The sequence below is a fragment of the Rhodococcus sp. YH3-3 genome (assembly GCF_001653035.1).
Lineage (GTDB): Bacteria > Actinomycetota > Actinomycetes > Mycobacteriales > Mycobacteriaceae > Rhodococcus_F > Rhodococcus_F qingshengii.
Genome location: NZ_BCWH01000001.1, coordinates 144,779 through 343,233, shown reverse-complemented (window position 1 = coordinate 343,233; position 198,455 = coordinate 144,779). Strand labels below are relative to the sequence as shown.

The following is a 198,455-nucleotide window of genomic DNA, read 5'->3' as shown; positions in this document are numbered from 1 at the left end:
CCACCGCATCGACCAACGCGTCCAGACGGCCGCCGTCGGAAAGTTCGGTGGCAAGTTCGTCGTCGATCAGGCGTACGGGCTCGTTGACCGCGCCGGGGATTCCGCCGACGAGTCGTGGCGCGTCGGCCAGCGGCCACATGAGCGTGACGCCGATCGGGGCGGACGTGTCGGGGGGAACGACCGCCGTGGCGGACGAACTGGGGGTTCCGGCTGTGGCGTTCGATTCGGCTGCGGCCGGCACACCGAGGACGGGGAGCAGGAAGCGTGCGTCGTCGAGTCGGGCGGCACCGCCGTACTCCGGGGTGCCGTTCACGTTGACGAGCATCGGGTAGACGCCCGGTTCGGTGATGTCGAGAGACAACCCGGTAGTGCTCCGCAGCGGCAAGGTGAGCGTGAACTGCTTGGACTGGCCGGTGTCGAGGGTGGTGGCAACGGTGTCGAATTCGCCGACCGTGTCGAAAACGGCCTGGTCGAAGTCGAGTGCGGCGCGCACGTCCGAACTGGAGTCGATCGCGGGAGCACGTTGCAACCTCACCCCGACGTCCTCGACGGGACGGTCACCGACGTTCTTCACCGTGCCCTTGACCACGACGTTGCGGTCGCTGGTGGTCGTCACCGTGGTCGGTGCGGTGGAGTCGATGGTCAGCTGCAGAAATTTGGCATCGTTGGTGTTTCGCGCCGGGGCGCGCTCACTGGGCTGGCTGGACGGCGCTGCACCTGCGACGGCCGTCGTTGCAGGCCCGAAACCGACAGCGGCCATCACCAGAGCGGCCACACCGGCCCGCCGCAGAGCCATTCTCATCCGGCGTCCGGTTCCTTCGGGCGCTGTTCTTGCCGTATTTCCGTTCGCGGCATCTCGGCGATCATCTGGGACGCGAGTTCTGCGAGTTTGCGCTCGTCGGCGTATGCGAGGCGCGAGTGCAATTCCGTCAGCGGCACCCAGGCGACTTCGGTGACCTCGATGTCCTCGTCGGAGAGTTCACCGCCGAGAAAGCGGAGGAGATAGTGGTGCACGGTCTTGTGGACGCGTCGACCTTCGGTCACGAACCAGTAGTCGATGCTGCCCAGCGGTGCCAGGACGGTTCCCTGGATACCGGTTTCTTCTTCGACCTCACGCATCGCGGTCTGCTCAGCGGTCTCACCTTGTTCGATATGGCCCTTCGGTAGCGACCAGAGCAGGCGTCCGCGGCGGTCGGTTCGGCCGATCAGTGCAGCGCAGAGGCGTTCCGGGGGTCCTCCCCAGCCGTCGACGACCAAGCCGCCCGCAGAAGTTTCACGGACGGTTCGCATCAAAGGTTTATCGGGGTTGCCGACGGCAGGTCGACGCCGCGGGTTGCGGCGACTCCTGTTTGTTCGTTCGGCACCAGACACCTCATCGATACTAGTTGGCGTTGCAGCGTTGCCCGGTAACCCGCGCAAAGCGGTCTATCGCGTTCGTATGCGCGTTCTGCTATTTGCGCACCTTAAGTAAGCTCCTTTCACGTGACTGTCCCTACCTCCGACGCTGATCGCCGCCTACGACTGCTTGCCGACGCCACTGCAACGCTCGGCACGTTGTCCGACGTGTTGAACCCGCTCGGTGAGCGTTTTGCTGCGGCCGGTCACGAGCTGTTCCTGGTGGGTGGCAGTGTTCGCGACGCGATCCTCGGCCGCTTCAGTGGCGATCTGGACTTCACGACGGACGCCAGGCCGGAGAAGGTTCAGGCTCTGCTCAAGGGCTGGGTGGACAAGCAGTGGGACACGGGCATCGAGTTCGGGACCATCAGCGCCATCAAGCACGGCCAGGAGATCGAGATCACGACCTTCCGGGCCGACGCTTACGATCGCGTCTCTCGTAATCCGATAGTCGAGTACGGCACGACGTTGGCCGACGATCTGGTGCGCCGCGATTTCACCGTCAATGCGATGGCGATGAAGATCGGCGCGGACGGTTCCTACACGTTTGTCGATCCGCTGAACGGCATGGACGCCCTGTTGGCCGGAGAGCTAGATACGCCGTCGGCGCCGGAAAACTCGTTCAACGACGATCCGCTGCGGATGCTGCGCGCAGCCCGGTTCGTCTCGCAGCTTGGTTTCACGTTGAACAATCGCGTTTTCGAGGCCATCAAGGAGATGGCGTCGCAGATCGAGCGGATCACCGCCGAGCGTGTGCAGGTCGAGCTGAACAAACTGATGCTCGGCATGTACCCGGTGGACGGCATCAACATGATGGTCGACTCCGGACTGGCCGCATACGTGCTGCCCGAGGTTCCGCAGATGAAGCTCGAGATCGACGAGCATCACCAGCACAAGGACGTCTACCAGCACTCCCTCACGGTGCTGCAGCAGGCGATCGATCTCGAAGAAGGCGATCCGGACCTCGTATTGCGTTGGGCAGCACTGCTTCACGACATCGGAAAGCCGGATACCAAGCGTAACGAGCCGGGCGGCGGTGTCAGCTTCCACCACCACGAGGTGGTCGGCGCCAAGCTGGTGCGCAAGCGCATGCGGGCACTGAAGTTCTCGAAGCAGATGGTCGACGACGTCTCGCAGCTCGTGTTCCTGCACTTGCGTTTTCACGGCTACGGCAAGGGACAGTGGACCGACTCGGCGGTGCGGCGGTACGTCACCGACGCGGGCGAGCTGCTCCCCCGCTTGCACAAGCTCGTGCGGGCCGACTGCACCACACGCAACAAGCGTCGCGCCGCGCAGCTGCAGGCCACGTACGACGACATCGAAGAGCGGATCGCGCGCATCGCCGAGCAGGAAGACCTTGCTCGGGTGCGTCCGGACCTCGACGGCAACGCCATCATGGAGCTGCTCAACATCCCGGCCGGCCCGCAGGTGGGCAAGGCATGGACGTTCCTCAAGGAACTACGTCTGGATCGCGGCCCGCTCGAGCGTGACGAGGCCGAGGCCGAACTGCTGAAGTGGTGGGCTACCCAGCAGGGCTAGTTTCTCGTTTCTTGCGGTTGATCAGCACCGCTGACAATCCGGCGGCATAGACACCCGCACCGGCAACGGCCAGGCCGACGCTCTTGCCGTCGGGTGCGATCACCGTCGACGCTGCCGCGATCGCACCGATGAACGCGACGTTGAACACGGTGTCCTGCAGGGCGAATACCTGACCACGACGGTCGTCGTCGATGTCGATCTGCATGGCCGCGTCGCCGCTGAGTTTCACGGACTGGCCGGCGATGCCGAGCAGGAAAGCGGCGATCAGCAGCGCCCCCTGAGTCAGCGTGGTCACGAAGACGAGCTGGACGAGAACCGCGCACACCAGGGCGTAGGTGATCGTCCGTGAGCGACCGATCCGCGGGATGAGGAACGGTGTGATCAATGCCGCGATCAGCATTCCGATTGCCGTGGCGCCGACGGCGACACCGAATCCGGCCATCCCTCCGGGTAATTGGGAGCCGTTCGAGGTGTCGCGTAGGACCAGCACCATGATGAGGGTGTTGATGCCGAAGCAGATGCGGTGCGCTCCGATTCCGATCATCGCCGTGGTGACGCCGGGCGCCTCCCAGACAGCGGTTGCCCCGGTGCGCAGTCCGGCCGTCACCGAACGGACGGCACTGGCGCGGACCACTTCGTCGGCGACCGGACCAAGTGAGCGGGCCGTGAACCTGGCCGCGGCGAGGGCCGCGATCACCGATCCCAGTGCTGCGATGGCCACGGCGGCGCCTGACGCTCGATCCCCCGCGCCGATCATGCCGATGATCGCCACCGCTGCCGAAGCACCAAGAGCGGCTACCACCGAACCAGCCGTTGTGAGAACGGAATTGGTTGCCACCAGCCACGATTGTCGGACGACCTTCGGCAGGGCTGCGGATACGCCTGCCCCGACGAAGCGACTGACTCCGATTGCAGCAAGCGCACAGGTCAACAACAGAGTGTCACCGCCGCCGGCGACCAGCAGCACCGCAGTGGTCAGGATGAAGAGCCCGCGGAGCACGCTCGCCCACAGGAGCACCAGGCGGCGGTCCCAACGATCCAGCAGAGCGCCGGCAAAGGGGCCGATCACCGAATAAGGAAGGAGCAGTACGGCAAAGCCGGCCGCTATCGCCACCGGATCGGTTTCGCGTTCCGGGTTGAAGAGGATTGCGCCGCCGAGCGCGGCCTGGAACATTCCGTCGCCGAACTGGCTGGAAAAGCGGACGAGCGCCAGCCTTCCGAGGCCGGGTGATTCACGCAGGGTGTGCAGTACGCGCTGCCAGGCCTCGCGGCGGTTCGAGGCTCGGTTCATAAGCGGAAACTGTAGTGGGTGGGTCAGGCGCCGATCTTGACGGTGGCCCGCTCGAGGATCGGCGCGACGTCGACGCCCCTCGGCAGCGTTCCGAACACACTCCCCCAGCTGTTTCCGAGCCGACTCGCGCAGAACGCGTCGGCCACCGCGGGGTGCCCGTAGCGGAGCAACAGCGAGGCCTGCAGAGCGAGCGCCATGTCGCCGACGATCTTTCGTGCCCGGTATTCGATGTCGTCGAAATCGCCGAAAGCCGCCTGGAGATCCCGCACGGCCTGATCGAAGTGGCCGTCCACTCCACTGGCTCGTTTCAGCTCGTCGAAGAACACCTGCAGTGTTTCGGGTTGCTTGGCCATCGCCCGCAGTGTGTCGAGCGCCGCGACGTTGCCGGAACCCTCCCACACCGAAAGCAGCGGAGCCTCGCGATAGAGGCGCGGCATCCGGGATTCCTCCACGTATCCGTTTCCGCCCAGACACTCGAGTGCCTCGGCAGCGTGGATCGGTCCGCGCTTGCAGACGAAGTACTTACTCACGGCCAACGAAATGCGTCGTAGTGCGCTGGCGTGGGCATCGCCTGCGGTTGCGCGGTCGGTCAGAGCGGCCAGCCACATCGCGACGGTGGTCGACGCTTCCGATTCCACCGCCAGATCTGCCAGAACGTTTCGCATCAAGGGTTGGTCGATCAGGTTGGCGCCGAAAGCACTTCGATGCGTCGCGTGGTGAACTGCCTGCATGGTGCCGACGCGCATGCCGGTGGCCGTGCCGATCGTGCAGTCCAACCGGGTCATGTTGACCATCTCGATGATGGTGCGCACGCCCCGGCCTTCCTCGCCGACCATCCATGCGAGAGCGTCGAGGTACTCGACCTCACTGCTCGCGTTGGAATGATTGCCCAACTTGTCCTTCAGACGCTGCAGGCACATGTTGTTGAGCGAGCCGTCCGGCAGGACCCGAGGCAGGAAGAAGCACGACAGACCACCCGGTGCCTGGGCGAGGACGAGGAACACGTCCGACATCGGCGCGGAGGTGAACCACTTGTGGCCCGTCAAGAGGTAGCTGCCGTCGGATTGTGGCACAGCCCTTGTGGTTCCGGCACGAACATCCGAACCGCCCTGCTTTTCCGTCATCGACATACCGGCGATCAATCCGGGTTTGGTGAGGGGAGCTTTCAGCGCCGGCTCGTAGTGCCGCGTGGTCAGGAGGGGTTCGTACTGCGCGGCCAGATCCGCGTTGTGCCGCAGCGCGGGGATCACGGCGTACGTCATGGAGATGGGACAGCCGTGGCCGGCATCGGTTTGACCCCACACGGCCATCTTCGCGGCGCGGACGAGGTGTGCGTGTGGATTCGGGTCAACCCACGGAGCGCCGTGCAGTCCCAATTCCACTGCGGTGCTCATGAGTTGGTGATAGGCGGGGTCGTAGCGGACCTCGTCGATACGGTTGCCGTAGCGGTCGTGGGTTCTCAGGACAGGTGGGTGCTCCTCGGCCAGATCGCCCCACTCCTGGGCCTGAGCACTGCCGGCGCGGATCCCGACGCGATGAACCTCTTCGAGTGCATCCGATGCGCCTTCACGGTGGAGTGCCTCGAGGATCGGCGCGTATTCGGCTGCGTCGTAATCGATCAGGGGCGGAACCTGATTGGTGACTTCATGCGTGGGTGTCATCGAAGCTCCCTAACGATCGAAGGGTGAAGGCGAGAATGGCGTCGATCGCAGCGGGATCGGTGGTGCCTCCGCGCAGTGGAAGGATCAGGGCCTCGCCGATTGCCCCGACGATGCACGCTGCCGTCAGAGTGGCGTCCTGTGGCGGTATCTCACCGGATTCGACTGCTGAGCGAATTGCGGTGGCCAGGCAATCGCGGAACGATTCGCGAAACATCAACCGCTGTTCGTCGACGAGAGGATCTACCGATTCCACCAGCAGTGCATAGGCGAGAACCGGTGCGCGCATGGCACGTTCGGCGAAGGTCCGAACCGACGCTGATACAGCGGAGCGGTGGTTGCCTTCCAGATGTCGGGCGCTGTCTCCGGCGTCCCGAGCTGCGGATACCTCACGGCTGCAGACTGATTGGAACACTTCGGCGAACAATTCGCCCTTGCCGTCGAAATGTCGATACAGCGTCCCGGTGCCGACGCCGGCGTGTTTGGCCACCGCGGCGATGGAACATCCCGCATAGCCGTGAGTTGCCACTGCCGTCGTGGCGGCCTCGAGCAGTCGGGCGCGTTGGGCGTCCAATCTTTCCTGTACTGCCGGAGTGCGGCGATAGGCCATGTGAAGAAGTGAACACCCGTTCCGTTCTTGCGTCAAGAGCCCCCACCTGCAGGTTCAGGCAGCAGCGGCGCGAGCCTGTTCCTCGCGCCACCACGCGACGGTCGCTTCGGCGGCCTGATCGAGCGGCGTCGGCGAGAGTCCGAGCAGCACTTCGCTGGCGCTCGAGTCCATGACGAACGGCTTGGTGAACTGGTAGTTCATCTCAGCGAGTTCGCGGCTGTCGGTGTTGATCTTGCCGACGGCGTCGAGCACCCAGGCGGGGAGTACACCCACCTTGGCGGGGGATGCCCCGGCGGCTCGGGCGAAGGCCTCGGCGATCTTGCGCTGAGTGAGCGCGGGGCCGGTGGGTGCGTGGAGGACGGAGTTCCAAAGTTCGGGGTTGTGTGCCGCCGCGATCATCGCTGCTGCGAGATCGGGGATGTAGGTGAAGGAGTGCGGCTGATCTGCGGAACCGATGACACGAATCTTCTTACCTGCCATGACTTTCGGAACCATGCGCTCGCCCGCGTGGGCGGTGCGGACGCGGGGACCGAAGAAGTCCGAGGCCACGACGCTGACGGTGGGTGTTGCAGAGGCCTCGCGAGCGCGCAGCAGCGCGGTGCGCACGCCGCGCTTGCCACCGGTGGCGTTGCGTGGATCGGATTCGGTCATCAGGGTGTCGGAGTTGTAGGCGTAGAGGCTTTCGGGGAAGACCACGACGGCACCGATGGATGCGGCCGCGTCGAGCACAACCTTCTCGGCCGCCGGGAGTTCCCGCTCCCAATCGGCTGCGTTGTAAGCAGCGTGGATGCAGTGGTAGATGGCCGTGGCGCCCTCGCTGACCGAGCGCAGGGCCTCGGAATCCGAGACGTCGACGCGTCGGCGGTCGATCAGCGGGTGCTCGGGCCCGCTGCCGGACCTGGTCAGGAGCCGGACGTTGATTCCCTGCTCGGCGAGCTGTAGTGCGACGGCGGATCCGACGGGTCCTGCTCCGGTGACGATTTCGAGGTTCGACATGGTGTGCTCCTTCTTGTTTCGAGTGAACTGAGAGCACTGCTCTCGTTTTCAAGAATGCACCTGCACCCGAGCGCTGTCAAGAGCAGTGCTCTCTTTTGTTGATGCTGCTCTCGGGAATGGGGCAAGATGGACTCATGGTTGGAACTCCCCGTGAGCGGGCGCGCGAACAGACGCTGCAGGACATCACCCGTATCGGACGCGAGCATCTTGCTGCCGTCGGCGCTGCCGCTTTGTCTCTGCGGGCCGTCGCGCGTGACCTGGGAGTCGTGTCCTCAGCGGTATACCGCTATGTCGCCAGTCGGGACGAACTGCTGACCTTGCTGGTGGTCGACGGGTACACGGAACTGGGCGCGGAAGTGGGCGCCGCCGTGAATGCCGTTGCAGCAGAGGATTTTCGCGGACAGTTCATTGCTCTCGGGCGCGCCGTTCGCAGCTGGGCGATCCGGGAGCCGGCCCGCTACGGTCTGTTGTTCGGCAGCCCCGTCCCCGGCTACGACGCTCCGGGCGAGCAGACCACCGGCCCCGGCACCCTCGTCGTGACCCGGCTGATCGGGATCATCGACGCCGCCCATCGCGCGGGTTCACTGACGGTGCGAGAGGGTCCGGGCCTGAGTGACACGTTGGCAGCGGACCTCGAGGGAGTGCGGATTGAACTGGGTACCGACCTGCCGCCGGATGCCGCGGTGCGCGCAACTCTCGTCTGGGTATCGCTGTTCGGTTCGGTGAACTTCGAGGTGTTCGGGCAGTACGGAAGCGATACGTTCACCGACGCGAGCGAGATTTTCGAGCGGCATTTGGCACTACTTGCCGATGTGGCGGGTCTGACCTGAACACGCTTGTGTCTCGTTCCTCCGCACGCAGTTGTCGGTGAGATGATGTCCTTGTGGCGCACGCAGAAGAACCCGAGGATCGAATGGCCTGGATAGAACCGGAGGTTCGTCCGGGCAGTTTGTTGGTGTCGTCGACCGATCTCACGGAACCCGCATTTCGCCGCACCGTCATCTACATGATCGAGCACAACGACGCCGGGAGCCTGGGCGTCGTCGTCAATCGGCCGAGTGAGACGGCCGTGCAGAACGTGTTGCCGCAGTGGTCACCGCTGACCGCGCATCCTTCGGCCCTGTACATCGGTGGACCAGTCAAGCGTGACTCGGCGCTTTGCCTGGGCATCGCTCGCAACGGTGCGCGGATCGACGGCGTCGCCGGCCTGCGGCGGGTGGACGGCAAGGTAGTCATGGTGGATCTGGACTCGGACCCGGAGGTCATTGCTCCTTTGGTCGAAGGGATCCGCATTTTTGCCGGGTACTCGGGTTGGACTCTGGGCCAGCTGGATTCGGAGCTCGAGCGTGAAGACTGGATGGTGATCAGCTCGCTGCCGTCGGATGTGCTGACGCCGCCCCGAGTCGATGTCTGGGCACGGGTGCTACGACGCCAGCCGCTACCCGTGGCGATGCTGGCCAGCCACCCCATCGAGGTGGAACGAAACTGACTTGTCGGAGGTCGATGATATTCCTGTGTCATCGTTTTCGAGAGAGGTGGCAGTAATGCTCGCTGAGCGTCAGATCCAGTGCGCGGATTGTGTTTCGGATGTCGATCACTGCCACGATTCTTTGCTGCGGCATGCCGACGGATCACTCGAATGCACCGGCGCGAACTGCCTCGACTTGGCATCGGTCCGCCATGCGCTGTCCATCGATTGTGCTGAACTGCAGGGCGGTTGCGGCTGCGTCGACGCGACCCGAGGCGAGTTGCTCGCTAGCTGACGCTGACCGGATCCCGATTCGCGAAGCGTTGCGCCATCGCAGCACAGACGATCAGTTGGATCTGATGGAAGATCATCAGCGGCAACACGATCAGGCCGACGGGCTGGCCCGCGAACAGTACAGCCGCCATCGGTAGGCCCGTTGCCAAGGACTTCTTCGACCCGCAGAAGATGATGACGATCTGATCGGGAAGATCGAACCCGAGCTTGCGCCCCGCGAGAGTGGTCACGCCGAGAACCAGCGCGAGAATCAGGCAGCACACGATTGTGAGGATCACGATCTGCCAGATCGTGATGGTGCTCCAGATCCCCTCTTTCATGCTTTCGCTGAAGGCGGCGAAGACAACGAGGAGGATCGATCCGCGATCGACGTACTTGGTGGGTTCGGCGTACTTCTGCAGCCATCCGATCACCAGCGGGCGGATCAGCTGACCGACGATGAACGGGATCAGCAACTGCACGACGATGTCGAGGATCGACGAGAAGTCGACCGTCGCCTGGCCGGTGGTGTTCATCAGCAGAACCACCAGCAGCGGTGTGACGAAGACGCCGATCAGGTTGGAGAACGACGCACTGACGATCGCGCCCGCGACGTTCCCCTTGGCGATCGAGGTGAACGCGATCGAAGACTGAACCGTCGACGGAACCAGGCACATGTAGAGGATGCCGGTGTAGAGCTCGTCGCTGATCAGCGTCGGTGACAGGAATCGCAGTGCTAGGCCGATCAGTGGGAACAGCACGAACGTCGCGGCGAGGACGACGGTGTGCAGTCGCCAGTGCTTGACGCCCTTCCAGGCTTCCTGCGGCGAGAGCCGTGCGCCGTAGAGCAGGAACAAGAAGCCGATGGCGATCTTGGTGGCCCAGTTCAGAATGCTCTCCGCGGTACCCGATACCGGGAACACACTTCCGAGCACGCCGGCGATGATGATGCCGAGGATGAACCCGTCGATGTAGAACCTACTGAGAAACTTCACCTGGCTAAGGATAACGGCGAGCTTCAGCGGGCTCTCGAGCCCCACGAAGGTTGAAGCCCATCACCGCCAGGCACAGCAGCGTCCCGATGATCGACAGCTCGATGATGGCCGTCTGCATTCCCTGGAGGGTGATGGCGATACCCGCGATGATCGACGGGATCGCCAGTCCCGCGTAGCTGACGGTGAAGAACGCGGCCAGAACTCCGCCGTGGCTCTCGCGGGCGTGGGTCCGGGCGGCGGCGTTGACGCGCTTCATGCCGCCGGCAAACGCCAGACCGTGCCCGGCGCCGACCACGACGGTGATGGCGCCCAGCAGTGCCAGGCTCGGGACGAGGTCGACCACGAGGAGGCCGATCATTCCCAGAGCGAGGATTCCCAGACCGACGGTGACGGACGTGCGCGGGTCCATGCGGCTTCCGCCGAGTTGCGCGACCACCGAGCAGATCATCACCAGTGCAGCTGCCCCGCCGCCGAGCAGAAGGTTGTCGATGTTCAGCAGGCTGGTCATCCACGACGGGACCACCGACTGGAAGAGCCCGACCGCGCCCCACGACAGCGCGACGGCGAGCGAGCTGAGCCAGAAAGTCTCGCGAATAGTGGCGGGAACATGTGGCATTTGGAAGAACCGCTTCGGGCGTGTGACGTCCCCGATCCGCGGAAGTAGCAGCAACACGATCAGTGCCGGGATGAACGCGACGAGGAAGATCAGATACGGCAACCGCAGCGGTTGTGGAAGGTACTGGGCGATTGCACCGGACACGAGTGGTCCGAGCGCACCGCCCAACGCGCCCGTCACCGTCGATACGAGCGCTGCTCGTCGGTGATCGAACTTCGGTTCCTGCTCCACCAATGCGGCGCTGCCCGCCGCACTGGCCGCGCCCACCGCGATTCCCTGGGCAATCCGGCCGACGAACAACCACACCGTCGCGTCGGCAAATGCCAGAACGAGCGTGCCGACGACGCTCAGAGCGAGTGCAGTAAGGAGCACGGTGCGTCGGCCGAGGGCGTCGGACAGCGGTCCGAAGAACAGCAATGCCGGAACGAGGCCGGCGACGTAGACGCCGTAGATCAGCGTCTGGATGGTGGGCGTGAATCCGAACTCGGTCCGGTACAGCCCGTAGACGGAGGTGGGCATGTTCGCGCCCAAGAGGATCACGGTGAGGACGTAGCCCACGCCGTAGAAGTGTCGATTGGTGCGGCGTGTGCGTTCTTCGGTGGCGACAGCTGTGGCGGACGTGGGAAGCCCCTCCTGAAGACAGAGTGCGAAAATACATGGGTCGTCCTACGTATCGTAGGTGAGTGGAATGATCGCCGCTAATGCTGTGAGGATGAGCTGATGACCGTTGTTCGCAAAGAGTCCGCGTACGAGCAATCCCTCGACTGGATGCGCACGCAGATCTCCGACGGCGTCTGGACAGTGGGCAATCGTGTTCCGACCGAGCCGGAGCTGATGAGTGTTCTCGGCGTCGGCCGGAACACCGTGCGCGAAGCGATCAAGACATTGACCTCGACGGGAGTTCTCGAGATCCGTCGCGGATCAGGGACCTTCGTGCGCGCTCGGACCGACATCGGCGGACTGCTCGGCAAACACGCGTCCGTCGACGAGATGAAATACGTCTTCGAAGTGCGTCGTGCGCTCGAGATGGAAGCGGTCCGGTTGGCGTGTGAGCGTCGCAGCGACGACGACGTTCGGATACTTCGTGAACTGGCCGCCAAGCGTGATGTCCCAGCGGAGAACTTCGTCGACGTCGATCTCGCGTTTCACATTGCCGTTGTCGATGCCGCCCACAATCCCGTGCTGAAAGATCTGTTTGCCGGAATCCTCGAAACAGTTCGAGCCACGTACGAGGTGACCGAAGGGGTGCATCCGCCGTCGCTGACGTCTTCGCATCATCAGGGAGTTGCCGAAGCCATCGCCGAACGCGATGTCACCAAAGCCAGGGCTGCGGCGTGTGGGTATCTCGAGAAGACTCAGGAAGCGATCGGTTCAGGCTTGGCGGTTACCGAGTCCGGGCGTCGGCCAATCGATTGAGTGACCCGGCGATGTCTTCGGCTCCGGGTGTCGTGATCGTGAGTCGGTCGCCACAAGCGAACGTGATGACCACCGCTGGCCCGGTGCGGGTGACGACGCCGTAGTTACGACGACCCTTGGTCTTGAGTCCCCAGCCGCCGAAGTCCGCGAACGGTTTGATCTCCGCGACGTCGGCTCCGACAACTTCCTCGATGCCGTAGGTCATCGCAGCCATCCCCATGTTGATCACCCGGATCTCCCGTTCGTCGACGATCACCCGGAAGCGAACCAAGCTGACGACGAGCAGTCCGAGTGCCCCGAAGATGAACAACGGCCAGAGTGACCGCATCGCCAACGCCATGATGACTCCGGGCGCCAGAGTGATCGCAGTGAGGATCACCGAGCCTTTGGTGCTGAATCCGACGTCGTCGGAGATAGGTAGAGGGCAGCTGCTTCGCGGCAACCCGGCCGAGGGTTCGATCGTGGCAAGAGTGCGGACGCGGTAGTCGCGCAGGAAGGAGGCGCCGATCCACCCCAGCACCCCGCCGACTGCAAAGCCGACACCGAGAGACCACAGCGGGAGTGACGTCGTGGACGGATCGGCGACATCGAGTTGGGTGTAGAGCAAAGCGAAGTTCACTGTCGTGACGAGCCCGACCATGCTCAGCCCGACAACCAACATGAAGCGACGCATCATCAACATCGCGGGAGCAAGAGCAGCAATCGCGCTGAGACCGCCACCGAAGAGCAGTGTCAAAAGTGCAATGGTCCATGCGTTGGCCGACGGGGTGGAGAAGCCGTCCGGCGAGGTGGTGGTCCAGTGAGTCGCGATCTGCTCCGGGAGGCGAGGCTCCCACATTTTTGTCAGGACGAAGCCGAAGACCGCACACAGCAGCGGAACCACTAGCCCGAATACGACCCCGGCCGGGTCGATCACGCGATGTTTCACGTGAATCAATGAGCCGGCTGGCAAGCATCCTTGAGCGCGCAGGCACCGCAGGAAGCGGTACCGCAAGCGGCAGCGTTCGCCTTGGCCTCGGGGGTCTCCGCCACCGGCTCGTCTGCGGCAGGCTCGGAGTGGCCGCCGCAGTTGCAGTCGTTACCGCATCCGCTCTGCTGCGGGAGTGCGGCGGCTGCGCGGGTGCCGATGCCTCCACCGAAACCGGCAGTGAGGACGGCGACGACGACGGCGATGATCGCGACCGCGACGCCGAAGACTCCGCCGATGGTCAGTGCTGCGACTCCGCCGATGACCAACATTCCAGCGGCCGCGAGCATGGTCGGACCGGCCACCTTGTTGGCGAGGGCGAACGACTCCTCGCTCCGCAGGGAATCCTCGGTGCGGACACCGGCCCAGCGGTTGCGCGGGAGTTTGCCGATCAGTCCGGCGACAGCAACTCCACCGACGGCGACAGCGAGCACGAATAGCACCACAGCGACAACGATCACCCATACAGGATAGGCGCGAGTGGAGTTGATGGTATGCCCGGGTCGTGCAGGCTCTACCCTGGTTATCGGTATTTCCGTCAGCCAAGTAGATAGCGACCACAGTGACCGAGTCTCCGCAGTCCCCCGATTCACCAGCCGACGCAACTCCGCAGCACCGCTACACCGCGGAGCTCGCCGGCCAGATCGAGCAGCACTGGCAGGACCGCTGGAGTGAGGAAGGCACGTTCAACGCGCCCAATCCGGTCGGTCCGCTCTCCTCGCCCGACGGTGTTCCCGCCGACAAGCTCTTCGTGCAGGACATGTTCCCGTACCCCTCGGGTTCGGGTCTGCACGTCGGTCACCCGCTCGGATACATCGCTACGGACGTCTTCGCGCGCTTCCATCGCATGCAGGGCCGCAATGTCCTGCACACCCTCGGTTACGACGCCTTCGGTCTCCCGGCCGAGCAGTACGCCGTGCAGACGGGTACCCACCCACGGACGACCACCGAGTCCAACATCGCCAACATGAAGCGCCAGCTGCGACGCCTGGGTCTGGGCCACGACGAGCGTCGTAGTCTCGCGACGACGGATGTCGACTTCTACCACTGGACGCAGTGGATCTTCCTGCAGATCCATGGCGCCTGGTACGACAAGGAAGCCGGCAAGGCGCGTCGTATCTCCGAGTTGGAAGCCGAGTTCGATTCCGGTGAGCGCGCTCTGGAAGACGGACGCGAGTGGGCTTCGTTGGACGTGGCCGCGAAGGCCAAGGTTCTGGACTCGTACCGCCTTGTCTACCAGTCGGATTCGATGGTCAACTGGTGCCCCGGTTTGGGTACCGTGCTGGCCAACGAGGAAGTCACCGCCGACGGTCGTAGTGACCGCGGAAACTTCCCCGTGTTCCGTAAGCACCTCCAGCAGTGGATGATGCGCATCACCGCGTACTCCGATCGCCTGGTCGACGATCTCGAGTACCTGGATTGGCCGGACAAGGTCAAGGCGATGCAGCGCAACTGGATCGGACGCTCCTATGGCGCCGAAGTTACCTTTGCCGCAGGCCAGTACGGCGTCGATGTGTTCACGACGCGCCCCGACACGCTGTTCGGCGCCACCTATGTGACGCTGGCTCCTGAGCATGACTTGGTGGACAAGCTCGTCGCGGACGAGTGGCCCGAAGGTGTCGACGCACGCTGGACTGGCGGTGCCACGACGCCGGCGGAAGCTGTTGCTGCATACCGTAAGTCGATTGCCGCCAAGACCGACCTGGAGCGCCAGGAAAACAAGGAGAAGACGGGCGTCTTCCTCGGTTCCTACGCCGTCAATCCGGTCAACGGACACAAGGTTCCGATCTTCATCGCCGACTACGTTCTGACGGGTTACGGCACCGGTGCGATCATGGCAGTTCCGGGACACGATCACCGTGACTGGGAGTTCGCGAACGCGTTCGGTCTGGATATTCTCGAAGTTATTGCCGGTGGCAATGTTTCGGAGGCTGCGTACTCCGGTGACGGCCCGCTGGTGAACTCCGACTACCTCGACGGGCTGGACGTTGCCGAGGCCAAGGCGACCGTCATCAGTCGCCTCGAGGAGAGCGGCCAGGGCAAGGGCACCATCCAGTACAAGCTGCGCGACTGGCTTTTCGCGCGTCAGCGTTACTGGGGCGAGCCCTTCCCGATCGTCTACGACGCGGACGGCAACGCACACGCTCTGCCGGATTCGGCTCTGCCCGTGGTGCTTCCGGAGGTCGAGGACTACGCACCCGTGTCCTTCGATCCGGACGACGCCAACTCCGAGCCCTCTCCCCCGCTGAACAAGGCGACCGACTGGGTCAACGTCGAGCTCGATCTCGGTGACGGTCTGCAGACCTACCACCGCGACACCAACGTCATGCCGCAGTGGGCAGGTAGCTCGTGGTACCAGCTGCGCTACATCGACCCCACCAACCAGGACGCCTTCTGCGACCCGCAGAACGAGGCGTACTGGACGGGCCCGCGTCCGGAACTGCACGGCCCCAACGATCCCGGTGGAGTCGACCTGTACGTCGGCGGCGTCGAGCACGCAGTGCTGCACCTGCTGTACTCGCGCTTCTGGCACAAGGTTCTGTTCGACCTGGGCTACGTGTCCTCGAGCGAGCCGTACCGCCGCCTGTACAACCAGGGCTACATCCAGGCATTCGCGTACACCGACGCCCGCGGCGTCTACGTGCCGGCAGAGGAGGTCGTCGAGCGTGACGGCAAGTTCTTCTACGAAGGCGCCGAGGTCAACCGCGAGTACGGCAAGATGGGCAAGAGCCTGAAGAATGCCGTTGCGCCGGACGAGATCTGCGCCGAGTTCGGTGCAGACACTCTGCGTGTGTACGAGATGTCGATGGGTCCGCTGGACACCTCGCGTCCGTGGGCAACCAAGGACGTCGTCGGTGCTGCGCGATTCCTGCAGCGAGTGTGGCGCGTCGTCATCGACGAGGAGACCGGCAAGCCCCGTGTCACCGACGAAGCTCCTGGTGAAGAGACGCTGCGTGCGCTCAACAAGGCGATTTCCGGTGTCATCGAGGATTACACGGCGCTGCGCGACAACACGGCCGCCGCGAAGCTGATCGAGTACAACAACCACCTCACCAAGGCGTTCCCGGGCGGTGCGCCGCGTGCTGCTGTCGAGCCGCTGGTGCTGATGCTCGCTCCCCTGGCGCCGCACCTCGCGGAAGAGCTGTGGTCGCGTCTGGGTCACACGGAATCCCTTGCGCACGGACCCTTCCCGGCAGTCGAGGAGAAGTGGCTCGTCGAGGATACCGTCGAGTACCCGATCCAGGTCAACGGCAAGGTTCGTAGCCGCATCAGCGTCCCGGCGGATGCCGATCGCAAGGCTGTCGAAGAGATTGCGCTGGCCGACGAGAAGATCGTCGCTCTGCTCGAGGGCAACGCACCCCGCAAGGTGATCGTTGTGCCGGGAAAGATGGTGAACATAGTTCTGTAGGGCCTTCGGCCCCTGTGCGCCGTTTTGGTAGTTACCGCTACCGAAACGGCGCACAGTCGTTTCTGGGGATGATTCCCGACGTTGACACCGAGGGGGAACCTCAAAGGCGGGATCGTCAAGTACGGGGTGGTCGGTATTTCGAAGATGGGAATGGCTCCACGTTCAAGTTCGAACCGAAAATCGTTGCCGTTGCTCATAATCCAAAGCCAGGTTCGAGTTTGTGACGCCAATCAGTCGTTGTCCTGAATGTCCCGCTCCACGGAACATTTGGTAGCGCGTGTTCGATGTGAGGGCTGTGATGCACGTAACACGTTGCCGAGAGCGGTAGCTGTCGTTCCACTGCACTTCCCCGCAAGGCCCCCGTCGGCGGTATTCGACAGGGGGTCAATCGAATTTGTAGGTGTCCCGAAAGGATCTTCCAGCCATGGCGTCTCACGTCCACAGCTCCGGTTCGTCTCCTAGTGCGCCCGAACCGACATCGATACCGGAGCGTTGGACTCCGCGACTGGTGTTCTCTCTGGCGTCGATCGTTCTACTTCTCGAGATGCTCGCGGTGAGCTACATGATGATTTCCACTGCGCTGCCGGCCATCTCGGCGCATTATCAAACGACGCAGGGAGCTTGGCTGCTCACGTCGTTCTTGCTGCTGGGGGCGGTCGCGTCTCCTCTGCTCGGAAAGCTCGCCGACATGTACGGCAAGCGAAAAGTCCTGCTCTTGGCGGTCGCCGGCGCAGCGGTCGGATCCTTCATTTCGGCGGTTGCGCCGAGCTATGCCGTCCTGATTCTGGGCCGGTCATTGACGGGTCTTCTCGTTCCCTGCCTCTTCCTGAGCTACTCCCTCATTCGAGATGTCTTCCCGCCGAAAACTGTTGCGCTGGCAGTCAGTATCGCGACTTCCGGTATGGGTCTGATCGCGATTCCGGCGCCGTTCGTCTCCGGTTGGTTGATCGACAACCACGGGTTCCGGAGCATCTTCTGGTTCTTTGTCGTCGGGCTGGTTCTCCTCGGCGGCATGATCTTCGCTTCGACGGCGGAATCGACTGTCCGACTTCGCTCTTCGCTGGACCTGATCGGCGCGGTACTGCTCGGATCGGGCATCGCCGGAATTCTGATCGGCGTCAGCTTCGGCCCGACCTGGGGCTGGAAGAACGGTTCGACACTGGCCTACCTGATCGGCGGCGTCGCACTGTTGGTGGCTTGGGTTGCCTCTGCCCGAGCCATCCGCGAGCCCTTGATCGACCTGCGCTACTTCGGCAAGCGTTCGGTGATGCTCACCGCCGTCGGTGCCGGTTTCTGCTACGGCGCATCGGGAGTCTTCACGATTTTGCTGCCGATGATGGTGATGACCCCCGCAGTTCTCGGCCTGGGATACGGATTCGGCGTGACGGCAGAGGGATTCGCGATCTTCCAGGCGCCCCTTGGCGGCATGGTGGTGGTCGGTGGTTTGATCGTGGGCTTCCTCGTGGGGCGCAACATCCGGCCCCGTCTGCTGATGATCATCGGAATGATCCTCATGGCAGTCGGATTCACGTTGACGGCAACCATTCACGACAACAAGCCTCTGCTCATCATCTTTGCCGGAATCTTCGGTGTCGGTATGGGTATGGGCTACGCCTCCATCCCGAACCTGCTCATCGAGGCAGTGCCGCCGCAGTTGCAGGCAACCACGGCGAGCATGGTTGCGGTCTTCCAGAGCATCTTCCCCGCAGTGCTTCCCGTCATCGCCTTCACGGTCTTGAACTCGCACATCGCGATGGCGATGGAGGGCGCTGTCTTCTACACCGACGAGGGCATGCGTATCGCGTTCCTGATCGGTGCTGCTGCAGCAGTTCTCGGCGCGATCGCAGCCGTGTTCCTGCCGCGAAACATCGTCCAGATCGGCGCAGAAGACGGTGTGCAGCAGGAGACGTCCCTCCTCCCTGCTCACTGATCACACGATGATGTGCGGCTACTGGCCAACGTCCGTGGCCGCACATCGCCGTGGTGGCACTTCGGCGTCATGCAAGATGAATCTCCTGCAGCGAGATCTCACCCCGCAGCGGACGCTCTGCGACCTGTGCCAGATCAGATACGAATGTGTCCGCGATCGATCGGGTGGTGGTGAGTTGTACCGACAGAACATTGTTCGCTTGACTGCACACAGTTGCGCCGTGCCGGTACGCCACCAGCGCCACTGGATCGACGCGTTGGAAAGTCGCGGTGACGTGTAGGCCGACCTGTGGTGTCACCGGAACGAACGGGCCGTGGTCCGTCTTGATGCGAACTATCCCGATGATCTTGTTGAGACGCTTGATCAACATGGCGTCGGAGATCGTTGCCGGGCAACGGTATGCGATCGACATTCCGGTGACTCCCGGCGATGTCACGGATACCCATGTAGACAGGCTGACGACCTCGACGCCGAGCTTCCACCCCAGCGACGAAATACGTGCGAGAACCGCCGCGGTATCGTGGCATTCGACCACCATGGTGCCCACCCGACTCGTATCGGTGCCCACCCGAGCCGCTTCACCCATTTCCTCGACCTCCTCCGCCTAGAGAGGAAGTCCGGGCGCATCGACCCCGATGATTCTCGATCCCCGGAAGAAGTCGAGAAGCTCTGCGTCGCCGTGTGCGCCGATACCGCTTCCGCCCCAGAAACTCTGGGTCGAGTGGTCGTCTAGGTCCAGGAGGCTGGTGCTGTTGATCTTGTTCTCACCGCAATCGATTCGGGTCGCAAGTTCACGAGCGGCGTCGACGTCGGCGCCGAACACGTATCCGGCCAGGCCGGTATCGAGAGCGTTGGCCTCGAGCAGAGCTTCCTCGTCGGTTGATGCTCGGTGCATCGTCAGGATCGGCCCGAAGGTCTCCGATTTGGTCTGCTCCGACGAGATTCCGTGCACCACTGTCGGTGGGAAGAACCATCCGGAATCGTCAGGCACGGGGGTGCTCGAGACGGCCGTGCCGCCCACGCCACGGAGGAATTCGACGGTATCCCGCATCCGTTGGAGTTGAGGCTCGTTCGCCTGCGGACCCATCGTGGTGTTGGCGTCATCGGTTCGGCCGAGTGCGATTTCGGCCGTGCGGTCGAGTATTGCGTCGACAAGCCGGTCGTGAAGGTGCGGCGGCACGAAGACGCTTCCCGGACTCTCACACCATTGCCCGTTGAGTTTGGTGAACCCGTCGACGAGTGCGGTGGCAGTCAGATCGATGTTGGCGTCGGCGCGGATGATCACGGGGTTGTTGCTGCCGAGCTCGAGTTGAAGAGCCTTGAAATCGGTAGAAGCTGCAGCGGCGATGGAACTACCGGCTGCTCGGCCGCCGGTGAACGCCAGTGCTCGGATTCGTCGATCGGAGGCCAGTAGATGCCCGACGTCCCCGCCTCCGTGAACGAGTTGAAACAGAGCTTTCGGCGCGTCGACTTCGGCGATGGCACGTGAGATCGCCTCGGCAAGCACGTTGGGACCCGACGGAGCCCAGTTGGAGGGCTTGGCGATGACCGGAGCACCTGCGGCCAAAGCGAATGCGGTCTTCTTGGCGGTGATGAAGCTCGGTGCGTTCCACGGTGCGATCACAGCGGTCGGGCCCCACGCCAGCCGATGTAATTGTGCACCTGACGCCAGCTGCTCGAACCCGGAGGAGTTCTTCAGATGCGTTGCAGCACTGCGGAACAGATCGGGAAGTCCGCCGGCGAAAAGTGTGCTGATCGAAAGCGGAAGGCCGTTGTTCTTGGAGTCCTCACGAGCGATCGCCGCAGTCCGTTCTTCGACAAGTTCAGCCGTTCTCTCGAGTAGGCGCACCCGGTCGGCGACCGATCGACGGGTCCAGACACCCGATCGGTGAAGTTCTGTCGCGGCGGTGATCGCCCTCTCCACCTGTTCGGTGGAGGACGCGAGTTGGGCTTGCAGTTTCTCTCCGGTGTCGGGATCGGTGAGAAATTCGCCGAGGTCGATAGCCGGTGTTTCGACGTTTCCGTCGATCGTGTTGTTCTGGGGCACGAGTGAGCATGAAGTGGTCATGACTGTCCTTCGTGGCGAAATCGTTTGTAGGTCAGATGTTGTCGAGGTAGCGTTCGCGTTCCCAGTCGGTGACCGCGGACATGAAGGAATCCCATTCGTCCTTGGCGACCGCCGCATAGTGCGATACGACCTCGGCGCCGAACGCCGCGAGTGCGAACTCACTGGCCTCGAGCGCACGCGCCGCTTCGTCCAGTGTGCCGGGCAGCGGTTGTTGCTTCACCTTCTCGAGTGTGTCTGTGTCGCTGTACCCGTCGCGTCGTACCGGTGCGCCGGGATCGAGCTTTCGTGTCAGACCGTCGTTCATCGACGCCAGAACGGCGGCGAGTGCGAGATACGGATTTGCGTCCGCCCCTGGCAGTCTCATTTCGAGACGGTTGGCGGACGGTGCACCGGTGATGAGTCGGCAGGTGGTAGTCCTGTTGTCGAAACCCCAGGTCAAGCCGTTCCCCGAGAAATCGTGGCTGGCTCTGGTGCGGCGCATCGAGTTGATGGTCGGCGTGTAGAACAGCATGAGTTCCGGGCAGTGCTCGAGAACTCCGCCGACGGCGTGCAGCAGCTCGGCGCTCGCGGTGTTTTCTGCGCTTTCGTCGTGGAACGGGAAGGTGTCGTCGCTCCGCATGGACGCGTGAATATGACACGACGAGCCCATGCCGTCGGTGCTCGGACGTGCCATGAAGGTAGCAGTGAGCCCTTCTGCCGCAGCGACGTCGTGGACGACCTGCTTGAATAGCACATGGCGGTCGGCCATCTCGAGCGCGGTTCCGTATTCGAGGTTGATCTCCCACTGGCCCAGGCCGTATTCGACCTGAGAGACCTCCACGGGAATCGCGCTCTCCTCCAACGCGGTTCGTACCTTGCGGAAGAAAGGTTCCATCGCGTTGCCGGCGGTGATGGTGTAATCCGAGGGCACCAGGGTGGTGGGTTCGAGATCCCGATAGCCGCTGCGCCGCAATGCGTCGGGGGCACCTCGGTAGAGGTGGAACTCGAGTTCCGTTGCCGCGTAGACGGTGTGGCCGTCAGCTTCGAGCTTGTCGATCTGCTTGCGCAGGATCGTGCGCGGTGCGATCGGGACGAGCTCGCCGGTATGTTCGTCGACCGAGTCTGCGATGACGATGGCAGTGGACTCGAGCCACGACGCACGTCGAAGTGTCCCCAGATCGGGTCGCAGACGGAAGTCATGCCAGCCGGTGTGTCCGCCGGCGTAGTCGACAACGAGTTTGTCCATGCGTTGGCTGGCATCCCAGGCATACACACAGGTGCACACATGCAGACCCTCGTCGATGTTCGCGAGGAAAATTCGCGTCGGGACTCGTTTGCCGATCAACCGTCCGTAGAGGTCGATACCGGCGATGAGGACGGTGTCGATGTCGGACTCGGCGAGCTCGGCCGTGGTGAGCCGGCCTTTCATCGGGCAAGCCATCCGCCGTCGACGGGCAGCTGGACTCCACTGATGTAGGAGGCGTCGTCGGAGAGCAGGAAGGAGACTGCACCACCCATGTCCTCGGGGCGGCCGACGCGCGGCACCAGGAGCCTGGACTTCATGAAGTCGAGAACTTCGCCGGAGGAGACGTCGATGCCAGGCAGGAAGGCGGTGGGGACCGGCCCGGGGGCGATCGCGTTGACTCGTACGTTGTACCGCGAGAGTTCGACGGCCAGAGCCTTCGTCAGCATCTTCACTCCACCCTTCGACGCGTTGTAGTGGACCTGTGCGAAGCCCTGGGAGGACACGACCACGTCCGCTTCCACCGTCGACAAGTTCACCACAGCGCCGCTGTTGCCGTCGCGGAAGTATGGGGTGGCGATCTGCGTGACGATGAACATGCCCTTGAGATTGACGTCGAGGACGAGGTCCCACTCTTCGTCGGTGAGGTTCTCGAGAGAACTCATCGTGATCAGGCCGGCGTTGTTGACGAGGTAGTCGAAGCGTCCCCATTCGGCGACGGTGGCTTCGAAAGCGGCGCTCACGGCGGCGCGGTCGCGCACATCGGCCTCAAGGGCGAGCGCGGCTGTGCCGTACTGCGATTCGATAAGTGCGACGGTCTCCTTTGCACTTTCGATGTGAAGGTCCACGACCGCGACGCGGGCACCGTCGGAGGCGAGGCGCAGCGCGATGCCGCGGCCGATTCCGGAGCCTGCACCGGTGATCAGGGCAACCTTGTTCTCATGCGTACGTGACATTGTTGTCTTCCATTCTGTGATGATCGATCTGGTGAGAAGAATTGGTCCGACGGGAGGTTGCAGCGTCGACGAGCCACGAGAAGAGCGGGTCGATTTCGACGAAGAATTCGGGGTGCCACTGCACGCCCACCACGGGGCGATCGTCGGCCTGGATGGCTTCGGCGACGCCGTCGAGCGCGCGTCCGACGATCCGGAGTCCGTTCCCCGGGGCATCCACTGCTTGGTGGTGAAGGCTGTTCACGTGAATGCTGTTGCCGTACAGACTATATGGGATGGAGCCGGATTCAAGGGCGACCTGTTGTGGTCGGTAGGAACGCGGATAGCCGAAGAAGCTGTGCGCCTCACCGGCGTCGGTCGGAAGGTCGGCAATCAGAGTGCCCCCGCGGGCGACGTTGACGACCTGGTGTCCTCGACATACACCCAGGATCGGCAGTCCGATTTCCCAGGCTGCATCGACCAGGGCGAACTCGAATTCGTCCCGAGCGGGGTCGATCATCGAGGAGTTTGGTCCGGGGGTGCGGCCGTATCGCCTGGGGTCCACGTCGGAACCACCGCTGAGGACGAGGGCGTCGAGATGCTCGACGATTCGGCGCGGATCACTGTGGATGCTCAGCAGGATCGGTTGACCACCGGCGGCGCGGATCTTCGACGGAAAATCGGTGAAGAACATTTCCATCAATGCGTCGCCGACGACGTTCGGTAGTGACGGCCCGCCTCGGTCGACGCGGCCGGTGACTCCGATCAGGGGCATGGCGGGGAGTGCCTCCGCCGTCATCGTGAATTGGGTCATAGGAGCGAGCATAGAACCATTGAATGGCTTTTCGCTAGGGTTTGGCTTGTAAAGTTGGAGTAACGGGTTCGAAGTGCCGCGCGCTGCTGTATCTATTCAAGGACAGTTGCGAATGGCGCGTTCGATTTTGCAGCCCGTGACGAAGCGTACGAGGACGAAGCTGAAGAGTCGGTCCAGGCACCGAGTAGGGGGTACGAGACGTGCAGATCGACAAGCTGCCGGCCATCGAATTCATGGTCAGTGCACCGACGTTGGGGGAGGATATCGCTCGACGCTTGCGACTGCTCATTCACAGCGGCGCGCTCAGCCCCGGTGATCGCCTGCCGTCCGAGCGTGAACTGTCTCAGCAACTCGAAGTCGGTCGAGTCAGTGTGCGAGAAGCTATCCGAATCCTTCAGGCAATGGGATACATCGAGGTGCGACGCGGTGCAACGGGTGGATCGTTCGTTTCGGAGTTGACCAGGCCTTATGAAGACTGGGTTGGGCAGTTGAAAGCGCGAGAAGCAGACATCGACGAGATCGTCGACCTCCGTATCGGGTTGGAAATGCGCACGGCAAGCCTCGCGGCGGTCCGGCGAACCGATCGTCATCTTCTCGAGTTGCTCGAATCCATTGAGCAATTGGGGGTTTCCGGAAGTCGGGGATCGTTCCGGGCTTGTGACGCCAGGTTCCACGGCGGTATCGCCAGAGCGGCGGGAAACAGCAGGTTGGAGGCCGCTGTGGTCGAGGCTCGCGGCGAAATGTTCGTCCCCGTCGATCATCTCGTGTTCGAAGACCAGGTCGAGGCTTCGAGGGTGGAGCACAAGGAAATCTTCGAGGCGATCAAGCGGGGCGACAGCGCTCGCGCGGCGGAGGCAATGGAACGTCACATTCTGCACGCAAAAGACGAGCTCAAACGCTTGGCGCTGCAGGAAGAAGGCTGACGGGAGCGCGACGAACGGACGGTTCGTCCCGTTTTTCGCAAGTAAAAGTTTTGTGAATTGGGTCCCGAATCGACTTCAATGGTTCTAACATCGCCCGTATGACCCATACTTCCGTCAATGCTTCACGTGATGCATCCGGCGATGACCGAACTCTTCGAGGCTCGCTGGGTACCGGCTCGATAGTCCTCATGGTCGTTGCCGCAGCTGCTCCCCTGACTGTGATCAGTGGTCTTGTGCCGCTGGGTATTTCCGGTGGCAACGGTGCGGGCTTCCCCATGACCTTCGCCGTGACAACCGGTGTACTTCTGCTCTTCGCCGTCGGGTTCACCGCGATGTCGCGTTACATCCCGGGAACCGGAGCGTTCTATCTCTACATCGGACATGGTCTCGGCCGTGGTGCCGGCGTCGGCAGTGCGATGTTGGCCCTCGTCAGTTACAGCACAGTGCAATTGGCCGTATACGGCTACCTCGGCCCGGCAATGAGTTCGTTGATCACCTCCTACGGTGGTCCGGAGGTGCCGTGGTGGATCTTCTCGCTCGCCTCGTTGGCTCTGGTAGCCGTCCTCGGATTTCGTCATATCGAATTGTCGGGCAAGGTGCTCGGCATCCTGTTGATCGCAGAGGTCGGGATCGTAGTCGTACTCGACGCTTTCATCATCGCCGACGGTGGTCCGGAAGGCCCGTCGACAGCAATGTTCTCTCCGTCGGAAATATTCTCCGGATCCCCCGGCGTCGCATTGGTATTCGCGCTTGCCGGTTACATCGGGTTCGAGTCGACGGCGATCTTCCGTGACGAAGCGAAGGATCCCGCGCGGACTATCCCGCGAGCGACATACGCCGCCTTGATCCTCATCGGCGGCTTCTACGCTCTCTCCAGTTGGGCGGTTGTGACAGCCTGGGGCGACAAGGGTGCAGTGGACATTGCGGGTACTGACCCCGACGGCATGCTGATCACCACTGCCACCGACTTTGCCGGAACGGTGACAGCCCACCTGATTCAAATTCTGTTGGTGTCCAGTCTCTTTGCCGCAGTTCTGTCTCTCCACAATGTCTTGGCCAGATACATCTTCGTTCTGTCGAACACCGGCGTTCTGCCGGGCGCAGGTGGGCGGACGCACCGCGTGCATGGTTCGCCGCACATCGCGTCAGTGGTGCAATCCTGCTGTGCTTTGGTACTTCTCGGAGCTTGCATCGTCATCGGTCTGGATCCGGTGACACAGATCTTCGCGTGGTTCGCCGGCGTTGCAACGGTGGGGATCGTGGCTCTCATGTTGCTCACGTGCCTTGCGGTGCTCGTCTTCTTTCATCGTACGAAGGTCGATCAGCGATTCTGGCACACCAAACTTGCCCCGAGCTTGGGCCTTGTCGGGCTGATCGGCTTCGCGATCGCCATTGCCGGAAACCTTCCGCTCCTACTGGGCGGCAACATTCTGGCCGTGGTGATGACCGGGGTGCTGGTGCTCGCGTTTGTCGGTGGATTCCTCTATGCGCGACGACGGAAGCAAGTGAGCTTCGAACTCCCGTCGTGAGAGGGCTTTCGGTGAAATGATGGGTGCACCCGCACTCGAGAAAGCAGGACTCCCATGACGTTCGCGGATCTGGACGGCGATGAACTGTGGAGTTACCTGACGGAGCGTTCAGGACTGCCCGGCCCGCGCGCGAACCTTGGGCTCATGCTCGAGTTCGCGCGCGGCGCCGATGACGACGACATCCTGCTGGCAGCGGAGTCCGAGGACGAATACATCCGCTGCTGTGGGATCGTCGGGCTCGGATTCATCTTCGTTCGCTCGCACGAGCGATCCGTTCTCCGCAGCTTGACGGAGGCGACCACCAGTGCGTCGTGGCGCGCACGTGAAGCTGCCGCGATGGCCGTTCAGGCGATAGGTGACACGGATCCGCAATTATTGCGGGCGATCATCGAGCAGTGGTCACGGTCCGCCCATCCATTGACGCTGCGCGCAGCGGCTGCGGGGATCTGCGAGCCACGGTTGCTGAAGGACAAGACCAACGCTGCGCTGGCCGTTCAGGTGTGCCGAGACGCTACCGAGTGGATCGTCTCGCAACCAGCTGATTCTCGTCGCGAGGCCGACACACGGACTCTCCGGCAGGCGCTTGGATACTGCTGGAGTGTCGCGGTTGCGGCGGATCCGGAGAATGCCCTGCCGGCATTCGTCTCCCTGGGGGCGTCGGACGACACCGATGTCGTCTGGATCGTGCGGGAGAACCGGAAGAAGGCTCGCCTGCGCAAGGTGCTCGAAAGCTGACCCGTGGAACAGAGTCGTAGGTTATCCTCAGAATTAGAACCTGTTCTAACTACGAGGGGTAGACCATGGCACCGTCCGCAGAGGTAATCCGCAAGACCGTCGACGCCTACATCGAGACCGTTGCGACGGGCACTGCTGCCCAGGTTGTGGCCCTGTACGCCGAGGGTGCAACGGTTGAAGACCCGGTTGGTACCGACGTGCGCACCACCCGCGAGTCCATTCTCGAGTTCTACTCCGTGATCGAGAATTTCGACCAGGAAGCTCACCTTCAGACCCTCCGCATCGCCGGAAACGAGGCGGCATTCCACTTCTCGCTGATCACCAAGCTCGGCGAGCAGACCCTGACCATCGCACCCATCGACGTCATGACCTTCGACGACGACGGAAAGATCCTGTCGATGCGCGCATTCTGGAACCAGGAAGACATGATCACCGCCTGACATGACGGTCAAGACGATCGACGTCGACGGATTCTGTTGGCAGATCGACGATTCCGGTTCCGGGACAGCTGTGGTCATGTGCCACGGCTTTCCCGGCCTCGGATACAGCTTTCGCCATCAGTCGGCAGCGTTGGCGGAAGCGGGTTTTCGGTCGATTGCACTCGACATGCCCGGTTACGGCGGCACTACCCGCCCCGACGCGATCGAGGATTACACCAACGACGCCGTCGCGAACCGGCTGATCGACCTACTCGACGCTCTCGGAATCGACAAAGCGGTGTTCGTCGGACACGATTTCGGCGCTCCGGTCGCGTGGACGACAGCGCTTCGTCACCCCGATCGCGTTGCGGGACTGGTCTCCTTGGCGGTTCCCTATGCGCCGGACAGATTCCCGGCCAAGCCCTCGGCCATCTACGCCGCCTTGGCGCGCAAGCACTTTCTGCACATTCACTATTTTCAGGAACCGGGTGTTGCGGAGCGCGAACTCGACGCCCGTCCACGTGAATTCCTTCAGCGGCTCTTCCACGCCTTGTCCGGGGCCTACCGGTACCTCGATGTGTGGAAGAACCCGTCCGAAGGAAACGGCTATCTCGACGTACTTCCCGAGGCGCCGGCGTTGCCGTGGTCGTGGCTCACCGAGGATGATTTGGATGTCTATGTAAAGGCCTTTACTGCAACAGGTTTCACCGGTGGCTTGAACTGGTACCGAGCGTATGACGCCAATTGGGAACGCAGCGCGGATCTGGACGGCGCGCACGTCGAGGTCCCGACGCTCTTCGTTGCGGGCGCGGAAGACCCGGTCATCGCGATGAGCGGTCCCAAGGCACTGGACCGAATGAAGGACACTGTCCCCGACCTGCGGGGTGTACATCTCCTCGGCGGTGCGGGGCACTTCGTACAACAAGAACACGCTGCCGAGGTCAATGAACTTTTGATCTCTTTCCTTCGGTCGCTCTAGGCGAAATCGGGCCGAAGGTCTAGCGTTGCGCAGATGCGCACCAGGATCTTCGATCGCGGTATTCGGGTAGGTATCACCGGTGCTCTTGTTGCCGGTTCGCTTCTGGCTCTGGGCGTGTCCGGTGCCGCCGCCGCTCCGCCTTGCCCTGGATCGTCACCCGCCATACTCAGCGCCCAGATTCCGGGTGCTGCCCTCGAGGGTGTCACGGTGGACGGGCAAGGGCGCCTGTATACGACCGACCTGGTGAGTGGGCGGATCTTCCGCGTCGACGGGCCTGGTCAGGCCGCAGTTCCGATCGCGACGGTTCCCGGCGGTGCGGGCGCACTCGCGTGGAGCCCGGACGGTTCACTGCTGGTGGGTACCGGAGCAAACGCCGGCGTGCTGATCGGCGATCTGACGCGTGCTGCGTCGGTCGCGCGGGTGGACGTGAACTCGGGTGCCGTGACGCCGATAGCCGGTGGTCTGAGCGCTGCAAACGGCCTTGCCGTCGCGCACGACGGGACGATCTACGCCACCAACGATTTCGGTTCGCTGATCGGAAAGGTCAGCCCGAATGGTTCCGTCGACCCGGCGTGGGCAACCTTCCCGAGTGCAAACGGCGCTGCCCTGAGCGCCGATAATCGCTGGCTCTACGTTTCGCGCACGTTCGCAAACCCGGGTGTCAGCCGCATCTCCGTGGACAATCCGGGATATTCGGAGTCGTTGGTCGATCTCGGTGGTTTCGAAACCTTTTCTGCCCCAGATGGTTTGACCTTGGACTCGCGAGATCGCGCAATTGTTCCCACGGACATCAGTGGTGAGGTGTGGCGGATCGACGGACCCGGCCAGTACTGCTCGCTCACCAGCGGACTGCAAGCGTCGAGTGTGTTGACCTACGGGCGTGGCAATTCCGGTTTCGCGGCCGGGCATCTCTACCGCGCCGGGTTCGACGGAAAGATCTTCGAGATTCCGGCCGGCTTCGACGCGGGCGCCCAGGCCGCAACACCCTGACGCGACACCCTGACGCGACTTACCCACTACTGATGCCGGGACTGCCGGAATCGTCCATACTGGTCTGCATGGCGGAAACGAGTGAGATCGACGAGGCCGAAGTGGCCCTTCCCGCGATACCGCAGCCGTTGCTGACCCCGCTCACGGAAGCTGCGATCTTCCTGGTTTTCACCATCGATGAGGGTGGTGAGCAGGCAGTTCACGACGTTCTGGCGGATATTTCCGGGCTGCAACGCTCGATCGGATTCCGGGTTCCCGCCGGTGGCTTGGCTGCCGTCGTAGGCATCGGTTCGGATGCGTGGGATCGACTTTTCGACGGTCCACGGCCGGCGGAATTGCATCCGTTCGTCGAGTTGACCGGTGACAAACACCACGCCCCGCGCACGCCGGGCGATCTGTTGTTTCACATCCGTGCCCGTCAGATGGACCTGTGCTTCGAGTTCGCCACGGTCGTGACCAACAGGTTGGCCGGGGCCGCGTCGGTGATCGACGAGGTCCACGGTTTCAAGTATTTCGAGCAACGCGACCTCATGGGTTTTGTCGACGGTACCGAGAACCCGTCCGGGCAGGCCGCTTACGTCGCGGTCACCGTCGGTGACGAGGATCCGGATTTCGCAGGCAGCAGTTACGTCATCGTCCAGAAGTACCTCCACGACATGTCGGAGTGGAACTCCCTGCCCGTCGAGGAGCAGGAGAACGTCATCGGACGCTCCAAGCTCGAAGATCTCGAGATGGACGACGACACCAAGCCGGCCAACTCCCACACCGCACTCACCGTCATCGAAGACGAATCCGGTGAGCAGATCCAGATTCTGCGGGACAACATGCCGTTCGGCCACGTCGGCTCCGCTGAGATGGGTACCTATTTCATCGGTTACTCGGCGTCGCCGACGGTCACCGAGCAGATGCTCACCAACATGTTCATCGGGAATCCCGTCGGCAATTACGACCGCATTCTCGATTTCTCCACCGCCGTCACCGGAATCAATTTCTTCGTTCCGACGGCGGACTTTCTCGACGATCCCCCGGACTTGCCGACCAGGCTCGTTCCCGAAGCGACGTTCACAGCGCCCATCTCTGACGGTTCTCTCGGAATCGGCAGCCTCAAAAGGAGTGCCCAGCAATGACAAACCTGCACCGCGACCTAGCACCCATTTCGGCAGCAGCCTGGGCCGAGATCGAAGAAGAGGCGAGCCGTACCTTCAAGCGTCACGTCGCCGGTCGTCGTGTCGTGGATGTGGAGGGACCGTCGGGTGACGATCTCGCGGCCATCCCACTCGGGCATCAGGTGCCGATCAATCCCTTGGCCGACGGCGTCATCGCACATGCTCGTCAGTCCCAGCCGATCATCGAACTGCGGGTCCCGTTCACCGTCAGCCGTCAGGCCATCGACGACGTCGAACGCGGCGCCAAGGACTCCGACTGGCAGCCCGTCAAGGACGCGGCCAAGCAGATCGCGTTCGCCGAGGACCGCGCCATCTTCGAGGGATACCCCGCAGCCAGCATCACCGGCGTGCGGGCCAGCGGTTCCAACCCGGAACTGAAGCTCCCCATCGACGCCAAGGACTACCCGGAAGCCATCAGCCAGGCGATCACGTCGCTGCGCTTGGCCGGTGTCAACGGACCGTACTCACTGCTCCTGAATGCAGATGCGTTCACCGCGATCAACGAGACCTCCGATCACGGCTACCCCATCCGCGAGCACCTGCGACGCGTCCTCGACGGCGAGATCATCTGGGCCCCGGCCATCGACGGCGCTTTCCTGCTGTCGACGCGTGGCGGTGACTACGAACTGCATCTAGGCCAGGACCTGTCCATCGGCTATCTCTCGCACGATGCGAACTCCGTCGAGCTGTACTTCCAGGAATCGATGACGTTCCTCATGTACACCAGCGAAGCTGTTGTCTCACTTGCGTGAGACCTTTCGAAACCTCTGATACCAGGGTGGGCGAGGCAGTTCGCCGATGTCCTGGAGATGGGCGACAAAGGCCTGGGCATCCGCATGCGAAGACGACTTCGGCCGTCCGTCCGCCCACGCTGTGAACAACTGAAGATAACGATCGCCGAGAGTGTGGCGCACGACCGGAAGGTGGTGCGCCACTTCTCCTGCGCGCTTTCGGAGCAGCGCCGCCGAGACAACGGCGGCTTCGTCTTTGTCGAAGCCTTCGGGCAGTTCGCCACCCGCCACCAGTGCGCGAATCAGCGCCTCTTGACGCTCACCGAGCGTGCTCATGTGCGTGACCAATCGGTGCCCGCGGTGATGCGATCCAGACCAGCTGCGTCGGCGATGGCATCGAGCTCGTCGAGCAATTCCAGTGCCGGCGGATAGTTTCCGTCGCGCTCGAGCATGATGGCGGGATGGTGACCGGCGGCGGTGAACTGCGCAAGGAGTTCCAGCACGGCTTCGGGTACCGGATCGGTGTGCGTGTCGTGGTATTTGCCGTCGCTGATGCTGCCACCGGCGATGTGGCAGTATGCGATTCGCTCGAGTGGTAGCCGGCTCAGCTCGGCCCAGGGATCACGCCCTCGGTTGAGGGCATTGGCATAGACGTTCGCGATGTCGAGAACCAGCAGGGCTCCGGTGCGCTCGACGATCTCCGCGAGAAACTCCCCTTCGGTCAACTCGTCGTCCGGCCAGTCGAACAGGGCGGCAACGTTTTCGACGGCGAACGGCACCGGTAGACCGTCCTGAGTCCGGGTGATGTTGCGTACCAGGGCGTCGACGGCTTCGTAGGTGCGCGGAAGTGGGAGCAGGTGGCCGGCCTCGATGCCGCCTGCACGCACGAATGCGATGTGCTCGCTCGCCAAGGGAGCGCCCAGTAGCTGGGATGCACGCGCAAGGTGATCGATCCGTGCCTGATCTACCGCCTCGGCCCCGCCAAGTGAGAGCGAGATTCCGTGCGGGATCACCGGAACTCCGAGCGAGCCGAGGTGCGGCGGTATCTCGTTTCCGACGGATTCGGCAATGACTTCGCAGAATGCCAGGCCGTCGAGTTGCGCGATGATTCCGGAGACCTCGGGGCGCCAACCGATTCCCAGGCCGTGCAGGGTCATTCGAGTCACCTCCCGTGTGCAACTGCTAACGGCGACTATAGACGGATCAGCCGGGCAACCAGTTGGGTCCCGGACCGTTGCCTTCTTCGAAGATCAGCCACGTTTTGGTCGAGAGAACCCCGTCGAGTCCCTGGAGTTCTTCGAGAACGGTGTGGCGTAGTTCCTGGTTGTCCGGGGCACGGACCAGCACCAGAACGTCGAAGTCGCCGCCGAGGAGGGAGAAGTGCTCGACAAACGGCAGGGCCTTCAAGGACGCCGCCAGACCTCGCCACGAGTGCTGCCGGATCGAGAGTGCCACGTACGCCGAGGAGCCGAGTCCGGCCTTCTCATGGGCGATCCGCGTCGTGAATCCGGTGATGATTCCGGCGTCCTCGAGCCTTTCGATGCGGACGTAGGCGTGAGCGCGGGATATGTGCGCCTTTTCAGCCAGTGCACGCATGGAGATGCGACTGTCTGCGACCAGTTCGGCGATGATGCGGCGGTCGATCGCATCGAGAGCGTGCGGTTCGGTGGCCATCTGTCCATTCCTGGTTCGGTAGTCGAGTCGGTTGATGGACATATTGCTGCCCGAATCCTCATGATAGGCCATTTGTCTTGAATCCTCGACGCTTGCTGCCATTACGTCGCCGAAGTGCGAATACTGATGGACACAACGTCTTCTGGAGGTAGAAGTGACACTTGTCGAGCCCTTGGGGGAACTGCGGTATCAGAAGTTCCTGCCGGCCGATTCTGCGGTGCAGTACCTCGACCCTGCCGGAGAACTGACGCGCAGCGAGGCCCGCTACGCAAAACCGAGCGACGATCGCCTGATCGCGATGTATCGAAAGATGTTCCTGGGCAGGCGTTTCGACCAGCAGGCTACGGCGCTGACCAAACAGGGGCGCCTGGCCGTGTATCCGTCCTCGCGAGGGCAGGAGGCATGTCAGATCGCGGCAGCGATGAGTCTGGAGCCGAGTGACTGGCTCTTCCCCACCTACCGGGATTCGATGGCGTTGGCCGCCCGGGGTGTCGATCCGGTGCAGATTCTGAGCATGCTCGCCGGCGACTGGCACTGCGGATACGACCCGGTCGCACTGCGCAGTGCGCCGCAGTGCACCCCGCTGGCAACGCAATTGCTGCATGCAGCCGGAGTGGCATACGGGGAGTCTCGACGGGGCTTGAACACCGTCGCCTTGGCGCTCTGTGGTGACGGCGCCACCAGTGAGGGCGATTTCCACGAGGCGCTGAACTTCGCCGCCGTCTTCAAAGCGCCGGTGATCTTTCTGGTGCAGAACAACGGATTTGCGATCAGCGTGCCACTGTCGCGCCAAAGCGCAGCACCGACGTTGGCGCACAAGGGCGTCGGCTACGGGATCGGCAGCGAGCAGGTAGACGGCAACGATCCCGTCGCGATGATGGCCGTCATGGACGAGGCAGCGCGCTTCGTTCGCAGCGGAAACGGACCGGTGATCGTCGAGGCACACACTTATCGCATCGACGCACATACCAATGCCGACGACGCCACCCGCTACCGCGACAGCGCCGAGGTGGAAGCCTGGCTCGGGCGAGATCCGTTGCCGCGTCTCGAAAAGTATCTGCGCGCACACGATCTGATCGACGACGCGTTCGTCGAATCACTGACCGCAGAGGCCGAGGCAGAGGCCGCCACACTACGCGCCGGCATGAATGTCGACCGCCCGCACGATCCGCTCGATCTGTTCCGGTACGTCTTCGCCGAGCAGACACCGCAATTGCGAGAGCAACAAGCCCAACTCGAAACCGAACTTGCCGCCGAAGCCGCTGACACAGGGGGACACTGACCATGCCCATGCTCACGATGGCTCAGGCCCTCAACACCGCGCTACGCGACTCTCTGGCTGCGGACGACAACGTTGTCGTCTTCGGTGAGGACGTCGGCACCCTGGGCGGCGTTTTCCGCGTCACCGACGGCCTCACCCGCGACTTCGGCGACGACCGATGCTTCGACACTCCCCTCGCCGAGTCCGGCATCATCGGATTCGCAATCGGCATGGCCATGGCCGGTTTTCGTCCGGTCGTGGAAATGCAGTTCGACGCGTTTGCCTATCCGGCGTTCGAGCAGATCGCCTCCCATGTGGCGAAGATCCGCAACCGCACCAAGGGCGCGCTGTCGATTCCGATAGTCATTCGTGTTCCTTTTGCCGGCGGTATCGGCGGGGTGGAGCATCACTGTGATTCCAGTGAGGGCTACTACGCGCACACACCCGGACTGAAGGTTGTAGCGCCGTCCACGGTGGAAGATGCGTACTCGCTGCTACGTTCGGCAATCGAGGACCCCGACCCCGTGATCTTCCTCGAGCCCAAGAAGCTGTACTTCGCGCGAGCAGATGTCGAACTGACCGCACGTGAGCCGATCGGTCGCGCCGTCGTCCGTCGCCCCGGTCGTGACGCGACGCTCATCGCCTACGGTCCGTCCGTGGATGTTGCACTGAGGTCCGCCGAGGCCGCTGCAGCCGAGGGCCGGGACATCGAGGTGATCGACATCCGCTCGATAGTGCCGTTCGACGACGAGACGGTCACCGCATCGGTGCGAAAGACCGGACGCTGCATCGTCATCCAGGAAGCGCAGGGTTTTGCCGGTGTGGGTGCAGAAATTGCTGCCCGCGTGCAGGAACGGTGTTTCCACCATCTCCATGCCCCGGTGCTCCGGGTCAGCGGCTTCGACATCCCCTACCCCGCTCCCAAGCTCGAGCGTAACCACCTGCCCAGCGTCGACCGTGTCCTGGACGCCGTCGACCGTCTGCAGTGGAACGACACTCCCGACACCCGTTGGGCGGTGACGGCATGAGCAATCAGGTTTTCATGCTCCCCGATCTGGGTGAAGGTCTGGCGGAGGCCGACATCGCGGAGTGGCACGTCAAGGTCGGCGACGTGGTCACCATCGATCAGATCGTCGTCGAGGTGGAAACTGCGAAAGCTGCTGTGGATGTGCCCATCCCGTTCGCCGGGACCGTGATCGAACTACACGGCAAGGGCGGAGACACCCTGAAGGTGGGCACTCCGTTGATCACTGTGAGTGGTGGCGAGAGTGTCGACGCGGTCGTTTCGGCCAACCACGAGCGCTACCGCGAAGAGGAACGCGCCGGTTCGGGCAACGTCCTGATCGGCTACGGCACCAGCGAGGATGCTCCTCTGCGCCGCCGCAGAGCTGCTCCGTCGGTACGTGTGATCTCGCCGATTGTTCGTAAACTGGCCTCTGACAACAGTATCGACCTAGCCACGATTTCCGGATCGGGCGCTGGCGGAGTCATCACGCGCGCCGACGTCGAGGCCGGGGAAAACTTCGGCCCGGAAACGGAAACGTCACACGCGACCGACCAACGCATCCCGATCAAGGGACTACGCAAGGTGGTGGCCGACAAGCTGTCCACCAGCCGCCGTGAGATCCCGGACGCAACAACCTGGGTTGACGTCGACGCCACCGAACTGTTGGCGGCGCGAGCCGAGATCAACAAGTCACTGCCCGATTCCGACAAGATCAGCCTGATGGCGCTCCTGGCTCGGCTGACCATCGCGGCGTTGGCGCAGTACCCCGAACTGAACTCGTCGGTCGATACTGCTCGAGGCGAGATCGTCCGACACGCCCGCACCCACCTGGGGATCGCCGCGCAGACACCGAAGGGATTGATGGTACCGGTCATTCGAAATGCGGACGCCCTGAGCACCGTCGAACTCGCACAAGCACTTCGGGTGACCACCGACCTTGCGCGCGACGGCAAACTCGAACCCGCCCGCCTGACCGGCGGCACGTTCACGCTCAACAACTACGGGGTATTCGGGGTCGACGGATCGACTCCGATCATCAATCACCCCGAGGCGGCAATTCTGGGGATCGGACGCATCATCGACAAGCCGTGGGTCGTGAACGGCGAGTTGACCGTTCGTAAGGTCACTCAGATCTCGTTGAGCTTCGACCACCGCGTCTGTGACGGAGGCGAAGCTGGCGGATTCCTCAGGCTGTTCGGTGACTACATCGAGAACCCGATCCGCGTCCTGGGAAGGCTCTGATGACCAAGGCTCCGATGACAACTGCAGAACCCCACAGCGACGTCGTGATTCTCGGTGGAGGATCGGGCGGCTATGCCTGCGCCATCCGCGCCGCCCAACTCGGATTGTCGGTCACGCTGATCGAAGCGGACAAGGTCGGCGGAACGTGCCTGCACCGCGGATGCATCCCGACCAAGGCACTGCTGCATTCCGCCGAGGTGGCCGATTCGGCACGCACCAGTGAGCAATTCGGTGTCCGGGCATCTTTTGCCGGCATCGACGTCGCGCAGGTGCACGACTACAAGAACGGGACAGTCGAGCGGCTGTACAGCGGTCTGCAAGGCTTGTTGGCGCAACACAAGATCACCATCGTCAACGGATACGGGACGTATGTCGGTGGGCGAAGCATCGACGTCGACGGAACCCGCTACACCGGAACATCACTCGTTCTGGCCACCGGCTCGTATCCGCGGGAACTCCCCGGCATCGAACTCGGCCGACGGATCGTCACCAGCGACCAGGCACTCGAACTCGACCGGGTGCCCACCAGCGCAACGGTACTCGGTGGCGGTGTCATCGGCGTCGAGTTCGCAAGCCTCTGGCGCTCGTTCGGCGCCGAAGTAACGATCGTCGAGGCACTCCCCCGACTGATCGCCGCCGAGGATCCGTGGTCGTCGAAGCAGCTGGAGCGGGCATACCGGAAACGTGGAATCGTCTGTAAGACAGACACAAAGGTCGATTCCGCGAAAGAAGCAGCCGATTCCGTCCGCATCGAACTAAGCGACGGAACGAAACTCGACACCGACCTACTGTTGGTCGCCGTCGGCCGCGGACCTCGCACGGACGGTGACGGTTTCGAAGAAAACGGAATCAGCCTCGACAAGGGATTTGTCGTCACCGACGAACGCCTCCGTACGTCCGTGGACGGTGTGTACGCGGTCGGCGACATCGTGCCCGGTCTTGCGTTGGCGCACCGAGGTTTCCAACAAGGAATCTTTGTGGCCGAACAGATTGCCGGCAAGGATCCGATACCGGTCGCCGAACACCTGATTCCTCGCGTGACGTACTCACATCCCGAAGTTGCATCGATCGGACTCGACGAAGAGGCGGCGCGCACGCAGTACGCCGACGTCTCCACCGTCATCTACGACCTGGCAGGTAACGGCAAGAGTCAGATCCTGCGAACTACCGGCGGAATCAAAGTGATTCGAAGCGGAACGAAAGGCCCTGTTGTCGGAGTTCACCTGGTGGGAGACCGCGTCGGCGAACTGATCGGTGAGGCGCAGTTGGCCGTTGCCTGGGAAGCACTTCCCGATGAAGTGGGGCGTTTCATCCACGCGCACCCCAGTCAGAACGAAGCGTTGGGCGAGGCCATGCTCGCACTCGCGGGAACACCACTGCACGCCCACAACTGACCCGGAGACAGAAAAGGAGATTCAATGAGTATCGACGACGAACTGCGCTGGGACGGTGAACTGACCGTCACACGCCATGATCGGGAGACCGGCACGACTTTCGTGATTCGAATCGACTCCACCCGTCTGGGACCGGCGTCGGGTGGCACGCGGGCCGCTCACTATCCCTCCATCGGTCACGCATTGGCGGACGCCGGGAAGCTGTCCGGTGCAATGACTTTGAAGATGGCGGTCTCCGATCTGCCGATGGGTGGCGGGAAGTCGGTAATAGCGCTACCTGCACCGCGCAATCAGATCGACGCCGCAACCTGGACCCGTATCCTCGACATCCACGCCGAGAACATCGACAAGCTCGAAGGAAACTACTGGACTGGTCCTGACGTCAACACCAACTCTTCCGACATGGATCAGCTCAGCCGCACCACCAAATACGTCTTCGGGCGTTCGGTCGGCAACGGTGGCGCCGGTTCCAGCGCGCACGCCACCGCTCTGGGTGTGTTCGAAGCGATGAAGGCCACGGCGCGTCGCCGAGGACTCGGAACACTCGACGGCCGAACGGTACTGGTACAGGGGCTCGGCGCCGTCGGCGGCGACGTCGTCCGTCTCGCAGCGCAGGCTGGCGCACGTCTGCTGGTTGCCGATACGGACCCGCAGCGCCTCGAGGCGGCTTCTCTCGCGGGGCACACGGTCGTTCCTGCCGGCGAGGTCCTCCGAACACCGTGTGACCTCTTTGCCCCCTGCGCGATGGGAGGCATCATCGATTTCGCTGCGGCTGCGTCGATTCCGACTCTGGCCGTGGCGGGCGCAGCAAACAACATCTTGACCGATGCCGCTGCCGGTGAGGTTCTGCGAGACCGCGGGGTTCTCTGTGCCCCTGATTTCGTCGCGAACGCAGGCGGAGCCTTTCACCTCGTGGGGCGAGAAGTCCTGGGGTGGAACGAAGACTACGTCGTCGAACGAACCCGCGGGATCGGTCGAACCTTGGACGAGGTGTACTCGTTGAGCGAGGAACGTTGCATCACTACCGAGGCCGCAGCGCTTATGCTCGCCCGGGCGCGGCTATCCCCCGCATCCACCGCCGCCGCCGCCACATCCGCCGCCCCCGCTGCAGCTGCTGCCTCCCCCGCCTGAACCGCCACCGTCCGAACCCCCGCTACTTCCGCTGCCGTCGGCACCGATTCCGGCGGCGGAGGCCAAGGCGGGATTGATCATCAGCATCGCCGAACCGGCGAAGAGAGCAGCGGACATTCCCGCCAAACGCGGTCCGTAGGCGGAGAAGGCAGGCTTGTTGCGCGGGGACAGGTAGGCGTGTGCCGTGGTCAGTTCCGAACGTGCCGCCTTGCCAGAGGTGGTTCGATCGAAGTTGAGCCCGAGCAGCGGGATGCTGAACCCGGTGACGAGTACGGCGAGAATCAGAAACTCGACGGGCTTGTCGTTGTGCAGTCCGAAAGCAATGCGGACGATACCCACGGCCACCAGGATCTTCAGCGGAACTGTGGAGAGAAAGATTGAACGCCTGGCGCTGTCGGAGGTCAGGTATCCCCGGTCCGCCAAAGAGTTTCGTAGGCGAGCTGTTTCCACCGTCATACGCTCGGCGAGTTGGCGCCGACGATGGGGTAGAGCCTGCTGGGCCAGGCGCTGGTACACGGTGAGGGTGTACCAGTCCAGGGTCTCGTCGCCAGGGCCCAACGGGCGCAGGACAGCGCCGTCGGTGGTGATCAGGTCAGCGCTACGCAGGATTGCCAATGATGCTGCGATGGCGCGTGACTCGCCGGTGAGCATTCCGACTTCCGGAGGCGTCAGTTGCTCGGCGGAATACCCGTGCTCGGTTGAGTACCCGTGCCGGCGTGCCCGGATCATCAGACGCCACCCCAGAGTGAGAACCATGAGCGTGGCCGAAACGGCTATGTAGCCGTAGAGGAAATCCTCGCTGGGGATCCCCCAGGTGTCGGCTGCATGCGTGCTCATCCCCCACCCCCCCCGCCGCCGCAACTGCTCCCACTGCCGCCACCGCCGTCCGAGCCGGATGAGGAGCCACAACTGTAGTAGCTCGAACTTCCGCCACCCGGGCTGTACGCGGCGCCCGCAGCTACCGCTCCCGCCAGCGCCGGATCGATCAGAACCAGAGCGCCCGCACCGAAGAGCGCCGCCGACAGCCCGGCGAGCGAGGGACCGTAGCTCGTGTACGCGGGCCGCAGTTTCGGTGAGAGGTACGAGTTTTCGTGCTTGAGGCGTCGAAGCTCGCTGTCTCCCAAAGCTGTCCGACGACGCTTGATGCGAAGAAGTGGAATCATCAGAGCGAGAACGATGATGGTGAGGAGCAGGAACCCGACCGGCTTACCGCCGGCGATTCCGGCGACGAGACGGACTACGCCGAGAGCAATGACCGCCACGATCGGAACGGTCCGAAGGGCAGCGGTCAGACCGTCCTGCTGGCGTTGCAAATATCCCTCGTCGATCAACGTCGTACGTAGTTGTGCGAGTGCGACGTTCAGCCGTCCCATCAGACGCACCTGCCGCAGCGGGACCTTTCCGTTGCCGAGCCGCTTGTGCACCGTACGGGTGAACCAATCGAGACGATTCTTGTCCTCCGCAGTGAGTGCCAGCTTGGTCTTGCCTTCGGTGCTGATCAGCTCGGCGCTGCGCAGAATAGCCATCGACGCCAGCACCGCTTGGTAGTCACTGGTCAAGGCACCGATCTCGGGAGGAGTGAGCGGCCGACGGACAGCGTCGACGACCACCGGTGACCGGCGCGCAGTCATTCGGCTGTACAGCGAGAGTCCGATCGCGACGGCAGCCGCCACCAGGTACCACTGAAGGAAAGTCTGGCTGGGGATCCCCCATGTATCCGTATGATCATGCATCGCACACCACCTCTCGATGAACTCCTGAGACAAGTCCAGTCTCTTTGTCCGACAACTGATGTCAGTATCGGGCCAGTGCCCGGAAAAGCGATATCCGGATGGCCATCGTCACCATTCCGTTACCGCCGAACTGGGGATTTACCGGCCGGTAGGTCGAAGCACGATCTCCGTGGGGTGTGCGTCGGACGGTGTTTCGACGGCAGTGAGTACGGCACGCGCCACAGTGGAGGCTTTCAGGAAGCGCTCAGGGTCGTACTCGTCGCCCTCACCCGCGACGATGTCGCGCTGCATGTCGGTGTCGATCCGTCCGGGGTGAATGGAGGTGACCCGAAGTGCCGGCTCTTCCAGGCGCAACGCATCTCCGAAAGCGCGCAGGGCGAACTTGCTGGCCGCATACGAGCCCCAACCGGCGTTGGCGCGCAGTCCGGCACCCGAATTGATCAGCACGACGTGACCTCCAGCCGCACGAAGCGCGGGCAGGAGAACCCGCGTGAGTTCGGCGACGGCGATGACGTTTGCCTCGAGGGTGCGTCGCCACTGATCGACCGAGGATTCCTCGATGGTTCCGATGTCGGCCACGCCGGCGTTGTGTACCAGCACGTCGAGCGTCGTGATGGACGAGGCGGCGGCGGCGGCGGCGTCGTAGTCCGTGAGGTCGAGGGGTAGAGGCGTCGATCCGGGCAGTTCGGCGCAGATCGGCTCGAGGGCCTGCGCGGATCGTGCACCGAGCAGCAGGTCGTGTGTCGGCGCCAGTTCGCGTGCGATGGCAGCTCCGAGGCCGCGACTGGAACCGGTGATCAAGGCAGTAGGACGCATGGCCCGAGCCTATCGAGTGGAGATTGTTCGGCGAGACGAACTTGTGTATTTGTTTACCCACATATTAGAGTTCGACCATGACGACACGCGACGCGAAGAACTTCCGCCGCCTGGGAATTGCCGCCCTCGCCGCCCTGCTTCTGTCCAGCTGTTCTGCGGTGAGTTCTGGCTCCGACGACGACCGCCCGGTGGTGCTCACCACGTTCACCGTGCTATCGGACATCGCCCAGAACGTTGCCGGCGATCATCTTCGCGTCGAGTCGATCACCAAGGCGGGGGCCGAAATTCACGGCTACGAGCCGACGCCCGGAGACATTCGGCGGGCGAGCGAAGCCGATCTGATCCTCGACAACGGCATGAACCTCGAGGCGTGGTTCGCGAAATTCGTCAACGGACTGGACGTGCCACACGTCGTGGTCAGCGACGGCGTCGAAGGCATTCCGATCGCCGGCGACGCGTATGCGGGCAAGCCCAATCCGCATGCATGGATGTCTCCGTTGAATACGCAGATCTACGTCGACAACATGGTGACTGCTTTCAGCGACCTCAACCCGGACAACGCCTCGGCATTTGCGGAGAACGGCGCGAAGTACAAGGCGGAACTGCAAGCAGTGCAGGACGGCCTGGTCAGCGGCCTGGCGGCATTGCCCGCAGGTCAGCGCGCACTTGTCAGTTGCGAGGGTGCGTTCTCCTATCTGGCCAGGGACGCGGGACTCAGCGAGGCGTATATCTGGCCGGTCAATGCCGAGCAGCAGGCGACGCCGCAGCAGATCATCGCCGCGATCGACTTCGTCCGAGCCAATTCCGTTCCCGCCGTCTTCTGTGAGTCGACGGTCTCGGATGCCCCCATGCAGCAGGTTGTCGGGGCGACCGGCGCGAAGTTCGGCGGAACGCTGTACGTCGATTCGCTGTCCGAAGCCGACGGTCCCGTGCCCACCTATCTGGACATGATTCGCCACGACACCGACGTCATCCTCGGCGGTCTGACCGGCGGTAAATCATGAACGAAGCCATTCGCGCCGAAAACGTCAGCGTTCACTACGGCGAGGTCCACGCACTGGACCACGTCGATCTGACGTTGAACTCGGGTAGCGTCTGCGGACTGATCGGCATGAACGGTTCAGGAAAGTCGACTCTGTTCAAAGTGATCATGGGGATGATCAAGCCGGACAACGGTTCTGTCAGAATCGCCGGTCTCGACGCAGCCACTGCGCGCAAGAGCGGCCGCGTCGGATACGTGCCGCAGAGTGAAGACGTCGACTGGACCTTCCCGATCAGCGTCCGTGACGTCGTGATGATGGGCAGGTACGGTCACCTCGGATTCTTGCGACGTCCGCGGCGTGCAGATCGCGAGGCGGTGGCAGAGGCCCTCGAGCGGGTGGAACTCACCGAATTTGCGGATCGTCAGATCGGTCAGCTCTCGGGTGGTCAGAAGAAGCGCGCGTTCGTCGCACGCGGCATCGCGCAGGACGCGTCGATACTGTTGCTGGACGAGCCGTTTGCGGGCGTCGACAAGCGTTCCGAGGCAACGATTTCTACGCTGCTACGAGAGTTGGCTTCCGACGGCCGGTCGATCTTGGTCTCGACCCACGATCTCCACGCTGTGCCGAAACTCTGCGACGAGGCGGTACTGCTCATGCGCAAGGTCCTGGTGCATTCCGACCCGGACACCGTGCTGCAACCGGAAAACCTCGCCCTGGCTTTCGGTCTCGACGTGATGGACAGGACCTGATCGATGAACCTCGTAGAACTGCTACTTGATCCTCTCCAGTACGGATTCATGGTGCGAGCGTTGGCCGTTGCGGTTGTGGCAGCGGTTGTCTGCGCGGTGCTCAGTTGTTGGTTGGTGCTCATCGGGTGGTCGTTGATGGGCGACGCCGTCTCGCACGCCGTGCTGCCGGGTGTTGTCCTCGCTTACGTCGTCGGCGCACCATTTGCCATCGGGGCCTTGATCTTCGGGTTGATCGCCGTAGCCCTGATCGGACTGATCCGTAACACCAGCCGCGTCAAGGAAGACGCCGCGATCGGTATCGTCTTCACGACTCTCTTTGCGTTCGGTTTGGTTCTCATCTCGGTGACCCCCAGCCAGACCGATCTCAACCACATCATTTTCGGCAACCTGCTGGGGGTGAGCTCGTCCGATCTTCTGCAGGTCGCGATACTTGGCGCGTTGGCGTTGAGCATTCTGTTGATCAAGCGTCGTGATCTGACGTTGTTCGCCTTCGACCCGATCCATGCGAACGCGATAGGTCTTTCGCCCAAGCGCCTGGGTGCGCTGCTACTCGGCGTCCTCGCACTCACGTCTGTTGTGGCGTTGCAAGCCGTCGGCGTCGTGCTGGTGGTGGCGATGCTGATCATCCCCGGCGCGACGGCCTACCTCCTCACCGACAAGTTTTCACGGATGCTGGTGATAGCTCCCGTCGTTTCCGCAGTCTGCGCGATTACCGGTATCTACGTCAGCTACTACCTCGACACGGCTTCCGGTGGCATGGTCGTCATGACGCAGGGCATCGTGTTCGCTCTGGTGTACCTGTTCAGCCCGTCGCAAGGGGTGATCGCGAAATGGACTTCGCAGCGGCGTAGGACCCGAGCGGAGTACAGCGCCGCGGCGTACGAGCCTTCCTGATCGTTCGTCCAGTTAACAATCCGCTACCAAATCGGGTAGGTTCGTACGGGCATTCGTCACCACGAACATTCCGGCCGCAACGATGCCGGCTGCAAGACGATCGGTGGTGACGCCTTGAACACCGATGGGTTCTTCGATGACGCAGTTCCGAGCGCGACGCACGTGGCTGGTTCTCGGCGTCGTTGTCGCGGTCATCGCTCTCGCCGGATCCGGGCTGCTCAGCCCACGAACTTCGGTTCTGGTGGACGATATCGCCCAGCTCGTCGGCGGAGCCACCGCAACTGCGGTCTGTTGGTGGACATCGCGGCGCTATCACGGCGTCGAGCGTCGTTGGCGAACTCTGATGGCTCTGGGTATGGCCGGCTGGACTCTCGGGATGTTCTTCTGGGCGTTCTACCGCTCGGTTCTCCACGTTCCACTTCCGTCGCCGTCGATCGCGGATATCGGTTTCTTCATGTTCCCGGTGTTCGCCGTGCCGGCGCTTCTGTCGTTGGTGCGTCAGTCGCCCCGGCGTGAGGCGATCGGTCCGATCCATCTCTGGCTCGTGCTGACGCTCGACGGTCTTGTCGTTGTCGGTGGATTGTTCATCCTCACGTGGACGACGGCCCTGGGCGCCGTCGTTCATACCGGTCCGACGGGATCTCTCGGGTTTCTTGTCGCGGTGATGTATCCGATCACCGACTTCGTTCTGATCGCCATGGTCTTGCTGATGGTCATCGGACCGAAGGCCGTTGCCGAGATCCGCGAACCGCTGACGTTCCTCGGGTGCGGGTTGGTGATGCTCTCCCTTTCGGACAGTCTTTACGCGTACTTGGTGGCGATCGGCGCCGAGAGTATGCCGACCATCGCCGATGCCGGGTTCATCGCGGGGCCGCCGTTGATCGCCTTGGCGGCGCTGACGAAGCGAACCGAGCCTCGGAACCGCAACGCGCCGCAGCAGTGGCGAAGCGATCGGACTCAGTTGCTGCTGCCGTATCTGTTGATCGCGGTGATCGCGACGATCGTGACTGTTCAGGCGCTGATCGTCGGCAACCTCGATGCCGTGGTCGTGATACTCGGCGTCGGCGTGTTGGTTCTCGCGCTGGTGCGCCAAATACTCACGCTCCTCGAGAACGACGCGCTCCTCCAACAGATCTCCGCTGCCCAGGACGAGCTGAGGTACCGAGCACATCACGACCCACTCACCGAGCTTGCAAACCGGGCCGCGTTCGACGAACACTTTGCGAGCGCCATCGAAAACTATCGCCAGACGAACTCCGATTGGGTGCTGATGCTTGTCGATCTGGACGACTTCAAACAGATCAACGATCGATACGGGCACCCGGCCGGCGACCGGTTACTGGTTGCTCTCACAGCACGTCTGCGCGAAGCGGTTCCCGAGGGTGCGTTTGTCGCTCGATTCGGTGGCGACGAGTTCACAGTGCTCCTGCAGGGCACGATCGACGACGCCGTCGTCGTGGCTCGCCGGATCGTCGACGCGCTCAGGTCCGATCAGACTGCAGACACATCGGTGTCGGTGGGTGCGAGCGTTGGTGTCGCGCATTTCGAGTCCGCGCAGTTCGAGTTCGGGGACGAACCGCTCAGCGCGCACACTCTTCTCCGCCGAGCCGATGCAGCGATGTACGAGGCGAAGAGAAGTGGGAAGGGCGCTGTCGTTGTCTACGGCGACCGCCGCAAATGGTTATCGCCGTAGTAGTGCGAAAATCGTTGCCGGTGAACCCGATCCGGCTTTGTTGATCGCACCACCGACAAGGATGCTAGCCCCGGTGGTTGGCAGGGCGGCAAGATTGTTCAAGTTCTCCAGGCTGATTCGATGCTTGTCGTACAGGATTGTCGAGACGGGGTAGGTTTCGTCGTTTCCGAGGTCGGGACCGAACGTGTCGGTTCCCAAGGCTCCGCGGGTGCCCAAACGGCCGGTGTCTATCAGCCACCGCGCCGCGTCCACCGAGAAGCCGGGCTGGTGGGTGACGCCCTCGGCATCGGAGTTGGCATATTCTTCGCTACCCCAGCGCGATTCCCACCCGGTCCAGAGAACTACGGCCGCTCCATCGGGGATCTTGCCGTTGCGCGTTTCCCATTCCTGCAGGTCCGCGACCGTGAGCGCATAGTCCGAATCGGCGGCAGCCTTGTCCCGGATGTCGATCTTCACTGCGGGGAGGAAGAGGTCCGCCGGATCGAGTTGGTCGGCTGTGAGGCCGCCTTCCTGGAAGTGTGCGGGTGCGCCCCAATGCGTGCCCGTGTGCTCACCTTCCTTGACGTACTGGAGGTAGTAGCCGTCGTCTGCGATGGTGGCCGCTGTGTCGAGAGTGAACTCGGGGTCGCCTGGAAAAACCGGTGTCGTCGCCGGGTCGTTCACGTGTGAGAGCGAAACAACCGACAACTGTTCGTTCAACGGGCTTGTTGCGTCTTGACTGCTTCCGGAACTGCTACCCATGTCGATCACCTGAGGTCCCGCTACCAGCGCCAGACCTGTGGCTGCGCGCTGAAGTAACTGCCGTCGTTTCATCGATCCCCCGCCAATTTGTCCGAATTGAGAGTGTTGCAATCACTTTCGCTCCTTGAACACTAGGACAGAACCTTAGGCTGCTGCGGACCATGACGACCACTCCACATCGCGGACAGCTATGACCTGTCCGTGCGGTCGGTGATCTACGTACTGCGGATACTTTGCGGCCAAAGCATCGATCGCGCTCTCGGACTCCTTGGTGCCGGGGTCGAGAACCTCCGCATGTCCGTCGACGCGGACCCACCAGAGCGCGGACCAGTCGTCGTCGTAATGATCGACGAGCAGGCTTGCGCGCCCCGTCTCGGTGATGTTCCGGAGCCTGCGAAGAGCGGTCGTGGTTTTCGGTTTGTGGTCGACACAGGAATAGACGGTGGCGCCGACCAAGACGAATACCAGCGGCACGATGTGCGGAACGCCGGCCGCATCTGCCGTTGCCAGGTGAGCCACCCGCGCGGCTTCAAATCGTGCTCTCGGGTCGTCCATATTCACAGCGTAAGGGGATCAAGGGTTGCCGCGAGCCGCTGCTGACGGAACAGTGGTCTCATGGAACCGGATGAAGCGCTTCGGGAGATCGCCTACTGGCTCGAACGATCACGCGCTGAAACGCACCGCGTCAAGGCCTATCGCCGAGCTGCGGAGGTCTTTTCAGGATTGTCCGACGAGCAGAAGGAGTCTCGCCGGAAAGCCGACAGTTGGAAGGCGCTCACCGGCATCGGGCCGAAGACTGCCACGATTATCGCTCAGTCGTACGACGGCATCCCCGAGTATCTCGAGGAACTGCGGGGGCAGGCTGAGCCCATCGGCGACAGCCCATTGCGACAAGCCCTCCGCGGCGACCTCCACACCCACTCCGACTGGTCCGATGGTGGAAGCCCCATCGAAGAGATGATGCGACGCGGAGCAGCACTCGGCCATGACTACTGTGCCCTCACCGACCATTCGCCTCGCCTCACAGTTGCCAACGGGCTGTCCGCGGAGCGCCTACGGTCTCAACTCGACGTGATAGCCGGGTTGAATGCCGAACTGGCTCCCTTCCGCATCCTCACGGGAATCGAGGTGGACATCCTCGAGGACGGTTCACTCGACCAGGATCCCGATCTGCTCGACGAACTCGACATCGTGGTGGCGAGCGTCCACTCCAAGCTGCGGTCCGAGCGTGAGGCGATGACCCGCAGAATGCTTGCTGCAGTGCGAAACCCGCGTGTCGATATTCTCGGACACTGCACCGGGCGTCTTGTCGAGGGTGCTCGCGGAACCCGGCCCGAGTCGCAGTTCGACGCGGAGAAAGTGTTCGAGGCCTGCCGCGAATCAGGCACAGCCGTTGAGATCAATTCCCGACCGGAGCGTCGTGACCCGCCTTCGCGTTTGATCGAGTTGGCCCGCGATCTCGATTGTCTTTTCTCCATCGACACTGACGCCCATGCCCCCGGTCAGTTGGCTTGGCAGGGCTACGGCTGTGACCGGGCCGAAAAGTGCGGCGTCGAAGCGGATCGGGTGATCAATACGTGGACCGCCGAAGATCTTCTGGAGTGGGCGGGCAATTGACGGTCTCGGCACGCGCGCTGCTGTTGGTGGCGTCGCTTTGCCTGGCCACCGCTTGTTCGGCTCCCTTCTGGCGAGATTCGGTGTACTTCACACCTCCTGAGGCTCGGGTGTTCGAGACTGCCGACTGTCTCGGAATTGAAGTCGCATGGGGCCTGTTCGGTGTCGATCTGTATTCGCGTCCGAAACACGAAATAGGGTATCCTCCATCTGATTTCGATCCAGTGGCAGTATTTCGTTGCGAAGTCGGCGAAGACGCCTCCGGAGCGCTAACCGTCGACATGGTTCGACTCGAAGGTGACGTAGCCGCCGTCAAGGATGCATATCGTGTCGACTCCAAACGCTTTCCCGACAATGTCGTTGCGAGTTGTGTCACAAGCGAACTGATTCCCGTCAAACTGTGGATGGTCAATAGTGCCGGACAAGTGATGTTTCCGGCCTGGCCGTCGAGTCCGTGCGGCTTTCAAGTCGGGCCTCTCGATTCGCTTCGATCTCTGCATGAAGTCGAACGTGTCCGAACTTCGTTGAGTCTTTCTCCGACGATGGCGAATTGCGATCGCTCGTCTGCCCTTCAATTCGACCGGACAGATGCCAGAGAAGTCGACAAGGCGCGCGAGCAGTTCGAGAGAGGCGAAGTCTATGACCCGCTCGACAATGAGCTGGCTACGCCTGTCGCTGATGCTGCACGACTATCCGTGTGCCGGCATGAATCTCAGACAGACGTGGACGTTATTCGCCTGTCCGAAGCGGAGAGTCGAGACGTGGTTGCCGCCATAGCCGATGCTCCTATAGCTCCGCCTTGTGATCAGATCGCGACAGCGACAGCATCATCAACCCTCCTACGGGTTGACGGTTCGGGTGGTACTCCTGTGAGCGTGGAGTTGGATGGATGTCGCCGCGCCGCCCTTTCCGGCTATCGAAGCACGCCGGAATGGGTCACCGAGGCGTTTGCTCGGTGACCTCCGGGTTCAGAGTCGTGTGGTGGAGCGGCGGGGTTTCCGGTCGGGGTCGATGCCCGGTGGTGGGATGAACCAGGGCAGGTGATCGGTGCCCATTCGGATTTCCCATTGTCCGGTGAATCCGGGTTTTCGGTGCATCAGGGTGTGGTGGGTTCGGCAGAGTAGGACCAGGTTGTCCATGACGGTTGGTCCTCCTTTGGCCCAGTGTTTGATGTGGTGGGCGTCGGTCCAGGCGGGGACGCAGTCGCAGCCGGGGAAGGCGCAGCCTTTGTCGCGGGCGATCAGGGCGGTGCGTTGTGCTGCGGTGACAAGCCTTTTGAGTGGGGTGACGTCGAGTGGGGCACCGTTTCCGTCGAGGAGGACGCTGGAGAGCATGCAGTCACAGGCGATCATGCGGGTGCGGCCGACGCTCAGTGGTCCCATCCAGGGCATGTGGCCGACATCGAGATCTTGTTTGTCGAGATCGTGAAAGTCGAGATCGAGCATGCCGGGATCGTCGTCCTCGGAGGGGACAGGTGTTGAGCGATCAATCGTTGTGGTGCATTCACGGTGGTAGGCCAGGTCTTTGGCGTTGATGTGCACGTTCAGGTGTGGGCGTTGGCCGCCGTCGATGCCGGTGGCAGCGTTGTCGAGGTAGCGTCGGATGAGTTCTGCCATGGCGTCTGCGTTGCGTGTGGCGGCGGGTCGTTTGTCGGGTGTGCCGTCTTCGGCGGGGGTGGGCATGGAGAGGTTGGAGAGGGCGGAGAGAAGCATTTCGCCGGTCACTCCGTCGAAATCGCCTCGGACGGCGACTCTTCCGTTGAGGGTGGGGGAGATGCGCAGTTCGTTGCGGTCGGTGTCTTCGCTTGGTGGTGGGTCGTCGGATTCGAACATGTGCTCGAGGACGCTGATGGCGGAGCGCAGTTTGACGGTGGTTGCTTCGGTTCCGGATGCTGCGGCGAGGAGTGTGTCGCGGCAGTACGGTAGTGCGGCGTCGGGCATTGCCTTGGGTGGGGATTCGCAGAACGCCACGATCAGTGCTGCGTGCTCGAAAGTGAGGTCACCGGCATCGAATTGGTCTTCGATCTCGGGAAATGAGCGTAGCGCTTTGCCCAGGGCTGCGATTCTTCTGCCGGTGGAGATCTGCAGCATGGTGTGGTTCGCGAGCCATTGTCCGGTGCCGCGGTAGCAGAGTACTTGTTCGTCCGGGTTCAACGTCAGGGTGTCGACAGCGGCCACTCGAATGGCTTCCAGGCGAAGAATTTCCGCTGACGCGGTGATGGCGATCTCGCGGACGTCGCTGGGGTGAAGCCGCCACAATCGTCCGCGCACACCCACGGCGGAGTTGTTGACCACGTCGGTGACGGCATCTTCGGTGATGTTGATCGTCATGAGAACCCCCCGTTCCACCTCCCATCATACTCGAACATACTTTCGAGTCAAGGGCTTTTTCGAGAAGGTGAGGTGGGCCCGGCCGTCGTGATTCTGTTGTTCGAGAGCAGATTCCGTCGCTAGAGCATCAGCGCCGGATCTGTAGTCAGTTCGATGTTCAGCCACGGTTCGTAGGGGAGATCGGCGAGGCTGGTGGCGAACGAGCGTCGTACTGCGTCTTCACCGTCGATGTCCCAGCTGTGTGGCGCGACCATGAACGTCGCTTCGACATACAGCTTGCGACCCACCTTGCTCATGGTGAGAGTCGGTTCGTCCAAACCGAATTCGTCGCGGACGACGGCGATGGCATCGTGCACGCGGGCCTGAACGTTTTCGCCGGGAGCACCTTCGAGGAGTTCGATCAGTGCGGTTCGCAGAAGTGCGTACGGTTGCGGGACCAGCATCGCGCAGCCGAGGAGGACCAAGACGGAGTCGACATATCGGTCGGCGTCGGAAAAATCGGTGCGGCCCAGGATCATTGCGACGACAGCACCGACCGCGACCAGCGCGCTGAAGGCAGCCGACGCTCCCCATTGCCTGGCTTCGGCGACGAGCAGATCAGATGTGCGGTCGACTTGTCCGACGTAGCGCCAGATGATGATCGACACCACTGCGCTGACAGCGCCGTATGCCACCAGAGACCCCGCGGTGACGTCGGCTCCGCCCGCGAGGATGACACGAACTGCCTCGACTGCGGCGTAGGCGAGCGTCGCCAGTAGTGCCATGCCCTGGACAGCGATGACGACCGGGATCAATGCCTCCTTTCCGAACGGGAAGCGTGCGGTGGGGCCCGAGTCGGCTATCCGCGAGACCCGCAGTGAGATCGCCGTCAACACCATTCCGATGAGGGCGTACACACCGTCGAGCAGGATCACCTGGGACTGCGAGATCCAGCCCCAGAATGCGGCGAGCACAGCCAACGCCGTTGCGACCACGAGCGAGCACCGCAGGGCCTTGCGTTCGCGGGTAGCGCTGTCTTCCTTGGTGCCCATGAATTCCAAACCGCCTGTCCGTTTCGATATTCCTTCACGTAGGAATACCAGCAACGACGCGCAGGCACGGGATCAGTGGACCAATTGCGCTGCCAGATCGAGAAAGTCCTCGGCGTTGATGTCGAACTCGTCGGAGAAGGACACATCGGGATTGCCCCTGGCTCCGAATTCGAGTGGTCGAGCTATGAAGGCTGTGCGGAATCCGAGAGCTTTGGCCGCCCGGATGTCGTATTTGTGACTGGCAACCATCATGATCTCGGCCGGGTCGTACCCGAGATATCGAGCAGCCAGGTGGTAGATCTTCGGATCTGGTTTGAAGACGCCGGCCATTTCGGCAGTGAAGACGGCATGCCATGGCAGATTTCCGTGCCGGGAGATGCTGACTGCGGCATTCACGTCGGCGTTGGACAAGGCAGCGATTGTGTACTGCTGGCGCAGGGTTGTCAGGCCGGCGACAGTGTCGGGCCACGGGTCCAGGAATTTCCAGGCGGTGGTGAGTTCTTCCTGTTCGGCATCGGAAAGTTCGATGCTCTCGCGGGCCAACAGCTTGCGCAGAGCCTCGCGGTACACCGAATGTACTGTCACCCATTCGCCTGTGGAATCGTCGGCCTCGGAGGTGTTCGCGAAGTACTCAGCGCGCCAGAGATTGACGAATCTTGGCCAGTCCACGTCGGCGTCGGTGATTCGACGGGCCTCTCGGCACAGTGTGCTGTGAAAATCGGTCGCTGTGCCCTGGACGTCGAACAGCAGTGCTTTGATCTTCTCGCGCACTAGGCCTCCACTCCGAGATCACCTGACGGACTTCCTTCATTATTGCGGCTGCGGCGCCGGATTCGTGCTCGGTGAGCGCAAAGGCTCGACGCGTCGCAAAATAGACATCTATGGCCGACCGCGGATTCACCCCGACTCAGCTCGCCGCCCGAGCTGCCTACTTGCTGCGCGGAAACGACCTGGGCACGATGACCAGCGCTGCCCCGAAGCTGTATCCCCACATGTGGAGCTGGGACGCCGCGTTCGTGGCGGTAGGTCTGGCGCCGCTCAGCGTCGAACGGGCGGTAGTAGAGCTCGATACCTTGCTCTCGGCTCAGTGGAAGAACGGAATGATTCCGCACATCGTGTTCGCGAACGGTGTCGACGGCTACTTCCCCGGCCCGACGCGGTGGGATGTCAATGCGTTGGCAGCGCATGCTCCTTTGGGTACCGCTACATCGGGAATCACCCAACCCCCCGTTCACGCGATCGCGGTGCAGCGGATTCTCGATCATTCGCGTCGGCACGGACGTACGACGCGTGCGGTCGCGGAAGAGTTCCTCGACCGGCGCTGGAGCGATCTGGTTCGGTGGCACCGGTGGTTGGCGGAGGCCCGCGATCTCGACGGCAACGGCCGTATCGCGCTCTATCACGGGTGGGAATCTGGGATGGACAACTCTCCGCGTTGGGATCTGGCGTACGCGAATGTTGTTGCGGGACAAGTGCCTGCGTATCAGCGTGCTGATCTCGCTGTGGTGACGGACCTGTCTCAGCGGCCCACGGATAACGAATATGACCGCTACCTTTGGCTTCTCGAAGAGATGAAGGCCGTGCGGTACGAGGATTCTCAACTCGCCACTGCCATGAGTTTTGCCGTCGAGGACGTGTTTGTCAGTGCGGTTTTCTCGATGGCATGCGACGTCTTGGCAACTATCGGTGAGGAGCATTCGCGGCCGAACTCCGACGTCCGTGATCTGCGCGGTTGGGCAGATCGATTCCGGCAGGGCGTGATTGCCACCACCGATGAACGATCAGGTGCAGCAAAGGATTTCGATCTTCGCACCGGGCGATGGGTTCATACCGAGACCATCGCGATGTTTGCGCCGTTGCTGTGCGGCGGCCTGAGCCGCGATGCCGAGCGCGCTCTGTTGCGCACTTTCGAGGGGCCCAAATTCTGTGGTCACCCGGACATGCGGTTTGCTGTCCCACCGTCGACGTCTCCGGTTTCCGGCGATTTCCGCCCGCGGGAGTATTGGCGTGGCCCGGTGTGGCCGGTGATCACGTGGTTGTTCTCGTGGGCGTTCGCGCGTCGGGGGTGGGCCGAGAGATCGCACGTCTTGCGTTCGGAGGGGTTGCGGCAGGCCAGCGATGGCAGTTTTGCCGAATACTACGAGCCTTTCACCGGTGAGCCGCTGGGCAGTATGCAACAGTCGTGGACCGCTGCGGCTGTTCTCGATTGGCTCGGTTGAGTGAACATTCCCTGAATTAGGGGACAAAACGGACTAGTCGACCTTAGTCTCGGGAAATGGTCGAGCGACGGATCGTCAGGACACTGGGCAAGCTCACCCCGATCGCGATGGCAGCTGCCATCGCGATCACGGCACCTGGCCTCGCCGCTGCCGACGCTCCCCGCGGCCCGGACGTCTCTTCGTGGCAGCACGTGGACGGAACCGGAATCGACTGGTTCCAGATCAAGGCGTCAGGGCACGAGTTCGCGATGGTCAAGGCCACCGAGTCGCTCAACTACGTCAATCCGTACTTCATCCAGGATTGCCTGGTCATGCGTGCTGCCGGCGTCTCGCGCGGGGCCTACCACTACGCAGACGTTCGCCAGTCCCCCGAAGCCCAGGCCGCCTTCTATTCGGCGATCGTCCTGGGTATCAACGGACCTGGTGACCTCCCGCCCGTTCTGGATCTCGAGGACGCGAAGGGACTGCCCGCCGGGCAGGTCATCGACTGGACTCATCGCTACTTGAATACAGTCCAGGCACTTACCGGGCGGCAGCCCATCATTTACACGTATCCCAACTTCTGGCGTACTCAGATGGCCAACACCACCGAGTTCAACCACTACCCGCTGTGGATCGCCGATTACAACGGGCAGAACGCACCGGGGCCGCTACCCGGCGGTTGGTCCAACTGGACTTTCTGGCAGTACACCAGCACCGGACGCATCCCCGGAATCACCGGAAACACTGATATCAACGTCTACAGCGGAGCCCAGGGCGATTTCGATCGCTACGCCAACAGTGTGGGGTTCGGCAGCAGCTAGTTTGCGGCGGGGCCCTTGGCTCCGTGGTGCCCGGTTCGGGCCCTTTCGCCCTCGATGCATTTGCCTCGAGGCACGCGGAAGGGCCCTTTTTGGCACTCTTGTGACGCTTGGCTGGTTAGTCCGGTTGTTGCTCGTCAGTTACGAGAATTCTGCCGGGCGGTAGCCACGGTCGCTGAACTTTCGACTAGCTGAGCAGGATCAGAAAATAGCTATGGCAGAAAATGAGCAGAACTGCTCTGCCTGAAAAGCTACAAAACGGACTTGAAGTTGGGTTTGAATCGAAGGCGGCCGCCCGGTTTCGGGCGAAGTTGGTGCCTCGCAATCCAATTATCGGAGCCTCGGGATGCTTCGTTACCGGCAGCCGTCGCTGAGTGTGGTCTGGATCAATTCGATCAATTTCGACGTGCTCGCACGGGTGATCGGACTCCATTCAGGACGGGGTTTCCGACCGTCGTTCGAGGGTCTGTGGCGCATCCAACAGGCCTTATCCATATTGGGCATTTGTCCAGATTCCGTACCTTCCTTGAGGTTGGTCGTCACCCGATCTGGTCAGCGGAAACATTGAATGTCATCGCGTTCGCCGCGGTGCCGCACTCCGAGGGCTGAATTGTCCGCTCGGACAACACTGCTCCTCGAAGCTTGTCCGATCTACGAACAAAAACGTCGATCGGTCTGCTTTGTCCGACTTTCGATGGGCAAGCTCCCGGTTATCTGTTATCTTGTTCCTGATAACTGGAAGGTTGCTCTCGATTTGCGCGGATTTCGAGGGCCAAGGTCCTGTTCAGGGCGGCTCTTCCAACACGCAGGTGTTTCCGAAGAGGAGCTCGAATGACAGGACCGGCAACAGCGTCCGGTGTGAGGTCGATCAGCCGAAAACAGGCGCATCGACCCGAACCAACCGATCAACCGGGAGTTCGCGCCAGCGCTCTCGCATCTCCGTCCATCGAACATCGATCAGGCACATCCTGGGGAGTAAGAAATGCCTAACGACATACCGCCGACAAGGTCGGCCATATTCACCGCAGGGCTCCCGCCCTGGGTGCGAGCGTGGACGGTGGTATGGACCGCCATCGCGATGATTCTCGGTATCTCCGGCGCGACGGCAGTGGTTGCGTCAGCGCAGCCGGCCGCGACGCTCGGCGGCCCCGTTCAGGCTCAGGCGCCGGCTCGCGCCGCTGTTCTTCCGGATGAACAGCCTGCAAAAGGCTGCGCATTCAGCGCCCCCGGCACCGGTCCGTTCTCGCAGAACATCTGCTGGATCGATATGTCGACGCTCGATGCGGCAACGGCTGCTTCTGCGGCCGGGCAGTCGATGGAAATTCAGCTCACCGACGGTTACAAGATCAACTTCAAGGCTTTCCTCACTGACTCGGTTGCAGGAAAGAATCACCAGGGGATCGAGACGAAGGCATTTCCCACGTTGCACTATGCAGCGTTGGGGACTTCCGCGTACACGGGTGTGCCGACGACGATCAAGCCGGCGATCTACCAAACCTCAGCCACCGCTGGTCAGTCCGGTGGAACAGTCTCGCTGAAGAACATCGTGATGACGGGGCCGAATGGCGCCGTCAACAACTACGGGCTTGTAGCAGCCGACGCCGAGTCGACAGACGCGAATATCAATACTACGAACGACCGTGAATTCCTCACTTTCAATTCGGACAAGCCTCTACGGCAGATGGGTCTGCTGCACGGATAGGTGACATCTGATCTGTGGTGCCGAGAGGTGCCGCTGGAAGGATGTGCACCATGCCGAAGCCCTATCCCCGAGAGTTCCGTGAGGACGTTGTTCGGGTTGCCCGCAGTCGCGAGCCCGGAATGCTGTTGAAGCAGATCGCCGCCGACTTCGGGATCAGTGAATCCTGCCTGACGGGTTGGCTGAAAGTGGCCGATATCGAGGACGGAATCAAATCAGGAACTACCGGTGAGGACGTGGTCGAGAACCGGGAACTGCGCAAGCGAATCCGGTTGCTCGAGCAGGAGAACGAAGTCTTGCGCCGTGCTGCCGCCTATCTTTCCCAGGCGAACCTGCCGGGAAAATGATGTACCCGGTTCGAGCGTGCTCGATCAGTCCAGTCCGAACCGACAGCTGATGCAGCGGCGCCTGTAGTGCAGCCGACTGTCGGAGAGACAGCCAAGGCGATTCTGCTCGGAATCGGGCGGTTGATGGGGTGGTCTGCTGCCGGTTACACGTTCCTCGTAGTGATGCCGACTTATCTTCAGAGTTCGCTCAACGCGACTTTCCATCAGGCACTTGTTGCTTCCGTGCTCGCCAATGCGGGCTTCGCGGTGACCATTCCGATAGTGAGACTGTTTGTGCCGGTGTTTTCGGATTTCCTGACCGTTAACGCATGGAGACGAGAGAATGCTGGTGCCGGGAGTTCCCAGTGTTCCTGACCCGCACTCCGATCGACGATCGTATGTCTTTCCTTGGATTTGTCGGTTCCTGGGAACCCCCGGTGAGGCGCTACGCCTCACCGTCGGGGTGACCTGAGGAGAGCCTGCACCACCAGGTGCTCATCACTGTCTTGTCCGCCGGTTCGGTCGATGCGCGGCGCCGCCTTGCTCATCGGTCAACGGAGAGGAAAGCGACATGACAAGGATGCCTGACAAAGCCGATCTCGATCAAGACCGGGAAGTGTTCGCCGGAGTCGATACCCACAAAGAACTGCACGTCGCCGCGGTGATCGATACCGACGACAACGTCCTCGGAACTCGCAGTTTTCCGACCACCCGAAACGGGTATCGAACCATGCTGACCTGGATCGGCGAGTACGGCAATCTGATCCGGATCGGTATTGAGGGCACTGGCTCCTACGGAGCTGGGCTGACCCGCCACCTCGCGAAAGCCGGCGTGACGGTACTCGAGGTGGACCGCCCCGATCGCTCGGACCGCCGCCGTAAGGGCAAAAACGACGACCTCGATGCCATTAACGCAGCGCGTGCAGCCAAAACCAACCGGCGCACCACCACCCCGAAATCGAAAGACGGTGCCGTCGAGTCACTTCGTGTGTTGAGGGTGACCCGAGCCCATTCGGTACGAGAGCGGCGCAGTGCGCTGCAACTATTGCGGATGACGATCATCTCCGCTCCCGACGAGCTGCGCGAGCAGGTCCGCGATCTGACGCGGATGCAGCTGATACGCCTCCTCGCCGCGTGGCGGCCGGATGTCTCGAACGCTACCGATCCTGTGACCGCCTACCGGGTTTCGCTGAAATCCCTGGCTCGCCGCTATCTCGAATTGACCGACGAGATCGCCGATCTCGACGAACTGATCAACCCGATCGTGAAAGCCCTCGCACCTCAACTACTCGAGCGCGTCGGAATCGGTATCGAAGTCGCCGGACAAATGCTTGTCACCGCCGGCGACAATTCCGATCGAATGAAATCCGAAGCCGCGTTCGCGATGCTATGCGGTGTCGCGCCGCTACCCGCATCTTCTGGCATGACCCAACGCCACCGCCTCAATCGCGGCGGTGACCGCCAAGCCAACCGAGCCTTGCATCTGGCCGTCATCGGCCGCATTCGACTCGACCCGAAAACCCAGGCCTACGTAGAGAAGAAAACCAGCGAAGGCCACTCGAAACTGGAAACCATTCGGTGCCTGAAACGCTACCTGGCTCGCGAGGTCTACTACCTCCTCAACCCTGGACCGCAGACCATCACCCCGAACACCCGACACCATCGAAAAGCAGCTTGACTCTCAGGAGAGCATCAGAGGATCGCAATTTCAATCAAAAAAATTCGTCCGCGCTCTGAGCCGCCATCACATGGTCGGCTCGATGGGCCGCGTCGCTGCGGCCGGCGACAATGCCGCCATGGAGAGCTTCTTCTCTCTACTGCAAAAGAACGTCCTGGACCGCCGCCCCTGGCGCACCCGTGACGATCTCAGGATCGCGATCGTCACCTGGATCGAAAAGACCTACCACCGCCGACGCCGCCAAGTCGGACTCGGCCGATTGACCCCCATAGAATACGAGACCATCATGACCACACCAGCCACTCAGGCTGCGTGACTCAACCTGTCACCTGATCGTGCAGCAGACCCGATCGCACGTACCGTCGGTGACGACAGTGATCCTGCCTACCCCGGAATTCGGGCCTGTGACGGTGGGCTGACGGGTATGCCAGCCAATACCGTCCGATGCGATTCGTGGAACAACGTCAATGGCCAGGGGCGCACGCCCGGAACGCTGGTCGTTGCATCGACTGCTCCGACAAGTTTCGCAGCCACTTTCGGAAATACCGTTCAGGCGACCTCGCGTCAGGGCCTGGCGTTCGGTGTGCTGCTGTCGAAGGTCAAGATCGACAAGGACCTCACGCGCGTCACCCCCGGTGACGATTTCACTATCGGCATGAGCACCGGACACCACGCTGATGCAGGCGCCGCTGCAGCAACCGAGATCAAGAGCACCACGACCGGTGCGACTGATACGACGGCATCGACTGGCTGGCGGACGCTCCTCGCAGATACCACGCCCACCCCTGTCACGTTCTGGGAGAAGCCAACTACCTCGGCGACCAAGACCGCGAACTATGCGACATCGTGGGATTGCCAGGTAAACGGCGTGACCCAGGCCCTCAGGGTCGGTGACGTTGCGCAGGCAGCACTTACACCGGGTGACAACGTGTATTGCAAGGTCAAGAACACCCCGGTTCTCGTGAAGAAGTCGTCGTCACCACCTACCGGTGAGACGGTCAATATCGGCCAATCAATCACCTACACTCTGAATTTCGAGAATCCGGGCACTGCGCCGGCAACGATCGACTACACGGACTACCTCGCCGACGTCATTGATGACGGAACAGTTGCGGTCGGTGCTGCAACCGGCGGACTCACCGCCGCATTGAACGGCGCCGACAAGATCAAGGTCGGCGGCACGTTGCCGGCCGGCGGCAAGGGGACAGTCACATACACCGTCACTGTCAAAGACGGCGGCAACAAAGTTCTGAACAACTATCTGGTTCCGGGGACTACAACTCCCCCCACAACATGTGATCCTGCAACCAATCTCTGCACGACGCATCCCATGCCTGGTTTCACGCTGACCAAGACGGCTGATCCGGTTTCCGGTTCGACGGTTCAGGCCGGCGACACCATTACGTACACCGTCACCGGTGCCAACACCGGCAGGACGGCCCTGACTCCCGCGACGATCACCGATGATCTGAGTGCGGTTCTCAACAATGCTGCTGTCGTTCCGGGCTCGCTGAAGGCGACCATCGACGGTGCTCCTGTTGCTGCTCCGACTCTTTCGGGCAGCACTTTGTCGTGGTCCGCGAATCTCCCGGCCGGTAAGTCTGTTGTTCTGACATACCAGGTGAAGGTCAATGCCGGCGTTGCCGCGGGAACGGTTCTGAACAACAAAGTCACCGGTACTGCGAAGCCGCCGACCGGTCCGGACATCACTCCTCCTCCGGTGGAAACGAATCACTCGGTTCCAGGTTTTACGCTGGCGAAGACTGCCGATCCGATTTCCGGTTCGACGGTTCAGGCCGGCGAGTCGATCAAGTACACCGTCACCGGCACCAACACCGGCAAGACGAAGCTTGATCCGGTACAGATCAATGACGATCTGGGTGCGGTCCTCAATAATGCTGCTGTCGTTCCTGGTTCGCTGAAGGCGACCATTGACGGAGCTTCCGTGGCTGTTCCGACTTTGTCGGGTACGACGCTCTCGTGGACTGGCGTTCTCGAAGCCGGCAAGTCGGTTGTCCTGACCTACGAGGTGAAGGTCAACGACGGTGTCGCTGCGGGTACGGTCCTGAACAACAAGGTCACGGGTACTGCGAAGCCGCCGACCGGTCCGGATATCACTCCTCCTCCGGTGGAGACGAATCACTCGGTTCCCGGTTTCACTGTCGCGAAGACTGCCGATCCTGCGTCGGGTACCGGCGTCAATGCTGGTCAGACGATCACGTATACGGTGACAGGTACGAACACCGGTAAGACGACGCTCAATCCTGTTGTGTTGACCGATGATCTGTCGAAGGTTCTCGACAACGCGACGTTGGTGGACGGTTCGCTCAAGGCGACAGTCGACGGTGCTGCTGCCGCTGCTCCGACGCTCTCGGGGACGGCGCTCTCGTGGACTGGTGTTCTGGAGCCGGGTAAGTCTGTTGTTTTGACTTATCAGGTGAAGGTCAATGCCGGTGTTGCCGGTGGCACGTTGATCAACAACAAGGTCACCGGTACTGCGAAGCCGCCGACGGGTCCGGAGATCACTCCTCCGCCCGTGACGACGGAGCATCCGGTTCTGTCTCCGAAGATTGCTGTGGTGAAGTCTTCTGATCCGGTGTCGGGTTCGAATGTTGTTGCCGGTCAGGACATCAAGTACACGCTTACGTTCTCGAACACCGGTAACGGTGCGGGTGAGGTGGCGTACTTCGATGATTTGCGTCAGGTTGTGGACAAGGGTGCATTGAGTGGTTTGGCTGCTGATGCTCCGTTGGTTGCGACGATGGTCGGCAGTGATGGTTTCTCGGTGACGGGAACCCTGGCGGCCGGCGAAACGAAGACGGTGACGTATTCGGTGAAGGTCAATGCCGATGTGGTCGGTGGGGTGTTCGTGAATAACTTCGTTGTTCCGGGGACGACTCCGCCGGTTGATCCTCCGGAGGTGTGTGATCCGGTGACGCAGCTGTGCACGACGCATCCGGTGAAGGTTCCGGGGTTCACGGTCGCGAAGGCTGCCGATCCAGTGTCGGGTACCAATGTTGCTGCGGGTCAGACGATCACGTATACGGTGACCGGTTCCAACACGGGTAACACGACTCTTGATCCGGTGGTGTTGACCGATGATCTGTCGAAGGTTCTCGACAACGCGGTGTTGGTGGACGGTTCGCTCAAGGCGACTGTCGACGGTGTCGACGCGACTGCTCCGACACTCTCGGGCACCACGCTCTCGTGGACCGGCGTGCTCGAGGCCGGTAAGTCGGTTGTTCTGACCTACCAGGTGAAGATCAACGATGGTGTTGCCGGCGGGGTTCTGATCAACAACAAGGTCACTGGTACTGCGAAGCCGCCGACGGGTCCGGAGATCACTCCTCCGCCGGTGACGACCGAGCATCCGGTGAAGGTTCCGGGGTTCACGGTCGCGAAGGCTGCCGATCCTGCGTCGGGTACCAATGTTGCTGCTGGTCAGACGATCACGTATACGGTGACCGGTTCCAACACGGGTAACACGACTCTTGATCCGGTGGTGTTGACCGATGATCTGTCGAAGGTTCTCGACAACGCGACGTTGGTGGACGGTTCGCTGAAGGCGACTGTCGACGGTGTCGACGGTGCTGCTCCGACCCTGTCGGGTACGACGCTCACCTGGACCGGTGGATTGGAAGCCGGTAAGTCGGTTGTCCTGACCTACCAGGTGAAGATCAACGATGGTGTCGCCGGTGGCACGTTGATCAACAACAAGGTCACCGGTACTGCGGAGCCGCCGACGGGTCCGGAGATCACTCCTCCGCCGGTGACGACCGAGCATCCGGTGGATGGCACACCCGCGATCGAGGTACTGAAGTCCTCTGTTCCGTCCACCACGAACCGTGTGGTTGGTGGCCAGGAGATCACGTACACGCTCACGTTCAAGAATGTGGGTACCGCGGATGGTGAGGTCAGCTTCTACGACGATCTCACCGACGTTCTCGACGATGCAGTAATGACGAAGGATCCGGCTACCACTTCCACGCTGGTCGTTTCGGGTGTCGTCGACAACGTCTTCACGGTCACCGGAAAGCTGGCCAAGGGCGAGACCGCGACAGTGACGTACACCGTCAAGGTCAATCCTGAGATCGGAACGTTGTCAGGTCCCGGATTCACTCCGGGTGTCCTGAACAACTACCTGGTGGTTGGTGGCGAGAAGCCGCCAGTGGACTGTGTCCCGGGCGACGCTCTCTGCACCGAACACCCGATAGACCCGCCGGAGACCACCACTACGGTGCCGCCGACGACCACCACGACGCCGCCGGTCACGACGGAGCCCTGTGTTCCTCCGACGACGACCACGCGGATGGTTCCGACGACAACGGTTGCGACGACGACGGCTAGCGCGATCACTGCCGGTGACGCTGATGTGACCGGTACGGAGGAATCCACCACCGCGGAGGAGACCACCACAGAGGAGACCACGACAGAAGAAGTTGTCGCGGAAGAGATTGTGGATCCGTGTGGCGTGACGACAACGACGCCGTCGACGACAACGCCGCCGGTCACAACAGTTCCGCCGACCACGACGGTTCCGACCACGACGGTGCCGGTTACACCGACGATCATCATTCCCCCGATCGTCGTTGTGCCTCCGATCGTCGTACCGCCGACGGTTCCGGGTCAGCCGGTTCCGAGCACGGTTCCGGGACAGCCGAAGCCGCCGACAGCAAACCCGGGTCAGCCGGGTCAGCCGAAGCCGTCTGCTCCTCAGGGCGGGACGATCAACTCGGGTGGTGGCGCTGGTGAGAGTGGCGTGAACACCGGGTTGCTCGCAGCAGGTGGATTGGTTCTGCTGCTGGCGCTGGGAACGGGTGTTGTTCTCCTGACGCGTAAGCGTCGCGAGGACGGTGACAACTGATTCTCTTGAGAATCTGAGGTAAACGACGTGGGGCAGATCGCAGAGTATGCGATCTGCCCCACAGTCGTTTTCGTGTGTGTTACGAGCCGAGCCGAGATCCGTCCTTCTTCCAGGCTGCAACTACCGACGGGCGAGGCTGGGAAGAACCACCGTCGGGCCAATGGGATGCGGGGCTTTCGATGCTGGCGTCGTCGGTCTCGCCGGGGTGCTGGACGCAGACGATGACGCGCTTCTCGTCCACGATGGGGCCGCAGGTTTCGGCGCCGACGGGAACGGTGAGGAACTGCTTTGTCTCACCGCGGTTTTCGCCTTCGAGGACAACGCTGAACAGCCCGTCGTTGGACTTGAGTGCGTTGCCGTCGGTGGAGATCCACAGATTGCCGTGCGGGTCGAAGGCAAGGTTGTCCGGGCATGAGATGGGGCTGACCTTGCTCTTGTCGAACCCGCCGAAGTAAGTATCGGCTGTGGCCGGATCTCCGCAGACGAGAAGAAGATTCCAGCCGAAGGTGGTGCCGGCGTGGTCGTCGGTGATTTCGAGGACCTGGCCGTTCTTGTTGTTGTTCCTCGGGTTCGCCTCGTCGGCCGCGGCGCCACCGTCGACTCCGCGCTTGGTGTTGTTGGTCAGTGCGACGTAAACCTTGCCGCTCTTCGGGTTTGCCTCGAAGTCCTCGGGGCGATCCATCTTCGTTGCCCCGACCTTGTCACCGGCCTGGCGGGTGAAGACGGCGACCTCTTCGGCGCTCATGCCGTCGACCAAGGATTCGCCCTTGCCGTCTTCGCCGGTGCGCAGGATGGCTACCCACTCGCCGGTTCCGTCGAACTTGCCGTCCGACGGAAGCTTGCCGCTGCCGTCGATCTCGCCGGCGGAGTTTCCGCTGAGCTTTGCGACGTACAGTGTTCCGGCGTCGAGCAGAGTCATGTTGTGGCGCATGGCTGCTTGACTCTTGCCGTCCTGCATCTTTCGGCTGGAGACGAACTTGTACATGTAGTCGAAGCGCTCGTCGTCGCCGCTGTAGGCGACGACGGTGCCGTCCGCCGTGATGTAAATGGTGGCGGCTTCGTGCTTGAAACGTCCGAGCGCTGTGTGCTTGATCGGAGTCGACGACGGATCCCAGGGATCGATCTCGACGACGTATCCGAATCGGTTGACCTCGTTGGGTTCTGCGACCAGATCGAACCGCTTGTCGAAGCGTTCCCACTTGCGCTCGGAAGCGGCGCCGGCAAGACCGTAGCGCTTCAGTCGCGCTGCGACCGTGGGATCGGTGACACCCTCGGCGTTCGCGAAGTACTGGTTGAAGTTCTCTTCGCCGGAAAGCACTGTGCCCCAGGGGGTGACGCCGCCGGCGCAATTGTTGAGGGTGCCGAGCACTTTGGTTCCCGTGGGATCGGCACTCGTCTTGAGGAAGTCGCTACCTGCAGCGGGGCCGGTCACGACAAATTCCGTGGTTCCGGTGATGCGGCGGTTGTTCGATCCGATCTCCGGTACGAGCTTGCCGTTGTCGGATTCGCCCTTGACCTGGACGACCGACAGTCCGTGGCTGGCGAGGCCGATCTTGAACTGCTCCTCGGTCGGGTTCTCCGCATCGTAGCCGCGGAACATCGCCGGCTCGGTGGAGTATTCGTGATTGACCACGAGTAGGTAGGTGTTGGGCTGCCCGTCGACCGGGAGCAATCCGGCGAAGTCGTTGTTGAATCCGAACTGCAGTTCCTGCGCTGCCGCAGTCTGCTTGTCGAAGTCGAAAGCCGGGGCGCCGGCGAGAACGGCGTCACCCCAGCGAATCACGACGGCTTGATCGTATCCGTCAGGGACGGTGACCTTGTCTTCCTTGTTGGGCGCGACGGCGCCGAAGTTCGTCCCCGCTGGTGTTGATCCGCTGCTGCTGCCGCTCGTCGATCCGGTTCCCGGTTCGGCACTTGCGGATTCGTCCGAACAGGCAACGAGGGCGCTGCCCGCTCCCACCGCGAGCACTGCCATGCCGCTGCCCCGGAGCAAGCCGCGACGACTCAGCGCTGTGCGTGCGATGTCGCGGAAGTACTCGCCGCCCGAGGTGTTGGGGACCTCGTGAGAGCACGCGTTTCCGCACTTGTACTGGCAGGTGATCGACGCGCGTGCAGACACGCCGTCGTGTTTGACGAACAAGGCCAAAGGCTTGATAGCCACCGTGAACTCCCGAGATTCGATGTACGGACTTCGGGAACCGTAGAAGCTCGAAGCAAGGGTAAAGGAACGTAAAAATGAACGGCAAAACAACGAGGTGACCCTTACCCGCGGTTTACGACGCGTCCCCGCGGGGACGTCGCATGACATTTGTCATCGCTGATCCGTGACGGTGTCACCGCAGGTGATGACGCTGTGCACTGTTTTCGGCTCTGACTTCCCGCGAAGCTTGGATGCATGAGAGAACCACATGAGGGAAGCCTCCTGACGGACCTGATGGACATCGGACCCGCACCCACGATGGGCCGCGAACTTGTAGTGATCGTGGTGAACATCGCGATCGTCGGAGTGGTGTTCGCGATCATCGGCTCCAATCCGGTGTTCTGGATCCTTGTTGCCGCTCTCGCTGTCTATGCGGGTATTCGATTCGCGATCGGACTGCGCGGCTGGAACCGAGCGGAGGCGCAGCGATGAAGGGCGATCCCGTGATCGACGTAGTCGGAATGTCGCGGCGTTACGGCTCCGGTAAGGAGGCGTTCGATGCTGTTCGCAATCTGGATCTGAGTGTTCAGGAAGGCGAGCTGTTCGGCCTCCTCGGAACCAATGGTGCCGGCAAGACATCCACCCTCGAAGTGATTCAGGGTCTTTCACGAGCCAGTGCCGGAACGGTGCGCGTTCTGGGCATGGATCCGGTGCGCAACCGCAAGCAGATTCGCCCGTCGCTTGGCATCATGCTCCAGAAGGGTGGCTTGCCCCAAGACCTGACTGCTCGTGAGAGTTTGGCGATGTGGGCCGGAACCTGCTCGAATCCGCTGCCCGTGGACGAGGTGCTCGAGCGCGTGGACATGCGTGACCGTCGTGATACCCGCGTGAAGTTCCTCTCGGGAGGTGAGGCGCGGCGACTGGATCTGGCGTGCGCGATCATCGGCCGGCCACTCGTCCTGTTTCTCGACGAGCCGACTACTGGTTTGGATCCCGAAAGTCGACGTAACACTTGGCAATTGATCGCTGACTTGAAAGCGTCGGGCGTCACCATCATGTTGACGACGCATTACCTGGACGAAGCCGAGTCCCTGTGCGACCAGTTGGCGATCATGCACCGAGGATCGGTGGTGCGCAGCGGAACCGTGGCGGACGTCGTCGCGGATCATCCTGCCCAGATCAAACTGCACCGTCCCGGTCTTCCGCTCCCGGCCCTGGCCGGCGCCGAGGTACGCGTCGAAAACGATCTGGTGGTGATCACCACTCGCACAGTGCAGGAGACGCTGACGGAACTGCTGCTGTGGGCACAGCACAACAACATCCTGCTGACCGGCCTGGATGCCCGCGCGGCATCCCTGGAGACCGTATTCCTCTCCATTGCAGACCAATTCGATCATCACGCAGCTCTCGAAGGAGCGTCGGCATGAACCGCATAGCAACCCTGTCTCGTTCGGAGTTCACGCTCCTGGGACGAAATCGACTGTTGCTCTTCAACGCAATCGTCCTCCCGTTGATCTTTCCCGTGGGAATGCTGTACCTCTCACGCGATGGCGGGTTGTCCGACAAGTCGGTGTCGGCAGGCCTCGAGGTGTTTGCACTCTTCCTGCTCGTGTTCGTGGTCTTCTACAACCTCCTGTCGGTGTACGCGACGCGTCGTGACGAGTTGGTTCTCAAGCGACTACGGACCGGGGAATGCAGCGACGCCGAGATCCTCGCGGGCCCGGCAGTGCCGTCGTGGGTTCTCACCGGCCTGTTGACGGTGGTGATCGGAATCGCCGTGATGGTTCTGGGCGGTAGTGCTCCGGTCAATCCGGTCCTGGTGCTGGTCGCGGTGATCGGCGGCGCCGCGCTCTTCACGGCGCTGGCGTTGATCACTTCGGCTGTCACGCGAAATGCAGAGGCGGCGCAGATCACCTGCATGCCGATTCTGATTCTGGCGACGGCAGGTATGTCCTCGATCAGGAATGTCGTGCCGGACAACATTGCTCGCATTCTCGATTTCACTCCGCTGGCCGCAGTAGTGGACCTTCTCAATCTCGGATGGCTGGGGCGGACCACTGGCGAACTGGCTGATCTGGGCGATGCGCCCGGTGCGGCAGCGGGATTTGTCGACACCTTCGGTTCGGCTGCGCAACCGCTGTTGGTCATGCTGGCGTGGATCGTCGGTTCGGTTCTGATCGCGAACGTCCACTTCCGCTGGGAACCGCGTTCGTAGAACTCTGAGAAGGTAGTGGGCATGATCGCGCAGAACTTCGGACGCTGGAATCCGAGACGGACGTGGCGAACCGCGTCGAACGTCGACAAGGTTCGCCTCTACACGCGGCAATCGTTCATCATGGTCGCAGTGGTTTTCGGTGGCTTCGGTGCGGTCACCGAGGTCGTTGCGGATCGGTACCTGTCGGGTGTCTTCCTCGGAATCAGTGCCGTTGCGTGCGTCATCGCCGTGTCTCGGATGCCTGATCTGGGCGGAGTCGTGGCCAAGCCCGTCCAGATTCCTCTTGCCGTGATGACGTTGTCGGCGTTCTGCTCGGCGGGAATTGCCTTGGGAAGCAATGGCGAGAACGGCCCGTACTTCTGGCTGGCGGCAATCCTTGTCGTGCCCCTTGCGGGGTTGACGTCGTTGCGCTGGCTGATCGTGGGCTCGGTGGCCGCCGGGGTTGTACTGGGACTGCTTGCGGGTCCGGAAAGCGGCGTGTCCGTCGGAATCGTCGCCGCCTTCATGGGGCTGACCGTCTACATGTCGGTGTGGCTGCTGCGGATGGTCACCGAATTGGACGAGGCACGCGGAGCCGCTGCCGCTCTGTCCGTCGCCGAGGAACGGTTGCGATTTTCACGCGATCTCCATGACGTCGTCGGGCGGGCACTGTCTGCAATTGCGGTGAAAAGTGAACTTGCAGCTACTCTTTCACGACGCGGCGACGATCGTGCCGCCGCGCAGATGGACGAAGTACGCGAACTTGCGCAAGATTCACTCGACGAAGCGCGCGAGTTGGTTCGGGGATACCGGTCCATCGCCTTGGCGTCCGAGCTGGCCGGTGCGCAGTCTCTGCTCGAGGCCGCCGGAATCTCCACTGCGATACGTGGATCGGCAGATCAGCTGCCGGTGGAACTGGCCGAAGCTGCCGCCTGGGTCGTCCGTGAAGGCGTCACCAACATTCTCCGGCACTCCAGTGCCGAGAATTGCAGCATCGAAGTGTTCGCGGACTGCGTCGTGATCGCCAACGACGGCGCACGGATCGCAGAGCCGAACAACGGAACCGGCCTGAACGGATTGCGCGAGCGCGTCGGCGCCGTCGGAGGAACTGTCGAAACCGTGCAGGACGAAGATCGCTTCACCCTCACCGCCCACTTTCCGTCCCGAACGAAGGAGTCTCGGTGACCGAGCCGATCAAGGTACTGCTGGCCGACGACGAGAACCTGATCCGCTCGGCTCTGGCCATGATGTTGTCGCTCGAGGACGACATCGTTGTCGTCGCGGAAGCCGAATCCGGCGAGGATGCCGTGGTCGCTGCTGCAAAACATCAACCTGATGTAGCCGTGCTCGACCTTCAAATGGCAGGTATCGACGGCATCGAGACGGCGCAACAGATTGCGCAGACGGTCTCGGGGTGCGTCTCAATCATCGTGACGAGCCACGGGCGTCCCGGGTATCTGAAGAAGGCACTGTCAGCAGGCGTCCGAGGATTTCTGCCGAAGACGACGCCTGCGGCGACGCTCGCCGAGGTGGTCCGCAGCGTCCACGCGGGCGGGCGGTACGTCGATCCGTCGTTGGCTGCCGAGGCAATCGGCGCCGGCGACTCACCACTTACTCCGCGCGAAGCGGACGTACTCGAGTACGCGGCCGACGGAGCATCCATCGAGCAGATCGCTTCCCGGGCACACCTCTCGGCAGGAACCACCCGGAACTATCTGTCGTCAGCTGTCACCAAACTCGGTGCTGCCAACCGGCACGAAGCAGCGGTGATCGCCCGCCGGCAGGGGTGGATTTAGGGCCTTCGGCCCCGTGCGCCTTTCTGGTTGCGGGCACTACCAAAAAGGCGCACAGGGCCGAAGGCCCCGCAATGTCGAGAATCCCCGACTTGCTTCGTCCCTGTAGTGAAGTGCGACCAGAATGGGTGGCACCGACACAGAGGAGATTCACGATGGCCAAGTACTTGCTGCTCAAGCACTACCGCGGCGCTCCGGCTGCAGTCAACGACGTGCCGATGGACCAGTGGACGCCGGACGAGATCACTGCCCACGTGAAGTACATGCAGGACTTCGCGGATCGGCTCGAGAAGGCGGGCGAGTTCGTCGACGGTCAGGCTCTCGCTCCTGAGGGCACCTTTGTCCGATACGACGGTGAGGGTCGCCCCCCGGTCACCGACGGTCCGTTCGCGGAAACCAAGGACCTCATTGCCGGCTGGATGGTGATCGACGTCGACAACTACGACCGTGCCGTCCAATTGGCCGGCGAGCTCTCGGCCGCGCCCGGCGCAGGCGGGAAGCCGATTCACGAATGGCTCGAACTGCGCCCGTTCCTGACCGAGCCGCCGACCATCACGGACTGAAACCTGTCATGGACGACGCCCTGCTTCGGAGTCTGACTCCGAGCGTGCTCGGCATCCTCGTCCGCCGCGGAGCAGATTTCGCGTCGGCCGAGGACGCCGTGCAGGACGCTCTGCTCGGGCGTGGACGACACACTCCAGCTCTACTTTCTGTGCGCGCACCCGTCGTTGACGCCGTCGTCCGCCGTCGCACTCACGCTGCGCGCTGTCGGCGGGCTGACCACCCGCCAGATTGCGCAGGCCTACCTGGTGCCCGAGGCGACTATGGCTCAGCGCATCAGCCGAGCCAAGCGCACGGTCTCCGGCGTCCGGTTCGAGCAACCCGGCGATGTCGCCACCGTCCTGCGTGTCCTTTATCTGGTCTTCAACGAGGGGTACTCCGGCGACGTCGACCTGGCTGCCGAGGCCATCCGGCTCACCCGGCAGTTGGCGGCCGCGATCGATCACCCCGAAGTCGCAGGGTTGCTCGCACTGATGCTGCTCCATCACGCTCGTCGAGCCGCGCGAACTGCCGCGGACGGCAGTCTGGTTCCGCTAGCCGAGCAGGATCGCAGCCGGTGGGACACCGATTCGATTGCCGAAGGAGTCGCAATCCTCCAGTCAGCTCTCGCCCGCGACCGGCTCGGTGAGTTCCAGGCCCAGGCCGCCATTGCCGCACTCCATGCCGACGCTTTCACAGCAGACGAGACCGACTGGGTGCAGATCGTGGAGTGGTACGACGAACTCGCAGCCTTGACCGACAGCCCGATCGTCCGGCTCAACCGAGCGGTGGCCGTCGGCGAGGCAGACGGACCACGCGCCGGATTGGCAGCTCTTGCAGCGCTGGACGATTCACTTCCACGCCATGCCGCAGTCGAGGCCTATCTGCGTGAACGCGACGGAGACCTCGAGTCGGCGGCGAGGTTGTATGCCGATGCAGCGCACAAGGCATCCAACCTCGCCGAACGCGACCATCTGATGCTTCAGGCGTCCAGGATCAACGCCCGTCGATCTCCTGCAAGCGCCCCTGAGTCAGAGAACCTGTGAGAGGAACGCTTGCAGTCGATCTGTTTCGGGATCGTCGAAAAGCTGTTCCGGAGTACCGGTTTCGACAACGGCACCGCGATCCATGAACAGCACCTTGTCGGAAACGGAACGCGCGAAACCCATTTCGTGCGTCACGACGACCATAGTCATGCCGGACTTCGCGAGATCGGCCATCAATGCCAGAACACCCTTGACCAGTTCGGGGTCGAGAGCTGACGTCGCCTCGTCGAAGAACATGACCTCGGGCTTCATCGCCAGGGCGCGGGCAATGGCGACGCGCTGCTGCTGACCACCCGAAAGGTTGCCGGGCCGCGAGTCGGCCTTCTCCCTGAGCCCCACCAGATCCAGCTGCTCGAGCGCGAGCGCCCGAGCTTGCTCCTTCGACAAACCCTTGAGCTTGTTCGGCCCGAGTGCGATGTTCTCGGCGACGGTCTTGTGTGGGAACAGGTTGAAGTGCTGGAACACCATGCCGATCCGCTGGCGTAGCTCGTCGGGGTTGTCCTTCAGGACGGACTTCCCGTCGAGCAGCACGTCACCCTGCTCGGGCTCGTGCAGACGGTTCAGCACGCGCAGGAGCGTCGACTTGCCCGAACCGGAGGGCCCGATGACGGTGACGGTGTTTCCGGCGTCGACGTGCAGGTTGACGCCGCGAAGCACCTTGTTGGTGCCGAAGGACAGATGCAGGTCCTTGCCGGTGAGCGATACGGACTTCAGTTCAGAGCTGGTGGTCATGTCCTCAGCCCCTTTCCACGACGATGGCCTGCTCGAGCGGATCCAACGTGCCTGAAGTGTCGGCGCGTCCGGTCCGGAGTCGGTTGTCGATGTAGTTGACGAGGTGCGTCAGCGGGATGGTCAGAGCAAGGTAGAACAAGCCTGCCGCAACGAGCGGGGACAGGCTGCCGGTCTGGGCGTTGAGATCACGTCCGACGGCAAAGAGTTCCCGCTGGGTGACGAGGAGACCGAGGAAGTAGATCAGCGACGAGTCCTTGATCAGCGAGATGAACTGGTTCATCAACGCCGGCAGAACGCGTCGTACACCCTGCGGGATGACGACCAGCGACATGGACTTTCGGTAGCTGAAACCGAGGGCACGTGAAGCCTCGAGCTGCCCGGACTCGACGCTCTGGATTCCGGATCTGAAGATCTCACCGATGTATGCCGACGCGAGCAGTGACAGTGCCGCGACACCGAGCCAGTACGGATTGCTACCGGTGATTCCCTTGACGATCGGTCCGACGCCGAGCCCGATGATCAAGATGATGACGACTGCGGGCAGGCCACGGAAGATGTCGGTGTAGACGCGGGCCGGCCAGCGCAGCCAACGGGTGCGCGAGATACCGGCGACAGCGAGCAGCATGCCGAGGATCGTGCCGATGATGCCGGACGCGAGCGCAAGGATCAGGGTGTTGGGAAGACCGGTCTTGAGGAGATCGGGGAATGCCTTCTTGTACAGATCCCAGTCGAAGAACGTGTCCTTGAGCTGTTCGAGCGTCGACTTCGGTTGGTACGACGCGGTATCGCCACCGTCGCCGTTTGCTGCGTTTTCCGCGGCAATGGCTGCGAAGTCGGGCAGTTCTGGAGTGGCCGCGGCCTTGGATCCGGGCTTCCAGCCTTCAGGGAGTTGGCGCGGTACCCAGTCGGCGTACAGCTGAGACCAGGTTCCGTCGTCGATGACTGCGTCGAGGCCGGAGTTGAGGGCGTCGATCAGCGGCTGGTTTTCCTTGTTCACCGCCCAACCGACGAAGTTGTTGACCGAGAAGGTGTTCTGGATGATCGAGGTCGGATCACCGGGAGCGATTGCACCTTCGGCCTGCTGAGACGGAGCTACCCAGGCGTCGATCTGTCCGGACTTGAGGTTCGCGTACGCCGTGGCGTAGTCGGGAAACTTCACGGGATCGAGCTTGAGCGTGTTCACGACGTAGTCGTCCTGCACGGTTCCCTGCACGACGCCGATGCGCTTGGAGGCATCCAGGTCTCCGAAGCCGGTGATCGGGCTGCCGTTAGGCACGACGAGGGAGAAGTATCCGAAGTCGTAACCGTTGGTGAAGCCGACGGTGTTGCGACGGTCGTCCGTGGTGGTGATGGACGACGAGCCGACGTCGAAGCGTCGACCGGCAACCTGGGCGAGAAGCCCGGCGAACTCGGTGCCGACGAACTCGACCTTCAGGCCCAGCTTGTCCGCGACGGCCTTCAGCAGCTCGTTGTCGTATCCGGTGTACTGATTCTCGGAGTTGACGCAGATGCTCGGGGGCGCGTCACCGAGCGTGCCGACCGTGATGACCCCGGGTTTGATCAGATTCAGCTTCGAGGTGTCGATCTGATCGACCGGGGTGACGGTGGCCGTGGTGTAGCGGTCTTCGGCGCCCGCACCCGCTGCCGCGTCCAGATTGGTGGGCGCCGCGGTTGCAGCTCCCACTCCTGGAGGTGCACACAGGTCTGTGGGGGCTGCCGACGAATCCGAGCCACTCGAGCACGATGACAGAGTCAGCGCCAGGAGGGCAGTGAGGAGCAGTGCCACCACCAGGCGGATCTTCGCTGCGACGGAAGAAAACATGCGTGCAGCGTAAACCTAAGGGTAGCCATTTCTCCGTGTAGAACTGTTGACAGTTTTCGGACAAGGGGCCGTTGCGCTGCGGGCATGCCTTCAAATCAGCGTGATTTTAAGTATCGCCAGGTCGGGGAATCTCGTGCCGAAGAGATCGGCATCAGCGGACGGGTGCGAGTTCGACGCCCGACGGAGGTACCAGGCGACGCAGCGTTCCGTCGAAGCCGGTGACGTAGAGCGCCCAGCCGTCGCCGTCCTGTCCTATACGTACTGAACTCGGCCCGTTCCACCCATTCGACAGACCCGAAGCGACGACGCAGGAAGTGCCGGTTTCAGGGTGTACGCGATAGATCGAGCCTTCGACGTGAGCAGCGGCGTAGAGCATTCCATCCTGCGACATGGTCAGATCGTCGAGGCCGGGTATCAGGCTCGGGACCGTCGCTACAACTGTCCACGCGTCAGGGGTATCCAAGGGCACTCGAATGATCTGACCGGTGAACAGGTCATCGGTGTACACGGCTCGATGATCCGGACTGAGCGCGAGTCCCTCCGAACGCGGCACTGTCGACCAATTGGGCACGACGGCTCCGGAGTCGTGCAGATAGCGCGAGACGCCCTTTGGCGGACCTCCTTCTGTTCCGACCCACGTGGTCAGCAGATCGCCGTCGGGAAGCCGGAGCAGGCCGTTGCCCGCGAAGTCGACGGGTGCGGACAGCTGATCCGTCGAGGTGTCCAGGTGCCACAGCTTGCCGTCCTGTCGGGTGAGGAAGGACAGCCTCGAACCGTCGAGTTGCAAACCGCCAGGGGCAGCCATGTCGTCGAGGACAGTTCGTACCTGTCCTGCGGCGTCGACGTGATAGATCTTCGACTCGCCGGAGAGGTAGAACCCGCCGTTGTCATCGGGCTCGAGGTTTTCGAGCTGTTCCAACCCTTGCGCTACGGTTTCGACCCGCCACCCGCCGCACATCGGCGCGACTGTCCAGGTGGCCCCCGCCGGCGTAGCTGCGGCCACGGTCCCGGCTGCGATCGCCGCGACGATCAACAACGCCCGAGTTCGGTTGCGTGATACCCCCATTGCGCACAACTTACGGCAAACCGGACCAATATCAAACGGTCTGGTCGGTATAGCCGACGCCCAGGGGGTCGCTCCAGGTGGTCCACACGTCTGGCCCGAGTTCGATCTCGGCTGTGGTGAGTAGACACGCGTCGAGTTCTCGGTGCAGTCGAGACGGGTCGATGGCTTGGCCGATGAAGACGAGTTCTTGTCGGCAGTCTCCGACGGGTTCTTCCCATTTGTCGAGGATTCCGTCACGACGGTAATCGTCGGCCGGCCACTCGTCACGGGGTAGAAACTTCCACCAACGGCCGACGTATCCGTGGCGAATGAGATGACCGGCCTGAGAAATACTCCCGATCTCGGTGAACCGGCCGGCATTCCAGTAGTAGCCCTTGGCCCGAAGTAACTTTCCGTTGGTCCACTCGCTGCTGAGGAAATCATGCAGCCGTTGGGGGTGGAAGGGTGCGCGCTCGCGGTACACCACCGAACTGATTCCGTACTCTTCGGTTTCGGGGATGTGTTCACCTTGGAGTTCTTGTAACCATCCGGGGGCCTGTGCAGCCTTTTCGAGCGAGAACAAACCGGTGTCGAGAATCGTGTCGAGTGGGATGCGACCGAGCGTCATCGGAACTATCGCAGCGGATGCGTTCAAAGAGCGCAGGACTGCGGTCAATTCGACCAGGTGCTGGTGCGAGACGAGATCGGCCTTGCTAACCAGGATGACGTCGGCAAATTCGATCTGATCGACAAGCAGATCCGCGATGTCTCGTTCGTCTTCCGGGGCATCGGCTTCGACGCGGCCACCAGCCGTGTAGTCGCGCAGAAAACTGTGGCCGTCGACGACGGTGACCATGGTGTCGAGTCGGGCGACGTCGGCGAGGGCGTGGCCGTCGGTATCGATGAATGTGAACGTCTCTGCGACGGGCAGCGGTTCGGAGATGCCCGAAGATTCGATGAGTAGGTAGTCGAATCGGCCATCGGCGGCCAAGGCACTGATCTCGGAGAGAAGATCCTCTCGCAGGGTGCAGCAGATGCAGCCGTTGGTCATCTCGACCAGTTTCTCTTCGGAGCGACTGAGCGAGATCTCACGCTCGACTTCTGCACTGTCGATGTTGATTTCGCTCATGTCGTTGACGATCACCGCGACCCGCCGACCCTCTCGATTTCGCAGGATCTCGTTGAGTAGTGTCGTCTTCCCGGCGCCCAGGAAACCTGACAGCACCGTGACCGGAAGTCGTGTGTCGACCATGATTTCCAGTGTCCTTCCGAATGAGAGAATTGCTGTGATCAGGCGGCGGTCACGCGAAACGCTGTGATCGCGTGACCGCCGCCCGGAATGTTGGACGATCAGGCCGCAGGCTCGAGGTAACCCTCGAAAAGGTCGACTACGACGCTGCCGCCGTCGGTGTCGCTACCGAACAATTCCTCGGCGGCGAACTTCACGTGGTACGTCGGTTCTTCGCCGGCGTCGTTGCGCCCGTGGCCGATTGCGTCGGGAAACGGCCACTTCTCGCTAGTTCGATGAGAGATGGTTCCCACTCGTCCGCGGCAGTACGCAGGCATTCGAATATGCCCCGGAACGTACTCGTCGCGCACGCGTACTCGCTGACCGATTTCGAAGGTGGTCGTCTCGACGGGTGCCGGCCGCCCTTCGGATTCGCTGGGCCGCGACAGTGGGAACGGTCCCCCTGCAAGGCTTTCGAGTTCCTCCTGCGTCAGGATTCCCTTTTCGACCATCAGTGTCGCGACGCCGATGACGTACCTCTCGTAGTACGGGGTCATCATGTAGTGGCGTGGTTCCATCCGCTCGACGACGTATCGAACTTCGTCGACGCTGAATGCCCCGAGTTCGGCGACACCGGCGAACATCAGGCTGTACGGCAGGTGTTCCCACTCGGCGTGGAAGGTGGGGCCGATGTCGGCGTTGACGGTATGCGGGACTTTGCCGAAGCCTTGAACTCCGGCAAGATCGTGTACTCCATCCATGGTGTGCTTCTCTCTTGTCGGGGTGATCAGACGGTGGGGACCTGCGGGACTGCGACGCCGATCAGGCAGTCCTTGGTGACGATCTCTTGAAGCTGTTCCTGGCTCCAGCCTTCGGTGCCTGCTGGACGTTGCGGGAGAACCATGTAGCGAGTTTCGGCGGTGGTGTCGTAGACGCGGATCTCGACGTCCGACGCGATCTCGGTTCCCATCTCGGAGAGAACCTTCCGTGGCTCACGCACCACTCGCGCACGGTATTCGAAACTCTTGTACCAGGTAGGGGGCAGGCCGAGAATGGGCCACGCGGTGCATGAACACAACGAGCACACGATCACGTTCTTGAGGGTCGGGGTGTCTTCGACTGCCACGATGTACTCGCCCTGGGGGCCCAGGTATCCGTACTGGGCAACCGCGGCGGTACCGTCGGTGAGAAGCAGTTGCCGGAACTCGGGGTCGGTCCACGCCCGCGCGACCAATTCCGCTCCGCGCCTTGGACTGAAGTCCTCCTCGAAGGTTTTCTTCCATCCTTCGACGTAACCGTCGGGTACCAATCCCTTACCGTCGAGTGCGCGGAACAGTGCCCACGCCCGGTCGGAGACCGGCGCCTGGGCCGGTGCGGCGTTCTCCGTTGTGTGGTCGATCGTTACTGACATCTGGTTCACCTTTTCTATGCGGGCTGATCATGTGTGAATCGGTGGAATTTGTTGTGCAAGTGCGGATACAGAACTAGGTGAGGCTGAGTTGTGGTGCAGAGTCGGAGATGTGGTCGGCAGGCGTCGGAAACGCGCCGCGAAGCTTTTCGAATGCGCGCCCGACCCGGAGGACCGTCGCATCGTCGAAGGTCTTGCCGGTGATCATCATTCCGACCGGAAGCCCGTTCACCAGGCCGGCGGGAACGGACAGGGACGGGTGTCCGGTCACGTCGAATGGTGCTGTGTTGGCGATCATCCCGAGAGCCTTCGTGATGAAGGTTGCACGATCCACGTCGTTCGCCGGCAATTCGGATGCGACGTAGGGCAGTGTGGGCATCACCAGGACGTCGAATTGTCTCAAGGCAGTGTCGTAGGCGGCGCGGGCGAGCGGTACGAGGTTCCGGGCTTTGCCGTAGCTCGCGCCGCCGAGGGTGGTGATGCCGTGGTGGCCGGTCAGGGCCACCAGTTTGACGGTTTCGGACAGAGCGTCGGCGTGCTGAAGGCGTCGAGAAGCAAAGTGTGCCATCAGTTCCGGATCGTACAAACCTTCGGCGTTCATGCCGTATCCGTTGCCGTCCAACATTTGGTAGGCACCACCGTCCGTGGCGATCACGTTCCAGATGTGGAAAGCATGTAGGTGCCACGGAATGTTTACTTCCTCTACCGTGCAACCGATTTCGGCCAGACTGTGTGCCGCTTCGCGGACTGCGTCGTCGACCTCGGGCTGTGAGACCGCGTGCCCGAAACCTTCTCGAACGATCCCGATTCGCAGACCATCCACATCGGAGTCGAGGGTGGACAGATAGTCACCTGCTTCGACGCTGTCGGCTTGGCGTGGGTCGTTACCGTCGCGACCGGCGATGACCGAGAGCATCAGTGCGGCATCGTGGACCGTGCGTGTGATCGGGCCGAGATGGTCGATTGTTCGCTCGATGGGAAATGCACCGGTATACGGGACGAGCCCGAACGTCGGCTTGTGTCCGACGACGCCGCAGAATGCCGCCGGGATCCGGATCGATCCGCCCTGATCCCCGCCGATGGCAAAATCGACGTCACCGTTTGCGACGAGAGCCGCACTGCCACCGGATGATCCACCTGCTTCACGCTGTGGGTCCCATGGATTGCGGACCGGTCCGCTTGCCGGTGTGAAGCTCGAACCGGAGAAACACAGGTCCTCACACACAGCTTTGCCCGCGACGGTTGCACCGGCCGCCAGTAGTCGAGTGACCACAGTCGCGTCGCGAGACGGAGTGAACCCCTCTACTGTCCGAGACCCGTTCATCATCGGAACTCCGGCCACGGTCACGTTGTCCTTGATCGCCACGCGTCGGCCGGTCAGGACGCCGTCCGACGTCGGCGGGATGCTTGTGGTCACATACCAAGCGCTCAAAGGATTTTCGCTCGCTGTTGGCACCGTGTGCTCACGTGACGTGGTCGGCGGGGTTGCCTCGTCGGCGTACAACTGGTCGACGACGTCGTAGGAGCCCAGTGCTCCGTCGATCAGTGCCGGCCACTCGAGCCGGGCTGACTGGTCGAGAGTGATGCCGTAATGCCTTGCGGCGGTGTCTATTGCATTGTCGTCAGGTCGGATTGTCGCCATGAGAAGTGTGCTCCTGATGTGATCGGCTTCACTTGTCTTTCAGACTAGGGCCGGATCCATAATTGCGTCAATAGGTATCGACATATTGACTCGTTAAGTTCGGGTTACGCGCGCTCAGAGAGAACGGGGGTACAGGCGCCCACGGCGTGATTCAGCGAGCAGAATCGGTCGATGCAGTGGAACGCCGTTGTTCGTAGAGCTTTTCGACGTCGTGACAAGCTGCCGAAGTACTGTTTCCGGATCGCCTGCGGACGTTCGTTCGACTGCGCGTGCGTAAGCGACGATCGCTTCGTACGTTGTCTCCGACAGGGAACTGAGCGGAGGCAGGAGTTCGTTCGAGCTCGCGCTGTATCGCTTTTCGAGGTCGTGATCGCCGGCTGCGGATTGAAAGTAGCCGAATGCCGCCCAGACTCCGTCAGCATCGGAATTGCCGATGAGCTGCTGAGTGGCCTCGTCGAGGACCAATGCAAACGTCCGCGTGGTGGCCCGCAGTCCGTGCTGGGCGCATTGTCGTTCGAAGAAGACCTCGTCATGGCCCACCAGGGTGGAAAGAATCAGTTCGGCCCCGGAGTCGGCTATCGACTCGATGATGCGTGAGAAGTCGGTTGTCCCCAACGGTACGTAGACTTCGCCGGCCACCGAACCTGTGGATTCGGCGATCACACGCCGGGCCGCCCAATGCGCTCCGAACGACCACGAATACTGCTGGCCGACCAGGAACCAAGTGCGAGAACCGGTCTCGGACATCATTGCGGGTATACCTGCTCGCGTCTGGTCGAGTGGTCGCTCACCCAATCGAAGGACTCCCGGACGCGATCGACCTCCCTCGTTGAGAACTGTGTGCACCAACAGCACACCGGTGTTCTGCATTGCAGATGCAGCGGCATTGAAGGTCGACGATGTCACGCACGCGAAAACGGCGCGACATCCGCTTTTCACCAATCGCAGTGCGGTCGCCGCTCCGGCCGCCGAGTCGGAAGCGTCATCGCCGATCACCAAGTCGACGAGAACGCCGCCGATGCCGCCGTCGGCATTGATTTCTTCCACGGCCAGGGCTGCGAGTGTTTCTGTCGCCTGGGCGAATACAGCTGCCGGGCCGGATTTGCTGACCAGCAGCCCGATCCGATGTCGGTCGGAACGCGGAGGTTCGGGTGGAGCGAATCCGCGCTTGTTGGCAAGCCAGGAAATGCCGTCCTGATCGAGGCTGGACTCGAGAACGATCCGGGTCCCGGCGCCGTCGGGAAAGAACCGGATCGTCAGGCGGCCGCGCCACGGTTGGTGGTGCACGATCACGACCGATCGGCCCCGCTTCACGCCGGCGACGTATCCCAACAGCGTGATCGGCATTCCGACTGGATCTGCGCGTGCGCCGTCGCCGACGGGAAGGGAGATGGCGGCAGCGGCCCCGACCGTCAGTTGCTCACATTCGAGTTCGAGCAGTTGCCCCGTTTCGAGGCGCTCGAAGGCTGACCCTGGTGGGTCGGTCGTCACGATCTGTGCCGTTACGGAGAGACCTGGCACGTTCTACTTCCTGCCTGAAATAGGTGCTGGGGCTCAACAGGGCCTCACGCTCGGCGACGCACCGATGCGACGTCTGAATCCTCAGTCGCAGTGGTCGGCAACTCGGAGGCGTTCGAACCTGCTTCCAGCGCTCGCCCGAGGACGTCGCGCAGGAACTGGAGTGCATCGTTGGCGGGCCCCGATGGATCTATCGAGAACAGGCGATGACGTCCTTGACGCCGTTCGACGATCACTCCGGACAACCGCAGCGCCTTGAGATGTGTGGATACCGTGGTGCGACCGACCGTCGAAATTTGATCGCTGATGAAGCCCGCGTTGCACTCGCCGTGGGTAGCCAGCGTGTCGAGAATCTGTCGACGCACTTGGTCGGCCAGCACAGCAAACGCCAACTCTTCGTTTCGTTGAGTAGTCACTGTCTGCTGTCCGCGCTTCCTCGATGGTCTCTACTGAGATATGTCGACACCCGTCAACATATCTCGAGTTGCCTCCGAGGGAAAGAATGTGGCCGAAGATTGCCGGTGACTTCGGTCAGTGCTCGGCGGTGATCACCGCGTCGCGCAGCATTCCGGTCCCGGGATGGCAATTGATGTACTCGTAGAGCTGATCGGCGGCATCGAATACCGAGACCTCATGGTAGAGACGCAATTTCGACAGGCCCTCGGCCACCCGGAAGAACGTCGTGAAGATCCGTAGATGGGTCGGGTGGGATTCCGACCACCGTTCGAGTTGGTCGAGGGAGGCCCAGTGGCCGATGTTGTAGCTCAGGTCGAGGAAGTTTCCGTCGATGTCGATATTGCGTACGAATCGGTTGCTGTAGCACCCGACGGCCGGGCCGTTGTCGCGGAGGAAGTCCATGCCCGATTGAAGAGTGGGCAGGATTTCGTCCAGGTAGAGGCTGCGTTCGTCTGCTTCCGCGTCGGCCCAGTCCTGCCCGGACCTGATCAGTGCGATGTTGTCGTGTCCCCGCACTACTACGCGTCCACCTACGGCGGGGTCACCGGCGACGACCCGCAGTTCGCCCGAGGCCTGCATCCAGTCGGTTTGGGAGATCGGAAACCGCTCGCGCATCGAACCCCAGTAGCCGTGCTCGTTGATTTCGCCGCTGACACCGTCCATGACGGCTCCCACCCCGGGGAGGTCGTCTTGGAACGCGTAGAGCGTTTCGAATTGTTCGGCTCTCGGTGCCACGATCTCGCGGAAGAACCCCAATCCGTCCGACAGGCGGTCTTCGGACTCCCACCAGGAGGACACTGGAGGTGATGTGCTCCAACGATGTTGGGAAGAAACATCTTTCCAGTAACCGACCACGATCAGGTTCTCGTAGCCCTGGTTGTCGATGTGATGGGTGAGATCGTGGTGTGCCGGTCCGTCCGGCAAGTCGAAGCCGGCGACGATATCCCGCATCGCCCGCAGTGCTGCCGGGCGCTGATCCTCGCCGCGGAACTGCACGCCGAGATAGCCCATCACGACCTGGTGCAATGTGTCGTCTGCGCGCCCGACCCACATGGGAAACGGTGGCGAATAGGTATCCGGGACCCGCCTGGTCAGAGTGCGCGGGCATTGAAGGTGTTCGCCGATTGCAGATTCCATGAGTGCTCCCTGTGATGTAGGTGGTCGAATCGGGTGCCTGGCACTTGGCAACGCCGTGCCGAAAATCTACGCCCGCTCAGCCGAGCAAACTTGGCCGTCAGCGCCCGATGCTTGGCCTACCGTGCCAAGAATTGTGGATACGCTTCGGCGACAGAAAATTTTGAACACCATGTTCAATGGGTAAGTGTCCGAAGATGTTACAGATCAGCGGGTAGTACTTGTGGGGGCCGCTGCTTGCGACCGGTACCGCCGCGGGCTGATCCCGAATTCCGCCTTGAAGGCTCGACTGAAGGCGGCCAGGTCGGTGAATCCCCAGCGGTGAGAAATCTGGGTCAGCGACCGCTCTACTCCGTGTCGTTGCACGATCTCACGACGGCAACCGTCGAGTCGACGGCTGCGAATCGACCGTGACACCGTCGTGCCGTGTTCGGCGAAGGCTCGGTGCAACTGCCGAATGGAGACTTTGACCGATCCCGCGATGTCCACCGGAGACAGGGCCGGGTCTGCGATGCGGGCGTCTATGACCGACAGGGCGGATTCGTAGAGGCTGGTTCGCCGCGAGGTGATCGGTCGCGCAGTTGTGTGAAGAACGGACTTGACCAGGTTGCCGATCTCGTTGACGACTTCCTCTTCGTCTCCGCTTGCGTCGGACGTCATGCGGACGGAGGCAAGATCGTGAAGAAAGCGACCGAGCAGGCCACTCAGGCCCGCGTGTCCGTCGAAGGCGATGGCGGTCAGGCTCGTGACCTCCGCGTCGCTGAGCGACAGGTACGACCGTGGCCAGGTGAACACCTCGAGTCCCCAGATGCCGTCGTGTGCGTGTCCCTCGATCTGCCAATCGAAGGGGCGCGTGGTGTCGTACAGGACGTAGTCGCCACGTCGCAGGACGCATTCGCGGTCGTCTTGGCGCACTACCGCGCTACCGCGGCGGATCATCCCGATCTGCAGATAGTCCGCGCCGTCGCTTTTGATGAGGCTGTTGCTACGGACTATTCGTTGTTCCATCGATTGAACTGCGGATACCCGAACGTGTGCGAGTTGGGCCGAGTGGACGGCCCCGCTGAATCGATCGCCGTCTCCGATATCGGATACGTCGAGCGCGACAAAATGCTCGCGCAACAAATCTGCCCAGTCGCCCGTGAGAGTCGTGCGTGTGGGCAGGGAGAAGCCGGATCGCGCGAGCATTGCAGGGCGCCTCCTCGCAGAAAAGCCGAAGTTCTCGGGTGCTCGATGTTCAGAGAGTAATCCCGCACATCAGACATGTCGATAGAAGTCGACATGTCATCGCGTCGGGAAGAAATTGTTTGCCATACAAACAACGCCGAGTTATTGTTTGTCGTACAAACAAGTAGGAGTTCGTGATGGCCACCGAGGCAGTTCCCGCAGCGCGCGCGACGCGTGAGTCGGGCAAGCAGACGCGCATGGCGCTGTTCAACGCCGCAACCGAGCTGTTCCTCGAGCACGGCGACAGCGTCTCCATCGCGCAGATCTGCACGGCCGCCGGCGCCCATCCCAACCAGGTGACCTACTACTACGGCTCAAAAGAGAAGCTCTTCGTCGAGGTGGCGTGCGCGGCCGTTCTGCGCGCAGGCAAGCGTGCCGAGGTCGATGCCGCCGACGCCGACACCGTGGGCGACTACACCAAGAAGCTGGTCGGATCACTCCTCGGCTCGGGCGCTCCCAGTGTCGAACTGTTCGTGGAAGCGATGATGATGACGGGTCGTCGTGGTGAACTCCGCGACCTGATCTCCGAGACGCTTCGCACTCTGCATTCCTCGGGCGAAACCGCCCTCCTCCGTACCTTGATCCGCACCGGCTGGCAGCTGCGCGCGGGCATCGACGTCGAGTCCAAGGCCTTCTGGTCTGCGATCTTCGGCCTCGTCATTCAGAAGACTGCCACCGGCGAGAGCTTCGGCTACTCCCTCGAGGAGGCGGTTGCCGTCATCTTCGCCACCCTCCAGATACCCGACGCCGTACTCAACAGCTCGATGGATTGAACTCTCTTCGAGCGTGATTCTCCGACAAGGACTTCGATGAATATCGTTCGCGTATTCGACAGCAACGTCACCAAGACCCCGGACAAACCCTTCCTGATATTCGACGGTCACGATCACACGTACTCCCAGGTTCAGGACGGAAGTCGACGCGCCGCAGGCTATTTGCAGTCGCTGGGCGTGCAGCCGGGCGACCGCGTCGCGCTGATGTGTTACAACACTCCGGGATTCGTGTACGCGATGCTCGGTGCCTGGCGCTTGGGCGCCGTCGTGGTCCCCATCAATCACAAGATGCAGACTCCGGAAGTTGCCTACGTGCTGGGACACGCGAAGGTGTCGGTGTGCGTCTTCGACGGTGAGTTGGCGCCGGTTGTCGGTCGACTGGAGACAACGGCCAAGCTGATCAGCACGGACTCTGTCGCAGACGGTTTCGACTTCTTCGACGACGCCATCACCCGCCAGGACGGCGTTGACGGTATCGACATCGACGAGAACGATCCGGCCGAAATCCTCTACACCTCGGGGACTACCGGCTCGCCCAAGGGCTGCGTCCACAGCCACCGCAACGTCGTCGGTGTTGCCGTCACCGCGGCCCTCGCCGTGTCGACGACTCGGGACGAGCGACTGCTCATGGCCGTCCCGATCTGGCACGCTTCCCCGCTCAACAACTGGTTCATGTCCACGCTCTACATGGGCGGAACCGTCGTGCTGCTGCGCGAGTACCATCCCGTCAAATTCCTGGAAACAGTTCAGGAACAACGCATTACCCTCTGCTTCGGCCCGCCGGTCATCTACACCACTGCACTCAACCTCGTGCCGAACTTTGCCGACTACAACCTCGGAAGCGTTCGTGCGTGGTTGTACGGCGGGGGACCGATCGGCGCGGATGTCGCTCGGCGACTGGTGGAGTCGTACGGCACCACCGAATTCCGACAGGTCTACGGCATGACCGAGACCGGGCCAGTGGGCACCGTGCTGTACCCCGAAGAGCAGTTGAGCAAGGCGGGCTCGATCGGCCGCGTCGCGCTGGCCGGCGTCGACCTGCGCCTGGTTGCCGATGACGGCACCGACGCGGAGCCCGATCAGATCGGTGAGATCTGGCTGCGCGCCGACACCGTCATGCAGGGGTACCTCGACGACCCCGCTGCCACGAAGGCTGCATTTGCCGACGGCGGTTGGTATCGCACCGGCGATCTGGCGCGCAAGGATGCGGACAGTTACCTCTTCATCGTCGACCGCGCGAAGGACATGATCATCACGGGCGGTGAGAACGTCTACTCCAAGGAGGTCGAGGACGTGATCTCCGGCCACCCGGACGTCGTCGACGTCGCCGTTGTCGGAAAACCCAACGAAGAATGGGGCGAGACCGTCGTCGCGCACGTCGTCTGGCGTGAACCGGATGTCATCAGCGCCGACGACATCAAGGACTACCTCTCGGACAAGTTGGCGCGCTACAAGATTCCGCGTGAAGTGGTGTTCGCGACGATTCTTCCGCGTACACCGACCGGCAAGATCCAGAAGCACCTCATCCGCGCAGCGAGCTGAAAGGCCTGTCATGACTGATATTTCCGAGAAGACCGTCACCCACCCGGCTCCGCATCGCACCCATGCAGTGCTCAACCAGTCGGTACCGCGCACGGACGTCAACGAGTTCCTGCTCGATACGGTCCTGGCCGAAGGCGTCGCGCGTCACGACGCCGATTGGGCCACCAGTGAACTCACCGATATCGGTGAACTGGTCGGCAGTGCCGGGTTCCAGCACGACGCCGAGCTGGCCAACACGGTGATCCCCGAATTGAAGACCTTCGATCGCTGGGGAAACCGCATCGACGAGGTCGAATACCATCCGTCGTATCACCGGATCATCTCTGCCGCCGTTGCGCACGGTGCTCACACCTCTGCCTGGGCTGACCCGAAGCCGGGTGCCAACGTGGCTCGGGCCGCGGCATTCATGCTCTTCTCCCAGGTCGAACCGGGCCACGCGTGCCCGATCTCCATGACGCACGCTGTGATCCCCTCGCTCGAGCTGCAACCCGATGTAGCCGCCATCTGGACCCCGCGTGCCCTTTCTCGGAGTTACACCCCCGAGTTGGATGCTCCCGGAAAGGCATCCGCGATCTTCGGAATGTCGATGACGGAAAAGCAGGGTGGCTCCGACGTGCGAGCCAACACGACCATCGCCAAGCCGGCCGGACGTGGCGGCCCGGGTGCGGACTACCTCCTCACCGGACACAAGTGGTTCTGCTCCGCGCCGATGTCTGACGCCTTCCTGGTTCTCGCTCAGGCCGAAGGTGCTGCCGGCGAGGGACTTTCCTGCTTCCTTCTCCCCCGCATCCTGCCTGACGGCACACGCAACGTCTTCCGTATCCAGCGTCTGAAGAACAAGCTGGGCAACAAGTCCAACGCGTCGTCCGAGATCGAACTCGACGGCACCGTCGGCACCATGATCGGCGAACCGGGTCGTGGCGTGCGGACCATCATCGAAATGGTGTCCCAGACGCGACTCGACTGCATCCTCGGCAGCACGGCAGGTATGCGTCAGTCGGTCGCCGAAGCGGTGTGGCATGCACGGCACCGCAGCGCTTTCGGTGCCGTCCTGGCAGATCAGCCGGCGATGACCTCGGTGCTTGCCGATCTGGCTCTCGAATCCGAGGCCGCGACCATCACCGCACTGCGATTGGCCCGTGCGCAGGACGAGGACGCGAATGAGCAGGAAAAGGCGTTCCGCCGACTCGCGACGGCTGTTGCGAAGTACTGGATCTGCAAGCGCGGCCCGCACCACTCCTACGAAGCCCTCGAGTGCCTGGGCGGCAACGGTTACACCGAGGACTTCCCTCTTGCCCGTCGCTACCGTGAGCAGCCCGTCATGGCCGTGTGGGAGGGGTCGGGCAACGTCATCGCGCTCGACGTCCTGCGCGCGATGACCCGTGAACCCGACTCCGTTGCCGCCTTCGACCACGAGATCAACCTCGCCCGCGGCAACAACCCGGTCCTCGATCAGCACCTCGATCGGGTACGACGCCAACTCGGTGAGCTCGCCACGATGGCACCCGCCGACGCTCAGCTCCGCGCTCGGACCGTCGTCGAGGCTATGGCGTTGGCGCTGCAGGCTTCGCTCATGGTGCGCCACTCCCCGGCCGCCTCGTCCGATGCGTTCATTGCCGCTCGCCTCGGTGCCGACCGTGGTCACGAGTACGGAACTCTGCCTGTGGGAACAGATTTCGCCGGAATTCTCGCGAGAGCCTAAGGCTGCTCCCTCAGTACCCTGGTGACGGTGTGTACTGCCGGCGTCGGATTGTTCGGTCGCCATGCCATCGCGATTTTCAGCGTGGGCGTGGCCCCGGCGATCGGCAGGTACACGACCCCGTCCATGGACAGATGCGCCGTCGACTCCACGACGACGGCGATCCCGACCCCCGCTCCGACCATGGCCAACAGGCTGTACGGATCGGGGGCTTCGTGCGCGACGGTGGGCGTGAAACCTGCTGTGGCACAAACGGACAACGTCGCATCGCGGACCACCGAGCCGTGCTCGGCGGGATACATCACGAATCGCTCGGTTGCCAGGTCTTCCGGTGACACCGAGTCATGCGCACCGAGGTGATGCCTGGCAGGAACCGCGACCATCAAGGTTTCCTCCCGCACCGTGTGTGTCTCGAATCCGCGCGGAATGGGCAGGCCGACTATGCCCATGTCCAGTGCTCCGCGTCGGAGAGCGTCGAGCACCTCACCCGAGTACATCTGCGGCCGTAGTTCCAGTTCGATTCCCGGATGGGAGTCGGCCAAGGACCGTGTGAGGGCCGACAGGACGGTGTAGCCGCCTGTTCCGCCGAAACCCACTGTGACACGGCCCGTCTCGCCAGTCGACGCGGCCGATGCGATTTCTCGTACCACGGCGATCTGCGCTTCGATGATTCGTGCGGGCGTGACCAAGGCTTCGCCGGCTGCGGTCAATTGCACTGATCTGGTGGTCCGGACAAACAGGTCGGTGCCGAGTTCGCGCTCGAGCGCCCGAATGGTCTGGCTGAGCGGGGACTGCCCGATGTGGAGTCGCTCGGCGGCCCGGCCGAAATGAAGTTCGTCGGCGACTGCGAGAAACGCGCGCAGCTGACGCAGTTCCATGTCGCTCCTCCCGGTCTTCATTATGTGGTTCTCCCACATAAATGAGTCGAACTAAGTCTTGGACTCTACATGGATTTCGGACGATAGTGATTCACGCCTCACATTGCATCCCTTGGTGATGCCCGACGCGAGAATCAGGGAGAACCGTGGATCAAAACCCAGGTCAAGACACCAATCCGCCTGAATACAACACCAAACAGGCACGCAAGGCCGGAATGACGGCGTTTGTCGGAACGACCATCGAATGGTTCGACTTCTACATCTACGGAACCGCATCCGCCTTGGTGCTCGGCCCGCTGTTCTTCCCGGATGCGTCGCCGGCGGTGGGGACACTCGCAGCCTTCGCGACTTTTGCCGTGGGATTCGTGGCTCGTCCGGTCGGCGGAGTGGTGTTCGGTCATTTCGGAGACAAGTTCGGTCGCAAGAACGCCGTGATCATCACCCTCGCGCTCATGGGGTTGGGAACTGTCGGTGTCGGTCTCCTCCCTACGTACTCCCAGATCGGGATCTGGGCACCGATACTGCTTGTGGCACTGCGTGTTCTCCAGGGCATTGCCATGGGCGGCGAATGGGGTGGCGCCGTATTGATCGCCACCGAGTTCGCTCCCCCGAAGAAAAAGGTGCTCTACGGTGCGTTTGCGCAGCAGGGTTCACCGGTCGGCAACCTGCTCGCGACGCTGGCCTTCCTCGGCCTGACGTTGATGTCGGATTCCGTGTTCGAGTCGTGGGGTTGGCGTCTGCCGTTCCTCGGATCCGCAGCTTTGGTGATCGTCGCTCTCTACATCCGGTTGCACATCTCCGAGACGCCCGAGATGAAGAAGGCTGTTGCGGCACAGGAGCGTACACGGATGCCGCTGGTCGAAGTGTTGCGGTCGCATCCCGTCGAACTTGCTCTCGGCGTCGGCGCTGTGGTTGCCGGTGTTGCCATCACGTACGTCAAGACAACTTTTGCGCTCTCATGGGCGACAACGGATCTCGGCTTCGAGCGCAGTGACTTCCTCCTCGTGATCACCGTGGCACTGGTAGCCCAGGCGCTCGTACAGCCTTTCGGCGCTGTGCTGGCCACGCGGATCGATCCGTCGAAAGCGGTCCGTTGGATGCTGCTTCCGGAGATCGTGCTCCTACCACTGATGTTCGTGCTGGTTCAGACGGGCTCCGTGCCCTTGGCGATTCTGGGGATGGTCCTCGCGACGGCGCCTCACGCAATGTATTACGCCGCGTTGGCCGGCATTCTGGCGCAGGTTTTCCCCACCAATGTTCGGTATACCGGCATCTCTCTGTCGTACCAATTGTCGACCGCCGTTTTTGCCGGAACGGCCCCGATGGTCAGCCAGTATCTGCTGACGCGAACCAACTCGATCTGGCCGGTCGTAGCTCTAGGGCTCGTGTATGTCGTTCTCTCCCTTATCTGTATGACTGCTTTGCTGCGCAGGAGTGCGCTGCACGCGCAAGGGCCGGATTCGACGAGCGCCTCGAACATGACCGATGTTTCCACCCTGAAAGGCGTTGACCACTGATGAACTTTGCACACACCGACCCCGCTCTGACAGCGGTAGTGGACAGATGGACCGCCGGGGCGGACCGAGAGACGTTGAACGGATTGCTCGACCGACTGGGCCGAGATGCCGCCGGCCGTTTGTCCGAGCTTGCCGACATCGCGGACAAGAACCCGCCGGTGCTGCAGCAATTCGACAAGGCCGGTGACCGCGTCGACCGGATTTCCTATCACCCGGCCTACCTGGAACTGTGCCGGGCGGCGTACAACGAGTACGGCCTGTCCGCCATGTCGCACCGAAAAGGGTTGCACGGATGGGACTCCGTGCATCCGCCACTCGCGAAGTATCTCGCGTCGTACATCTTCGTGCAGGCAGAGTTCGGGCTGGCCTGCCCGGTGTCGATGACAGATGCTGCTGCGCGGACCCTGCGTATGTTCGGTGATCCGGCCGTGTTCTCGCCCTGGATCGACGCGTTGACGTCGACGGACCCCGAGCAGGCGAAGACGGGTGCGATGTTCATGACCGAGATTCAGGCAGGCACCGACATCGCCTGCACCGAAACACGCGCCGAGCGCGACGGTGACGGATGGGTTCTGACGGGCAAGAAGTGGTTCGCCTCCAACCCGGATGCCGATGTGATCATCACCCTCGCAAGATTCCCGGGCGGACAGGATGGTTCGACGCGTGGAGTCGGAATGTTCATGGTGCCCAAGACCTTGGGATCCGGCGAGCGCAACAACCTCACGATCGATCGTCTCAAGGACAAGCTGGGTACGCGTTCAATGCCGAGCGGCGAGGTGACGCTGAACCGCGCGTACGCACTCCAGGTCGGTGAACTCGATCGAGGGTTCCGCCAGATGGCGGAGATGGTCAACACGTCTCGCCTCTCCAATGCGATGCGTTCGAGCGCTCTCATGCGCCGAGCAGTCCGTGAAGCCGTCGAACATTCGAAGAGCCGAGTCGTGTTCGGTAAGAGGCTCTTCGACCAGCCGCTGATGCGGGCGACACTTCTTCCCCTTGCACTCGATGCCGAGGCTTCGCTGGCCCTGGTCGCGTACAGCGCACAGTGTCTTCAGGCAGCAGACGGCGGCGACGAACAGGCGCGCGCACTGATCAGGGTACTGACACCGATCGCCAAACACTTTGCCTGCAAACGCGCGCGGGTGGTCACCGGCGAGGCCATGGAGGTGCGCGGAGGAAACGGCTACATCGAGGAATGGGCCAACGCGCGACTAGTGCGGGATGCCCACTTGGGCTCGATCTGGGAAGGGTCGAGCAATGTCATTGCGCTGGACGTACTTCGGTGCCTACGCAAGTTCGGCTCGCACCGCACCGTCGCGGGAGCGATGACGGACATCCTGTCCACCGTCGGACCGGAGTGCGAGGCCGGTGCCGGAGTTCTGTTGCGGCGCTGGGAGGAACTGGTAGAGGAAGGAGATCGTCTGATCTCCGGATCTGACGATGCCGCCCAGGCCGCCAGCGCAAAGTATGCCGACGAGTTGGCTCGTGCCGTCATGGCGACGCTGCTTTTCGATCTTGCGGACCACGGCATCCGACACGGTAATGGGTACCGGTCGCTGCTGGTGGCGAATTCCTACCTGGCCGGTCTTGCCGGGAAGGTGCCGTCGGCCGCGCTCGGCGATCTCGACGTGATAACCGACGGCGGTGACGTCGAGCTGGATGATGCACGTGACGTCATTGCCGAGTTCCTCTCCGTAGCAGGAGGTCAGCGGTGAATTCTCCAACAGGACCCACACCCTTGGCTGGTGTCCGCGTGCTCGATCTGTCGAAGATCCTTGCCGGGCCGTACGCAACCATGTCGCTTGCCGATCTCGGAGCCGACGTCACCAAGATCGAACACCCTGAAGGCGGCGACCCCACGCGTTCGTGGGGGCCTCCCTTCGTCGGCGTAGATGCCGCCTACTACCTCGCGATCAACCGCGGCAAGAAGTCGGTCACGATCGACCTCAAGTCCACCGAAGGACAGGAGATCATCCACCGCATGCTCGAAGAGACCGATGTGGTCGTGGAGAACTTCAAGCCGGGCAGCGGATTACAGAAGATCTTCGACTACCAGGCGCTGTCCGAGCGATACCCGCATCTGATCACCCTGCACATCTCTGCCTTCGGTGAAGAAGGACCGCTGCGCGACGAACCGGGGTACGACATGATCGCGCAGGCCGCGGGTGGGCTCATGTCGCTCACCGGTGAACCGGGTGGTGCTCCGATGAAATCCGGGTTTGCGTTGGGAGACTTGGGCGCAGCGCTTTTCGGACTGGTCGGTGTCCTGGCCGCGTTGGTCGAACGAGGCCGGACCGGACGCGGACAGTACGTGACCACGTCGCTGTACGAGTGCCAACTCGCGATGCACGTGAACTGGGCGACCAGTTACTTCGCCACCGGTGAGCGCCCGACTGCGTTGGGCTCCGGTCATCCGAATCTTGCTCCGTATCAAGCATTTCCTGCCAGCGACGGGTACTTCGTCGTCGCTGTCGGCAACGACGCGATGTGGGCGTCGCTGTGCGAGGCCATCGGAAGGAGTGAACTGGTCACCGATCCGCGTTTTGCCCGCAACCGCGACAGGGTGGAGAACCGCGAGAGTCTGGAACGAGAACTCACCAGCGCCTTCGCATCGGAGACCGTCGAACACTGGTGCGCTCTTCTCGCCGAACGCGCCGTACCGGTCTCACCGATCCGGCATCTCGACGAGATCTACTCCGATCCCCACACCGCCGCGCTCGGCATGGTCGGAACCGTCGACCATCCGACGCTCGGACCGTTGAAGCAAGTGGCCTTTCCGGTCAACTTCTCCGGCCAGAGGCCACGTCTGACGTCGGCGCCGCCCGTTCTCGGCGCCGACAACGACGAAGTCCTTGGTACCGCTCAGGCCAGCCCGCTCAACGCAGGCGGCGTGTTGTCGTCGCGCCAACCGATGGCCTCGGCAAGCGTCGTGAGGTCGTAGTCCGGTCCGCTGACGCCGACGGTGAAGAGTGAGACACCGTCGGCGACCAGGTCGGCTGCATTTTCGAGCCCAGGCCACGGAACCGAGTGCTCTACTTCCAGCGGGTTCCGGCCCACGTCGGCGCAGTGGTCGGAGAGGATGTCTGACTTGCGCAGGTGTGTCTCACGGTCGCCGAAGCTGTGCCAGACGTCGGCGTACTCGGCGACCAAGCGCAGGGTCTTCTTCTCGCCGCCACCGCCGATGAGGACCGGGATGTTGCGCGTCGGCGGCGGGTTGCCCTTCGCCAGGCGGCCCGTGATGCGGGGGAGGTATTCGCCAAGCAGTTTCAGCCGTGAACCGGGAGTGCCGAAGTCGTATCCGAACTGGTCGTAGTCCTTCTCGAACCAGCCGGCACCGATACCGAGGATCAGGCGCCCACCGCTGATGTGGTCGACGGTTCGCGCCATGTCGGCCAGCAGATCCGGATTGCGGTAGCCACCACCGGTGACCAGGGCGCCGATCTCGACGCGTTCGGTCTGCTCGGCCCAGGCGCCGAGCATGGTCCAGCATTCGAAGTGTGCGCCGTCGGGATCGCCGGTCAACGGGTAGAAGTGGTCCCAGTTGAAGACGATGTCCACCCCGGCGTCCTCGGACCGCAAGACGGCGTCGCGTATCAACCCGTAATCGGGTGCGTGCTGGGGTTGGAGTTGAACACCGATGCGTACCGGACGAGTCATGCCACGCTCCTGACGAGAGGAATGGTTGTCTTCTCCCATCATGGCCGGGTGTGCGCGGTACCGCTACCGCCGCCGTCGGTGACGGGTTTGCCCGATCTTGTGCCCACCCCTTTTCGAGCGAACGGTACTTTCGGCGCCTTAGATCGACTGAACGTGCCGTTCGCTCAAACAGGGGGCAGTCAAAGGGGGCGGGTAAAAACAGGGGGGCGGGTAACCATAGGGGTGGTCTGCCCACAGCAGACAGGCGGGGCCGCGGCACTGCCGCGCCGGTAGGAATGGATTCATGACTACTGAAGCTCCCACCGATACCGGCTACCGTGACCTGTTGACAGACAGGCTCTTCCGACAGCGAACCATTCTGCTCACCGGCGAGGTCAACGACGCCATGGCCGAACGTGTGTGTTCGGAACTGGTGCTCCTCGCCACCACCGACCCCAAGCGCGACGTCGTGCTCTACATCAATTCACCTGGCGGATCGGTGTTTGCCGGCCTGGCCATCTACGACACGATGAAGCTCATCCCCAATGACGTCGTGACGGTCGCGATGGGCTTCGCGGCCAGCATGGGCCAGGTGCTCCTCTGCTCCGGCACCCACGGCAAGCGAATCAGCCTGGCGCACAGCCGCATCATGATGCACCAACCTTCGGCAGGTATCGGTGGCACTGCGGTGGACATTGCGATCCAGGCCGAGAGTCTCGAGCTGATGAAGCGTCAATCGCAGGAAATCCTCGCCGCCGAAACGGGCCGGACCGTCGAAGAGATCGAGACCGACAGCGATCGGGATCGCTGGTTCACCGCCGAGCAGGCGCGCGAGTACGGAATCGTCGACCGCGTCGTGACGTCCTTCGCCGAGATAGCACCGCAAGCTACCTTCCCCAAGATCGGATTGTGACGTCATGTCCCAGTACACGATTCCCAGTGTCATCGAGCGAACACCAACGGGTGAGCGATCTTTCGACATCTTCAGCAGGCTGCTCAACGAGCGCATCGTCTTTCTCGGCACAGAGATCGACGACGGCGTCGCCAACGTCGTGATGGCTCAGATGCTGCATCTGCAAGCCGACAACCCGGATCGCGAAATCGGTTTGTACATCAACTCTCCCGGCGGTTCCACCACGGCGATGCTCGCGATCTACGACACCATGCAGTTCTTGAAACCGACGATTTCGACGTACTGCATGGGTCAAGCGGCTTCGGCTGCTGCAGTGCTTCTGGCCGCCGGCACTCCAGGCCATCGGCATGTTCTTGCCCATTCGCGGGTGCTGCTGCACCAACCGTCGACGCAAGGTAGTGGCACCATCTCGGACCTCGCGCTTCAAGCAGCCGAGATCCTGAGAATCCGGGAGCAGACCGAGGCGATTCTGAGTAAGCACACCGGTCAGAGCGTCGAGCGGCTCCGTAAGGACACCGATCGCGACAGGATCTTCACTGCCGACGACGCTATCTCCTACGGACTGGCTGACACCCTCATCGAAGGGAACTGATCAGGCTGCCATCAGGACGGGACCGGAGATCGGGGCGGGAGAATGTCCGAAGGTGAGGGAGTTGAGCGCAACGATCCTGTTGCCCGCTCGGAACAGCAGGTGCTCGAGCGGCATCCCGAGCGCTTCGCAGATGGCGCGCAGAATTTCCGACGACGGTTCCTTCTTGCCCCGTTCGATCTCGGAGAGGTACTGCTTCGACATCCCGACCTTTGCGGCTACGTCGTCGAGAGTTCGGTCCTGATCGCGTCGAACCTCCCGCAGCACTCGTCCGTAGGCTTCACGAATCAGCGGGGGTTTGCGCACGGCGACAGCCGGATCGGGGAGTTCCGACTCACCCTTGACCAGGACCAGTCTGCGCGGCGCATCCATAGGCCGAGTATTCCAGCCGACCGGTTCGCACACCACCCGGTTCACCGAGGGCTGACATCTAGTCCGTTCGAACACCACCGGCAAGGAACATCGCTCGAAGAACGAAGGCCGCCTCGGGCCCGATGATCTCGCCGACAAGGCTGGTGTAGCGGTCGACGAACTCGGGCCCGTGGGAGGCCTCGTCGGAAGTGGGGTCGCCGAGGTGGTGCGCCAGTTCGTGCAAGACAACGAATTCGCGTAGCGCCCACCGGCCGTCACGGTCGTCCGGGACGGCGATGACGTCGTTCGAGTAGTGAGCGGCGGCATTGCCGCCGCGGGAGCGTACGGACACCGGAATGGTTGCGCGAGTCCAGGTCTCCCGTACCCAATTCAGCCCGAGTAGCTGATCGCAGTACGCCTGGACCGACTCCACGGAACCGAATTTGCGCTCGACCGGCAAGGTGATGGTGGAACCCATGACCTCGACGCTCCGAAGTCCACGCTGGTCGGCGCGATCGAACATGGTGCGCACCAACGTCTCTGCCTCGTAGACGGCGCTCCGCTGCGTATCCCTCACGAGTCCAGCTGCCCGCGCCCCCCGCCGATCTCCGGAAGGTTCCCCAGACGTGCGGAGCGCGCAGCCCGATCACCCGCTCGTCGAGCATGCGAGGAATGCCCGGCGCTTGCGCGGCCGCCGCCCCGCCACGTCCCACGCGCTTTGGAGTTGGACGAGTAGTAGTCCTTCAGCTCGATTTCCTTGTTACGCAGCACGAGTGCGGTTTCGGAAGACGACGTGGCAGATTCTGCGATCGCAGTCTTCTCCGTCTCCTGCTTCGTCTCGGCCAACCGAGCGCCGATGCGGGACGCGTACGCCATCTGGAAGTTCAGGCGCGCCGTCACTCCGGCGACCGGCTTGCGGACCTGCGTGCTGACGCGTCGTCGTCCACGAGTTTCGACGACGGTCCGCACGGACGTTTCGCCGCGGTACGCCCCGGAACGCACGTACGCGTCGGAGTCACGCACCATCTGGAAGAGCAGGCTCGAATACAGGGCCTCACACACGTCGATGTCGCCGGCGAACCCGTAGGCGTAGATGACGGCCGACGTCTGCGCGATGTCGCATTGCACGTCGTTGGCAGCGGCGATGGCGATGAACAACTGGGCGTACGTTCGCAGTCCGCGCTTGCCCGGTTCGCCGATGGTGATGAGCCGTTGAGTGGGCGTCGCACGCTTTTCCGAAGACGCGGTGTGCGCACGCGCGACCGCCAGGTCGATCGCGGAACTGGTGGCCAACCGCTGAGCGGCAGCCATGAAGGCTTCACCTTCGTGTGGATTGTCGGTGGACTCCGCTTGGCGAAGCAGCGCACCGATGCGGGTCAGCATCTTCTCCGAACTCACCGTGAAAGACTACGCTCGCGCGCCGACACGGACGTTTATGCTGCTAGCGCACACGCTCACCCTCGACTTGGATCGTCCGGCACGTTCCTGCCGGTAGAAGGGATCAACCCCGTCATGGCTTCAGTGACTTTCGAGAGCACCACCTGCCTGTTCCCCGGATCGAACACTCCGGCAGTGGACAAGCTCGACCTCGAGATCGAGGACGGCGAGTTCCTCGTCCTCGTCGGACCCTCCGGCTGCGGAAAGTCGACCACCCTGCGCATGCTCGCCGGGCTCGAAGACGTCCACAGTGGACGCATCCTCATCGGCGACCGCGACGTCACCGGTCAGGAGCCGAAAGAGCGCGACATCGCGATGGTCTTCCAGAACTACGCGCTGTACCCGCACATGTCGGTGGCCGAGAACATGGGTTTTGCGCTCAAGCTCGCCGGAACCAACAAGACGGAGATCCGCGCCCGCGTCGAAGAGGTCGCGAAGATGCTCGATCTCGAGCCGTACCTCGATCGCAAGCCCAAGGCGCTGTCCGGTGGCCAGCGTCAGCGAGTGGCGATGGGCCGCGCCATCGTTCGCCAGCCGCAGGTCTTCCTGATGGACGAGCCGCTCTCGAACCTCGACGCAAAACTCCGTGTGCAGACACGTACGCAGATCGCTCAGCTGCAACGACGCCTCGCGACGACGATGGTTTACGTGACCCACGACCAGGTCGAGGCCATGACGATGGGTGACCGCGTCGCCGTCCTCGAAAAGGGAATCCTGCAGCAGTGCGCCTCGCCGCGCGAGCTGTACAACAAGCCGAAGAACGTCTTCGTCGCCGGCTTCATGGGTTCACCCGCGATGAACCTCTTCACCCTCCCCGTCGTCGACGGCGGCGTCGCATTCGGTGACGGGATCGTTCCGGTTCCGCGCGAGACGATGAACGGCGTCGTCGAAACCGAGGTTGTTCTGGGTATTCGCCCCGAGCACCTCGAGATCGCCGCCGAAGGCCTGCCGATGGAGGTCGACGTCGTCGAGGAACTGGGCTCGGACGCCTACGTCTACGGCCGGACCACGATCGGCGGACGGTTGCAGCAGATCGTCTCGCGTGGTGACTGGCGCAATCCGCCGCAGAAGGGCGAGCGAGTCAACCTGCGCGTCGACCCCGAGAAGGTGCACATTTTTGCCACCACCGACGGGCGTCGCCTGGGTTAGGTCGACCTGTCAAACGACACATGACCGATTCAGGTTCGGCGTAATACCCACAAGTACGGGTGTCTCGTGCCACAGTAGGGGCCGATGCCGGGAGCCGGCACTCATGGCGCATGCCGTGAGCAGGCTCTCGGTGACCGTCTATTTGTCATACACATACGGGGAGCGAATCCATGGTTCTGAACTCGAAGGCGATGCGCCGCGCTGCAATTGCAGCCACGGCAGCGTCCATGCTGGTACTGGCAGGCTGTTCGTCCGATTCGGACAAGGACAGCGGAACCAGCACCACGGCCGCATCCGGGGGATCGTCCTCGAGCGAAGGCCGCGGACCCATCACGATCGTCGAGGGGCAGGATGCCCTGAACGAGGCGCTCGAAAACATCATCTCCGACTGGAATGCCGAGCATCCGGACGAGAAGGTCACGCTCAAGCCGCTGGCGAAGGAAGCCAACGCGCAGGTCGACGACATCACCCAGCGCATGCAGGCCAAGAGCGACGAGTACGACCTCATCGGCGTCGACGTCGTCAACACCGCCCAGTTCGCCGCAAACGGTTGGCTGCTGCCGCTCGAGGGTGACCTCGCGATCGACGAGTCCGGCCTCCTGCCGTCGACCGTCGCTTCGGGCACCTACAACGGCAAGCTCTACGCAGCGCCGAAGAACACCAACGCCGCCTTCCTGTACTACCGCAAGGACCTCGTCGAGAAGGCCCCCACCACGTGGGCCGAGCTCAAGGAAAACTGCCCGAAGGCTGTCGAAGCCGGCATCTCCTGCTACATCGGTCAGTTCAAGAACTACGAGGGCCTGACGGTCAACACCACCGAGATCACCAACGCCTTCGACGGACCGTGGGTCGGCCCGGACGGACTCACCCCGGCCATCGACGACAAGACGAAGGCAGGCGTTCAGTCGATCGTCGACAACTTCGCCGACAACACGATCCCGCAGGAAGCGCTGACCTACTCCGAGGGCGAGTCGCAGACCGCGTTCGGCGACGGCAAGGCACTCTTCATGCGCACGTGGTCCGGCTTCTCGGTCGACGGTGAGAAGACCTCGGTTGCCGGCAAGTACGGCTACACCGTTCTTCCGGGTGTCGACGGACCGGGCGCTTCGACCGTCGGCGGCTACAACGTCGGCATCAGCGCGTACTCGGACGCCCCCGCCACGGCTCGTGACTTCCTCGAGTTCATGCAGACCAAGAAGTCGCAGACGTACTTCACCGAGGTCGGCGGCGCACCCGTCCTCTCGGCTGTCTACGACGATCCGGCAGTGCTCGCTCAGTTCCCGTACTTCGCGACCCTGAAGGAAGCACTCGCCACCGCTCAGCCGCGCCCCGTCACGCCGTACTACACGCAGGTGTCGAAGTCGATCTCCGACAACACCTACGCTGCTATTCGCGGCGAGAAGACCGTCGAGCAGGCTTTGGCGGACACCAAGGCCGGCATCGAAACCGCCGGTAACTGATCTACCAGGAGCAATAAGCAATGGCAGAACCGCAGGATCCTTCCGCGGCTGTGCCTACCAACCCCACGGTCGGGGCCGGTTCAACCGGTCCCGACCGTTCGGGCGTTGGTGGGAGACACCGTGCACCGGAACCGCTAGAAGAGCCGTCGGCATCCGAGGCAGCAGGGACATCCCTGACCAAGGTTCTGCCTGACCTTGCAGCTACTCCACCCCCGCCGACCTCGCCCCCGCCTGCGTCGGCGGACAAGCCGAAGAAGCGTCGACGAGTTCCGGTGTGGGCGTTCGTCGCACCGTCGCTGATCGTTCTCGCCGTCATCATTCTGTATCCGCTCGGACGAGCGATCTGGATGTCGATGCACAGCGACGGCAAGAAGCTCGATCCCGAGACCGGCATGTTCGTCACCGGTCAGTTCACGTGGTTCGACAACTACAAGAACTGGATCACCCAGTCCTGCAACACCGCCAACGGCTCGATTCCCTGCCCGCCCGGCACACTCGGATCGCAGTTCTGGCAGTCGATCGGAAATACGTTCGGCTTCACCGTCGTCACCGTCCTGCTCGAGACGGTGATCGGTCTGTCGATGGCGTTGATCATGGCCAAGACGTTCCGCGGACGCGGTTTGCTCCGCGCTTCCGTGCTGATTCCCTGGGCCATCCCCACCGCCGTCACCGCGAAGCTCTGGTTCTTCATCTTCGCCAACGACGGCATTGCCAACAAGATCCTCGGCACCAACATCCTGTGGACGGCGGACCCCTGGCCGGCGCGATTCGCGATCGTCGTCGCCGACGTCTGGAAGACCGCGCCGTTCATGGCGTTGCTGATCCTCGCGGGTCTTCAGATGATTCCCGCCGACGTCTACGAGGCCGCCAAGGTCGACGGTGCGACGGCGTGGCAGCGGTTCCGCATGATCACGCTTCCGCTGGTCAAGCCCGCACTCATGGTGGCGGTGCTCTTCCGCACGATGGACGCGCTGCGCATGTACGACCTGCCCGCGATCATGATGGGATCCAATCCCGCCACCTCCACCATCTCGGTTCTGGTGGTCGATCAGATGCGCGTCGGCGCCAATTCGGCGTCGGCACTGTCCACCATCACGTTCCTCATCATCTTCGCTGTGGCCTTCATCCTGGTCCGATTCCTCGGAGCAAATGCGGTCAGCACGCAGGAAAAGCAGCGGAAGGGGGAGCCGGTATGAACAAGGCACTACGCGGCAAGATCGGCACCTACATCGGCGTCGTACTGATCATCGTGTGGGGACTCGCTCCCTGCTATTGGATGATCGTGACGGCGCTGCGCGACCCGGCGGACACGTTCTCGACGTCGCTGTGGCCCACCAATCTCACGCTGTCCAACTTCACCGCGGCGCTCGATCCCGACGCGAAGGTGAACTTCACCCGTGCACTGATGAACAGCCTCATCATCGCGGGCGCGACCACGCTGATCGCCTTGGTCATCGGCGTGTTCACGGCGTACGCGCTCTCGCGTTTCGATTTCCGTGGCAAATACTTCGTCACCGGAATCATCCTCGGCGCGTCCATGTTTCCGGTCGTCGCCCTCGTGACCCCGCTGTTCCAGTTGTTCACCGACATCGGCTGGATCGGCAGCTACAAAGCGCTGATCATCCCGAATATCTCGTTCGTGCTGCCGCTGACGGTCTATACGCTGACGTCGTTCTTCTCCGAGCTTCCGTGGGAGCTCGAGGAGGCGGCGCGTATTGACGGCGCCACCCGTGGCCAGGCCTTCCGTCTGATCATGCTTCCGCTCGCCGCGCCGGCACTGTTCACCACCGCGATCCTCGCCTTCATCGCAACGGTCAACGAGTACCTGCTCTCGCTCCAACTCTCGAGTGACAAGACCGCACCCGTCACCGTGGCGATGGCCAAGTTCTCCGGAACGGACCCATTCGTCACGCCGTACACCTCGATCATGGCCGGCGGAACCCTCGTGATGGTCCCGCTGGTCATCATGGTTCTCATCTTCCAGCGACGCATCATCGCCGGTCTGACCGCAGGCGGCGTCAAGTCGTGATGCGCGCTTGCGCACGGTTTCGATGAGGCGGGCTTCGCGCGCCCAGCGTATGGAGCTGATTGCCGGCTTCATCTCGGTCTTCGCCCTCATGGCGTTGATCGGCGCTGTGGTCGCGATCGTCAAGGGAGACCCCGGCGTGATGCCGTCTTTGGTGCTGCTCGGTTGCGTCGTCGCTCTCGGGCTCGCGTTCCGCGGATATCGGAACGCGGTCCGAGCAGAACGTCGCGAGTAGCCAGCCCGGTAGGGTGACATTTCGGTATCGCAGTTGCCGGGAGTTATCTGATCGAGATATCACCCTGGTGGAATGGTGCCGGTAAGTCCGGATCCACGACCGGGAGTGTTGAGTGAGTCCATCTAACAGATCGAGTGCGACGGGTGGCGATCAGTCGTCGGCTCGATCGGGCAAGTCGGCTAATTCGCCCCGGTCGAACAAGTCGGCCAAGCCCGCGAAAAAGCAGCGCTCGAAGTGGCGGTACGTCCGGCGGACCATCTACGTGCTCGTGCTCCTGATGGTCATCGTGCCCGCGTCGGTTTTTGCTGTCGCGTACAGCCGGACCGACGTCCCGCGCCCCTCTGACATGCAGACCAATCAGGTGTCCACCATCTACATGGCCGACGGCACGACCGTGCTCGGCAAGGTAGTGCCGCCGGAGGGAAACCGGACCGAGGTCGCTTTGTCGGCCATCCCGATTCACGTCCGCGATTCGGTGCTCTCGGCGGAGGATCGTAACTTCTACACCAACCCCGGGTTCTCGATCTCCGGATTTGCTCGCGCTGCCCGCGACAACGTGATGGGCAAGGAAAGTGCCGGCGGTGGCTCGACGATCACTCAGCAATACGTGAAGAACGTCTTGGTCGGTGACAAGCGCAGTATCGACAGGAAGCTGCGTGAGCTCGTCATCTCCGCCAAGATGGCGCGCGAATGGTCCAAGGACGACATTCTTGCCGCGTATCTCAACACCATCTACTTCGGTCGCGGTGCGTACGGCATCGCCGCCGCGTCGAACGCGTACTTCGACAAGCCGGTCAGTGAGCTGAGTGTCGAGGAAGGTGCAGTTCTCGCGTCCGTCATCCAGAGCCCGTCGTTCCTGGACCCCGAGACCAATCTGTCCGCGCTGCAAGCGCGCTGGGACTACGTTCTCAACGGCATGGTGGAACTGGGCAGCCTGACCAAGACGGATCGCGACGCGATGCAGTTCCCGGTCGTCGCCCCCGCCAATCGGCCGACCGATCTGAACCAGGCGCCAGGACCCGAAGGCCACATCAAGACCCAGGTACTCAAGGAACTGGCAGAGGCCGGTATCAGCGATCAGACGCTGAACACCGCTGGTCTGCAGATCACGACGACCATCGACCCGGTTGCGCAGGAAGCTGCGCTGAACGCCGTCAGGCGGAATCTCGAGGGCGAGCCGGAAGACCTGCGGACCGCAGTAGTGTCCATCGACCCCAAGACCGGTGGCGTCGACGCCTATTACGGCGGTGACGACGGAGCCGGCTTCGACTACGCCCAGGCGCCGCTGCAGACCGGTTCCGCGTTCAAGGTCTTCGGTCTGGTCGCAGCATTGATGGAAGACATTCCGCTGTCCGCACGGTTCGACAGTTCACCGCTCACGATCAACGGCGTGACCATCGGAAACGTCGGCGGCGAATCCTGTGGTCGATGCACCATCGCCGAGGCACTCAAGCGTTCGCTGAACACCAGCTTCTACCGGTTGATGCTCTCGATGGAGAACGGTCCCCAGAAGATCGCCGACGCCGCCCACCTGGCCGGCATCCCCGAGCACATTCCCGGACTCGACTACCCGACGCTCACACAGGAGGGTGGTCCGCCGGAGAACGGAATCGTGCTCGGCCAGTATCAGTCTCGCGTTATCGACATGGCGTCCGCTTACGCGACGCTCGCCAATTCCGGTGTGTACCAGCAGCCGCACTTCATCCAGAAGGTCGTGACGGCCGAAGGTGAAGTCCTGCTCGATCGCCCGGTCTCTCCCGGTGAGCGTCGTCTCGATGCTGCCGTTGCCGACAACGTCACGCAGGCAATGCTCCCGATCGCGTCGTACTCGAACGGTCACGCGCTTGCCGGTGGACGCCCGTCTGCAGCCAAGACCGGTACCGCGCAGTTGGGTGACACGGGCCAGAACAAGGATGCGTGGATGGTCGGTTACACGCCGTCGCTGTCCACCGCGGTGTGGATCGGAACTTCCGACGCTCAGGCCATCACCAACTCCTACGGTGGTTTGATCTACGGCTCCGGAGTGCCTGCGGACATCTGGAAGAGCACGATGGACGGCGCGCTGAAGGGATCCGACTGGGAGAGCTTCCCGTGGCCGGACCCCATCGGCGGGCAGGCCGGCGTTCCCGCGAACTCCGGTGTGACCTCGGGGGACGGGACGGGCACGCCCACGACGGGCGCGGTCGCTCCCCCGGCGCCCATCGAGGTGCCCGGCCTACCGCCGATCGAAGTGCCGCCGCTCCCCCAGTTGCCGCGTCAGATCGAGATCCTGCCGGGCATCGTCATCCCACTACCGGGCTGACAAGCAGCGCTCGATTTCCGGTTCTCAGGCCTGATCGTCGAAGAGACCGAGTTGGGTGGGCGCTGCATCTTTGGCAGGCAGTACGACGACGCGCAGTCCGCGCCTGAGGTTGCGGATCGCGTGCGTCCACGCGCGCTTCTCGCCCGCACACAGGTCGGTGTCGTCGTCCTTGCGGCGGATGGACTCGGTCAACGCCTCGTGCCAGGCAGTCTCCTGCTCCTGGCTGATCCGCAGGTAGTCGAGAATGGTGTCGCGGTCGTGCTCACAGATCACGGCAACCTCTTCGGCGCTGAGCTCGCCCGTTCCGTCTGCGTCGAGTTCGAGGAGCGCCATGAGAGCCGGCGGAAATTCGTGGCACTCGTGTGACTCGTATTCGGCACCGGGATCTTCGTGCTCGGAGGCCATGCCGTCGTTGAAGGCGGTGTCTCCGGTTGCGCGGATGGGTTGCCCGCCCAGTTCTTCGGCGAGTTCGTCGGATGCTTCGGCCAGTTCGGCGAACGAGCGCAGAGCCCGCAGCAGGTGCTCGGCGACGAAGGGTGCGCCGTCCACGCGGACCACGCCCAGCACACTCTGCTCGACGAGAATGAGCTTGATGGTCGGCCATTGCCGATTGAGCTGAGCAAGAATTACAGCAGCGTTCTCGAGGTTCTCCACCGAATGCACGACCCGCGAGAACACCTCTACGTACTCGTCGTCCTCGAGGACACGAACATAGGTGACCTGCTCACCGCGGACCAGCGGGATGTCGCCGTCGTCGTCACGCTTGGGCGGATGACCGAGAAGGCGCTCGACGGCCCCGTCGACCAGGATCCGCAGCATGTCGCCCGAACCCGAGGGAGCGTGAGACGGCGTCGTGGCGAACGCCGGCGTCGACTCGCGCCCACTGGTGCTGGCACGCAGGAACGACGGGTGCGCAATGCTCCACATTTCACGGAAGACGCGCAACACCTTTGTCACCAGTTCCTCGGGACGAGCGCGGTCGACGTCGATGTAGAAGGACATGGACCCATTGCCCTCGGGTTCGTGCTCGCACAGATCGGGAGCGTTGAACCCCATGTCGAGCAGCGCTGAATGGTCTTCCGGTTCGAGCATCCGCAGTGGATGCAGAAACCTGTTGGAAGGAACTTCACAGCGCACGGAGGTCTGGTTCCATGCGAAGAACTGGATGCACGCGGGTGCGTCGGCCAGTTCGTCCATGCTGTCGTAATGCGACTCCACCACGAGGGTGTCGTCGTCCTCCATCACGGAGATGTAGCGAGCGAGATGAGTCTCGAAAGTAGTCCAGGCACTCAGGATTTCCAGATCGAAAGTATTGTCCGACATCGTCGCTCCTCTGGTCCGGGGGCGCATGGGGCCCTACCGACGACTCGCCGAAACCCCTGCTTTTCAAACCCCGCCTACGACGGTAGTCCTGGGGTCCGACAGTGACAGTGTTCGTAGGATCCGGGTGACCGTGTTTCAGTCAGGGGATTATCTTCCGAGCCTGCAGATTGGCGAAGATGTCGAGGAACATCGCTTCGGTGTCGACGTGGCGGTGAAATCCGAACCGACGAGCTTTCGATCCGTCAGCGAAAAAGTCGTAGTCCCATCCGAATACGAAGTCACCGAACCCCCAGGACGAGACATCGGAATACGGGGTCCGAGCAAGGTGGTGTTCCTCGACGAGTTCATCCCACACCGACTCCTTGTCCGCCATTGCGACATCGAGGGACATCGGGAGCGGAGGTGCGACGTCCATGTCGAAGAAGGCTGCGATCTTCGGCCACATCTCCTGCCAGCGGAACAGGTCGCCGTTGTTGATGTTGAACGCCTGATTTGCGCACTCGGGGTTGGTCGCGGCCCAGACCGTCGCTTCGGCCAGGAGTCCGGCGTCGGTCATCTCGATCAAGCTGGTGTACGCGCCGGGCTTGCCGGGGAATCGGAGTGGGACACCCAGTTTCTTCGAGATGGTCGCGTAGACGGCGATGACCATCGCGAGGTTCATCGGGTTACCCAGTGCGAATCCGGAGACGACCGAGGGTCTGATCGCCGACCATGTCCACGACTTGCCGAGCTGCCTGCGTTCGAGGAACTGCTGTTGGTCGACGTTGAACTCGGGTGGCATGTGCGGTGGATCGCTCTCGCGGGCCGGAGTTTTGAACGGTCCGAGGTGTGCCCCGTAAACCTTGTAGCCCTGCATCAGGCTGACGTGCTCGAGTCCGCCCGCAACGGGCTCGATGGCGTCGAGAGTGTTGACCAGCATCGCCAAGTTGGGCGGAACCAGCTCGGCCCATGTCGGGCGGTCTTGATAGGCGGCGTAGAAGACGTGAGTGACGTCGCCCAGTCCGCTCAGTGCCGCTGCAGTCCGGTAAGGATCGAGCAGGTCGACTGCGATGTGTTCGACCCGGTCGGTGTCCGTACCGCCTCGCCGCGAGAGTCCGATGATCTTCCATTCTCCGGTCGACTCGAGGTGATCGATCAAGTTCCCACCGATCACGCCTCGGGCTCCGACCACGAGTGCCACTTTGTCGTGCTGCACCATTTCAGCCTCCCATTGGTATATCGCGATGTTGCGATATAGGGAGTGAACCACACATATCGGCATTTCGCGATCTAGCGGTATGATCTCGACATGGAAGACGCAACAACCGAGTGGGAAACGGCGTTCAAGGCGCTGGCCAACCCGATGCGTGTGCAAATCCTGCAGTGGTTGAAAGACCCCGGGAGCTTTCCCCCTCAGCTCGAGCCTGCCGAGGAGGTCGGAGTGTGCCTCAAGCACATTCAAGCGAGGGCGAAGGTGTCGCAATCGACGGCGTCTCAGTACATGGCCGCACTCCAGGCCGCGGATTTGGTGACCACCACACGAATCGGCCAGTGGAGGCACTACAAACGAAACGAGCAACAGATCGAGAAGCTTGCAGCATTCATCAGGCAGGGTTTGTAGATACCAGCACCTGACCGATCCCTCGGGAGCTGCCAACGTTGTGGCAAAATCTCACATCGCCGGAGCCGTCGGTATGTGCATTGTGGTCGTTTCTCGGTTCACTCGCTGTCCTTAGGCTCGGCAGAGGGTACTGGCAAGGAGAGGCGTGCGATGAGTCGTGAGAGCTGGGTGGGCCGTGATGCCCGATCCATCGCCGAAGCCGTGCGGTCGGGTCAGGCGTCGGCGCGGACCATCGTCGAAGACCACCTCGCACGGGTCGACGAATGCAATGACGAACTCAACGCACTGGTCACCGTGTGCGCCGAGGAGGCTCGCACGGCCGCGGATGCCCTGGACGAACGACGCCTTCTCGGTGAGACACTCGGCCCCCTTGCCGGGGTTCCGTTCACGGTCAAGGACCTGATCGCCACTGCCGGCGTGCGCACCACTGCCGGTTCTCGCACTCTGGCGGAAAACGTCCCGGCCGTCGACGCCCCGGCCGTCGCGGCATTCAAGGCTGCCGGTGCGATTCTGATCGGCAAGACCAACACCCCGGAATTCGGCGCGTGCGGCCTGACTCGAAACGAACTGTTCGGAACCACGGCCAGTCCGGTGCGACCGGACGGCGTCGTCCGGTCCCCCGGCGGGTCGAGTGGCGGCGAGTCCGCGTCGGTTGCTGCCGGAATGAGCGTGCTCGGACTCGGTACGGATTTTGGTGGCTCGGTGCGTTGGCCCGCCCACTGCACCGGCCTCACTTCGGTTCGCCCGACGCTCGGACGTGTCGATCCGGAAGGTCAGTATCCAGGCGTGCTTTCGGATGGACGGGTACTCGCCAACCCTGCGACGATGCACGGCACGATCCAGATCATCGGCCCACTGGCCCGCAACCTCGGTGATGCGGCGCTTGCGTTGCGCGTCCTGTCGATGCCGCATTTCTCGTGGAGCGAGCCTGATTCGGTCGACGTCGACGACCTCGACATCCGCTGGGCCACCGGCGAGGGAACGATTCCCGTCGACGAAGAAATCCGGTCAGCGGTTCGGACGGTGGCGATCAGCCTGGACGCGAGCGAGTACGACGGTCTGGCTCTGCCGCGGGCCAACGCGCTTTTCGGCGCGTTGCGATCGGTCGAGACCCACGCGGACATCCACTCTCTCGCCGCAGGTTCAGCGCACTCTTTCGACGCGGACATCACCGCCATGCTTGCGGCAGGCCGTGATCGCAGTTCCGCCGAGGTGGAAGCGCTGTGGGCGGATCGTGCGATGTTGATCGCCGAATTCCTCGACGAGATGGGCGACGTCCTGATTCTGCCGGTTGCGTCGGTGCTCGCTCCGCCGCTCGGTGTGGAGAGCTTCGAGGTGGGCGGTCGCAAACTCACGTGGATGGACGCGCTCGCGAGTTGCCGGGCGATCAGTGTGCTCGGCCTTCCGTCGGTCGTGGTTCCGGTAGGACTCTCCCGCAACGGTTTACCGGTCGGAGTGCAAGTGGTGGCCCGGCCGTTCCACGAGCATGTTGCGCTGTCCGTGGCGGCGCGAATCACGTCGAATGCGCAAGCTCTAGTCTGACTTCCATCTTTCGGTTTCGGCTGCGAAACGTGTTGCGTACGAGTCGGCCAGGTCGTGAAGCGTGGTGACGCAGTCGCCGTAGTACGTCGGTGCATGCATGGTAGCCAGAATCCGCGGCTCGAGGTCGGCCAGGGCGCGGATCGTGGGTTCGAGATCCGGGGTGAGGCAGGTGGCGTGGCCCAAGTCCTCGGCTTCCAAAGCGGGACCGACGATTTCGTGCTCGGTGGTCGCGGGGTGGTGCCCGAACGCAGTGAAGAGATCTCCGCAGAACAGCGTCGACGTCGTCTCCTCGAACATCAGACCCGCGTCCCAACCGTGTGGGACGTGTGGGGTGTCGATGTGCCGGACTCGGCGGCTGCCGGTTTCGAGTACGTCGCCGTCCTGTAAGGGAAGTGGCGCCCGATCGGCCAGATCGTTGACCTGGACGAAGCACCCCATCGCACCGTGTGCAACTTGCGCTTCGGGGGCCGCCGCAAGCCAGGAGTTCATGGACCCGCATTCGTCGGCCTCGACGTGACCGAACGTGATCCATTTCAGACGGTCGATGTCGATCAGCGTGGAGAGTGCGTCGGAAGCCGAGGTGAACAACGCTCGCTGCCCGGTGTGGAAGAGCAAGGGTTCCTCGCCGTCGACGAGAAACTGGTTCATCGTGAGGTTCGCTTCGTCCACGAAGGTCGACAGTCGGTAGATGTCCGGCGCGATTTCGGTGATCGTGGTGGTCATCGCTGTGCTCCGATCAGGGCTGTTGTACACGTCAATCTGTCTTCTTCAGCCTTCTCGCCGCCCCGCGCCTGCACAAGGCTCTGGAATAGTGGAGGACGTGTTCGTACTACTGCTGACAGGCCCGCCGGGCGCGGGGAAGAGTTCCGTGCTGACCGCGCTTCACGATCGACTCGGCGAGGCCGGGGTGAGCAACGCGATGATCGAGGTGGACGAACTCGAGCGGTGCTATCCGCCGCTGGGGGCCGAACGGGCAATCGCACACGTCGGGATGCTGTCCGCGTCGTACCGGGAAGCGGGGTACGGACTCCTGTTTCTCACGGCGACCGTCGAAGACGACGACTACGGGCGCGCCCTGCTGGCCGCGACCGGCGCCGAGGGGCACCTGCTGGCGCGCCTCGAGGCCGATCCGGATACGTTGCGTACCAGAATCATCGAACGTGAACCGGCCGGCTGGGCCGGGTTGGACGAGTTGGTGGAGGCGTCACAACTGCTGGCCGGTTCGATGCCGACGCTCAGTGGAGTCGACGTGGTTCTGAGCACCGAAGGCCGCGATCCCGAAAGTGTTGCCGACGATCTGGAAGCGGCTCTGCGAGAACACAGTCCGTCGCTTCTAGCCGTCGGTGTTCAGAGCGGTGACCACTGAAGCGAACATCGTCGACTTGATTGCCCCCAGTGTGCCCGCATTCTTCGGGCCGATCGGTGCAACCATTTCGATGGCCTTGGCGGTCAAAGCGTCGACGGATGCGGTGAAGTCCACCAAACCGGCTGCGAATGCGTCACTTCCGCCGTATCGCCGCCCCGTGGTCATGGCGACGATTGCCGACGCGGGGCTGAGTTTGGCCTGGATGAGAGCTGCCATTCCTTCAGTGAAGGGGATGTTGATGTCCACCTCCGGGAAGCAGTAGTAGCCGCGATCATCGCGCATGACGCGGTAATCGTGCGCGATGCCGAGCATGGCGCCGGCTCCGAAGGCGTGGCCGTTGATCGCCGCGACGGTGGGCATCGGGAACGTCAGCATCCGAGCGAACAGCGACTGCACCTGCTGCACATACCACTTCGCCTTGTCGCCGTTCGCGCCCAGCCAGTCGAGGTCGAGTCCGTTGGAGTAGAACTTGCCCGTCGCCGTGGTGACCAGGGCATGTGCGCTTTCGCTCAAAGCCTGGTCGAGTAGCTTGTCGACGGAATCGAGCCACTCCGGCGAGAATCGATTCTCGTCCTCGCCGAGATCGAGAACGGCGATCTTGTCTTCGAAGCGCAGAGTTGCGGTCATGATTGGCCTTTCCTGTTGCGTGGCTTGGGCAGTGGTGGGTCGAGATGCAGAACCGCTCGAACGGCGGCATCCAACCGCGCGCGTGCTGCGGCGTCGGGGACTCGCCAACCGTCGGCGCGTTTGGCGGGATGGATGAGCAGTCCGGTAGGCAGGCCGACAACACAGGCCTCGATTGCCTCGACGGCTCTGCCGTCCTTGCGGCCCCAGAGCGCGGTCGACAACCGGATGAACAACTCGACCAGAGACCGGTCGAGTTGTGTGAGTTGCTCGGCGATGTCGGCAGGGACGTCGGTGCCGAGCAGTTCGTCGCGCTGGATCGTCAACAGCAGCAACGCGGATTGTGGGTAGTCGAGCGCGAAGACGGCCGGAACTTCGGCGGCTGCGACGACGGCGGAAACCGCCGAAGTCGGCGACGGGTCCGCGAGAGCGTCGTCCACTCTCGATTGTTGAAGCGCGAGAAATCGTCGCGCAGCACGCAGCCACGCGCTACCGACCAGTCCACTGCGAGAGCCGAATGCGTGATAGATCGCCCCGTTGGATACACCGGTGGCGTCGGAGACTGCCCGGACCGTGACAGCGCTCGGTCCGGCAGTGGCGGCAAGTTTTTCGGCAGCGTCGAGCAGGGTGTCGAGGTCGTGGACGCGTGGCCGAGGCATGAACGCACAGTAACAGAGCGTCTGCTCTGTTACTAGTGTGCGGTCAGATCACAGAATTGGCGCGAAGATCCTCGATCTCCTCCGGGCGCAGGCCGAAGTCGGTGAGTACGTCGTCGGCGTCACCGCCGAGAGTCATGGGTGGCGCATTCCTGACGGGAAGAGTCTTGCCGTCCACCCAGAACGGTCCGCGGACAACGGGAATCGACGTTCCGTCGGCGCTCTGGGTCTGCTCGACCATCTGCAATGCCTCGACCTGAGGGTCGGAGAACACCTGATCGATCGAATGGATCGGGCCGCAGGGGATTCCGGCACCGCGGATCTCGGAGATCCATTGCGCCGCAACCTTCGTGGTCAGTAGGTCCTCGAGTTCTTTGGTCAGTTGGTCTCGGTGCGCCAAACGTTCTTTACCCGTGGCATATTCGGTACGGAAGGCGAGCTCGGGGTCACCGAGTACCGAGCACAGTGCGATCCAGTGCTTGTCCGAGCCGGTGGCAATGTTGATCGGGAAGTCGGCAGTGTCGAAAGCGCCGTACGGCGTGATCGTCGGGTGCGTATTGCCGTTCGGCGTCGAAACCCGCCCGGTGCTCAGGTAGTCCTGCGCCTGGAAGGTCATGATCGAGATCGCGGATTCCAGCAACGAGGTCTGCACGCGGTGCCCACGACCGTCGCGTCCGCGCGAAGCCAGTGCCGCCGTGATTCCCAGTGCCGCGTAGATGCCCGAGACCGTGTCGATGATGGGGATACCGACCCGCATCGGGGTCTGTTCCCCGGCACCGGTGACCGACATCAGCCCGGACATGCCCTGGGCCACCTGATCGAGTCCGGGCGCGAACTGGTCCGGGCCCACCGGGCCGAAACCACTGATGCTCATCACGACGAGCCCTGGATTCTCCTGCTCGAGCGAGTCGGGATCGAGCCCCATGTCGGCCAGTACTCCCGGACGGAAGTTCTCGACCAGCACATCTGCGTCGAGGGCCAGGCTGCGAAGCAGTTTCCGCCCGCGGTCACTGCGCATGTCGATGGCGATCGACCGTTTGCCGCGGTTCACGGAAGCGAAGTAGAGGCTTCGATCGCCGTCGAACGGCGGCCACTGACGCGAACTGTCGCCGGAGCCACGGGTTTCGACCTTGACCACGTCGGCGCCGAAGTCCGAGAGCAGCGACGTGCACAGAGGCCCCGCGAGAGCACGGGTGAGGTCGAGAACTTTGATACCGCTGAGCAATTGGTCCATGGGAGAAACCTCGGTTCTGTGGTGTGCAACGTCGCCCACTCGATCCGTCGCACCATCTGCGTGAATTGCCGCTGCAGTGATCGTCGGAGAGGGGAAGAATGAAGGTCAGGCCTGCTTTCGGCTGGGCTCGGTGACAACACTGGTCGAGAGCGCAAGGTGATGCGACGGCGACATTGCACAACTGCAGGGCCCGGATTTAGGCGCATTGTGTGACAGGCAGGATTGCGGTGGGCCGATACCGTGAACTCTCTACGGACGGCGATGCAAGCGGGAGGCGAGGCGATGCGCGACATTTCCACTCAGCTGGCGCAGTGGCACGCCCGCGGCGAGGATTTTGCACTGGCGACGGTTGTCCGTACCTGGCGATCCTCACCGCGCATGCCCGGTGCTTCGATGGCCGTCTCACGCTCCGGCGAGGTGGTCGGCAGCGTCTCGGGCGGGTGTATCGAGAGTGCACTGTACGAGATCGCCCAGGAGGTTCTCGCCGACGGCACCAGTCGCGTCGAGGTCTTCAGCGTCTCCGACGACGACGCCATCGGAGTAGGGCTGACCTGCGGCGGAACCATCGAAGTGTTCGTCCAGGCCGTCGGAGCCGATTTCGCCGAGTTCGGTCAGGTTTGTGAACGGATCGAGGCCGATACGCCCGTCGTCGTGGTCACCGAAGTGCGTCCGGGAGCACCGGCACGGCACCTCGTCGTCGAGCACGGCCGACGCAGCGGAGATCTGGATGCCACGGAGGACGAGGTGTCCATCCTGCTGCGCACGATGGACACCGGTGAGTCCGTCGCTTTTGTCGCGCCGGCGGGAACTCTCATCGATTCGCAGCACGACCTGCTGGTCGAGATCTTCGCGCCACTACCGCGGATGTACGTGTTCGGGGCCATCGACTTCGCGGCCTCGATGTGTACGTTGGGCGCCTTTGCGGGTTATCGCGTGACCGTCGTGGACGCACGGCCGGTCTTCGCGACACGGGCGCGCTTCCCCGACGCCCACGATCTGGTCGTCATGTGGCCACACAAGTTCCTCGAAACCGCACCGATCGACAACAAAACCGTCCTGGCCGTGCTCACGCATGACGAGAAGTTCGACATCCCCCTGCTCGAGATCGCGCTGCGTTCGCCGGCTGCGTACGTCGGCGCGATGGGAAGTCGTGCGACGCATGAGCGTCGGGTGGCGCTGTTGAAGGAGCGAGGCGTCACCGACGCCGAGTTGGGGCGTCTGCACTCACCGATCGGGTTGGATCTCGGCGCGAGGACACCGGAGGAGACTGCAGTGTCGATCCTCGCCGAGATGACCAAGACCCTGCGCAATGCCTCCGGTTTGGAACTGCGGGATCTGCAGGGGCCGATCCACCCGCCACCTCAGGAGAATCCGACCGCCCTGCATCGAACGGCCTGAGTCGACTGCGCTGAATTCGGACATCTTGTGTTCGGTGGGGATAGGATCGTTTCTTTCGTGAACCATCTTCCGTGATCCGAATGAAATCGAGGTGCCTGCCAAGTGGCAAACCCGGCCGTACCGGCATCCGAGGTGAATGCTGTTCTCTCCGAACTTCTTCGAACCCAGCTCCTTCCGGGTGTTCGAAAGGTCGCCGGCGGCTGCGAAGACCCGACGGTAGCCCGGGTGGGATTCATGGCGGTTCCGGACATCGGACCGTGGCTGCGGCACGGACAGTTGCTGATCACCACGCCGGAAACCCTCGCCAGGGTCACCGAAACCTTCAAAGCATTTGTCGGACGGTTGTCGACGCGAGGTGTTGCGGCACTTGCCGTCCAATTCGGCGCAGACGGGGACACTCTCGCGCCGGAGCTGGTCGACGCGGCCGAAAGCGCCGGCTTCCCGCTCCTGGTTTTTCACGGTGCGTGTGATCACCCTGCGGCGAGAGACCGTGAGCAGACGGAGTCGGCCCAGATCGACGCCATGTTCGGGGCCGAGCGCTTGCGACGGCTGCTGGTCGACGTCGTGATGGGCGGCGGCGGCCTCCCGCAATTGACCGAAGTCATCGCACGGGAGATGAAGGGCGCCGCCCTGATCACCACCTCGGACGGACGCGAGATCTGCCGCGCCGGGGACGCCGCGGAGCGCAAGCATCTGTCTGCCTGTCCCGCCGTCGATTCCACCGGTCGTCTGCGGACCGACACCGTCGAGGGCGGATTGGGTCTGCACGAGTTCGACGGTCAATTCATCGCGGTGTCCGCGATTTCCGCCAATCACATCGACCACGGGCGTCTCGCGTTGTTCACCGGTGAGCGCGTGATGACGAGTTACGACCAGTACCTGGTCGAGCGGGCCGCGTCGGTGTGCGCGTTGGTCATCACCCGTGAGCAGGCCGTTGCGTCGGTGGAAGAACGCCATCGCGCCAACTTCGTTCACGACCTGCTCCTCGGTCGGGCCGGGGACCACGATCACGTTGTCTCCCATGCCAAGACATTCGGTTGGGACTTCGACCGCCCGCTGGTGATCGTCTCGATCGAGCCGGACCCGATCGACGAACCGGCCTCGGCGGCGCCCGCTCGGCTGCCCGTCGTCGATCGCCAGGCGATGGCGTTCTCCGGCGCGATCGCCCACCGCGATCCCGGTGCGGCGGTGACCGCGCTGACGGGCGAGACGGTGATCGTGATGGGCGTCGGCACCGACACGATGGCATTGGTGCGGGACCTCGTCACGGTCGTTCGCGGTGAAGGTGGCGGCGGGAGAAGGCCGTTCAGTGTCGGGGTGTCCCGGCCGACAGCGGCGATCGACGCCGTTCCGGCGCTCTACAGTCAGGCGCGCACCGCACTGACCGTCGGGCGACGGATCTCCGGTCCGTGGACGGTGACTCAGTTCGACGATCTGGGCGTGTACAGACTGCTCAGTCTGGTCGAGGACGAAAACGAGCTGGAGACGTTCGCGCGGGAGACACTGCGGGAACTGACGGAGGAAACTGCCGAAGCGCAGGACATGCGCAAGACATTGGAAGTCTTGCTCGCGACCAACATCAACATCGCCGAGACAGCGCGCAAGCTCCACTTCCATTACAACACACTGCGTTACAGGGTCGTTAAGCTGGAGAAAATGCTGGGACCCTTCACGGCGCAACCCGAACTCCGGCTGGATCTGTCTCTAGCACTGAAGATAACCGCGATGCGCGGCATCAATCACTAATATTGCCAATCCGGGTCGGTGGGTTCTGGCAGATTGTCATCACGTCGATACCCCTGCGCTGTAATAGCGTTTCACTCCAGTCACGGTGTTTTGTGAGCTGGAGCACACTCAGCGTTCGGACACCTTCCTCTGCACGAAAGGTCCCATCATGCCGATTTGGACGTTGCACGGAGATGGAAAGAACATCAAACCGGGTGAAGTGGTCGCTCCCGGCGAGCGGCTCAGCTGGGGAAGAACCATCGGGCTGGGCAGCCAGCACGTGGTGTCGATGTTCGGCGCGACGTTCGTGTTCCCGATCATCATGGGACTCAATCCTCAACTTGCCGTGATGATGTCGGGCTTCTGTACGCTCTTCTTCCTGCTGGTGGTCAAGGGACGCATTCCCAGCTACCTCGGAACGTCGGCGGCCTTTGTCGGTGGTATCGCCGCCATTCGCGCCCAGGGCGGAACGTCCGCCGAGGTGACCGGCGCGATCCTGGTGTCCGGACTCGTCCTGGCGGCCATCGGTATCGCGATCCACTTCCTCGGTGGCCGGGTCGTATTCAAGGTTCTTCCCCCGGTGGTGACCGGCGCGGTGGTGATGTTGATCGGATTCAACCTGGCACCCGTCGTCGCGGGGCTGTACTGGCCGCAGGACCAGTGGGTGGCCCTGATCGTCATGGTGGCCCTGATCGTCATGAGTATCGCGCTACGCGGCTTCATGGCGCGCATCGCCATCTTCCTGGCGCTGATCTTCGGCTACGTCCTCTCCTGGATCCTCGACCGGGTCTCGGGGACGATCACCTCCTACGACGCAGGCACCGGTCAGATCACCGAGCACTTCCGCGTCAACTGGGATTCGGTGCAGTCGGCGTCGTGGTTCGGGCTTCCTCCGTTCTCGGACGAGGCCAACGGAATCGTCGGCATCCACGCTCCGTCGTTCAGCCTCACGTTCATCATCCTGGTCCTTCCGGGTGTCATCGCGTTGATCGCGGAGAACGCGGGCCACGTCAAGGCCGTGGCCGAGATGACCGGGGACGACCTCGACCCGTACATGGGACGTGCGCTCGCCGGTGACGGTTTCGCCACCGCTATCGCCAGCAGCGTCGGCGGTTCGCCCACCACGACGTACGCCGAGAACATCGGTGTCATGGCAGCGACCCGTGTGTACTCCACCGCCGCCTACGCGGTTGCCGGCATCGTCGCCATGATGCTCGGCTTCTCCCCCAAGTTCGGTGCCGTCATCTCGGCGACGCCCGGCGGTGTTCTCGGCGGAATCACCGTGGTGCTCTACGGCATGATCGGCCTTCTCGGCGCCAAGATCTGGAAGGAGAACGGCGTCGACTTCGGCAATCCGCTCAACCTGATGCCGATCGCGGCCGGTCTGATCATCGGTATCGGCGACACGGCCCTGAAGTTCAGTGACACGTTCTCGCTCAGCGGTATCGCGCTCGGCACCATCGTCGTGATCGGGATGTACCACCTGTGCCAGTTCATCGGTTCGAAGAACCCGGAGCTGAATGCGAAGAATCCGGAACCGAACAAGCCGGATTCGAAGACTCCCGGCGGCGATCGGGAGGAACCCGCCAAGCAACTCACGTGACGCTTGGCTGAGTGTGCTCGATCGACGAAGGCCGGACATCCTCCGCGGAGGATGTCCGGCCTTTCCGGTGTTCTGGGTACTGATCGATCAGACGGAGGTACTGGCTTCGACCAGGCCGATACGGTCGATGCGTTCGGTGCGGGTGTTGAGCCGTTCAGTCGCATCGGTAGCACTGAGCACGCTCAGCTCGTAGTGCAGTACCGCTCCGACGCGAGTGCAGAAGGCGGCGGATTCGTCCGCGGCATCGGGAAATTCGGGGATGACCCGATCGACGATGCCGCCCGCGAGCAGATCGAAGGACCTGATCCCTTGACTGGCTGCCATGTCCGGCGCGTGCGTGATGTCGTGGAACATGATCGCGCTCGCACCTTCGGGAGGTAAGGGCGAGAGCCAACCGTGGCGGGCCGCCAGCACTCGATCGGCCGGAATCAGTGCCAGGGCGCCGCCGCCCGTGCCCTGCCCGAGCAGGAGGGAAATGGTGGGGACCTCGAGTGAAATCATGTCGGCTATGCACCGAGCGATCTCGCCCGCCAGTCCGCCTTCTTCGGCCTCCTTCGACAGTGCCGCGCCCGCTGTGTCGATGATCGTCACCAACGGCAGGTCGAGTTCTGCGGCCAGCCGCATACCTCGCCGAGCCTCCCGCAGAGCGCCGGGGCCGAGTGGGGAGTGAGCAGTCTGTCCGCGCCGGTCCTGTCCGAGAAGGACGCAGGGCATGTCGCCGAAGCGGACGAGTGCGAGCATGATGCCGGGATCGTTCTCGCCTTGGCCGGTTCCGTTGAGCGGGAGCATGTCCGAAGCGGAATTGAGCAGCACTTCACGAATCCCAGGTCGGTCTTCGCGTCGGGATGCGACGACGGATTCCCAGGCTGACGTATCGGGTGGGCAATCGTACGAGCACGGGTCACTGGGCAGTAGGTGCCCACGATGCGCCCCGGTGATGATGCGCAATGCGCGTTCGACGATTTCGGCGAGCTGGTCTGGCGGCCTCACTGCATCGATGAGTCCGTGCTCGTGAAGGTTCTCCGCTGTCTGGACACCGGCGGGGAAAGGTGAGTTGTACAAGGCCTCGAACACTCGGGGGCCGAGGAATCCGACGAGGGCCCCCGGTTCCGCGATCGTCACGTGACCGAGTGATCCCCAGGACGCGAATACGCCTCCGGTGGTGGGGTTTCGGAGATAGACGATGTAGGGCAGGTGCGCTTCTTTGTGCTTGATGAGCGCCGCGGTGATCTTGACCATCTGCAAAAACGCCGTCGTCCCCTCCTGCATGCGCGTTCCCCCGGACGTGGGAAGCGCAAGAAGGGGCAGGTGCTCTTGGGTGGCTCGACGGATGGCGACGACGAGGCGTTCTCCCGCCGCCACGCCGATCGATCCGCCGAGAAAACCGAACTCGCAGACGATGATTGCCACACGGCGGCCTCGGACGGAGGCGCTTCCGGTCAGGACGGATTCGTCGAGCCCGGTCTTCTCCTGGGCCCGCAGAAGTGCTTCGGCGTAGTCGGAGTCGGTCGCGACGGGAATCGGAAGGGTATCCCACGACTCCCAGGTGCCGGCATCGATCACCAGGTCGAGCAAGTCGCGAGCCGTCAGGCGGTTCATCGGGTGAATCCTTGTAGCCACGACATGATTTCGTCAGTGTCTTCACCGAGAACCGGAGGTGCAGTGTGGCGGGTCTCCGTCACTTCGGTTCCGTCCGGATCGAAAAATCGCAGCGGTGGACCGGGCAGTGTGATGTTTCCGAGCGTGCTGTGGTCGACGTCGACGAGCAATCCCTGTGATCGGGTCTGCTCCCATTCGTACACTTCGGAGATCGTCCGAACCCGTCCTGCCGGTACTCCGATGCGGTCGAGTTCGGTCAGAAGCTCGTCACGCGAGTACGGCTTGAAGGTACGTTCGATCAATTCGACGACCTGGAAATGATTTTCGACGCGTTCGGCGTTTGTTGCCATACCCGGGGCGTCAGGGTCGAGGTCGAATCCTTCGCAGAATCTTCTCCACAGGCTTTCGCTGCCGACCGAGATCTGCACTGCGCCATCGCCGGTACGAAAGAGTCCGTACGGTGCGATGGAGGGATGGTGGTTGCCCTGCGCCGTGCCTACCTCGCCGGCGACGGTCCACTTCGTTCCTTGAAACGCGTGAACACCGACCACGCTGGCCAAGAGCGACGTTCGGACAACGCGGCCTCTCCCCGTCTGCTCGCGTTCCTTCAAAGCCGCGACGACACCGAACGCCCCGTACATTCCGGCGAGAAGATCGGCGATCGGAACTCCGACTCGTTGAACGTCGTCCGGACTCGAGCCGGTCAGCGACATGAGTCCGGCTTCCCCCTGGGCGATCTGGTCGTAGCCGGCGCGACCGCCTTCCGGGCCGTCGTGGCCGAAACCGCTGATGGACAGAACGATCAGTCGAGGATTGAGTTCGGCCAGCCGCTCGGTCGAGAATCCGAGTCGATCGAGAACTCCGGTGCGGAAGTTCTCCATGAGAACATCGGCGCGGCAGACGAGATCTTCGAGGGTCGCGCGCCCACTGTCGGATTTCAGATCGAGCGTGATCGACTTCTTGTTCCGGTTCGTGGACAGAAAATACGTCGATTCCCGTTGCGTGTTCGGTGGTTCCAACGGGGGCTCCACAAAAGGCGGCCCCCACCCTCGGGTGTCGTCGCCGCCGTGAGGTGATTCGACCTTGATCACGTCGGCACCCAGATCACCGAGCATCATTGCCGCGTGAGGACCCGCGAGTGCGCGCGTGAGGTCGACGACTATCACGTCGTGTAACGGACCACTACGAGCACTTGTGTTGTGAGGCTTCGAAGTCGAGTTCATGTCGCACCGCCGTGTTCTGGTGTAATTGGCTGAGCCAGTTGGTGGTTGAGGCCTCCGTAGTTCGGTCGACTCCGGTCCGCTGGACCGAGAAACCGGCCAGGGCCACTGAAGGAGGTATGTGCGGCCCGTCTTTCGAACCGTAAGCGGGCACCGGTGAACGGCACATGGGTAACCTTGCCGACGACGGGTGTCAGTGGTGGGTAAGAAGTGACGAATGCTCACCGGGCCGCGCGATTGCGGTTGTATCGAACCGTTATCGGGACGTTCTGTCAGCTCATATCGTGCGAAGTCATGACATTTCGTGCATCTTCATGACCTGCAGGGCGAGTGAGACGTTCAATCGAAGGACGGGGTCGTCGGTGAACGATCCGACGACGCTCTCCAGCTTTCCGATTCTGTAACGCAAAGTGTTGTAGTGCATGTGCAGCGCCCGGGAGGCCTCGGCGACATTGCAATTGCAGTCGAGCAGGGTCTGGAGTGTCAGACGCAGGTCAGCGGCTTCGGCGTTGTCCGCCGACAAGGACTTCAGAACGTCATCGGTGAACGAACGCAGTTCGCTCTTGTCCGTCTGGAGCGAGAGGAGTCGGTGTACACCGAGTTCGTCGAAGTGTGCGATCTGCCCCGGCCCGTTGATACGTCGGCCGACGACCACGGCTGTACAGGCTTGGTCGTAGGCCGCGGGTAGATCGGCCAGGGAGTAGATCACCCGGCTCACTCCCGTGCTGAAGGATCGGCGGCCGCTGGTGCGATCGCCGGCAACCTTGCGCACCAACCCTTCGATGTCCCGAACCGCACGGTCGGTGCTGGTCGGGAAAAGCGTGACCACCTCGTGTCGAAACCCGACGGACGGCGCCGTCCGCTCGTGTGTTCGGACCACTTGTTGCCAGCCGTCGCTGAGTCGATCTTGGTCCGTGCGAGTGGAATTCGCGTGCTGGGATTCCGGGTGATCGACGTCGAGTTCTGCAACCACAACGGCAAGTGGACGAGTGACATCCCACCCCAACTGGGTGAAGTGCGCGCTCACTTCCGCAGGCGAGCCGGCTTCGCCTATCAGTGCGTCACGGAGGAAGTCGCCGCGGAACTTGGATTCCACTGCCGCAACTGCCAGCTGTTTGGTGACGGCCAGCGCGGCAACGGTGGCCGCTCGCTCCAGCGCTTGAACGACAACTGCGCCGAGTTCGTGGGTGCCGGCGTACGCCACCATCCGGCCGTGGTCGGTGCCGCCGGCCACCACTCGGGTGAGCGCCAACTGGCCGGGACATCCCTTGGGTGCGTTCTGTAAACCGACGGCGACCCGCTCGGTCAGGAACCGACCGGTGCTTTCGAACAACGGAAGCGCGTTCAGCGCGGCTGAATCCCCGGCCTCGGTCAATACCCTTCCGTCCGGCGAGCAGATCAGAACGCTGACGTCGAAAAGCGCGGCGAATTCCGCGGCAATCTGAGGTAGATCGCCACCTTCCAAGACGATCGACGTCAACGAGCGGTGAAGTCGATCGGCAATGTCGAGTGCCGCGGACTGCTTCGCCACCAACTTGGTGAAGACCTCCGAGATCACCTCGTCGAATCCCGCGGTGACGGGAAGAACCAACAGCGGAAGCCCTCGCTGCTCTGCCATGTGCAGCATCGCCTCGGGCAGCTCGTCGAGATAACGGCCCGTTTTCACGGCAAGTGCCGCGACTCCTCGACGTGCAAGACCGTCGACGAGGTCACTGAGATCTGTGTCGTCGAGAAGCTCGCCGGTTCGCCCGTAGCGCAGCGGGAACCCGGTTGTCACCAACAACTCGTTCGGCTTCACCCAAGCGAGGATGTCCGGTACTTCCATCACGTTCACCGATTGAACGAGGTGGCGCAAGCCCCCGTGCCCGGCAAGGACTTCGGCTCCACGCAGACTGGGCAGCTCGAGGACATCCCGAACTGTGAGTCTGTAGTCGCCACCTTCTGGCAAATGTTGAAGCTCTTCGCTCGAATATTTGGCAGATCTATCCATGTCGCGAGACTACGCTCGATCACGCGACGAACATTGTCAACAGTTGACGAAAATAGCCTCTCGAAATGAGCGGTTCTCCGTATGTCTGCCAACTACCGCGGCCCGAATTGGCGATCGCCCGCGTCTCCGAGTCCAGGTATCAGGAAAGCATTTTCGTTCAGGCCGTCGTCGATGCTCGCTGTGAGGAGCCGGACCGGATGTCCGGAGTTCTTCAGTGCTTCGATCCCCTCCGGAGCCACGACGACACATATTGCAGTCACATCGGTGGCTCCGCGTGCAATGAGCAGATCGATTGTGCGGATGATGGATCCACCGGTCGCCAACATCGGATCGAGGACGTAGACGGGGGTGCTCGACAGATCAGCTGGCAGGGACTCGAGATACGGAACCGGCTGGTGTGTCTTCTCGTCTCGTGCCATTCCCACGAAACCGACGCCTGCCTGCGGAATAAGGGCACTCGCCTGTTCGACCATGCCGAGGCCCGCTCGCAAGACCGGGACCAGGAGCGGTGGATTCGCCAGCCGCACCCCCAGCGTCGGAGCAACTGGCGTCTCGATGTCGAACTGTTCCAGTTCTGCGCCGCGCATGGCCTCGTAGACCAACATATGGGTCAGTCTGCGCAAGGCGGACCGGAACGTTGCGTTGTCGCTGCGAGCGTCGCGCATGGTCGTGAGCAGCGATGCCGCCAGCGGATGGTCGACAACAGTGGTGTCCATGGTCGAATCGTAAGTGAGAACCGATGGGGCGGCGCACAACCGGTGATTCGGAGTCGAAATAACCAATCGCGGTTTTCGTTTGGGCAAGTATTGACGATGCCGATGGGTTCGAGTCGTCATAGCGTGGTCGACACGGCAGTTCCGAACCGCTCGGCTGGACTGGGCGCCCGGAGCTGTCAAGGCCCAATTTTGCCTCCACGATTCCCTATACAAGGAGATGCCAATGCCCGAAGCAATCGAGGTCCGTAAGGTTCCGCTACACAGCGTCTCCGACGCCAGTGAGCTCGCCAAGCTGATCGACGACGGTGTCCTCGAGGCCGACCGCGTCATTGCAGTCATCGGCAAAACCGAGGGTAACGGCGGCGTCAACGACTACACGCGCATCATCGCGGACCGAGCGTTCCGAGAGGTTCTCTCCGCCAAGGGTAATCGCAGCCCCGAAGAAGTGGCGGAGGTGCCGATCGTCTGGTCCGGCGGCACGGACGGCGTGATCAGCCCGCACGCGACGATCTTCGCGACCGTGCCGGCAGACAAGGTCACCAAGACCGACGAGCCGCGACTGACCGTGGGTGTCGCCATGAGTGAGCAACTGCTGCCCGAGGACATCGGCCGTACGGCCATGATCACCAAAGTTGCTGCGGCCGTGAAAGACGCGATGGCCAATGCCGGCATCACCGATCCCGCCGACGTGCACTACGTACAGACCAAGACTCCGTTGCTGACAATTCACACCATCCGTGACGCCAAGAGCCGCGGCAAGACTGTGTGGACCGAACAGACTCATGAGTCGATGGACCTGTCCAACGGCGGAACGGCTCTGGGGATCGCGGTTGCGCTCGGCGAAATCGACATGCCGACCGACGAGGATGTCATGCACAGCCGCGAACTCTTCTCCTCTGTCGCATCCTGCTCGTCCGGCGTCGAGTTGGACCGCGCGCAGATCGTCGTCGTCGGTAACGCACGCGGCGTCGGCGGACGCTACCGGATCGGCCACAGCGTGATGAAGGATCCGCTCGACCAGGACGGCATCTGGGCGGCGATCCGTGACGCCGGACTCGAACTTCCGGAGCGGCCGCACTCGAGCGACCTGGACGGTCAACTCGTCAACGTGTTCTTGAAGTGCGAGGCCAGTCAGGACGGAACGGTCCGTGGCCGTCGTAATGCGATGCTCGACGACTCCGACGTGCACTGGCACCGCCAGATCAAGTCGTGTGTCGGCGGAGTCACGGCAGCTGTCACCGGCGATCCGGCAGTGTTCGTCTCGGTATCGGCAGCGCACCAGGGTCCCGAGGGCGGCGGCCCAGTCGCTGCCATCGTCGATCTCGGTCAGTAGTAGGCAAGAACCTCGCTGGAAACCTCGACAGTCGCGCCGCCACCGGCAATTCGTCCTCGAATCAGTTGCCGGTGTCGGCGAGTCCGCCGCGGCGTACCCCACTTCACTGCTTGAAAGGATTCACGATGGTTCATGCTGCTGACCCTGTCGACGAGAGCGTTTCCGGTGCGCCCGAGAATCGCGAACTCGTCATGGCCGATGCGGTCACGCTCAGTGGTCTGATACGCAGGCGTGAAGTGTCGTGTGTCGAGGTGATGGACAGCTTCCTCGATCAGATCGAATTACATAACCCGGCGGTGAACGCGATCGTCGCATTGCGGGATCGGGAAGCGTTGACGGCGGAGGCGCGCGAGCGTGATTCGCAGTTGGCGAGTGGGGAGTATCTCGGTTGGATGCACGGGTTTCCGCATGCGGTGAAGGATCTTTCGGCAGCCAAGGGTCTGCCGTTCACGTGCGGGTCGCCGATGTTCGCGGATCGAATCGCCGAAGATGACGAACTGTTCGTCAAGCGGATCAGGTCTGCCGGTGCCATTGTGATCGGCAAGACGAACACACCGGAGTTCGGGCTCGGATCCCAGACGTACAACCCGGTGTGGGGTACGACGGTGTCGCCGTACGACCATTCGCGCACTGCCGGCGGTAGCAGCGGTGGCGCCGCAGCGTCGTTGGCGCTCCGCATGTTGCCGGTGGCTGATGGAAGCGATTACATGGGTTCGCTCCGAAACCCGTCGGCATTCAACAACGTTGTTGGGTTTCGACCATCCTGGGGTCGGATACCGGAGACGGGATTCATCGCTCAGGGCGCCGTTGTGGGCCCGATGGGCCGAACCGTCACCGACGTGGCTCACCTGCTTTCCACGATGGCGGGGCCGGATGCTTATGCACCGTTGGGGATTCGTGAGGATCCCGCGGTATTCACCGAAAGCCTCGCACGTGATCTGAAGGGCTCTCGGATCGCATGGGTCGGTGACTGGAACGGTTACCTGGCAACCGAACCTGGAGTTCTCGAGTTGTGCGAATCCTCGTTCGAGGTCTTCGAACAGTTGGGGTGCCGCGTCGAGGCGGCGCTTCCCGACTTCAAACCGGAGGACATCTGGCAACTGTTCTTGCGGTGGCGTTGGTGGGCACAGCTCGGCTTGATCGATCAGTACAACGATCCGAGCTTGCGCGAGTTGATGAAGCCCGAACTGTTGTGGGAACTCGAGCACGCGGTCACACTGTCGGCTCTCGACGTGACCAAGGCCGCGGAGGCCCGCAACGGCTGGCTGTCGGCCATTACCAAGATGTTCGAAACCTACGACTACATTCTTGCGCCCAGTGCCCAGGTGTTTCCTTTCGACAAGAACACTCACTGGCCCGAGACCGTCGACGGCCGATCGATGGACACGTATCACCGGTGGATGGAGACGGTTGTTCCCTGGACGATGGCCGGGGTTCCGGTTGCGGGGATGCCGGTCGGCTTCGACGATCGTTCGCTTCCCATGGGTATCCAGATCATCGGTCGGCACGGAGCCGACTTGGACGTACTCCAACTCGCCTACGCATTCGAGCAGGCAACCCAGTGGGTCGAGCGGGTTCTTCCGCCCGCACTCCGCGTGAACTGACCGATCTATTTCGAACGTATCCAGTTGGGAGAGAAAGACGATGGCTTCGGCATTGTGGCACGGGTTCGCGGACATGGGCGCTGTGGAGAAAAACGGCGCGTTTGTCGTCTCACGCGGTGAGGGCGCGTACATCTGGGACCGCGAGGGCACTCGGTATCTGGATGCGACAGCGGGCCTGTGGTTCACCAATGTCGGGCACGGGCGCACCGAGATCGCGGATGCGGTGGCGGCTCAGTTGTCGAAGATCGCTCATTTCTCCAACTTCGGTGATTTTGTTCCCGAGACCACGCAGGTGTTGGCGGAGCGGTTGGCGACGATCGCGCCGGTTGCCGGGAGCAAGATCTTCTTCACCTCGGGTGGTTCGGATTCGGTGGACACTGCGGCGAAGCTTGCTCGTCGGTACTGGCACGAGGTGGGGCAGCCGGAGAAGACGATCATCGTCGGACGCCAGAAGGCGTATCACGGAATGCACGTTGCCGGAACGGCTCTCGCTGGTATTCCGGTGAACCGTGAGGGGTACGGCGAGCTGATGGCGGATGCGGCGACCGTCGGCTGGGATGATGCGAAGAGTCTGCTCGAGTTGATCGAGCGGGTCGGTGCGAACAAGATCGCTGCGTTCTTCGCGGAGCCGATCATCGGTGCGGGTGGGGTGTATCTGCCGCCGGAGGGGTATCTGGCCGAGGTGCGTGACATCTGCCGTGAGCACGACATTCTGTTTGTCGTCGACGAGGTCGTGACCGGTTTCGGCCGTATCGGTGGTGAGTGGTTCGCGTCCACCCGTTTCGATTTGCAGCCCGACATGATGACCACGGCAAAGGGTTTGACGTCGGGTTACGTTCCGATGGGTGCGGTGTTCATCGCGCCGCGGGTGGCGGAGCCGTTCTATGCCGGTTCGTGGTGGCGTCATGGGTACACCTACGGCGGGCATGCCGGTGCTGCTGCGGCGGCGATGGCGAACCTCGACATTCTCGAGCGTGAGAATCTGCTCGCGGAGTCGAAGCGTTTGGAGGTGTCGTTGCATACGCATCTGCAGCCGCTGGCGGAGCATCCGCGGGTGGCGGAGGTTCGTAGTGGGCTCGGTGCGGTTGCTGCGGTGCAGTTGGCTGATCCGGCGGAGGCTTTGCCGTTCGTGAAGACGCTTCGTGAGCATGGTATTTCGGGTCGCGCGGCGGGTCAGGGTGCGATGCAGATTTCGCCGACGTTTGTCATGACCGATGATCAGGTCGCGGAGATGGCAGCAGGGATCCTCGCAGCCCTCGGCTAGGACTGTCGTTTTCCGTTGACAGACATCGTGTTACGGAATCATTAAGCCGAAGAAAATGTTTGGGCCCTTCGTGGCGTGGTCCTCATTTCGGTCGAAACTGCCTCCAGCACTGACGATGACCCCTGCCCGCATCATCTGTCACCATTGTTGCCAATCTCGGTGAGTGGGTTCTGGCAGATTGTCATCACGTCCAAATCTCGGTCCTGCATTAGCGTTTCACTCCAGACACGGTGTTTGTGAGCTGGGGCACAAAGCATTTCGAACACCTTCCTCCTTTGCGAAAGGTCTCGTCATGCCGATCTGGACGTTGCACGGAGACGGAAAGAACATCGGAGCCGGTGAAGTGGTCGCTCCCGGCGAGCGACTCAGTTGGGCGAGAACCATCGGGTTGGGCGGCCAGCATGTCGTGTCGATGTTCGGCGCGACGTTCGTCTTCCCGATCATCATGGGCCTCAATCCTCAACTTGCCGTGATGATGTCGGGCTTTTGTACGCTCTTCTTCCTGCTGGTGGTCAAGGGGCACGTCCCCAGCTACCTCGGAACATCCGCAGCTTTTGTCGGTGGCGTTGCCGCCATTCGTGCCCAAGGTGGAACGACGGCCGAAGTGACCGGTGCGATTCTGGTGTCGGGGTTGGTTCTGGGATTCGTCGGCATCGCCATCCACTTTCTCGGCGGTGGCGTCATCAGTAAAGCGCTACCGCCGGTGGTGACCGGCGCTGTGGTGATGTTGATCGGCTTCAACCTGGCGCCTGTGGTCGCGGGGTTGTACTGGCCGCAGGATCAGTGGGTGGCACTGATCGTGATGGTTGCACTGATCGTGATGAGCGTTGCGCTACGCGGCTTCCTGGGACGTATCGCCATTCTCGTCGCGCTGGTTTTCGGCTACATCTTCTCGTGGGTCCTCGACCGGCTCTCCGGTCCGATCACGTCCGCCAGTGGTAGTGGCGCACCCACCGAGCACTTTCGTGTCAACTGGGATTCGGTGCACTCGGCGTCCTGGTTCGGGTTGCCGCCGTTCTCGGACGAAGCCAACGGGATCGTCGGTATTCATGCTCCCTCGTTCAGCCTCACGTTCATCGTTCTGGTGCTTCCCGGTGTCATCGCACTGGTCGCGGAAAACGCCGGACACGTCAAGGCGGTCGCCGAAATCACGGGCGACGACCTCGACCCGTACATCGGACGCGCCATTGCCGGTGACGGTTTTGCCACCGCCATCGCCAGCGCAGTAGGCGGCTCCCCTACGACGACTCATGCCGAGAACATCGGTGTCATGGCTGCCACGCGGGTGTACTCGACCGCCGCGTACGTGATTGCGGGTTTCATCGCGATCCTGCTCGGCTTCTCGCCCAAGTTCGGAGCAGTCATGGCGGCGACGCCCGGCGGCGTCCTGGGCGGAATTCTTGTGGTTCTGTTCGGCATGATCGGTCTGCTCGGCGCCAAGATCTGGAAAGAGAACGGCGTCGACTTCGGGAACCCGCTGAATCTGATGCCGATTGCCGCCGGTCTGATCATCGGTATCGGCGACACGGCGCTGAAGTTCAGTGACACGTTCTCGCTCGGAGGTATCGCGCTCGGCACCATCGTCTTGATCGTGATGTACCACCTCTGCCGGCTCGTGGGGTCCTGGAACCCTGAACTGAACAGGCCGAAGTCCGGCAGGCGGCCGGGCGCAACGCCGGGGGCGAATGCGTCAGATGACGAACGCGAAGAGCCCGTGGTGCAGCTCACGTGATGCCAAGTTGAATGTATGCCAGGTATGACCCGTGACCGTTGTCACATCTGCACAAAACGTGAAGTGACTCATAGAGGCAGGATTGAGTAATGAAACCGTCGCCGCTGACTTATCACCGACCGTCCTCGGTCGAGGACGCGTGCCGAATCCTCTCCGAGGTCTCTCACGAGGGGAAGGTGCTCGCCGGTGGGCAATCGCTTGTGCCGCTGCTGTCCATGCGCCTCGCCGCGCCCGCCCACATCGTCGACATCGGATCGATCCCGAACCTCGCTTCGGTGACCTCGTCCGAAGACGAAGGAGTGCGGTTCCAGGCCCTGGCCACGCACTCGGTGCTGGCGGCCGACGAAGGTGCTCGTCGAGTCCAGCCTCTGCTGAACCGTGCTCTGCAGTTGGTAGCGCCCCCCACGATCCGTAACCGCGGGACGAGCGTCGGCTCCATCGTCCATGCCGATCCGTCGGCGGAGATGCCGGCAGTCCTGACGCTGCTCGGGGGCAGCGTGACCGTCCAGTCGGTGCGTGGCACCCGCGAGATCGCGTCGACGGATCTCTTCGCCGGCCCTCTCGAGTCGAGCCTGGAATCGGACGAGATCGCGGTGTCGGTGTCGGTGCCCGCCGCCGAACCCGGCGTGGGAACCGCCATCGACGAGATCGCGCGTCGTCACGGTGACTATGCACTGGTCGGTGTCGTCGCCCGGATTCGCGTGGTCGACGGTCTGGTGGCCGAAGCGCACATGACGTACGTGTCCGCCGGAGAGCTGGGGCAGGTCGTGGACTACACGGACGTGCTGGCGGGGGCGTCGGCGACGGATCAGCGGGACCCGCGGTGGCGCACCCTCGGGGAATGCGCCCGCGCGCAGATAGATACCGAGGCAGACATTCACGGGACGGCGGCGTACCGCTCGCAGTTGGTGTCCGCGCTCACGGCGCGGGTCGGCTTCGCGGCGGCAACGGATGCTCTCAGTGAGAACGCAGTACTGGCAGGAAAGTGGTGACAATGTCCAAAAACGATCGCTCCATCGATGATCAACTTGCCGAGCTGGCAGCGGATACCGGTGAGCACCATGTAGCTGTCACGTTCACGCTCAACGAGGTGACGAACACCGTCGTTCTTCCCTCCCGCACTCTGGCTTCGGATGCCATTCGTCACCACCTCCGTAAGACGGGCACGCACGTGGGTTGTGAACACGGCGTGTGTGGTGCGTGCACCGTGCTGCTCGACGGAAAGCCTGTTCGATCCTGCCTCGTCCTCGCGGCCAGCCTCGAAGGTCGATCGATCACCACCGTCGAAGGCCTCGTCGAGCCGGACGGCACTTTGCATCCGGTTCAGCAGGCGTTCAAGGATTGTCACGGTCTGCAGTGCGGATTCTGCACTCCGGGATTCGTGACGACCATCGCGGCATTTCTCGAGGAGAACCCCAACCCCACGCGGGAGGAAGCTACCGACGCGATAGCGGGAAACCTCTGCCGTTGTACGGGGTACCAGAACATCAGGGCGTCGGTTCTGCGCGCAGCCGAGATCAAGCGTGAACGGGCCGGGCAGTTCCCGCTCGGAATCGACGACGCGTCCACTCGGGAGGCGTTGGATCGTAAAGTGCGGGGAACAACGAATCCCGTCGGAGGACGGGCGGGTAAGGCATGAGTACTCCGGTCAAACCAGCAAAGCGCAACGGGGCGAAGCATCCCGCTTCCGATCATTCGACGGCCGATCATTCGGTTGCCGACGACGGCAAGTTCTTCGGTAAACCGATTCCGCGCGAGGAAGATACGCGTCTGCTCAGCGGTCAGGGGCGATACCTCGACGATCTGGGCCACAACGCGCTGATCGCGGCATTCGTCAGGTCGCCGCACGCTCATGCGCGAATCATCGACATCGACATCGACCAGGCGCTGGAAGTGCCTGGTGTACATGCCATCTACACCTACGAAGATCTCCTCGCGGACACGCCGGAAATGGCGGAGAACCTGCCACTGCTCATTCCTCATCCGGGAATCATCGCTCCGCGCAACGGGTATCCCCTCGCGAAGGACGAGGTGAAGCATGTCGGAGAAGCCATCGCCATGGTGGTCGCCGACAACCGGTACATCGCCGAGGACGCTTGCGCGAAGATCGACGTCACCTACGAGGCGTTGAAGCCTGTAGTGGGGATCGACGTCGCTCGCACCGCCGCCAACGCCGTCCACGCCGACGTTCCGGACAACGTCGCCGCTCACCTGCAGCACGGGTTCGGAGATCTGGATGCCGAACTGGCCGCCGCGCCGCACCGACTGACGCTGGATCTCGAAATCGAGCGTTCGGCTTCCATGCCGATGGAGGGCAAGGGCGTCTACGCACGTTGGGACGGTGACGAGAACACCCTCACGTTCTGGACCTCCACCCAGACGTCCACGTCCGCCCGCGCCGCAATCGCCGCGCGATTGGGGATGGCGCTGAACAAGGTTCACTGCATCGCTCCTGACGTCGGCGGCGGATTCGGCGTCAAGATCGTTCACCCGTGGCCCGAAGAAGTCATGATCACGTGGGCCGCTCGACGCCTCGGCCAGGCCGGTATCTCCTGCGAGGTGAAGTGGGTCGAGGATCGCCGTGAGCACTTCATCTCGAGCGCACACGAGCGCGGGCAGATCCAGAAGGTCGACATCGGATTCGACGACGAGGGTCGTCTGTTGGCGTTCGACTTCACGTTCTGGCACGACAACGGTGCCTACCTGCCGTACGGGATCATCGTCATGATCAACACCGCGACGCAGGTTCTCGGGCCGTACAAGCCGAAGTCGTTCCGGGTCAACGCCTATTCGCTGTACACCAACACCGTGATCGTGACCCCGTACCGCGGCGCCGGACGTCCGCAGGCCGTGTTCGCGATGGAGCGATCCATGGACGCCATCGCCAAGTACCTGAACAAGGACAAGATCGCGGTGCGGGAGGCGAACTTCATTCGCCCCGAGGACATGCCGTACGACTTCGGCCTGATGTTCCAGGACGGACGCCCGTTGATCTACGACACGGGCGACTACCAGGCGGGCATCGACAAGCTCAAGAAGCTCATCGACTGGGACGGATTTCCCGAGTACCAGAGGAAGGCTCGTGCCGAAGGTCGGTCGGTCGGAATCGGTATCGGTGCGTACGTCGAGGGAACCGGACCCGGACCCTACGAGGGTGCGCACGTCGTGGTCGAGACGTCCGGAAAGGTCAAGGCCGCAACAGGCCTGACGACGCAGGGTCAGGGCCACCAGACCGCGTTCGCCCAGATCGTTGCGGACGACCTCGGAGTCAAGGTCTCCGACGTCGAGATCGTCACGGGTGATACCCGCCGGTTCGGTTATGCCGTCGGCACTTTCGCCTCGCGTGGTGCGGTCATGTCAGGTTCGGCCTTCCACGTCGCAGCGCAGATGGTCGCGGAGAAGGCGAAGAAGATCGCGTCCGGAATCCTGGATCTGCCGGAAACCGAACTGGAACTCCGGGAAGGCCACGTGTGCAAGATCGGCACCGAAGCCGGCGTGGAAGGTACGTCCGTACCGCTGAGTGTTGTTGCCGTGCTGTCGAACCCGCTACGATATGCGTTCGACCGTGAGTCGAAGCTGGCCACCGGTTTCGCCAAGACCGACACGGACATGTCGAAGCCGCCGATTCCCGAGGGTGAGCAGCCCGGTCTGGAAGCAACCGGCTACTACTCGCCGCCCAGTTCTACCTTCGCTTCGGGAGTGCACGCGGCGATCGTCGAAACCGATCCCGTGACAGCCGAGATCACGGTCCGTCGTTACGTTGTCATCCACGACTGCGGAAACGTGATCAACCCCCGCATCGTCGAAGGTCAGGTCATGGGCGCCGTCGCGCAAGGTATCGGCGGCGCACTCTACGAGCGGATCGTCTACGACGAGCACGGGCAGATGCTCAACGCGTCGTACATGGACTTCTTGATGCCGTTCGTCACCGAGATGCCGGATTCGCTCGAGATGGATCACACCGTCACGCCGTCGGGACTCAACCCACTCGGAATGAAGGGTGCCGGTGAGGCGGGTGTGATCCCCACCAGCGCCGTCATCGCGGCTGCCATCGAGGACGCCGAAGGAATCTCGATCACGTCCATGCCCATTTCACCGTCCGAACTGTTCGAACTTCGACTCGCACACGCGGGTTCGTCATCAGAGGAGAATGCATGAGAATCGCCGGCACCGCGCAGCTGACGGCACCTCGCGAAGAGGTCTACGACAAGCTCCAGGACGGTCGTGTACTGGCCGCGACCATTCCCGGTGTGCAGTCGCTCGAGCAGCTCACGGACAATCACTACAAGCTCTCCATCATGGCGGGGGTCGCGTCGATCAAGGGCGTCTACGACGGCGAGGTTGTTCTGTCGCAACAGAATCGGCCAAATTCGTTTGTCATGACGGCTTCGGGGGCGGGTGCTCCCGGCACGGTGAAGGCGGACGTCACGGTCACCTTGACGGAGAACGAGGGTGGCACGCTGCTTTCGTATGACGCCGACGCCGTGGTCGGCGGGATGGTCGGCGGCGTCGGGCAGCGCATGATCACCGGTGTAGCCAAGAAGATGGCCGGGGTGTTCTTCAAGAGCATCGACGGCGTCATTGCCAACGGCATCCCCGAGAAGGTCACTGCCGCCGTGGCGGCGGCAATACCGGCAGTGGCGGTCGAAGGCGCGCCGGTAGTTTCCGGAGCTGTCGCGGCACCGGCGGTTCTTCCGGCCGCTGCACCGACAGCGGGCGGCACAGATGCTCGCACGGTGATGGTCAGCGCCGTCGTCGGCGCAGCCATTGCTTTGTCAGGTGTTGCTATAGGCGGATTCCTGGCGCGTTCTGGTTGTCGCGAGTAGTTCACTCAGGTGTCAACAGCTGATTTGCGATGAGGGAAACGCCCCGAACCGACCAGGTTCGGGGCGTTTTTCACGTCCGCGTAACCCATGGAGGCGCCGGCGAAGATCCGCTCGTGATCGTGCGCCGAACCTTGGTCCCCCGATTCGGCGAATTGTGACAAAGAATCCGCTCTTCCGAACCTGTGGAATAGCTCTACACGTCAGGTACGAGCCACTCACCGGCTAGGCCGCAACCGTCGATCGGTACCAGACGAGACGAGCCAAAGATCTCAGGAGGAAGCGTGGAACCCAGGAAGATTCGGGTCGGTATCGATACCGGCGGAACGTTCACCGACATCGTGGCAGTGGACGACGAAACCGGCGCCATCGTCACCACCAAGACCCCGTCCACCCCGGCGGACCCCGCCGAGGGCTTTCTCGCCGGTATCGAGAAGGTACTCGCCAAGCTCGGTGAGAGTGGCGACTCGATCGGTGCGGTCAGCCACGGTACGACCGTAGCGACGAACAAGCTGCTCGAAGGCAAGGTCGAGAACCTCGGCTTCATCACCACTGAGGGCTACGAGCACGTTCTCGAAATCGCTCGTCAGTCGGTGCCGGACGGTTACGGCAACTCGTACTTCTGGGTCAAGCCCGAACGCATCGTCCCCGCCGATCGTGTACGCACCGTCGGTGGACGCCTTTCCTTCGACGGCAGCGAGATTCGTCCGCTCGACGAAGAGAGCGTTCGCAGCGCAGCGCAGTTCTTCAAGGACCGCGGGATCCGGACCATCGGCGTCTGCCTCATGCACTCGTACGCCGATCCGACGCACGAGGAGCGCGTACGCGACATCCTCTTCGAAGTTTTCCCCGATGCGACGGTGAGCATCTCGAGCCAGGTGCTGCGTGAGTACCGCGAATACGAGCGGTCCATCACCACACTCGTGGACGCCGCGGTCAAGCCGAACATCCGCAACTACGTGAACAACATCGCGAATCGTCTGCGTGAGTTCTCGACCACCGACGGTGAACCCCGCGACATCCCGTTCTACGTCATGAAGTCCAACGGCGGTGTCCTCTCGGCCAAAGAGGTTGTTCACCAGCCTATTACGACAGTCCTGTCGGGACCGGCCGCCGGAGCCCTCGGTGCTGCGCTGATCGCCGACGCCGCCGGCGTCGAGCAGGTGTTGACCTGTGACGGCGGCGGAACGTCGACGGATGTCACCGTCGTGGTTCGCGGCGAGCCCGCGCTGACCACCGAAGGGCGAGTGGGCAACTACCCGTCGAAGATCCCGATGATCGACGTCGTGACCGTCGGCGCCGGTGGTGGGTCGATCGCGTGGATGACGCCGGAACACACCCTCCGAGTCGGCCCTCAGTCGGCCGGCGCCGATCCCGGACCGTTGTGCTACGGCAAGGGCGGCAGCGAACCGACCATCACCGACGCGCACGTCCTGCTCGGTCGCATCCCACCCCACCTGCTCGGTGGCGAGATTCCTCTCGACACGGAATTGGCTCGCAAGGGCCTCGAAGAGCTTGCAACACAGCTCAGTCTGGGCTTCGAGGAGTGCGCGGTCGGCGTCCTCGAGGTCTCGGCGTGGAACCAGGCCAACGCCCTGCGTCAGATCACCGTCAAGCGTGGCCTCGACGTTCGCGACTTCACCCTCGTGACGTTCGGCGGCTCCGGCTCCCTGCTCGCCTGCCGTCTCGTCGACATCCTGGGTCTGAAAGACGTTCTCGTCCCGCTCAATCCGGGTAACGTCTCCGCGTTCGGTCTGCTGACGGTCGATGTCCGCAACGACTACGTCCAGACGCATGTCAGTCGTCACGACCGGTTGAAGGCTGAAGACCTGCAGAGCCAGTTCGACGCGCTGGCCGGCGAAGCCGAGATCGCGCTTGCCGAAGAGGGTTTCGACGAGACGCAGCGCAAGTACTCCCGTACTGCGGATCTGCGCTACCTCGGTCAGGCATTCGAGGTGCGCGTCCCGGTGGCGGAAGGTACCGTCACGGCGCAGATCATGGACGACGCGGCCGAGGCGTTCCACCAGGCGCACCGCGAACTGTACGGCTACGACTTCCGGGGAGACCCGTCGCAGCACGTGGAATGGGTCAACCTGCGCGTGAGCGGCATCGGCCCGATCAAGCGTCCGACGCTCAAGGAGATCCCCGCCGGCACCGGCGCCGACACCGCCCGAACCGGTTCGCGGCAATCGTATTTCGACAGCTGGGTCGAAACTGCTACCTACGACCGCACACTGCTCGGTGCGGGTGACGTCATCGAAGGACCGGCCGTGATCGAGGAGTTCAGCTCGACTGTCCCGATCCACCCCGGATTCTCGGCACGTATCGACACCTTCGGGAACATTCGTATCTCGAAGTCTTCCGACTCGAACGGAGTGAAGTGATGACCGCCATTCTCGATGCTGCTGCTGCCACCGCGGCCAAGCCGTACCGACTCACCGCTACCGACGGCGCGTCACCTGATCCGATTTTGGTCGAGATCGTCGCCGGTTACCTCGCCAGCGTGGAAATGGAGGTCGAGACCTCCATTTCGCGCACCTCGCGCTCACCGATGATCCGTGACGCTCACGATTTCCGCGCCGGTATTCACGACCGGAACCTCCGCAAGCTCACGGGCCGTTCGTATTCCGCGCTGGTGCATCCGATCGCCCGGGACTTCCCACTCGAGACGATGAAGCCGGGAGACGTGTACTTCCACAACGACGTCTACCTGTCCGAAGGTGGCATCGGCCATCTCCCCGACCTCTGCGTCACGGTGCCTGTCTTCGCCCGCGTCACTCCCGATGCCGAGCCGAAGGTTGTTGCGTTCGTTCAGGCATTCGGTCACCACGACGACATCGGCGGTTGCTGCCCCGGCTCCATGCCGTCCGGCGCGACCACGGTGTACGAAGAGGGACTGATGGTTCCGCCGATCAAACTGTGGGACCAGGGAGTTCCCAACGAGGCGGCGCTGCGCATCATGACGCGTAACTCCCGCATGCCCGACGCTCTCGCAGCTGACCTCGACGCCGAGTGCTCGGCGTGCCTGATGGGTGCGCGTCGACTCACCGAATTGTTCGAGCGCTACGGCGTCGACACCGTCGAGTCGTGCTTCGACGCGATGATGGACGCGACCACCGAGACGTACCGTCGCGAGATCCTCAGCAAGATCCCAGTTGGTGAGTACACGTGGGAGGACTACGCCGAGCACGACGGCGTCGACGAGCCGATGCTCCACATCCAGCGCATCACGCTCACGAAGACGCGGCCGGAGGACGAGGGCGGCGAGCGACTCATCCTGGACTTCAACGGAACCGGACCGCAGGCAAAGGGCCCGATCAACCACTGTGGTGACTACGCGGACGGAAACTTCCTCATCAAGTGGTTGGCCCCGATTCTGCGTAACCTCGCGGACACCCCGGAGCGCATGGCCGAACTGGATGTCAACGAGGGCGTCGTACCGCTGATCGAGATGAAGTTCCCCGAGAAGGGAACACTGATCACCCCGATCTTCCCCGCTCCCACCAACGCTCGCACGTTTGTCATCCTCCGTCTGCTCGGAGTGCTGGCCGGCGTCGTGGCCAAGGCTGTGGACGGCAACATGCCCGCCGATCAGGAGACCATCAGGTACACCGGTGTTTACGGTGAGGACTTCGAGGGTCACTCGTACCTCATGCGTGAGGTGCTCGGCGGAGGTTCCGGCGGACGCTACTACGCCGACGGCGAGGACACGATTCACGTCGTTCCCGATTCACGGAACCTGCCGACCGAATTCACCGAGAGCCGTTTCCCCTTCATCGTCGAAAAGCTCGGTCTGGCCATGGATTCGGGCGGAGCCGGACGCTACCGCGGCGGTCTGGGATACGAGAAGCACATCCGCATGCTCAAGGATGCTCACTTCATGTCCATCGCGGACCGTTCGATTCTCGCCTGCTGGGGAGTCAAGGGTGGCAAGGCCGGTCGGCCGTTCTCCGTCGTCCTGGATCCGGGTGGACCGAACGAGCGTGAGTTCGACGCGCTGACCGATGCCGAGCCGATCAAGGCCGGCGAGGTCGTACGGATTCGCACCACCGGTGGTGGCGGTTGGGGAGATCCACTGGAGCGCCCGACCGAAGAGGTCTTGCGAGACATTCAGTGGCGCAAGGTTTCCGTAGAGGGTGCACGCGACGACTACGGCGTTGTCGTCGTGATCGAGGGTGACGAGCCGACCGTCGACGAGGCTGCTACCACGGAGCTACGGGATCAGTTGCGCTCGGAACGCGGTGAGAACGAACCCTTCTTCGATCGGGGTCCGGGCTACGCGCAGCTTTCCGGTGGCGCCACCTCAGCGGTCTACGACTACGTCTAGGACGGAAAACTCTCATGGAGAACGGAATTGCTCGCGGCGCCGACATCGCGGTGATCGGCGCCGCGGGTAAGACCGGTGAGGCAGTCGTCGCTGCACTGCCGCCGAGCGTGACAGTTCGGCGACTGGTGCGAAAGGCGCGTGTCGACGGGGACTTCGAGGTAGAACTGGAAACCGGAAGCGGACTGCGCAAGGCGCTCGCCGGGTGCCGAGGCGTGTACTTCATTGCCCCGAACGTCCATCCCGACGAGCCCGCACTGCTTCGCAATGCGCTGACGGCAGCGGCATCGGCGGGAGTGGAGCACTTTGTCTATCACTCCGTCGCGTGGCCGTTCAGCCCGTCCATGCCGCATCACCTGGACAAAGCCAGGTGTGAGGACGAGCTGCATCGTTCACCCTTGAAATGGACTGTGCTGCAACCGTGTGCGTACGCGCAGAATTTCGAGGCGGTACTCACTGGTCGGTCTGACACCATCGTCCTGCCGTACAGCGCGGAAACGAAGTTCTCGTTCGTGAGTTTGGCGGACGTGGCGGCTGTTGCCGCGGTCGTACTGAGCGAGGGCTCGGGTGAACATCACGGAGCGACGTACGAGGTGGGCGGCCCGCAAGCTCTGAGCGTCATGGAGGTGGCACAGATGGTGGAAAAGCAGACGTCACGGACCGTCGCGATAGATCAGATCAGCGTGGATCAATGGCGCGAACAGATCGGCAGCAGCCTTGACGTCAACGCCAGCTCGCGTCTGGCGGCGATGTTCGAGTTCTACAACCACCACGATTTTCTTGCCGGCAGCGCGGCCGTCGAACTGCTTCTGGGTCGCCGACCGATGGCCGTCGAGAGCCTGATTCGCTGAATCCGGCTACGAAATGCCTCCTGCCGCCCAGACCACCAGTGGGGGCAGGGCGGCCAGGATCAGGCAGACCGTTCCGTTGAGCCACTTGTGCTCCACCGTGACGGCGGCGAACTCGCGCAGAATGGCGCTCGGCAGGTAGTACCGGGCGGTGTGGGAACCGATGACTTCCGCATCCAGATCGAGGCTTCGGGCAAACGTCGCAGTTCGGAGGATGTGGAAGTTGCTGGTGACCAGCACCATTCGAGGCTTCGTGGTGTTGGCACGGAGAAGGTCCCTGGTGTACTCGAGGTTCTCGAGCGTGGTGGTCGAGCGGTCCTCGAGAATCACGCTCTCGCGCGGTATCCCGTGATCGACGAGGTAGACGCACATTGCCTCCGCCTCGCTGACCACCTCGTCCGAACCCTTCCCACCGCTCACGACCAACAGTGGTGAACGTCCTTCGCGGACCTCGGCGCGAAAGACGTCGGCCGCCTTGTTCAGACGGCTGGCAAGCAGGGGCGTCACGTCGGCGCCCGAAAGCCCGGCGCCGTGAACCACTATCGCGTCCATCCCGGGCTGGTACTTCTGGCGTCCGTAGACGTAGGAGTAGAGCAGAAAGCTCGTGAACAGAAACCCCAGGTACGACGCGACCAGGCTGAACGATCCGAGAACGACTGCGAGCCAATATCTCTGCGTCAGCAGCGCTGATGCGAGCAACACGTAGGGAACGAGCAGGCCGAGTCCGGCGACGAGTGAGAGCAGATTCGCGACGCTGAATCCCTCGCGCCGCAGCATCGTGACTCCGTTGACGATCAGGAATCCTGCAAGCATGAGCACCAGCAACGGCGAGAGCAGAGCGATCGTCGCGATGACGAACGACGGGACCTCGGTTCCCGGCGCACCCGACTGCAACATCCACAGACCGGTGAAGATCAGTCCGAGAAGTAGGTAGACGCCGTTGCTCAGCCTCCGTCGATCCTGCCTGAACCGGTAGCCGCAGAATCCGAGCAGCGCGAGGCCGATGAGGAGAAGGATCACGGAGCCAGCCTAGGCGAGGCGCTTACGACACGGGCGCCACCACCTTCGACTGCTGGATCGCGGACAGGACCCTGGTACGGCACTCGATGAACAGTGGGTCTGCCTTGGTGGTCAGTTGATCTCGAGCTCCGGTCAACGGGACGTCGACGATGTCCTGCGTCAATGCCGGAGTTCCGCCGAGTACGACCACTCGATCGGACAGGTACACCGATTCGTCGACGTCGTGGGTGACGAGGAGGACGGTGATGCCAAGATCACGCTGAAGCGTCAGCAGCAGGTCTTCGAGTTCCGCGCGGGTCTGCGCATCGACCGACGCGAAGGGTTCGTCCATGAGGAGTACCTGCGGCCGATAGGCGAGAGCGCGAGCTATCGCCACTCTCTGCTGCATTCCGCCGGACAACTGCCAGGGGTAGGAACGCGCAGCACCGCCTAGACCGACAACGGCAAGTGCATCGCTAACCCTCTCGTTCTGAACCTTCCGCGCCAGACCGTTGCCCCGTAGCGGCAGGCGAACGTTCTCGCCCACTCGAAGCCACGGCATCAGTGTGCGTCCGTAGTCCTGTGACACGAGAGCCAGCGTGGCCGGCGGTGCATCGATCGCGATCCCGGCGATGCGGACCTCACCAGTGGTCGGCTTCTGCAGACCGGCGATGCAACGAATCAGCGTGCTCTTGCCGATGCCGGAATGGCCGACGATGCAGACGATTTCTCCGGGTGCAACGGACAGATCGATGCCGCGGAGCACTTCGCGGCCGGTGGGACCGCCGTAGGTCACCCCGAGGCCGCTCAGTTCGACTGCGGGTATCGATGCCGCAGATTCTGTGGATGACATCAGTTTCCTTTCACTGCGAGAGCGTCGTGGGTCCGCGGCTGCCATCTGAGCAACCATCGTTCGATCACGCCGTATCCGAGGTTGAGCACGTATCCGATGATTCCCAGCAGGAGAATTCCGGACCACATGTCGGCGATCGCGGAGGTCTGTTGCGCGACGATCACGAAGTGACCGATTCCTGCAGTGGAGACGTACATTTCGCTTCCGACCATGATGACGACACCGATCGCGAGACTGGTGCGGATACCGACTGTTATCTGCGGCATCGCTCCGGGGAGGAGTACCTGCGTCACCAGGAGGGGTGTACGGATCCGGTAGCTGCGCGCCACCAATCGGATACTCGGGTCGATGGAGCGAATGCCGTCGAGGGTGTTGAGGAGTATCGGCCAGACCGCGCCGAAGGCGATGGCGGCAACGTTACCCGTCGAACCGGTTCCGAAAACGATGAAAAGTGCGGGTAATACGGCCAGCGCCGGAATAGCGCGGAAGAACTGGAGAAACGGATCGGCAATGTCGGCAGCCAGCGGGAACAGTGCCAGCAGGAGACCGGCACCGACGCCGACCGCCAGTGCCACGGCGAGACCGAAGGCAAGGTTGGTCAAGCTCGGTACGACGTCGTGGGCGAATCCCGGACCGAACCAGTTGTCCACAAACGCTTTCCAGATACGTGACAGCGGCGGGAAGTAAGGCGACTTGCTCGACTCCGAACCGAAGTACCATACGACGACGATCAAGATCGGCAGCCACAACTCCCACGCGAGGAGTCGAAGTCCTGACATCATCTTCACGTCGTCATCCTCCTCGGGATGTAATGCCAGGCAAGTAAACGATTCTCGATCGCCATCACGGCGAAGGCGAGCAGCATTCCGAGTAGTCCGGCGACGATGATCAGTGCGAACATTCGATCGGGAACGGATTGGCTCAGCAGGATCTCCTTACCGAGTCCCGGCACGCCGGCGATCAATTCTGCACCGATGGTCAGCAGCAAGCTCAGTGTTGCCGAGATGCGAATCCCGGTGAAGATGTAGGGCATCGACGCCGGTGCGACGACGAGAGCGAGCCTGCGCCACAGTGGAAGTCGGAAGGATCGTGCGGTGGCCAGCAGTTCCGGGTCGACGTTGCGCACACCGTGAATCGTCTGGAGCAGAATCGGCCACACACTTACTGCCACGATCAGTGCCACCGCCATCCGTTGCGTCGGGCCCATGATCAGCAGAAAGAGCGGAATGATTGCGAGCGGCGGAACGGTTCGGCAGAAGTCGATGACGAAGCGGGAGGAGACCGTCAGGAACGGGTGCGCGGCGAGCAGCAGCCCTGCCGGGATTCCGATCACCAGGCACAGCGCCAATCCGATCGCCGTGGTGGTCACCGTTTGTCCCAGTGATGTCCACAACGAGGACGTGCCGAGCTCGTTCACAAAGGCCACTGCCACGTCGCTGAACTTCGGAATACCTTTGACGTCCTCGTCGCCGAGCATTCCGAAGATCTGCCAGGCGGCTGCCAACGCGAAGAGCGTCAGCAGCCGACCGAGCAGAACCTGCCTGCGGCGAGTCTGCAGGGTTGTCAAGGCGGACAACTCAGTTGGCCGGGGTCAGCAGGGATTCGGCCTCGACCGAATCCGTCAGTACCCCGTACTTGACCAGCAGTTCGATCTCCGTGCCGAGAGCACCCGGTTCCACTACTGCGACGAACTGAGGATTCTTGCTGTTGGCCAGCATTTCGAGCGGAATCTTGGCTTGTGTCGAGAGTGCAGCCTTGACCGCGCCCGGATTCTGATTGGCGTAGTCAACTGATTTGGCAAGCGCGGTACGGAATTTCGCGAGTGAGTCAGGGTTCGCATTGACAAACGATTCCGAAGCGACCAGCGAGGTCCCCGGTACACCGGGTGCGGCCAAGGGGAAGGGGTGGCCGAGGATCTTCAGCCCCGAGTCGGTTGCTTTACTCAGGAACGGATCGATGAGGAATGCCGCGTCGGCCCCGCCGGTGGAAACCAGGTCGCCGAGGTTGGGCATGGGCGCCTGAATGAACGAGACCTTGTTCGCTGCTCCGCCGGATTTCTCCACCGCGGCAGAGATGACTGCTTCGCTGACGGACTTCAAACCGCTGATCGCGACGGTCTTGCCTTCGAGGTCACGGAAGCCGCTGATGGAACTGTCCTTGGCGACCACGAGACCGGACTGGTCGACGCTGTCATTTGCGGCAAAATTCGTGAGCCCGCCGACAATGGTGACGGGCATGTTCTGGCTCCGTGCCTGAATTGCGGCAGCGGCAGTCGTGGCTGCCATATCTGCATTTCCGCTGAGCAACAACGGAATTTGAGCCGAGGAACTAGCGCCGCCCTCCACGAGTTGGATGTCGAGTCCCTCATCGGTGAAGTACCCCTGCTCCATGCCGAGCCAAATCGGTGCGAAGTCCGCGATCGGCTGAGGTGCGATTCGAATCGTGGTGGTCTGGGTGCCCCCGTCGTCGGAGGCCGTGGCGTCGCTCGAACAGCCTGTCAGTGCCAATGCCGCGGTCGCGACTGCGGCCAGGGCAACAACTCTGAACCGTGGTGTCGACCGAAGGGTAAGTCCAACCGTCATGTCCGAAAACCTCTCGCTGGGAAAGATATGACTTCCTTGCCGGTAATCCGGTGGGAAGGTGAAGACGCTCAAAGAATTCCGTACGCCGGAACGATTGTTGTGACTATAGTAATTTCCTAGGCGAATGCCAAGGGTTTTCCAAGAACACGAGATTTCGGATCGCCGGGTACATCCACGGCACCGGGAGGGGATCGGATGACGAAGGGTTCTGCGTCCGCCGTCGACAAAGCGTTGGATCTACTCGAGGCCATCGCGCGCTCGACCACGCCGATGAAGCTCAGCGAACTGGCAGAAGAAGTCGGGATGCTCCGCCCGACTGCGCACCGAGTGCTCGGAGAACTCGCGAACCGTGGTTGGGTCTTCCGCTACGACGGTCGCTATCTCCCCGGCCCGGCTGCACTGCAGGTTTCCCACGAAGCGGCAGCGCATTCGTTGGCGGCCTTGTGCGATCCGACCATGCGGGTGCTGTCCGAGAGCACGGACATGATGGTGAATCTGCAGGTTCTCGAGAGCGGCGGGACGCGGATCATCGCGGCGCTGCGTCCCGAGCGACTCAAGATGATCACTCGTATGCTCGGGGATCTGCTTCCGCCGCACCGGTTCGCGGGTCCGCTCGCGTTGGTGGCGGCACTCGAGGACAACACCCGGGCGCCCTACCTGGCGATGGTGGAGAAGAGTGGCTATCCACTGGAAGGACCCACCGGCTTTCTCGCCGACATCGCCGAGACGCAGAAAACCGGATTCGCCGTTGTCCACAAACGATCTCAGGACATCATCGGTTCGGTCTCGCGTGCAGTGTCTTCCCGCAAGGGGTCTCCGCTCTGTGCGTTGACGGTGATCGGTTTCGATACCGACTTCGATGCGAAAACGACGCGAATGGTCGAAGAACACCTGCTGCGGGCCACCGATGAAGTGCAGCAACTCCTCACTGACCACACTTCGGGCAAGCGCCCGTCCGACACAGGAGAATAAGGATGATTTCACGGACCGAGGGCTTCATCACCGTCGCAGACGGCGAACGGGTCTGGTACGAGACTGCCGGCGAGGGCCCGGATCTGATTCTCACGCACGGTCTCGGCGGAAATGCGGCCGTCTGGTACCAGCAGGTGCCCTACTTCGCTCAGCACTATCGGGTGATCAGCTGGGATCAGCGAGGATTCGGCCGCTCTACCAACGAGAACGGCAACCACGGCCCGGTAGCGGCAGTCTCTGATCTGATCGAAATCATGGACCTGTTGGCGGTTGATCGAGCGCACGTGGTCGGCCAGTCGATGGGCGGTTGGGCCGCATTGGGGACCGCGATCGCTGTTCCGGACCGGGTGGAGTCGGTAGTCCTGGCCTGCACGACCGGCGGCATTCCCGTCGGATTCGGTCCGGACAGCGCACCTCCCCTCACCGCAGCACCCGTCACCGCGCGGCCCCTGGGGGAGCATCCCGCTGTGGGCGGACGGTTGCCGAGCTTGGACATGGCGAGGGCATACCTGTACCAAGCTCTCGGCACCTTCGGTCATCGCCCACCTGACACCGAGTTCTTCCGAATTCTCAAGGCCCACAACTACTCGCCGAGCGATCTTGCCGCGGTGACGGCGCCGGTTCTGCTGATCGCGGGCGAGCTGGACGATTTGATGACACCCGAGCGGATTCGCAGCGCCGCCGAGTTCCTGCCCCACGCCGAAGTGGTCGAACTTGCCGACCGCGGCCACTCCCCCTATTTCGAGGACCCACACGCGTGGAACGAGTTGGTGGCGCACTTCCTGGCCGATGTTCGTGCGCGCCCAGTGCGCTGAAACGCCAACTCGTCACGCATATTCTAACTCCGAGGAGATCTAATGGATTCATCTCAGACCGTCGAGTTCATCCCACCCGCTTTCGATACGCCGTTCTCCACCGGAGTGCGCGTCGGAGACGTTCTGTATCTGTCGGGTCAGATCGGCATGCTCCCGGACGGGACTTTGGCCGACGGCTTCGAAGCGCAGGCTCGTCAGACCATGGAGAACATCGTGGCTTCGTTGATCGCTTACGGTTCCGGCGTCGAAGCAATCTTCAAATGTACTGTCATGCTTGACGACATGTCTCGTTGGCAGGAGTTCAACAAGGTCTACCTCGAGTACTTCCCGGCGTCGAGACTGCCGGCCCGCAGTGCGTTCGGAACAGACGGACTGGCACTGGGTGCGCACATGGAGGTCGAATGCATGGCCTACACCCCGCGGGTCTGACTGCTCGCGGGCACTAACCGTCCCAATCCACACGTTCAGCCAGGCGCAGCAATGTGCGTCGGCGTGTCGTGCTGGTTTCGCCGATGTGCGCGATCCGGCCGTAGATGTGGGCGCGGAAGTTCTCGATACCGTCCCGATTCTGTTCCTGCGCCGAAGTATTGGCGGCATTGTGCAGCAGGGCGCGCAAGCGATCGTAGTCGTCGCGCGGATACGAGGGTTGGTCGTTGATCACCAGCCCGGTGAGGTGTTGGCGTCGATGAGGGCGCATCACCTTGGTCTTTCGTGGATGGATGGCAAACCCTTCGTCTCTGGCGATCTGCTCGACCGTCCAGAGGAGGGTGCCGACGTCGGCTACTTCGATTCCGGAGAACGCGAGGTCGTCGGCGTATCGGGTGTAGGTGAGCCAGTTCGCTTGTGCGAGTCCACTCAAGCGGATGTCGAGTTTGCGTGCGACGAGATTCGCCAGTGCAGGAGAAGTGGGTGCGCCTTGCGGAAGATGCGCGGTGCGTAGCTGTGATGCCTGTGCATACGGTAGGCCGCGCAGGGTATCGGCAGGTGTTGCAACAGTGCACAATCCGGTGAGAACGCCTGCCACTGCGGGTGGATAGCCGAGGGCGGCGAAGACGGCATGAACGCGGCTGCCGCTGATCGAAGGGAAGAACTGCGCGAGGTCCGCGCCGATCACGATTTCCGACTGTGCGTGCGGCGCTGCAAAAGTCAGAGGGCTTCGACCACGGACAAATCCGTGTGCCGCGTCGTGCGGGGGCACCAGGTCTAGGATGCGGCGCAGGATCTTCCGCTGAATTTCGCGCAATCGGGGTTTCGGTACCTCGAGGAGGCGAGCGCCGGCCTTCTTGCTGATCTGCATCGGCCGGTAGTGGCGTAGCGGTCGGGGTTTCGTGCGGAGCCATTCCCCTCGGTCGGCGAACCACTCGAGTTCGGAGATCGTCAGATCCAGTGAACGAGCCAGGTCCACACTGGTGTTGTAGCGGGGAACGTCGAACCGCCACACCGAGGTTTCATTGGTGTCCAGTGAGAGAGGAACAGGCCGCAGGCGAGGTAGTTCGCGAAGCAATCGATACAGAGTCTGCGGTTCGAACGGTGGAGCGGGCATGAGGTCGAGAACGCGCACTGCCAGGAGCGTCGGGGAAACGCCGAAGACGGTTCCGAATGCCTCCTCGAGGCCGCTGAGGGTCCACGGAGCGTCAGCGGCCGCAACGGCCAGACGACGCGCCAACTCGGGATCGAGCTCGAAGTCACGCATGATTCGACTCCGGGATGCGACGGGGCGGGGTGACCAAATCCTTTGTCCGGTGCGGCGGCAAGCACGCGGAGCGTGCCGAACGCCGGTGGACGCAGTATCCAATTCTTCTGGCCGACCCAGGGGTTACCCCTGAGACTGGTCGCGTGGACCAACTCTCACCCACGCGCCGCCGCATTCCTTCACAATGGCAGACCGTTCGGTATCTGTCACGTGTGAAGCGGATCTGTCAGGAGTGGGTCCTCAGATCGACGAACGATCCGAACCGACGAACTCGCTGATCCACGGCACGACTGCTTCGCGGACGGTGACCGCTTTCGGCAGTAGTCCGTTGCTCAGCAGGAGATCGGCCGCGCGCTGCTGCTCGTCCAGGAACTCGTCGGTGACAGGGTTGACACCGAAAGGACGTCCCAGGCAGCGAGGCTCGCGGCCCCGCCACGCTTCTCGACGTCGTCGACGAAGACCTGGGCGGCTTCGCGGGGGTTGGCTTCGATCCAGGCGTCGGATTCCTGCAGGGCCTCGATGATCGCCTGGAGGGCCTCCGGGTTGGTATCCGCGAAATCGCGCCGGGTGAACCACAGTGAGGGGTGGCTGAAGAGTCCGTCGGTGGCGATCAGCGTGCGCAGTTCGTGGTTCGCTTCGATGTCCGTCAGCCCCGGGTACGCGCCAACCCAGGCATCGATGGTGCCGTCGACGAGGTCCGCTCCACCACCGCGTACGTCGGTGTCGACGGGGACGATGTCGGACCAGGTCAGCTCCGCCTGATCCAAGGCGAACAACAGAAGTGTGGTCTGCCACGATCCGTGCGCGATGCCGACGCGCTTGCCACGCAGGTCCTCAACCGTGTTGATCTCGGACTCTGCCTTGACTACCAGGCGCCCGTTCTCCACGCGGGGGCCGGAGATTCCGATGTAGACGAGATCGCGGCCCTGGGCCAATCCGGTGACGGGCGGCGTGAATCCGGTTCCGATCACGTCGTATCCGCCCTCCTCGAACAGCCAGTCCGAGTGCAGGGTCGGCAAGGCGTTTTCCGGGTTCACTGCAGGCTTGGCGGGAAGCTCACGCAGGTCCACCCACTCGACATCGGGGAGACGGCGTTCGAGGATTCCGGTGTGGCGCAGTACGAACAGCGAATTGTTGTGTGGGAAGTATCCGACGCGAACGGTCATGAGATCTACGGTTTCCTGTTCTGAATCAGTGATGGGGGTGTCTAGATGAGGCCGCGTCGACGCGCCTCGTCGGCGAGTCCGCTGCGGCCCCACTGCACGGCGAGGTTGGACGGATCGAATTCGACCGAACCGCCGAGGGATTCGGCGATCGCCTGGAACTGTGCGCCCTCCTCGAGGAGGACGACGAACTTCGCGAGGTCGAGCAACCCGCTGCGGCCGATGACGTTGACCCCGCCGTTGGCTTCGAAGATCGCCACCAGATCGGGATCGTGTTCGAGACGCTCGAGAATGAAATCGCCTGCAGAACGGGACCGATCGATGTGCGGCGGAATCTCTCGGGAGAGCGTCAGCCTCTGCGAAGCCGCATAGCGGATGGGTAGCGTCCGATGTGTCTGTGCCCAACCGCCGAGCCACGGTGTGTGGATGTGGACAACGCTGGTGATTTCCGGATGCTGACGGAAGACCGATGCGTAGCCGGTGACAAATCCGGCCGATCCGTTGCCGGACAGCACCTCTCCATCGAAGGTGGCGACAACCGGTGACACCGACGGATCGTTCGCCCACGGTCCCGGATCGTTCAGGGCGACCGCGATTTCGGTGCCGGGTACTCGTTCGACGAAGTTGACGGTCCCGTTGGCTGCAACGGTTCCGGTCTTGCGGAAGACGTCGAATGCTTTGTCTGCTGCTTTGCGAGCTTCTTCGACGAATGCTGCGGTATCGGTGTCGAGTCGAGTTTCGGTGGTGGTCATCGAGTCTCCAGTCCAGAAGGTGTGATCGGGGTGCGCTGCAGGAGGGGAAGAACTTCTTCGCCGACGCGGTATGCCTCTTCGAGATGCGGGTTACCGGCGAGGATGAAGGCGTCGACGCCCAGTTCGCGCAGCTCGTCGAGTCTTTCGGCGACCTGCTCGTAACTGCCGACCAGTCCGAACGCCGGTCCGCCGCGGATGAGGCTGAAGCCGCACCACACGTTGGGTTGCACTTCCAGATCTCGGTAGCCGGTGATGTGTTCGGGTACCCAGCCTTTGATGCGGGCGGCGCCCACCGAGTCACCCTGGGCTGCACGGTCGGCGGCCCCCTTGTCGACGAAGGCCCAGCCTTTCTCGATCTCGGCCCACGCGGCTTCTTCGGTGTGCCGGGCTACGACGTCGATGCGTACGGCGAATTTCGGCGTGCGTCCCAGTTTGGCCGAGTTCTCCCGCACGCCGTCGATCTTGGCTCTCAGATCGGCGTACGGTTCCAGCCAGGAAAGGTAGTAATCGGAGTGCAGTCCGGCGGCGGCGACGGCTGCGGCCGAAGATCCGGAGAAGTACACCTCGGGAAACGGTTGGCCGGCAAGCCCGGGTGGCAGTGCAGCGCCGTGGGTTTGGAAGAAGCGACCGTCGAAGTCGAAAGGTTCACCGTCCCACACACCTTTGAGGACATCGAGGAACTCGGACGTCCTGGTGTAGCGATCGTCGTGGTCGACTTTGTCGCCCCACCACAGCTGAGGCGCTCCGCCTCCACCACTGATGATGTTGTAAACCAGACGTCCGCCGGTTGCTCGCTGCAGACTGGCCGACATCCGCGCTGCCTGGACCGGGTGAAGGAACCCCGGTTGGAACGCAACCATGAAACGGTAGGTGGTGGTCTCGGCGGCCAACGCTGCTGCGGTCGCCCACGGATCCTCGGTCATCGGGAAGGACGGCAGAAGTCCACCGAGGAACCCTGCGGACTCGGAAGCCTTTGCCACCGCTGCCATGTGGTCGATGTAGCTGTATCCGTCCAATTCGCCGCCGCGGATCGCGGGAGCAATGTTGCCCGGCCCGTATCCACCGGCATCGCCGCGGTTGTAGCGACGCGGAGTACGCAGCGACGCGTGGTCGCCTTCCATCCCGATCCGCCAATAGAAATCGATGCTCATGCGGTGGCCTTCTCTTCTGTGGTGGCCTTCTCTTCCTTGCGAATCCGACCCTCGGGATCGACCAGGTGCAGGAGATGCTCGCCCGCCCGGTGCAGCTCTTCGATGTGTGGCCGACCGGACAAGACGAAACCGTCCACACCGATATCGCGATACGACGACAATCGCTGCGCCACCTCCTCGTAGCTTCCGACGAGGCCGATACTGTGCTCGTAGCCGATGCGGTCGAATCCGGACCACAGGATGCCGCCCCGATCGATCTCGAGTGCAGCGGAATCGGCTTCTCTCAGTTGCCGTTCGACGCGAGCCCAGGCTTCGTCCGCTGTTTCCCTCGCGATGATCGGGATGCGCAGGACCTTCTCGACGGTCCTGCCGAGTTCGGATGCTCGGTCGTCGAGGGTGGTGATCCGTGTCGACAACTCGCCGCCGGCAAGGGTGAACTGATGGACATCGGCATGGTGGGCCGAGAGTTCCAGAGCTTCCGGTGAGTCCCCGGTCAGATGCACTCGGGGAAAGCGGAGTCCCGACAAGATGCCTCGGAATCCGCCGCCGAGTACGTCGTAGTATTCGCCGTCGAAGTCGTAACCCGTACCGCCGAATCCGCCAGGGAGAATCTGCTCCTCGTTCCATACGCCACGGGCCACGGTCAGGAACTCCGCGGCGCGCGCGTAGCGGTCGGCTCCTCGAACCACGTCGCCGCGAGCAGCGGCGTCTTCGGGGTCCGTCTCTACCTTCACTCGCCATTCGAGACGACCTGCCGACAGGCGCTGAAGTGTCGCCGACATTTTGGCGGCGTAGACGGGGGTGCCGAAAGTGGGGTGAAACTCCACGACCACTCGCGAATGACGCGTCTGACGTAGGGCGGCGGCTGCAACGATCCAGGATTCTTCGCCATTCGGATCGTACGGTGCGACAACGCCGTCGACGCCCGACAGTTCGGCGGCGAGAACGATCTGTGCCAATTCGTCGAAGGGCCCGAAGTTTCCGGGACGAACATCGGTCGCGACGGTAGTCGGTCGCTGCGGCCCGAAGCCGCCGCGACTGTTCAGTGCGGCCACCGCCCGGCGTCCGTCACCGCGAGACGGTAGCTCCCAGTAGACGTCCGTCATTCTGCTGTGCCCTTCTGCGCAACAAGGTTGCGTGCCTGTTCCAGTGGTTCGTGCGCCACCCAGGACTGCAGGTCGAAGTCGGCGGCAAGGAAGCCGTGCGCATACAGGAATTGTTTCTGCACGCCGAGCAGGTCCACACGCTCGTCAGACAGGCTCAAATGCAGTCCGGTGTGGAAGTTCTCGCCGTACGCTGCCACCACACCTTCGGGCCCCGACTGTGTTTCGGTTTGCAGAACGGCTCGGACCTCGTCGATGTTGGCTGCGGCCCAGTCCGCCGCTCTCAGGCTCTCGGCAAGGAAACCCACGACGATGTCCGGGCGCTGTTCGAGTAGATCGGCGTGAACTGTGATCGGTCGTGGGGTGCCGTTGTTGACGCGATCACGCAGGGAAGCAGTGGAATCGAGATCGACGGCCACCGCGAGACCGTGTTCGCGGGCAACTTCCTGGGCTCGGGCGCCCTTGACGTAGATTGCGTCGACGTCGCCGCGTAGCAGGGATTCGACGCCCCACGTCGTGTTGCGGGTGGACGAGGCGGTGCGGACCTCGGGGGCCGCCGTCGTCGCAACCTCGACGAGAGTGACGTCGGCAAAACTCAACTCGCCGAGTCGAAGTGCGGAGGCGAAGCCGTGCAGGGCCATGGCACGGGGGAAGCTCCTGGCCTGATCTGCCGCCCAGGCCGGGATGCCGATCCGAGCGCCTGCCAGAAGACCGGCTTCTCGGATGTCGGAGTCTCCGCGCACCAGGATTGCCTGGGCCTCGTCGATCCAGGTGAGCCCGATGAGCCTCGTCGGAGAACCACTGGCACGCGCGGCCAGTGCGGGGACGTTGCCGCCTTCGCGAATGAGTCCGGAGAGGTGGTGATCGAAATGGCGCACTGCCAATTCCGGTCCGGCATCTTGCAGTACGCCGAAACGCACTCCGGATTCGTTTGCCGTCCGGTCGAGCCAACCGAGACTGTTGGCGAGGCCGCTGGCGGTGGGAACGGGGCAGCGGGTGTACCAGAGTGTGTCGATTGCGGAATCAGCGATCAATGTCATGACTGTCCTGTCCGTCGGGGAAGGTGCGACCGACGCCGAGTTCCTTCAGGAAACTCGCTCGGTAGCGCAGAGATTCGGGATCGTTCCGATCGCGGGGGCGTGGTAGGTCGATGTCGACATCCACGGCAAACCCGCCCTTGTCGAGGATGAGCACACGGTCGGCAAGTCGTACGGCTTCGTCGACGTCGTGCGTGACGAGCAGTACTGCCGGACGGTGGCGGGCGACCAGATCGCCTACCAAGTCTTGCATTTGGAGCCTGGTCAAAGCGTCGAGGGCTGCGAACGGTTCGTCGAGCAGTAATAGTTCAGGTTCGCGAACCAGAGCACGAGCCAATGCGACGCGTTGGGCCTCGCCGCCGGAGAGGGTGGCCGGCCAGGCGCGGTGCTTGTCCGCGAGGTTGACCTCGGCGAGTGCGTTGCGTGCATTGTCGGTCACCTGACGTGACCGTTTCTGTCCGACTGTGACATTGGCCAGAACTCGCTTCGACGGGATCAATCGCGGTTCCTGGTAGACAACCGTGCGGTCGCGCGGAACCAGCACCTCGCCGCTGTCCGGTGCTTCCAAACCGGAGAGCACTCGCAACAGGGTCGTCTTGCCGGTGCCGCTGGGGCCGAGGAGAACGACGAACTCGCCGCGCGTGATCTCGAGGTCGATACCACCTAGAACAGTCTTGTCACCGAACGACTTACGCACTCCGGTGAGCGAGACCGCTACCGGTGATCCGGCACGTCGCTCGGCCGCGGTGGTGCCGGTCCGCTCACGGGCTGCCAACGGCGGCAGAGGTGCTTCGGTGGATGGCAGCGAGCCGATGGTTGTATTCGTCATCGCGCCACCGACAATCTCCGCCACGGCATGGAGTACCGCTCGATCAGTCTGACGATTGCGTCGAAGATGAGTCCCAGTGCCGCGTACATGACGATGCACAGAACCATGTAGTCGGTGCGGTTGTATTCCTGCGCCAGGGTGACCAGATATCCGATGCCCTCACGTGTGCCGACCTGCTCGGCGGCGATCAATCCGGTGATGCTGAGCGACAGGCAGATTCGAAGCCCCATCAGAACACCGGGGAGGGCGGTCGGAAGAATTGCTCCGAACACCAGTCGCCAACCCGTCAGGCCGAAACCTTGTGCCGCTTCCACCATCTTGCGATCGACTCCGCGCACTCCCAGGTAGGTGTACGCGTACATGGGGGCGACGGTCGCGACGGCGATCAGGACTACCTTGAAGGTTTCGTCGATACCGAACCAGGCGATGAACAACGGAACGAGCGCGAGGAACGGAACCGCGCGGTTGATCTGCATGGTCGAGTCGATCAGTTCTTCGCCGAGCGAGGAGAGACCGGACAGAACCCCGAGCACCAATCCGACGATCACACCGACCGAAACACCGAGTGCGGCACGTTGAAGCGACGCGAGACCGAAGTCGACCAACTGACCCGACTGGTACAGCTCGGCGAATGCCGTCCACACCGCCGGAGGTCCGGCCAGGATCTCTTCGCGGATCAGTCCGGTAGCGGATCCGATCCACCATCCGGCAACCAGCAGCGCGGGCACGAGGAAGCGGAGTGGGATCGAGACCCACTTGGGCCTGCTGCGATTGCGGCGGTAGCGGGGCGTTTCGAGTTGCGGATGCTCCACTGACGGCGACGCAGTTCGTGCGGGCCGGGTCAGCGTCACCATCGGGTCACTTCCCCTCGGTGGTGGGTGCTGCCGCTGCCGAACCTGCCACAGCACCCTGGAGGTCGAAGATCACGTCACTGCCCTTGATCGGCTGCTGGATCACCTTGTTGTCGGCGAACAACGTGGAGATCGATTCGAGGTCGGTAGCGTCGGCTGCAGTCGGGTAGCGGAAGTTGGTGATCTGGCCGCCCAGGGTGATCGCGTCGTCGAGTCGCTGTCCGGAGAGTGCGCGCGGACCGGTCTGTTCGAAGACGTTCTCGAATGCTGCCGGGTCGGCCTGCTGCTTCGCGGTGAGTTCCTGGGTGACCTCGAGGAACTTCTGGACCACTTCGGGATGCTCTTCGAGTACTACGGTGCGGCCGGCGATGATGGTGCTGTCCACGGAGTCGATGCTCGCCTCGGTTGCGATCTCGACCGCGCCCTTGGCCTTGGCCTCCTGATACGGAATCAGGAACGATGCCCACGCGTCGACCTGCCCGGTGGAGAACGCCGACGCCGCGTCAGCCTGTTGCAGCGGAACACGTTCGACGGAATCGATCGGCACTCCGGCCTGCGTCAGGGCCTTGAGCGTGATGTACTCGCCCTTGCCTGCAGGGTTGACGGCAATGCGCTTGCCGGCCAGATCTGTGACGGTCTTGATGCCGGACTCCGGAGTGGCGATGATGCCGGCCTGGTCCTTGTTGTACGGGTCGGACGTGGCGAAGATGCGGACACCCACGTCCTTGGACAGTGCGCCGACGACGGGACTGTATGCGCCGGTTTGGATGTCGAGTTCACCGCTGTTGAAGAGTTTGAGGTTGGAGCTGAATCCCGGTGTGGTCTTGACCCATTCGATCTTTGCGCCCAGCGGTGCCAGAGCCTCGTCGTAGGTTCCGTCACGCTTGCCGACGGCGATGGCACCGGAGTTTCCGGGATCGAAGACCTTGAGCGTGAAGTCTGCGCTGGAATTGCCTGCGGCGCTGTCGGAATCGGAAGACCCACACGCCACCGCCAACCCGGCCAGCGGGATCATGGCGAGCGCAGCGGCAGCTCGTGGCAGTCGGCGGAAGCGGGACATGTATGTGGCTCCTTCAGGCGTTGAATCGTCAGAACTGACGACGATGACGCTATTGGGTGCCTGTCCGTTTTACCCCCGTTTGTTTTCTGGAGATTGGAAATCTTGACAACATCGGAAGTCTGTTCATCTGGGCTTTTGTAGGTCCACGTTTGGTTCCTTTCCATCTGATGGAAAGGATGGCCGGACTGCTGGGTCCGTGTTAGCGTCCGATTCTCAGGTCGATCAGGCCACAGCGAAAGGATCGTTCGTGACGGACGCACGCGGCGCGGGAGTTCAGACGGTAACCCGTGCCCTGACCATGCTCACATGTTTTCGCAGTGGCGAAGAACTGGGAGTCTCGGAAGTTGCGCGGCGACAAGAGCTTGCGGTCAGCACCACGCATCGATTGCTGCAGTCGCTCGTCGACGCGGGATTTCTCGAGAAGGACGACGCAACCAGTCGGTATCGCATCGGCGCGGCGCTGGCGGCTTACGGACAGGTCTCCTACCGGCAGCATCGGATCTATCTGTCCGAGCCCTACTTGGAGCAATTGGCCGCGACGACAGGAGCATCCGCTTCCCTGGCAGTGCGAAGCGGAAGTGAGGTGGTGTTGCTCGGATTCAGTCGGTGGCGCGAGGCCGACGGGCACGTGCTCCAGGGTGTTCGCCTTCCCTTGCATGCGAGCGCACTGGGGAAGGCCTTTCTGGCTTGGTCCGATGTCGACGACTCCGAACTTGCTGCTCTGCCACGTGAAGCGACCACCCAGCGCGCGATCACCGATGTTGCCGGTATCCGCCGGGAACTGGAACTGACTCGCGAGCGAGGATACGGATTCAACGACGAGGAGTTGACCCCGGATTTCCGAACGATCGGAATTCCGATCATCGATGGATCTGGCACTGTGCGTTACGCTCTCGGGCTTCGTGGTCCGGTCGAGCTGATGATCGACGAACGGATTCCGTTTCTCGCCGACCTTGCCAAGGTGACTGCACGACAGATCGGTGAGGTCCTTCTCTGACGTGATGTGAAAGCGCTTGTGGCAGATCCGGCCGAACGTGATTACCGTTGAAGTCGAGGGCGCGATCACACAATGGCTACGCGACGTGACCGCGTCCTCGCGAGCGTGGAGACGAGTGATGACGACGATCGGTGTCGTTGCCCTGTTGCTGGGCGTCCTGTTGGTCGTGGTCGAGGCGCATGCCCCAACCGCGGGGGTGCTCGGTGCGCTTGGAGCACTCATGATCGGTGCCGGCGTGTGGATGCTCTTCACGTCCGACGGTATCGGGCAATTGATCGCGATCCCGGTGACGGCGGGGGTCGCGGTAGTCGGCCTGGGCGTGGTGGCGGTAGCGAGTCGAAAAGCGCTTACCGCGCGCCGCGCTCCCGTGCGTACGGGGACGGAATCTCTTGTCGGCTCGGACGCGACCGTTCGCAGTTGGACCGGTGCGCAGGGTCAGGTCGAGCTCGACGGCGGATTATGGCGTGCTCGAATGGAATTCGGGTACGACGATTCTGTGCCTGCCGTGGGCGAATCCGTTGTCGTAGAGCAGGTTCGAGGCCTGACTCTGAAAGTGCGCCGTCGTGAACCGTGGGAGCTGCCGCTATGACCACCGTGCTTGTCGTGTTGTCCGTGTTTGTCGTGCTGATTGCAGTCCTTGTGGGCATGTCGGTGAGAGTTCTGCGCGAGTACGAGCGCGCGGTGGTGTTCCGCCTCGGTCGACTGATCACCTTGAAGGGTCCTGGTCTGGTGATTCTGGTGCCGGGGATCGATCGCATGGAGCGGGTCAGTCTGCGAACCGTCACGCTGAAGATACCGGTCCAAGAAGTGATCACTCGCGACAACGTCCCCGTGAAGGTCACCGCCGTCACGTACTTTCGGGTCGTCGACGCTGACCGTTCGATAGTCGAGGTCGAGGATTTTCTGGCCGCCACCTCACAGATCGCCCAGACCACACTGCGCTCCATTCTCGGTAAAGCTGAGTTGGACTCGCTGCTCTCCGAACGTGAACGCCTCAACGAGGACTTGCAGAAGGTCATCGATCAGCAGACCGAGCCGTGGGGAGTCAAGGTCACGACCGTCGAGATCAAGGACGTCGAGATTCCGGCCAACATGCAGCGCGCCATCGCCAGGCAAGCAGAGGCCGAACGAGAGCGGCGAGCCAAGATCATCAACGCCGACGCCGAGTTTCAGGCTTCGGCCAAGCTCGCCGAGGCGGCCGAGGTGATCAGCCGCAATCCGACCACCCTGCAGTTGCGTTATCTACAGACGCTTCACGAGATCGGTAGTGAGAACAACTCCACCGTTGTCTTCCCCTTGCCGCTGGATCTTGTCCGGCCCTTTATCGGTGGCGGAGTTGCGGCAACTCCCGCGACCCAAGAACCTGCCCGTTTCGCCTGGAATGCGAAAGTTGTTGATTAGCATCTAGTTTCGGGTCTCCATCCCTTGTATTCGAAACTATGTTCGATTAGACTTTCGGCATGGACAGTCGGGAAGCGTGGCAACTGGATGATGAGGGCCTCAAGGGTGAGGTTCTGGATCTGGTGCGTGTCCGGCACGAGTTGCAGTCGCGGATGGTGTTGCTGATCGTGGAGATGTTTTCCCGGGAGGTTCTCGGCGGGGAGGGGTTTCGGGCGATCGCGCAGTGGTTGCATGGTTCGACGAATCTGGAGATCGGTGAGTGCAGTCTGCTGGTCGGGTTGGCGCGGTTGTTGATGCTCGAACCCGTGGTGGCGGATGCGTTTCATCGTGGTGATGTTGATGCGTTGAAGGCGCGGCAGGTGGCGTCGTTTTGTCAGCATCCGCCGAAGAACATGACCCTGGCGGATGTGGACAAGGCTCGCGGGATCTTGCTCGGTTTGGCGTCGAAGAACATCGCCGATTGTGATGCGGTGCGGGCGGCGATCCGGCGGATCGAGAAGCAGTACGGCAAGCGTGAGGACGGGGTCCCGGTGGGTGAGGATTCGGAGCGTAACGAGTTCTACGCCTCGAAAGGCTTGTACGGGCGGGTGACCGTGAAGGGTGATTTGGATGCTGTGAACGGGGCCCGTCTGATCACGTTGTTGTCGAGCCTGTCGGCGCCGACACCGGAGAAGGACGGCGTGAAGGACACGCGTACTCCGGCGCTGCGGCGTGCGAACGGGTTCTGCGAACTACTGCGGCGGTACGAGCGGGCGGGGTTGGGTCCGATCGAGGGCGGAGTGAAACCGCACATCACGGTCACCGCCAGCGCAAAAGACATGACGGACCTGCAAGCGTTGAAAGACCTCTTGCCGTCCACCGAGGAACTGGGTTTCGCGTGGGCGGATTGGGTGGGTCCGATCAGTATCGATACCGCGCGGATGTTGGCGTGCGACTGCACCGTCACCCGGATCCTCCTGGACGAGAACGGTGTTCCGCTCGACTGCGGCAAAGAAGCAAGGACCGCGACGGTACCCCAGCGGCGGGCGTTGGCGGTTCGTGATGGTGGGTGTGCGTTTCCGGGATGCGGGACACCATCGGGGTGGTGCGATGCCCATCATATTGTTCACTGGAACGATGGTGGCCCAACGGATCTCGACAACCTGATCTTGTTGTGCGGTCATCACCACCGGACGCTGCACCACACGGAGTGGCGGGTGGAGATCGGCCCGGATCGCAAATCGGTGTTCTACCCACCGATGTCGATCGATCCGTATCAACAGCCGATCGGCGGGAACAGCCCACCTACAGCAGCCTGAACGGGCGCAACTGAATACGTACACACCGGGGCATAGCCATGCCCCGGTGTGTACGGCGTGTGCGGTCAGAGCATCGTCGAGATATGGTCCGGCAGCGCGACACCTGAGTCGAGATCCTCGGACGGGATCGGTTCACCGAAGTGCGTAGCTGCGGGAACTACTCCAGCCCAAACGGTTTCGACACCAATGTCGGCGGCATCGTCGCCGGGGCCGCCGGTGCGGGCCTTGACGGAAGCCTCGTACAACGGCAGTGCAAGAACGATGGTTGCCGCCATTTCCTTGCGCGTGTGATCCCGAAGGTGTTGGGAACGTCCGGGAACCACCTGGTCGACGATCAGATTCAAAGCCTTCACGCGCTCGTCGCCGTCGGTCACGACTCGAGGTGATCCGATGATGACGCCGCTGCGGTAGTTCATCGAGTGGTGGAAGCCCGACCGAGCCAACACGAGCCCGTCGAGGATCGTGATGGTGATGCAGATTTCGCTGTCGGGAGCCAAACTCCGTGAAGCGACTGAACCGTGAACATAAATAGATCCGCCGCGGTCGGGGCCGTCGAGGTCGAACCCGTAGGCGGTGGGAAACACCATGGGAACTCCGCCGACGGTCACACCCATGTGGCACAGCTTCGCGGACTGCAAGACGTCGACGAGTGCCGCGCGTTCTGCGACGCCGTGGTGGCGGGCGCGCTTGTGCGTCGTACGTGCTGTCGGGGACAGCGGAATAGGTGCAGTGGGGGCAGGAGCAGGGGCAGCAAAGACAACGGAATCTGTCATGCAGACAATGCTGGTGGCAAAGTGGCTTCAAGTCATGGTCCAATCAGTGGAGACTTCGATAGGCCACTTCGATTTGCCACTTCCGGGAGGGTTCTGAATGTTTCTGCCTTCGGCGGTAGCCGTCGTCCTCGACCGGACAGATCGGCGGGCGCTCCCGGTCCAGATTGCCGACCACCTCAGAGCTGATATCCGCAGTGGTAAGGCGACAGTGGGTCTGAGGTTACCCAGTTCCCGGAAGCTGGCGGCGGAGCTCGAGGTGGCGCGGGGCGTCGTGGAACGGGCGTATGAGCAGTTGATCGCCGAGGGTTGGCTTGTCGCTGTGCACGGCTCAGGCACCTTCGTTGCCGAGGCGCCCTCCCCCATGGTCACTCCCACGACTACACCGAAGAAGGGCGCCGACAAGATGTCACCCAGGGTGCAGCTCCGGCCGGGCGTGCCGTGGACGCCACCGCGTGCATCGGCAGCGTGGCGGCGGGCGTGGCGTGACGTCGGGTCCAAACCGCCACCTTTCGAGGATCCCGATCCTGCGGGTGACTACGAATTGCGTTCGGCACTATCGGAATTACTGGCAAGAGCCCGTGGAATGTCGGTTGAACCCGAGAGAATCCTGATCACCTCAGGTGCCACGCATGGTCTCGGCCTCGCCCTGTCGGCTCTGCGTACCCGTGGTGCTGTTCTGGCGATGGAAGATCCCGGATACCGGTATGCGTCCTCGGCCGCTACAGCCTGTGGATGGTCGCTGCTCGACGTGCCCGTCGACGCTCATGGTCTCTGTGTCGACCAACTCGAAACGGCGTCGGAGAGCGTCCGCGGTGTGTATGTGACACCGTCCCATCAGTATCCGACAGGAGGGCTGCTTCCGGTAGGTCGGCGCAACCAGTTGATCGAGTTCGCACGCGCCCGCGACGTCGTCCTGTTCGAGGACGATTACGACTCCGAATTCCGTTACGACGTAGCGCCTTTGCCTGCGCTTGCCCAGCTGGCTCCTGATCGGGTGGTGTATCTCGGAACGGTTGCCAAGACGCTCGGCGCCGGAATTCGATTGGGCTGGTTGGTAGCTCCCCTCGACCTGGTCGACCGCATAGCAGTACACCGCAAGCGAATCGGCGACTTCCCGTCGGTTCCGCTGCAGCAAGCACTCCTGTCCCTGCTCCGTGACGGCGAATGGGATCGAGCGGTGCGTACCGCCCGGCGCAGATACCGGGAGCGTGATCGGGCGGTCGAGGAAGCGCTGTCATCGTTCGGTGAACTGCGGGGTCTCGGCGCCGGCATGCACACGACGCTCATGCTCGACGCGGATCTGGCAGCGACCGTCGCTCGCGAGGCGCTCCTGCACGGCGTCGAAGTGCCCACCCTGGTCGAGTCCACCCGAACGCACGGAGACCCCGGCGGATTGGTCATCGGCTACGGGCGAGTGGAATCCGCGGACCTCGAATATGCGCTCGAGGTGATAGCCGAGTGCCTCGCACGTCACAGCGCGTGAAGTCTCGTTGATCGGGAGTGCGGCAACGGATGGGCGTGGTCCAGTTCTAGCGTCTGCTCGTGACGATCCGAAGCCAGACCTTTCCGCACCTGCTCGCACCAGGCACCATCGGCCCGATGACCGTGCCCAATCGCGTGGTTCTCCCTGCGATGGACATGAACCTGTGTGAAGACGGGGAAATCGAAAAGGGCGACATCGACCACTTCGTGGCGCGTGCGGCTGGTGGAACGGGTCTGATCATCACCGGTTGCTGCGCTGTTGCGTATCCGCTGGGCTGCACCAGCCGCAAGGAACCGGGGCTTTCGGAAGACCGGTTCATCCCCGGTCTCAAGGCGTTGGCCGACGCAGTCCACGACGCAGGCAGCAAGCTCTGTGTGCAGATGACACACCACGGCAAGGTGGCGCGCATCGATACCCTCGACGGCCGACCGCAGTTGGTCCCGTCCACGCCGAAGCCGCCGGGTGACATGAGCGCGATGGCCGATTGCACGCCAGAAGAACTGGGCAAGATGGCTGCCATCAACGAGGGCAAGAGGGCTACGTACCACGAGGCAACCAAGGAAGATCTTGATTGGCTGGTTCGCATGTTCGCCGAGGCTGCCGGACGGGTGAAGGCGGCGGGCGGCGACGCCGTCGAGATTCACTGTGCCCACAACTACGTCCTCGGAGCGTTCCTGAGTCGGTACACGAATCAGCGCAGCGACGAGTACGGAGGTTCCATGGAGAACCGTGCTCGCCTCGCTTGTGAGGTCATTCGGGCGGTCAAGGAGGAGGTCGGTGGTGCGCTTGCCGTCATCGTGCGTCTGGCCGGTCAAGAGTACGGCGAAACCGACGGGCTGACGGTCGACGAGGCTGCTGCGGCCGCGAAGATGTTCGAAGAGGCCGGAGCTGACGCCATTCATGTCACCGGTACCGCGCTGAATGCTTTTGCCAACTTCACCGACGGACCACTGCCCGACAAGGTCGGCTACTACACCGACAATGCAACGCGAATCAAGCAGGCGATATCGATCCCCGTGATCACCGTCGGACGTATGCTCCCCGAGGTCGGCGAGAAGATGATCGCGGAAGGTCGCACGGACTTCGCCGCAATGGGCCGCCAGCTCCTGGCCGATCCACAGTTGGTGAACAAACTCAAAGACGGTGTACCCGAGCGGGTTCGGCCTTGCATCAATTGCTACGTCTGCGTGCAGGAGAACTTCTGGGACGAGACCCCGCTGTGCGCTGTCAATCCCGCGCTCGGCAACGAAGCGCTTCTCCCCTTCGTTCGGACCAGCACTCCGAAACACGTTGTTGTGGTCGGAGCGGGCCCCGGTGGTCTCGAGACGGCCCGCGTGGCCGCTGAACGTGGGCACCGAGTCACGGTGTTGGACAAGTCCGATCGCCTCGGTGGCACCCTGTGGTTCTCGAGCCTCACTACCCCGGACAACGGGCGTCTGCTCAGCTGGTTGAAAGTGGAAATCGAGCGTCTCGGTGTCGATGTTCGACTGAAGACCGAAGCCTCGGTTGCTTCGATCCGGGCACTGAACCCCGACGCCGTAGTCGTGGCCACCGGTGCAGTCCGTGAGCGGCCTAGCGTTCCGGGCGGCGACTTGCCGCACGTGCACACCGGTGATTCGTTGCGCGCGTTGATGACCGGAGCGGGAGACGTCTCACAGGTACCGCCGTTCCTGCGGACGATGGCCAAGTTGGGCAAGCTGTCCGGTATCACCAAGAGCCCCGCGGCGATCCGAGCTGTGACCCGCAAGTTCCTGCCCATGGGTAAAGACGTTGTCGTGATCGGTGGTTCGCTTGTCGGACTCGAGCTTGCGGAGTTCCTGGCCGAGCGAGGTCGCAATGTGACGCTGATCGAAGAAGGCCAGCAGTTGGGTATTCCGATGGCGATGCCGCGCCGCTGGACGGCGGTGCGCCACGCCAAGCATGTCGGTGTGGACATTCACCGCAATTCAACGGTGCAGCGAATCACCAAGGAGCACGTCGAATTCCGTTCCGGTGACAAGACACGGACCGCTCCAGCCGACATGGTTGTCGTCGCGTCGGGAGTGTCGGCGCAGGCGCCACTGGCCGATTCTCTGATCGGTGTCGTGTCCGACGTACATGTGGTCGGTGACGCGGTGAACGTCGACTACATCGAGGGCGCGATGCACACGGCGTGGAAAGTCGCGATGGATCTGTAGTTCAGCATCAGGTAGCGCTTTGTGCCGCAACGATGTCCGGCCACCAGCGGGCCGCGACATCGGGGTGCGCACGTAGTCGACTCTTGAGGGCATTCGCCCCGTAGGAATCGTGGATCGGGTTGTTCGCGTCCACGGTGACGCCGGTGGCGCGCGCCGCCAGCTCGGGAGGTAGGTCGAACTCCGGGATCTGCGCTGCGTAGTTCGGGTTGAAGAAGAACGGCACCGAGATACGTTCACCGTCGCCCTCGGGTGAAACTACCCGGTGCACAGTCGCTTTCAAGTAGCCGCCGGTAGCGACCTCGAGCAGTTCGCCGATGTTGACCACCAGCGCCCCGTCGATCGGCGGCGCGTCGATCCAGTCGCCGTCGTGCTCGACCTGCAGACCGCCTTTGCCCGGTTCGACATAGAGCAGAGTCAGCACACCCGCGTCCTTGTGTCCGCCGACGCCCTGGGAGCCGGCACCTTTCGGGCGGCCCGGGTAACGCACCACCTTGATGAGGATCGACGGATCGTGAGCGAACGCGTCGTCGAAGATGTTCGCATCCTGGCCCAGGGCTACCGCCCATTCGCGTAAGAGGCTCAATGCGATCGAGGTGAGTGTGTCGTTCCACTCGGTGATGACGTCGCGAAGTTCGGGAAGGGCGTCTGGCCACTGGTTGGGGCCCTGCAGAATCTCCCAGGCCGGTGAGGTGTCGGTGCGCTCGGCCGCGGGCGGTTCGGCGCCGATGTCGATCTGCTCGCGCCAGTCCTGCTTGCCTTCGGTCAGTTCGCCGCCGAGCCGGGTGTACCCACGGAAGTGCGGGCTGCGGACGTTCTCGATCGCGAGCTTCTCGGCAGTCGGCAGCGCGAAGAACTCGCGGGCGACGGCGAGGAGGCGGCGCTGCAGTTCGTCGGGAATTCCGTGGCCGACCAGGTAGAAGAATCCGACCTCGTGGGTGGCCTCGCGGAGCTGAGTGCGGAACTGCTCGGCGGTGTCGGGGTTCTGCGCAAGCGACAGATCGAGCACTGGCAGCGACGTAATCGACATGGGGTCCTCGATCCGTGTGATGGTTCTGATGTCCATCATTCCACGCTGAGCGGCACCCGGACCCGCACGGCAATTCGGCAGCCGCAGGCGTGATTACCCGCGCGGATGCGGAAACACCCTGCGGATAACAGAATCGGGGCCTTGCGCCATTGGCGCAAGACCCCGAATCAGTGTGAGTCGAATTAAGCTTCGTCAGCGCCGATGATGAACGCTTCGAGCTCGATGCGAGCCTTGTCGTCGGCCATCTGGACCGGCGGGGACTTCATCAGGTAAGCGGAAGCCGGGTAAACCGGTCCACCGATGCCGCGGTCCTTGGCGATCTTGGCTGCGCGGACGGCGTCGATGATGATGCCGGCAGAGTTGGGCGAATCCCAGACCTCGAGCTTGTACTCCAGGTTCAGGGGAGCGTCACCGAAGGCGCGGCCTTCGAGGCGGACGTATGCCCACTTGCGGTCGTCGAGCCACTCCACGTAGTCCGAGGGACCGATGTGGACGTTGCGGTCGTGAACCTTGCCGGCAAGTGCGCCGGTCAGGTTGGACGTCACGGCCTGGGTCTTGGAAACCTTCTTGGACTCCAGGCGATCACGCTCGAGCATGTTCTTGAAGTCCATGTTTCCACCGACGTTGAGCTGGTAGGTGCGGTCCAGCACGACGCCGCGGTCTTCGAACAGCTTCGCCATCACGCGGTGTGTGATGGTGGCGCCGACCTGGCTCTTGATGTCGTCACCGACGATCGGGACGCCGGCGTCCTTGAACTTGGCAGCCCACTCCGGGTCGGAAGCGATGAAGACGGGCAGAGCGTTGACGAATGCAACGCCTGCGTCGATCGCGCACTGTGCGTAGAACTTGTCAGCGTCGTCGGAACCGACGGGCAGGTAGGAGACGAGGACGTCGACCTGAGCGTCCTTGAGTGCCTTGACGACGTCGACGGGCTCGGCGTCGGACAGCTCGATGGTCTCGGCGTAGTACTTGCCGATGCCGTCGAGGGTCGGGCCACGCTGAACGGGAACGTCCAGGGGCGGGACGTCGGCGATCTTGATGGTGTTGTTCTCGCTCGCGAGGATCGCCTCGGAGAGGTCGAAGCCGACCTTCTTGGCGTCGACGTCGAACGCAGCGACGAACTGCACGTCGCGGACGTGGTACTTACCGAACTTGACGTGCATGAGGCCGGGGACCGTCTGGGTCTCGTCGGCATCCTTGTAGTAGTGGACGCCCTGAACCAGGGACGAGGCGCAGTTACCCACGCCCACAATGGCTACGCGCACCGCGGTGCTGTTCTCACCCATGGTCGGGTTCTCCTTCTTTCCGGGATGTTCCTGTTGTCGATTGCTCGGCTGCGATCAATTCGTTGAGCCAACGCACTTCGCGTTCACTCGATTCGAGTCCGAGCTGATGGAGCTGACGGGTATAGCGGTCCAGCGATCCGCTGGCCCGACCGACGGCCTCGCGGAGCCCCTCACGGCGCTCCTCGACCTGACGTCGCCTGCCTTCGAGGATCCGCATCCGCGCTTCTGCGGGGGTGCGGCTGAAGAAGGCGAGGTGAACGCCGAAACCGTCGTCGGTGTAGTTCTGCGGCCCGGTGTCGGCGACCAGTTCGGTGAACCGTTGCCGACCTTCCGGAGTGAGCTGGTAGACGCGACGCGCCCGACGCTTGAGCGTGCCGGTGGCAGTGTCGACGTCTTCCGAGATCAATCCGTCGGCTTGCATGCGCCGCAGTGCCGGGTACAGCGATCCGTACGAGAACGCGCGGAATGCGCCGAGCAGACCAGTGAGCCGCTTACGCAGCTCGTATCCGTGCATCGGTGACTCGAGGAGCAGCCCGAGGATTGCGAGTTCGAGCAACTGACAAACCTCCCGAGTCGTTGAACCTAACCGCTTGATGCGATAACCAACTATATCGCGCCGATATATAAAACCACACTGCGGACCGATACGTGTACCAGGGTGTCACGGCTAGATCAGGGGGTGAACGGGTAGATCGACATGATTTCGCCATCGAGGGCAGCGGTCAGGTACCCGCTCTCGTCGAGGTCGTTGCCGACGTGAATCTGGATGGTCGGAACATTTTCGGTGCTGTCGACAGAGACGTACCGAGTGGTCGGATTTTGCACCGACGTCGTTGTTCCGGCGCCGTCGAGCAGGGCGATCACGATGCGAGGATCGAGCTGTCTGACGTCGATCTGTGTCACGTCGGGTTCGCGTGATCCTCCTGAAGTCGTGTCCTCGAGGTCGCCTCGGTAGTAGCTGTCCAGGCTCTTGCGCGGCGCGGCAGGATCGGCGCGCGTTACGCGTGCATAAGTGGGATAGATGGTCATCTCGTCGACCAGTCCGCTGCCGTACTCCGTTTCGATGGCATGGAACATCGCCCCCAGGCCGTCGACGGTGTGTAACTGTGGCTCGGGGCTCGAGAAGATCGTGACGTCGGACGCGGCGTATTTGATTCCGAAACCGACAGCCGAGACCAGTGACAGCGCGATGATCACAACGGCGATCCAACGCGTGTCGAGCGAAGGTTCTTTCCGAAGAATGGGTAGGGACGCCTCGGTCTGCAGATCGGACGTCAAATCTTCGAGATCGCCGAGAGTGACTGCCACCGCGGCGAGTTCGGTCAATTCGTCGTGCTCGGTCGCCGTGAGTTGTCCGTCGGCGAAGGCGGAGTCCAGCACTGCGCAGGTAGCCTCGCGATCGGCATTGCGAGCGCGGGTGGTCCTGGTCAGATCGTTCGGCATGTCCGGGGCCTATCGAGGAGTGAAGGGAGACAAGCGGATCGGGCGGCCATCCGGGGTCAAATCCATTGAGCCGCTCGCGCCGAGGTTGTTGCTGGCGTAGATGGAGACGCGTGGATCGTCGCTCGACGAACTCATGCTGATGTGTGTGATCTCGGCGTCGGGGACGTTGAGATTTGCGGACACTCCTGCCAGATATCCGGCGAGTTTGTCGATGTCGACGGCAGCGAGGTCGAAGGTGACGGTGCTGGCTGCTCGAGTCGACGTGCTGTCGCGTGGTGTGAAACCGCCTCGAAAGTCGATGTCTTCCTCCAGGTTCGGCGAGACAGCGGCGGCGCGAGTGACGCTTGCATAGCCGTCGTAGAAGTTGGCGGAATCGATTATCGTCGTGCCGTACTTGGCGCTGTATCTGGTGATGAATTCCCCGATCCCGCTTGCGGTGACCGTGTTCAACGTCGAACTCACAATGGGGGCAAGCGGTTCGACGTTTTCGGCTGCCGCCGGTGGAGGCGGTGGGGGTGAAGGGTCGGCGGACAAGGTGAGGTACCCGATCAGGCCGGCGAAGATAGTCGATGCGGCTGCGAGGTACCAGATCTTGTCGATACGGCGAACTTTGGCGACGGCGTTGCGCAGCGTTGCTTTCTGCAGATCGCGGACCAGCAGATCGAGCTGTCCGAGCGTGGTCGCGGTCATGGCCGCAGCCGTCCGGTTCGCGTGCTCGTCGACCGTGATCTGGCCGTCGGACAGAGCCGTATCGAGAACGGCGCAGGTATCGGAACGGTCGACGTCGCGCGCACGGGTGCGCGTAGAGGTAGTAGTCGGGGACCCACTCACCGGCTCACCCTAGCTCCCGTACGGGTAGGAACGAGAGATCTCGCCCCACGGCGTGACCTCGATGCGTCCTTGGTGGCCGAGTCCGTTCTCTGCATAGATCGCGATCTCCGGGACGCCGTAGTTCGCGTCCACGATCAAGTGGGTGATCGCGGCGTCCGAAACATTGACATAGTCGCCGATGTTCACCATGTACGGCGCGAGCTTGTCGATCTGGATGGAACCGAGGTCGAAGGTCGGCTGGCCCGTTCGCCGCGGAATGGACGTCACTTCCCTCTCGAAGCCGTCGCGAAAACTGATGGACTCGGTGAGAGCGGGAGCATCGGGGACCGCCCGGCTCACTGAGGAGTAGTCGCCGTGGAAGCTGGCGTCGTCTACGAACATGTCACCGAACTCTTCTCGATACCTCTCGATGAATGCGCCGATTCCTTCCGGCGTCAACGTGTCGATGTGTGCGATCAGGATCGGTTCGACGGTCGGCTCCGGCACCGGGGTGGTGGTCGGCAACGGCGGAGCGAGGGAAGTAGTGCTGGCATAACTGGCTGTGATGTCTTCCGAGGGCGTCAACGGTGACCGACTCCACGCCACTGCTGCGATCGCGCCGACGACGATCAGAGCAGCAGCACCGACGAACACGGCCTTTCGTGCCGTCGACGTCCGAGGCACCGTTTTGGTCTCGATCTTCGGCACCTGCAGATCGTTGACCAGGCGTGCGAGTGCGAGCAGGGTCTTCGCGGACTTCGCCTTCTCGGTCCGGTCGAAGTAGTCCTCCGCGCTCAACTGCCCTTCGGCGTACGCGGCGTCCAACACATTGCACGTTTCGACGCGATCAAGATCACGAGCGCGCGTCATCGGAGAACGAGAAGACTTCACAGGAAGTGATCGTAATGGCTGGTCGCCATGCCCCCAGCCCCCGAAATGTGTTCATCGTGACCCTCCCGAACCGTCCGTCGCGGCACGGACGCACGTACGCTGGTCAGGTGCGGATACAGCGGCAAGTTGTGGACTACGCGCTCGCGCGTCGGTCTGTGCTGGCCGAAGTGTCTGCGGGTCGGACCGACGTCAAGCAGGTGTGTGACGCCGATCCGTACCTACTCAGAGCCGCGAAGTTCCACGGCCGGGGCAGCGACGTCGTCTGCCCCATTTGCCGCAAGGAACAGTTGACGCTCGTGTCCTGGGTGTTCGGCGACAAGCTCGGTCAGGTTTCGGGATCGGCCCGAACCTCGGACGAGCTCGCTCGGCTTGCGGAAACAGCAGAGGAGTTCACGGTGCACGTTGTAGAGGTGTGCCGTACCTGCAGTTGGAACCACTTGGTGCAGTCCTATGTGCTCGGCGCAGTACCTGCGCCGCCGCGACCGCGGCGAGCACGCCCACCAAGCCGGCGCAGCACGCCCACCAAGCCGGCGCACCGCCAGCGAGTAACGCCACACCCGAAGAAGGGCCCGATCGAAGTCTGCACGTGATCGGTCCGTGACCACTGGAGATTTGATTCGTGAGTTCCCCCAGCAACAACAACCCGGGCGGCAACAACCCGGGTGGCCGTCCCGTCGGTCCCAACCGTCCCGCCGGACCTCCTCAGGGTCGTCCGCCGCAGGGACGTCCCATGGGCCCACCACCGCAGGGACGCCCTCCGATGGGTCCGCCCCCTGGCGAACGAACCGACCCAGCGCGTCGCGGCAGCAGCAGCGACCACCCGTAGCAACGCGGGCACCCGCCCGCCGGTCGGACCTCCACCGACGAAGCCACCGACAGGTGGCTCCGGTGGCGGTGGCAACGACGGACAACCCCCGAAGGGAAGAAAGAGCACCGTGAAGAAGAAGTCCAAGTGGCGCACAGTTCGCCGCTCGGCCTACGTCTTGGTGGCGCTCGGTCTTGTTCTGCCCGTCCTTGCCTTCATGGCGGCGTACATCGTGCAGGACGTCCCCAAGCCCGGTGACCTCAAGACCAATCAGGTGGCGACGGTCTTTGCCGCCGACGGCACCACGGTGATCAGCACTGTCGTCCCGCCAGATGGCAACCGCGTCGAGGTCTCGCTCGATCAGGTACCGCCGCACGTTCGCAACGCTGTTCTGGCCGCAGAGGACCGCGATTTCTACTCGAACCCGGGCTTCTCGATCTCCGGTTTCGCACGCGCGGCCCGAGACAACGTCCTCGGTCGCGACAGCGCCGGTGGTGGCTCGACCATCACGCAGCAGTACGTCAAGAAGGCGCTTGTCGGCTCGGAGCGTTCGCTGACGCGAAAGATGAAGGAACTCGTCATCTCCTCGAAGATGGCCAACGAGTGGTCCAAGGACGACATCCTCGCCGCGTATCTGAACACCATTTACTTCGGTCGCGGCGCATACGGCATCGGCGCAGCATCCAAGGCTTACTTCGGTAAGCCCGTCGACCAGCTGTCCATCGAAGAAGGCGCCGTCCTGGCGTCGTCGATCCAGCTTCCGTCGCTCCTCGATCCCGAGACCAACCCGACCGGCGCGAAGTCCCGTTGGGATTACGTGCTCGACGGCATGGTGTCCGCCGGCACGCTGGATCAGGCCGCGCGCACGCCGATGCAGTACCCCGCCTACATCCCGCTCGCCCAGGTCGACAACAGCAGCCAGGGCTCGACCGGACCCGAAGGCCTGATCAAGCGTCAGGTGCTCAAGGAGATCGGCGACGCTGGAATCAGCGAGCAGTTGCTCAACACCGAGGGCTTGCAGATCACCACGACCATCGACCCGCAGGCTCAGGCCGCAGCGGTCGAGGCAGCCCGTTCCAACATGGAGGGTGAGCCGGAGAATCTGCGTACCGCAGTTGTCTCGGTCGATCCGAAGACCGGAGCCGTCAAGGCGTACTACGGCGGTGAGGACGGCGCGGGATACGACTTCGCGAATGCCGGACTTCAGACTGGTTCCTCGTTCAAGGTGTTCGGCCTCGCAGCCGCCCTGGATCAGGGAATCCCGCTCTCGCAGATGTACGACAGCTCACCGCTGACCGTCAACGGCATCTCCATCGGCAACGTCGAAGGTGAAAGCTGCGGCACCTGCACCATCGCAGAGGCGCTCAAGCGTTCGCTGAACACCAGCTTCTACCGTCAGATGCTCAGCCTCGACGGCAACGGCCCGCAGGAAATCGCGGACATCGCTCACAAGGCAGGCATCCCGAAGGACATCCCGGGTGTCGGCCCGTCGCTCACCGAGGCCGACGGTTCCGGCCCCAACAACGGCATCGTGCTCGGCCAGTACCAGGCCCGCGTGCTCGACATGGCGTCGTCGTACGCGACACTCGCCGCGTCCGGTACGTATCACGCACCGCACTTCGTGCAGAAGGTCGTCGCGGCCGACGGCACCGTGCTGCTGGACCGCGGCGCGCCCGCCGGTGAAGACCGCATCGACGCTGCCGTGGCGGACAACGTGACGGCTGCGATGCAGCCGATCGCGGCGTACTCGCGCGGTCACAACCTGGCCGGCGGACGTCTGTCGGCGTCGAAGACAGGTACCGCGCAGCTCGGTGACACCGGAGCCAACAAGGACGCGTGGATGGTCGGCTACACGCCGTCGCTTTCGACCGCGGTCTGGGTCGGAACTCCCGACGGTGAAGCGATCACCAATTCCGGTGGCGCGATGATCTACGGCTCAGGTCTGCCTTCGGACATCTGGAAGGACACGATGGACGGCGCCCTCGAGGGCACCGACAACGAGAAGTTCCCGACGCCGGGCAAGATCAACGGTCAAGCCGGTGGTGTTCCGGAGTACACGGCTCCCGCACCGCCCAAGACGTCGGCGCCGCCGACCACCGCACCGACGACGACGGAAACCACTCCGCCGCCCGTGGTGACGACGACGCAGGTCGAGGTTCTGCCGGGCATCACGATCCCGATTCCGGGCATCTCCCGGCCGACGACAACCACGCCACAGGTACCAGGGGCAGGCGAGACCACCGAGGAAGAACCGGCAGGTGTGAGCCCCGGCCAGTAGTTGGAGGGTGGTCGGTTCGAAAGACGGTAACCTCGCGGAGTGGCCGCGAATGCTGATGATGCCGAACCGACCTCCCCCGCTCCGCTGGCCGAAGATCTTCGTTCGGCGGATTGGCGGGACGTTCCCAGTCGCAACGACGCGATCGTGTCTGCGCTGTCGGGAACCGTCGGCGGTCCGGTAGGTCGTCACGCACTGATCGGGCGCACTCGCTTCTTCACACCGATGCGAGTGATCCTTCTGCTCGCCGTGGTGTTCTTGGCTTTCGGCTGGTTCACCAAGGCGGGCTGTATTCAGCAGGCGCCGGTCGGCGAGAGCGGGCAGGTCGGCCTCGACTGGAGTGGCAGCCGTCAGTACGTGGCGATGTGTTACTCCGATACCGTTCCGCTGTACGGAGCCGAGCGCCTCGATCAGGGAGCATTCCCGTACAAGACGTCGTGGGAAGAAGTACGCGGCGACGGTTCGATCCAGATGCGGTACATGGAGTATCCGGTCATCTCGGGGCTCTACCAGTACGGCGCAATGAAAGTCGCGAAGGCGTGGGATTCGATCACCTGGCTGCCGGGCGCTATTCAGGTGGCACTCTATTTCAACGTCGTGGCGTTCGGGTTGGCGTTGGCGTGGCTGGTCACCGTGTGGGCGAGCACCCTGCTGGCCGGACGACGAGTGTGGGACGGCGCTCTCATCGCGTGTTCCCCGTTGGTGATCGTGCACGTGTTCACGAACTTCGATCCTCTGGCGACGGCGTTCGCGGCGGGTGGGTTGTTGGCATGGGCACGCAAGCGGCCCGTGCTCGCGGGAATCCTGCTCGGCCTGGGCGGCGCCGCGAAGCTCTACCCGCTGCTCCTACTGGGACCGCTCTTGGTCCTGTGTCTGCGCGCGGGCAAGACGAGGGACTGGCTGGTGACCGCTCTCAGCGCGGTCGCGGCATGGCTTGCGGTGAACCTGCCCATTGCCGCGCTGTACCCCCATGGTTGGTACGAGTTCTTCCGGCTCAACTCCGAACGCGGGGCCGATCCGGATTCGCTCTACAACGTGATCGCGTCGTTCACGTCGTGGAAGGGCCTCGACGGTCCTCTCGCACAGGGTGAGTCGCCGTCGAATCTCAACGCCGTCTCTCTGCTTTTGTTCGTGGCCGTCTGCATCGGTGTCGGATACGTCGCCCTGACGGCGCAGCGTCGTCCGCGAGTTGCGCAGCTGTGCTTCCTGTTGGTGGCGGGCTTCCTGCTCACGAACAAGGTGTGGAGCCCGCAGTATTCTCTGTGGCTGGTGCCGCTGGCCGTGTTGGCCTTGCCGCACCGCAGACTCCTGCTCGCGTGGATGACCATCGACGCCCTGGTCTGGGTTCCACGAATGATGTATTACCTCGGTGTGTCCAACAAGGGGCTGCCCGAGCAGTGGTTCACCGGAACAGTCGTGATCCGGGACATCGCGGTACTCGTTCTGTGCGCGCTGGTGCTCCGGCAGATCTACCGGCCGTCGGAGGATCTCGTGCGGTACGGGTTCATCGACGATCCGGCGGGCGGTGTTCTCGATCAAGCACCGGACAAACAACCTGCCTGGCTACCCGGTTGGCTGAAGCCGTCCAAGGCGAAGGAACCGGAACCCGTCACGGTCTGAGGTCACCACTCGTCGAGGGTGGTGTACCCGTCCTGGACCGCGCGGGCAAACAATGCTGCCTTCGTGGGAGCCGGCCGCCCGACGTCGCTGTACTTCGTGCGGATCCGAGTGATGTGTGTGTTGACGGTGCAGACGCGTAGGCCGAGCGTCTCGGCGACCTCGGACTTGGAATCCGAACGTAGCCAGGCAAGAAGTACTTCGATCTCGCGGACGCTCAGCTTCGGCTTGTGCTTGCCGTGCTTGGGGTTGCCGACTCGGGACACGTTTGCCTCGATCTTCGGAGAAATGCCGATTGAAGACATGCGAGTAGCGCCTTTCGACGGAGGGGATGGGCGTCGACTGCCGTATTTGCAGAAGGGCTGCTGGCTCGGGGTGCGACTGAGACGAGTATTTCGATCGAGGTGTCTCAGTGGAACGGGTGCAACTCCCTCGATACAGAGTCCATACAACGGACAAATCCCCTACCTGCTCCGATAGAGTGCGTCGCTATGAACTCGAAGGCGGAAGCCGGTACGCACAATCAGGTCGATCTCGCCCGGATCGAGTCGCGTGGGCAGTTTGCTGAGACGCTCACTGCACTGCGGAACGCAGCCGGACTGACGGTCCGCGAAGCCGTCGAGCGTTCGGGTGGTTTGCACGGAACCGTCAGCGGATGGTTTGCCGGCCAACACCTGCCGACGCCGGCGAGTACCCCGATGTTTTTCGCGCTCCTCGAGGCCTGCGGCGTCGATTCCGAGGATGAGCGGGAGCGCTGGATCAGTGCGGTGCAACGAGTGAGACAGCTGACGGCCAGACGACGCGGCGACGCCACCGTTCCGTATCGAGGTCTCGAGTCGTTCCGGCAGGAGGACGCCGAGTGGTTCTTCGGTCGAGACGAACTCACTGCCAATTTGGCGGAACGGGTGGCGTCGGCGATACAGGGTGAACGTCGCCGTCAGTTCATGGTGATCGGTGCTTCCGGCTCGGGTAAGTCGTCGTTGCTGCGGGCCGGGCTCGCCCCCAAGATCGCTGGAGACGATCCACGGTTCGACGGCTGGCGGGTGGAAATCCGGCAGCCGGGTACGGGAGGAATCCCGTCGTCGATTTCCGACGAACCAACAGTCTTGATGCTCGATCAGTTCGAGGAACTGTGGACGCAGTGCGACGGTGATCGTCGCGAGGAAATACTGCAGACTCTCGCGGAACTCGGTGAGAACACCATTGTCGTCATCGGCATGCGTGCCGACTTCTACGGGCTCGCGGCGAAGGAACCGCTTTTGGTGCCACTGCTCGACGACTCGCCGATGGTGGTCGGGCCGCTGACCGAAGAGCAGTTGCGCGAAGTGATCGTCGAGCCGGCGGTCAAGGCCGGGATGACCGTGCAGAGCGAATTGGTTCAGGTTCTGGTCTCCGAGCTGACACCACGCGGCTCGCGCACGGCCAGCGACCCCGGAGCTTTGCCATTGTTGTCGCACGCACTGCTGGGGACCTGGCAACGGTCGACGCGTAAGACGCTGACCGTCTCGGATTACTACGCCACCGACGGGATTGCCGGAGCCGTCCAGCAAAGCGCGGAGGAAGTGTACGGCGAGCTCACAGAGCGGCAGCAGCAGTTGGCGCGCAGGATCTTCCTCCGGTTGGTCAACGTCGACGAAGTGACGCAGACGCGTCGGCGGGCACCGCGCACCGAACTCTTCCTCGGTGACGACGTCGACGACGTGAATACCGTCATCGACCGGTTCGCCTTACGCCGCCTTCTCACCGTCGACGAGGAGACCGTCGAGGTTTCGCACGAGGTCTTGCTGTCCGCGTGGAGTCGGCTTCGCGATTGGATCGACTCGGACCGCGCCGGTCTGGCGGTGCATCGCAGGTTCACCTACGCGGCGCAGGTGTGGGAAGACAGTGGACGCGACCCCGGCGCGCTGCTCGGACCCGCACGTCTTCATCTGACGGAAGAATGGCTGCGTTCGGGCGAACTCGGGCTCCCACTGGAACCGAGTCGGACCCGCGCCGCCGACCTCAATGCCACCGAGCGGGAGTACCTCGCCGCGAGCATCGAGCATCGTGATCAGCAGGAATTTGCCGATCGCCGACGTACACGCGTGCTACGACGGCTCGTGACTGCGTTGGCAGCCGCGTCGGTGATCGCTCTGGTGTTGGCGGTGGTTGCGACCGTCGCCGGTATCGGAGCCAATCGTCAACGTGTCCAAGCAGATACCGCGCGAGACGAGGCGATGTCGCGTCAGGTGGCCACCGAGTCGATCAGGATGCGCGAGCGGGATCCGTCGCTGGCGTCGCAGCTTGCTCTGGCGGCATTTGCGGTCAACGAAACAACCGAAGCCCGCTCGGCATTGCTGGATGCGTCGGGCGTTCATTCGGCTACTCGCATCATCGGACCGCCCGGCGCGATGAAGGCCCGGATCAACCCAGCTGGAACTGTTGTGGCGGTGGGTGGTTCGGACGGGAAGGTCAGGCTTTATCCGATGGTGGACGGTGTTGCCTCAGCCGTTCCGCAGGCAGAGTTCCTCGGAGTCTCGGAGGGCACGGCCCTCTTTGCCGTCGCCTACAGCCCGGACGGACGGCTCCTTGCGACCGGTGGTGCCGGCGGCGCTGCACTCTGGGATGTGTCGGACCCGAAGAATCCGGTCCGTGGAACACTTCCCGTCGACGGTGAACGCGTAGTGCAGGACATGGAGTTCAGCCCAGACGGAACCAAGCTGGTCGCCGGTACCTCGACGCCCGACGTCCTGCGATGGAACATCGACACCTCCACGAATGCCGTTGCTTTGCCTGCTCTTCCGCATCCAGCTGACGGCATTGTCACCGCGACGTTCAGCCCCGACGGACGTTTCCTCGTGGCGGGCGGGCGTCAAGCGACTCTGCGCGTGTGGGACGTCGCGAAGTGGGGTGAGGAATCGGCGCCGATCTTCGCGACCGAGCCCAACGGCACCACCGTCCACTACCTCGGCGTTGCCTTCAGCCCGGACGGACGTGAGCTCGCGGCGGGAACCACTGGCAGGGAGGTGGTTCGGTGGGACATGAGCGATCCGGCGCGCCCCTCTCCCCTGCAGGCACTGACGGGATTTTCCAGCTACGTCAACGAACTGAACTACGGCAAAGACGGAACACGTCTTGCCGCAGGAAGTTCCGACAACTCCGTGCGCGTGTGGGACCCCCGAACCGGGGCATTGATCGAAACACTTCCGGACAGTGGGGCGGTGACCACCGTCGACTACAGCGATGACGGCCGCAATCTGGTCACCGGGGGACTCAACGGTGTGACTCGCGTGTGGGCTCTTCCGGGTCCGGTCTGGGCGGGAGCTCGGGACACGATCTTCACCAGTCCCTTTGCCGCGGACGGCTCGCGTCTGGTGGCCGGCGTCGGTGCCAGGGGTGGCGCGATGTTGGCGTGGAACACCGAGGATCTCGATCGCCCCGCGGTGATGCCGGAGTTGAAACCGCAAGGGGCCGAAACTTTCAGCGGTGCGTCGGCGGTGTCGGCAGACGGGAACCTGGCTGTGAGCGGCACCGGCGGCGGCGGTGCATATCTTTGGGACCTGAGTGATCCGGCGTCGCCACGTATCTACGGCGAGCCTGCGGTATATGTGAAGGGCATCGTGGCGGTTGTCGCACTGAATCCCGCCGGAGATCTGCTGGCGGTGTCCTCGCAGGACGACAACAGTATTGCGTTGGTCGACGTTTCCGACCCGTCGGCTCCGAAACTGTTGTCGTTGACCGATGTCGGCTCCTACCCGCAGATGATGGCCTTTCAGCCAGGTACCGACATCTTGGCGATCGCGAACGCCAAGAACGAAGTGGATCTGTGGGACGTGTCGAACGCAGCGTCGCCCCGGGTGGCGGCGACGGTGGGTGGATTCGAAAGCTACGCATTAGCAGTGTCTTTCAGCGCCGACGGAACGCTGTTGGCCGCTGGAAGTGCGGATCACGGTGTCGCCGTGTGGGACGTACGCACACCGTCGGCACCCGAGGAACTCGCTCGTCTCGTCGGCCCCGAGGGCGCAATCTATTCGATCTCGTTCAACCGCGCCGGTGATCGGCTCGCTGCCGGTGTCGGCGACGGAACCGTCTGGCTCTGGGACATCGAGACTCCCTCGCAGGCAACACGATTTGCGACGCTGTCCGCCTACCCGGGTCGCGTCAACGACGCTCAGTTCGCCGGCGAGAGTGACATGATCGCGGGTAGCGGGTCGGACAAGACCGTTCGCTTGTGGGGAATCGACCCCGACGGCGTCGTTGATCGATTGTGCCGCACCGCAGGATCTCCCATCACGGAAGCCGAATGGGAGCGGTACCTGCCCGGTGTTCCCTATCAGGATCCGTGTGCCGGCTGACGTGGGTCAGTTCATCCAGAACTCGAGCGCCGGTTCCCGACCCAGCTCGCCTCCGCTGCCGGTGATCACCAGTCCGGCGGAGGTGAGCTTGTACGTCACGTCCTTGTTGGTGACGGTGAATCCGTTGCCGGTGGGCGTCGGATCGTCGAGTTCGATGGTGGCGCCGTCGCTCAGCCGTTGACCCTTGTAGTAGTAACGCCCGACTCCGGTTTCGCAGATGACGATTCGTGATCCGGTCGTGACGGCGATAGCGACGGCAGGATTGGTGGAGTTGCAACTGGGGCCGCCGGAGATGAAGCCCTGACGGTTGGTGCCCGAGACGGTCGGCGCTGGTCCGATCGAGGTTGTGACGCGTGGGGGCGTCGTCGTTTTCGGCGCTGTGGTGGGTGCACTCGGCGCCCGAGTCGTGGTCGTGGAGTACGAGTACGGCGTCGTATAGGTGAGACTCCGCGAACTCGCTTCATTGGCGGCGTTGCCGAAAGCGGCGGCGAGCAGCCCGAAGAACGCGATCCACACGATCACGGCCAGGATGCCGAGTGCGGTGAAGATGTAGCCGATGATCAGTCCGGCAAGGGCGAGTCCGTCGCCTTCTTCGCCGGTCCGTTTGATCTGGCCGCGAGCGATGTGCCCGAAGACGATCCCCAACGGCGCGATGAGGAACGCGAAGACGAGGGCGAGTACCGCGAGTGTGTTCGTCGGGCGCCTGCCGTACGGATCGGGCTGCCCGTACGGAGACGGTTGCCAATTCTGATTGCCCTGGTACCCGTACCCACCCTGATCGCTCATGAGGTGAATCTTGGCATGGACTTGGCCGAAGAGTGCAGGTGATCGCTAGTTTCGGGTACGTGTCTCGAGCTGAGGTGCGATGGTCGGCCAATCGTCGTCGGTCATCGCGAACAGCGCTGTTGTACGCCAACTGCCATCGGCGCGGCGTCGGTGCTTGCGCAGCAGGCCCTCGAACTGAGCGCCGAGCTTTGCGATCGCGGCCCTGGATTGATCGTTGAACTCGTCCGTGTGCCACTCGACGCGTACGGCTTCGAGCTGGTCGAAGGCGTGACGAAGCAGGAGCAGCTTCGATTCGGGATTGATCCCGGTTCCCTGAACCGATCGCGACAACCACGTGTATCCGATTGCAAGACTGCGGTTTACCGGGTCGATCTGGTACATGGACGTGGTGCCGACCACGGCGTTCGTCACGATGTTCACCTGCGCAAAGGCGATCCGATTAGGGTCGTCGGTTGCTGCAGCGATGTACTTCTGTGCCTGTTCCCGATCGGTGATGGGCGATGCGGTCCAACGAAAGATCGCCGGGTCGTCGGCAGCAGCGAGCAGAGCGTCGGTGTGCGCGACGCCCAGGGGTTCGAGTCGGACACGATCACCGGTCAGCGTCGGTGATTCGAACCATGATGCAGTCATCAGGCGTGCTCCCGTGAGTGAGTCGGAAGGTTGTTGTCGGAGTTGGCAATCTGATCGGTCCCACCGGCAAGCGGATACCGCAACGGGACTCGCAGGAACAAGAAGAAGAACACGGCGAGCAGGATGACGTGGCCCCACACGCTCGCCTGGACGACGGCCTCGTACTTGCTCGGATCGAGATTCATGTCCAGTTGGTAGAAGTACCGGAAGATGCCGATACCCAACGCTGCGTCGGCGATCAGATAGGCGACGATCCAGAACCACCGGATCTTGAACAGTACGAGGAAAGGCAGGATCCACAGTGTGTACTGCGGTGAATTGACCTTGTGCAGCAACACGAATCCGCACAGCATCGCGGCACTGACTGCAATCCACGGAAAGTAGCCGTCGCGGACGTAGCGGCGCCAACCCAGATACATCGCGAGCGCGAACGACAACAGGATCATCACCGGAGACAGGATGCTCACCAGTGCGTCGTAGTCGGCGTTGAGTTCGCGAACTCCGAAACCGTAGAAGGGGCGCAAACCCCAGAACCACACCGAGTTGGTGGTGATGTCCGCGCTTCGCTTCTCCTGGAAGCTGAACGACGCGCGCCAGCCTTCGTAGGAAATGAGGGCGAACGGCAGGTTGACGAGGACGACGGTGACGATCGCCGCGCCCGCCGTCATCAGCGCTCCACGAACGTCGTAGCGCTTGCCTTCGGTGCCGCGTAGAAGCACGTAGGCCATGAGCGGCAGCACGAACATTCCCGGGTACAGCTTCAAACAGAAACCGATCGCCAGGATGACGGCCGCCAGAACCGCGCGAGTTCGCAGCGGGATCCGCTCGAACGTCATCAGGAAGATCGCGCCGACGCTGGTGGCCACCACCGGGAGCTCCCAGTTGTGGAATGCGTACAGAACCAGGGGCGGAGTCGCCGACCACACGAGCGCGTACGCGCCGCTCATCTTGCCGAGCATCCACGCCGTGAGCAGTCCGAAAGGAGCCAGGATCAGGGCCGAGTGCAGAAGGAAATCGGTGTCGGTGTGTGAGCCGATACCGCCCAGCCACATCAGAATTCCGCTGAGCACCGGGTATTCGACGGTTCCGCCGGTCAGGAATCCTTCGGGCGTTATCCCTCCGGTGACGAAGGGGAACAGATGCTGATCGATACCTCGTCCGAGCCAGAGCAACTGAATGTCGGAGTAGCAGACGTCGATGTTCTTGTTGACGTCGAAGTTCAGGCTTCGTCCGTCGGGCGCGAACGGTGCACCGCCGCATCTGGCCTTGTTGAAATAGCCCAGCGCCATCGTCAGCCCGCACAATCCGACGACCAACGCCAGGATCGACGCCGGGGTCTTGCGGTCTGTTCGCATGATTCTCACCCTAAGGGGGCGCAGTGGCTCGCGGGGTGATGCGTCTGCGCCACGCGTCGCGCATCGACCTGGCGGTCTTCCCGGAGGGCCGGGACGATTTCCCTGGTCAAGGCCCCTCGTGTAACCTACGAGGGTTGCTGACGCAACGACCCTCCTGCCACGGATAGTCCGTGGCCGTTTTCACTTAGTCCACAGGAGGTGATGAGGTCTTATGCGTCATTACGAATTGATGGTCATCCTTGACCCCAGCCTGGACGAGCGCACTGTCGCTCCTTCACTGGATACGTTCCTCAATGTTGTGCGCCAGCACGGCGGCACGATCGACAAGGTCGATGTCTGGGGTAAGCGTCGTCTCGCCTACGAGATCCTGAAGCATGCTGAAGGTATCTACGCGGTGATCGACATCAACGCCACTCCCGCCACCGTCGCTGAGCTCGATCGTCAGCTCGGTCTGAACGAGTCGGTTCTGCGCACGAAGGTTCTGCGCCACAACAAGTAATTACTGTCGGTAGCGAGCTCTACTCTCGCGCCCAACGGTCTTACATCAATGCAGGAGGAACCACATGGCTGGCGACACCATCATCACCGTCATCGGAAACCTGACGGCTGATCCTGAACTTCGTTTCACCCCGGCGGGTGCCGCGGTTGCAAACTTCACGGTTGCTTCCACGCCCCGCACCTTCGACCGTAATTCCAATGAATGGAAAGACGGCGATGCGCTGTTCATGCGTTGCAACATCTGGCGCGAAGCAGCCGAGAACGTCGCGGAGAGCTTGACCCGTGGTTCACGAGTAATCGTGAGCGGCCGGCTCAAGCAGCGTTCGTACGAAACTCGCGAGGGCGAAAAGCGAACTGTCGTCGAGCTCGAAGTCGATGAAATCGGTCCTTCACTGAAGTACGCCACGGCAAAGGTCAACAAGGCCAACCGTGGTGGCGGCGGTGGAGGCGGCAACTTCGGCGGTTCCTCCGGCGGATCGGGTGGCGGACGTCCGAGCGCTGCACCTTCGGGTGGAGACGATCCTTGGGGCAGTGCGCCTCAGGCTTCGGGCTCCTTCGGTGGTGCGGGCAGCGACGAACCGCCCTTCTGATCCGTACCTGATCAGGAACATCCAGAAAAGAGCAAAGACATGCCGAAGCCGCCCTTGCGCGACAAGGTTATGAAGAAGAAGGTCTGCACCTTCTGCAAAGAGAAGAACACGCAGATCAACTACAAGGACACGACGTTGCTTCGTAAGTACGTCAGCGATCGCGGAAAGATCCGTGCTCGCCGTGTCACCGGCAATTGCGTCCAGCACCAGCGCGACGTTGCCATTGCCGTCAAGAACTCACGTGAGGTAGCACTGCTGCCTTACGCCACCGTGGCTCGCTAAGGAAAGGGAGGAAAGAACATGAAGCTCATCCTCACCGCTGACGTGGACAACCTCGGTGCGCCTGGCGACACCGTGGAGGTCAAGGACGGCTACGGCCGTAACTACCTGCTCCCCCGCGGACTGGCAATCGTCGCCACCCGTGGCGCCGAGAAGCAGGTCGAGGGCATCCGTCGTGCACAGGAAGCGCGCGCTGTGCGCGGCCTGGATCACGCCAAGGAGCTCAAGGCAGCTATCGAGGGCCTCGAGTCCGTAACGCTGACGGTCAAGACCGCCGGTGGCTCGGGCAAGCTCTTCGGTTCGGTTACCGTCGCTGACGTCGCTGCTGCGATCAAGGCTGCCGGTGGACCGGTTGTCGACAAGCGCTCCATCGTGTTGCCGAAGGCTCACATCAAGAACACGGGCAAGCACGCCGTGGTCGTGAACCTGCACCCCGATGTGGTTGCCAAGTTCAACCTGAACGTAGTCGGCGCATAGTCGACTGTTCGTCTCGCCGGGCCCCGCACACTTCGGTGTGCGGGGCCCGACGTTTTGTTTCGGGGTGCGGTGTGCCGCCTGACAGCGTCCCGAATCGGACCTGGGGATAACTCTCACACTGTGATGTTCGACTTGGTGATCAGTGACGAATCGGGTGAGGCAACACGCCCGACACGCCGACGCGCCGACTGTGGAAAAACTATTTTCATCAACAGGCCTGTGAAATTGTGGATAGTCATCTACCTGGTCTTTTGTGGTTGCTAGGCAAAGTAGTCCCCAAATGCTCCACAGGCGGTGCACACCGTGGGGCGGGAGTTTCCACAAAGCATCCACAGGTTTATCCACAGTCCGGTTTGTATGCGGACCTACTAGTCCCTAACGTCATCTCGGCGTCTATCTACAGCCCGGCCGAATGCGGCTAGGGGATGTCGGTGGGGGCAGGTACAAATGATGAGGGCGCTGCGGTTTCTGGCAGTGTCGTCGAGTGTTTTACGGGAAGGTCTCGCTTGTGGCTGTTGTAGATGATCGAGGACCTTCCGACTTCTCAGGGCCGGACTACCCGGGCCTTCCCGAGGCCGAGCCCGACCAGGAGTTCGGACGCCAGCCACCTCAGGACATGACTGCCGAGCAGTCGGTGCTCGGCGGCATGCTGCTGAGCAAGGACGCCATCGCTGACGTCCTCGAGGTACTGCGTCCGGGTGACTTCTACCGGCCCGCCCACCAGTCCGTCTACGACGTGATCCTGGACCTCTACAGCCGTGGCGAGCCCGCCGACCCGGTGACGGTCTCCGCCGAGCTCGACCGTCGAGGTGAGCTCCGCCGTATCGGTGGTGCTGCCTACCTGGTGACGCTGACCCAGACAGTGCCCACAGCCGCCAACGCCGCCTTCTATGCCGAGATCGTGGCCGAGAAGTCCGTGCTGCGTCGTCTGGTCGACGCCGGTACTCGCATCGTCCAGTACGGCTACGCCGGCACCGAGGGTCAGGACGTGGCCGAGGTTGTCGACCGCGCGCAGGCCGAGATCTTCGAGGTCACCGAGCGTCGAACCACCGAGGACTTCGTACCCCTCACCGAGCTCCTCCAGCCCACGATGGACGAGATCGACTCCATCGCCAGCCGCGGCGGAATTTCCCTCGGTGTGCCCACCGGATTCAAGGATCTCGACGAGATCACCAACGGTCTTCACGCTGGTCAGATGATTATCGTCGCGGCTAGACCTGGTGTGGGCAAATCGACGCTTGGAATGGATTTTTTGCGTTCCTGCTCCATCACGCACGGCATGGCCAGCGTCATGTTCTCGTTGGAAATGAGCAAAACCGAGATCGTCATGCGTCTGCTGTCCGCAGAGGCAAAGATCAAGCTCGGCGACATGCGCTCCGGAAAGATGACCGACGACGACTGGACCAAGCTCGCGCGTCGCATGAGTGAGATCAGTGAGGCGCCGCTATTCATCGACGACTCCCCCAACCTCACCATGATGGAAATTCGCGCAAAAGCGCGGCGGCTCAAGCAGAAACACGACATTCGCCTGATCGTGATCGACTACCTCCAGCTGATGAGCTCGGGTAAAAAGGTCGAGTCCCGTCAGCAGGAAGTCTCCGAATTCTCCCGTAGCCTAAAGCTTTTGGCGAAGGAGCTCGAAGTTCCGGTTGTCGCGATCTGTCAGCTCAACCGTGGTCCCGAGCAGCGAACCGACAAGCGTCCCCAGGTCGCCGACCTTCGTGAGTCCGGTTCACTCGAGCAGGACGCCGACATGGTGATTCTGCTGTACCGCCCCGACGCGACCGAGCGAGACGATCCCCGTGGCGGTGAAGCCGACCTGATTCTGGGTAAGCACCGTAACGGCCCGACCGCGACAATCACTGTGGCGCACCAGCTTCACCTGTCCAAGTTTGTGGACATGGCCCGGGGATAGTGGCTGCCGCCATCGCCTGAAGGTGGGACGGATTTCAGATCTTGTGAGATCCTGCTACAAGCACCAATTCGATTCCACTAGTGCAAAATTCGGTTTTTCTACAGGTGGGGTAGTGCTGCAGTGAGGAAGACGGCGCCGAAGGCGATTCCGGCAATGCCGGTGAGGATCCCGACCACGCCGGCGGTGTTGTCGCCCAGATCGCGTCCGGGTGTGTCGGGTCGGCGCGCTGCCAGGGCGGTTCCGATGGCGGCGGCACCGAGGAGGATGCCGAGGCCGAACATCCAGAACGTCAGTATCGAGAGTGCACCGAGCATCAACGCCATGTCGCTGTATTCATCGCTGGTGATAGGACGGTGGTGATCCCACCAATCGGGTGGAGTGTGCGCGCGGGATTCGGTGTTGTCGGTGTTGTCGGATTGCTCGTGCGGGGGGATGGTGGATGCAGTCATGGCAGCTAAAGGGTTCTCGCGCTGATTCTTTCGTGTGGTGGATGTACCGGTGTGCGCCACGGGTGTGCAGTGGGAGATCGAAACGATGGTGGGTGAGGCCCGAGAACCCATCGCGTGTCCTCGGGAGTCACCCCACCATCAAGCGGTGTTCGGGCCAGGCGGATCAGGCTTCGATCTGCACCTGTGTTGTCGATCCGGCGTTATCGGTTCGGGAGGGTGGTCCGGAGGAGACCTCGATCCTCCGCGGTTTCGCCTTCTCTGCGATCGGCAACGTCACCGTCAACACGCCGTTGTCGTACGAGGCCTTGATCTGTTCGGCGTCGATGTCGTCGCTGATGGACAGCTGCCGTTTGTATGTTCCAGCGAAACGCTCACTCGCCAGCCAGCTCACACCCTCTTCGGAGAGGGCGGTGCGGTGCGCGGTCAACGTCAGGGTCGAGCCGTCGATGCGGACGTCCACTGATCCTGGGTCGACGCCGGGAAGATCGGCGTGCAGGACGTACTGGTCCTCGACCTTGTAGAGGTCCATCGGCATGAACCGTGGACTGCGTCCGTTGCCGGTTCCCGCGGCGAGTACGGACTTGGTGATCGCGTCGATGTCGGTGAAAGGATCGAAACGAAGCACAGCAACACACCTCCCATGTCGTGAAAAGAAAAGTCACCGCCACTGTGGCGGTTGACCGAACTTACTGTGCGAGAACATGATAACCACACGAATTAGCACTCTGCAACCGAGAGTGCCAGAAGCTTTGGGGAAGTGTTCCGGTCCCTGAAGATCGCTGCTTTGCCTGGTCCCGACAAAAGCGGTGGCCGCCTTCGGCCTCGATTCGAAGCGGGCGGCGCGGTACGGCACTTCGTCAGTAGCGGCGGTGCGGCAACGGATCCGCCGGAGCCCCGACTCTGCGTGTGCGAGTCGGGGCGTATGACCGACGTCGGCATTGAGCACACAACACCGATGACCCAATATCCGTGCGAAGTCGACGTTCATGTCGTCCGCACATCTTCAACCATAAACAGTGCGATCGGTATAAATCATGTTCAGTCGCCTTCGATGCCAAGAAGTGACATGGCCGTTGCATGGCAAGGTGAACATCTTGGTCGTCACGCTAGCTGCGCAGTAGGCGCGGTGGCTGGAAAGGTGGCCCGTGCCTGGTATTTGGTTTGCAGACGTCTGTTCCGAATGCTTTTGCAAAATAGGTCTTTTCCCGATGTTTGCGGGTGGATCGGGCATCGAACATCGCGGGTGCTCGTTCGTCGGAGTCGCTGCGAACGATGTCGGTGTTCGTGCACACACCGAACCGGCTGTAAGGGAGAACACTTCGGCCACCGTCAAAGCTTGCTCATCACAATGGAACTGGGACTTTCGACCCTGTCGTCTACAAGCAGTGCGCAATAACCTTCGTCGGGTCGGGGGCACCCGTTCCGTTCGAGGGGGCAAACAATCGGGCGGGTGTTCGTCAAGGCAAGGCCATATCACCCTCACTGGTCTCCTTGCCGGGCCTTGAGCTGTGCGCGCCCAGAAGTGCTCAGGGCCCGCCCGATGCGGGGATCGAGAAAGTGAAGACGAAAGGTTCTCAGATGAGCCGAAGGAGTGATCGGCGATCGACAAGTTCTGCTCGCCGCCTGGCCACGCGGACTACCGGTGTCAGAGGTTCGGCGTGTAAGCCGAACTCGCTCACGGCAGAAGATCTGAGGGCTGTAATCGAGTCCCTCACTGGAGTTCTCGCTGCTCGAGAATCGAGCGCGGAAACCGCACCTCTCGCCGGAAATCCTCCGTCGTCGACGCCAACTGACAGGCAGTTCTGAATCGCACCGGTATTTTCGCAGCCGGACAGCATATTCGAACTCCGACGCGCTGTCAGCCGGGACGGGTGGTAATCACAGAAGTAGGTGGAAGATGTCGAAGGCGACTGTCCATTGGGCTGTGCCGGGGTTCTTGCGGTCCGGTTCGACCGTGGCGAAGGTTTGCGCCAGCGCTACGCTCAACCCTCCTGCGATCAGCGGCAGTCGTTGCTCTGTCTCCTCGGAGAGGGCCACGTCCAAGGGCGGGCGGGCCGTGAGCTGATCGAGCAGCGGTTGAAGTTCGATCTCCTCGTCGAGTTTTTCGAACCGGTGGATGCTCTCCTGTAATCCTTTGGTGATCGGCAGGTCCCACGGTTCGATCACGTCGCGCAAGTTTGCTTTCGCGGAGGCTTTCCCGATCAGGATCACGTCGTAGATCTTGTCGTCGATGAAATCGGTATAGCGCTTGAGATCGTTCCGGTCGACCTGCAGTCCGGCCGCTGCCCTGAAGAACCGCTGGAATTTCACGGTGCCCATTACTGGCATGTCGTCAGCTCCTTTCGAAGTATTCATGGATTTGGCGTACGGCCATCGCTCCTTCACCGACGGCGGATGCGACTCGTTTCACCGAACCGCGGCGGATGTCGCCCGCCGCGAACAGGCCGGGCAGGCTGGTTTCGAGCGTCCTGGACAGGCCGCCGTTGATTGGCAGGCTGCCGTCCGCTCGTGCGTGGATCGCGTCCACACCGGTGAGGACGAAGCCGTGGTCGTCGAGTGCGATCGCGTCGGCAAGCCACCCGGTGTGCGGTACCGCCCCGATGAAGACGAACAGGGCGCGCACCCGAATCGTGTCCTGGTCGCCGGTGCGATTGTCCTCGACTGCAATTGCTTCGAGGTATTTCTCGCCGTGGACCGCACGAATCTCGGTGTGCCGGTGCACGGTGACCCGCGGATGGTGTTCGATCTGGTCGACCAGGTATCGGGACATGCTCTTCCCGAGGTCATCGCCGCGGATGAGCAGGTGCACCTGTGAGACGTGCTCGGCGAGGAAGACGGCGGCCTGGCCGGCGGAGTTGCCGCCACCGACGATGGCTATCGGGTCGGTGCCGCATATCCGTGCTTCCTGATGCGTTGCGGCGTAGTACACGCTTGTTCCTTCCAGCGCCTCGATCCCCTGAACGGCCAACTTGCGGTACCGCGCCCCGGCGGCGAGCACAACGGCCCGGGCGTGCACCGACCCGCCGTCCGCCAGTCGGAGCACATGGTTCCCGGCCTCGGATCCCAAACCGGTCACTTCTGCCGACACCAGGATGCGGGCGCCGAACTTCCCGGCCTGGAGCACGGCTCGTTCGGCCAATTCGGAGCCGGAGACCCCGGCGGGGAATCCCAGATAATTCTCGATCCGGGATGAGGTACTGGCTTGGCCGCCCGCAGCGATCCGCTCCAACGTCACCGTGTTCAACCCGTCCGAGGCGCCGTACACCGACGCGGCCAGGCCGGCCGGTCCGGCACCCACGACGACGAGGTTGTAGGCGTCCTTGGCTGCGTCCGCGACGGGTGCCGGGACAGGAAGCCCGACGACGCGTGCGAGTTCCGCATTCGTCGGATTGCGCAGCACCTTCTCGCCGTGCCAGATCACGACGGGTGTGTCCTCGGGTGCGACGTTCAGGCTGCGTAGCAGCTGCTCCACTCGTTCGTCCTGTTCCAAGTCGAACCACTTGTGGGGCAGACGGTTTCGCATCGCGAACTCACGAAGTCGCAACGTATCCGGGGAGAAGCAGGAGCCGATGATCCGGAATCCGGAGCCGAGCCCGATCAGCAAGTGCCGACGCACAAGGTAGGCGCGCAGGATCAAATCGCTGAGCACGGGATCGTGGGCAATCAGCTCGCGTACCTGCTCGGCCGGGACGACGAGTATCTCGCCGTCCTCGATCGCTTCGGCGGTGAAGAACGCCACCTGACCTTCCAGGAGTCCGAGCTCGCCCAGGAAACGCCCAGGACCGTGCACGCGCAGTATCCGGCGCTCGCCGTCCGCGTCGCCTTCGTCGACGACTGCGATCTTTCCGGAAAGGACGACGACGAAATCGTTGTCAGGCGCGCCTTCTCGGATCAGCACCTCGCCGGCGTGAACCGGTCGACGCGAGCCACCGACCTCGAGCTTCGCGACCTGGTCGTCCGTCAGCCGCGGGAAGGCGCCCTCCTCGTCCGGGGTCTCGTCGTCGACCGGCGGGCTGTACCCGATGGGTGAGGCGCCCTCAGACGAAGTTCTGGTCGACATAACACCACCGCCAATCCTCGCCGGGCTCCATCGACTGGACGATCGGATGCCCGATGGCGTGAGCGTGAGCACTCGCGTGCCTGCCCGGCGAAGAGTCGCAGCAACCGACGTGTCCGCACGTCAGGCACAGTCTCAGATGCACCCACGGGGTGCCGAGGCGAAGACATTCCTCGCAGCCCTGCGGGGTACGGGGCACCACGGCCCGGATCGCGGTTACATGTGGGTCCGCATGGACAGGACTCATGACTTCGCCTCCTCGCCGGCATTTTCCGAGAGCGCCTGATCGAGCCACGTGCGCAGCTGGGGGACCGGAGCTGCGCCCGACTGGCGAGCGAGAACCTCACCCCGGTCCATCACCAGCAGAGTCGGCACGGCGCGGACGGTGAATCGTTCAGCCGTCCGGGGTGCAGCATCGACGTCGACCTTGACCAGCTTGATCTGGCCGGCGTGTTCTCTGGCGAGCTGCCACAACGGCCCGGGCGTGCACCGACCCGCCGTCCGCCAGTCGGAGCACGTGGTTCCCGGCCTCGGATCGAGCGCGGGGCTGACCATGCGACACGGGCCGCACCACGTCGCCCACAGATCCACGAGCACAGGCACCGAGGATTTTTCGACGATCTCCGCGAAGTCACCGTCTCCCGCCGCGGTGATCCAGGGCAGCGGCTCGTGGCAGTTGCCGCAGCGAGGTTTTCCTTCCCCTGCTGCCGGGATGTTGTTGGTCTTGCCGCAGTTCGGGCACTTCACCTTTTCGGATCCCATGACCAGTTACCTCTTCTCAGGCCGCCGCGAATTTTCCTTCCCCTGCTGCCGGGATGTTGTTGGTCTTGCCGCAGTGCGGGCACTTCACCTTGTCGGATCCCATGACGACACCTCTTCTCAGGCCGCCGCGACGGCGGGTTCGGCATACGCGACGGCAAGCTCGCCGCCGTCCACCGTGACGCTGATGGTGCCGTCCGGTTTGATCTCGCCGCGCAACAGTGCACGGCCGATCTTGGTTTCGACCTCGTGTGCGATGTATCGGCGCAGCGGCCGCGCACCGTAGACAGGGTCGAACCCGTGTTCGGCGATCAGTCGGCGTGCCTCCGGCGTGATTTCCAGGTGTATCTGTCTCTCCGACAACCTGTTTCGAAGGTCGGTGAGTTGCAGTTCCACTATGTACTCGATCTGGGGCAGGGTGAGTGGGGAGAACAGCACGATGTCGTCGACCCGGTTGAGGAATTCGGGGCGGAAATGCCCGCGCAGTTCTGCCATCACCCGTTCCCTGGCGTCCGGCTTGATTTCGCCGTCGGCTGTGACCCCGTCGAGGAGATGCTGGGATCCGATGTTGGAGGTCATGATGATCACCGTGTTCCGGAAATCGACTTGCCTCCCTTGAGAATCGGTGATCCGGCCGTCGTCGAGCACCTGCAGTAGGGTATTGAAGACGTCGGCGTGGGCCTTCTCGATCTCGTCGAAGAGCACCACGGAGTACGGCTTACGCCGCACCGCCTCGGTGAGCTGGCCACCTTCGTCGTACCCGACGTATCCGGGAGGTGCACCGATGAGCCGACTCACCGTGTGCCGTTCCTGGTACTCGCTCATATCGAGGCGCACCATGTTGTCTTCACTGTCGAATAGGGCGCTGGCCAATGTCTTTGCAAGCTCGGTCTTTCCGACGCCCGTCGGGCCCAGGAAAATGAACGAACCGATCGGTCGACGAGGATCACGGATACCGGACCTCGCCCGGATCACAGCGTCCGCGACCAGTTGCACCGCCTCGTCCTGACCGACGACCCGCTCGTGCAGGATCTCGTCGAGCTTCAACAACTTCTCCCGCTCACCTTCTTGCAGCCGGGCGACCGGGATACCCGTCCATGCGGCCACGATCTCTGCGATCTCGTCTTCGGTGACCACTTCACGCAGCAACGGATTTCGGCCTTGTCTGGTGGCCAGTTGCTCCTCCGCCGCCTCGAGCCGGCGTTCGAGCTCGGTGATCTCGCCGTATCGCAACTCGGCTGCCCGATTGAGGTCGTAGTTGCGTTCGGCGGCCTCGGCCTCGACGCGCAACCGTTCCAAATCTCCTCGCAGTTCTTGCACCCGCCGGATCGCCTGCCGCTCCGCCTCCCATTGAGCGTGCCGGGCGTCTGCCTCGGCCCGCAGGTCGGCCAGCTCCTTGCGCAATTCTTCGAGGCGCGCTTTGCTGGCCGCGTCCGTTTCCTTGGACAGTGCGGCCTCTTCGATCTCCAGACGGGTCACCTTCCGGGTGAGCTCGTCGAGTTCGGCAGGCATCGAATCGATTTCGGTGCGGAGCCGAGCGCATGCCTCGTCTACGAGATCGATCGCCTTGTCCGGAAGGAAGCGGTCGGTGATGTACCGGTGCGAGAGGGTCACGGCGGCCACCAATGCACCGTCTTGAATTTTCACGCCGTGGAACACCTCGAGGCGTTCTCGAAGTCCGCGCAGAATCGAGATCGCATCCTCGGCACTGGGCTCGTCGACGAGAACGGTCTGGAATCGACGCTCCAGTGCCGCATCGGATTCGATGTGCTTGCGATACTCGTCGAGAGTGGTGGCACCGATCATGTGCAGTTCGCCGCGTGCGAGCATCGGTTTGAGCATGTTGCCGGCGTCGAGAGACCCCTCGCCGCCGACCGAGCCCGCTCCGACCACGGTATGCAACTCGTCGACGAACAACAGGATGCGCCCCTCGGCAGCCTTCACCTCGGACAGCACGGCCTGCAGTCGCTCCTCGAACTCGCCGCGGTACTTCGCACCGGCCACCAGAGAACCCATGTCGAGCGAGAAGATCGTCTTGTCGCGTAGGCCCTCGGGCACGTCGCCGCGGACGATCCGCTGGGCGAGACCCTCGACAATCGCGGTCTTACCTACACCGGGGTCGCCGATCAGCACCGGGTTGTTCTTCGTTTTCCGGCTCAAGATCTGAGTTACCCTGCGTATCTCGGCATCCCGGCCGATGACCGGATCGAGTTTGCCTGCCCGTCCCTCGGAGACGAGGTCGCGCCCGTACTTCTCCAATGCCTCGTACGCCCCCTCCGGGGTGGCCGAGGTGACGCGCTGATTGCCGCGCACCTTCGTCAGCGCTGTGAGGAAGGCGTCCCGTGTGACCCCGTGACTGGCGAGGACCCGCCCGGCCGCGCTGGCCGATCCTTCCTCGGAGAGGGCCATCACAAGATGCTCCACCGACACGTAGGAATCCTTGAGTCTCTTCGCCTCCCGCTCTGCGGCGTCGAGCAGCTTGGCCAGACGCTGGGTGATCGTCACCTGACCGGGGGTCGCGCCGGGGCCGCTGACCTTCGGCCTACGCGACAGTTCACGTTCCAGATCGGATCGAAGTGCTTCGACATTCGCGCCGGCCTGTTCGAGCAGTCGGGGCACCAACCCATCCTGCTGATCGACCAATGCGAGCAGCAGGTGCTCTCCGTCGACTTCGGTGTGGCCCATTCTGGTCGCAACATTCTGGGCTTCCTGCAAGGCTTCTCGTGACTTTTCGGTCAAGCTGCCGGTGTCCATGGGGGTGTCCTCCTTCTGCGGGCCGCTGTTTCGAGTTTCTCCTGCAAGGCTTCTCGTGACTTTTCGGTCAAGCTGCCGGTGTCCATGAGGATGTCCTCCTTCTGCGGGCCGCTGTTTCGAGTTTCTCGATTCGATCCAGCAGATCGAGCACGAGCCCGATTGCCGAGTAGTTGAGACCCAGACCGGTCCGCAGTCGTTGGATGCGTGCGGCGTGGGTCACTTCGGATGGGTCGAACGCCATCTCTCCGCCGGCGTAGCGGTGGGCGTCGAGCAGTCCGAGAGCCACGAGTTTTCGTGCCAGATCCGGGTGCAGCCCGGTACGTTCGGCGAAGGCGTCCGGCGACAATCCGGTCTCGATTCGATCCAGCAGATCGAGCACGAGCCCGATTGCCGAGTAGTTGAGACCCAGACCGGTCCGCAGTCGTTGGATGCGTGCGGCGTGGGTCACTTCGGATGGGTCGAACGACATCTCTCCGCCGGCGTAGCGGTGGGCGTCGAGCAGTCCGAGAGCCACAAGCTTTCGTGCCAGATCCGGGTGCAGCCCGGTACGTTCGGCGAAGGCATCCGGCGACAATCCGGCACGGCGAACCAATACGTACTGAGTGATCGGCGTTGAGGTGCTCATGTCTCTTTCCTCGGATCGAAGTTCGATTCGGCGCCCAACTGCTCGAACAGTTCGCGTTCACGTGCTGTCGGTTTCGACGGAACCATCACCTTGATTTCGGCGTAGAGGTTGCCGTTGGCGCCCCGCGGATTCGGCATTCCCTCTCCGCGCAAGCGCAGCTTCCTACCAGTCGAAGAGCCAGGCACCACTTTGACTTTCGCCTCTCCGCCCGGTGTGGGAACGACGACTGTCGACCCGAGAACCGCCTCCCATGGCGATACGGGCAGATCGACGTAGATGTCCCGACCCTGCACGCGGAACCGTGAATGCGGTTTGATCCGCACCACGAGGTACAGATCCCCAGGCGGCGCGTCACCGTTGCCTCGGCCTCCTTGCCCGGCCAACCGGATTCGCTGGCCGTCCAGGACGCCGGCTGGAATGTCGACGTCATACTGCCGTCCGTCCAGTCTGAGAATGCGTTTTCCGCCCTGATAGGCCTCTTCCAGAGCCAGTTCCACGCCGGCTGGAATGTCGACGTCATACTGCCGTCCGTCCAGTCTGAGAGTGCGTTTTCCGCCCTGATAGGCCTCTTCCAGCGCCAGTTCGAGTTCGGCCTCCTGATCGGCGCCGGGAATCGGTCCGAACCCACCGCCTCCGCCGAACACCTGCCCGAAGAGGTCTTCGAAGTCGACGGCACCCTCACCACCGACACCGTGGCCGAAGTGCACCCGTCTCCCGCCACCGCCGTACCCGGCGGCGTTTGCCCGCCCCGAAGAGGTCTTCGAAGTCGACGGCACCCTCACCACCGACACCGTGACCGAAGTGCACCCTTCTGCCCCCGCCCCCACCGCCGTACCCGCCACCGCCGTACCCGCCACCGCCGTACCCACCGGCGCTTGCCCGGACCCGTTCGTCGTAATCCTCGGGTACATGCCGGAAGTCGTCACCGAATCGGTCATAGCGTTTCCGGGTGTCCGGGTCGGACAACACCTGATAGGCCTCGTTGACCTCCTTGAACCTGTCCTCCGCAGTGGGATCCTTGTTCACATCGGGGTGGTACTTGCGGGCCAGCTTGCGGTACGCCTGCTGAATTTCGTCGGTGCCGGCGCCCTTCGGTACGCCGAGTACTTCGTAGTAGTCACGGGCCATCGGTGCTCACCCCTCTGGGCGGCTGACGCCCCCCGCGGCGGGCCGCAACTGTCGCCCGTCCTCTCCATAACCCGGGCGCAAGACCTCGACCACGGTCCCGGACGGAAGGTCGGGTCGGGTTACCACACTGACCACTTCGTGTGCTCACCCCTCTGGGCGGCTGACGACCACCGCGGCGGGCCGCAACTGTCGCCCGTCCTCTCCATAACCCGGGCGCAAGACCTCGACCACGGTCCCGGACGGAAGGTCGGGTCGGGTTACCACACTGACCACTTCGTGGAGTTCCGGGGAGAACGGCACACCGGCCTCGTCGTGGCGCTCGAAGCCGAGTCGTGAGAGCACCTGTACCGCCTGGTCCCGGATCGCCTTCACACCTTCGACGACGGCCTGCGAATCGCTGCCTGCGTGTGCAAGCGCAAGCTCCAAGTTGTCCAGTATCGGCAGCCACGCCGCCGAAACCTTCGCTACTTCCGCGGCGCGTTCACGGTCCAGATCTTTGGCGTATCGCTTGCGCAGGTTGTCCAGATCTGCGACGGCCCTGCGCCAACGGTCCTCGAGTTGAGACAGCTCGTCTGCCGTCTCGGCGCGATCGGACTCGGTCTTGCTTTGATCCGTGTCGGCGCTGTTGGTAGTCGGCTCAGTCGTCGAATGATCTGCAGACATTTCCATCGTGCGCCTCAGCTTCGATCGAATTCGGCGTCGATCACGTCGCCGTCATCCGACGACGCAGCATCAGCGCCGCCTGCTTGGCCGTCGTCCGACTGGTCCGGCACAAGTCCGTAGAGCAGCTGTTGCAGCTCCGAGGTGAGTGGCTGAACCTCTTCGGGTGAAGCGCCGTCCTGCACGGCCTTTCGGGCGTCGGCAACCAGCATCTCGGCCCGCGCCTTCTCATGCGGCGGGGCACTGTCACCGAGTTCGGCGAGTCGCCGCTCCACTTGATACGCAACCGAATCGAGCCCGTTGCGCGCGTCGACCGCCTTGCGCAGCGCCTCGTCCTCACCCCGGTTCCGTTCGGCCTCCGCCAACATGCGCTCGACCTCACCCTGATCCAGGTTGCCCTGTTCACTGATCGTGATGCTCTGTTCCTTGCCGGTATCCTTGTCGCGAGCGGTGACGTTCAGGATGCCGTTGGCGTCGATGTCGAAAATGACTTCCACCTGGGCCTCGCCACGTGGCGCGGGGCGGATGTCTTCCAGCCGGAACCGGCCCAGCACCCGGTTGTCGGCCGCACGTTCGCGTTCGCCCTGCAACACCACGACGTCCACGGCGGACTGATTGTCTTCCGCCGTGGAGAACACTTCGCTGCGCCGTGCCGGGATCGTCGTGTTCCGCTCGATGATCTTCGTCATCACCCCGCCCTGCGTCTCGACGCCGAGGGACAGTGGGGTGACATCGAGTAACAACACATCGGAAACCTCGCCTTTGAGCACGCCTGCCTGGACTGCGGCTCCGAGGGCAACGACCTCGTCCGGGTTGACGCCCATGTGGGGGTCCTTGCCGCCGGTCAGCCGGCGAACCAGCGCCTGTACAGCCGGGATACGTGTCGAACCGCCGACCAGTATCACTTCGTCGATGTCGTTGGCGGCGACCTTGGCGTCACTCATGGCCTGCTTCACCGGGCCGAGGCACCGTTCCACCAGATCGGCAGTCAAATCATCGAACTTCGATCGCATGATCGTAGTGGTGAGATGTTTGGGACCATTCGCGTCAGCGGTAACGAAAGGCAGGTTTACCTGGGCCTGGGTCACCGAGGACAGCTCAACCTTTGCCTTCTCCGCGGCTTCGAACAGTCGTTGCAACGCCTGCGCATCCTTACGCAGATCGATGTTCTCCGCGCGCTGGAATTCGTCGGCGAGGTAGTCCACCACGCGTCGATCGAAGTCGTCGCCGCCCAAGTGGGAGTCGCCGGCCGTGGAACGAACCTCGACTACCCCCTCTCCGACGTCCAGCAGGCTCACATCGAAGGTTCCGCCGCCGAGGTCGAAGACCAGTACGGTTTCGTGGGTCTGTTTGTCCATGCCGTACGCGAGTGCCGCAGCGGTCGGTTCGTTGATAATCCGCAAAACCTCGAGGCCTGCGATACGGCCGGCGTCCTTGGTGGCGTTTCGTTGCGCGTCGTTGAAGTAGGCAGGAACAGTGATGACCGCTTCCTTCACCTTCTCACCGAGGAACTTGCTCGCGTCGTCGACGAGCTTGCGCAGCACGAGAGCGCTGATCTCCTCTGGTGCGTATTTCTTGCCGCGCACGTCGAAGCGGGCCTCACCGTTGTCACCCGCTACGACGTCGAAGCTGACCGCTTTGGCTTCCTCGGAGATCTCGTCGTAGTGACGTCCGATGAAGCGTTTCGCCGAGTAGATCGTGCCCTTCGGATTCAAGATCGCCTGCCGTCGGGCAAGCTGGCCCACCAGACGCTCACCGTTCTCGGTGAACGCCACCACCGAAGGCGTCGTCCGTGCTCCCTCCACATTGGAGATCGATGAAGCGTTTCGCCGAGTAGATCGTGCCCTTCGGATTCAAGATCGCCTGCCGTCGGGCAAGCTGGCCCACCAGACGCTCGCCGCTCTCGGTGAACGCCACCACCGAAGGCGTCGTCCGTGCTCCCTCGACATTGGAGATGACCACCGGCTCGCCGCCTTGCCAGCTTGCGATGACCGAGTTGGTTGTGCCCAAGTCTATACCCACAGCAGTCGCCATGACTCATTCCTTTCGATCGGTCCGGCCGGTGAGCAAGCGGACGGCTTCGTCCGCGACCTCGACATCGGCGAGGACTTCGTAGTGACGTGGTTGTAATGACTGGATTGAGGTGAAGTCGCGCCGGCCGCCCTGCAGCGCATACATGAGCAGGCCGAGCAGAGCGCCCACAACGGCACCGAATACCAACCCGTAGAAGGCGAGCGCGAGGCCCGTGAGCAGCGGCTGAACCCAATCGAGTAACCCGAAGATCCAGCCGAACAGCGCACCCGTCAGCGCGCCCGCGGCGGCGCCGCGCAGAGCGGCCCAGCCGTAGTTCAATCGGCCGACGATCTGCTCGACCAGCTCGATGTCGCGACCGACGATGGCCAGTTTGTCTACCGTGAAATGCTGGTCGGAGAGGTAGTCGACGGCGCTCTCGGCGTCGGCATAGGTGTCGAATGTCGCAATCACCTGGCGAGCAGGTGGGTGTGGACTTACGGCGGAGGTTCCGCCACTGGACTCTGACATTACGCCCCCTCGCGTCGATGTTGTGGGGTTTCGCCGAGCCTGTGCGTACCGGTACGGCCCGGCCGTCGGTCAACCGGTTGGGCTCACGAACGGCCCAACCGCAATGCGAGTTCTTCATCCGCCTTCGGGCGGTCAACACAATTCGCGTATCGACAGTCCTGGCTTGCAATCACTGAAATGACGCTAACCCTTGTCGGGGGTCGACGCAAATTCGCCTATCGGGCGTCGACAATAGAGGCGCAATGGCGTCCATACCTGCCCTGGGCATAGATGTCCGCCGGAACCCGCTCGAGGCGACCGGTACACGCAACTCCGGGTACCGGCCACTACTGCGGTGCGTCCACGAGTAGAACTCCCGATGCAGTCATCTTCGCAGCCGACGCGGTGAGTGGCAAGGCCCGCACAAGTCGAAAGCGGGAAGCGAATTCCGCAATGACAGTACAGTCGCTGACACGCTGGCAATAGCCGTTCCTTCATGCTCACGTACAGGAGCAGGTGCTCGATGGCGGAACGACAAGTTCCTGGCGCCGAGAGAAACCGGCGGGAGAAATCCATTTTCCGAACGGTCGGTTTATCCATCCACTGGAGCCATGCCCACCGGATTCCACTGGGCGGCAACCGAATCGGAGACGCTCCAGATTAGAATTGTATGAAAAAGTTGGCAGCGCAACAAGATACGAAGCATCTTGGCTCTCAGTGGTGGAGCATGCGCGCTGCCGTTCGTCGATGCCGGTTGCCTGGGTGCATCGAAGCGGTTCGGTGACCGGTCTCGGGCGCCGCCGGAGGTATGTTGATCGGGTGGGCCCGCTCGCGGCAGGTGCAAGTAGGAGACCGATTCCTCACGGAGGCGGTGGCTGATGCGCGTACCGTCGACCGTACGTTCCTCGATCTGGGTGCCGCTGGTCGCGATCGTGGTCCTCCTCCTCGCGGGATGCGGCGCCTCGGCTCCCACCACCTCGACGCCCTCAGCGGGACCTGCCGTAGACCTGCCGGCACTGGTCCGGCAGGTGGAGGCCTCGGTCGTCACCGTGCTTACCGGGTCCGGCGTGGGTAGCGGCATCGTCTACAAGACCGACGGCACCGTCGTCACCAACGCCCACGTGGTCGAGGGTGCCCGGCAGGTGAGTGTGGCCTTCGCGGACGGGCAACAGGTGTCCGCGAACGTGCGGGCCGTCGATCGTGTGACCGACGTCGCGGTCCTTCAAGCGGACCGCACGGATCTGACTGCGGCGACGTTCGAGACAGCGTTGCCAGAGGTCGGCGCGCTCGCCGTAGTCGTGGGCAGTCCGCTGGGGTTCGAGGCCACGGTCACCTCGGGCATCATCTCAGGATTGCACCGTCAGATCCCCGGGTCGGCTTCCACCGGGGCGCCGCTGGTCGACCTGATCCAGACCGACGCCGCGATCTCGCCGGGTAACTCCGGGGGTGCCCTGATCGACGGACAAGGGCGGGTCGTGGGGATGAGCCAGGCCTACATTCCCCCGTCGGCGGGTGCGGTGGCTCTGGGCTTCGCCATCCCCGCGGCGAATGTCGTCGACGTCGCAGACCAACTGCTGGCCTCGGGAACTGCCCAGCATGCGTACGTCGGCATTCAGCCCGGCACGCTGAGCCCGCAGATCGCCGAACAACTGGCAGTCGACCGCACCAGCGGTGCCGTCGTCCTCGAGGTCGTCCCGCTCGGTCCGGCTGCGACGGCGGGTATCCGGCCGGGCGATGTCATCACCGCGGTCAACGGCCACGACATCGAGTCGGCGGAGGACTTCATCGCGGCGCTCCGTGCCCTCGACCCGGGCGATCGAGTCGATTTGACCGTGCTCCGCGGTGGCGAGACCCAGCAGATCTCGGTCACAGTGACAGACCGCCCCGCCAGCTGAACGACTATTCCAAGAACGACCAAAACGGGGCGGGCGGGATCTGTGTTGCGGGCGGTCCGGCCCGCAGCGTTGCGGGTATCGCAGGCGTTGAGCAGCATTACCGTCCGCGTGTCCTTGGGACACAAAATTGGGAATACCAACTTCAACTTCGGGTCAGCCACGAACTGGGTGGACTGTCCTGTGCTCATCGGATTTGCTGACGCTCCTGATGGGCGCCGAGGGTGACGAGGGCCTCGATGCCGACTTTGTCGGCGGCGAGGTCGCAGAAGGCCTCGAATCGGGTCGTCGCGGCCGTCCTGTCGTATCGGGAGGTCGGGATCGTCGATGTCGGTGGCCTCGGCCAGCGCGGTCAGATACCGCTGGGCCGTGCACAGGTCGTCGTTGGCCTCGATTACGGTGGCGTCGCGCAAGTCGTGCCGGCAGAACGGACGCACCTTCCGATCGGCGCTCTCGCGCGGACACCGTTGGGGGCAGTGCCATGGCGGGCCGTGGCTGCCGAGCCAGGTGGTGTCGGAGAATGGCACCTGCCCGCAACCGGGACACCGGGTCTGCAACCGCAGTCGGTGCCGCAGGCAGATCGGAAGCAACGGGTGCGCCCATTGCCTCTGCCAGATGCAGTCCGGCTCGGCGAGACACCGTGGACAAAACCGGGACCCGCTGAAGTGGTGCCGGATCCCGCGGCGGTGCGCGAGGTAG

The 198,455-nt window shown here is 62.7% G+C and carries 176 protein-coding genes and 9 pseudogenes; 92 read left to right on the top strand and 93 right to left on the bottom strand.

The genetic code is table 11. The features are described 5' to 3' along the window. The coding region (locus YH3_RS01730; RefSeq protein WP_371594712.1) for a DUF6049 family protein at positions 1-802 on the bottom strand (802 nt) is incomplete at its 3' end. Then, positions 799-1,371 (bottom strand): NUDIX hydrolase, encoded by a 573-nt coding sequence (locus tag YH3_RS01725; protein ID WP_030537486.1) that lies wholly within the window; start codon positions 1,369-1,371, stop codon positions 799-801. The genes YH3_RS01730 and YH3_RS01725, both read right to left, overlap by 4 nt. A 111-nt stretch (positions 1,372-1,482) precedes the next feature. Between YH3_RS01725 and YH3_RS01720 the strand changes: the two genes are divergently transcribed. Next, positions 1,483-2,934, top strand: coding sequence for a CCA tRNA nucleotidyltransferase (locus YH3_RS01720; RefSeq protein WP_003942535.1), 1,452 nt, complete (start codon positions 1,483-1,485; stop codon positions 2,932-2,934). Here YH3_RS01720 and YH3_RS01715 read toward each other — a convergent pair. The 4 genes from YH3_RS01715 to YH3_RS01700 are packed head-to-tail and all read right to left on the bottom strand — an operon-like array spanning position 2,918 to position 7,489. Next, positions 2,918-4,225 carry an MFS transporter gene (locus YH3_RS01715; protein WP_047272660.1) on the bottom strand — a complete coding sequence of 436 codons (1,308 nt, stop codon included), beginning with the start codon at positions 4,223-4,225 and terminating at the stop codon, positions 2,918-2,920. The genes YH3_RS01720 and YH3_RS01715 overlap by 17 nt on opposite strands. Positions 4,226-4,248: 23 nt before the next feature. Next, positions 4,249-5,886 (bottom strand): acyl-CoA dehydrogenase family protein, encoded by a 1,638-nt coding sequence (locus YH3_RS01710; protein WP_064442889.1) that lies wholly within the window; start codon positions 5,884-5,886, stop codon positions 4,249-4,251. Continuing rightward, on the bottom strand, positions 5,870-6,493 hold the full coding sequence (locus tag YH3_RS01705; RefSeq protein WP_064442888.1) for a TetR/AcrR family transcriptional regulator: 624 nt from the start codon (positions 6,491-6,493) through the stop codon (positions 5,870-5,872). The genes YH3_RS01710 and YH3_RS01705 overlap by 17 nt, the downstream gene beginning before the upstream one ends. A gap of 54 nt (positions 6,494-6,547) precedes the next feature. Then, positions 6,548-7,489, bottom strand: coding sequence for an NAD-dependent epimerase/dehydratase family protein (locus YH3_RS01700; protein WP_064442887.1), 942 nt, complete (start codon positions 7,487-7,489; stop codon positions 6,548-6,550). Positions 7,490-7,623: 134 nt separating this feature from the next. Between YH3_RS01700 and YH3_RS01695 the strand changes: the two genes are divergently transcribed. Genes YH3_RS01695 through YH3_RS01685 form a run of 3 tightly spaced genes read left to right on the top strand, consistent with a single transcriptional unit; the run spans position 7,624 to position 9,252 of the window. After that, positions 7,624-8,319: a TetR/AcrR family transcriptional regulator gene (locus YH3_RS01695; protein ID WP_064443450.1), complete on the top strand. Its 696-nt coding sequence runs from the start codon at positions 7,624-7,626 to the stop codon at positions 8,317-8,319. Positions 8,320-8,372: 53 nt separating this feature from the next. After that, complete coding sequence (locus tag YH3_RS01690) at positions 8,373-8,978, top strand: YqgE/AlgH family protein (RefSeq protein WP_003942572.1); 606 nt, start codon at positions 8,373-8,375, stop codon at positions 8,976-8,978. A 55-nt stretch (positions 8,979-9,033) separates the two neighbouring features. Beyond that, positions 9,034-9,252 (top strand): hypothetical protein, encoded by a 219-nt coding sequence (locus tag YH3_RS01685; RefSeq protein ID WP_007729106.1) that lies wholly within the window; start codon positions 9,034-9,036, stop codon positions 9,250-9,252. Here the strand turns inward: YH3_RS01685 and YH3_RS01680 are convergent. Together YH3_RS01680 and YH3_RS01675 are read right to left on the bottom strand one after the other, a co-directional pair. Beyond that, positions 9,245-10,225 (bottom strand): bile acid:sodium symporter family protein, encoded by a 981-nt coding sequence (locus tag YH3_RS01680; RefSeq protein ID WP_003942582.1) that lies wholly within the window; start codon positions 10,223-10,225, stop codon positions 9,245-9,247. The genes YH3_RS01685 and YH3_RS01680 overlap by 8 nt on opposite strands. Before the next feature lie 4 nt (positions 10,226-10,229). Further along, on the bottom strand, positions 10,230-11,399 hold the full coding sequence (locus YH3_RS01675; protein WP_064442886.1) for an MFS transporter: 1,170 nt from the start codon (positions 11,397-11,399) through the stop codon (positions 10,230-10,232). 162 nt (positions 11,400-11,561) lie between these two features. Here YH3_RS01675 and YH3_RS01670 point away from each other — a divergent pair, with 162 nt between their 5' ends. Then, the gene (locus YH3_RS01670) at positions 11,562-12,257 is read left to right on the top strand and encodes a FadR/GntR family transcriptional regulator (RefSeq protein WP_064442885.1); all 696 of its coding nucleotides are present in this window, start codon (positions 11,562-11,564) and stop codon (positions 12,255-12,257) included. Here the strand turns inward: YH3_RS01670 and YH3_RS01665 are convergent. Further along, entirely contained in the window at positions 12,226-13,185 is a 960-nt protein-coding gene (locus tag YH3_RS01665; RefSeq protein ID WP_238592502.1) for a DUF1648 domain-containing protein, read from the bottom strand. The genes YH3_RS01670 and YH3_RS01665 overlap by 32 nt on opposite strands. 5 nt (positions 13,186-13,190) lie before the next feature. Continuing rightward, positions 13,191-13,685 (bottom strand): SdpI family protein, encoded by a 495-nt coding sequence (locus tag YH3_RS01660; protein ID WP_042451768.1) that lies wholly within the window; start codon positions 13,683-13,685, stop codon positions 13,191-13,193. 101 nt (positions 13,686-13,786) lie between these two features. On the opposite strand from YH3_RS01660, the gene leuS reads away from it, so the two are divergent. Together leuS and YH3_RS01650 are read left to right on the top strand one after the other, a co-directional pair. Then, on the top strand, positions 13,787-16,633 hold the full coding sequence (gene leuS, locus YH3_RS01655) for a leucine--tRNA ligase (RefSeq protein WP_064442883.1): 2,847 nt from the start codon (positions 13,787-13,789) through the stop codon (positions 16,631-16,633). Between the two features lie 424 nt (positions 16,634-17,057). Further along, positions 17,058-18,563, top strand: coding sequence for an MFS transporter (locus YH3_RS01650; RefSeq protein WP_030537475.1), 1,506 nt, complete (start codon positions 17,058-17,060; stop codon positions 18,561-18,563). Between the two features lie 67 nt (positions 18,564-18,630). On the opposite strand, the gene YH3_RS01645 is transcribed toward YH3_RS01650, so the two are convergent. From YH3_RS01645 to YH3_RS01625, 5 genes are read right to left on the bottom strand one after another with little or no spacing between them, the layout of a single operon-like run. Continuing rightward, on the bottom strand, positions 18,631-19,149 hold the full coding sequence (locus YH3_RS01645; protein ID WP_007729094.1) for a hypothetical protein: 519 nt from the start codon (positions 19,147-19,149) through the stop codon (positions 18,631-18,633). An 18-nt stretch (positions 19,150-19,167) separates the two neighbouring features. Then, complete coding sequence (locus tag YH3_RS01640; RefSeq protein WP_007729093.1) at positions 19,168-20,631, bottom strand: aldehyde dehydrogenase; 1,464 nt, start codon at positions 20,629-20,631, stop codon at positions 19,168-19,170. Between the two features lie 31 nt (positions 20,632-20,662). After that, positions 20,663-22,039, bottom strand: a complete 1,377-nt coding sequence (locus YH3_RS01635) for a glutamine synthetase family protein (protein WP_007729091.1) — start codon at positions 22,037-22,039, stop codon at positions 20,663-20,665. Next, the gene (locus YH3_RS01630; RefSeq protein ID WP_007729089.1) at positions 22,036-22,809 is read right to left on the bottom strand and encodes an SDR family NAD(P)-dependent oxidoreductase; all 774 of its coding nucleotides are present in this window, start codon (positions 22,807-22,809) and stop codon (positions 22,036-22,038) included. Before YH3_RS01630 ends, YH3_RS01635 begins: the two co-directional genes overlap by 4 nt. Further along, on the bottom strand, positions 22,793-23,599 hold the full coding sequence (locus tag YH3_RS01625) for a gamma-glutamyl-gamma-aminobutyrate hydrolase family protein (protein ID WP_158656627.1): 807 nt from the start codon (positions 23,597-23,599) through the stop codon (positions 22,793-22,795). The genes YH3_RS01630 and YH3_RS01625 overlap by 17 nt, the downstream gene beginning before the upstream one ends. Before the next feature lie 200 nt (positions 23,600-23,799). Here YH3_RS01625 and YH3_RS01620 point away from each other — a divergent pair, with 200 nt between their 5' ends. From YH3_RS01620 to YH3_RS01585, 8 genes are all read left to right on the top strand, one after another. Continuing rightward, on the top strand, positions 23,800-24,522 hold the full coding sequence (locus YH3_RS01620; RefSeq protein ID WP_007729085.1) for a FadR/GntR family transcriptional regulator: 723 nt from the start codon (positions 23,800-23,802) through the stop codon (positions 24,520-24,522). Positions 24,523-24,620: 98 nt separating this feature from the next. Beyond that, entirely contained in the window at positions 24,621-26,051 is a 1,431-nt protein-coding gene (locus tag YH3_RS01615) for an APC family permease (protein ID WP_050655905.1), read from the top strand. Between the two features lie 54 nt (positions 26,052-26,105). Beyond that, positions 26,106-26,786, top strand: coding sequence for a hypothetical protein (locus YH3_RS01610; protein ID WP_007729081.1), 681 nt, complete (start codon positions 26,106-26,108; stop codon positions 26,784-26,786). A gap of 65 nt (positions 26,787-26,851) precedes the next feature. Then, a complete protein-coding gene (locus YH3_RS01605) occupies positions 26,852-27,226 on the top strand; it encodes a nuclear transport factor 2 family protein (protein ID WP_003942502.1) in 375 nt (124 codons plus the stop codon). A gap of 1 nt (position 27,227) precedes the next feature. Further along, positions 27,228-28,184 (top strand): alpha/beta fold hydrolase, encoded by a 957-nt coding sequence (locus tag YH3_RS01600; protein ID WP_007729079.1) that lies wholly within the window; start codon positions 27,228-27,230, stop codon positions 28,182-28,184. Positions 28,185-28,217: 33 nt separating this feature from the next. Beyond that, a complete protein-coding gene (locus YH3_RS01595) occupies positions 28,218-29,174 on the top strand; it encodes an SMP-30/gluconolactonase/LRE family protein (RefSeq protein ID WP_007729077.1) in 957 nt (318 codons plus the stop codon). Between the two features lie 68 nt (positions 29,175-29,242). Then, a complete protein-coding gene (locus YH3_RS01590) occupies positions 29,243-30,301 on the top strand; it encodes a Dyp-type peroxidase (RefSeq protein ID WP_042447536.1) in 1,059 nt (352 codons plus the stop codon). Next, positions 30,298-31,092 carry a family 1 encapsulin nanocompartment shell protein gene (locus YH3_RS01585; protein ID WP_003942478.1) on the top strand — a complete coding sequence of 265 codons (795 nt, stop codon included), beginning with the start codon at positions 30,298-30,300 and terminating at the stop codon, positions 31,090-31,092. The genes YH3_RS01590 and YH3_RS01585 overlap by 4 nt, the downstream gene beginning before the upstream one ends. On the opposite strand, the gene YH3_RS01580 is transcribed toward YH3_RS01585, so the two are convergent. Genes YH3_RS01580 through YH3_RS01570 form a run of 3 tightly spaced genes read right to left on the bottom strand, consistent with a single transcriptional unit; the run spans position 31,081 to position 32,745 of the window. Continuing rightward, a complete protein-coding gene (locus tag YH3_RS01580; protein WP_007729071.1) occupies positions 31,081-31,407 on the bottom strand; it encodes a hypothetical protein in 327 nt (108 codons plus the stop codon). The two genes, YH3_RS01585 and YH3_RS01580, sit on opposite strands and share 12 nt — an antisense overlap. Beyond that, positions 31,404-32,228, bottom strand: a complete 825-nt coding sequence (locus tag YH3_RS01575; protein WP_007729070.1) for a DUF692 domain-containing protein — start codon at positions 32,226-32,228, stop codon at positions 31,404-31,406. The genes YH3_RS01580 and YH3_RS01575 overlap by 4 nt, the downstream gene beginning before the upstream one ends. A 46-nt stretch (positions 32,229-32,274) precedes the next feature. After that, a complete protein-coding gene (locus YH3_RS01570) occupies positions 32,275-32,745 on the bottom strand; it encodes an Lrp/AsnC family transcriptional regulator (protein WP_020971454.1) in 471 nt (156 codons plus the stop codon). 154 nt (positions 32,746-32,899) lie between these two features. Between YH3_RS01570 and pdhA the strand changes: the two genes are divergently transcribed. From pdhA to YH3_RS01545, 5 genes are read left to right on the top strand one after another with little or no spacing between them, the layout of a single operon-like run. After that, positions 32,900-34,027, top strand: coding sequence for a pyruvate dehydrogenase (acetyl-transferring) E1 component subunit alpha (gene pdhA, locus YH3_RS01565; RefSeq protein WP_007729066.1), 1,128 nt, complete (start codon positions 32,900-32,902; stop codon positions 34,025-34,027). A gap of 2 nt (positions 34,028-34,029) precedes the next feature. Beyond that, positions 34,030-35,034, top strand: a complete 1,005-nt coding sequence (locus tag YH3_RS01560; RefSeq protein WP_007729064.1) for an alpha-ketoacid dehydrogenase subunit beta — start codon at positions 34,030-34,032, stop codon at positions 35,032-35,034. Beyond that, the gene (locus YH3_RS01555; protein WP_064443448.1) at positions 35,031-36,254 is read left to right on the top strand and encodes a dihydrolipoamide acetyltransferase family protein; all 1,224 of its coding nucleotides are present in this window, start codon (positions 35,031-35,033) and stop codon (positions 36,252-36,254) included. The genes YH3_RS01560 and YH3_RS01555 overlap by 4 nt, the downstream gene beginning before the upstream one ends. Beyond that, entirely contained in the window at positions 36,254-37,648 is a 1,395-nt protein-coding gene (gene lpdA, locus YH3_RS01550; RefSeq protein ID WP_230793349.1) for a dihydrolipoyl dehydrogenase, read from the top strand. Before YH3_RS01555 ends, lpdA begins: the two co-directional genes overlap by 1 nt. Positions 37,649-37,672: 24 nt before the next feature. After that, positions 37,673-38,779 (top strand): Glu/Leu/Phe/Val dehydrogenase dimerization domain-containing protein, encoded by a 1,107-nt coding sequence (locus YH3_RS01545; RefSeq protein ID WP_064442882.1) that lies wholly within the window; start codon positions 37,673-37,675, stop codon positions 38,777-38,779. Here the strand turns inward: YH3_RS01545 and YH3_RS01540 are convergent. The 3 genes from YH3_RS01540 to YH3_RS01530 form a co-directional block, all read right to left on the bottom strand. Continuing rightward, entirely contained in the window at positions 38,708-39,616 is a 909-nt protein-coding gene (locus YH3_RS01540; RefSeq protein ID WP_030537460.1) for a TIGR04222 domain-containing membrane protein, read from the bottom strand. The genes YH3_RS01545 and YH3_RS01540 overlap by 72 nt on opposite strands. Further along, a complete protein-coding gene (locus YH3_RS01535; protein ID WP_064442881.1) occupies positions 39,613-40,512 on the bottom strand; it encodes a TIGR04222 domain-containing membrane protein in 900 nt (299 codons plus the stop codon). Before YH3_RS01535 ends, YH3_RS01540 begins: the two co-directional genes overlap by 4 nt. A 138-nt stretch (positions 40,513-40,650) precedes the next feature. After that, positions 40,651-41,328 carry an SDR family oxidoreductase gene (locus YH3_RS01530; protein ID WP_064442880.1) on the bottom strand — a complete coding sequence of 226 codons (678 nt, stop codon included), beginning with the start codon at positions 41,326-41,328 and terminating at the stop codon, positions 40,651-40,653. 77 nt (positions 41,329-41,405) lie between these two features. Here YH3_RS01530 and YH3_RS01525 point away from each other — a divergent pair, with 77 nt between their 5' ends. The 4 genes from YH3_RS01525 (at position 41,406) to YH3_RS01510 (ending at position 45,647) form a co-directional block, all read left to right on the top strand. Further along, positions 41,406-42,332: a metal ABC transporter substrate-binding protein gene (locus tag YH3_RS01525; RefSeq protein WP_064442879.1), complete on the top strand. Its 927-nt coding sequence runs from the start codon at positions 41,406-41,408 to the stop codon at positions 42,330-42,332. Beyond that, on the top strand, positions 42,329-43,060 hold the full coding sequence (locus tag YH3_RS01520) for a metal ABC transporter ATP-binding protein (RefSeq protein WP_064442878.1): 732 nt from the start codon (positions 42,329-42,331) through the stop codon (positions 43,058-43,060). The genes YH3_RS01525 and YH3_RS01520 overlap by 4 nt, the downstream gene beginning before the upstream one ends. A gap of 3 nt (positions 43,061-43,063) precedes the next feature. Next, entirely contained in the window at positions 43,064-43,954 is an 891-nt protein-coding gene (locus YH3_RS01515; protein ID WP_064113147.1) for a metal ABC transporter permease, read from the top strand. A 136-nt stretch (positions 43,955-44,090) separates the two neighbouring features. Beyond that, a complete protein-coding gene (locus YH3_RS01510; protein ID WP_064442877.1) occupies positions 44,091-45,647 on the top strand; it encodes a GGDEF domain-containing protein in 1,557 nt (518 codons plus the stop codon). Here YH3_RS01510 and YH3_RS01505 read toward each other — a convergent pair. Further along, entirely contained in the window at positions 45,636-46,388 is a 753-nt protein-coding gene (locus YH3_RS01505) for a cyclase family protein (protein WP_007729041.1), read from the bottom strand. The genes YH3_RS01510 and YH3_RS01505 overlap by 12 nt on opposite strands. 144 nt (positions 46,389-46,532) lie before the next feature. Further along, positions 46,533-46,943, bottom strand: coding sequence for a TIGR03668 family PPOX class F420-dependent oxidoreductase (locus YH3_RS01500; RefSeq protein WP_202427235.1), 411 nt, complete (start codon positions 46,941-46,943; stop codon positions 46,533-46,535). Positions 46,944-47,003: 60 nt separating this feature from the next. Between YH3_RS01500 and YH3_RS01495 the strand changes: the two genes are divergently transcribed. Continuing rightward, the gene (locus YH3_RS01495) at positions 47,004-48,005 is read left to right on the top strand and encodes a PHP domain-containing protein (protein ID WP_064442875.1); all 1,002 of its coding nucleotides are present in this window, start codon (positions 47,004-47,006) and stop codon (positions 48,003-48,005) included. A 107-nt stretch (positions 48,006-48,112) separates the two neighbouring features. After that, positions 48,113-48,961 carry a hypothetical protein gene (locus YH3_RS01490; protein WP_238592501.1) on the top strand — a complete coding sequence of 283 codons (849 nt, stop codon included), beginning with the start codon at positions 48,113-48,115 and terminating at the stop codon, positions 48,959-48,961. A gap of 9 nt (positions 48,962-48,970) precedes the next feature. On the opposite strand, the gene YH3_RS01485 is transcribed toward YH3_RS01490, so the two are convergent. The 3 genes from YH3_RS01485 to YH3_RS01475 all read right to left on the bottom strand — a co-directional run bounded on the left by YH3_RS01485 (position 48,971) and on the right by YH3_RS01475 (position 52,134). Continuing rightward, the gene (locus YH3_RS01485; protein WP_064442873.1) at positions 48,971-50,332 is read right to left on the bottom strand and encodes an HNH endonuclease signature motif containing protein; all 1,362 of its coding nucleotides are present in this window, start codon (positions 50,330-50,332) and stop codon (positions 48,971-48,973) included. Between the two features lie 119 nt (positions 50,333-50,451). After that, positions 50,452-51,363 (bottom strand): cation transporter, encoded by a 912-nt coding sequence (locus tag YH3_RS01480; RefSeq protein ID WP_064442872.1) that lies wholly within the window; start codon positions 51,361-51,363, stop codon positions 50,452-50,454. Between the two features lie 72 nt (positions 51,364-51,435). Next, positions 51,436-52,134, bottom strand: a complete 699-nt coding sequence (locus YH3_RS01475) for a haloacid dehalogenase type II (protein WP_007735269.1) — start codon at positions 52,132-52,134, stop codon at positions 51,436-51,438. Between the two features lie 110 nt (positions 52,135-52,244). Between YH3_RS01475 and YH3_RS01470 the strand changes: the two genes are divergently transcribed. The 8 genes and pseudogenes from YH3_RS01470 (at position 52,245) to YH3_RS01435 (ending at position 62,949) form a co-directional block, all read left to right on the top strand. Beyond that, positions 52,245-53,582, top strand: coding sequence for an amylo-alpha-1,6-glucosidase (locus YH3_RS01470; RefSeq protein ID WP_042449890.1), 1,338 nt, complete (start codon positions 52,245-52,247; stop codon positions 53,580-53,582). Between the two features lie 107 nt (positions 53,583-53,689). After that, positions 53,690-54,385: a glycoside hydrolase family 25 protein gene (locus YH3_RS01465; RefSeq protein ID WP_371594797.1), complete on the top strand. Its 696-nt coding sequence runs from the start codon at positions 53,690-53,692 to the stop codon at positions 54,383-54,385. A 979-nt stretch (positions 54,386-55,364) separates the two neighbouring features. Beyond that, positions 55,365-56,084, top strand: coding sequence for a CshA/CshB family fibrillar adhesin-related protein (locus YH3_RS01460; RefSeq protein ID WP_238592500.1), 720 nt, complete (start codon positions 55,365-55,367; stop codon positions 56,082-56,084). A gap of 50 nt (positions 56,085-56,134) precedes the next feature. After that, positions 56,135-56,428 (top strand): transposase, encoded by a 294-nt coding sequence (locus YH3_RS01455; RefSeq protein ID WP_003945099.1) that lies wholly within the window; start codon positions 56,135-56,137, stop codon positions 56,426-56,428. 66 nt (positions 56,429-56,494) lie between these two features. Next, positions 56,495-56,782, top strand: a complete 288-nt coding sequence (locus tag YH3_RS01450) for a hypothetical protein (protein WP_064442869.1) — start codon at positions 56,495-56,497, stop codon at positions 56,780-56,782. Positions 56,783-56,978: 196 nt separating this feature from the next. Then, on the top strand, positions 56,979-58,085 hold the full coding sequence (locus YH3_RS01445) for an IS110 family transposase (RefSeq protein ID WP_082920510.1): 1,107 nt from the start codon (positions 56,979-56,981) through the stop codon (positions 58,083-58,085). 10 nt (positions 58,086-58,095) lie between these two features. Continuing rightward, positions 58,096-58,401 (top strand): annotated as a pseudogene (locus YH3_RS01440) (integrase core domain-containing protein); the annotation flags it as partial. Positions 58,402-58,509: 108 nt separating this feature from the next. After that, complete coding sequence (locus tag YH3_RS01435; protein WP_238592498.1) at positions 58,510-62,949, top strand: isopeptide-forming domain-containing fimbrial protein; 4,440 nt, start codon at positions 58,510-58,512, stop codon at positions 62,947-62,949. Between the two features lie 79 nt (positions 62,950-63,028). On the opposite strand, the gene YH3_RS01430 is transcribed toward YH3_RS01435, so the two are convergent. Continuing rightward, positions 63,029-65,110, bottom strand: a complete 2,082-nt coding sequence (locus YH3_RS01430) for a PhoX family phosphatase (protein WP_042450656.1) — start codon at positions 65,108-65,110, stop codon at positions 63,029-63,031. Between the two features lie 234 nt (positions 65,111-65,344). Between YH3_RS01430 and YH3_RS01425 the strand changes: the two genes are divergently transcribed. The 7 genes and pseudogenes from YH3_RS01425 to YH3_RS01395 all read left to right on the top strand — a co-directional run bounded on the left by YH3_RS01425 (position 65,345) and on the right by YH3_RS01395 (position 70,662). Then, positions 65,345-65,581 carry a hypothetical protein gene (locus YH3_RS01425; RefSeq protein WP_223304396.1) on the top strand — a complete coding sequence of 79 codons (237 nt, stop codon included), beginning with the start codon at positions 65,345-65,347 and terminating at the stop codon, positions 65,579-65,581. Further along, positions 65,578-66,516: an ABC transporter ATP-binding protein gene (locus tag YH3_RS01420; protein WP_064442868.1), complete on the top strand. Its 939-nt coding sequence runs from the start codon at positions 65,578-65,580 to the stop codon at positions 66,514-66,516. Before YH3_RS01425 ends, YH3_RS01420 begins: the two co-directional genes overlap by 4 nt. Then, a complete protein-coding gene (locus YH3_RS01415) occupies positions 66,513-67,304 on the top strand; it encodes an ABC transporter permease (RefSeq protein WP_064442867.1) in 792 nt (263 codons plus the stop codon). The genes YH3_RS01420 and YH3_RS01415 overlap by 4 nt, the downstream gene beginning before the upstream one ends. A gap of 21 nt (positions 67,305-67,325) precedes the next feature. Continuing rightward, entirely contained in the window at positions 67,326-68,468 is a 1,143-nt protein-coding gene (locus YH3_RS01410; protein WP_064443447.1) for a sensor histidine kinase, read from the top strand. Beyond that, positions 68,465-69,079: a response regulator transcription factor gene (locus YH3_RS01405; protein WP_003946002.1), complete on the top strand. Its 615-nt coding sequence runs from the start codon at positions 68,465-68,467 to the stop codon at positions 69,077-69,079. The genes YH3_RS01410 and YH3_RS01405 overlap by 4 nt, the downstream gene beginning before the upstream one ends. 152 nt (positions 69,080-69,231) lie before the next feature. Beyond that, positions 69,232-69,639 (top strand): YciI family protein, encoded by a 408-nt coding sequence (locus YH3_RS01400; RefSeq protein WP_003945999.1) that lies wholly within the window; start codon positions 69,232-69,234, stop codon positions 69,637-69,639. 8 nt (positions 69,640-69,647) lie between these two features. Beyond that, positions 69,648-70,662: pseudogene (locus YH3_RS01395) on the top strand (RNA polymerase sigma factor). Here the strand turns inward: YH3_RS01395 and YH3_RS01390 are convergent. The 11 genes from YH3_RS01390 to YH3_RS01340 form a co-directional block, all read right to left on the bottom strand. Then, entirely contained in the window at positions 70,648-71,394 is a 747-nt protein-coding gene (locus YH3_RS01390) for an amino acid ABC transporter ATP-binding protein (RefSeq protein ID WP_003946070.1), read from the bottom strand. The pseudogene YH3_RS01395 and the gene YH3_RS01390 sit on opposite strands and share 15 nt — an antisense overlap. A gap of 4 nt (positions 71,395-71,398) precedes the next feature. Continuing rightward, positions 71,399-73,216 (bottom strand): ABC transporter substrate-binding protein/permease, encoded by a 1,818-nt coding sequence (locus YH3_RS01385; RefSeq protein WP_003946057.1) that lies wholly within the window; start codon positions 73,214-73,216, stop codon positions 71,399-71,401. 151 nt (positions 73,217-73,367) lie between these two features. After that, a complete protein-coding gene (locus YH3_RS01380) occupies positions 73,368-74,282 on the bottom strand; it encodes an SMP-30/gluconolactonase/LRE family protein (protein WP_064442866.1) in 915 nt (304 codons plus the stop codon). A gap of 31 nt (positions 74,283-74,313) precedes the next feature. After that, positions 74,314-75,513: a zinc metallochaperone GTPase ZigA gene (gene zigA / locus YH3_RS01375; RefSeq protein WP_050655935.1), complete on the bottom strand. Its 1,200-nt coding sequence runs from the start codon at positions 75,511-75,513 to the stop codon at positions 74,314-74,316. Between the two features lie 98 nt (positions 75,514-75,611). Continuing rightward, positions 75,612-76,250, bottom strand: a complete 639-nt coding sequence (nthB, locus tag YH3_RS01370; protein WP_042450645.1) for a nitrile hydratase subunit beta — start codon at positions 76,248-76,250, stop codon at positions 75,612-75,614. A 26-nt stretch (positions 76,251-76,276) separates the two neighbouring features. Next, entirely contained in the window at positions 76,277-76,900 is a 624-nt protein-coding gene (gene nthA / locus YH3_RS01365) for a nitrile hydratase subunit alpha (RefSeq protein ID WP_042450854.1), read from the bottom strand. A gap of 73 nt (positions 76,901-76,973) precedes the next feature. Next, the gene (locus tag YH3_RS01360; RefSeq protein ID WP_064442865.1) at positions 76,974-78,539 is read right to left on the bottom strand and encodes an amidase; all 1,566 of its coding nucleotides are present in this window, start codon (positions 78,537-78,539) and stop codon (positions 76,974-76,976) included. A gap of 114 nt (positions 78,540-78,653) precedes the next feature. Further along, positions 78,654-80,060 carry a substrate-binding protein gene (locus tag YH3_RS01355; RefSeq protein ID WP_064442864.1) on the bottom strand — a complete coding sequence of 469 codons (1,407 nt, stop codon included), beginning with the start codon at positions 80,058-80,060 and terminating at the stop codon, positions 78,654-78,656. Positions 80,061-80,104: 44 nt separating this feature from the next. Next, the gene (locus YH3_RS01350) at positions 80,105-80,473 is read right to left on the bottom strand and encodes a helix-turn-helix transcriptional regulator (protein ID WP_003946030.1); all 369 of its coding nucleotides are present in this window, start codon (positions 80,471-80,473) and stop codon (positions 80,105-80,107) included. A gap of 115 nt (positions 80,474-80,588) precedes the next feature. Next, on the bottom strand, positions 80,589-81,650 hold the full coding sequence (locus tag YH3_RS01345) for a phenylacetaldoxime dehydratase family protein (protein ID WP_064442863.1): 1,062 nt from the start codon (positions 81,648-81,650) through the stop codon (positions 80,589-80,591). Between the two features lie 204 nt (positions 81,651-81,854). Next, positions 81,855-82,835 carry a helix-turn-helix domain-containing protein gene (locus tag YH3_RS01340; RefSeq protein ID WP_047270147.1) on the bottom strand — a complete coding sequence of 327 codons (981 nt, stop codon included), beginning with the start codon at positions 82,833-82,835 and terminating at the stop codon, positions 81,855-81,857. A gap of 176 nt (positions 82,836-83,011) precedes the next feature. Between YH3_RS01340 and YH3_RS01335 the strand changes: the two genes are divergently transcribed. Genes YH3_RS01335 through YH3_RS01325 form a run of 3 tightly spaced genes read left to right on the top strand, consistent with a single transcriptional unit; the run spans position 83,012 to position 86,891 of the window. Further along, positions 83,012-83,647 carry a TetR/AcrR family transcriptional regulator C-terminal domain-containing protein gene (locus tag YH3_RS01335; protein ID WP_054828109.1) on the top strand — a complete coding sequence of 212 codons (636 nt, stop codon included), beginning with the start codon at positions 83,012-83,014 and terminating at the stop codon, positions 83,645-83,647. Positions 83,648-83,683: 36 nt separating this feature from the next. Further along, positions 83,684-85,189: a class I adenylate-forming enzyme family protein gene (locus YH3_RS01330; RefSeq protein ID WP_064442862.1), complete on the top strand. Its 1,506-nt coding sequence runs from the start codon at positions 83,684-83,686 to the stop codon at positions 85,187-85,189. A gap of 10 nt (positions 85,190-85,199) precedes the next feature. Beyond that, a complete protein-coding gene (locus YH3_RS01325) occupies positions 85,200-86,891 on the top strand; it encodes an acyl-CoA dehydrogenase family protein (protein ID WP_064113064.1) in 1,692 nt (563 codons plus the stop codon). On the opposite strand, the gene YH3_RS01320 is transcribed toward YH3_RS01325, so the two are convergent. After that, positions 86,888-87,766, bottom strand: coding sequence for a LysR family transcriptional regulator (locus YH3_RS01320; protein ID WP_003946037.1), 879 nt, complete (start codon positions 87,764-87,766; stop codon positions 86,888-86,890). The genes YH3_RS01325 and YH3_RS01320 overlap by 4 nt on opposite strands. Positions 87,767-87,912: 146 nt before the next feature. On the opposite strand from YH3_RS01320, the gene YH3_RS01315 reads away from it, so the two are divergent. The 3 genes from YH3_RS01315 to YH3_RS01305 are packed head-to-tail and all read left to right on the top strand — an operon-like array spanning position 87,913 to position 92,224. After that, a complete protein-coding gene (locus YH3_RS01315) occupies positions 87,913-89,283 on the top strand; it encodes an MFS transporter (RefSeq protein ID WP_007735236.1) in 1,371 nt (456 codons plus the stop codon). Next, complete coding sequence (locus tag YH3_RS01310) at positions 89,283-90,998, top strand: acyl-CoA dehydrogenase family protein (RefSeq protein WP_007735234.1); 1,716 nt, start codon at positions 89,283-89,285, stop codon at positions 90,996-90,998. Before YH3_RS01315 ends, YH3_RS01310 begins: the two co-directional genes overlap by 1 nt. Continuing rightward, on the top strand, positions 90,995-92,224 hold the full coding sequence (locus YH3_RS01305) for a CaiB/BaiF CoA-transferase family protein (RefSeq protein ID WP_007735232.1): 1,230 nt from the start codon (positions 90,995-90,997) through the stop codon (positions 92,222-92,224). Before YH3_RS01310 ends, YH3_RS01305 begins: the two co-directional genes overlap by 4 nt. On the opposite strand, the gene YH3_RS01300 is transcribed toward YH3_RS01305, so the two are convergent. After that, complete coding sequence (locus YH3_RS01300) at positions 92,146-92,940, bottom strand: LLM class F420-dependent oxidoreductase (RefSeq protein ID WP_030537640.1); 795 nt, start codon at positions 92,938-92,940, stop codon at positions 92,146-92,148. The two genes, YH3_RS01305 and YH3_RS01300, sit on opposite strands and share 79 nt — an antisense overlap. 283 nt (positions 92,941-93,223) lie before the next feature. On the opposite strand from YH3_RS01300, the gene YH3_RS01295 reads away from it, so the two are divergent. Together YH3_RS01295 and YH3_RS01290 are read left to right on the top strand one after the other, a co-directional pair. Continuing rightward, positions 93,224-93,832 carry a ClpP family protease gene (locus YH3_RS01295; RefSeq protein WP_007735229.1) on the top strand — a complete coding sequence of 203 codons (609 nt, stop codon included), beginning with the start codon at positions 93,224-93,226 and terminating at the stop codon, positions 93,830-93,832. Positions 93,833-93,836: 4 nt separating this feature from the next. After that, positions 93,837-94,424, top strand: coding sequence for an ATP-dependent Clp protease proteolytic subunit (locus YH3_RS01290; RefSeq protein ID WP_003945993.1), 588 nt, complete (start codon positions 93,837-93,839; stop codon positions 94,422-94,424). Here the strand turns inward: YH3_RS01290 and YH3_RS01285 are convergent, their stop codons facing one another. Genes YH3_RS01285 through YH3_RS01275 form a run of 3 tightly spaced genes read right to left on the bottom strand, consistent with a single transcriptional unit; the run spans position 94,425 to position 96,170 of the window. After that, entirely contained in the window at positions 94,425-94,793 is a 369-nt protein-coding gene (locus YH3_RS01285) for a helix-turn-helix domain-containing protein (protein WP_003946041.1), read from the bottom strand. 58 nt (positions 94,794-94,851) lie between these two features. Further along, positions 94,852-95,349 (bottom strand): TIGR04338 family metallohydrolase, encoded by a 498-nt coding sequence (locus YH3_RS01280; RefSeq protein ID WP_039973474.1) that lies wholly within the window; start codon positions 95,347-95,349, stop codon positions 94,852-94,854. After that, positions 95,346-96,170 carry a DUF2786 domain-containing protein gene (locus YH3_RS01275; RefSeq protein ID WP_064442861.1) on the bottom strand — a complete coding sequence of 275 codons (825 nt, stop codon included), beginning with the start codon at positions 96,168-96,170 and terminating at the stop codon, positions 95,346-95,348. The genes YH3_RS01280 and YH3_RS01275 overlap by 4 nt, the downstream gene beginning before the upstream one ends. 114 nt (positions 96,171-96,284) lie before the next feature. Here YH3_RS01275 and YH3_RS01270 point away from each other — a divergent pair, with 114 nt between their 5' ends. The 6 genes from YH3_RS01270 (at position 96,285) to YH3_RS01245 (ending at position 103,381) form a co-directional block, all read left to right on the top strand. Then, positions 96,285-97,358, top strand: a complete 1,074-nt coding sequence (locus YH3_RS01270; protein WP_003946073.1) for an ABC transporter ATP-binding protein — start codon at positions 96,285-96,287, stop codon at positions 97,356-97,358. Positions 97,359-97,528: 170 nt separating this feature from the next. Then, positions 97,529-98,818 (top strand): ABC transporter substrate-binding protein, encoded by a 1,290-nt coding sequence (locus YH3_RS01265; protein WP_007735225.1) that lies wholly within the window; start codon positions 97,529-97,531, stop codon positions 98,816-98,818. Positions 98,819-98,838: 20 nt separating this feature from the next. After that, entirely contained in the window at positions 98,839-100,014 is a 1,176-nt protein-coding gene (locus YH3_RS01260) for a carbohydrate ABC transporter permease (protein ID WP_007735224.1), read from the top strand. Next, positions 100,011-100,847 carry a carbohydrate ABC transporter permease gene (locus YH3_RS01255; RefSeq protein ID WP_003946046.1) on the top strand — a complete coding sequence of 279 codons (837 nt, stop codon included), beginning with the start codon at positions 100,011-100,013 and terminating at the stop codon, positions 100,845-100,847. The genes YH3_RS01260 and YH3_RS01255 overlap by 4 nt, the downstream gene beginning before the upstream one ends. Positions 100,848-100,869: 22 nt before the next feature. Then, complete coding sequence (locus YH3_RS01250) at positions 100,870-101,079, top strand: hypothetical protein (protein WP_019746112.1); 210 nt, start codon at positions 100,870-100,872, stop codon at positions 101,077-101,079. A 112-nt stretch (positions 101,080-101,191) separates the two neighbouring features. Next, positions 101,192-103,381 (top strand): transglycosylase domain-containing protein, encoded by a 2,190-nt coding sequence (locus YH3_RS01245; RefSeq protein WP_030537723.1) that lies wholly within the window; start codon positions 101,192-101,194, stop codon positions 103,379-103,381. A 24-nt stretch (positions 103,382-103,405) separates the two neighbouring features. Here YH3_RS01245 and YH3_RS01240 read toward each other — a convergent pair whose 3' ends face one another. Then, positions 103,406-104,704, bottom strand: coding sequence for a hypothetical protein (locus YH3_RS01240; RefSeq protein ID WP_003946055.1), 1,299 nt, complete (start codon positions 104,702-104,704; stop codon positions 103,406-103,408). 139 nt (positions 104,705-104,843) lie between these two features. Beyond that, on the bottom strand, positions 104,844-105,902 hold the full coding sequence (locus YH3_RS01235) for an SDR family oxidoreductase (protein WP_007735220.1): 1,059 nt from the start codon (positions 105,900-105,902) through the stop codon (positions 104,844-104,846). Between the two features lie 90 nt (positions 105,903-105,992). Here YH3_RS01235 and YH3_RS01230 point away from each other — a divergent pair, with 90 nt between their 5' ends. After that, complete coding sequence (locus tag YH3_RS01230) at positions 105,993-106,304, top strand: helix-turn-helix transcriptional regulator (protein ID WP_007735219.1); 312 nt, start codon at positions 105,993-105,995, stop codon at positions 106,302-106,304. 150 nt (positions 106,305-106,454) lie between these two features. Then, a complete protein-coding gene (locus YH3_RS01225; protein ID WP_064442860.1) occupies positions 106,455-107,846 on the top strand; it encodes an amidase in 1,392 nt (463 codons plus the stop codon). Here YH3_RS01225 and YH3_RS01220 read toward each other — a convergent pair. Then, entirely contained in the window at positions 107,838-108,569 is a 732-nt protein-coding gene (locus YH3_RS01220; RefSeq protein WP_003946042.1) for an MBL fold metallo-hydrolase, read from the bottom strand. The two genes, YH3_RS01225 and YH3_RS01220, sit on opposite strands and share 9 nt — an antisense overlap. A gap of 97 nt (positions 108,570-108,666) precedes the next feature. Between YH3_RS01220 and YH3_RS01215 the strand changes: the two genes are divergently transcribed. Beyond that, positions 108,667-109,212, top strand: a complete 546-nt coding sequence (locus tag YH3_RS01215) for a hypothetical protein (RefSeq protein WP_230359295.1) — start codon at positions 108,667-108,669, stop codon at positions 109,210-109,212. On the opposite strand, the gene YH3_RS01210 is transcribed toward YH3_RS01215, so the two are convergent. From YH3_RS01210 to YH3_RS01200, 3 genes are read right to left on the bottom strand one after another with little or no spacing between them, the layout of a single operon-like run. Continuing rightward, positions 109,180-109,839 (bottom strand): enoyl-CoA hydratase-related protein, encoded by a 660-nt coding sequence (locus YH3_RS01210; RefSeq protein ID WP_007735215.1) that lies wholly within the window; start codon positions 109,837-109,839, stop codon positions 109,180-109,182. The genes YH3_RS01215 and YH3_RS01210 overlap by 33 nt on opposite strands. Further along, positions 109,836-110,495, bottom strand: coding sequence for a TetR/AcrR family transcriptional regulator (locus YH3_RS01205; protein ID WP_003946066.1), 660 nt, complete (start codon positions 110,493-110,495; stop codon positions 109,836-109,838). Before YH3_RS01205 ends, YH3_RS01210 begins: the two co-directional genes overlap by 4 nt. A gap of 43 nt (positions 110,496-110,538) precedes the next feature. Continuing rightward, positions 110,539-111,726, bottom strand: coding sequence for a CaiB/BaiF CoA-transferase family protein (locus YH3_RS01200; RefSeq protein WP_064442858.1), 1,188 nt, complete (start codon positions 111,724-111,726; stop codon positions 110,539-110,541). A gap of 282 nt (positions 111,727-112,008) precedes the next feature. Here YH3_RS01200 and YH3_RS01195 point away from each other — a divergent pair, with 282 nt between their 5' ends. From YH3_RS01195 to YH3_RS01185, 3 genes are all read left to right on the top strand, one after another. Beyond that, positions 112,009-113,124 carry an XdhC family protein gene (locus YH3_RS01195; protein ID WP_020909752.1) on the top strand — a complete coding sequence of 372 codons (1,116 nt, stop codon included), beginning with the start codon at positions 112,009-112,011 and terminating at the stop codon, positions 113,122-113,124. Between the two features lie 102 nt (positions 113,125-113,226). Then, a complete protein-coding gene (locus YH3_RS01190; RefSeq protein ID WP_007735212.1) occupies positions 113,227-114,870 on the top strand; it encodes a PucR family transcriptional regulator in 1,644 nt (547 codons plus the stop codon). A gap of 148 nt (positions 114,871-115,018) precedes the next feature. Then, positions 115,019-116,452 carry a uracil-xanthine permease family protein gene (locus tag YH3_RS01185; RefSeq protein ID WP_003946008.1) on the top strand — a complete coding sequence of 478 codons (1,434 nt, stop codon included), beginning with the start codon at positions 115,019-115,021 and terminating at the stop codon, positions 116,450-116,452. An 87-nt stretch (positions 116,453-116,539) separates the two neighbouring features. Here the strand turns inward: YH3_RS01185 and YH3_RS01180 are convergent, their stop codons facing one another. From YH3_RS01180 to upp, 4 genes are all read right to left on the bottom strand, one after another. Further along, the gene (locus tag YH3_RS01180; protein ID WP_064442857.1) at positions 116,540-118,051 is read right to left on the bottom strand and encodes a carboxyl transferase domain-containing protein; all 1,512 of its coding nucleotides are present in this window, start codon (positions 118,049-118,051) and stop codon (positions 116,540-116,542) included. Next, on the bottom strand, positions 118,048-119,274 hold the full coding sequence (locus tag YH3_RS01175) for a CaiB/BaiF CoA-transferase family protein (RefSeq protein WP_037132549.1): 1,227 nt from the start codon (positions 119,272-119,274) through the stop codon (positions 118,048-118,050). Before YH3_RS01175 ends, YH3_RS01180 begins: the two co-directional genes overlap by 4 nt. Before the next feature lie 289 nt (positions 119,275-119,563). Beyond that, positions 119,564-121,261, bottom strand: coding sequence for a PucR family transcriptional regulator (locus tag YH3_RS01170; protein WP_064442856.1), 1,698 nt, complete (start codon positions 121,259-121,261; stop codon positions 119,564-119,566). 92 nt (positions 121,262-121,353) lie between these two features. After that, positions 121,354-121,977: a uracil phosphoribosyltransferase gene (gene upp / locus YH3_RS01165; protein ID WP_064442855.1), complete on the bottom strand. Its 624-nt coding sequence runs from the start codon at positions 121,975-121,977 to the stop codon at positions 121,354-121,356. Between the two features lie 223 nt (positions 121,978-122,200). On the opposite strand from upp, the gene YH3_RS01160 reads away from it, so the two are divergent. After that, the gene (locus YH3_RS01160) at positions 122,201-123,310 is read left to right on the top strand and encodes a ring-opening amidohydrolase (RefSeq protein ID WP_007735206.1); all 1,110 of its coding nucleotides are present in this window, start codon (positions 122,201-122,203) and stop codon (positions 123,308-123,310) included. Here the strand turns inward: YH3_RS01160 and YH3_RS35910 are convergent. Further along, on the bottom strand, positions 123,304-123,444 hold the full coding sequence (locus YH3_RS35910; protein WP_155277953.1) for a hypothetical protein: 141 nt from the start codon (positions 123,442-123,444) through the stop codon (positions 123,304-123,306). The genes YH3_RS01160 and YH3_RS35910 overlap by 7 nt on opposite strands. On the opposite strand from YH3_RS35910, the gene YH3_RS01155 reads away from it, so the two are divergent. From YH3_RS01155 to YH3_RS01110, 10 genes are all read left to right on the top strand, one after another. Next, positions 123,436-124,914, top strand: a complete 1,479-nt coding sequence (locus tag YH3_RS01155; protein ID WP_064442854.1) for an amidase — start codon at positions 123,436-123,438, stop codon at positions 124,912-124,914. The genes YH3_RS35910 and YH3_RS01155 overlap by 9 nt on opposite strands. Positions 124,915-124,954: 40 nt before the next feature. Next, positions 124,955-126,178 carry an aspartate aminotransferase family protein gene (locus YH3_RS01150; RefSeq protein WP_064442853.1) on the top strand — a complete coding sequence of 408 codons (1,224 nt, stop codon included), beginning with the start codon at positions 124,955-124,957 and terminating at the stop codon, positions 126,176-126,178. Between the two features lie 292 nt (positions 126,179-126,470). Beyond that, positions 126,471-127,910 carry a uracil-xanthine permease family protein gene (locus YH3_RS01145; RefSeq protein WP_042448021.1) on the top strand — a complete coding sequence of 480 codons (1,440 nt, stop codon included), beginning with the start codon at positions 126,471-126,473 and terminating at the stop codon, positions 127,908-127,910. Between the two features lie 89 nt (positions 127,911-127,999). Next, a complete protein-coding gene (locus YH3_RS01140; RefSeq protein WP_064442852.1) occupies positions 128,000-128,902 on the top strand; it encodes a xanthine dehydrogenase family protein subunit M in 903 nt (300 codons plus the stop codon). 2 nt (positions 128,903-128,904) lie between these two features. Continuing rightward, the gene (locus tag YH3_RS01135; RefSeq protein WP_003946048.1) at positions 128,905-129,549 is read left to right on the top strand and encodes a (2Fe-2S)-binding protein; all 645 of its coding nucleotides are present in this window, start codon (positions 128,905-128,907) and stop codon (positions 129,547-129,549) included. Beyond that, entirely contained in the window at positions 129,546-132,068 is a 2,523-nt protein-coding gene (gene cutA / locus YH3_RS01130; protein WP_019746089.1) for an aerobic carbon-monoxide dehydrogenase large subunit, read from the top strand. Before YH3_RS01135 ends, cutA begins: the two co-directional genes overlap by 4 nt. Further along, entirely contained in the window at positions 132,065-132,736 is a 672-nt protein-coding gene (locus YH3_RS01125; RefSeq protein WP_003946004.1) for a carbon monoxide dehydrogenase subunit G, read from the top strand. The genes cutA and YH3_RS01125 overlap by 4 nt, the downstream gene beginning before the upstream one ends. 281 nt (positions 132,737-133,017) lie before the next feature. After that, complete coding sequence (locus YH3_RS01120) at positions 133,018-135,117, top strand: hydantoinase/oxoprolinase family protein (RefSeq protein ID WP_003946077.1); 2,100 nt, start codon at positions 133,018-133,020, stop codon at positions 135,115-135,117. Further along, complete coding sequence (locus YH3_RS01115) at positions 135,117-137,060, top strand: hydantoinase B/oxoprolinase family protein (protein WP_007735492.1); 1,944 nt, start codon at positions 135,117-135,119, stop codon at positions 137,058-137,060. Before YH3_RS01120 ends, YH3_RS01115 begins: the two co-directional genes overlap by 1 nt. A 14-nt stretch (positions 137,061-137,074) precedes the next feature. Continuing rightward, positions 137,075-137,908, top strand: coding sequence for an NmrA family NAD(P)-binding protein (locus YH3_RS01110; protein WP_003945973.1), 834 nt, complete (start codon positions 137,075-137,077; stop codon positions 137,906-137,908). A 6-nt stretch (positions 137,909-137,914) separates the two neighbouring features. Here YH3_RS01110 and YH3_RS01105 read toward each other — a convergent pair whose 3' ends face one another. Genes YH3_RS01105 through YH3_RS01085 form a run of 5 tightly spaced genes read right to left on the bottom strand, consistent with a single transcriptional unit; the run spans position 137,915 to position 142,339 of the window. Next, entirely contained in the window at positions 137,915-138,925 is a 1,011-nt protein-coding gene (locus YH3_RS01105; RefSeq protein WP_064442851.1) for a YdcF family protein, read from the bottom strand. Positions 138,926-138,947: 22 nt separating this feature from the next. Continuing rightward, positions 138,948-139,757: an ABC transporter ATP-binding protein gene (locus YH3_RS01100; RefSeq protein WP_054831935.1), complete on the bottom strand. Its 810-nt coding sequence runs from the start codon at positions 139,755-139,757 to the stop codon at positions 138,948-138,950. After that, on the bottom strand, positions 139,757-140,539 hold the full coding sequence (locus tag YH3_RS01095; RefSeq protein WP_238592578.1) for an ABC transporter permease: 783 nt from the start codon (positions 140,537-140,539) through the stop codon (positions 139,757-139,759). Before YH3_RS01095 ends, YH3_RS01100 begins: the two co-directional genes overlap by 1 nt. Positions 140,540-140,541: 2 nt before the next feature. Further along, positions 140,542-141,324, bottom strand: a complete 783-nt coding sequence (locus YH3_RS01090) for an ABC transporter permease (protein WP_007735497.1) — start codon at positions 141,322-141,324, stop codon at positions 140,542-140,544. Positions 141,325-141,334: 10 nt separating this feature from the next. Beyond that, complete coding sequence (locus YH3_RS01085) at positions 141,335-142,339, bottom strand: ABC transporter substrate-binding protein (protein WP_054781165.1); 1,005 nt, start codon at positions 142,337-142,339, stop codon at positions 141,335-141,337. Positions 142,340-142,534: 195 nt separating this feature from the next. Between YH3_RS01085 and YH3_RS01080 the strand changes: the two genes are divergently transcribed. Genes YH3_RS01080 through YH3_RS01070 form a run of 3 tightly spaced genes read left to right on the top strand, consistent with a single transcriptional unit; the run spans position 142,535 to position 144,555 of the window. Next, on the top strand, positions 142,535-143,311 hold the full coding sequence (locus tag YH3_RS01080) for an IclR family transcriptional regulator (RefSeq protein WP_007735498.1): 777 nt from the start codon (positions 142,535-142,537) through the stop codon (positions 143,309-143,311). Between the two features lie 2 nt (positions 143,312-143,313). Further along, complete coding sequence (locus YH3_RS01075) at positions 143,314-144,126, top strand: alpha/beta fold hydrolase (RefSeq protein WP_050656903.1); 813 nt, start codon at positions 143,314-143,316, stop codon at positions 144,124-144,126. 42 nt (positions 144,127-144,168) lie between these two features. Continuing rightward, positions 144,169-144,555, top strand: a complete 387-nt coding sequence (locus YH3_RS01070; protein ID WP_003946047.1) for a RidA family protein — start codon at positions 144,169-144,171, stop codon at positions 144,553-144,555. Between the two features lie 13 nt (positions 144,556-144,568). Here YH3_RS01070 and YH3_RS01065 read toward each other — a convergent pair whose 3' ends face one another. The 9 genes and pseudogenes from YH3_RS01065 to YH3_RS01025 all read right to left on the bottom strand — a co-directional run bounded on the left by YH3_RS01065 (position 144,569) and on the right by YH3_RS01025 (position 153,765). Further along, on the bottom strand, positions 144,569-145,819 hold the full coding sequence (locus tag YH3_RS01065; RefSeq protein WP_082654901.1) for a reverse transcriptase family protein: 1,251 nt from the start codon (positions 145,817-145,819) through the stop codon (positions 144,569-144,571). Positions 145,820-146,059: 240 nt separating this feature from the next. Continuing rightward, positions 146,060-146,985, bottom strand: a pseudogene (locus YH3_RS01060) (ABC transporter substrate-binding protein). Between the two features lie 41 nt (positions 146,986-147,026). After that, complete coding sequence (locus YH3_RS01055) at positions 147,027-147,734, bottom strand: class II aldolase/adducin family protein (protein ID WP_047271865.1); 708 nt, start codon at positions 147,732-147,734, stop codon at positions 147,027-147,029. Beyond that, positions 147,731-148,885, bottom strand: a complete 1,155-nt coding sequence (locus YH3_RS01050; protein WP_003946051.1) for an LLM class flavin-dependent oxidoreductase — start codon at positions 148,883-148,885, stop codon at positions 147,731-147,733. The genes YH3_RS01055 and YH3_RS01050 overlap by 4 nt, the downstream gene beginning before the upstream one ends. Then, complete coding sequence (locus YH3_RS01045) at positions 148,882-149,991, bottom strand: LLM class flavin-dependent oxidoreductase (protein ID WP_030537944.1); 1,110 nt, start codon at positions 149,989-149,991, stop codon at positions 148,882-148,884. Before YH3_RS01045 ends, YH3_RS01050 begins: the two co-directional genes overlap by 4 nt. Next, the gene (locus YH3_RS01040) at positions 149,988-151,028 is read right to left on the bottom strand and encodes an ABC transporter substrate-binding protein (protein ID WP_007735503.1); all 1,041 of its coding nucleotides are present in this window, start codon (positions 151,026-151,028) and stop codon (positions 149,988-149,990) included. The genes YH3_RS01045 and YH3_RS01040 overlap by 4 nt, the downstream gene beginning before the upstream one ends. After that, on the bottom strand, positions 151,012-151,854 hold the full coding sequence (locus YH3_RS01035; RefSeq protein WP_007735504.1) for an ABC transporter ATP-binding protein: 843 nt from the start codon (positions 151,852-151,854) through the stop codon (positions 151,012-151,014). The genes YH3_RS01040 and YH3_RS01035 overlap by 17 nt, the downstream gene beginning before the upstream one ends. Beyond that, complete coding sequence (locus YH3_RS01030) at positions 151,851-152,708, bottom strand: ABC transporter permease (RefSeq protein WP_003946011.1); 858 nt, start codon at positions 152,706-152,708, stop codon at positions 151,851-151,853. Before YH3_RS01030 ends, YH3_RS01035 begins: the two co-directional genes overlap by 4 nt. Before the next feature lie 4 nt (positions 152,709-152,712). Beyond that, positions 152,713-153,765 (bottom strand): NrtA/SsuA/CpmA family ABC transporter substrate-binding protein, encoded by a 1,053-nt coding sequence (locus YH3_RS01025; RefSeq protein ID WP_054187223.1) that lies wholly within the window; start codon positions 153,763-153,765, stop codon positions 152,713-152,715. 247 nt (positions 153,766-154,012) lie between these two features. Between YH3_RS01025 and YH3_RS01020 the strand changes: the two genes are divergently transcribed. The 4 genes from YH3_RS01020 (at position 154,013) to YH3_RS01005 (ending at position 157,461) form a co-directional block, all read left to right on the top strand. Then, positions 154,013-154,762 carry an IclR family transcriptional regulator gene (locus tag YH3_RS01020; RefSeq protein WP_030537941.1) on the top strand — a complete coding sequence of 250 codons (750 nt, stop codon included), beginning with the start codon at positions 154,013-154,015 and terminating at the stop codon, positions 154,760-154,762. 118 nt (positions 154,763-154,880) lie between these two features. Continuing rightward, on the top strand, positions 154,881-155,351 hold the full coding sequence (locus YH3_RS01015; RefSeq protein ID WP_064443446.1) for an NfeD family protein: 471 nt from the start codon (positions 154,881-154,883) through the stop codon (positions 155,349-155,351). Beyond that, complete coding sequence (locus tag YH3_RS01010; RefSeq protein ID WP_064443445.1) at positions 155,348-156,163, top strand: slipin family protein; 816 nt, start codon at positions 155,348-155,350, stop codon at positions 156,161-156,163. The genes YH3_RS01015 and YH3_RS01010 overlap by 4 nt, the downstream gene beginning before the upstream one ends. A 59-nt stretch (positions 156,164-156,222) precedes the next feature. After that, positions 156,223-157,461: an HNH endonuclease signature motif containing protein gene (locus tag YH3_RS01005; RefSeq protein ID WP_064442849.1), complete on the top strand. Its 1,239-nt coding sequence runs from the start codon at positions 156,223-156,225 to the stop codon at positions 157,459-157,461. Between the two features lie 65 nt (positions 157,462-157,526). Here YH3_RS01005 and YH3_RS01000 read toward each other — a convergent pair whose 3' ends face one another. After that, positions 157,527-158,234 (bottom strand): pyridoxamine 5'-phosphate oxidase family protein, encoded by a 708-nt coding sequence (locus tag YH3_RS01000; RefSeq protein ID WP_019746065.1) that lies wholly within the window; start codon positions 158,232-158,234, stop codon positions 157,527-157,529. Positions 158,235-158,331: 97 nt separating this feature from the next. On the opposite strand from YH3_RS01000, the gene YH3_RS00995 reads away from it, so the two are divergent. Then, positions 158,332-159,717, top strand: coding sequence for a PLP-dependent aminotransferase family protein (locus YH3_RS00995; RefSeq protein WP_064442848.1), 1,386 nt, complete (start codon positions 158,332-158,334; stop codon positions 159,715-159,717). 59 nt (positions 159,718-159,776) lie between these two features. Beyond that, complete coding sequence (locus YH3_RS00990; RefSeq protein WP_030537119.1) at positions 159,777-161,894, top strand: FAD-dependent oxidoreductase; 2,118 nt, start codon at positions 159,777-159,779, stop codon at positions 161,892-161,894. 7 nt (positions 161,895-161,901) lie between these two features. Here YH3_RS00990 and YH3_RS00985 read toward each other — a convergent pair whose 3' ends face one another. The 6 genes from YH3_RS00985 to YH3_RS00960 form a co-directional block, all read right to left on the bottom strand. Continuing rightward, positions 161,902-162,960 (bottom strand): isopenicillin N synthase family oxygenase, encoded by a 1,059-nt coding sequence (locus YH3_RS00985; protein WP_238592495.1) that lies wholly within the window; start codon positions 162,958-162,960, stop codon positions 161,902-161,904. 143 nt (positions 162,961-163,103) lie between these two features. After that, positions 163,104-164,207, bottom strand: coding sequence for an inositol-3-phosphate synthase (locus tag YH3_RS00980; RefSeq protein WP_003945979.1), 1,104 nt, complete (start codon positions 164,205-164,207; stop codon positions 163,104-163,106). Continuing rightward, positions 164,200-164,763: a PadR family transcriptional regulator gene (locus YH3_RS00975; protein ID WP_003946014.1), complete on the bottom strand. Its 564-nt coding sequence runs from the start codon at positions 164,761-164,763 to the stop codon at positions 164,200-164,202. The genes YH3_RS00980 and YH3_RS00975 overlap by 8 nt, the downstream gene beginning before the upstream one ends. 116 nt (positions 164,764-164,879) lie before the next feature. Beyond that, positions 164,880-165,650 (bottom strand): DUF1707 domain-containing protein, encoded by a 771-nt coding sequence (locus YH3_RS00970; RefSeq protein ID WP_054827438.1) that lies wholly within the window; start codon positions 165,648-165,650, stop codon positions 164,880-164,882. A gap of 9 nt (positions 165,651-165,659) precedes the next feature. Continuing rightward, a complete protein-coding gene (locus YH3_RS00965; RefSeq protein WP_050656990.1) occupies positions 165,660-166,481 on the bottom strand; it encodes a DUF1707 domain-containing protein in 822 nt (273 codons plus the stop codon). Positions 166,482-166,490: 9 nt separating this feature from the next. After that, entirely contained in the window at positions 166,491-167,330 is an 840-nt protein-coding gene (locus tag YH3_RS00960) for a DUF1707 domain-containing protein (protein ID WP_007735521.1), read from the bottom strand. Positions 167,331-167,479: 149 nt separating this feature from the next. Here YH3_RS00960 and YH3_RS00955 point away from each other — a divergent pair. The 3 genes and pseudogenes from YH3_RS00955 to YH3_RS00945 all read left to right on the top strand — a co-directional run. Further along, positions 167,480-167,866: pseudogene (locus tag YH3_RS00955) on the top strand (DUF5318 family protein); the annotation flags it as partial. A 420-nt stretch (positions 167,867-168,286) separates the two neighbouring features. Further along, the gene (locus tag YH3_RS00950) at positions 168,287-170,434 is read left to right on the top strand and encodes a transglycosylase domain-containing protein (protein ID WP_007735524.1); all 2,148 of its coding nucleotides are present in this window, start codon (positions 168,287-168,289) and stop codon (positions 170,432-170,434) included. A 39-nt stretch (positions 170,435-170,473) separates the two neighbouring features. Then, complete coding sequence (locus YH3_RS00945) at positions 170,474-172,051, top strand: glycosyltransferase family 87 protein (RefSeq protein WP_007735525.1); 1,578 nt, start codon at positions 170,474-170,476, stop codon at positions 172,049-172,051. Between the two features lie 2 nt (positions 172,052-172,053). On the opposite strand, the gene YH3_RS00940 is transcribed toward YH3_RS00945, so the two are convergent. Next, positions 172,054-172,353: a LuxR C-terminal-related transcriptional regulator gene (locus YH3_RS00940; RefSeq protein WP_003941253.1), complete on the bottom strand. Its 300-nt coding sequence runs from the start codon at positions 172,351-172,353 to the stop codon at positions 172,054-172,056. Positions 172,354-172,539: 186 nt separating this feature from the next. On the opposite strand from YH3_RS00940, the gene YH3_RS00935 reads away from it, so the two are divergent. Then, a complete protein-coding gene (locus tag YH3_RS00935; RefSeq protein ID WP_064442847.1) occupies positions 172,540-176,382 on the top strand; it encodes a helix-turn-helix domain-containing protein in 3,843 nt (1,280 codons plus the stop codon). Between the two features lie 6 nt (positions 176,383-176,388). Here YH3_RS00935 and YH3_RS00930 read toward each other — a convergent pair whose 3' ends face one another. The 3 genes from YH3_RS00930 to YH3_RS00920 are packed head-to-tail and all read right to left on the bottom strand — an operon-like array spanning position 176,389 to position 179,153. Further along, entirely contained in the window at positions 176,389-177,168 is a 780-nt protein-coding gene (locus tag YH3_RS00930; protein WP_003941240.1) for a DUF4190 domain-containing protein, read from the bottom strand. 45 nt (positions 177,169-177,213) lie between these two features. Then, a complete protein-coding gene (locus tag YH3_RS00925; RefSeq protein ID WP_064442846.1) occupies positions 177,214-177,798 on the bottom strand; it encodes a GNAT family N-acetyltransferase in 585 nt (194 codons plus the stop codon). Beyond that, complete coding sequence (locus tag YH3_RS00920; protein WP_007735530.1) at positions 177,798-179,153, bottom strand: glycosyltransferase family 87 protein; 1,356 nt, start codon at positions 179,151-179,153, stop codon at positions 177,798-177,800. Before YH3_RS00920 ends, YH3_RS00925 begins: the two co-directional genes overlap by 1 nt. Before the next feature lie 211 nt (positions 179,154-179,364). Between YH3_RS00920 and rpsF the strand changes: the two genes are divergently transcribed. The 5 genes from rpsF (at position 179,365) to dnaB (ending at position 182,912) form a co-directional block, all read left to right on the top strand. Further along, a complete protein-coding gene (gene rpsF, locus YH3_RS00915; protein ID WP_003941237.1) occupies positions 179,365-179,652 on the top strand; it encodes a 30S ribosomal protein S6 in 288 nt (95 codons plus the stop codon). Between the two features lie 64 nt (positions 179,653-179,716). Further along, positions 179,717-180,241 (top strand): single-stranded DNA-binding protein, encoded by a 525-nt coding sequence (locus tag YH3_RS00910; RefSeq protein ID WP_003941248.1) that lies wholly within the window; start codon positions 179,717-179,719, stop codon positions 180,239-180,241. 39 nt (positions 180,242-180,280) lie between these two features. Next, positions 180,281-180,523, top strand: coding sequence for a 30S ribosomal protein S18 (gene rpsR / locus YH3_RS00905; RefSeq protein WP_003941245.1), 243 nt, complete (start codon positions 180,281-180,283; stop codon positions 180,521-180,523). A gap of 18 nt (positions 180,524-180,541) precedes the next feature. Continuing rightward, positions 180,542-180,997: a 50S ribosomal protein L9 gene (gene rplI / locus YH3_RS00900; RefSeq protein ID WP_007735531.1), complete on the top strand. Its 456-nt coding sequence runs from the start codon at positions 180,542-180,544 to the stop codon at positions 180,995-180,997. A gap of 508 nt (positions 180,998-181,505) precedes the next feature. Next, entirely contained in the window at positions 181,506-182,912 is a 1,407-nt protein-coding gene (dnaB, locus tag YH3_RS00895) for a replicative DNA helicase (protein ID WP_082920517.1), read from the top strand. Positions 182,913-183,010: 98 nt separating this feature from the next. Here the strand turns inward: dnaB and YH3_RS00890 are convergent, their stop codons facing one another. The 14 genes and pseudogenes from YH3_RS00890 to YH3_RS00825 all read right to left on the bottom strand — a co-directional run bounded on the left by YH3_RS00890 (position 183,011) and on the right by YH3_RS00825 (position 195,885). After that, on the bottom strand, positions 183,011-183,361 hold the full coding sequence (locus tag YH3_RS00890; protein ID WP_039973505.1) for a hypothetical protein: 351 nt from the start codon (positions 183,359-183,361) through the stop codon (positions 183,011-183,013). Positions 183,362-183,524: 163 nt separating this feature from the next. Next, complete coding sequence (locus YH3_RS00885; RefSeq protein WP_064442845.1) at positions 183,525-183,986, bottom strand: Hsp20/alpha crystallin family protein; 462 nt, start codon at positions 183,984-183,986, stop codon at positions 183,525-183,527. Positions 183,987-185,239: 1,253 nt separating this feature from the next. After that, positions 185,240-185,680, bottom strand: coding sequence for a DUF1931 family protein (locus YH3_RS00880; protein ID WP_024487875.1), 441 nt, complete (start codon positions 185,678-185,680; stop codon positions 185,240-185,242). 13 nt (positions 185,681-185,693) lie between these two features. Beyond that, entirely contained in the window at positions 185,694-187,421 is a 1,728-nt protein-coding gene (locus YH3_RS00875; RefSeq protein WP_064442844.1) for an FAD-dependent oxidoreductase, read from the bottom strand. After that, positions 187,399-187,665 carry a UBP-type zinc finger domain-containing protein gene (locus tag YH3_RS34795; RefSeq protein WP_007735548.1) on the bottom strand — a complete coding sequence of 89 codons (267 nt, stop codon included), beginning with the start codon at positions 187,663-187,665 and terminating at the stop codon, positions 187,399-187,401. The genes YH3_RS00875 and YH3_RS34795 overlap by 23 nt, the downstream gene beginning before the upstream one ends. After that, on the bottom strand, positions 187,662-188,180 hold the full coding sequence (locus YH3_RS00870; RefSeq protein WP_064442843.1) for a co-chaperone YbbN: 519 nt from the start codon (positions 188,178-188,180) through the stop codon (positions 187,662-187,664). The genes YH3_RS34795 and YH3_RS00870 overlap by 4 nt, the downstream gene beginning before the upstream one ends. Before the next feature lie 117 nt (positions 188,181-188,297). Then, complete coding sequence (clpB, locus tag YH3_RS00865) at positions 188,298-190,931, bottom strand: ATP-dependent chaperone ClpB (protein WP_064442842.1); 2,634 nt, start codon at positions 190,929-190,931, stop codon at positions 188,298-188,300. A gap of 67 nt (positions 190,932-190,998) precedes the next feature. After that, positions 190,999-191,310: a chaperone modulator CbpM gene (locus tag YH3_RS00860; RefSeq protein WP_238592577.1), complete on the bottom strand. Its 312-nt coding sequence runs from the start codon at positions 191,308-191,310 to the stop codon at positions 190,999-191,001. Continuing rightward, positions 191,284-191,556: pseudogene (locus YH3_RS36500) on the bottom strand (chaperone modulator CbpM); the annotation flags it as partial. The gene YH3_RS00860 and the pseudogene YH3_RS36500, both read right to left, overlap by 27 nt. Then, a pseudogene (locus YH3_RS34790) lies at positions 191,553-192,684 on the bottom strand (DnaJ C-terminal domain-containing protein). The pseudogenes YH3_RS36500 and YH3_RS34790, both read right to left, overlap by 4 nt. A gap of 6 nt (positions 192,685-192,690) precedes the next feature. Continuing rightward, positions 192,691-193,353: pseudogene (locus YH3_RS00840) on the bottom strand (nucleotide exchange factor GrpE). A gap of 8 nt (positions 193,354-193,361) precedes the next feature. Next, positions 193,362-195,158 (bottom strand): annotated as a pseudogene (gene dnaK, locus YH3_RS00835) (molecular chaperone DnaK); the annotation flags it as partial. A 142-nt stretch (positions 195,159-195,300) separates the two neighbouring features. Beyond that, positions 195,301-195,378, bottom strand: a pseudogene (locus YH3_RS37250) (hypothetical protein); the annotation flags it as partial. 3 nt (positions 195,379-195,381) lie between these two features. Beyond that, positions 195,382-195,885, bottom strand: coding sequence for a general stress protein (locus YH3_RS00825; protein WP_005203454.1), 504 nt, complete (start codon positions 195,883-195,885; stop codon positions 195,382-195,384). Between the two features lie 857 nt (positions 195,886-196,742). On the opposite strand from YH3_RS00825, the gene YH3_RS00820 reads away from it, so the two are divergent. Together YH3_RS00820 and YH3_RS35905 are read left to right on the top strand one after the other, a co-directional pair. Further along, positions 196,743-197,759, top strand: coding sequence for a S1C family serine protease (locus YH3_RS00820; protein WP_019288211.1), 1,017 nt, complete (start codon positions 196,743-196,745; stop codon positions 197,757-197,759). A 236-nt stretch (positions 197,760-197,995) separates the two neighbouring features. Then, positions 197,996-198,455 (top strand): hypothetical protein (locus YH3_RS35905; protein WP_193777140.1); only part of this gene is annotated, 460 nt, incomplete at its 3' end.

Bases quoted from the DNA above. Each gene is read 5' to 3' on its own strand.
- YH3_RS01285 (WP_003946041.1), bottom strand. From the start codon at position 94,793: ATGGATGCGCCGCGCAGACTGGTCCTGGTCAAGGGTGAGTCGGAACTC.
- lpdA (WP_230793349.1), top strand. From the start codon at position 36,254: ATGACCAAGGCTCCGATGACAACTGCAGAACCCCACAGCGACGTCGTG.
- YH3_RS01115 (WP_007735492.1), top strand. From the start codon at position 135,117: ATGACCGCCATTCTCGATGCTGCTGCTGCCACCGCGGCCAAGCCGTAC.
- YH3_RS01575 (WP_007729070.1), bottom strand. From the start codon at position 32,228: ATGACCCTGCACGGCCTGGGAATCGGTTGGCGCCCCGAGGTCTCCGGA.
- YH3_RS01465 (WP_371594797.1), top strand. From the start codon at position 53,690: ATGGCAGCTGCCATCGCGATCACGGCACCTGGCCTCGCCGCTGCCGAC.
- YH3_RS01685 (WP_007729106.1), top strand. From the start codon at position 9,034: ATGCTCGCTGAGCGTCAGATCCAGTGCGCGGATTGTGTTTCGGATGTC.
- YH3_RS34795 (WP_007735548.1), bottom strand. From the start codon at position 187,665: ATGAGTCCTGTCCATGCGGACCCACATGTAACCGCGATCCGGGCCGTG.
- YH3_RS01240 (WP_003946055.1), bottom strand. From the start codon at position 104,704: ATGTCGGACAATACTTTCGATCTGGAAATCCTGAGTGCCTGGACTACT.
- YH3_RS01180 (WP_064442857.1), bottom strand. From the start codon at position 118,051: ATGAACCGCCTGACGGCTCGCGACTTGCTCGACCTGGTGATCGATGCC.
- YH3_RS01325 (WP_064113064.1), top strand. From the start codon at position 85,200: ATGACTGATATTTCCGAGAAGACCGTCACCCACCCGGCTCCGCATCGC.
- YH3_RS01200 (WP_064442858.1), bottom strand. From the start codon at position 111,726: ATGGACCAATTGCTCAGCGGTATCAAAGTTCTCGACCTCACCCGTGCT.
- YH3_RS01075 (WP_050656903.1), top strand. From the start codon at position 143,314: ATGATTTCACGGACCGAGGGCTTCATCACCGTCGCAGACGGCGAACGG.
- YH3_RS01015 (WP_064443446.1), top strand. From the start codon at position 154,881: ATGACGACGATCGGTGTCGTTGCCCTGTTGCTGGGCGTCCTGTTGGTC.
- YH3_RS00820 (WP_019288211.1), top strand. From the start codon at position 196,743: ATGCGCGTACCGTCGACCGTACGTTCCTCGATCTGGGTGCCGCTGGTC.
- YH3_RS01065 (WP_082654901.1), bottom strand. From the start codon at position 145,819: ATGCGTGACTTCGAGCTCGATCCCGAGTTGGCGCGTCGTCTGGCCGTT.
- YH3_RS01520 (WP_064442878.1), top strand. From the start codon at position 42,329: ATGAACGAAGCCATTCGCGCCGAAAACGTCAGCGTTCACTACGGCGAG.
- YH3_RS01545 (WP_064442882.1), top strand. From the start codon at position 37,673: ATGAGTATCGACGACGAACTGCGCTGGGACGGTGAACTGACCGTCACA.
- YH3_RS00980 (WP_003945979.1), bottom strand. From the start codon at position 164,207: ATGGGTGAGAACAGCACCGCGGTGCGCGTAGCCATTGTGGGCGTGGGT.
- nthA (WP_042450854.1), bottom strand. From the start codon at position 76,900: ATGTCAGTAACGATCGACCACACAACGGAGAACGCCGCACCGGCCCAG.
- YH3_RS00920 (WP_007735530.1), bottom strand. From the start codon at position 179,153: ATGCGAACAGACCGCAAGACCCCGGCGTCGATCCTGGCGTTGGTCGTC.
- YH3_RS01385 (WP_003946057.1), bottom strand. From the start codon at position 73,216: ATGTTTTCTTCCGTCGCAGCGAAGATCCGCCTGGTGGTGGCACTGCTC.
- YH3_RS01625 (WP_158656627.1), bottom strand. From the start codon at position 23,599: ATGACCCAATTCACGATGACGGCGGAGGCACTCCCCGCCATGCCCCTG.
- YH3_RS01555 (WP_064443448.1), top strand. From the start codon at position 35,031: ATGAGCAATCAGGTTTTCATGCTCCCCGATCTGGGTGAAGGTCTGGCG.
- nthB (WP_042450645.1), bottom strand. From the start codon at position 76,250: ATGGATGGAGTACACGATCTTGCCGGAGTTCAAGGCTTCGGCAAAGTC.
- YH3_RS00985 (WP_238592495.1), bottom strand. From the start codon at position 162,960: ATGATGGACATCAGAACCATCACACGGATCGAGGACCCCATGTCGATT.
- YH3_RS01460 (WP_238592500.1), top strand. From the start codon at position 55,365: ATGCCTAACGACATACCGCCGACAAGGTCGGCCATATTCACCGCAGGG.
- YH3_RS01025 (WP_054187223.1), bottom strand. From the start codon at position 153,765: ATGTCCCGCTTCCGCCGACTGCCACGAGCTGCCGCTGCGCTCGCCATG.
- YH3_RS01210 (WP_007735215.1), bottom strand. From the start codon at position 109,839: ATGACCGCAACTCTGCGCTTCGAAGACAAGATCGCCGTTCTCGATCTC.
- YH3_RS01480 (WP_064442872.1), bottom strand. From the start codon at position 51,363: ATGGGCACCAAGGAAGACAGCGCTACCCGCGAACGCAAGGCCCTGCGG.
- YH3_RS01225 (WP_064442860.1), top strand. From the start codon at position 106,455: ATGAGTCGTGAGAGCTGGGTGGGCCGTGATGCCCGATCCATCGCCGAA.
- YH3_RS01260 (WP_007735224.1), top strand. From the start codon at position 98,839: ATGGCAGAACCGCAGGATCCTTCCGCGGCTGTGCCTACCAACCCCACG.
- YH3_RS01415 (WP_064442867.1), top strand. From the start codon at position 66,513: ATGAACCGCATAGCAACCCTGTCTCGTTCGGAGTTCACGCTCCTGGGA.
- YH3_RS01270 (WP_003946073.1), top strand. From the start codon at position 96,285: ATGGCTTCAGTGACTTTCGAGAGCACCACCTGCCTGTTCCCCGGATCG.
- YH3_RS01295 (WP_007735229.1), top strand. From the start codon at position 93,224: ATGACTACTGAAGCTCCCACCGATACCGGCTACCGTGACCTGTTGACA.
- YH3_RS01125 (WP_003946004.1), top strand. From the start codon at position 132,065: ATGAGAATCGCCGGCACCGCGCAGCTGACGGCACCTCGCGAAGAGGTC.
- YH3_RS00925 (WP_064442846.1), bottom strand. From the start codon at position 177,798: ATGACTGCATCATGGTTCGAATCACCGACGCTGACCGGTGATCGTGTC.
- YH3_RS01045 (WP_030537944.1), bottom strand. From the start codon at position 149,991: ATGACGGACGTCTACTGGGAGCTACCGTCTCGCGGTGACGGACGCCGG.
- YH3_RS01530 (WP_064442880.1), bottom strand. From the start codon at position 41,328: ATGCGTCCTACTGCCTTGATCACCGGTTCCAGTCGCGGCCTCGGAGCT.
- YH3_RS01525 (WP_064442879.1), top strand. From the start codon at position 41,406: ATGACGACACGCGACGCGAAGAACTTCCGCCGCCTGGGAATTGCCGCC.
- YH3_RS01185 (WP_003946008.1), top strand. From the start codon at position 115,019: ATGCCGATTTGGACGTTGCACGGAGATGGAAAGAACATCAAACCGGGT.
- YH3_RS01470 (WP_042449890.1), top strand. From the start codon at position 52,245: ATGGCCGACCGCGGATTCACCCCGACTCAGCTCGCCGCCCGAGCTGCC.
- YH3_RS01435 (WP_238592498.1), top strand. From the start codon at position 58,510: ATGCCAGCCAATACCGTCCGATGCGATTCGTGGAACAACGTCAATGGC.
- YH3_RS01650 (WP_030537475.1), top strand. From the start codon at position 17,058: ATGGCGTCTCACGTCCACAGCTCCGGTTCGTCTCCTAGTGCGCCCGAA.
- YH3_RS01250 (WP_019746112.1), top strand. From the start codon at position 100,870: ATGAGGCGGGCTTCGCGCGCCCAGCGTATGGAGCTGATTGCCGGCTTC.
- YH3_RS01010 (WP_064443445.1), top strand. From the start codon at position 155,348: ATGACCACCGTGCTTGTCGTGTTGTCCGTGTTTGTCGTGCTGATTGCA.
- YH3_RS01160 (WP_007735206.1), top strand. From the start codon at position 122,201: ATGCCCGAAGCAATCGAGGTCCGTAAGGTTCCGCTACACAGCGTCTCC.
- zigA (WP_050655935.1), bottom strand. From the start codon at position 75,513: ATGGTCGACACACGACTTCCGGTCACGGTGCTGTCAGGTTTCCTGGGC.
- YH3_RS00870 (WP_064442843.1), bottom strand. From the start codon at position 188,180: ATGGGATCCGAAAAGGTGAAGTGCCCGAACTGCGGCAAGACCAACAAC.
- YH3_RS01495 (WP_064442875.1), top strand. From the start codon at position 47,004: ATGGAACCGGATGAAGCGCTTCGGGAGATCGCCTACTGGCTCGAACGA.
- YH3_RS01610 (WP_007729081.1), top strand. From the start codon at position 26,106: ATGACGTTCGCGGATCTGGACGGCGATGAACTGTGGAGTTACCTGACG.
- YH3_RS01485 (WP_064442873.1), bottom strand. From the start codon at position 50,332: ATGACGATCAACATCACCGAAGATGCCGTCACCGACGTGGTCAACAAC.
- YH3_RS01310 (WP_007735234.1), top strand. From the start codon at position 89,283: ATGAACTTTGCACACACCGACCCCGCTCTGACAGCGGTAGTGGACAGA.
- YH3_RS01635 (WP_007729091.1), bottom strand. From the start codon at position 22,039: ATGAAAGGCCGGCTCACCACGGCCGAGCTCGCCGAGTCCGACATCGAC.
- YH3_RS00825 (WP_005203454.1), bottom strand. From the start codon at position 195,885: ATGTCAGAGTCCAGTGGCGGAACCTCCGCCGTAAGTCCACACCCACCT.
- YH3_RS00930 (WP_003941240.1), bottom strand. From the start codon at position 177,168: ATGAGCGATCAGGGTGGGTACGGGTACCAGGGCAATCAGAATTGGCAA.
- YH3_RS01050 (WP_003946051.1), bottom strand. From the start codon at position 148,885: ATGAGCATCGATTTCTATTGGCGGATCGGGATGGAAGGCGACCACGCG.
- YH3_RS01230 (WP_007735219.1), top strand. From the start codon at position 105,993: ATGGAAGACGCAACAACCGAGTGGGAAACGGCGTTCAAGGCGCTGGCC.
- YH3_RS01155 (WP_064442854.1), top strand. From the start codon at position 123,436: ATGGTTCATGCTGCTGACCCTGTCGACGAGAGCGTTTCCGGTGCGCCC.
- YH3_RS01515 (WP_064113147.1), top strand. From the start codon at position 43,064: ATGAACCTCGTAGAACTGCTACTTGATCCTCTCCAGTACGGATTCATG.
- YH3_RS01600 (WP_007729079.1), top strand. From the start codon at position 27,228: ATGACGGTCAAGACGATCGACGTCGACGGATTCTGTTGGCAGATCGAC.
- YH3_RS01005 (WP_064442849.1), top strand. From the start codon at position 156,223: ATGGACAGTCGGGAAGCGTGGCAACTGGATGATGAGGGCCTCAAGGGT.
- YH3_RS01265 (WP_007735225.1), top strand. From the start codon at position 97,529: ATGGTTCTGAACTCGAAGGCGATGCGCCGCGCTGCAATTGCAGCCACG.
- YH3_RS01135 (WP_003946048.1), top strand. From the start codon at position 128,905: ATGTCCAAAAACGATCGCTCCATCGATGATCAACTTGCCGAGCTGGCA.
- YH3_RS01595 (WP_007729077.1), top strand. From the start codon at position 28,218: ATGCGCACCAGGATCTTCGATCGCGGTATTCGGGTAGGTATCACCGGT.
- YH3_RS01290 (WP_003945993.1), top strand. From the start codon at position 93,837: ATGTCCCAGTACACGATTCCCAGTGTCATCGAGCGAACACCAACGGGT.
- YH3_RS01175 (WP_037132549.1), bottom strand. From the start codon at position 119,274: ATGAACTCGACTTCGAAGCCTCACAACACAAGTGCTCGTAGTGGTCCG.
- YH3_RS00880 (WP_024487875.1), bottom strand. From the start codon at position 185,680: ATGGGCACCGTGAAATTCCAGCGGTTCTTCAGGGCAGCGGCCGGACTG.
- YH3_RS01040 (WP_007735503.1), bottom strand. From the start codon at position 151,028: ATGACATTGATCGCTGATTCCGCAATCGACACACTCTGGTACACCCGC.
- YH3_RS01080 (WP_007735498.1), top strand. From the start codon at position 142,535: ATGACGAAGGGTTCTGCGTCCGCCGTCGACAAAGCGTTGGATCTACTC.
- YH3_RS00940 (WP_003941253.1), bottom strand. From the start codon at position 172,353: ATGTCTTCAATCGGCATTTCTCCGAAGATCGAGGCAAACGTGTCCCGA.
- YH3_RS01705 (WP_064442888.1), bottom strand. From the start codon at position 6,493: ATGGCCTATCGCCGCACTCCGGCAGTACAGGAAAGATTGGACGCCCAA.
- YH3_RS01195 (WP_020909752.1), top strand. From the start codon at position 112,009: ATGCGCGACATTTCCACTCAGCTGGCGCAGTGGCACGCCCGCGGCGAG.
- YH3_RS01220 (WP_003946042.1), bottom strand. From the start codon at position 108,569: ATGACCACCACGATCACCGAAATCGCGCCGGACATCTACCGACTGTCG.
- YH3_RS01670 (WP_064442885.1), top strand. From the start codon at position 11,562: ATGACCGTTGTTCGCAAAGAGTCCGCGTACGAGCAATCCCTCGACTGG.
- YH3_RS00970 (WP_054827438.1), bottom strand. From the start codon at position 165,650: ATGCCGAACGATCTGACCAGGACCACCCGCGCTCGCAATGCCGATCGC.
- YH3_RS01580 (WP_007729071.1), bottom strand. From the start codon at position 31,407: ATGAGCACGCTCGGTGAGCGTCAAGAGGCGCTGATTCGCGCACTGGTG.
- YH3_RS01380 (WP_064442866.1), bottom strand. From the start codon at position 74,282: ATGGGGGTATCACGCAACCGAACTCGGGCGTTGTTGATCGTCGCGGCG.
- YH3_RS01695 (WP_064443450.1), top strand. From the start codon at position 7,624: ATGGTTGGAACTCCCCGTGAGCGGGCGCGCGAACAGACGCTGCAGGAC.
- YH3_RS01255 (WP_003946046.1), top strand. From the start codon at position 100,011: ATGAACAAGGCACTACGCGGCAAGATCGGCACCTACATCGGCGTCGTA.
- YH3_RS01345 (WP_064442863.1), bottom strand. From the start codon at position 81,650: ATGGAATCTGCAATCGGCGAACACCTTCAATGCCCGCGCACTCTGACC.
- rpsF (WP_003941237.1), top strand. From the start codon at position 179,365: ATGCGTCATTACGAATTGATGGTCATCCTTGACCCCAGCCTGGACGAG.
- YH3_RS01630 (WP_007729089.1), bottom strand. From the start codon at position 22,809: ATGTCACGTACGCATGAGAACAAGGTTGCCCTGATCACCGGTGCAGGC.
- YH3_RS00910 (WP_003941248.1), top strand. From the start codon at position 179,717: ATGGCTGGCGACACCATCATCACCGTCATCGGAAACCTGACGGCTGAT.
- YH3_RS01535 (WP_064442881.1), bottom strand. From the start codon at position 40,512: ATGCATGATCATACGGATACATGGGGGATCCCCAGCCAGACTTTCCTT.
- YH3_RS01590 (WP_042447536.1), top strand. From the start codon at position 29,243: ATGGCGGAAACGAGTGAGATCGACGAGGCCGAAGTGGCCCTTCCCGCG.
- YH3_RS00995 (WP_064442848.1), top strand. From the start codon at position 158,332: ATGTTTCTGCCTTCGGCGGTAGCCGTCGTCCTCGACCGGACAGATCGG.
- YH3_RS01400 (WP_003945999.1), top strand. From the start codon at position 69,232: ATGGCCAAGTACTTGCTGCTCAAGCACTACCGCGGCGCTCCGGCTGCA.
- YH3_RS01640 (WP_007729093.1), bottom strand. From the start codon at position 20,631: ATGACCACTTCATGCTCACTCGTGCCCCAGAACAACACGATCGACGGA.
- YH3_RS01140 (WP_064442852.1), top strand. From the start codon at position 128,000: ATGAAACCGTCGCCGCTGACTTATCACCGACCGTCCTCGGTCGAGGAC.
- YH3_RS01085 (WP_054781165.1), bottom strand. From the start codon at position 142,339: ATGACGGTTGGACTTACCCTTCGGTCGACACCACGGTTCAGAGTTGTT.
- YH3_RS01145 (WP_042448021.1), top strand. From the start codon at position 126,471: ATGCCGATCTGGACGTTGCACGGAGACGGAAAGAACATCGGAGCCGGT.
- YH3_RS01055 (WP_047271865.1), bottom strand. From the start codon at position 147,734: ATGACCACCACCGAAACTCGACTCGACACCGATACCGCAGCATTCGTC.
- rpsR (WP_003941245.1), top strand. From the start codon at position 180,281: ATGCCGAAGCCGCCCTTGCGCGACAAGGTTATGAAGAAGAAGGTCTGC.
- YH3_RS00960 (WP_007735521.1), bottom strand. From the start codon at position 167,330: ATGACGCGCGCTCGTGATCTTGATCGCGTCGAAACGTGCAATGTGTTG.
- YH3_RS01570 (WP_020971454.1), bottom strand. From the start codon at position 32,745: ATGGCCACCGAACCGCACGCTCTCGATGCGATCGACCGCCGCATCATC.
- YH3_RS01540 (WP_030537460.1), bottom strand. From the start codon at position 39,616: ATGAGCACGCATGCAGCCGACACCTGGGGGATCCCCAGCGAGGATTTC.
- YH3_RS01030 (WP_003946011.1), bottom strand. From the start codon at position 152,708: ATGGTGACGCTGACCCGGCCCGCACGAACTGCGTCGCCGTCAGTGGAG.
- YH3_RS01205 (WP_003946066.1), bottom strand. From the start codon at position 110,495: ATGCCTCGGCCACGCGTCCACGACCTCGACACCCTGCTCGACGCTGCC.
- YH3_RS01445 (WP_082920510.1), top strand. From the start codon at position 56,979: ATGACAAGGATGCCTGACAAAGCCGATCTCGATCAAGACCGGGAAGTG.
- YH3_RS00935 (WP_064442847.1), top strand. From the start codon at position 172,540: ATGAACTCGAAGGCGGAAGCCGGTACGCACAATCAGGTCGATCTCGCC.
- clpB (WP_064442842.1), bottom strand. From the start codon at position 190,931: ATGGACACCGGCAGCTTGACCGAAAAGTCACGAGAAGCCTTGCAGGAA.
- upp (WP_064442855.1), bottom strand. From the start codon at position 121,977: ATGGACACCACTGTTGTCGACCATCCGCTGGCGGCATCGCTGCTCACG.
- YH3_RS01070 (WP_003946047.1), top strand. From the start codon at position 144,169: ATGGATTCATCTCAGACCGTCGAGTTCATCCCACCCGCTTTCGATACG.
- YH3_RS01035 (WP_007735504.1), bottom strand. From the start codon at position 151,854: ATGACGAATACAACCATCGGCTCGCTGCCATCCACCGAAGCACCTCTG.
- YH3_RS01095 (WP_238592578.1), bottom strand. From the start codon at position 140,539: ATGATGTCAGGACTTCGACTCCTCGCGTGGGAGTTGTGGCTGCCGATC.
- YH3_RS01300 (WP_030537640.1), bottom strand. From the start codon at position 92,940: ATGACTCGTCCGGTACGCATCGGTGTTCAACTCCAACCCCAGCACGCA.
- rplI (WP_007735531.1), top strand. From the start codon at position 180,542: ATGAAGCTCATCCTCACCGCTGACGTGGACAACCTCGGTGCGCCTGGC.
- YH3_RS35910 (WP_155277953.1), bottom strand. From the start codon at position 123,444: ATGAACCATCGTGAATCCTTTCAAGCAGTGAAGTGGGGTACGCCGCGG.
- YH3_RS01715 (WP_047272660.1), bottom strand. From the start codon at position 4,225: ATGAACCGAGCCTCGAACCGCCGCGAGGCCTGGCAGCGCGTACTGCAC.
- YH3_RS01500 (WP_202427235.1), bottom strand. From the start codon at position 46,943: ATGGACGACCCGAGAGCACGATTTGAAGCCGCGCGGGTGGCTCACCTG.
- YH3_RS01335 (WP_054828109.1), top strand. From the start codon at position 83,012: ATGGCCACCGAGGCAGTTCCCGCAGCGCGCGCGACGCGTGAGTCGGGC.
- YH3_RS01390 (WP_003946070.1), bottom strand. From the start codon at position 71,394: ATGACCACCAGCTCTGAACTGAAGTCCGTATCGCTCACCGGCAAGGAC.
- YH3_RS01100 (WP_054831935.1), bottom strand. From the start codon at position 139,757: ATGTCATCCACAGAATCTGCGGCATCGATACCCGCAGTCGAACTGAGC.
- cutA (WP_019746089.1), top strand. From the start codon at position 129,546: ATGAGTACTCCGGTCAAACCAGCAAAGCGCAACGGGGCGAAGCATCCC.
- YH3_RS01510 (WP_064442877.1), top strand. From the start codon at position 44,091: ATGACGCAGTTCCGAGCGCGACGCACGTGGCTGGTTCTCGGCGTCGTT.
- YH3_RS01700 (WP_064442887.1), bottom strand. From the start codon at position 7,489: ATGTCGAACCTCGAAATCGTCACCGGAGCAGGACCCGTCGGATCCGCC.
- YH3_RS01505 (WP_007729041.1), bottom strand. From the start codon at position 46,388: ATGGGTAGCAGTTCCGGAAGCAGTCAAGACGCAACAAGCCCGTTGAAC.
- YH3_RS01320 (WP_003946037.1), bottom strand. From the start codon at position 87,766: ATGGAACTGCGTCAGCTGCGCGCGTTTCTCGCAGTCGCCGACGAACTT.
- YH3_RS01645 (WP_007729094.1), bottom strand. From the start codon at position 19,149: ATGGGTGAAGCGGCTCGGGTGGGCACCGATACGAGTCGGGTGGGCACC.
- YH3_RS01410 (WP_064443447.1), top strand. From the start codon at position 67,326: ATGATCGCGCAGAACTTCGGACGCTGGAATCCGAGACGGACGTGGCGA.
- YH3_RS01150 (WP_064442853.1), top strand. From the start codon at position 124,955: ATGGCTTCGGCATTGTGGCACGGGTTCGCGGACATGGGCGCTGTGGAG.
- YH3_RS01455 (WP_003945099.1), top strand. From the start codon at position 56,135: ATGCCGAAGCCCTATCCCCGAGAGTTCCGTGAGGACGTTGTTCGGGTT.
- YH3_RS01000 (WP_019746065.1), bottom strand. From the start codon at position 158,234: ATGACAGATTCCGTTGTCTTTGCTGCCCCTGCTCCTGCCCCCACTGCA.
- YH3_RS01560 (WP_007729064.1), top strand. From the start codon at position 34,030: ATGCCCATGCTCACGATGGCTCAGGCCCTCAACACCGCGCTACGCGAC.
- YH3_RS01585 (WP_003942478.1), top strand. From the start codon at position 30,298: ATGACAAACCTGCACCGCGACCTAGCACCCATTTCGGCAGCAGCCTGG.
- YH3_RS01615 (WP_050655905.1), top strand. From the start codon at position 24,621: ATGACCCATACTTCCGTCAATGCTTCACGTGATGCATCCGGCGATGAC.
- YH3_RS01235 (WP_007735220.1), bottom strand. From the start codon at position 105,902: ATGGTGCAGCACGACAAAGTGGCACTCGTGGTCGGAGCCCGAGGCGTG.
- YH3_RS01420 (WP_064442868.1), top strand. From the start codon at position 65,578: ATGAAGGGCGATCCCGTGATCGACGTAGTCGGAATGTCGCGGCGTTAC.
- YH3_RS01110 (WP_003945973.1), top strand. From the start codon at position 137,075: ATGGAGAACGGAATTGCTCGCGGCGCCGACATCGCGGTGATCGGCGCC.
- YH3_RS00875 (WP_064442844.1), bottom strand. From the start codon at position 187,421: ATGTCGACCAGAACTTCGTCTGAGGGCGCCTCACCCATCGGGTACAGC.
- YH3_RS00890 (WP_039973505.1), bottom strand. From the start codon at position 183,361: ATGACTGCATCCACCATCCCCCCGCACGAGCAATCCGACAACACCGAC.
- YH3_RS01425 (WP_223304396.1), top strand. From the start codon at position 65,345: ATGAGAGAACCACATGAGGGAAGCCTCCTGACGGACCTGATGGACATC.
- YH3_RS01330 (WP_064442862.1), top strand. From the start codon at position 83,684: ATGAATATCGTTCGCGTATTCGACAGCAACGTCACCAAGACCCCGGAC.
- YH3_RS01710 (WP_064442889.1), bottom strand. From the start codon at position 5,886: ATGACACCCACGCATGAAGTCACCAATCAGGTTCCGCCCCTGATCGAT.
- YH3_RS01340 (WP_047270147.1), bottom strand. From the start codon at position 82,835: ATGCTCGCGCGATCCGGCTTCTCCCTGCCCACACGCACGACTCTCACG.
- YH3_RS01360 (WP_064442865.1), bottom strand. From the start codon at position 78,539: ATGGCGACAATCCGACCTGACGACAATGCAATAGACACCGCCGCAAGG.
- YH3_RS01170 (WP_064442856.1), bottom strand. From the start codon at position 121,261: ATGGATAGATCTGCCAAATATTCGAGCGAAGAGCTTCAACATTTGCCA.
- YH3_RS01605 (WP_003942502.1), top strand. From the start codon at position 26,852: ATGGCACCGTCCGCAGAGGTAATCCGCAAGACCGTCGACGCCTACATC.